The 230,686-nt window shown below is 32.3% G+C and carries 215 protein-coding genes, 1 tRNA gene and 3 pseudogenes (1 of these 219 only partly in view); 104 read left to right on the top strand and 115 right to left on the bottom strand.

What is annotated here, in order from left to right:
- The 15 genes from H0I26_RS07995 to H0I26_RS08060 form a co-directional block, all read right to left on the bottom strand.
- Positions 1-85, bottom strand: partial view of a hypothetical protein gene (locus H0I26_RS07995; protein WP_218701751.1) — the start only. It extends 260 nt beyond the left edge of the window; only the first 85 of its 345 coding nucleotides appear in the window; its start codon is at positions 83-85; its stop codon lies beyond the left edge, outside the window.
- A gap of 147 nt (positions 86-232) precedes the next feature.
- The gene (locus H0I26_RS08000; RefSeq protein WP_218701752.1) at positions 233-724 is read right to left on the bottom strand and encodes an SH3 domain-containing protein; all 492 of its coding nucleotides are present in this window, start codon (positions 722-724) and stop codon (positions 233-235) included.
- Positions 725-1,257: 533 nt separating this feature from the next.
- Complete coding sequence (locus H0I26_RS08005; RefSeq protein WP_218701753.1) at positions 1,258-2,184, bottom strand: hypothetical protein; 927 nt, start codon at positions 2,182-2,184, stop codon at positions 1,258-1,260.
- 70 nt (positions 2,185-2,254) lie between these two features.
- On the bottom strand, positions 2,255-4,627 hold the full coding sequence (locus tag H0I26_RS19855) for a PAAR domain-containing protein (RefSeq protein WP_218701754.1): 2,373 nt from the start codon (positions 4,625-4,627) through the stop codon (positions 2,255-2,257).
- A 1,085-nt stretch (positions 4,628-5,712) separates the two neighbouring features.
- Positions 5,713-6,438 carry a hypothetical protein gene (locus H0I26_RS08015; RefSeq protein ID WP_218701755.1) on the bottom strand — a complete coding sequence of 242 codons (726 nt, stop codon included), beginning with the start codon at positions 6,436-6,438 and terminating at the stop codon, positions 5,713-5,715.
- Between the two features lie 237 nt (positions 6,439-6,675).
- Positions 6,676-7,623: a hypothetical protein gene (locus H0I26_RS08020; protein WP_218701756.1), complete on the bottom strand. Its 948-nt coding sequence runs from the start codon at positions 7,621-7,623 to the stop codon at positions 6,676-6,678.
- Positions 7,624-7,734: 111 nt separating this feature from the next.
- The gene (locus H0I26_RS08025) at positions 7,735-7,974 is read right to left on the bottom strand and encodes a hypothetical protein (protein WP_218701757.1); all 240 of its coding nucleotides are present in this window, start codon (positions 7,972-7,974) and stop codon (positions 7,735-7,737) included.
- 168 nt (positions 7,975-8,142) lie between these two features.
- On the bottom strand, positions 8,143-8,277 hold the full coding sequence (locus H0I26_RS19695) for a hypothetical protein (protein WP_256935298.1): 135 nt from the start codon (positions 8,275-8,277) through the stop codon (positions 8,143-8,145).
- A 109-nt stretch (positions 8,278-8,386) separates the two neighbouring features.
- The gene (locus H0I26_RS08030) at positions 8,387-9,277 is read right to left on the bottom strand and encodes a hypothetical protein (RefSeq protein ID WP_218701758.1); all 891 of its coding nucleotides are present in this window, start codon (positions 9,275-9,277) and stop codon (positions 8,387-8,389) included.
- 109 nt (positions 9,278-9,386) lie between these two features.
- Complete coding sequence (locus H0I26_RS08035; RefSeq protein ID WP_218701759.1) at positions 9,387-10,013, bottom strand: hypothetical protein; 627 nt, start codon at positions 10,011-10,013, stop codon at positions 9,387-9,389.
- A gap of 505 nt (positions 10,014-10,518) precedes the next feature.
- The gene (locus H0I26_RS08040; RefSeq protein WP_218701760.1) at positions 10,519-10,995 is read right to left on the bottom strand and encodes a hypothetical protein; all 477 of its coding nucleotides are present in this window, start codon (positions 10,993-10,995) and stop codon (positions 10,519-10,521) included.
- Positions 10,996-11,565: 570 nt separating this feature from the next.
- Positions 11,566-12,969 carry an SH3 domain-containing protein gene (locus H0I26_RS08045; protein WP_218701761.1) on the bottom strand — a complete coding sequence of 468 codons (1,404 nt, stop codon included), beginning with the start codon at positions 12,967-12,969 and terminating at the stop codon, positions 11,566-11,568.
- Positions 12,970-13,383: 414 nt separating this feature from the next.
- Complete coding sequence (locus H0I26_RS08050) at positions 13,384-14,157, bottom strand: tetratricopeptide repeat protein (RefSeq protein WP_218701762.1); 774 nt, start codon at positions 14,155-14,157, stop codon at positions 13,384-13,386.
- 83 nt (positions 14,158-14,240) lie between these two features.
- Positions 14,241-14,927 carry a DUF3471 domain-containing protein gene (locus H0I26_RS08055; RefSeq protein WP_218701763.1) on the bottom strand — a complete coding sequence of 229 codons (687 nt, stop codon included), beginning with the start codon at positions 14,925-14,927 and terminating at the stop codon, positions 14,241-14,243.
- Entirely contained in the window at positions 14,876-15,133 is a 258-nt protein-coding gene (locus H0I26_RS08060) for a hypothetical protein (protein WP_218701764.1), read from the bottom strand. The genes H0I26_RS08055 and H0I26_RS08060 overlap by 52 nt, the downstream gene beginning before the upstream one ends.
- A 430-nt stretch (positions 15,134-15,563) precedes the next feature.
- On the opposite strand from H0I26_RS08060, the gene H0I26_RS08065 reads away from it, so the two are divergent.
- Positions 15,564-16,034 (top strand): T9SS type A sorting domain-containing protein, encoded by a 471-nt coding sequence (locus H0I26_RS08065; protein ID WP_218701765.1) that lies wholly within the window; start codon positions 15,564-15,566, stop codon positions 16,032-16,034.
- A gap of 49 nt (positions 16,035-16,083) precedes the next feature.
- Positions 16,084-17,748: a tail fiber domain-containing protein gene (locus H0I26_RS08070; protein ID WP_218701766.1), complete on the top strand. Its 1,665-nt coding sequence runs from the start codon at positions 16,084-16,086 to the stop codon at positions 17,746-17,748.
- Between the two features lie 319 nt (positions 17,749-18,067).
- Here H0I26_RS08070 and H0I26_RS08075 read toward each other — a convergent pair whose 3' ends face one another.
- From H0I26_RS08075 to H0I26_RS19910, 10 genes and pseudogenes are all read right to left on the bottom strand, one after another.
- A complete protein-coding gene (locus H0I26_RS08075; RefSeq protein ID WP_218701767.1) occupies positions 18,068-18,394 on the bottom strand; it encodes a DMT family transporter in 327 nt (108 codons plus the stop codon).
- A gap of 46 nt (positions 18,395-18,440) precedes the next feature.
- Positions 18,441-18,833, bottom strand: a complete 393-nt coding sequence (locus H0I26_RS08080; RefSeq protein WP_218701768.1) for an ACT domain-containing protein — start codon at positions 18,831-18,833, stop codon at positions 18,441-18,443.
- An 82-nt stretch (positions 18,834-18,915) separates the two neighbouring features.
- Complete coding sequence (locus H0I26_RS08085) at positions 18,916-19,479, bottom strand: Crp/Fnr family transcriptional regulator (protein WP_218701769.1); 564 nt, start codon at positions 19,477-19,479, stop codon at positions 18,916-18,918.
- A gap of 5 nt (positions 19,480-19,484) precedes the next feature.
- On the bottom strand, positions 19,485-21,254 hold the full coding sequence (locus tag H0I26_RS08090; protein ID WP_218701770.1) for a leucine-rich repeat domain-containing protein: 1,770 nt from the start codon (positions 21,252-21,254) through the stop codon (positions 19,485-19,487).
- 242 nt (positions 21,255-21,496) lie between these two features.
- Positions 21,497-22,561 (bottom strand): DUF692 family multinuclear iron-containing protein, encoded by a 1,065-nt coding sequence (locus H0I26_RS08095; RefSeq protein ID WP_218701771.1) that lies wholly within the window; start codon positions 22,559-22,561, stop codon positions 21,497-21,499.
- Complete coding sequence (locus tag H0I26_RS08100; protein WP_218701772.1) at positions 22,561-22,806, bottom strand: hypothetical protein; 246 nt, start codon at positions 22,804-22,806, stop codon at positions 22,561-22,563. The genes H0I26_RS08095 and H0I26_RS08100 overlap by 1 nt, the downstream gene beginning before the upstream one ends.
- 50 nt (positions 22,807-22,856) lie before the next feature.
- Complete coding sequence (locus H0I26_RS08105; protein WP_218701773.1) at positions 22,857-23,117, bottom strand: hypothetical protein; 261 nt, start codon at positions 23,115-23,117, stop codon at positions 22,857-22,859.
- A gap of 59 nt (positions 23,118-23,176) precedes the next feature.
- Positions 23,177-23,773 (bottom strand): hypothetical protein, encoded by a 597-nt coding sequence (locus tag H0I26_RS08110; RefSeq protein ID WP_218701774.1) that lies wholly within the window; start codon positions 23,771-23,773, stop codon positions 23,177-23,179.
- 262 nt (positions 23,774-24,035) lie between these two features.
- A complete protein-coding gene (locus H0I26_RS08115) occupies positions 24,036-24,653 on the bottom strand; it encodes a tetratricopeptide repeat protein (protein ID WP_218701775.1) in 618 nt (205 codons plus the stop codon).
- A 41-nt stretch (positions 24,654-24,694) separates the two neighbouring features.
- A pseudogene (locus tag H0I26_RS19910) lies at positions 24,695-24,877 on the bottom strand (integrase core domain-containing protein); the annotation flags it as partial.
- A gap of 21 nt (positions 24,878-24,898) precedes the next feature.
- Between H0I26_RS19910 and H0I26_RS08125 the strand changes: the two are divergent.
- Positions 24,899-25,150 (top strand): annotated as a pseudogene (locus H0I26_RS08125) (IS110 family transposase); the annotation flags it as partial.
- Positions 25,151-26,027: 877 nt separating this feature from the next.
- Here the strand turns inward: H0I26_RS08125 and H0I26_RS08130 are convergent.
- Together H0I26_RS08130 and H0I26_RS08135 are read right to left on the bottom strand one after the other, a co-directional pair.
- A complete protein-coding gene (locus H0I26_RS08130) occupies positions 26,028-27,140 on the bottom strand; it encodes a TIGR02391 family protein (protein ID WP_218701776.1) in 1,113 nt (370 codons plus the stop codon).
- 356 nt (positions 27,141-27,496) lie between these two features.
- Complete coding sequence (locus tag H0I26_RS08135; RefSeq protein ID WP_218701777.1) at positions 27,497-28,399, bottom strand: LysR family transcriptional regulator; 903 nt, start codon at positions 28,397-28,399, stop codon at positions 27,497-27,499.
- A gap of 93 nt (positions 28,400-28,492) precedes the next feature.
- Here H0I26_RS08135 and H0I26_RS08140 point away from each other — a divergent pair, with 93 nt between their 5' ends.
- Positions 28,493-29,089 (top strand): NAD(P)H-dependent oxidoreductase, encoded by a 597-nt coding sequence (locus H0I26_RS08140; protein ID WP_218701778.1) that lies wholly within the window; start codon positions 28,493-28,495, stop codon positions 29,087-29,089.
- 287 nt (positions 29,090-29,376) lie between these two features.
- On the opposite strand, the gene H0I26_RS08145 is transcribed toward H0I26_RS08140, so the two are convergent.
- From H0I26_RS08145 to htpG, 4 genes are all read right to left on the bottom strand, one after another.
- On the bottom strand, positions 29,377-29,808 hold the full coding sequence (locus H0I26_RS08145) for a hypothetical protein (RefSeq protein WP_218701779.1): 432 nt from the start codon (positions 29,806-29,808) through the stop codon (positions 29,377-29,379).
- 514 nt (positions 29,809-30,322) lie between these two features.
- Positions 30,323-33,775, bottom strand: a complete 3,453-nt coding sequence (locus H0I26_RS08150; RefSeq protein ID WP_218701780.1) for a pyruvate carboxylase — start codon at positions 33,773-33,775, stop codon at positions 30,323-30,325.
- A 443-nt stretch (positions 33,776-34,218) separates the two neighbouring features.
- Positions 34,219-36,438: an ATP-binding protein gene (locus H0I26_RS08155; RefSeq protein ID WP_218701781.1), complete on the bottom strand. Its 2,220-nt coding sequence runs from the start codon at positions 36,436-36,438 to the stop codon at positions 34,219-34,221.
- Between the two features lie 219 nt (positions 36,439-36,657).
- A complete protein-coding gene (gene htpG, locus H0I26_RS08160; RefSeq protein ID WP_218701782.1) occupies positions 36,658-38,574 on the bottom strand; it encodes a molecular chaperone HtpG in 1,917 nt (638 codons plus the stop codon).
- 246 nt (positions 38,575-38,820) lie between these two features.
- Here htpG and H0I26_RS08165 point away from each other — a divergent pair, with 246 nt between their 5' ends.
- A complete protein-coding gene (locus H0I26_RS08165) occupies positions 38,821-39,831 on the top strand; it encodes a 3-oxoacyl-ACP synthase III family protein (protein WP_218701783.1) in 1,011 nt (336 codons plus the stop codon).
- A 538-nt stretch (positions 39,832-40,369) separates the two neighbouring features.
- Positions 40,370-40,447: a 3-oxoacyl-[acyl-carrier-protein] synthase III C-terminal domain-containing protein gene (locus H0I26_RS19915; protein WP_411268249.1), complete on the top strand. Its 78-nt coding sequence runs from the start codon at positions 40,370-40,372 to the stop codon at positions 40,445-40,447.
- Positions 40,448-40,881: 434 nt separating this feature from the next.
- On the opposite strand, the gene H0I26_RS08175 is transcribed toward H0I26_RS19915, so the two are convergent.
- Positions 40,882-43,326: an outer membrane beta-barrel family protein gene (locus tag H0I26_RS08175; RefSeq protein ID WP_218701784.1), complete on the bottom strand. Its 2,445-nt coding sequence runs from the start codon at positions 43,324-43,326 to the stop codon at positions 40,882-40,884.
- A gap of 104 nt (positions 43,327-43,430) precedes the next feature.
- Between H0I26_RS08175 and H0I26_RS08180 the strand changes: the two genes are divergently transcribed.
- On the top strand, positions 43,431-43,793 hold the full coding sequence (locus tag H0I26_RS08180; RefSeq protein WP_218701785.1) for a CoA-binding protein: 363 nt from the start codon (positions 43,431-43,433) through the stop codon (positions 43,791-43,793).
- On the opposite strand, the gene H0I26_RS08185 is transcribed toward H0I26_RS08180, so the two are convergent.
- A complete protein-coding gene (locus H0I26_RS08185; RefSeq protein WP_218701786.1) occupies positions 43,780-45,264 on the bottom strand; it encodes a sodium:solute symporter in 1,485 nt (494 codons plus the stop codon). The genes H0I26_RS08180 and H0I26_RS08185 overlap by 14 nt on opposite strands.
- Positions 45,265-45,565: 301 nt before the next feature.
- Between H0I26_RS08185 and recR the strand changes: the two genes are divergently transcribed.
- From recR to H0I26_RS08200, 3 genes are all read left to right on the top strand, one after another.
- Positions 45,566-46,183, top strand: a complete 618-nt coding sequence (recR, locus tag H0I26_RS08190) for a recombination mediator RecR (RefSeq protein ID WP_218701787.1) — start codon at positions 45,566-45,568, stop codon at positions 46,181-46,183.
- Positions 46,184-46,189: 6 nt separating this feature from the next.
- Positions 46,190-47,302, top strand: coding sequence for a glycosyltransferase family 2 protein (locus H0I26_RS08195; protein WP_218701788.1), 1,113 nt, complete (start codon positions 46,190-46,192; stop codon positions 47,300-47,302).
- Positions 47,303-47,381: 79 nt separating this feature from the next.
- Positions 47,382-48,686, top strand: a complete 1,305-nt coding sequence (locus tag H0I26_RS08200) for a dihydrolipoamide acetyltransferase family protein (protein ID WP_218701789.1) — start codon at positions 47,382-47,384, stop codon at positions 48,684-48,686.
- Positions 48,687-48,822: 136 nt separating this feature from the next.
- Here the strand turns inward: H0I26_RS08200 and H0I26_RS08205 are convergent, their stop codons facing one another.
- A complete protein-coding gene (locus tag H0I26_RS08205) occupies positions 48,823-49,227 on the bottom strand; it encodes a nuclear transport factor 2 family protein (protein WP_411268242.1) in 405 nt (134 codons plus the stop codon).
- 60 nt (positions 49,228-49,287) lie between these two features.
- On the bottom strand, positions 49,288-49,926 hold the full coding sequence (locus H0I26_RS08210) for a glutaredoxin family protein (protein ID WP_218701790.1): 639 nt from the start codon (positions 49,924-49,926) through the stop codon (positions 49,288-49,290).
- 149 nt (positions 49,927-50,075) lie between these two features.
- On the opposite strand from H0I26_RS08210, the gene H0I26_RS08215 reads away from it, so the two are divergent.
- The 10 genes from H0I26_RS08215 (at position 50,076) to H0I26_RS08255 (ending at position 56,695) form a co-directional block, all read left to right on the top strand.
- Positions 50,076-50,849, top strand: a complete 774-nt coding sequence (locus tag H0I26_RS08215; RefSeq protein ID WP_218701791.1) for a 3'-5' exonuclease — start codon at positions 50,076-50,078, stop codon at positions 50,847-50,849.
- Positions 50,850-50,900: 51 nt separating this feature from the next.
- Positions 50,901-51,512: a fumarylacetoacetate hydrolase family protein gene (locus H0I26_RS08220; protein WP_218701792.1), complete on the top strand. Its 612-nt coding sequence runs from the start codon at positions 50,901-50,903 to the stop codon at positions 51,510-51,512.
- Positions 51,513-51,854: an Hpt domain-containing protein gene (locus H0I26_RS08225; protein ID WP_101017839.1), complete on the top strand. Its 342-nt coding sequence runs from the start codon at positions 51,513-51,515 to the stop codon at positions 51,852-51,854. It abuts the gene before it with no gap.
- Positions 51,854-53,104: a competence/damage-inducible protein A gene (locus tag H0I26_RS08230; protein ID WP_218701793.1), complete on the top strand. Its 1,251-nt coding sequence runs from the start codon at positions 51,854-51,856 to the stop codon at positions 53,102-53,104. Before H0I26_RS08225 ends, H0I26_RS08230 begins: the two co-directional genes overlap by 1 nt.
- Positions 53,105-53,185: 81 nt before the next feature.
- Positions 53,186-53,422, top strand: a complete 237-nt coding sequence (gene rpmB, locus H0I26_RS08235; protein ID WP_090839172.1) for a 50S ribosomal protein L28 — start codon at positions 53,186-53,188, stop codon at positions 53,420-53,422.
- A gap of 27 nt (positions 53,423-53,449) precedes the next feature.
- Positions 53,450-53,632 (top strand): 50S ribosomal protein L33, encoded by a 183-nt coding sequence (gene rpmG / locus H0I26_RS08240; RefSeq protein ID WP_055435478.1) that lies wholly within the window; start codon positions 53,450-53,452, stop codon positions 53,630-53,632.
- Positions 53,633-53,667: 35 nt separating this feature from the next.
- Complete coding sequence (locus H0I26_RS08245) at positions 53,668-53,820, top strand: DUF4295 domain-containing protein (RefSeq protein WP_101017841.1); 153 nt, start codon at positions 53,668-53,670, stop codon at positions 53,818-53,820.
- Positions 53,821-53,987: 167 nt separating this feature from the next.
- The gene (gene ftsY / locus H0I26_RS08250; protein WP_218701794.1) at positions 53,988-54,962 is read left to right on the top strand and encodes a signal recognition particle-docking protein FtsY; all 975 of its coding nucleotides are present in this window, start codon (positions 53,988-53,990) and stop codon (positions 54,960-54,962) included.
- Between the two features lie 83 nt (positions 54,963-55,045).
- Complete coding sequence (locus H0I26_RS19700; RefSeq protein WP_256935301.1) at positions 55,046-55,378, top strand: hypothetical protein; 333 nt, start codon at positions 55,046-55,048, stop codon at positions 55,376-55,378.
- A 36-nt stretch (positions 55,379-55,414) separates the two neighbouring features.
- Positions 55,415-56,695, top strand: coding sequence for an amidase family protein (locus H0I26_RS08255; RefSeq protein WP_256935328.1), 1,281 nt, complete (start codon positions 55,415-55,417; stop codon positions 56,693-56,695).
- Here H0I26_RS08255 and H0I26_RS08260 read toward each other — a convergent pair.
- Positions 56,692-57,768, bottom strand: coding sequence for a serine hydrolase domain-containing protein (locus H0I26_RS08260; protein WP_218701795.1), 1,077 nt, complete (start codon positions 57,766-57,768; stop codon positions 56,692-56,694). The two genes, H0I26_RS08255 and H0I26_RS08260, sit on opposite strands and share 4 nt — an antisense overlap.
- A gap of 95 nt (positions 57,769-57,863) precedes the next feature.
- Between H0I26_RS08260 and rimO the strand changes: the two genes are divergently transcribed.
- Complete coding sequence (rimO, locus tag H0I26_RS08265) at positions 57,864-59,168, top strand: 30S ribosomal protein S12 methylthiotransferase RimO (protein WP_218701796.1); 1,305 nt, start codon at positions 57,864-57,866, stop codon at positions 59,166-59,168.
- A gap of 61 nt (positions 59,169-59,229) precedes the next feature.
- On the opposite strand, the gene H0I26_RS08270 is transcribed toward rimO, so the two are convergent.
- Entirely contained in the window at positions 59,230-60,042 is an 813-nt protein-coding gene (locus tag H0I26_RS08270; protein ID WP_218701797.1) for a VanW family protein, read from the bottom strand.
- A gap of 309 nt (positions 60,043-60,351) precedes the next feature.
- Here H0I26_RS08270 and H0I26_RS08275 point away from each other — a divergent pair, with 309 nt between their 5' ends.
- Both H0I26_RS08275 and H0I26_RS08280 read left to right on the top strand, forming a co-directional pair.
- Positions 60,352-60,882, top strand: coding sequence for a DUF4878 domain-containing protein (locus tag H0I26_RS08275; RefSeq protein WP_218701798.1), 531 nt, complete (start codon positions 60,352-60,354; stop codon positions 60,880-60,882).
- Complete coding sequence (locus H0I26_RS08280; protein WP_218701799.1) at positions 60,883-61,521, top strand: YiiX/YebB-like N1pC/P60 family cysteine hydrolase; 639 nt, start codon at positions 60,883-60,885, stop codon at positions 61,519-61,521.
- A gap of 58 nt (positions 61,522-61,579) precedes the next feature.
- On the opposite strand, the gene H0I26_RS08285 is transcribed toward H0I26_RS08280, so the two are convergent.
- Positions 61,580-62,830, bottom strand: coding sequence for a carboxypeptidase-like regulatory domain-containing protein (locus tag H0I26_RS08285; RefSeq protein ID WP_218701800.1), 1,251 nt, complete (start codon positions 62,828-62,830; stop codon positions 61,580-61,582).
- 133 nt (positions 62,831-62,963) lie between these two features.
- Between H0I26_RS08285 and bshC the strand changes: the two genes are divergently transcribed.
- The 7 genes from bshC (at position 62,964) to H0I26_RS08320 (ending at position 71,661) form a co-directional block, all read left to right on the top strand.
- Entirely contained in the window at positions 62,964-64,565 is a 1,602-nt protein-coding gene (gene bshC, locus H0I26_RS08290; RefSeq protein WP_218701801.1) for a bacillithiol biosynthesis cysteine-adding enzyme BshC, read from the top strand.
- 3 nt (positions 64,566-64,568) lie between these two features.
- Complete coding sequence (locus tag H0I26_RS08295; RefSeq protein ID WP_218701802.1) at positions 64,569-65,942, top strand: pyridoxal phosphate-dependent decarboxylase family protein; 1,374 nt, start codon at positions 64,569-64,571, stop codon at positions 65,940-65,942.
- A gap of 115 nt (positions 65,943-66,057) precedes the next feature.
- A complete protein-coding gene (locus H0I26_RS08300) occupies positions 66,058-67,119 on the top strand; it encodes a ThuA domain-containing protein (protein WP_218701803.1) in 1,062 nt (353 codons plus the stop codon).
- Between the two features lie 91 nt (positions 67,120-67,210).
- Positions 67,211-68,743, top strand: a complete 1,533-nt coding sequence (guaA, locus tag H0I26_RS08305) for a glutamine-hydrolyzing GMP synthase (RefSeq protein ID WP_218701804.1) — start codon at positions 67,211-67,213, stop codon at positions 68,741-68,743.
- 166 nt (positions 68,744-68,909) lie between these two features.
- Entirely contained in the window at positions 68,910-70,850 is a 1,941-nt protein-coding gene (locus tag H0I26_RS08310; RefSeq protein WP_218701805.1) for a LysM peptidoglycan-binding domain-containing protein, read from the top strand.
- An 83-nt stretch (positions 70,851-70,933) separates the two neighbouring features.
- Positions 70,934-71,422 carry a hypothetical protein gene (locus tag H0I26_RS08315; protein WP_256935302.1) on the top strand — a complete coding sequence of 163 codons (489 nt, stop codon included), beginning with the start codon at positions 70,934-70,936 and terminating at the stop codon, positions 71,420-71,422.
- Between the two features lie 2 nt (positions 71,423-71,424).
- Positions 71,425-71,661 carry a DUF3820 family protein gene (locus H0I26_RS08320; RefSeq protein WP_101017856.1) on the top strand — a complete coding sequence of 79 codons (237 nt, stop codon included), beginning with the start codon at positions 71,425-71,427 and terminating at the stop codon, positions 71,659-71,661.
- A 66-nt stretch (positions 71,662-71,727) separates the two neighbouring features.
- On the opposite strand, the gene H0I26_RS08325 is transcribed toward H0I26_RS08320, so the two are convergent.
- A complete protein-coding gene (locus H0I26_RS08325) occupies positions 71,728-73,152 on the bottom strand; it encodes a hypothetical protein (protein WP_218701807.1) in 1,425 nt (474 codons plus the stop codon).
- A 211-nt stretch (positions 73,153-73,363) separates the two neighbouring features.
- On the opposite strand from H0I26_RS08325, the gene H0I26_RS08330 reads away from it, so the two are divergent.
- The 3 genes from H0I26_RS08330 to H0I26_RS08340 all read left to right on the top strand — a co-directional run bounded on the left by H0I26_RS08330 (position 73,364) and on the right by H0I26_RS08340 (position 77,790).
- The gene (locus tag H0I26_RS08330; protein WP_101017858.1) at positions 73,364-74,980 is read left to right on the top strand and encodes a CTP synthase; all 1,617 of its coding nucleotides are present in this window, start codon (positions 73,364-73,366) and stop codon (positions 74,978-74,980) included.
- Between the two features lie 82 nt (positions 74,981-75,062).
- Entirely contained in the window at positions 75,063-76,973 is a 1,911-nt protein-coding gene (gene yidC / locus H0I26_RS08335) for a membrane protein insertase YidC (RefSeq protein ID WP_218701808.1), read from the top strand.
- Positions 76,974-77,106: 133 nt separating this feature from the next.
- A complete protein-coding gene (locus H0I26_RS08340) occupies positions 77,107-77,790 on the top strand; it encodes a toxin-antitoxin system YwqK family antitoxin (protein WP_218701809.1) in 684 nt (227 codons plus the stop codon).
- Positions 77,791-77,897: 107 nt separating this feature from the next.
- Here H0I26_RS08340 and H0I26_RS08345 read toward each other — a convergent pair whose 3' ends face one another.
- A complete protein-coding gene (locus H0I26_RS08345) occupies positions 77,898-78,872 on the bottom strand; it encodes a fasciclin domain-containing protein (protein WP_218701810.1) in 975 nt (324 codons plus the stop codon).
- Positions 78,873-79,054: 182 nt separating this feature from the next.
- On the opposite strand from H0I26_RS08345, the gene mnmA reads away from it, so the two are divergent.
- The 8 genes from mnmA to H0I26_RS08385 all read left to right on the top strand — a co-directional run bounded on the left by mnmA (position 79,055) and on the right by H0I26_RS08385 (position 86,040).
- Complete coding sequence (gene mnmA / locus H0I26_RS08350) at positions 79,055-80,245, top strand: tRNA 2-thiouridine(34) synthase MnmA (protein WP_218701811.1); 1,191 nt, start codon at positions 79,055-79,057, stop codon at positions 80,243-80,245.
- A gap of 25 nt (positions 80,246-80,270) precedes the next feature.
- On the top strand, positions 80,271-81,905 hold the full coding sequence (locus H0I26_RS08355) for a S8 family serine peptidase (protein WP_218701812.1): 1,635 nt from the start codon (positions 80,271-80,273) through the stop codon (positions 81,903-81,905).
- Positions 81,906-81,952: 47 nt separating this feature from the next.
- Positions 81,953-82,894, top strand: a complete 942-nt coding sequence (locus tag H0I26_RS08360) for an NAD(P)H-dependent flavin oxidoreductase (protein WP_218701813.1) — start codon at positions 81,953-81,955, stop codon at positions 82,892-82,894.
- 30 nt (positions 82,895-82,924) lie between these two features.
- Entirely contained in the window at positions 82,925-83,113 is a 189-nt protein-coding gene (locus tag H0I26_RS08365; RefSeq protein ID WP_218701814.1) for a hypothetical protein, read from the top strand.
- A 210-nt stretch (positions 83,114-83,323) separates the two neighbouring features.
- Complete coding sequence (locus H0I26_RS08370; protein ID WP_218701815.1) at positions 83,324-83,701, top strand: FkbM family methyltransferase; 378 nt, start codon at positions 83,324-83,326, stop codon at positions 83,699-83,701.
- 120 nt (positions 83,702-83,821) lie between these two features.
- On the top strand, positions 83,822-85,204 hold the full coding sequence (locus H0I26_RS08375; protein ID WP_218701816.1) for an MATE family efflux transporter: 1,383 nt from the start codon (positions 83,822-83,824) through the stop codon (positions 85,202-85,204).
- A 28-nt stretch (positions 85,205-85,232) separates the two neighbouring features.
- Entirely contained in the window at positions 85,233-85,460 is a 228-nt protein-coding gene (locus H0I26_RS08380) for a hypothetical protein (RefSeq protein WP_101017867.1), read from the top strand.
- Positions 85,461-85,464: 4 nt separating this feature from the next.
- Positions 85,465-86,040: a phosphatase PAP2 family protein gene (locus tag H0I26_RS08385; RefSeq protein ID WP_218701817.1), complete on the top strand. Its 576-nt coding sequence runs from the start codon at positions 85,465-85,467 to the stop codon at positions 86,038-86,040.
- Position 86,041: 1 nt separating this feature from the next.
- Here H0I26_RS08385 and H0I26_RS08390 read toward each other — a convergent pair whose 3' ends face one another.
- The 3 genes from H0I26_RS08390 to H0I26_RS08400 are packed head-to-tail and all read right to left on the bottom strand — an operon-like array spanning position 86,042 to position 88,996.
- A complete protein-coding gene (locus H0I26_RS08390) occupies positions 86,042-87,667 on the bottom strand; it encodes an ArnT family glycosyltransferase (protein ID WP_218701818.1) in 1,626 nt (541 codons plus the stop codon).
- Positions 87,660-88,283 (bottom strand): lipid-A-disaccharide synthase N-terminal domain-containing protein, encoded by a 624-nt coding sequence (locus H0I26_RS08395; protein WP_218701819.1) that lies wholly within the window; start codon positions 88,281-88,283, stop codon positions 87,660-87,662. The genes H0I26_RS08390 and H0I26_RS08395 overlap by 8 nt, the downstream gene beginning before the upstream one ends.
- Entirely contained in the window at positions 88,283-88,996 is a 714-nt protein-coding gene (locus H0I26_RS08400) for a glycosyltransferase family 2 protein (protein ID WP_218701820.1), read from the bottom strand. The genes H0I26_RS08395 and H0I26_RS08400 overlap by 1 nt, the downstream gene beginning before the upstream one ends.
- A 94-nt stretch (positions 88,997-89,090) precedes the next feature.
- Here H0I26_RS08400 and H0I26_RS08405 point away from each other — a divergent pair, with 94 nt between their 5' ends.
- Complete coding sequence (locus H0I26_RS08405) at positions 89,091-90,032, top strand: NAD-dependent epimerase/dehydratase family protein (protein WP_218701821.1); 942 nt, start codon at positions 89,091-89,093, stop codon at positions 90,030-90,032.
- Between the two features lie 126 nt (positions 90,033-90,158).
- Here H0I26_RS08405 and H0I26_RS19860 read toward each other — a convergent pair whose 3' ends face one another.
- From H0I26_RS19860 to H0I26_RS08430, 5 genes are all read right to left on the bottom strand, one after another.
- Positions 90,159-92,516 carry a fibronectin type III domain-containing protein gene (locus tag H0I26_RS19860; protein WP_218701822.1) on the bottom strand — a complete coding sequence of 786 codons (2,358 nt, stop codon included), beginning with the start codon at positions 92,514-92,516 and terminating at the stop codon, positions 90,159-90,161.
- A gap of 694 nt (positions 92,517-93,210) precedes the next feature.
- Positions 93,211-93,921 carry a DUF3239 domain-containing protein gene (locus tag H0I26_RS08415; RefSeq protein ID WP_218701823.1) on the bottom strand — a complete coding sequence of 237 codons (711 nt, stop codon included), beginning with the start codon at positions 93,919-93,921 and terminating at the stop codon, positions 93,211-93,213.
- Between the two features lie 298 nt (positions 93,922-94,219).
- Complete coding sequence (locus H0I26_RS08420; protein WP_218701824.1) at positions 94,220-95,197, bottom strand: hypothetical protein; 978 nt, start codon at positions 95,195-95,197, stop codon at positions 94,220-94,222.
- A gap of 97 nt (positions 95,198-95,294) precedes the next feature.
- A complete protein-coding gene (meaB, locus tag H0I26_RS08425; protein WP_218701825.1) occupies positions 95,295-96,365 on the bottom strand; it encodes a methylmalonyl Co-A mutase-associated GTPase MeaB in 1,071 nt (356 codons plus the stop codon).
- A 61-nt stretch (positions 96,366-96,426) separates the two neighbouring features.
- Complete coding sequence (locus H0I26_RS08430; RefSeq protein ID WP_101017888.1) at positions 96,427-96,975, bottom strand: DUF2911 domain-containing protein; 549 nt, start codon at positions 96,973-96,975, stop codon at positions 96,427-96,429.
- A 184-nt stretch (positions 96,976-97,159) separates the two neighbouring features.
- Between H0I26_RS08430 and H0I26_RS08435 the strand changes: the two genes are divergently transcribed.
- From H0I26_RS08435 to H0I26_RS08450, 4 genes are all read left to right on the top strand, one after another.
- Positions 97,160-97,717 (top strand): RNA polymerase sigma factor, encoded by a 558-nt coding sequence (locus H0I26_RS08435; RefSeq protein ID WP_218701826.1) that lies wholly within the window; start codon positions 97,160-97,162, stop codon positions 97,715-97,717.
- Positions 97,701-98,288, top strand: coding sequence for a hypothetical protein (locus H0I26_RS08440; RefSeq protein WP_218701827.1), 588 nt, complete (start codon positions 97,701-97,703; stop codon positions 98,286-98,288). Before H0I26_RS08435 ends, H0I26_RS08440 begins: the two co-directional genes overlap by 17 nt.
- Before the next feature lie 69 nt (positions 98,289-98,357).
- A complete protein-coding gene (locus tag H0I26_RS08445; RefSeq protein WP_218701828.1) occupies positions 98,358-99,899 on the top strand; it encodes a hypothetical protein in 1,542 nt (513 codons plus the stop codon).
- Between the two features lie 33 nt (positions 99,900-99,932).
- The gene (locus H0I26_RS08450; RefSeq protein ID WP_218701829.1) at positions 99,933-100,622 is read left to right on the top strand and encodes a peptidoglycan DD-metalloendopeptidase family protein; all 690 of its coding nucleotides are present in this window, start codon (positions 99,933-99,935) and stop codon (positions 100,620-100,622) included.
- 2 nt (positions 100,623-100,624) lie between these two features.
- On the opposite strand, the gene H0I26_RS08455 is transcribed toward H0I26_RS08450, so the two are convergent.
- From H0I26_RS08455 to H0I26_RS08465, 3 genes are all read right to left on the bottom strand, one after another.
- A complete protein-coding gene (locus H0I26_RS08455) occupies positions 100,625-101,035 on the bottom strand; it encodes an MFS transporter (protein WP_101017893.1) in 411 nt (136 codons plus the stop codon).
- 86 nt (positions 101,036-101,121) lie between these two features.
- Positions 101,122-101,556, bottom strand: coding sequence for an RbsD/FucU family protein (locus tag H0I26_RS08460; protein ID WP_218701830.1), 435 nt, complete (start codon positions 101,554-101,556; stop codon positions 101,122-101,124).
- A gap of 218 nt (positions 101,557-101,774) precedes the next feature.
- The gene (locus H0I26_RS08465) at positions 101,775-102,407 is read right to left on the bottom strand and encodes a hypothetical protein (RefSeq protein WP_218701831.1); all 633 of its coding nucleotides are present in this window, start codon (positions 102,405-102,407) and stop codon (positions 101,775-101,777) included.
- Positions 102,408-102,884: 477 nt separating this feature from the next.
- On the opposite strand from H0I26_RS08465, the gene H0I26_RS08470 reads away from it, so the two are divergent.
- Complete coding sequence (locus H0I26_RS08470) at positions 102,885-103,310, top strand: hypothetical protein (RefSeq protein ID WP_218701832.1); 426 nt, start codon at positions 102,885-102,887, stop codon at positions 103,308-103,310.
- Positions 103,311-103,659: 349 nt separating this feature from the next.
- Here the strand turns inward: H0I26_RS08470 and H0I26_RS08475 are convergent, their stop codons facing one another.
- The 16 genes from H0I26_RS08475 to aceB form a co-directional block, all read right to left on the bottom strand.
- Entirely contained in the window at positions 103,660-104,409 is a 750-nt protein-coding gene (locus tag H0I26_RS08475) for a YARHG domain-containing protein (protein WP_218701833.1), read from the bottom strand.
- Positions 104,410-104,924: 515 nt separating this feature from the next.
- Positions 104,925-105,416: a hypothetical protein gene (locus H0I26_RS08480; protein ID WP_101017896.1), complete on the bottom strand. Its 492-nt coding sequence runs from the start codon at positions 105,414-105,416 to the stop codon at positions 104,925-104,927.
- 523 nt (positions 105,417-105,939) lie between these two features.
- Positions 105,940-106,890 carry a hypothetical protein gene (locus H0I26_RS08485; RefSeq protein WP_218701834.1) on the bottom strand — a complete coding sequence of 317 codons (951 nt, stop codon included), beginning with the start codon at positions 106,888-106,890 and terminating at the stop codon, positions 105,940-105,942.
- Between the two features lie 361 nt (positions 106,891-107,251).
- Positions 107,252-107,914, bottom strand: a complete 663-nt coding sequence (locus tag H0I26_RS08490; RefSeq protein WP_218701835.1) for a CPBP family intramembrane glutamic endopeptidase — start codon at positions 107,912-107,914, stop codon at positions 107,252-107,254.
- Between the two features lie 123 nt (positions 107,915-108,037).
- Positions 108,038-108,874 carry a LytR/AlgR family response regulator transcription factor gene (locus H0I26_RS08495; protein ID WP_218701836.1) on the bottom strand — a complete coding sequence of 279 codons (837 nt, stop codon included), beginning with the start codon at positions 108,872-108,874 and terminating at the stop codon, positions 108,038-108,040.
- A 145-nt stretch (positions 108,875-109,019) separates the two neighbouring features.
- Entirely contained in the window at positions 109,020-109,166 is a 147-nt protein-coding gene (locus H0I26_RS08500; protein ID WP_218701837.1) for a type I restriction-modification system subunit M N-terminal domain-containing protein, read from the bottom strand.
- A complete protein-coding gene (locus H0I26_RS08505) occupies positions 109,167-110,159 on the bottom strand; it encodes a nucleotidyl transferase AbiEii/AbiGii toxin family protein (protein WP_218701838.1) in 993 nt (330 codons plus the stop codon).
- Complete coding sequence (locus H0I26_RS08510) at positions 110,159-110,755, bottom strand: DUF6088 family protein (protein WP_218701839.1); 597 nt, start codon at positions 110,753-110,755, stop codon at positions 110,159-110,161. Before H0I26_RS08510 ends, H0I26_RS08505 begins: the two co-directional genes overlap by 1 nt.
- A gap of 529 nt (positions 110,756-111,284) precedes the next feature.
- On the bottom strand, positions 111,285-111,710 hold the full coding sequence (locus H0I26_RS08515; protein ID WP_218701840.1) for a hypothetical protein: 426 nt from the start codon (positions 111,708-111,710) through the stop codon (positions 111,285-111,287).
- 3 nt (positions 111,711-111,713) lie between these two features.
- Entirely contained in the window at positions 111,714-111,941 is a 228-nt protein-coding gene (locus H0I26_RS08520; RefSeq protein WP_218701841.1) for a hypothetical protein, read from the bottom strand.
- 246 nt (positions 111,942-112,187) lie between these two features.
- Positions 112,188-112,850, bottom strand: a complete 663-nt coding sequence (locus H0I26_RS08525; RefSeq protein WP_218701842.1) for a hypothetical protein — start codon at positions 112,848-112,850, stop codon at positions 112,188-112,190.
- Between the two features lies 1 nt (position 112,851).
- Positions 112,852-113,310, bottom strand: a complete 459-nt coding sequence (locus H0I26_RS08530) for a hypothetical protein (protein WP_218701843.1) — start codon at positions 113,308-113,310, stop codon at positions 112,852-112,854.
- Positions 113,311-113,694: 384 nt separating this feature from the next.
- Positions 113,695-114,870 (bottom strand): pyridoxal-phosphate-dependent aminotransferase family protein, encoded by a 1,176-nt coding sequence (locus tag H0I26_RS08535; protein ID WP_218701844.1) that lies wholly within the window; start codon positions 114,868-114,870, stop codon positions 113,695-113,697.
- Positions 114,871-114,877: 7 nt separating this feature from the next.
- Positions 114,878-115,357, bottom strand: coding sequence for a ribonuclease E activity regulator RraA (rraA, locus tag H0I26_RS08540; RefSeq protein ID WP_218701845.1), 480 nt, complete (start codon positions 115,355-115,357; stop codon positions 114,878-114,880).
- A gap of 85 nt (positions 115,358-115,442) precedes the next feature.
- A complete protein-coding gene (locus H0I26_RS08545) occupies positions 115,443-117,068 on the bottom strand; it encodes an isocitrate lyase (RefSeq protein ID WP_218701846.1) in 1,626 nt (541 codons plus the stop codon).
- A gap of 71 nt (positions 117,069-117,139) precedes the next feature.
- The gene (gene aceB, locus H0I26_RS08550; protein WP_218701847.1) at positions 117,140-118,738 is read right to left on the bottom strand and encodes a malate synthase A; all 1,599 of its coding nucleotides are present in this window, start codon (positions 118,736-118,738) and stop codon (positions 117,140-117,142) included.
- Between the two features lie 119 nt (positions 118,739-118,857).
- Here aceB and H0I26_RS08555 point away from each other — a divergent pair, with 119 nt between their 5' ends.
- On the top strand, positions 118,858-120,333 hold the full coding sequence (locus H0I26_RS08555; protein ID WP_218701848.1) for a helix-turn-helix domain-containing protein: 1,476 nt from the start codon (positions 118,858-118,860) through the stop codon (positions 120,331-120,333).
- A gap of 42 nt (positions 120,334-120,375) precedes the next feature.
- On the opposite strand, the gene H0I26_RS08560 is transcribed toward H0I26_RS08555, so the two are convergent.
- From H0I26_RS08560 to H0I26_RS08585, 6 genes are all read right to left on the bottom strand, one after another.
- Positions 120,376-120,792, bottom strand: coding sequence for a hypothetical protein (locus H0I26_RS08560; RefSeq protein ID WP_218701849.1), 417 nt, complete (start codon positions 120,790-120,792; stop codon positions 120,376-120,378).
- A gap of 195 nt (positions 120,793-120,987) precedes the next feature.
- Complete coding sequence (gene secA / locus H0I26_RS08565) at positions 120,988-124,344, bottom strand: preprotein translocase subunit SecA (RefSeq protein ID WP_218701850.1); 3,357 nt, start codon at positions 124,342-124,344, stop codon at positions 120,988-120,990.
- A 175-nt stretch (positions 124,345-124,519) separates the two neighbouring features.
- The gene (locus H0I26_RS08570; protein WP_006989959.1) at positions 124,520-124,741 is read right to left on the bottom strand and encodes a DUF2795 domain-containing protein; all 222 of its coding nucleotides are present in this window, start codon (positions 124,739-124,741) and stop codon (positions 124,520-124,522) included.
- Between the two features lie 163 nt (positions 124,742-124,904).
- The gene (locus H0I26_RS08575) at positions 124,905-125,477 is read right to left on the bottom strand and encodes a cob(I)yrinic acid a,c-diamide adenosyltransferase (protein WP_101017914.1); all 573 of its coding nucleotides are present in this window, start codon (positions 125,475-125,477) and stop codon (positions 124,905-124,907) included.
- Positions 125,478-125,758: 281 nt separating this feature from the next.
- The gene (locus H0I26_RS08580; RefSeq protein ID WP_218701851.1) at positions 125,759-126,538 is read right to left on the bottom strand and encodes an O-methyltransferase; all 780 of its coding nucleotides are present in this window, start codon (positions 126,536-126,538) and stop codon (positions 125,759-125,761) included.
- A 133-nt stretch (positions 126,539-126,671) separates the two neighbouring features.
- Positions 126,672-127,019, bottom strand: a complete 348-nt coding sequence (locus H0I26_RS08585) for a helix-turn-helix transcriptional regulator (RefSeq protein WP_218701852.1) — start codon at positions 127,017-127,019, stop codon at positions 126,672-126,674.
- 155 nt (positions 127,020-127,174) lie between these two features.
- Between H0I26_RS08585 and H0I26_RS08590 the strand changes: the two genes are divergently transcribed.
- Positions 127,175-127,549 carry a hypothetical protein gene (locus tag H0I26_RS08590; RefSeq protein ID WP_218701853.1) on the top strand — a complete coding sequence of 125 codons (375 nt, stop codon included), beginning with the start codon at positions 127,175-127,177 and terminating at the stop codon, positions 127,547-127,549.
- 73 nt (positions 127,550-127,622) lie between these two features.
- On the opposite strand, the gene H0I26_RS08595 is transcribed toward H0I26_RS08590, so the two are convergent.
- Positions 127,623-129,491, bottom strand: a complete 1,869-nt coding sequence (locus H0I26_RS08595; RefSeq protein WP_101017919.1) for an ABC-F family ATP-binding cassette domain-containing protein — start codon at positions 129,489-129,491, stop codon at positions 127,623-127,625.
- A 209-nt stretch (positions 129,492-129,700) separates the two neighbouring features.
- Between H0I26_RS08595 and H0I26_RS08600 the strand changes: the two genes are divergently transcribed.
- From H0I26_RS08600 to H0I26_RS08755, 32 genes are all read left to right on the top strand, one after another.
- Positions 129,701-130,498 carry a polysaccharide biosynthesis/export family protein gene (locus H0I26_RS08600; RefSeq protein WP_218701854.1) on the top strand — a complete coding sequence of 266 codons (798 nt, stop codon included), beginning with the start codon at positions 129,701-129,703 and terminating at the stop codon, positions 130,496-130,498.
- Positions 130,499-130,501: 3 nt separating this feature from the next.
- Positions 130,502-132,952, top strand: a complete 2,451-nt coding sequence (locus H0I26_RS08605) for an exopolysaccharide transport family protein (protein WP_218701855.1) — start codon at positions 130,502-130,504, stop codon at positions 132,950-132,952.
- An 87-nt stretch (positions 132,953-133,039) separates the two neighbouring features.
- Positions 133,040-133,861, top strand: a complete 822-nt coding sequence (locus H0I26_RS08610; RefSeq protein ID WP_218702060.1) for an ABC transporter permease — start codon at positions 133,040-133,042, stop codon at positions 133,859-133,861.
- 18 nt (positions 133,862-133,879) lie between these two features.
- On the top strand, positions 133,880-134,998 hold the full coding sequence (gene wecB, locus H0I26_RS08615; RefSeq protein WP_218701856.1) for a non-hydrolyzing UDP-N-acetylglucosamine 2-epimerase: 1,119 nt from the start codon (positions 133,880-133,882) through the stop codon (positions 134,996-134,998).
- Entirely contained in the window at positions 134,992-136,227 is a 1,236-nt protein-coding gene (locus H0I26_RS08620; RefSeq protein ID WP_218701857.1) for a polysaccharide ABC transporter ATP-binding protein, read from the top strand. Before wecB ends, H0I26_RS08620 begins: the two co-directional genes overlap by 7 nt.
- Before the next feature lie 5 nt (positions 136,228-136,232).
- On the top strand, positions 136,233-136,841 hold the full coding sequence (locus tag H0I26_RS08625; RefSeq protein WP_218701858.1) for a CatB-related O-acetyltransferase: 609 nt from the start codon (positions 136,233-136,235) through the stop codon (positions 136,839-136,841).
- Positions 136,842-136,895: 54 nt separating this feature from the next.
- Positions 136,896-137,723 (top strand): FkbM family methyltransferase, encoded by an 828-nt coding sequence (locus H0I26_RS08630; RefSeq protein ID WP_218701859.1) that lies wholly within the window; start codon positions 136,896-136,898, stop codon positions 137,721-137,723.
- Positions 137,723-138,553: a glycosyltransferase gene (locus H0I26_RS08635; RefSeq protein ID WP_218701860.1), complete on the top strand. Its 831-nt coding sequence runs from the start codon at positions 137,723-137,725 to the stop codon at positions 138,551-138,553. The genes H0I26_RS08630 and H0I26_RS08635 overlap by 1 nt, the downstream gene beginning before the upstream one ends.
- The gene (locus H0I26_RS08640) at positions 138,554-139,474 is read left to right on the top strand and encodes a glycosyltransferase (protein ID WP_218701861.1); all 921 of its coding nucleotides are present in this window, start codon (positions 138,554-138,556) and stop codon (positions 139,472-139,474) included.
- 14 nt (positions 139,475-139,488) lie between these two features.
- Positions 139,489-140,637: a glycosyltransferase gene (locus H0I26_RS08645; RefSeq protein WP_218701862.1), complete on the top strand. Its 1,149-nt coding sequence runs from the start codon at positions 139,489-139,491 to the stop codon at positions 140,635-140,637.
- Complete coding sequence (locus H0I26_RS08650; protein WP_218701863.1) at positions 140,627-141,466, top strand: glycosyltransferase family 2 protein; 840 nt, start codon at positions 140,627-140,629, stop codon at positions 141,464-141,466. Before H0I26_RS08645 ends, H0I26_RS08650 begins: the two co-directional genes overlap by 11 nt.
- Before the next feature lie 2 nt (positions 141,467-141,468).
- The gene (locus H0I26_RS08655) at positions 141,469-142,365 is read left to right on the top strand and encodes a glycosyltransferase family 2 protein (protein ID WP_218701864.1); all 897 of its coding nucleotides are present in this window, start codon (positions 141,469-141,471) and stop codon (positions 142,363-142,365) included.
- The gene (locus H0I26_RS08660) at positions 142,362-143,594 is read left to right on the top strand and encodes a UDP-glycosyltransferase (RefSeq protein WP_218701865.1); all 1,233 of its coding nucleotides are present in this window, start codon (positions 142,362-142,364) and stop codon (positions 143,592-143,594) included. The genes H0I26_RS08655 and H0I26_RS08660 overlap by 4 nt, the downstream gene beginning before the upstream one ends.
- Positions 143,594-144,694 (top strand): acyltransferase family protein, encoded by a 1,101-nt coding sequence (locus H0I26_RS08665; protein WP_218701866.1) that lies wholly within the window; start codon positions 143,594-143,596, stop codon positions 144,692-144,694. Before H0I26_RS08660 ends, H0I26_RS08665 begins: the two co-directional genes overlap by 1 nt.
- Entirely contained in the window at positions 144,687-145,955 is a 1,269-nt protein-coding gene (locus H0I26_RS08670) for a hypothetical protein (RefSeq protein ID WP_218701867.1), read from the top strand. The genes H0I26_RS08665 and H0I26_RS08670 overlap by 8 nt, the downstream gene beginning before the upstream one ends.
- A 2-nt stretch (positions 145,956-145,957) precedes the next feature.
- Complete coding sequence (locus tag H0I26_RS08675) at positions 145,958-146,959, top strand: N-acetylneuraminate synthase family protein (RefSeq protein ID WP_218701868.1); 1,002 nt, start codon at positions 145,958-145,960, stop codon at positions 146,957-146,959.
- 1 nt (position 146,960) lies between these two features.
- Positions 146,961-148,121 carry a UDP-N-acetylglucosamine 2-epimerase gene (gene neuC, locus H0I26_RS08680; RefSeq protein WP_218701869.1) on the top strand — a complete coding sequence of 387 codons (1,161 nt, stop codon included), beginning with the start codon at positions 146,961-146,963 and terminating at the stop codon, positions 148,119-148,121.
- A 1-nt stretch (position 148,122) separates the two neighbouring features.
- Positions 148,123-148,815: a cytidylyltransferase domain-containing protein gene (locus tag H0I26_RS08685; protein WP_218701870.1), complete on the top strand. Its 693-nt coding sequence runs from the start codon at positions 148,123-148,125 to the stop codon at positions 148,813-148,815.
- Positions 148,812-149,756, top strand: a complete 945-nt coding sequence (locus tag H0I26_RS08690) for an NAD(P)-dependent oxidoreductase (RefSeq protein ID WP_218701871.1) — start codon at positions 148,812-148,814, stop codon at positions 149,754-149,756. The genes H0I26_RS08685 and H0I26_RS08690 overlap by 4 nt, the downstream gene beginning before the upstream one ends.
- Positions 149,753-151,147 carry a hypothetical protein gene (locus tag H0I26_RS08695; protein WP_218701872.1) on the top strand — a complete coding sequence of 465 codons (1,395 nt, stop codon included), beginning with the start codon at positions 149,753-149,755 and terminating at the stop codon, positions 151,145-151,147. The genes H0I26_RS08690 and H0I26_RS08695 overlap by 4 nt, the downstream gene beginning before the upstream one ends.
- Positions 151,138-152,223 (top strand): glycosyltransferase family 4 protein, encoded by a 1,086-nt coding sequence (locus H0I26_RS08700; protein ID WP_218701873.1) that lies wholly within the window; start codon positions 151,138-151,140, stop codon positions 152,221-152,223. Before H0I26_RS08695 ends, H0I26_RS08700 begins: the two co-directional genes overlap by 10 nt.
- Positions 152,224-152,228: 5 nt before the next feature.
- The gene (locus tag H0I26_RS08705; RefSeq protein ID WP_218701874.1) at positions 152,229-153,662 is read left to right on the top strand and encodes an MBOAT family O-acyltransferase; all 1,434 of its coding nucleotides are present in this window, start codon (positions 152,229-152,231) and stop codon (positions 153,660-153,662) included.
- On the top strand, positions 153,663-154,553 hold the full coding sequence (locus H0I26_RS08710) for a hypothetical protein (RefSeq protein ID WP_218701875.1): 891 nt from the start codon (positions 153,663-153,665) through the stop codon (positions 154,551-154,553).
- Positions 154,550-155,704, top strand: a complete 1,155-nt coding sequence (locus H0I26_RS08715; protein ID WP_218701876.1) for a glycosyltransferase family 4 protein — start codon at positions 154,550-154,552, stop codon at positions 155,702-155,704. The genes H0I26_RS08710 and H0I26_RS08715 overlap by 4 nt, the downstream gene beginning before the upstream one ends.
- Entirely contained in the window at positions 155,685-157,217 is a 1,533-nt protein-coding gene (locus tag H0I26_RS08720; protein ID WP_218701877.1) for a glycosyltransferase family 2 protein, read from the top strand. The genes H0I26_RS08715 and H0I26_RS08720 overlap by 20 nt, the downstream gene beginning before the upstream one ends.
- Before the next feature lies 1 nt (position 157,218).
- On the top strand, positions 157,219-158,211 hold the full coding sequence (locus H0I26_RS08725) for a glycosyltransferase family 2 protein (RefSeq protein WP_218701878.1): 993 nt from the start codon (positions 157,219-157,221) through the stop codon (positions 158,209-158,211).
- A 5-nt stretch (positions 158,212-158,216) separates the two neighbouring features.
- Positions 158,217-158,765, top strand: coding sequence for a serine O-acetyltransferase (locus tag H0I26_RS08730; protein WP_317618226.1), 549 nt, complete (start codon positions 158,217-158,219; stop codon positions 158,763-158,765).
- A complete protein-coding gene (locus tag H0I26_RS08735; protein ID WP_218701879.1) occupies positions 158,765-159,877 on the top strand; it encodes a glycosyltransferase in 1,113 nt (370 codons plus the stop codon). The genes H0I26_RS08730 and H0I26_RS08735 overlap by 1 nt, the downstream gene beginning before the upstream one ends.
- Positions 159,878-160,948, top strand: coding sequence for a glycosyltransferase (locus H0I26_RS08740; RefSeq protein ID WP_218701880.1), 1,071 nt, complete (start codon positions 159,878-159,880; stop codon positions 160,946-160,948).
- 5 nt (positions 160,949-160,953) lie between these two features.
- Positions 160,954-162,300, top strand: a complete 1,347-nt coding sequence (locus H0I26_RS08745; RefSeq protein ID WP_218701881.1) for an O-antigen ligase family protein — start codon at positions 160,954-160,956, stop codon at positions 162,298-162,300.
- A complete protein-coding gene (locus H0I26_RS08750) occupies positions 162,263-163,273 on the top strand; it encodes a glycosyltransferase family 4 protein (RefSeq protein WP_218701882.1) in 1,011 nt (336 codons plus the stop codon). Before H0I26_RS08745 ends, H0I26_RS08750 begins: the two co-directional genes overlap by 38 nt.
- Positions 163,274-163,333: 60 nt before the next feature.
- On the top strand, positions 163,334-164,728 hold the full coding sequence (locus H0I26_RS08755) for an exopolysaccharide biosynthesis polyprenyl glycosylphosphotransferase (protein ID WP_218701883.1): 1,395 nt from the start codon (positions 163,334-163,336) through the stop codon (positions 164,726-164,728).
- A 128-nt stretch (positions 164,729-164,856) separates the two neighbouring features.
- On the opposite strand, the gene H0I26_RS08760 is transcribed toward H0I26_RS08755, so the two are convergent.
- Together H0I26_RS08760 and H0I26_RS08765 are read right to left on the bottom strand one after the other, a co-directional pair.
- A complete protein-coding gene (locus H0I26_RS08760; protein WP_218701884.1) occupies positions 164,857-166,032 on the bottom strand; it encodes a DUF4105 domain-containing protein in 1,176 nt (391 codons plus the stop codon).
- A gap of 14 nt (positions 166,033-166,046) precedes the next feature.
- Positions 166,047-167,033 (bottom strand): PorV/PorQ family protein, encoded by a 987-nt coding sequence (locus H0I26_RS08765; protein WP_218702062.1) that lies wholly within the window; start codon positions 167,031-167,033, stop codon positions 166,047-166,049.
- Between the two features lie 206 nt (positions 167,034-167,239).
- Here H0I26_RS08765 and H0I26_RS08770 point away from each other — a divergent pair, with 206 nt between their 5' ends.
- Both H0I26_RS08770 and H0I26_RS08775 read left to right on the top strand, forming a co-directional pair.
- A complete protein-coding gene (locus H0I26_RS08770; protein ID WP_218701885.1) occupies positions 167,240-167,989 on the top strand; it encodes a CDP-alcohol phosphatidyltransferase family protein in 750 nt (249 codons plus the stop codon).
- Positions 167,990-168,016: 27 nt separating this feature from the next.
- Positions 168,017-168,844: a TerC family protein gene (locus H0I26_RS08775; protein ID WP_218701886.1), complete on the top strand. Its 828-nt coding sequence runs from the start codon at positions 168,017-168,019 to the stop codon at positions 168,842-168,844.
- Here H0I26_RS08775 and H0I26_RS08780 read toward each other — a convergent pair.
- The 6 genes from H0I26_RS08780 to H0I26_RS08805 all read right to left on the bottom strand — a co-directional run bounded on the left by H0I26_RS08780 (position 168,841) and on the right by H0I26_RS08805 (position 173,057).
- The gene (locus H0I26_RS08780; protein WP_218701887.1) at positions 168,841-169,017 is read right to left on the bottom strand and encodes an Arc family DNA-binding protein; all 177 of its coding nucleotides are present in this window, start codon (positions 169,015-169,017) and stop codon (positions 168,841-168,843) included. The genes H0I26_RS08775 and H0I26_RS08780 overlap by 4 nt on opposite strands.
- A 44-nt stretch (positions 169,018-169,061) precedes the next feature.
- A complete protein-coding gene (locus H0I26_RS08785; protein ID WP_218701888.1) occupies positions 169,062-169,922 on the bottom strand; it encodes an SPFH domain-containing protein in 861 nt (286 codons plus the stop codon).
- A 171-nt stretch (positions 169,923-170,093) separates the two neighbouring features.
- Positions 170,094-170,834 (bottom strand): LPS export ABC transporter ATP-binding protein, encoded by a 741-nt coding sequence (lptB, locus tag H0I26_RS08790; protein ID WP_101017954.1) that lies wholly within the window; start codon positions 170,832-170,834, stop codon positions 170,094-170,096.
- Between the two features lie 75 nt (positions 170,835-170,909).
- On the bottom strand, positions 170,910-171,272 hold the full coding sequence (locus H0I26_RS08795; RefSeq protein WP_101017955.1) for a carboxymuconolactone decarboxylase family protein: 363 nt from the start codon (positions 171,270-171,272) through the stop codon (positions 170,910-170,912).
- Positions 171,256-172,092, bottom strand: a complete 837-nt coding sequence (gene tatC / locus H0I26_RS08800; protein ID WP_218701889.1) for a twin-arginine translocase subunit TatC — start codon at positions 172,090-172,092, stop codon at positions 171,256-171,258. Before tatC ends, H0I26_RS08795 begins: the two co-directional genes overlap by 17 nt.
- Positions 172,092-173,057 carry an SIS domain-containing protein gene (locus H0I26_RS08805; protein ID WP_136581921.1) on the bottom strand — a complete coding sequence of 322 codons (966 nt, stop codon included), beginning with the start codon at positions 173,055-173,057 and terminating at the stop codon, positions 172,092-172,094. The genes tatC and H0I26_RS08805 overlap by 1 nt, the downstream gene beginning before the upstream one ends.
- Positions 173,058-173,259: 202 nt before the next feature.
- Between H0I26_RS08805 and H0I26_RS08810 the strand changes: the two genes are divergently transcribed.
- The gene (locus H0I26_RS08810) at positions 173,260-175,452 is read left to right on the top strand and encodes an ATP-dependent DNA helicase RecQ (RefSeq protein WP_101017958.1); all 2,193 of its coding nucleotides are present in this window, start codon (positions 173,260-173,262) and stop codon (positions 175,450-175,452) included.
- 52 nt (positions 175,453-175,504) lie between these two features.
- On the opposite strand, the gene H0I26_RS08815 is transcribed toward H0I26_RS08810, so the two are convergent.
- Positions 175,505-175,975, bottom strand: a complete 471-nt coding sequence (locus H0I26_RS08815) for a hypothetical protein (RefSeq protein ID WP_218701890.1) — start codon at positions 175,973-175,975, stop codon at positions 175,505-175,507.
- Positions 175,976-176,104: 129 nt separating this feature from the next.
- Here H0I26_RS08815 and H0I26_RS08820 point away from each other — a divergent pair, with 129 nt between their 5' ends.
- Positions 176,105-177,037: a peptidylprolyl isomerase gene (locus H0I26_RS08820; RefSeq protein ID WP_218701891.1), complete on the top strand. Its 933-nt coding sequence runs from the start codon at positions 176,105-176,107 to the stop codon at positions 177,035-177,037.
- 93 nt (positions 177,038-177,130) lie between these two features.
- Positions 177,131-177,673 carry a YfiT family bacillithiol transferase gene (locus tag H0I26_RS08825; protein WP_218701892.1) on the top strand — a complete coding sequence of 181 codons (543 nt, stop codon included), beginning with the start codon at positions 177,131-177,133 and terminating at the stop codon, positions 177,671-177,673.
- A gap of 3 nt (positions 177,674-177,676) precedes the next feature.
- Here the strand turns inward: H0I26_RS08825 and H0I26_RS08830 are convergent, their stop codons facing one another.
- On the bottom strand, positions 177,677-178,081 hold the full coding sequence (locus H0I26_RS08830; protein ID WP_218701893.1) for an OsmC family protein: 405 nt from the start codon (positions 178,079-178,081) through the stop codon (positions 177,677-177,679).
- A gap of 233 nt (positions 178,082-178,314) precedes the next feature.
- On the opposite strand from H0I26_RS08830, the gene H0I26_RS08835 reads away from it, so the two are divergent.
- Positions 178,315-178,650, top strand: coding sequence for a tRNA-binding protein (locus H0I26_RS08835; RefSeq protein ID WP_101017963.1), 336 nt, complete (start codon positions 178,315-178,317; stop codon positions 178,648-178,650).
- Positions 178,651-179,028: 378 nt separating this feature from the next.
- On the opposite strand, the gene H0I26_RS08840 is transcribed toward H0I26_RS08835, so the two are convergent.
- Complete coding sequence (locus tag H0I26_RS08840; RefSeq protein ID WP_218701894.1) at positions 179,029-179,442, bottom strand: PUR family DNA/RNA-binding protein; 414 nt, start codon at positions 179,440-179,442, stop codon at positions 179,029-179,031.
- An 83-nt stretch (positions 179,443-179,525) separates the two neighbouring features.
- A complete protein-coding gene (locus H0I26_RS08845) occupies positions 179,526-181,268 on the bottom strand; it encodes an ABC transporter ATP-binding protein (RefSeq protein ID WP_218701895.1) in 1,743 nt (580 codons plus the stop codon).
- 146 nt (positions 181,269-181,414) lie between these two features.
- Between H0I26_RS08845 and H0I26_RS08850 the strand changes: the two genes are divergently transcribed.
- From H0I26_RS08850 to H0I26_RS08870, 5 genes are all read left to right on the top strand, one after another.
- A complete protein-coding gene (locus tag H0I26_RS08850) occupies positions 181,415-182,518 on the top strand; it encodes a Glu/Leu/Phe/Val family dehydrogenase (protein WP_218701896.1) in 1,104 nt (367 codons plus the stop codon).
- A gap of 110 nt (positions 182,519-182,628) precedes the next feature.
- Entirely contained in the window at positions 182,629-183,573 is a 945-nt protein-coding gene (gene nusB / locus H0I26_RS08855) for a transcription antitermination factor NusB (RefSeq protein ID WP_256935305.1), read from the top strand.
- An 85-nt stretch (positions 183,574-183,658) separates the two neighbouring features.
- Positions 183,659-184,156 carry a DUF1573 domain-containing protein gene (locus H0I26_RS08860; protein WP_101020962.1) on the top strand — a complete coding sequence of 166 codons (498 nt, stop codon included), beginning with the start codon at positions 183,659-183,661 and terminating at the stop codon, positions 184,154-184,156.
- The gene (gene yajC, locus H0I26_RS08865) at positions 184,156-184,449 is read left to right on the top strand and encodes a preprotein translocase subunit YajC (RefSeq protein ID WP_101017967.1); all 294 of its coding nucleotides are present in this window, start codon (positions 184,156-184,158) and stop codon (positions 184,447-184,449) included. Before H0I26_RS08860 ends, yajC begins: the two co-directional genes overlap by 1 nt.
- Before the next feature lie 506 nt (positions 184,450-184,955).
- Positions 184,956-185,037: transfer RNA gene (locus H0I26_RS08870), tRNA-Tyr, on the top strand.
- A gap of 279 nt (positions 185,038-185,316) precedes the next feature.
- Here the strand turns inward: H0I26_RS08870 and H0I26_RS08875 are convergent.
- The 7 genes from H0I26_RS08875 to pepT form a co-directional block, all read right to left on the bottom strand.
- Complete coding sequence (locus H0I26_RS08875; protein ID WP_256935306.1) at positions 185,317-185,664, bottom strand: hypothetical protein; 348 nt, start codon at positions 185,662-185,664, stop codon at positions 185,317-185,319.
- A gap of 167 nt (positions 185,665-185,831) precedes the next feature.
- The gene (locus tag H0I26_RS19920) at positions 185,832-186,266 is read right to left on the bottom strand and encodes an SET domain-containing protein-lysine N-methyltransferase (RefSeq protein ID WP_411268250.1); all 435 of its coding nucleotides are present in this window, start codon (positions 186,264-186,266) and stop codon (positions 185,832-185,834) included.
- Between the two features lie 70 nt (positions 186,267-186,336).
- Positions 186,337-186,879 (bottom strand): hypothetical protein, encoded by a 543-nt coding sequence (locus H0I26_RS08885; RefSeq protein WP_218701898.1) that lies wholly within the window; start codon positions 186,877-186,879, stop codon positions 186,337-186,339.
- Between the two features lie 616 nt (positions 186,880-187,495).
- Positions 187,496-189,139: an FG-GAP repeat domain-containing protein gene (locus H0I26_RS08890; RefSeq protein ID WP_218701899.1), complete on the bottom strand. Its 1,644-nt coding sequence runs from the start codon at positions 189,137-189,139 to the stop codon at positions 187,496-187,498.
- Between the two features lie 8 nt (positions 189,140-189,147).
- Positions 189,148-189,813 carry a DUF6796 family protein gene (locus tag H0I26_RS08895; RefSeq protein WP_218701900.1) on the bottom strand — a complete coding sequence of 222 codons (666 nt, stop codon included), beginning with the start codon at positions 189,811-189,813 and terminating at the stop codon, positions 189,148-189,150.
- Positions 189,814-190,074: 261 nt separating this feature from the next.
- Positions 190,075-191,157 (bottom strand): L-dopachrome tautomerase-related protein, encoded by a 1,083-nt coding sequence (locus H0I26_RS08900; RefSeq protein WP_218701901.1) that lies wholly within the window; start codon positions 191,155-191,157, stop codon positions 190,075-190,077.
- 2 nt (positions 191,158-191,159) lie between these two features.
- Positions 191,160-192,401, bottom strand: coding sequence for a peptidase T (pepT, locus tag H0I26_RS08905; RefSeq protein WP_218701902.1), 1,242 nt, complete (start codon positions 192,399-192,401; stop codon positions 191,160-191,162).
- Between the two features lie 152 nt (positions 192,402-192,553).
- On the opposite strand from pepT, the gene H0I26_RS08910 reads away from it, so the two are divergent.
- A complete protein-coding gene (locus H0I26_RS08910; RefSeq protein WP_218701903.1) occupies positions 192,554-193,585 on the top strand; it encodes a quinone-dependent dihydroorotate dehydrogenase in 1,032 nt (343 codons plus the stop codon).
- On the opposite strand, the gene H0I26_RS08915 is transcribed toward H0I26_RS08910, so the two are convergent.
- Positions 193,571-194,500 carry a spondin domain-containing protein gene (locus H0I26_RS08915; protein ID WP_218701904.1) on the bottom strand — a complete coding sequence of 310 codons (930 nt, stop codon included), beginning with the start codon at positions 194,498-194,500 and terminating at the stop codon, positions 193,571-193,573. The genes H0I26_RS08910 and H0I26_RS08915 overlap by 15 nt on opposite strands.
- 44 nt (positions 194,501-194,544) lie before the next feature.
- On the opposite strand from H0I26_RS08915, the gene H0I26_RS08920 reads away from it, so the two are divergent.
- The 7 genes from H0I26_RS08920 (at position 194,545) to H0I26_RS08950 (ending at position 202,867) form a co-directional block, all read left to right on the top strand.
- Positions 194,545-195,171, top strand: a complete 627-nt coding sequence (locus H0I26_RS08920) for a LysE family translocator (protein ID WP_218701905.1) — start codon at positions 194,545-194,547, stop codon at positions 195,169-195,171.
- 30 nt (positions 195,172-195,201) lie between these two features.
- Positions 195,202-196,065, top strand: a complete 864-nt coding sequence (locus tag H0I26_RS08925; RefSeq protein WP_218701906.1) for a hydroxymethylglutaryl-CoA lyase — start codon at positions 195,202-195,204, stop codon at positions 196,063-196,065.
- A gap of 213 nt (positions 196,066-196,278) precedes the next feature.
- On the top strand, positions 196,279-197,487 hold the full coding sequence (locus tag H0I26_RS08930) for a DUF4856 domain-containing protein (RefSeq protein ID WP_218701907.1): 1,209 nt from the start codon (positions 196,279-196,281) through the stop codon (positions 197,485-197,487).
- Between the two features lie 86 nt (positions 197,488-197,573).
- The gene (locus tag H0I26_RS08935; protein ID WP_256935308.1) at positions 197,574-198,668 is read left to right on the top strand and encodes an imelysin family protein; all 1,095 of its coding nucleotides are present in this window, start codon (positions 197,574-197,576) and stop codon (positions 198,666-198,668) included.
- Between the two features lie 59 nt (positions 198,669-198,727).
- On the top strand, positions 198,728-200,092 hold the full coding sequence (locus H0I26_RS08940; RefSeq protein WP_218701908.1) for an HTTM domain-containing protein: 1,365 nt from the start codon (positions 198,728-198,730) through the stop codon (positions 200,090-200,092).
- Positions 200,073-202,499 (top strand): TonB-dependent receptor domain-containing protein, encoded by a 2,427-nt coding sequence (locus tag H0I26_RS08945; RefSeq protein ID WP_218701909.1) that lies wholly within the window; start codon positions 200,073-200,075, stop codon positions 202,497-202,499. Before H0I26_RS08940 ends, H0I26_RS08945 begins: the two co-directional genes overlap by 20 nt.
- 119 nt (positions 202,500-202,618) lie before the next feature.
- Positions 202,619-202,867 (top strand): hypothetical protein, encoded by a 249-nt coding sequence (locus tag H0I26_RS08950; protein ID WP_218701910.1) that lies wholly within the window; start codon positions 202,619-202,621, stop codon positions 202,865-202,867.
- Positions 202,868-202,919: 52 nt separating this feature from the next.
- Here H0I26_RS08950 and H0I26_RS08955 read toward each other — a convergent pair whose 3' ends face one another.
- From H0I26_RS08955 to H0I26_RS08965, 3 genes are all read right to left on the bottom strand, one after another.
- The gene (locus H0I26_RS08955) at positions 202,920-203,999 is read right to left on the bottom strand and encodes an imelysin family protein (protein ID WP_218701911.1); all 1,080 of its coding nucleotides are present in this window, start codon (positions 203,997-203,999) and stop codon (positions 202,920-202,922) included.
- 2 nt (positions 204,000-204,001) lie between these two features.
- Positions 204,002-205,408, bottom strand: a complete 1,407-nt coding sequence (locus H0I26_RS08960; RefSeq protein WP_218701912.1) for a di-heme oxidoredictase family protein — start codon at positions 205,406-205,408, stop codon at positions 204,002-204,004.
- A gap of 75 nt (positions 205,409-205,483) precedes the next feature.
- A complete protein-coding gene (locus tag H0I26_RS08965; protein ID WP_218701913.1) occupies positions 205,484-206,710 on the bottom strand; it encodes an imelysin family protein in 1,227 nt (408 codons plus the stop codon).
- A 221-nt stretch (positions 206,711-206,931) separates the two neighbouring features.
- Between H0I26_RS08965 and guaB the strand changes: the two genes are divergently transcribed.
- Positions 206,932-208,401, top strand: coding sequence for an IMP dehydrogenase (guaB, locus tag H0I26_RS08970; RefSeq protein ID WP_218701914.1), 1,470 nt, complete (start codon positions 206,932-206,934; stop codon positions 208,399-208,401).
- Between the two features lie 151 nt (positions 208,402-208,552).
- On the opposite strand, the gene H0I26_RS08975 is transcribed toward guaB, so the two are convergent.
- From H0I26_RS08975 to H0I26_RS08995, 5 genes are all read right to left on the bottom strand, one after another.
- On the bottom strand, positions 208,553-209,113 hold the full coding sequence (locus H0I26_RS08975) for a YdcF family protein (RefSeq protein ID WP_218701915.1): 561 nt from the start codon (positions 209,111-209,113) through the stop codon (positions 208,553-208,555).
- A gap of 225 nt (positions 209,114-209,338) precedes the next feature.
- A complete protein-coding gene (locus tag H0I26_RS08980; RefSeq protein ID WP_218701916.1) occupies positions 209,339-209,518 on the bottom strand; it encodes a hypothetical protein in 180 nt (59 codons plus the stop codon).
- Positions 209,519-209,700: 182 nt separating this feature from the next.
- The gene (locus H0I26_RS08985) at positions 209,701-210,126 is read right to left on the bottom strand and encodes a hypothetical protein (protein WP_218701917.1); all 426 of its coding nucleotides are present in this window, start codon (positions 210,124-210,126) and stop codon (positions 209,701-209,703) included.
- Positions 210,127-210,318: 192 nt separating this feature from the next.
- Complete coding sequence (locus tag H0I26_RS08990; protein ID WP_218701918.1) at positions 210,319-210,993, bottom strand: hypothetical protein; 675 nt, start codon at positions 210,991-210,993, stop codon at positions 210,319-210,321.
- A gap of 136 nt (positions 210,994-211,129) precedes the next feature.
- Positions 211,130-212,113 (bottom strand): SH3 domain-containing protein, encoded by a 984-nt coding sequence (locus H0I26_RS08995; protein WP_218701919.1) that lies wholly within the window; start codon positions 212,111-212,113, stop codon positions 211,130-211,132.
- An 849-nt stretch (positions 212,114-212,962) separates the two neighbouring features.
- Here H0I26_RS08995 and H0I26_RS09000 point away from each other — a divergent pair.
- The gene (locus H0I26_RS09000) at positions 212,963-214,486 is read left to right on the top strand and encodes a GH3 auxin-responsive promoter family protein (RefSeq protein WP_218701920.1); all 1,524 of its coding nucleotides are present in this window, start codon (positions 212,963-212,965) and stop codon (positions 214,484-214,486) included.
- On the opposite strand, the gene H0I26_RS09005 is transcribed toward H0I26_RS09000, so the two are convergent.
- The 12 genes from H0I26_RS09005 to H0I26_RS09060 form a co-directional block, all read right to left on the bottom strand.
- Positions 214,483-215,088, bottom strand: coding sequence for a hypothetical protein (locus H0I26_RS09005; RefSeq protein WP_411268244.1), 606 nt, complete (start codon positions 215,086-215,088; stop codon positions 214,483-214,485). The genes H0I26_RS09000 and H0I26_RS09005 overlap by 4 nt on opposite strands.
- Positions 215,089-215,218: 130 nt before the next feature.
- The gene (locus H0I26_RS09010) at positions 215,219-216,199 is read right to left on the bottom strand and encodes an alpha/beta fold hydrolase (protein WP_218701921.1); all 981 of its coding nucleotides are present in this window, start codon (positions 216,197-216,199) and stop codon (positions 215,219-215,221) included.
- Between the two features lie 48 nt (positions 216,200-216,247).
- Positions 216,248-217,216 (bottom strand): alpha/beta fold hydrolase, encoded by a 969-nt coding sequence (locus H0I26_RS09015; RefSeq protein WP_218701922.1) that lies wholly within the window; start codon positions 217,214-217,216, stop codon positions 216,248-216,250.
- Between the two features lie 83 nt (positions 217,217-217,299).
- Positions 217,300-218,046, bottom strand: a complete 747-nt coding sequence (locus H0I26_RS09020) for an SDR family NAD(P)-dependent oxidoreductase (RefSeq protein WP_218701923.1) — start codon at positions 218,044-218,046, stop codon at positions 217,300-217,302.
- Positions 218,047-218,112: 66 nt separating this feature from the next.
- Positions 218,113-218,676 (bottom strand): TetR/AcrR family transcriptional regulator, encoded by a 564-nt coding sequence (locus tag H0I26_RS09025; RefSeq protein WP_218701924.1) that lies wholly within the window; start codon positions 218,674-218,676, stop codon positions 218,113-218,115.
- Positions 218,677-218,897: 221 nt separating this feature from the next.
- Positions 218,898-219,548, bottom strand: a complete 651-nt coding sequence (locus tag H0I26_RS09030; RefSeq protein WP_218701925.1) for a peroxiredoxin-like family protein — start codon at positions 219,546-219,548, stop codon at positions 218,898-218,900.
- Positions 219,549-219,658: 110 nt separating this feature from the next.
- Complete coding sequence (locus H0I26_RS09035; protein ID WP_218701926.1) at positions 219,659-220,366, bottom strand: hypothetical protein; 708 nt, start codon at positions 220,364-220,366, stop codon at positions 219,659-219,661.
- A 411-nt stretch (positions 220,367-220,777) separates the two neighbouring features.
- Positions 220,778-221,734, bottom strand: a complete 957-nt coding sequence (locus H0I26_RS09040; RefSeq protein WP_218701927.1) for a hypothetical protein — start codon at positions 221,732-221,734, stop codon at positions 220,778-220,780.
- A gap of 383 nt (positions 221,735-222,117) precedes the next feature.
- On the bottom strand, positions 222,118-223,116 hold the full coding sequence (locus H0I26_RS09045; RefSeq protein WP_218701928.1) for a medium chain dehydrogenase/reductase family protein: 999 nt from the start codon (positions 223,114-223,116) through the stop codon (positions 222,118-222,120).
- A gap of 37 nt (positions 223,117-223,153) precedes the next feature.
- Positions 223,154-223,918 carry a helix-turn-helix domain-containing protein gene (locus H0I26_RS09050; protein WP_101018002.1) on the bottom strand — a complete coding sequence of 255 codons (765 nt, stop codon included), beginning with the start codon at positions 223,916-223,918 and terminating at the stop codon, positions 223,154-223,156.
- A 237-nt stretch (positions 223,919-224,155) separates the two neighbouring features.
- Positions 224,156-224,851, bottom strand: a complete 696-nt coding sequence (locus tag H0I26_RS09055; RefSeq protein WP_218701929.1) for a hypothetical protein — start codon at positions 224,849-224,851, stop codon at positions 224,156-224,158.
- Between the two features lie 122 nt (positions 224,852-224,973).
- A complete protein-coding gene (locus H0I26_RS09060) occupies positions 224,974-226,644 on the bottom strand; it encodes a DUF4832 domain-containing protein (protein WP_218701930.1) in 1,671 nt (556 codons plus the stop codon).
- A 967-nt stretch (positions 226,645-227,611) separates the two neighbouring features.
- Here H0I26_RS09060 and H0I26_RS19715 point away from each other — a divergent pair.
- Positions 227,612-228,274, top strand: a pseudogene (locus H0I26_RS19715) (reverse transcriptase domain-containing protein); the annotation flags it as partial.
- Positions 228,275-228,451: 177 nt separating this feature from the next.
- Positions 228,452-228,805 carry a group II intron maturase-specific domain-containing protein gene (locus tag H0I26_RS19720; protein ID WP_411268251.1) on the top strand — a complete coding sequence of 118 codons (354 nt, stop codon included), beginning with the start codon at positions 228,452-228,454 and terminating at the stop codon, positions 228,803-228,805.
- Between the two features lie 88 nt (positions 228,806-228,893).
- Here H0I26_RS19720 and H0I26_RS09070 read toward each other — a convergent pair whose 3' ends face one another.
- Positions 228,894-230,426: a WG repeat-containing protein gene (locus tag H0I26_RS09070; protein ID WP_218701931.1), complete on the bottom strand. Its 1,533-nt coding sequence runs from the start codon at positions 230,424-230,426 to the stop codon at positions 228,894-228,896.
- Positions 230,427-230,686: the final 260 nt, after the last annotated feature.

Here is a 230,686-nt window from a genome sequence, read left to right on the forward strand (position 1 = left end):
TTGTTAATGTTAATGGCAAATAAACAATACTTTGATCTGAAATACCACCGTCTCCTGAGGCACTTGTTAAAACTAAACGAGACAATTGTTCTCCATTGTCAACAATAAAATTATTTACTTCAACTCCTATTCCTGAATAACAGTGATAACTAAGATGAAATAATGCTTCTGAATTTTTTAACGCTGAATTATGTATTTGATTGATACTATAATCTTTGCCATAAATACTATCTTAATATACATTTAATATTTCTTTCTTATCATTTATTTTAATCACTTGTAATTTACTGTTGTCACAACTAGTTTCATCATTGGTGCCATACTCGCTTATACCAAATAAGTAGGTGCGCATTTTAAGTCCCCAAAAAATGGACTGAAGGTATATATCTTTTTTATTAACATATCCACTTTCTCTATTTTGAGTACAGACAAGAAAATAATCAGGATATTCGGCAAGTATATTAACCGGTGTATTAAAGGATAAAGTATCAATTACTTTAGCATTTAATTCCGTTGATTCATATACTAATGTAGTGGCATTAAAAGTCCCTGGAGAAAAGTTAGTCCAATGGTCTCCATATTGATATGCTATAGGTTCACATCCTCTGTTTTTACTTGAATAGGTAGTCTTGTTTTGTTCGGTTTCATTTATATTTTGTGCAGTACAAATAAAGAAATATAAAAAGATAAAAGCTATAGCCAATAGATAAGTTTTTTGTTTCATCTTATTTTTTTTAGGCCCGATACGTGATTGTATAAGATTAGTTGGGCGGTTCAAGCAACTAAGTTAGCAAATAAATCACAGATAGAATATTCCGCAGGAATGTTCGTAAGTAGGCTTAAAATAGCAATTAATTATACAGGCTGTATATGCTTTCATGTACATTTTTTAATGTACCGGAAGGGGAATAATTAATTTATAGAATGCAGATCTCTCAGGAATCATAAACAAAGGTCTGTTTACCTGGCTAAGCAAACCGCATTGGTGTCAGAAGTATGGAAAGGTTGAGCTCCTTTCTTTTTAAAACTTGGATATATACACAAGTTGTAGCTTTTTCTTAAATTGGATGATGGCAAATGGGTAAAGCCTTTTTGATGTGGTGATTTACGAACTACGATATGCGTTCTTGAACGCTATTGCTAAAAGTAATAGAAACGAAAAGATCACCGTAGTTTTTTATGCACATTGGTGTGACGGGTACACCTTCTTTAATTATGGGTAGAGCCGTCTAATGGATTGCAAATTGTTTTTTTTTATCAGTCATTTAAGAAGCTTCTTCGTTTTTTTATGTTGTCGTCAGTTTCTTTTTTCAAAGTGGCTTCGTATTCTGGTAACTTTTTATAGCTTTTAGGGCGAATGGCATACATACCACCAAAAGATTTTTTAGGGTACATCGGGTTGGGGTCTTGAACTATAAAAAAGACCTCTTCGCTTCCTCCTAACTCTTTAGGTATTTGGTAAATTTCCATTTCTGTTCCCATACCGCCATATCGTTTAAATTTTAAGATATCCCCTTGTGCTAAATGTAGCTCGAGCATATAATAGCCAGCTGAAAAATCTACAGGATTTAAACCTTTCCCATCTTCACTATCCTGCTCTATATAATCTATTATTTTTAATTGATTTGTTTTACGTAACTCATCAAATACATCTTTTACTTTTACCATACGGATGTCTTGATCTTCTTTAGCGGGGTATTGTTCTATAAAATTTTCAGGACAGTCTTCAAATTTTAAAGGATCTTCTTTTATTTTATACCATAACGTTTTAATTTTAAAATAGTAACCTGTATAGTGTTCATATACATAACTTGCATTTGAATATAATTCAGTAAACTTTTTGTTATATCTTTTCCAGTCTTTTTTTTCTTCGTTAGTCAAGGGGTCTATATACTCATGCTTCGTGTCATCTCCGTTTATAAACCAATTATTATAACTTTTAGAACTCCACATTGTTCCATCTTTAAGAGTATTATATGAAGGCTGAGTCCCTTTGATACCAGCAAAGAAATCTACTTTTATTCTAGTATAATCTTCTTCTTCTTTACTCAGAGAAATGATACTAATTAATTGTTGCTTTTTATCTACAAGAATCTCATCAAGCAATAATTTTTTGTCAAAAATAGTAATCATTTCATAATTCTCTGTCCCTTGATGCTCATTTAGGTTCTTATATTCTTTCATCTGTTGCTCTATTTTGTGCCCCTTAATTGTCTTACAGTTTGTGATTAAACAAAGTGTGAAAAATAACAGGCTAGCCTTTATAGTTTGGTTTATATTCTCTTTCATCATGCAGTTTTTCTTCGTAGCCGTCTACTTTATATACATAAGCTTGCACTACATTATTAATGTATTCCGTATCGGCAATGGAAGTGTCAATTAATTTGATTTTTGTTTTAGAACGTTCTACATATTCCTTATCTTTTTCTCTTTTTTCTTCATCTGTTAATTTCATTTTGCCATACTCCATTCTATAAAAACGATCGTTACCGGCTTTAAAAATACGGTCTAATATCGTGTCATTACCATATTGGTCGTTAAAATCACCATTTTTATCCTTCAGAAATTTAGTATGGTTAATTAAGCCTACAGGGCTAAAGTGGGCATACAAATCTGCTTGTTGTATGGCCGCATAGTTTAATAACATTACTTTATAACTTAATATTGCAATTTTATGATACCATCTTTTTTCTTTTGATGAATTTTCTTTTTTTAAATTTTTTATTTTTTTCTGGTTTTTTATAATGCGTTCCTTCAACCTTCTTCGTCTTCCTTCTCCTCCTGATACCAGCCCAAATATATCTTCTGGATCAAATTTTTCATTAGCATTGGTTTCGTAATTTAACACAGCTTCTTTAAAATTATACATAGCAACACCCCAGCTAATAGCAATAGACTCATAACCATTCCACTGAAGGCCATATTTGTTTTCTTCTACAGTATTTTTATGTTCTTTTTTCTTTAAGGCTTTGAATTCAAAACGTTGTTCTGCATTATATTTAGGAATTAGAAGAAAGCCATCGCCAGCGCTGTGTAATTTTAAATCAAATACTCTTTTGTCAAATACATTTACTATTTCTTCTTTTAAATGAAAGTATTCTACACTAAACAAAGAGGTATTTACTTTATCCCTGCAAGCACTTTTAATTTCAGGAATATCCCCATCTATCGATACTAAATCGCCATGATCGTTAGAGAAAGTAAACTGTACGGCTCTGCTTTTATAAGTCTCCCAGTCGCCACAAATGTTTTTAACATGTTCTGATAAGCCACGTACATTATGTAGCTTATGATGTTCGTCACTGTATAATTCGGATATTTTATTTAAAAACTTATTACTTGCTTTTTCTTTTTTACCTGTCAAAAAGGCATTTTGGTTAACCATATATTTTTCAAGCTTTAATTTGATAAATTCATCATATTCATTACCTGAAAGCCCTCTGGGTTGATGTACGCCTAAAAAGACAATATTGATAGCAACCTTATCCCAATTAAGGTCTTTAGCGTATTTTATAATTCCTAAAACAACACCAGCAGCCATACAGCAGCCTTGACTATGTCCAACTATAGTTACTGGCATATACTGTGGTGTATAACTTTCTATCTGTGGCTTTTCGGCTATTTCCGCATCAATTATTGATTTTTCTTTAATTTTCCAATTATCTTTTGCCCATGCATAGCCTAAAGCAATACCATGATCTACTCTATGTGATCCGCTACTAGATAACCCGTGTGAACCGTTTATATAATTAACTCTGGTACCCGCATTAAAATAAGTCGCATATTGTGATGTAGCTTCTTTTCTATTAGACTTACTGTTCCAATATCCTTGATATTTGTCTTTAGGATAATTTATTATAAGATCTGCATGAAGTGGTTCTTTCCTGTGTTTTCTACGCGCTCTTTCTTCTTTACGTAATTGCGATTTAGATTTATCCATACCAATATCTTCATTGTATTCATCATCGGTATAAATATCTGCTTGGTCCGTTCTATCTCCTTCAAATGCATTTTCACCAGTTAAGGGATTATCATCTGTACTATCTGGGTATTTATCGCTAATAGCATTATGCAAAACGGCTTCACTATTAGTAATAGGGTCACTTAAAAATCCGTTTACAAAAATAATTTCACCTTCTAATTTTGGTAATTCTCTTTCTTCTTCCTGTTCTTCCTCTTCGTCTTGAGCTGCAAGTGCTCTTATTTCAGCTTGATTTGCTGCTGCAGTTCTTAAATTTTCTCCTTGGCCTATATAAGCAGCCTTCACTTTATCGATAGTTGTAATTTTGGAGAAAGGAATTTTTGAAATTGGCATTACTGCTGTTGGTGCAGTAGCTCCTGTACCAATTAATACTGTTGTTGCTCCAATAACAACAGAACCTCCGTGAGCAGTCATACTTCCTGTGGTAGCTGCTGGCTTACCACCTATAATCACATTAGATACGCCAGTTACAATAACATCAGGAGGCCCCACACAAACGCACATACTTCCGATAGTAGCTGCAGGTTTGCCTTCTATCAATACAGTGGGATCACCTTGTGTTATTGGACCACCAACATGCGGAACGACCCCACTACACATTGGGCATACATGATTACTTCCTACGGTTGCTGCCGGTCCTGCCATGATTTTTTTTATGTTTTAATTATTTCGAATGATTTAGAACGGTCTTACGTATAGATAGTTACGTATATAAACAACTAATTTAGTAAACAAATTCGAACTAGAAAGGATTCTGAACAAATTTTATAAATAAGCTCTTGTGAGAGCAATTAATGATATAGGCTGCGTGTGTCCTGCATGGACGTTTTTAATTTATCAAAAGGGAAATGATTAATCTATAGGCTGTAGTCTCTCAGGAATCGTATACGGAGGTTTATTTGTTTAGGTAAGCATAGCTATAAGTCTCATCAGTAAGAAGGGCTGAAGGGATTGATCTTCAAAAATTGTATAGGAGCACAAGTTGTAGCCTGTACTTAAACTAGAAGATAGTGTCAAAAGTGAAAATCCCTTTGATGTGATGATTTTAAAACCGTTGTATACAATACTCTTACTTTGCATTGGTATGAGAGGCGCATTCTAATATTTTAGTCGGAATCGTTTATTTGATTGGGAATAGTATTTATTATTCAGCTCTAAATTCGTTTATGTATTCAAAAAAAACATTAAATCCATCTCTATTCCATATTCGCAACTTATTGCTCCGAACCAACTCATCGTGTTTTCGTATTTCAATTCTAGCTTTTGATGAACAAAATCATAAAATTCATCTAGCTTGTCAATATTTTTTATGTCAATATTCTCGCTTTAAGAAATCAATTTTAATCTTGATATAAAACTTTTTAATAATTCCAAATTTGGTTTCAATAAAAATGGTCTGGGTTTTATTTCGATATGGTCGAGAATATCAAAAATATCGTCAAAATCGATTTTTTTGGTCGATTTAGGTTTTATGTTATTCATTTTATAATGTGCATAATACGTTCCGTTTCTCGTTTTTTATTGAGAGTTTTTGTCGTCAACGTTATACTGTTATTCTCTATTTTTATTATTTTAAACTCAAAAGTTTTTCCGATGATTGGATTATACAAAGTGTCATTAACTTTGTAGATGGTCATTTCATATTCACAATCAGATTTCCAATCTTAATCGTATCTGAAAACTATTATGTTAAAAATATAATACACTACTAAATGCCGTATTGTCCAGTGTTAATATTGTAATTTCTTAGCTAAAATAATTTCAATGGTTGGTATCAATAATCCTAATAAAAAGAATAAGAAAGAGAATTTAAAATATGTACGAAAATATGAATTCATTTCTGTTTTAAAAATGTCAACCAATGCTCCTTCATGAAATAATTGATTAAAATCTGTCTGATATAATGCTTGTCCTGAGTTTTGGCTAATCCCTATCGATTTTACAGACTTTTCTATTATTTTTGATTCAAGAATTTGCATTAAGAAACTATATTCAACTTTTCTTTTTGTTTTTATGAAAAAACTCTGAAAAACGCTAAATATTTTGTTGTCAGGCATGGTATCTATTGAATGTGTATATTTATCTAAATAGTGGTTAACAATGTCTTTTGCAGAATTATCTTGAGATAGTAATGAGTCAGAAACTATGGTATTTATAAAATGAAAAGTAAAGGCTGAAATTAGTTGCTTATTAACATCAATTGAATTGTTTATTTCAATTTGTGTGTTTTTAATTGCGGCATATTTTATAGCAAAAACAACAAAGTAAATAGGGATAAGGATGTAGTAAATTTTAACTAAATAACTTGCCGTTTTAGTCCTACGTTTAAATAGCCCTGTTCGTTTACAAACAATCAATATAATTATACTAATCACTAAAAATAATAAAATCCATTTAGCGAAAGCCGCTATAAAAGAAAAGTAGTTTATATCCTTTAAAATTTCTAAATAATTCATATCAAATTAGTACTTGTATTTTAATTAGAGTCAATATTACGGATAAGTGCCAATTATATACAGGTCTTTAGTCCTAAATTTAATTATTACGGTAGATTTAAATGTCAAATAAATGAGCTGTACTTGTATATTTAGTACCCCTAAAAACTGTTTTAAAAAAAAACATTAAAACTTAAGTCTTTGTTATTTTTAAAAAACAGTTAAAATCAACACGGCTTATCGCGCAATGATACTAGCCTAATTTTCTTCTTTAAAGCCGCTTTTGAGTTTTGCTTTAATTTTTTTCTCAAAATCTTTTATAGCTAATGCTTCGTTAGCATAGCTTTTTAAATTTTTTCTAGGTGAACCTGTGTCTACAGGTCCTGATTGTGTTTTGGCTTCTACTCCCGTGCGCATTATTTCCCAGAACTTTACGTTGTAATAACCATCATAAGGGGTGTTTGAAAAACCTTCGGTTTTTTTATGTACTAATCGTCTGATTCCTGATTTTTTTCTTTCTTCTGAAAGCGCGTGTCCTTGCTCTATAATTTTTTTTAGACTCAATTCTGAGTCCCACTCACACTCATACATCGTATGAAAAAAAGAAAAATAAGTTGGAATATAAATAAAGGCTTGTTTTTCAGTTTGTTTATTGAATGCTTTTATGAGGGCGTTTACCTTTTGTTGCTCGTTGTCTGTTGTATTGATTAGTACAGTAACGTTTTCCTTTATTTCTACTGTTTTGGAATAACGGTCTCCGGTTGCTGTACATTCAAATTCTAAAAGTACCTCTCCTACAGGTAATATTATATCCTCCAAAGGCGTTAAACCAAAACCTTTACCTTCAATATATAAACGAGTTATTGGGTTTGTTTTTATAGAAAGCTTACCAGTAATAAAAAGATCTAAGGCTTTATTTAGTTCTGACACTCTGTCTTTTAATAACTGATGTAATTCCTCTTCTGAATACTGTTTACCGAGTTCTTGTAAGAGATTAACAATATTATGTTCGTCAATATCCTTCAAAATAGACTCTAAAGAAGCGATGCTTATTTTAATGAGCTCTAGATCTTGTTCGTTTGTATCAGCAAAGCGCATCTCACATTCGTAAAATGTGGTATATGGATTACTTATGGCATGTTTTGCTAATTCCTTTTTGGTTGTATTGCTGTAATCTCGTGGCTTCTGAAATGTTTTATTACTCATGTTCCTTACGTTATTTTAATAGGTTGTACCCCTGTTTATTAGGTTTTTTATCATGTAAATGAAAATAAATTAGGTTGTTAGTGGGGAGTAACTTATTCAAAAAAAAAGAGATTAATACTTGTGCTCTCCATTTAATACTTTAAAGTCTTCGGTGCATTTTAAACAATCAAAAATAGTATACTTGTTTCTATTAAATACACTAAGTAGATTTTCTATAAGTTGGTTATACTCTGACTTTTGTTGTTCCGCGTCAGTAATTTTATAATGTTCATCAAAAACAGCATCAATATCATTAAAAAAAATCTCCAAAACCTTGATAAGGACAATCTCCAGTGTTATATAGTAAAGCATTTAGTTCCTCTTCATTCTCATAGGGGTTACCTTTTTTTAAAGCCTTCTTCGCTAGTCAAACACAACAGGCCAGCGTCCATCGCAAAAGCATAAAAATACTCTCCTTGACACTTTTTAGAAAATGTGTTGATTTGTTTTACACCTTTTTTATATCATATTGTCTCATAATTATAGTTTCGGTTTGTCTAATTTAAATTGACTTAGTAAATTGATGTAAAAAGTTTCTGTTCCGAAAGCTATTTTACCTTGTTCGCGAAAATCATCAGTATCAACTTTTGTTAAATTATGATTAGCTATTGTCATTAATGATTTTTCTAAAACCCTAATAACTCTTTATAAGTTACGTGCTATAGCTTTTTATAAAGCGTTATTAGGCTTAAAGCTCTATTTAAACACTTCGTTTTCTTAATTTTTATTTTAAGGGGTATTTAAAGACTGTTTTAGGAATTAAGTTTTGGATCTCTTCATCATTTTCCCATGGGCTATCTTTCCATCGAGACCATCCAAAACTATAATCTTTTGCACCATATTGCTCTGCTAGTTTTAACATTTCAATAAGTTTTTCCCTGTCTTGGTAAGTAGCATAGAAGCCTGAAAGTGCAGTATAAGTATTTACATTTGGAGTTATCTTGGAGATGTAAGGTTTTACCTTGTCTGCAAATGATTGATTTTCCCAACGAGCTGCCATCTGCAGTGCTTTGTCAATAATTAGGGTTCCAAAACATAAAGGAAAGGGTCTGTGGCTAACGTAATACTCAAAAGCGTCAAAGCTTTTTTCGGCTAGAATGCGTGCTTCAGGTTCACTAAAATTTGAGGATGCAGATACAATAGAAGGCGATAGTTTAGACAAGAGTGCTTCATCCAATAAAGGACTCATAAATGAAAAATCCTTATTGTTTAGAATTATTTCTGGACGTTCATCACTTGTCGCCTTTTCAAATTTCTTAAGAAATTCTATTTGTCTAGGGTCTGTCATTTTTTTTCTTGCACTCATAGCAAAACACATGTGACCTTTTTCAACAATTTTAGCTAATAACCTTAGGTATTCCCATTCATATTTGCCTGTTGTTTCTATTTTTTCTTTTAATTCAGTGATTCTTTTATTGATACTTTCTTCATCACCCCAGCTCTCACTGTAGCCTTCATGCTCATCGATATCGTCTAAAACGGCTTCTAAGGCATGACAGATAATGGCAGCTGATTCTGATTCTGGTAGGTTTAGAGAGTCTACAACTCTTTCTATTTGTGATTCTTCTAAACTACTGCATTTGTAAATCCATCCATAGGCTCTTGAAGAATACACATCAATTACATCTTGTATGTTTCCGTCAAGGATTACCTATACTATTTCTTCATCTTCGTCTATATACATTATTTTGTTTTTTTATATTTAATTAGTGATTTTATGTTTTTTATTCCCAGTTATATTTAGGATTGTCTAGTATAAATTGACTCATCAGTCTTATAAAAAGGCCTCCTGTACCAAAAGCTATTTCATCTTGTTCTGGAAAATCATCATTATCCTCTACAGCTAAACCATGGTCGACTATTATAATTACGGGCTCTCCTAAAGCATTTTTTCTTTGATGATCCCAAATAATCCAATTTTGACCAGCATCACAAAATCCTTGATGTCTTTCTTGATCTGCTTTAAGTTGGTCTGTCGCAAATCCAGACCAAGGCACTTTTCCATTATATCCATGAAAACCTATGCCATAAGGTATGCCCTCACCAAATATTATGGTGTTATGCATTTCAACTACCGTTTTGTATGATTTTGGTACCGTGAATGGGCTGTCTTGAAAAGCACCTTTATAAGGCTTTCCAAAGGTTATTTGGACGTCATCATCATCATCATCATCATCATCATTTTTAAAATATATTTTTAGATTTTCGTCATATGTCACTTCAATTATTTTAGAAGACATTTCTTTTAATAGTTCACTACAGGAAGAGGTTAAAGCCCATGGTTTAAAATAAGCTATAAAAGCTGTTTTTAAGGCAGTTCCTTCTAATAAGGATAATTCTTTTGAAGTCATATTTAAGATATTTATATATTACAAATATCTTATTTTAGGGGTGATTTTTTCACCCTGAATACAGTGAAAAATCAGCTTTCGTTTGAGGTAGCATCTCGTATAAAAATAATAAACATCTTTTTGTATGCTTATTATTTCCTACTGATATGTAGTCTATTTATTTCGACTTCCAAATAAATTTATCAAGATTATAGATGTAACCTTTTCGTTTTTATCTTTAATATAAGCAAGTCCATTTTTAAAAGGTAGTGCAATTGTATGATTTTCAGGAATTACTATTTCGCTGGTTTTATTTGTAAATCCTGAAAGCCATTTTCTATCTTTTTTAATTACAAGCCAAGCTAGCCCGTCTTTAACTCTGATACTGTTTCAAATATAGATTTAATTATTTCTTGTTCATCTTTATTAATAAAGCCTTGTTTTCCTTTTTTTAAAATTAGCCAGGTGTTTATCACACGTGCTATTAATGTCATCACATGGATTGGATGTTGTTATATTTTTTTAACTAATTTATAAGCATAATAGCAACCGACCATCTTCCATGTCTAGTCATAGTAACCCAAAATGGAGCTCTATCTTGAAGTGCTAATACAACCTTACTTCCTTTTAATTGTTCGCAAGCTTCATAACCTATTTTGTAATTCCATATTTGAAAATAATCAGTTATAAGAGTGTCTATATTCATAACTAAATCCTCTTGTTCTTCATATAATTTTTTTATAACAGGATTTATTTTTTCTACCATTTCATTAATGGCTGTATAAACAGGAATTCCTGAAAATTGTTCATCAACGAGATCACCGTGTTCAAGTTCTAATTCAATACCTGATAATTGATCAGGACCTAAATCGCTTTTAGCTAACGCTCCTTCCGTAGTACAGCTGTCTAGTCCATAGGCAAATGCTTCCATAATTTGATTGCCGGCATAATACCATTCAAAATCTAGTGCTTTTATTTCGTCATTTTCTACACAGTATTGCATAGCAGATTCTATGCCCTTATAAAACTCTTTTTTTATTTCTTCTCTTGGTAGATCATTAAGTATTTGATCTGCTTGTTTTAATAAAAAATCAAGTTTGTTTTCTTTTAATCAAGCAACAATATCTTGTTCTCGTTTTAATAATCTTTTTAAATGTGTATCCATAATTTTCGACTAAATTAAGTTTTAGTATACTGTATATCTTTAAAATTAATGACCTGAAAGTTGCTATCATATAAAGACGTTCCGCCTTTTTTAATATCAAAAGTGTCTCTACAGGTCTTTATGTATTGTCTTGGATTGGGGATGTGCTATAGTTGAGAACAAATAGAGACCAAACCTTAGAGCAAAGTATTTTTCATTTGGTAAAATTAAAAGATGTATTTTAAGTGTATCTCCCTGTTTTCCGTGAAATTTGCTCCAAATCACTAAAAGTGGTTATGTTAATGGGTAAGTTATTAATGTAACGAGTAGTGTGCAGATAGCGGATTGCTTTTGTAATATTTTATAGGCTTTGTTTTTATCACTTATTGCTATCCTGTTTAAAAAATAATAGTTGAAGCAGTATAGCGTTTAGTAGTATTCTAATGCTTGCTTGTACACTTGATATAATTTACCGTTTTTAAAAATATTTTTTACCGTCCAATTACCATTGTTGTCAAAAACGTAAACATATTCTTTTGTAGATCTTATTGTTTTGAAATCGTCTCTATACTCAACATGCTTTATTAGTCTACCGTTGTAGTCGTAGTAATATTCATTTCTATAGCTTTCCTTAGAATCACTATAATAGCTATGGTATAGCTCATTAGAATAGTTTTGTTTGTAATTGATAGCTTCTATTAATACTTCTTGGTCTTTTTGGTTATAATACAGGTCTCTATAATTTTTAGTAGACGTAAGTGCTCCGTTTTGATAACGTTTAACAGTTCTTTCATTATAATTTCCACCAGTACCAGAAAATCCAATATTTGGAAACTGACTTTCAGCCGCCTCGTAGGTTGTTGTTTCTATTAATTGCTGTTGTTTATCATACACCTTTTGGTTGTAGGTGTATAATTTACCTTTGTTATACTGGGTTTCTTTAGGAAAGTATTCTACATATTTTTCGGTTATAAAACCTAAAGAATCATTTACTAGTCTTTCTGCGACTACTCTTTTATTGTTTTCAGAATCAATTTTATATTTTTTTACTAAAATAGTATCCTTTAAATAGTCGTATAAATAGGTGCTGTTTAATTTTCCATCCGCATTATAGTGAGTCGCTTTAGTCTTTTTATTAGCATGGTTATAGGTGTAAATTGACTTCGTGCTACTCTCTTTTTTATACTCATAATACTCAGAAGACATCGTATTACCTTGACTATCGTAAGTGGTTAAAAACTTAGTGTCCGGTACTTTGTTTTTGTCAGAATTAATACTTTCTATTTCATTACCTTTTTGGTCATATTTAGTTTCGTAGAAGCGGTTGTATTGATATCTTAAAACTAATTGATTTTTATTGTTGTACGTGTATTCCTCATCTAGTACCCATGCATCATCATCATAATCGTAGACTTGCGTTTTTTTACCCAATTTATTAAATGTAATATGCTTATCATATTTAATTTTTTCTTTATTATTTTCATAATAAGAATAGCGTTTTAAGGACTTAACAGGACCATATAAGTTATAATGTTCTGTGCCATAAGCTCTTTTCATAAAACCATCAAAGACATAACCTTTTAGGGTGTCGTTTTCTACCATAACCCAATGTCCAACGAGGGTACTAATTGTATCTAATCTATTGACTTTTTTTTCGTCAACTTCAAAATGATAGTCGTAAGGTAGCTTACCAAGCCGTTCACTATTAATTGTTGGACGTTCTCTTATAATTAGCCCGCTTTTTGCTTTGACAGTATAACTGCGTTGGGCAAAACATAACGTGCAAAATAGTGTTACGCAAATGATGATTAGTGTTTTTAAAGGTGTAGTCATACTGATATTTAGTCTTTAAAATTTCTTTTTTACTTATGCTAGTCAATAATATATACTTAATCTTAAGCATTTAGCTTAGATATATTGTCATATTATGGTTGATTTAGAAATTAAAAGTAATACTTTTTGATTACACTTATGCCTAAGTACATTTGGGAAGATTATAATGTCGTGGAAGTGTTATTGGAATTGTGAGTATGTAGTATTGATGAAAGCTTTTTGTTCCGGTTTTTAATACGGTTACTGAATTGTTTTAGTTTTTTTAAACGAGCAATGTTTATTATTTCTTCTTTTGCGAGTCTTTTATTTTTTTTGCCTTACGATCTTTTCCCAAGCCGTTATAAATAGTTATCAAAGTTTTTGCGGCCTCTTTATTATTGCTATTTGCTTTTAATACTTTTTTTAAATAAGGTACTACTGATTTATGTATTTCTTTTCTTTTTTATCTTTTTTTGAATATCCTAAATTGTTCATTTTATCAACTAGTTCCGTTTCTTTAGTCAGTAATAATACCGCGAAATTTAAATTAGCAGCCTCGCTATTTTTGTTTATAGTTAGCGCCTTTTGGTAGTAATATTTTGCTTGTTTAAAATCCTTTTTTTCGAACGAAATAACGCCTAAATTATAATTTGCGTGAAAATTATTAGGAGCAATACTAAGCGCTTTTTTTAATTGTTTTTCAAAATTATTTTTATCATTGATTGAATAATAAGAATTTGCTTTAAGTAAAATATATTCACTATCAACTGGTTTTATTTTTTGTGTTAGAGTTATAGTTTGTATTACTTCTTTGGGTTGATTTCGAAGATTAAAAATAACGGCTAAATTTTGGTGAATGATAAATTGCTTTTCTAGCTCTAATGAATCCATACCATTTTTTAAAAGTTCGTTATAACATAGGATTGTTTTGTCATTATTATTGGCCGTTTTATATGAAGCTAGCGCATTGAATAAAAGCGTTTTGTCGTTTCCAGAGTTGTATTGAAAAGCTTTTATGTAATATTTTCCTGCTAATTCAAATTGAGCATCATTGTAAGCCTTTGTGGCTTTATCTAAAAAGGCATCAGATTTTTTTTGGTCAAATTCAAAATAGGATATGTTTTTTATTGAATCTTGTTTGTTAGTAGTTTGTGAAAACACAACGTGATATGTTGTAATATGAAATATGAGAATAATTAGATATTTCATTCTTTGATTTAGAGTTTTAGTCGGGTAATGTGTCCCTTAAATGGAGTGTTTACAGAGTTTTACTGAGTTTTAAACTCACACGATTATTTTATTTTTTTAAACTGATAAGTGGTAAATTCAATAAATGGATCAACACTAAGTGTTAGCCCTGTGACTTTATTATTCTCGATTGTAAATGGTATTTCTACAATCCCCATAGTAGGCAGGCTATAAGTGCATAAATAATTGTCATTTTGGATATGCTCTAGTTTTCCAATTAAATCAGGATGATTTGAAAAGTGTATTTTTAATGTATTCGCTTTGTTGTCAATGGTAATGTTACCATACACTTCATTTTGGTAAGTGACTGTATAAGTTGAAATAGGTAGACTTGGTTTTTTATTAAGTGTTATGATTTGTTTTAACGAGTCAATGGTATGGGTTTTAGCTAAGGTTTCTGCTTTAAAATCTTGAAAAGAGGCATCGCTATAGTTTTTGTATTTTAAGGATAAAAAAGCATCTCTGATTTCATAAGTTAAATCGTCATAAAAATTGTTTTTATCGGTATTAGTCAATACTACAATACCTAGTTTTTCTTCTGGAACAAATAATACTTGAGACAGAAAGCCATCCACTGCTCCACCATGCGAATACACCATTTTGCCATCACAGTCATTTAGTATCCATCCCATACCATAAAGATAAAAATGTGACTCTTGGTTATCTCTTGGATCTACTCCTAAAATAGATGACGGGGTTCTAGTGGTTTGAATACTGTTAGCGGACAACACTTGTTTGTCATTAATTTTACAGAATTAATCTGAGCTAATAACCAATTGGTCATATCTTTTGCGCTTGAACTCATGGCACCTGCAGGTGCTAAGTTATCAATGTTTGTAATAGGTATTTGGACAAGTGTATTGGCAACTATTGAATGTGGAGCGGCTGTATTTGATGCTTTTTTAAATTGTTCTGAGCGCATCAATATTTGTGTCATAGTATTCCATAAGTTGTGGAGCCTTTTCTTCCGCTCTCTTTATAAGTGAATTTAATAATAGATCCTTTGAGTGTTCCTTGAATAGCAATTGGATTGTATTTAAAAAAAACTATTGTGGGTTGCTATTCCTATTAATGAATGCTTTTTATCTTTAAAATCATATATCATATATCATATGTAAAGACTGTAAATTTTAATTTATTCAAATCAAAACTATTGCGAACCGTAGCGGATAATAAAAATTAAGACTTTTAAAAAGTTTAATTTACTTAATCTATAAAAATACTATAGGCTTGTGCTATGATTATTTCTGTTACTATTGGTTTTTTGTTTACAAGCAATTTCAATTAATAATATTATTTGATATGTTAATAAATTTATGTTAGTTTTTTTTAAGTTAACTTTATGGCAATCTTAAAAAGTTAACGCAATGAAAAAAACGACACTGGTAGCAGGTCTATTACTTGCTTCACAATTAATTTATTCACAAGAAGCTATTCCAGGATCTGGGGGTGATGCTGCAGGTGTAGGAGGCTCATCCAGTTATTCTGTAGGTCAGTTGGTATACACCACTATTACAGGAGATGGTACAGTAGCTCAAGGTGTACAACAAAGTATCGAACTCTTTACCTTAAGTAATCCCGAACTTACAACAGTAAAATTATCAGCTGTTACTTATCCTAATCCCACATCAGATTATGTCGTGTTAGCTATAAGAGATATCAATCTTTCTGATTTAAGCTATGCGCTTTATGATATACAAGGTAGAACCGTTTTAAAAGGACTTGTTTCGGAAGAGACAACTCAAATTACTATGCAAGACTTGGAAGTAGCGACCTACATTCTTAAACTAAGTCGAAATAATAAAGAATTAAAGTCTTTTAAAATTATAAAAAAATAACGATTTAAAACACACAGTTTTTACAAATCCCATAACACTAAGAAAAATCATGATTAAAAATTTACATACCTTTTTAGTAGCATTATTAATTACTGTTACAACATTAGCACAGACACCAGAGAAGATGAGTTACCAAGCTTTGGTAAGAAATGCTACAGACGATTTAGTCAGTAACCAAGCGATAGGTATGCAAATAAGCATACTAGAAACTACAGCAACAGGAACAGCTGTTTATGTCGAAACCCAAAATCCAACGACTAATATTAATGGATTGGTAACGTTAGAAATAGGTTCAGGAAGTATTGTAAGTGGCGATTTTACGACTATAGATTGGTCTGCTGGCGCGTACTTTATAAAAACAGAAACAGATCCAACAGGAGGGAGTAATTACACGATTACAGGTACTAGTCAGTTAATGAGTGTACCTTATGCATTATATGCAAAAACTTCTGGTAGTTCAACACCTGGCCCTATTGGTCCACAAGGTGTTGCTGGTGCTGATGGCGTTGATGGAGCAACAGGAGCGCAAGGCCTGCAAGGTATTGCTGGTACTGATGGCGTTGATGGCGTTGATGGTGCAGCAGGAGCGCAAGGCCTGCAAGGTATTGCTGGTACTGATGGCGTTGATGGTGCAGCAGGAGCGCAAGGCTTGCAAGGTATTGCTGGTACTGATGGCATTGATGGCGCAACAGGAGCGCAAGGCCTGCAAGGTATTGCTGGTACTGATGGCATTGATGGCGCAACAGGAGCGCAAGGCCTGCAAGGTGTTGCCGGTAATGATGGAGCTGATGGTGCAACAGGCCCGCAAGGCCTGCAAGGTGTTGCCGGTAATGATGGAGCTGATGGCGCAACAGGCCCGCAAGGTCTAACAGGAAATGACGGAGCTGATGGTATAGGTACCGCGCAAACATTAAGTTTTACGTCACCTAATATATCGCTATCTGACGGTGGTGGAACTATTGATTTGACAGCACTTATAGATGATGCTGATTCTGATCCTGACAATGAAATTCAAAATATCACTTTAGCTGGAGCTGTTCTTAGTATTTCTGGAGGTAATTCAGTTACTTTACCTAGTAATGGTGGAATTTGGTCTACAGTTAGTACAGATTATAATCAAATAGAATTTACAGGGGAAGGGGATGCAGAAATAAGAGGTGGCAGTACGGATTTAAGCGGAGATGATTTTGGATTAGAAAATGGAGTTTTTTGGGGAAGTAACCCGGGAGAAGACACTGGAATGTTTACTGATGGAGATCAAATAATATTTATTTCTCCGGCAGATGGTGAATTAGTACAATTTTGGGAAGAAGATACACACCTATTAGTTGCTCAAATTTCTGCAGCTGGTGCTTATTCTCAAGTCTCAGATGAAACCTTAAAGAAAAATATTGTGGTAATTGATAACGCTTTAGAAAAAACGTTAAATCTTTCAGGATATACGTATGAATTCAAGCAAAGTAAAGAAGATATCAAGAAAGGGACTCCAGTTGAATTAGGAATTGGAATACTTGCCCAAGAATTGCAAAGAGTAGCTCCTAGATTAGTTACTAAAACTGACCAAGGACATTTTGTAGTTAATTATGATGGAATTATTCCAATTTTAATTGAAGCAACAAAAGAACAGCAAGGTTTAATTAATGCGCAACAAACTGAAATTGATAATTTAAAAGCTGAAATTGAAGCTATTAAATTAATGTTATCCAAAAGATAAGCGCTGTGTTTTAATGTGTAAAAGACCTTTTAATAATTATTAAAAGGTCTTTTTTTTTAATAATGGATATTGATTACGTCAGCTTTATAATAACAAATTCCTGAATTTGCTTTATTATTTTAGTCACTTAAAGAAGTTGATGAATGGTTAAATTATATAAATATATCTGATATTTAATTGATTACTTTTTTTTTCTGTAAAAATAAACCATCGCAATAGCTGGCTTTTAAATTGTTATAATCTGGATTAACGCGTGGTAAGTAGGGCAGGAGCCTCCATCTTATTTACGTCCTGTTTTTAATACTGTTTTTTAATTTATTTAGTGCGAAACGACTTTTAGTCCAACAATCGAGATGATTAATGACATGATAAAAAATAGTCGCCAGAATGTAGCTGGTTCTTTAAAAATAAAAATACCGACAAGAACAGTACCTACAGCACCAATACCTGTCCAAACAGCATAGGCAGTGCCTATTGGTAACTGCTGGGTTACTTTTAAAAGCAGACCCATACTTACCATTAAACAAACTATAAATCCAATATACCAATAGGTAGATTCAATTCCTGTGGCTACTTTGGCTTTTCCTAAACAGGTGGCAAAAGCGACTTCAAAAAGTCCGGCAATTATTAATAATATCCAATTCATTTTTTTATAAAAAGTCCTGATTTAATGTTTGTGTTACTTATAATCTTTATTTTGAAAAGGCATTTAAAACAGCCATCGCTTTATCTGTGTCTTTTTTGTCGACAAAAATATGGTCGTGATAATAAGCAGCAACAACATTACAGCTAATACCATGTTGCGATAAGGCATTAGAAAAAGCAGCAGTTAAGCCAACTGCTTCTAAAGAAGAGTGTACAGTAAGTGTAATCCAAGAGGCTACAAAAGAATAATCTAGATTTAGTGTGTCTGCGACTGACTTTTCTGCAATTATAGTCATACTTTCGTCTTCTTTAAAGGTCATTATAATTTGGTTCAAATTTATATGTTCCAAATGGTCTGTTTTACAAAAAACAAATTCGCCTATATTGTGTTTAGGTTTCATTGATTTTAAAAGGACGTCTAACTTTGTTTCTCCAGTCATTTATTTAATGCTTTTATAATGCTATGGGACAAAAGTCTTAAACATTAAAGAGAAACTATTTAACAAATGATAAAAACGATATTTATTTGATGTTTGCTCTAATTCTGCTTAAGCTAACCTGAGTAATGCCTAAATAGGAAGCGACATGAGATAATTGTACACGTTGTATAATGCTAGGGTGATTTTTAAGCAATGCTAAATACCTTTGGGTAGCCGTATTAAATTGTAGGGCAATAAGTCGCTCTTCGGATTTAATAAGCTCAAACTCTGCAAATTTTCGGCCCCAATTAGCAATTTGGATGTCTTCTAAAAATAGCTTTTGAAGTTGGTCTATTTTTAATTCGTAAAGCTCGCAATCTTCCAATAGTTCGACATCCTCGTACCCTTTTTGATTAGTAACATAACTTTGCATGGATACAATAGGATCGCCTTCTTTTCCTAACCAAAAAGTAATTTGATTCTCTTCTGAATAGGCATACGCTCTGGCTATTCCTTTTTTGATAAAATAAATACTGGTTTCAACAGTATTGGCTTTAAAGAGAAGGTGTCCTTTTGGTAATTTGGTTTCAGTTATATACTTTTTTATTTTATGTTGTGATGTCGCTGATAGTGGATATATCGTATCAATAATTTGGTTTAGTTCCATAAGTATTAGAAATCATTTTGTAAATATTGCGTTTCTAGTCTCAATGTTTTAATTACGCCTGTGTTTTTGTTTAAATCGGCCTTTAAAAACATCGCTTTAAAATGGTCTATTGCTTCAATAAATTCTTGTTTTGTGACATTATTATCGTGTGGCGAAAAATAAAAATGGTAGTCTTTATTGTCTAAATCAATGCTAGGCGCTAGGAGTTGTTTCATGCTTGTACTTCTTTTTCTGTCGACAAGCTCTGTACTAGTCAGTATTATTTTTTCAGAATTAAATACCGTGTCTCTATCTTGTTCCCTATAGTTTGAATATTTAGAGCGACGCTTTTTTTTGATTCTGAGTTCAGTAGCACTCATCTTGTAATCGACAAGCAGGCTATATTTTTTTAGTGATTGTTTAGTAAATACAGAATCATATATTTTAGCTTGAAGTAGTCTTACACGGTTATTATCTAGCACAATATTATAACCTAAACGCTTATCGTTTAAAAGGGTATTTAGCGCTTCTGTTTTTGATTGTGTATTGGAGTAATAAGGCGCATAAGGGTTTACATAGCTGTCTATATTAGGTTTTAAAGTCCCTTTTAGTGCTGTCGTATCGTTGGTGTAAACATAAATAAAGGGATTACTTTTAAGGATGCTGTCATACTTTGCCTTAAAAATGGTAAACACCGCATTATAGTCGCTAGACGCTTTTTTATTGGCTTTTGTTATGGGATCATCACCGTTTAATACTATTGCAAAAAAAGCAATTAAGAGCAGTATACAAATTATTAGGACTGTAGCTACTGGGAGCGTCGAATATTCTTTTTTTATATTTTTTGAATGTGAATCTGTAGATTTCGCATTGTCATTGTCATCAATTACAGCGTCTGAATAGGATGGTTTTGAGGGGGCTAAATCAGAATCGTTAATATGAGGATATAACCGTTTTATTTGTTGTTTTGTAGCGTCACTATAAGGGTTGCTATCAAACCAAACCTCTAATTTTTTTGTGTTTAATCTTGAAAAGGAGGCTGGTAATGTTGTTATTTTATTATAACTAATATCTAAGTTTGTTAATCTAGTAAGCTGACCAATATTGGTTGGTAATTTTTGGATTTCATTTTCACTAACATTAAGGTAGCTTAGCTTTTTTAGATTGCAAATCGATTCAGGGAGGTATTTAATTTTGTTAATTCCAAAATTGATTCTTTCTAAATTAATAAGATTACCAAAACTATCAGGAAAGTACTCAAAGCAATTGGCTTCGGCCCATAATTCTTTTAAATTTTTTAATTTGCCAATAGCGTCAGGTAGTGTTGTTAATTTATTTCCATCTAATGACAGTACTTTTAAAGCGCTTAGCCGTGTTACCACATCTGGTAAGGTTTCTAATTTAAGATCGTAGATTCCAAGATCCTTTAAAGCATACAATTTATCAATCCATTGTGGGAATTCAATTAAAGGGTTAGAACCTATATCAAAATCTTCTAGATTTGAAAGCGTACTAAAGGATTTAGGGATACTTTTAATCTGATTTTCAGAAAGCGATATGGTTTTTAAATATCTCAATTTAAGAAGTTGTTCCGGCGCCACTTTAAACTTATTATTTCTAAGTGTAATGACCTCTAAGTATTTTAATTCTGTAATAAAATCAGGTAACTCTGTAAGTTGATTATTACTTAAATTAAGTGTTTTTAGGTTCCTCTTTTTTAAAATGCTTTTAGGAACCGTTTGTAGTGATTGCCCTGATAGATCTAAAATACTATTGTCTGTTGCTTGGTAAGCCATTGTCATTTGTTAAATCAGAACACAATTATAATCAAGATTGCATTAGTAAACTTCTGGAATGTCTTTTATTTTAAACTTTAATTTTAAAAAAAAAATACGCTTATCTTAAAACTACTGCTTTTAAATAGGTCATGCAAATCGTAAAGTCTTTTGGTTGTTTGGTTAAAAAAATGGGAATTACTTTTGAGGTTGATACGTCGGATTGTCTTTAAAGTTACAGTTCAATATGTTGTTAACGACACTTATGTATTCCATTTTTTGTAAAGCTTAGTAGCCGTTATCCACATGTTGGTGTTCCATTCTGGGTGGTTGTTAGCAGTCTCTAATCGGATGTGTTCACGTAATTCTTGTTGTTTATTTAACAGGGGTAAATCTATTAAAGGTGGTCCTAAATCATGTTTTTTTAATGTCCACTGCCTTGCGTTTGAGCTAAAAGCAGTGTGGTCTATAATCGCTTGTATTTTATTAAAATCAGCTCTAAATTCAAGACCATCATTTTCATTTTGAAAGGTGTCACCTAGTCGTTCAAAAATAACAAACTCTAAAACAGGGCAGCGTTGTAATACTTCTGGTAATAAGTCAAGTAGCACTTCTGGGATGCGACCATCGTGCGTATCTCTTCTAATGGGTTTGGTTAAGTTAGGGGCATGGTCCCAACTACCTCCAGACAAGTGAATCTCTTTAACCAAATGTAAAGGATAAGAGGTGATGATGGTTAACAGGTCTAAATCAAAATTTATGGATTGACAATATATATTATGAAGATCTAGAATTACAAAGCCGTTAATCGGTGCTACTAGTTTTTCAATAAAAGCCCCTTGTTTTAAGATGTCAGAAACGTTGGAAGCTAAAGCTAAATTTTCTATCCCAATATCTAGCTGAACGGTGTTTTGAAGGCGTTTTAAGCGATCTATACCAATTTTAAGGATCGTATCAGATAAATCAAAAGGAAGCGGAAACCCATGATGTGCATTCGCACTGCTCATTACTCCAAAATGTTCAGAAAGGTGATTATAGTTATAGGCTAGTGTCTCTAGTTTTGCTTTTTGTAGCCAGTTGTCTTGATTAGGGCCCCAATTAGCATCCAAAGGCGCATAATAGACGCCATGACCAAGCAGTCGGTTATTATCTCCGTATTCTTTTAATACTAACGGAAGCCATTCTGGTTGGTACTTTTTATCCAATATAGTATCAAAAGACCACTCGATAACTTCTACTTGAGCGCTTTCAAATAAAGGTAGTGCGGCTGCTATAAATTCTGGATTAGGCATTATAGATAAGCCTAATTTAGGTTTGTTTTTTTTCATTATCCCATACCACATGCAGGACAATAGCCCATAGTACGTCTGCTGTTATTTAGATTTTTTAACTCGAGTATTTTTTTTTGTTCCAACGCGGTGGAGTCTGCTGCAACCACTGTTTGAGGTGTGCTAGGTTTGACCGGTTTGTGTTGTTTTATAATAACACTTTTAGTTTGTGTGCTATCTACTTGCGCTGTAACACTAAGCGATGTGGTTATTATACTTGCTAATACGAGGTTTGAAAGTTTCATCTGTTATTTTTTTATTACAAAATTAAGAAAAACGGGGTTTAGATTTTCGACTACCCCCTACCACAAGCGGGGCAATTATCATGCCTTATTTTTGGTTCGAGAGGTGTTGGTAACTGATTAACGGAATCTTTAGAAACCGCGACACGTTCTGTTTTGGGTTTTGTAGTTCCGTTATCTATTGGTGTCACCACATTGCGTTTAGTCGAGTCTTGATGGACAATAGGTTGCTCTGTTTTTGTTTTTTTATTTTCCATACAACCACTAACAGAAGACGCTATAAGGCTGGCTACTACTATATTTGAAAGTTTCATAGGTGATGTGTTTTAATTACAATTGGTAAGCAAGGTTAACCAAATAATGGCTTATCCTACTAGTCGTTTAACAAGTTAACTATTTTTTTTTGAAATAGGGTAGTGGTTGTTTCTTGTTTGTGAGCGTTTATATGAGTGATACGATCCACAAATTCGGTCCAAGTTGGGTGTATTAAGTCGTTTTTATTTATCTGTAAAATTTCGTTTTTGTTAAATCGAAATTCCACATTATTGGGGTAAATTTCTAGGGACGTTATTTCTTTTAGTTTGCGATGTTTATTTTTTCCTAATGCATCAATACCACTGTTATTTATTGTTAGAATTCTTCTTTTTGAAATGGTATATTCAATGAATAAATAAGTAAGAGCTGATAAAAGGAGTAGTCCAGTATAAATTGTCAAATCAAATAAACAGAGTAGTACTACTAATCCAGCAAACCCAATATTCCAAAAGTTAAAATTACTTTTGGATAGTATAATGTGATGTTTGCTTCGCATAAGTTGTTCAAATTTGCGGTAAACTATTATAGAAGTGGTTAGATAAGGTAGGAATAAAATAGCCATTGCTAAATCATGATTTTGGTAGTCGGAAACAACAAGGTAGGCGACCAATAAATAGATAATTTTAAAAATTAAAAGCTTATTAAACTCAATCATTTTTTTAGTGTTTTTGAAAATGGATGGTGTTAAGTATCTGTTGTTAATGAGGCACAACTTCAAGGCTTAAACGAAAAGGGTATAAACCTTTGTAAGATTATATTAATAATAAGCAAACTTCAATTTGGTGAACCGCCGTATACGTTCCTGAGTGCTATTGCTTATAGCAATAGAGGCGAAAGGACTAACGTAGTTGCTTACGTGCGGTGGTGTGAGAGGCGCACTCCGGCTATTTTAGTCGGAGCCGTCTACTCGATTGTAATTAGTTACTTAATTTTAATAAAATATTCTGCAATTCAATAATGTCTTCTCTCACAGCAGGCTCTTTTACAATTTTCAGTGCTTTATTAGAGAATTCAGAGGATACTTTATAATCTTCTTTTTTATAATATGAGTTTGCTAAATTGTAATAAAAATATCCCTTTCTTTCTTGTATGTCTTCAAAATTGAGTCCCTTTTTTAAAACTTCAATTGACTTGTCAAATTTTAAAAGTTTATTGTACGCAGTTCCGAAGTTCATATAGGTCGAAGTATTTGTACTATCAATTTTTAATGATTTTTCGAAATACATAACACATTCATTTAAATTTTTTAAATCTGCTGAAATATCACCTAAAGCATTAAGAATAATATTATTATTTGGTTCAATCTTATTTGCTTTTTGATACAGTTTTTTCGCTTTTTCAAAGTTTCCTTTCACGTATTGGTCAGAAGCTAGGTCAAAAGTGACTGAAGCAATTGAGTCTTTCATCCAACCTTTGTCATATTGATTTTTATAAAATATCGTTGTGTCTTTCGATTGTTTTGAAATAGTCTTTTCAGAATCTGATTTACAATTTAGAAAAGATAAGGTTATCAACGTTATTAGTATATTCTTCATAATGTCTAGTCCTGAAATATGGCTACAGGTTAAAATTGAATTTAAGCTGATAATTTATATTCCATATTAGGTGTTTTATAATCTAAAGATAAATGTAATCTTACTTCGTTGTATAAATTAATTGCATTTTTTGCAGCTCTATGTGCGTGTACCACGTTGTCTAAGGTTTGATCTAGATAGAACTCATCTTTTAAGATGCCTTTTACACGTTCTGCTATGGCGTTTTCGTAACATTGATTTTTTTAGTAAAAGGGCGACCACGAATTAGTAAAATGGGCACTCAAAAACTTAAAAATTTATTATTTAGGTGCCCTTTTAACGCTTGTAAATACAACAAAGCATGTCAAGCAATTTATGAGCGATTATTCGCTAAAGGAAAAAGCAAAAAAACAGCCTTAATAGCGGTTTGTAATAAGCTATTAAAACAGGCATTTGCTATTGCTAAATCAGGGTTAATATTTGATAAAGACTATAAAAGTACGTTAGTGAAAAATTAATGAAATTTTACTTGTTTTTTAACACAGTACTTTGTTTCCTACAGTATTTTATTTTCAATTAACCAGTCATTTAGTTCATTATCAAATTTTTGAAAGTGTTCAGCAAGATTGAAGTCGTTCGAATTTCTCCAACGATTGTTAAAATTCTCAACAATTTTGAACAATGAAGGATTTAATTTTTTTAATTTATTCAGACTTTTTAATGTGCTCTTTCGGTTAGCTGTTTCATTGTCATTAAACAAAGCCATTGAATGTCCGATAAAATCAGTTACAGCGAGTGCTCTTGTTTTTTTTTAATAGAAACATAATTCGTAAAATATAGTAACTCGAATTTGAAAATTTGATTCTGTCTGCAATAAATGAACTTTCCTCAAATCCCATTTCGACAAAATAAGGGAACATTTTTGTATGACAACAATAATTATGAATTCTTGCAAATAGAGCATTCGTTGTCAAAATCTGAAAAGAGTCGGTTCCGTACATACTGTTTAGAAGTTCTCTGTCAGATGACATTCCTTTTGATTCTATATATACGTGTAAAAGTTCGTGCGTAAAAGAAGGGATATCTGGTGTTTTACTTGAGGTGTAAATTTCGATTGGTCTTTTTTCGTTATTTACTCTCCAAGAAATTTCATTTTCGGAATATATAAGTTTGAAATCAAATTGAGATTTTAATTCATTCCAAAGTTCAATGTTCTGATTATTTATATTTTCCTCAAGTGTCATTGGCGATATTGTAGGCAACGGTTACGTATAAGAATAGTGCGGTTTTGTGTGCGAGGATTTTCCGAAGGAAAATCAGACGTAACAAAATAGCACTGTTCTTCGATTAAGCACTAAACTACGCATTATTTTATACGATGTTGGGCATAGTTTTTTAGAAAGGTAAATCATCTTCTGGTCTTTTCTCTACAAAATTTTCAAGTTCTTTTTTAAAATCAGAATCTTTCTCCTTTCCGTAATATTTTGAAACCCAATCGTAAATTATTCTATTTCCATCATCCAATTCTTTTTTCAGAACATCTTTAAATGAAGTCAAAAACAAATCATCTTCTAAACTATCAATATGATAACCGAAAAAATCAATTACAAATCTCTGTTTTTCTTCGTACCGTGAATCTAAAGAATTATAAATTTTGTCAGCAACTAAGTTTCTTAATAATGATACTTTAATAATAGAGGTAAACCACGAAGCATAAACTCCAGCTTCATTTGTTATTCCGTGATAATCCTTTTCAGCATCTGGAATTAGTTGTATTAATTTATTTTCAGCTCTTAACCTTGAATCTTCATCTATTTTTGTCCATTGCGATTCGAATAACGCAATACATCTAATTACTGTTTTTAATGAATCCGTAAATCTTAATTCTTCCGAGACCAATTTCAAGATCTCAACATTTTCTTCTTCGCTTAATAAATCTTTTAATGCTTCCCAAATGAGTTTAATAATAGCTACTTTACCGTTTTCTTTTTGTCTAAATATTTCTATTGCTATTTCGAATATTTTGTTTTTTGGGATGTCTTTTATTAATAAATTTGCATATTGTTTCGTTTGAACAAAATCATTGTCAAAAACTCTCTTCAAGAAAAGTTCAGTTGTGAATTTTCCTTTTGATTTATCGATTAATTTTAAAAGGTGATTAATAAAAATTATTATTTCAAATGCATCTTGTTCACTATCGTTAATTTTTGAATGACTTCTTGGGTTTCTATAAGCTGAATAAATTCCACGTAAGATACTTTCAATACCCTTTTGGATATTCTTTTCAGATTCAGTTTTTAATTTATTTAACCTAATTTTTGGATTGGTTCCGCCAAGTGCTCCACCAATTAATTGATTTCCATCGTTGTCTAATCCAGATTTTTCTCGAATTATATCTCCAATGAATTGAATGGAATCAAGTATGGCTGTTTTATAATCCTCCGAATTATAACTTCTTTTTATAAACTCCCAAAGACGTTCTTCAATATGTTGTTTTATGTGTTCCATTTAGATGTCTTTAATTATGCCTAACTCGTTATATAATTACTTTTATTCCTGATATCCCGTAAATAGGACAGGTTATGGTTACTTTTTATTCCTAATATCCCGTAATGCGGTATTACACAAACCTACAACTATTCTTATAGTTGTGAAATACGTATAATTACGTATGTTTTTTACAAAGCCAAGTTACAACAGTTGTTATAATCTAGTTTACGGTTTTCCGTAAAGGCTTAAAAAAAAAAGGATTTTAGTTGTGAGATTATACCGTGGGTTGTTAGGACAATGTTGTTTATGTGTAGTGTTTTGAGAGGCGCACTCCGACTATATTAGTCGGAGTCGTTTACTCGATTGCACGGTGTTTATTTCATTTTTGATGTAAATATATTCCTAATTGTATCTAATTCCTTTTTGTATTTCAAATCTGTTCTTGATGCAAAATATAAGGTGTTTTCCGTTTTTACTTTTCCTTCCCAAACTAAATTTATTTCGTTTCTTAAAATTTGTTCTTGACATAAAAAATCTGGAACTAATGCAAGTCCGTTTCCATTGTTTAAACATCTAATAATAGAAGTAATATTTGGTAAAATATAGTTGGGTTTAAAAGCAGGTTTCTTATTAAAATTTTCAAACCAAAAACGTCTAAAATGTTCCATTTCGTTTGATGAACTATACCAAACATTTTGAAGTAGTTCGTCCTCTAAATTACTTAAATTATTCGATTTAATGTGGTTTTGTATTTTAGTTGTATCTGTTTTGTTTCCTGCTATTAAAACGATTCTTTCTTTTGAAAACTGAATATACTCAACTAATGATTTTTTTTCATTCTGTTTTTTAGGTGTTATTACTAAATCTAAAATACCATTGTTTAGGTCTTTTATTAAATCTGTATGAGCTCCAAATCTAGCTACTAGGTCAAAGTCTAATTTGGGGATTTCAGGCTCAATAATTAGTTGGAACATTTCTGAACACATTCCAATGTTTAGAGATGGATTTTTTTCTTGAGTTGTTTTTTTAAAATGCTGTTCTGCAACTTCAAGTTTTTTTAAAGATTCAATAATATATTCGTATAAAAATTTCCCATCCTCTGTTGGAATCATTTTTCTCGAAGTACGTTCAAATAGTTTTTTACCAACATAAGATTCTAAGGCATTTAAGTGTACACTAACTCCAGACTGTGACGCATATAAAGCAATAGAAGCTTTAGTTAAAGTTCCGTTTTCATATATTTCTTTAAATGTTCTGTACCATTCTAAATTCACCATAACTATTAAAATATTGATACAAAGGTATGATTTGTATTATTTTTACAATAATAAATATTGCTTTAATTTTGCCTCAAATAAAATAAGATACAAATGAAAAATATATTTATAATTAATGGAAGTCATCCATTTGCGCATTCTGGTGGAAAATTTAACGAAACACTTTTCAATAATACTATTTCCTATTTTGATACGCTTGAAGAATTTGAAGTGAAGTTTACTCAAGTAGGTGAAAATTATAACGTAAAAGAAGAGGTTGAAAAATTTAAGTGGGCAGATATAGTGATTTATCATACTCCAATTTGGTGGTTCCAAATCCCTTTTGGATTTAAAAAATATATAGATGAAGTTTTTACGGAAGGTCATCAAAATGGAATTTATGCAAGTGATGGAAGAAGTAGGAAAAATCCAAACATCAATTATGGGACCGGTGGTTTAATGCTCGGAAAAAAATATATATTGACTACAAGTTGGAATGCACCTAAAGCCGCATTTACTTTAGAAAATGAATTTTTTAATCAAAAAAGTGTAGATGAAGGTGTTATGTTTGGGTTTCACAGAATGAATGCTTTTACAGGAATGGAATTATTAGCAACACACCATTTTCACGATATGGAAAAAAATGCTGATGTTCCTTTTGAATTGAATAATTACAGTACTTTTTTAAATGATTTAATAATTAATTTGTAATTATCTGGTTTTGTTGCGTAATGCAGTACAACGGAATTGTATAAGATTAGTCAATACAAGAGTTTAAAGTTTTATTTTAGAATGTTATGTGTGCCTATGTCCTTGGAAGGAGGTTTGCTATTGCTACCTCATTTTTAAGTATTTGTTGTTCTGTTGGAATAGAATTTTGAAGGACTTGTTTTATGGAAAGGAACGCTGTAGTATAGTATAAATAATAGACCTTCCAAATATAAAATAGAATTTGAAAGGTATTATGTGGTGTCTGATGTAATGATTTTTATAAATGTTTAATTTTTTTCCAAAAACCATTTAGTAATAAATCCAATTAGAAATGTTATTAAAGCAATTAACCATCTAAATCTAATGTCCCAATTTCCTAATCGTAGATTTTCTTTCTGAAGCCTTAAATTATCATATTCCAAAAGTTCTTTTTCTTTAAGAAACTCTGATTTAGAATTTATTTCCAATTCTATTTTTTCAAATCCACCATTTAATAAGAAATCATCTATTAACCCACTATATTGAACAGGAAGACTAGAGGTGGTTTCTTTATAAACTCTCATTAATTCCTCGTCGTAAGCTATTATCTCTTTTAACAGTCGTTTAATTTGGTCTGTATTCAGTTCAGGCAGAAGTGATTTTTTCAAATCTCTTTGGTCAAAATGACGTTCTCTGTTTTCGGATAAGAAATTTAATATTTTGTCTTTACTGTTCTTCATTCAAAATGGCTTACAACTCGTTATATAATTACTTTTATTCCGGATATCCCGTAAATAGGATAGGGTATGGTTACTTTTTCTTTATAATATCGCGTAATGCGTTAGTACACAAACCTACAACTATTCTTTTTGTTGTGAAATACGTAGAACTACGTATATTTTTTACAAAGCCAAGTTACAACAGTTGCTATAATCTAGTTTACGGTTTTCCGTAAAGGCTTAAAAAAAAATAGGGTTATAGTTGTGAGATTGCGTGGTCATTTGTTGTTGCCATGCCGTTTTATTGGAGACTTGTTATACGCGCTTATGGTTTTTTTGATAGGCGTTAGATAGTATGTGTTAAGCTAAGTTTTATTTGCTTTTATGTGTGCAGTCATCGTTTTGGTACTACATAAATAACAGTGTGATTTGGTTTTTAATAAATGCTGGATTTTTGTACAATTATAAGAATTATGCAACAAAAAAACCACCCAGAATTGGATGGTTTTTAAATGAAGAGGATATTAAAACGCTATTACGCTATGGTAACAATCAAATCGTTTTGTTTTACCATTTGCCCTTCTTTTAGTGTTACTGACTTTATTTTTCCAGATTTAAAGGCAACGACTGTCGTCTCCATTTTCATAGCTTCAATTATAAATAAAGGATCGTTTTCTTGTACTTCTTGTCCTTTTTTAACTAAAACCTTATATAAGGAGCCTTGTAAAGGGGCACCGATTTGGTTATCATCGGTGGTATCTACTTTGCTATTTTTTTCAATTTTAATGTTTAAAGATTTGTCTAATACGTCTACAAAACGGTTTTCTCCATTAACCTTAAAAAAGATAGTTCGCATCCCTTCTTCATTAGGGATTCCGATGGATAATAACTTAATAATTACTGTTTTTCCTGGTTCTAACTCGATTAGCGTTTCTTCACGCAGTGTCATCCCGTAAAAAAAGTTTTTAGTAGGCACTAAAGCTAAATTACCATAGGTTTTATAATTTTCATGTGCTTGTTCAAATACTTTAGGGTATAAGGTGTACGATAAAAAGTCTTCCATCTCTATAGCACGCGTAAAGCCTTTTTGGAATTTCTTTTTGAAGGCGTTGTATTCTAAATCAAAATCTATGGGCTCTAGATGTGCGTTTGGCCTGTTGGTATAGGGTTTGCGGTTTTTAAGAATAATTTTTTGAAGCTTTTTAGGGAAACCGCCTACGGGTTGTCCTAAATCTCCAACAAAGAAGCTTATTACAGAGTCCGGGAACGAAATCTCCTCGCCACGTTCCATAACATCTTCTGTGGTTAGGTTATTGGTTACCATGAAAATAGCCATATCTCCGACTACTTTAGAGCTTGGTGTTACTTTTATTAAATTCCCAAATAGTTTGTTGACTTCGGCATACATTTTTTTAACCTCATCAAAACGATCCGCTAATCCTAAAGCAGTGGCTTGGGGACGTAAGTTACTGTATTGTCCACCTGGAATTTCATGTTCAAAAACCTCAGCCGTTCCTGCTTTTAAGCCTGATTCAAATGGATAATACAATTCGCGAGTGTCTTCCCAAAAGTTAGAAAACTGATTTAGTTTAGGCATATCAAAAGCGTGTGCTCTTGGTTGGCCTTTCATCATCTCTACAGTGGCATTAAAGTTTGGTTGCGACGTTAATCCAGATAAACCACTTAATGCCACATCAACCACATCAACGCCGGCTTCAATAGCTTTTAAATAGGTTGCAGTTTGCAATGATGAGGTATCGTGTGTATGTAAATGTATGGGCACCTTTACGGTGTCTTTTAAAGCAGCCACCAGTTCTGTTGCGGCGTATGGTTTTAATAAACCTGCCATGTCTTTTATAGCAATCATATGTGCCCCAGCATTTTCTAAGTCTTTAGCTAGCTGTGTATAATATTTTAGATTGTATTTTGTTTCGTTTACATCTAATATATCCCCTGTATAACTTAAGGCGGCTTCTGCAATTCCACCTGTTTTGTTACGCACATAACTAATACTTGGTTCCATTGCTTTTACCCAGTTTAAAGAATCGAATATTCTGAAAATATCAACACCATTCTCCCACGATTTTTCAACAAATTTCTCGATCAAATTATCTGGATATGCTTTATATCCCACACCGTTAGAACCACGTAGTAACATTTGGAATAATATGTTTGGTACTGCTTTACGCAATTCTCTTAAACGGGTCCAAGGACTTTCGTGCAAGAAACGTAAGCAAACATCAAAGGTGGCACCACCCCAAACTTCCATACTAAAGGTGTTTGGATGGTTTTTTGCAAAACTTTCTGCAACTTTAAGCATGTCAAACGTTCGCATTCTTGTCGCTAATAACGATTGATGCGCATCACGCATGGTGGTGTCCGTAAAATGAATCTTTTTCTCGTCTTTTAACCAGGCGCAAAATTGTTCTGGACCTAGCTCTGTCAGTAAATCTTTTGTTCCTTTTGGATAGGGATCTGCTAAACTAAACTTTGGTACTTTAGGGGTTCTGAAGACTTTATTGTCGTCAATATTTTTGACATCAGAATTTCCGTTAACGATAACTTCTGCTAAAAACTTAACCACCTTAGAGGTTCTATCCTGTGGTAATTTTATTTTGAATAGTGCAGGGGTGTTCTGAATAAAATTAACCGTGACCTTCCCATTTTTAAAAGTGGGATGTTGAATAACATTTTGCAAAAAGTGAATGTTTGTTTTAACGCCTCTAATCCTAAATTCTTTTAAAGCACGAACCATTTTACGTGTGGCCCCATCTAACGTTCTTCCATGAGACGATACTTTGACTAACATCGAGTCAAAAAACGGACTGACTTGATACCCTTGGTAAATACTTCCAGCATCTAAACGAATCCCCATTCCTGAGGCACTTCTATAGGTCGTTACATTACCATAGTCTGGTGTGAAGTTGTTTTCTGGGTCTTCTGTGGTTAGTCTGCATTGTAAAGCAAACCCGTAGGTTGCTAATGTCTCTTGGCCATATATTTTAATTTGCTCACTAGATAATTTATAACCTCCAGCAATAAATATTTGTGTTTTTACAAGGTCTATACCTGTCACCATTTCGGTAACCGTATGTTCTACTTGTATTCTTGGGTTGACTTCAATAAAATAAATATTGTCTTCTTGATCTACTAAAAACTCTACAGTACCAATATTGTTATAGCTTACTTTGGTTGCTATCGCGACTGCATATTTGTAAAGGGCTTTTTTTACTTTGGTAGATACATTAAAAGAGGGCGCAATTTCTACTACTTTTTGATGACGACGTTGCACGGAGCAATCTCTTTCAAATAAATGGCGAATGTTACCATGTCTGTCCGCTACAATTTGAACTTCAATATGTTTAGGGTTTTCGACATATTTTTCTAAAAACATGGTGTCATCGCCAAAGGCGTTTAATGACTCATTACGAGCCGAGTCAAAGTTGGTTTCTAAATCCTCGGCAGATCTAATAATACGCATGCCGCGTCCACCACCACCAGAAGCCGCTTTTAGCATTAAAGGATACCCAATACTTTCGGCTTGAGATATTGCCACTTTTAAAGAGGTGAGTGCTTTGGTGTTACTTTCGATAATAGGTACTTGACATTGTGCGGCTATTTTTTTAGCAGTGATTTTGTCGCCTAAAGCATCCATCACTTCTGGATCTGGTCCAATAAAAATGATATCATTTTTAGCACATCGTCTAGCAAACTCTGAGTTTTCTGATAAAAATCCGTAACCTGGATGTATTGCATCGACCTGTTTAGATTTTGCCAAATCTATAATGCCATCCATATCTAAATATGGTTTTAAAGGCTGGTTATTCTCGCCAATTTGATAGGACTCATCAGCTTTATTTCTGTGTTGGGAGTAGCGGTCTTCGTAAGTGTAAATGGCGACTGTAGCAATGTTTAACTCCGTACAAGCCCGTAAGACTCTAATAGCAATTTCACCTCTATTAGCAACAAGGATTTTTTTGATTTTCATTTTATAGTGTGTGTTAGTGTGTGTTGTTTTTATGTCAAAGTTATTTTACGATTTTGGCAGACTGTTGTAAAAACTATTTAAAAGGATAGTGCTACGGCGTCTAAATTGTAAAGGTCATTAAAGTTAAAAAGAGTCGATATCACTTTTTAATGCGTATTTGATACGCTTTAAAATTAATGAAAGGCCTACTTTTTTAGCCTACAGGCTATAAGATAATTTTTATTTGTGAAAAATACAATGCATGCATAGTATTTTTTGTTTAAAGAGTATAAACGGCAACTATTGGGGGCAAGGTGCATTTTTTATTCAGGATGTGCATTTGTCCTCATTAATAGTGTCAGTCTTTTTACAAAATAATATTGTTTTTATTAAAAGCCTTAGTAAAGATGCTATTGGAAGGATATTGTAACCAAATTAGGCTGCACTGATTGACAAAATACTGATTATAACCTCGTCTGGTCTACATTGGATAAAGCTAGGTATAACTTCTCAAATTCGATAGGTTTCCAAAGGACATCTGCAAATAAATCAGAATGTGTTTTATTATTTTTAGTGGTCATAACATCTGCTGTGATCGCAAATATTGGCGTGGTACTATTTAAATTGTCTTTTTTGACAATTAACTTGGTGGCGTCAATACCATTCATTTCCGGCATATGTAAGTCCATCAAAATAAAGTCATACTTTGTCTTTTTTGAATAGTCTACCGCAACTTTACCATTAATAGCATGGTCTGTTTTGACACCCCATTTAGATAATACCTTTGTAATAAGAATGGCATTCATCATAGTGTCTTCGACTAATAGTATCACTTTGTCTTTTAATAAATGTAATTCAGGTTTGATTTTACTAATAATTGGCGCTGCTTTTTCTAACTTTATGTAGAAGAAAAACTCAGAACCTTCTTTTAATTTGCTTTTTACTTGTATTTCGCTATTATGTAATTTGACTAATTTTTTAACAATAGCTAATCCTAATCCAGTGCCACCTTGTTTTCTGGTCATTACTGGTTTTATTTGCGCAAAACTATTAAATATTTCGGCTAAATCTTTTTTAGAAATACCTTCTCCAGTGTCTACAATACTAATTAAAATGGTATCGTGCTTTGGGGTTTGCTTCTCTAATGTTAGATTAAAGGAGATGCTTCCTTTTTGAGTGAATTTAATAGCGTTTCCAATAAGATTGCTAATTATCTGAGTAAACTTAGTTTGGTCTACAAGGTAATTTTGGGGTATTGGAATGTTGTTATTTAAGGTCAGTTTTAAGCCTTTAGAGTGCGCTAAATTGATATGTAAGTTTGTAATGTTATTACAAAAGGTATTAAAAGGGGTGTTATCAAGCTCTAATGCCGTTTTTTTAGAGTCTAATTTAGAGAAATCTAAAACGTCATTGACAATATTAATTAAGTTATTAGAGGCAAATTCCAGACTGTTTAATAGCTTTTTGTTTTCTCCGAAGACTTGGTCTTCCAAAATGGAAATAATAGTGGTCATGGCATTTAATGGCGTCCGTATCTCATGACTCATAACCGATAAAAATTCTTGCTTTAATTTGACAGCTTTTAAGTCGTCTTGATTTTTTTTATCGATGCTTTTTTGTTTCTCCTTTTGAAGTAAAGCGTCGTTTTCTAATTCGTTAGTTTTATTAATCAAGTTATAGTTTTCCATAACTTGTTGTGTTTGGGTATTCATCATGACTTCCTTTTCTCCTAGGTATAACTCTAGATATTTAAAGGCTTTAGTGATTTGATTTCCTTTTTTGTAAATAAGATATAATTGATGGTAACCTTTTAGTTTTGTTATCGAAATATTGTAAGAAGTAGAGAGGCTTAAGCCTTTAATTATTGTTAATTCTGCTTTTTTTAGGTCGCCTACTTTATAGTGTAGTTTACCTAATTTATTGTAGGCCATACAGGCGCCTGTTATTTCGACGACTTTATTGTAAGTTGCAATGGCTGCTAAAAAATCTGCTTCAGCGTTTTTGTTATCACCCAAAGCAAAATGTATTTTACCTCGTCCATACAATGCAAACCCGTATCCTCTAGTATCTCCAGATTGTTTTTTTAATGTAATAGAGTGCGCTATCATACGTAGAGCACATCTGGTTTTATTCTTTTTTAGTAATAAACCAGATAGATTATTGTAGACATTAGATTCTAGATTTATACAACCTACTTTTCTAGCATTTTTTATAGCGTCTTTGTAAGATTTAAACGCATTGGACTGATCGCCAATATACTCGTAAGCAGTACCAATTGCTTTTCCTACTTTGGATTGATTTCTATAATCGCCACGCTTTTTGTAAATACGCATAGCTTCAATCAAATAAATTAAACCTTGGTGATAGTTATCGGTTTTGTAATGTATACTACCGATGGTGTATTTGGAATCTGCAACACCATTTTGGTCGCCAATGGACTTAAAAATAGACAGTGCTTCTTTGGCATACTTACTAGCGTCGTTATAATCGCTAATAATCATGGCATACAATCCTAATTGATTTAAGCTACGGGCTATTACGGATTTGTTGTCAAGGTCTCTGCCAATTTGTAAGGCGGCTTTGGCAAGTAAGATACTCTCTTGTAAATCTAATGAGCGCTGCGCATAAGCTTTTGTAAGTAACACATTAGCTTTTTCTATGTTTTCAGGAGGCGTATCAGACATTTACTAAAAGTAAGTTTATTATGTGAAGTTAGCAAAAATAATAAAAGCTTTTAAGAATTAGTACGCTATGATTTTTTTAATCTATTGACTTACATTAAATAAAAAAAACCACCTCTAGAGGTGGTTTTTTAATTTCCGCGAAAGCGGTATAGTATTGTTTAAAGCGGTTATTTTTATATTCTTCGCTTGTGCTTAGACTACTAACCCTTTAACTATAAACTACTTTAATAAAGCATAACTACGTTTGATAAAGTCTGATAATTCTTTTCCTTTTAAAAGCCCTTGAGATAAACGTGCTAAATCTAAACTTTGCGTAATTAAATCTGCTTGTTTGTCCTTAGCTTCAGTATTTAAAATCTCGTTAACAAGCTCAGAGTTTGTATTAACCACAAGGTTATACATTTCTGGCATGTTACCAAACATTTGCATACCACCGCCACCACCAGACGCTTGCATCTCTTTCATACGACGCATAAATTCTGGTTGTGTAATCATAAATGGTGTCGCATTACTGTCCATAGGCTCTAATTGTACCATGAATTTATCAGAAGGCACCACTTCTTTCAATAACTCGTCTAACGTTTTTGTTTGCGCCTCGTCTAATTTAGAAATTGTAGTTTCGTCCTTAGCAATTAACTTGTCAATAGAATCTGCATCTACACGAGAAAAAGTAATGTTTTCTTTAGTCGATTCTAATTTTTGCATTAAATGCGAAATAATAGGACTATCTAACAATAGCACTTCATAACCTTTATCTTTTGCAGCTTCCACATAACTGTGTTGCGCTTCTTGGTTACTAGTATAAAGGATAACTAATTTACCATCCTTATCGGTTTGTTTTGCTTTGATAGCGTTTAATAACTCCTCGTAAGTGTAGTATTTGTTATCTACCGTTGGGTATAATGCAAAGGCATCTGCTTTATCGAAGAATTTGTCTTCAGATAACATACCATATTCGATAACAATTTTAATGTCATTCCACTTCGCTTCAAACTCTTCACGATTGTTGTTGAATAACGATTTTAATTTGTCTGCAACTTTACGAGAGATGTAAGATGATATTTTTTTAACAGCACCATCCGCTTGTAAATAACTACGAGATACGTTTAATGGGATGTCTGGACTGTCAATCACACCACGTAACATCGTTAAAAATTCTGGTACAATCCCTTCTACATTATCTGTAACGTATACTTGGTTTTGGTACAATTGGATTTTATCCTTTTGCATCGCCATATCCTGAGACATCTTAGGGAAGTATAAAATACCTGTAAGATTAAATGGATAATCTACATTTAAGTGAATGTGGAATAATGGATCTTCGTGTTGTGCAGGGTATAACTCTCTGTAAAAGTTAGTATAATCTTCATCCGTTAAATCTGCTGGTTGTTTAGTCCAAGCTGGTGTAGGATTATTAATAATATTATCTACAGTGATTTTTTTCTGAGGCTCAGTCGTTTCTTTACCTTCAGCATCTTTTGTTGTTGCTGGAGTATGCTCAGGATCGTTTATTTCTTTAGTTCCAAATTTGATTGGAATAGGCATAAACTTGTTGTACTTATACAATAAGCTGCTGATACGTGCTTCTTCTAAAAACTCAAGAGAATCTTCAGCGATGTGCAAGATAATCTCTGTTCCTCTATCTGTTTTGTCAGCGTCTTCTAAAGTGAATTCTGGAGAACCATCACAGGTCCAATGTGCTCCTTTTGTACCTTCTTTATGAGATTTAGTAATAATTTCTACTTTCTCGGCAACCATAAAGGCAGAGTAAAACCCTAAACCAAAGTGTCCGATAATTCCAGAATCTTTAGCACTGTCCTTATACTTGTCTAAAAACTCTTCCGCTCCAGAAAAGGCAACTTGATTGATATACTTTTCAACCTCGTCTGCCGTCATCCCTAAACCTTGATCGATAATATGAAGTTTTTTACCTTCTTTATCAATTTTAACCTCGATTATTGGATTTCCGTATTCGGCTTTAGATTCGCCAATAGTCGTTAAATGCTTTAATTTTAATGTTGCATCTGTACCATTACTTATCAGCTCACGTAAAAATATTTCGTGATCACTATACAAGAATTTTTTAATTAATGGGAAAATGTTTTCTACTGAAACATTAATACTTCCTTTTGCCATGATGTTATTTATTTTTTAAATTCCGCTTAAGCGAAAATCTTTTATTAATTTCTGAATAGTTAATAGTCAACAAAAATGCCAATTGCTTAAATATGACAAGATGACACTTGTAAATTAGTTTAAAGTATTATGCACGCATAACGAATAAAATATAATTGTGAAATCATTATTGATGAAAGCATTAAATTGCCATACTATTTTTTTTAAATTGAAAAGAATAGATAGATCTAATAAAAATATAATTTAATGTACAATTCGAAAATTATTGGTTTAGGTAAATATCTACCTGACAACGTGGTCACAAATGAGGATTTATCTAAAATGATGGATACTAACGATGAGTGGATTACAGAACGTACCGGGATAAAAGAAAGACGTTGGGTAGAGAAAGACTCTGGAGATACAACCGCTACAATGGGTGTTAAAGCTGCTAAACAAGCGATAGAACGTTCTGGAATAGATAAAGATGATATAGACTTTATCATTTTTGCAACCTTAAGTCCTGATATGTATTTTCCTGGTCCAGGTGTGCAAGTGCAACATGCTTTAGATATTAAAACAGTGGGTGCTTTGGATGTACGTAACCAATGTTCTGGTTTTGTATATGCGTTATCTGTTGCCGATAATTTTATAAAAACGGGTATGTATAAAAACATATTGGTTATTGGTAGTGAGCTGCATTCTCATGGATTAGATAAAACGACAAGAGGACGTGGTGTAACCGTTATTTTTGGAGATGGTGCAGGAGCAGCAGTATTAACACGTGAAGAAGATAATAGTAAAGGTATATTATCAACGCATTTGCATAGTCAAGGTGAACATGCTGAAGAGTTAGTTTTAGTAGCTCCAGGAATGGGGAAACGTTGGGTGAGTGATATCCTTGCAGATAACGATCCAAATGACGAAAGTTACTTCCCACACATGAATGGGCAGTTTGTATTTAAAAATGCAGTCGTCCGTTTTAGTGAAGTGATTATGGAAGGTTTAGCAAAAAACAATTTAGAAAAGGAAAACATTGATATGTTGATTCCGCATCAAGCTAATTTACGTATTGCACAATTTATACAAAAGCGTTTTGGATTAAGTGATGACCAAGTGTTTAATAATATTATGAAATATGGTAATACAACTGCTGCCTCTATTCCAATAGCTTTATGTGAAGCCTGGGAAGAAGGTAAAATCAAAACAGGTGATAATGTTGTATTAGCTGCGTTTGGGAGTGGATTTACTTGGGGAAGTGTCATTATTAAATGGTAATTTAATACCTGCGCAGGCAAGGAGTCTTAAAAAAAACAACTATATCTAAAGATTACTAGGTCCTAAGGGCGTTGCAATGACATAAAAAAAAGCCAGAAACATATGTTATGTTTCTGGCTTTTTCAATTAACTAACTACTTAAACTTAACTATATAAATCTCTTTCTTGTTTTTTGTTGTGAAGACTAATTCAAATAAAAATAATAAAACTGATTTACTGTCTTGTTACTATTAAGACGCATAAAAATGTTTTTTATTACGCTGATAATCAATATTTAACGTCTTTTTAACAATATTAAGCCTTAAACAAAAAATGGTGTTAAAAAACAACTCCCCAAAGCTGATCAGGCTTTTTTTTGTTTAGTAACTAACTTAAATACTAACCATTACCTGTTTGTTAGGTATTAAATAACCGATAGATGGTAGTGTTTATACTATTACATAAATCCTCGACTGGATTTAATACTATTATCAAATATGGTAATATAAACACTGCTTTTGTATCAATAGCATTATGTGTAACCTGGTAAGAAGGTAAAATCAAAACGGGTGATAATGTTGTAATAGTTCTGTTTGGGAGTGGATTTACTTGGGGAAGTGTCATTATTAAATGGTAATTTAATACCTGCGCAGGCAAGGAGTCTTAAATAATAAAACAACTATATAAAGATTGCTAGGGCCTAGAGCCTTGCAATGACAAAAAAAGCCAGAAACATATGTTATGTCTCTGGCTTTTTAACTAACTACTTAAACTTAACTATATAAATCTTTCTTTGTGTTTTTGTTGTGAAGACTAATTCAAATAAAAATAATAAAACTGATTTACTGTCTTGTTACTATTAAGACGCATAAAAGTGTTTTTTATTACGTTGACTATTAGTATTTAACGTGTTTTTAACAGTGTTAAGGCCTTAAACAAAAAATGGTGTTAAAAAAACAAAACCCCAAAGCTGATCAGGCTTTGGGGTTTTTATCTAGCAACTAACTTAAACACTAACCATTAACTGTTTGTTAGCTACTAAATAACCTCTAGATGGTATTGTTTATACTATTACATAAATCCACCACCGGATTTAGTATCGTTGTCTCTTTGTTTTCTTGATTTAGCCCTGTATTTTCCACCACCAAAACGGTACGATAGACGTGCTGAAATTTGTTGACTCTCCCAGTTAAACTGACCTTGTTGTAAATAAGGGGTTTGACCTTCAAATTGGGCATACATCGTGTCAAAAATATCATTATAACTTAAACTTAAACTGGCTTTGCCTTCTAAGAAGCTATAACGCATCCCTAAGTTGACCATTAACATGTCTTCCATTTCAAATTGTATGTTTTTGTTTTTTCCGCTGTACATTCCAAAAGCAGATAAGCTTAAGGCTTTAGTGACTTTAAAATTGTTAAAGGCTCTAACGTTCCAAACAATATTGTCCACTTTAACCGTGTTTAAAACAATGTTTTGGTTGGTGTCAAAAGATTCGGCAACACTTTTTTGTGTTTGAGAGAATAAATCAAAACTACTATTAATACTCCACCATTTGGTTGGTCTATAATTTGATGATAATTCTACTCCGTAGGCAGACGAGTTGTCAAAATTTAAGTTTGTAAAAAATAATCTGTTAACATCTGATCTATCAATAAGGATGGCTTGTTGTATTTCGTCTTCAATAATTCTGTAAAATGCACCAGCAGTAATACTACCGTTTTTAAGTTGTCTTGTGTAGTTGGTTTCAATCGAGTTTGTAAACTGAGGACGTAATTCTTGATTTCCAAATTGAGAGATTAAAGGCGTACTCCATTCTGGTAAAGGATTAACTTGTCCAATACCGGGACGATCGACACGTCGACTATAGTTTAATTGAAACGAATTTTTATCTGATGCAGTGTAGGTTAAAAATGCTGAAGGATAGAGTCTAAAATAATCATTATCAAATGGGATTGTCGTCTCTTCGTTTGAAGCTAAATCTTTTTTGAAAGCCTCCGAATCTACAGCAACAGTCTCTGCGCGTAATCCAACTTGATAACTCCATTTGTCTAATGTTTTACCATAAGTAGCGTAGGCAGAATAAATATCTCTTGTATAATCAAAAGTAGTGGTTGTAGGGATGTAAACTCCAGATTGATTAGTTTCTCTGGCATCAGATTGATAAAAAATAGTGGTGTTAAACAAGCGGGCTTGTAAACCAAATTCTAATTTAGTCGTTTCGGATATAGGATTACTATAATCTAGATTTATTGTAGAACTTTTTCTGTCTGTGTCTGTGTTCTCTAAGAAGTTTGGTCGTTGAGAGCTAAAAAAGTTGTTTCTAGAATCTGATAAACCATCATATGTATTGTGATCAACCTCTAACTCTAAACTATGTCCATCGTCATTAAAGTCGTGTTTGTAGTTAAAATTGTATTGTTCAGAATCGTTTCCGTTATCATTTCTAGTATACTGAGATTCGTTTAAAGCAGCATTCGCTAAATAATTGATTTCAGAATCAACATTAACCCAACCATCAAATATATTTTGATTCGTAAATACAGAAATAGTGTTTCTATCATCCAAATAATAATCTAAACCGACTTTAAATAAATGAGACTTGTTGTTATTTAGGATTTCAAATTTTTGTTGAATATTTTGTTCCACTCTATTAATCTCTCCAAAATTGAAGTTTTTGGTGACACTATTATTGTAAGACCCATATAAATTGAATTTTCCATTACGGTAATTGGCATCAATCGAGCTATTAAATTTAGCTTCGATGTCATGTGATAGCCCGATGTTTATATTTCCGTTAAATCCTATTTTTATGTTTTTATGTAGTACAATATTAATAATACCACTCATTCCTTCAGGGTTATATTTAGCAGATGGATTAGTAATTAATTCGATGCTTTTTATAGAAGAAGATGGGATTTGCTTTAGTAATTGTTCCGCAGGAATGTTTGATAATTTACCATCGACCATAACTCTTACATTTTGGTTACCACGTAAACTAATAGATCCTGTTTGTTGATCAACACTTACAGACGGTAAGTTGTTCATAATCTCGCTAGCAGTTGCACCGGCAGTTTGCAAGTCTTTACCAATAGTAATTACTTTTCTATCTACTTTTTGCTGTATTGTTGAGGTTTCTGCAACAATAGTTACCTCGTCTAAGCTAGTTGCGGCTTCTTCTAAATTAATAGTTCCTAAGTCTATAACTTTATTATCCTTAGTAATAACAATTGTTTTAGTCTGTGGTAAAAAACCTAAATACTCGATAGTAATTAAATTAGTGCCTTCTGGGATTTGTGTGACCCTAAATTGCCCGTCATTATTTGTAATACCACCAGTTATTAGTTTATTGTTGGTGTCTTTTACAATGACGTTAACATAAGGTAAGGGTTGGTTAAGTGATACGTCTAATACATTACCAGTAACGGTTCCGATTCTGGGTAAAGCATTTGTTTTGTCTTGGGCCTGAATACTAAAGGTTAATAATAGTAAGGTAATGGTGATTAGTTTTTTCATTGTTTGATTGATTATTTGATTGATGTATTTTACTTCTATTATAAAGACGCCTTAATTTGTAATCTGTTACTGTATATTTATATTATTTTTAAATTTTAACAGTTATGAGTAAAAAAACGTTAGTCCTTGGGGCATCACTAAAATTAGATAGATATAGTAATATTGCACTGCGAAAATTGGTTAAGTATGGCCATGATACGGTGGCTTTCGGGATGAAAGCAGGAGAGGTTGTTGGTGTTACTATTGATAAAGAATTACAACAATATCAAGATTTAGATACGGTTACATTATATTTAAATCCAACACGACAAAAAGAGTATTACACTTATATTGTTGGGTTAGATCCGCAGCGCGTGATTTTTAATCCAGGAACAGAAAACCCTGAATTGTACGCGCTTTTGGAAGAAAATAATATTGACTTTGAAGTCGCTTGTACTTTAGTATTGTTGTCTACTAATCAGTATTAGGTTTCGCTTTCGCGGAAATTAAAAGCAGTCCTATAAATGTTATTAAACCATTTAAAGGAAGAATTTCCCAATGGAATACGTATTTCCCAATAAAGCTATCAGGAAAGTTTGCAGGTAATTCTGTAATAAAATAAGTGATTATAATAGACGCTAGCCCTACAACCCAAGCAAAGTTGTCTTTAATAGAGCGCTTAGTTAGTATTCCGAACGCAAACAAACCTAATAAAGGACCATAAGTAAAGGTGGCAAATTTAAATAGGTTGCCGACAACGCTACCTTCTAATTCATTAAAAATAATAACAACCACTACTAGTAATAAGGATACACCAATATGTACTTTTTTACGTAGTGGTTTTTGTTGTGCTAACGGTAATTTTTCAATATTTAAAAAATCAATAGAAAAAGAGGTCGTTAAAGACGTTAGTGCGCTGTCAGCACTACTGTAAGCTGCAGCAATTAATCCTATTAAAAAGGTGATTTGTAGTCCAAGACCCAATCCTTGGTTCATCGCTATTTCTGGGAATAATAGGTCTGTTCTTACTTTTTCATCTACAACGGGGATAGAAACCCCAAATTGTTCAGAATATATAAATAATAAAGCCCCTAAGGATAAAAAGACTACATTAACAAAGACTAATAAAACGGACATGCTAAACATGTTTTTCTTAGCATCGCTAGGATTTTTACAAGTTAAGTTTTTTTGCATCATATCTTGGTCTAAACCAGTCATAGCAATCGTTATAAATATACCTCCAATAAAGTATTTCCAGAAATAGATTTTACTGTTTACATCATCAAAAAAGAAGACTTTACTTTTGGCTATAAAAGTCTCTTTGCTAAATACTTCTGTAATAGTCCAATCCAATCTATTAACTATTAAAATTATAGCAACCACAACAGCAGTCAACATGGCTAAAGTCTGCAAAGTATCTGTCCAAACAATGGTTTTAATACCGCCACGTTTAGTGTACAACCATATTAATGCAATAGATATGACTACGGTTAACCAAAACGGAACACCTAATTTTTCAAATACAATATATTGCATGGCTAAAGCCACTAAAAACAATCTAAAAGCTGCTCCGGTAACTCTGGATAATAAAAAGAAAAATGCACCAGTCTTATAACTAACCGTTCCAAAACGTTGCTCTAAGTATTGGTAAATAGAGGTGACATTTAGTTTATAATATAAAGGGAGCAGAACAAAAAGTACGACTAAATACCCAACAAAAAAACCAAATACACCTTGCATATACGCAAATTGTTGTCCTTCAATCAAACCGGGAACCGATATAAAAGTAACCCCTGATAGTGACGCACCAATCATCCCAAAAGCCACCACATACCAAGGTGATTGCTTTTTTCCTTTAAAAAAGGCATCATTAGAGTCGTCTTTTCCTGTAAAATATGAGATTAAAATTAGCACCCCAAAATAGGCTGCAATTAATAATAGGATCTGTATAGAAGTCATAGTCGTTATTTAACAAAGCCAAAATACAAAATTAGTATTTAGCCAAAAGCACATAAGGTCATAAGTATTTAAAGTTAAGTGGAAAATTGAGGAGAGGGCAACGGTTAAATTTATAGTAAAACATTACTAAATAAGATTACGGTAGTCATAAATAAGACACAATAAATGGGGGCTGTGTCATGAGTTTAATGGGAAGTAAAAAGAGGCTCCACATAGCAGGCGTTTTGTTAAAACAATTTTAACACTATTAAGATTTAAAATAAATACGTAAAGTTATCGCAAAAGACTAATTTTGCAACTTATGGAATTTTCTTCAAAACTTCTTGAAAACGCAGTAAGCGAAATTTCGCAATTGCCAGGTATTGGTAAGCGTACAGCTTTGCGTTTAGCCTTGCATTTATTACGTCAACCTAAGGAACATACCCATGGTTTAAGTCAGGCCTTGAATACTATGGTTAACGATTTAAAACTCTGCGCTTCATGTAATAATATTAGTGATAACGAGTTGTGTGATATTTGCTCAAATCCATTGCGTAAAGCAGATGTTATTTGCGTGGTCGAAGATATTAGAGATGTTATGGCTATTGAAAATACGGCATCACATAAAGGATTATATCATGTATTAGGAGGTAAAATATCGCCAATGGATGGTATTGGACCACATGACTTAAATATTACGAGTTTAGTCGAAAAAGTAAAATTAGGACATATTAAAGAACTGATTTTTGCTTTAAGTCCAACAATGGAAGGCGATACAACTAACTTTTATATCTATAAACAAATCAAAGCGTATAGTATTGAGACGTCTACTATAGCCAGAGGAATTTCGGTTGGAGATGAATTGGAATATGCGGATGAAATTACTTTAGGACGTAGTATATTAAATAGAATTCCATTTGAATCTTCATTAAAACTATAACTAATAATGAAGCTCTCTATTATTATCTTAAATTACAATGTGCGCTATTTTTTAGAGTTGTGCTTGCAGAGTGTAGAAGCTGCAATTACAAATCTGGAAGCGGAGGTTATTGTGGTGGATAACAATTCTGAAGATGGTAGTTGTGCCATGATAAAGGACAAATTTCCTAATGTAATATTGATTGAAAATACAGCTAATTTTGGGTTTTCAAAAGGAAACAATATTGGTGTGGCTCGTGCAAAAGGGGAGTATCTATGTATACTCAATCCTGATACTGTAGTACCAGAAGATTGTTTTCAAGAGCTATTCGAGTTTTCTAAAATTAAAAATGATTTAGGACTCTTTGCTTGTCGATTAGTGGATGGTAAAGGTGCTTTTTTACCTGAAAGCAAACGACAAATTCCGACACCAGGAGTCGCTATTAAAAAGGTCTTTGGATTTGAAAAATCGTATTATGTGTCCGATTTAAAATTAAATTCTACAGGTATTGTTCCTATTTTGGTCGGTGCTTTTATGATGGTTAAAAAAGAGGTATACCAAAACGTTGGTGGATTTGACGAAGACTATTTTATGTATGGAGAAGATATTGATTTATCCTATAAAATTGTAAAATCCGGATTTGATAATATGTATTACGGTCCCATAAAAGTGATTCATTTTAAAGGAGAAAGTACATTAAAAAATAAGGAGTATGCTACTAGATTTTATGGAGCGATGCAGATTTTTTACAAAAAGCATTTTAAACGTAATCTAGCCTTTGATACTATAGTTTGGTTAGGTGTTAACGTTGCTAAGCGTTTTAATAATAGCGCTTTCGCGGAAAAGCAGCCTGTTTTAAACTATACGTTAGTTTCAGATAAAAGCTATCCAGATCTAGAAAATAAATTACCCAATACATTACATCAGGTTTCAGAAGTATCAAAAATTGAAGCAAATACTCAGGTTGTTTTAGACGCTAACTATTTAAGTTTCAAAACAATTATTGATACTGTAATAAATTCTGAAAAAAATAAAAATATTAGCTTTAGAATTCTTCCAAAAAACTCTAATTTTATGGTCGGAAGTGATTCGTCAAAAAGTAGAGGCGAAGTGCTTCACTTTAAAGCGCTTGTAAAATGATGATGAATAAGTAGTAAAAGCTCTTATTTTTTATTAATTTTGCAATTCAACACATTAAAAAGACTACTAAATTATTAATATGGCAAGATTTGAACTTAAGTTACCTAAAATGGGAGAAAGCGTTGCAGAAGCGACACTAACCTCATGGTTGAAAGAAGTTGGAGATACTATTGAAGCAGATGAAGCAGTTTTAGAAATTGCAACAGATAAAGTCGATAGTGAAGTACCAAGTGAAGTTGATGGCGTTTTAGTTGAAAAACTATTTAACGTGGATGATGTTGTACAAGTTGGTCAAACCATAGCAATAATTGAAACGGATGGTGATGCTGGTACAACTACCGAAGCACCTAAGGCTGAAGCTAAACCTGAAGCAGAAGTTGCAGCTCAAGAAGTATCTAAAACAGTTGTTGCTGCAAAAGAGACTACGGAAGCTATTACTTCTAGTGATGAGCGTTTTTATTCGCCATTAGTAAAAAATATGGCTAAAGCAGAAGGTATCGCTCAATCAGAGTTGGATGCTATTGCTGGAACAGGAAAAGATGGTCGTGTTACTAAAAACGATATGATTACTTATCTAAAAGATAGAAGTAGTCAACCTGTAAAAGCAGTTGCGGCACCAAGTGCTCCAGCAGCGAAAGTAGCTCCAAAAGCATCGGCACCAGTAGCTGTGTCTGACGGAGATGAGGTTATAGAATTAACTAGAATGGGAAAAATGATTTCTCATCATATGGTACAATCTGTTCAAACTAGTGCACATGTGCAAAGTTTTATAGAAGCAGATGTTACTAATATCTGGAATTGGCGTAAAAAAGTTAAAGATGGTTTTGCAAAGCGTGAAGGTCAAAATTTAACATTTACACCAATTTTTATGGAAGCTATTGCGAGAGCATTACGTGAGTTTCCAATGATGAATATTTCTTTACAAGGGGATACAATCGTTAAAAAGAAAAATATTAATCTTGGTATGGCAGCAGCTTTACCAGATGGTAACTTAATTGTACCTGTTATTAAAAATGCAGATCAACTTAATTTAGTTGGTATGACTAAAGCGGTTAACGATTTAGCTGGACGTGCTAGAGAAGGTAAATTATCACCAGACGATGTTCAGGGTGGTACATATACTGTAACTAACGTTGGTACTTTTGGAAGTATCATGGGGACGCCTATTATTAATCAACCACAAGTAGGTATTTTAGCTTTAGGAGCAATACGTAAAGTCCCTGCAGTTATTGAAACTCCAGATGGTGATTTTATCGGTATCCGTTATAAAATGTATTTATCACACAGTTATGACCACCGTGTTGTAAATGGTGCGTTAGGAGGTCAGTTTGTAAAAGCAGTTAAGGATTACTTAGAAGCTTGGGACAAGAATAGAGAAATCTAAAGTGTTGCAAATGTCATTCGGAGCGTAGCGAAGAATTTCAATATAGAACCAAATATAAAATAGAGTAATAAAAAAGCACAATCTTAGGATTGTGCTTTTTTTTATGTTTTATATTGAATGATAAATATAGGTCCTATTAATACATCTTATTTTTGTTAGCAGCGTGTTTTGGTATTTGTTGTATGGCATCCCAATGTTCAACAATTTTAGCATTGGCATCAAATCTAAAAAAGTCCATGGTGACGTATTCGTCATTGTCAGGCCAAACTTGATGGGTGTGCAATGCTACTAAATCATTTTCAGAAATGATACGTACAAATTCAATTGATTTTTTAGGGTATTCGGCTTGCATACGTTCAAAATAGTTTATAAAACCTTCAATTCCATTGGCAACATCAGGGTTGTGTTGGATGTAATCATCACCTACATATAATGCTGTGGCTTGTCTTGGGTTTCCTTCGTAGGCCATTTTATAAAACGCAATAGCATTTGCTTTCATTTTTTCATTCATAGGCGTCGGTTTAGTTATTATGTACTTCATTTTAAAATACAGTATAGCACTAAATTTAAATGTTTTGTTCTTTAAATGTAGAGGTTTGTATTAATTAAAACCTTCACGTAGCGCTTGTATAAAGTCTTCTAGGCTTTCAATGTTGTTATAAAGTTTGTCTTCAATCTTTAAAATTGGAATATGATTAAACTCGCTTTTTGGTTTTATAGCTTTAAATTCAGTGATAATTCGGTTATAGTTTGTCGTGTCTTGATCAAGATTATATTCTGTATAGCTAATCTTATTTTTTGTTAAAATGTGTTTAGCATCAGGGCAGATAGTACAATCGTTTTTAGTGTAAAGTGTTACTGTTTTATTATGTAGTTCTTTGTCTAGTTTAAAGTCAATTATTTCAAAGTCTTTGTCTATTTCTAAAGCGTAAGAGACTTCGTTAACGACTAATATATACGTGTATTTTCCAGGCTTACCGTTTAGTTTAACCATCGTTAAAACACGTACGCGACTGTTACCTTTTATGGTCTGTAAAATAGGACGTTCGCTGCTGCGTCTAAAATCATTAGTGTCTACTTTTAAAAAGATATCGTATGATATAGAGTCGGTGTTTTCTATAAATAACTCATAACGTTTGCCTTTAATTTCTTCTTGGAGCTTAACATGCTTGTGTTCGTTTTGACCAAAAGTGGTTAGTGATAGTAAAGTTATAAGTATTAGAGTAAGGTGTCTTATCATTTTTTAAAAGTATTACAAAGTAAAAGTAACAGATTAGAATTATATTTGCATAAATCATACCTAAATTTGTTTGGATATAGTAAAATGTAAGGCGTATTATTTTAGTAACGCTTAATTCATTCAATATCAGGTGTAAATCAACTTAAAATATGTCTTTAAATTTAACCAAGCCTATCTGTTTTTTCGATTTAGAAACTACTGGAATCAATATAACATCAGACAGAGTCGTAGAAATTTCTATATTAAAAGTATTTCCAAACGGAAATAAAGAAAGTAAAACATGGCTAGTTAATCCAGAAATACCTATTCCAGCAGTAGTGTCAGCAATACATGGTGTAACTGACGAGAGAGTTGCTAACGAGCCTACTTTTAAACAATTAGCACCAGAAATTAGTGCTATGATTAAAGATGCCGATTTAGCAGGCTTTAATTCTAACCGTTTTGATATTCCGCTTTTAGCTGAAGAAATGTTGCGTGCAGAATTTGATTTTGATATGAAAGGTCGTGTTGCAGTGGATGTGCAAACTATTTTTCATAAAATGGAAAAGCGTACCTTAGGTGCAGCGTATCAGTTTTATTGTAATGAGAGTTTAGAAAATGCGCATACAGCCGAAGCGGATACTTTGGCAACCTACGAAGTGTTAAAAGCACAAGTAGAGCGTTATGACGAACTTGAGAATGATACTAAATTTTTAGCCGAGTTTAGTTCTCACAGAAAATTTGCTGATTTTGCTGGTTTTATTGGATATAATAAAGAAGATAAAGAAGTGTTTGCTTTTGGAAAGCATAAAGGGAAGTTAGTCTTAGATGTGTTAGAGAAGGAACCAGGATATTTTGGTTGGTTGCTTAATGCTGATTTTCCGTTGTACACTAAAAAAGTGTTGACAGCAATAAAGTTAAGTGCCTTGAATAATAAGTTTTGATGGTTTGAGCGTTAACTGTTATCGTAAATTGAATAATAGAAAATACTGAATATGAAATTAATCTGCATAGGTCGTAATTATACAGACCACATTAAAGAGTTAGAAAACGAAAAGCCGACAGACCCTGTTGTTTTTATCAAATCTGATAATGCCATATTGTTAAAAAAGCAGCCCTTTTTTATTCCTGATTTTTCGGATGATGTGCATTACGAAGTTGAAGTTTTAATTAAGATAAATAAACTGGGGAAGCATATAGATAAAAAATTTGCACATAAATACTATGACCAAGTAGGTTTAGGTATTGATTTTACCGCTCGAGATGTCCAAAAACAATTAAAAGATAAGGGATTGCCTTGGGAAAAAGCAAAATCTTTTGATGGTGCAGCGGTCATAGGTAAATGGATTGATAAGACAGATTTTTCTGACGTGGACAGTCTAAATTTTAGATTGGAAAAAAATTCAAGTGTGGTTCAAACCGCAAATACCAATTTAATGTTGTGGAAAATTGATGAATTGATTGAATATGTGTCAAAATATTTTACTTTAAAGATCGGAGATATTATATTTACGGGAACACCTGCTGGTGTTGGTAGGGTTGTTGCTAACGATAAACTAAAAGGATTCCTTGAGGATAGAGAACTATTTTCAATAACAGTAAAATAAATGGAAATACACTACAAATTACATAGATTAAAAGAATTAGCTGATAATGATCAAGAATTTTTATTAGCATTAGCTTCGACATTTATTGAAGAAGTTCCAGAAGACGCTAGAGTGCTAAAATTGGCTGTCGAGGATAAAAATTACCTACAAACGTATCAAACCGCTCACAAAATGAAGCCAACAGTTGATATGTTTGAATTAGGGATTTTGGATGATTTAATAGAAGTTCAAGATTGGGGTAAATTAGAACAGACAGAAAAGGATATTACAGATAAATTAAACACCGTATTAGTCGCTATTGATAGGGCAACTAACGAAATTATTGAAGATTTTAATTTATAATGAAAGCTGAAATAATTACTATTGGCGATGAAATTTTAATAGGTCAGATCGTTGACACAAATTCAGCCTTTATAGGGAAAGCATTAAACTCTATCGGTGTGTCTGTGTATCAAATCACGTCTATTCAAGATGAGGAAGCACACCTTTTAAAAGCATTTGCTGAGGCAGAAAATAATGCGGATATTATCATAGTTACAGGAGGATTAGGTCCTACTAAAGATGATATTACAAAGCATACGCTAACTAAATATTTTGACGATACTTTGGTTCAAAACGATGCGGTTTTAGAGCATGTGGAGCATCTGTTTAAAACATATATTAATCAACCCATATCGGAGATTAATAAAAAACAGGCATTGGTACCGTCTAAAGCTAAAGTGTTACATAACCAGTTTGGTACAGCACCAGGTATGTGGATTGAAAAAGGTGATAAAACCTTTATTTCGTTACCCGGCGTGCCTTATGAAATGAAGGCCTTGATAGAAATGGAAGTACTTCCTAAGCTAGCTTTAAAATATAAACGTCCGTTTATAATTCATAAAACACTTTTAACTTACGGTTTAGGAGAAAGCTCAGTAGCGGAGCGTATTGAGGCTATTGAAGAGGCTTTGCCTACACATATTAAATTGGCCTATTTGCCAAGTCTAGGAAGCGTTAGATTACGTTTATCGGGTATTGGAGAAGATGAAGCAGAGTTAGAGCAGCAAATTCAAACGGAAGTTGATAAGATTTTACCGTTAATCAAAGATATTTTTGTTGGTTTTCAAGATAATAAAGAAGGATTAGAATTAATTATAGGGAAACAATTAACGGCAAAAGGTCTAACTTTAGCTTTAGCAGAAAGTTGTACTGGTGGAAAATTAGCAGAACAATTTACATCGCATCCAGGAGCTTCTGCTTTTTTTAAAGGTGGAATTGTGAGTTATGCCACTCAGTCTAAAATTGACGTTTTAGGTGTTTCTGAACAGTTGATTAAGGAGCATTCTGTCGTTAGTTCTCAAGTTGCAATCGCTATGGCGGCCAATGTTAGAGAAAAATTTAAATCAGATTTTGCAATTGCGACTACAGGTAATGCTGGACCATCAAAAGGAGATTCTGATGCGGAAGTAGGAACCGTTTTTATAGCAATAGCTACAAAATATGGCGTAGAGGCTCACGAATTTAGCATGGGAAACCATCGCGAAAGGGTGATAAATAAAACAGTAAATAAAGCTTTCGAGTTGCTTCAAAAAGAAATTTTTAAAAATTAGTTATTAACCTGTTGTTTAATAGTAAATAATTAGTATATTTGCACCTCGATTTTTAATAACATATTTTAAAGTTATAAAGTAATGTCAAGAGTTTGTGAACTTACAGGAAAGAAGGCAATGGTTGGAAACAACGTGTCTCACGCAAAGAATAGAACTAAGCGTACATTTGATGCTAATTTGATTAAAAAACGTTTTTATATTCCTGAAGAAGATAAGTGGGTAACTTTAAAAATATCTACATCAGCGTTAAAAACTATTAATAAAATCGGTATCTCTGCTACATTAAAAAGAGCAAGAGCTAACGGATTTGTAAAATAATTGCCCAAAAGGTAAAGTATAATAATTATGGCAAAGAGAGGTAATAGAGTACAAGTAATATTAGAGTGCACTGAGCACAAGGAGTCTGGACAGCCAGGAACGTCTCGTTATATTACAACGAAGAACAAAAAGAATACTCCAGATAGAATGGAAATTAAGAAATTCAATCCTATCTTGAAGAAAATGACCGTTCACAAAGAAATTAAATAATATTCCTTTAAAGGGATACTAAAACCATATAAGTCATGGCAAAGAAAACCGTAGCATCTTTACAGACGTCGTCTAAAAGATTATCAAAAGCAATAAAAATGGTGAAGTCTCCAAAAACAGGAGCTTACATGTTTGTAGAAGCAATCATGGCACCAGAATTTGTTAGCGATTTCATGAAAGACAAATAGTCTTCAGAAATTTACAGTATACAAAAGCTACTTTCTAATGGAGAGTGGCTTTTTTGTTGTTAAAATATTACGTTACTTTACATTGTCATACTATGACAATGTAGCAGACCTTTAAATTAGGCGTTATAATTGTAATAGGCTAATCAATAAAAACCAATAAAAAACAGATGAGTTTTTTTAAAAAAATATTTTCTTCAGAGAAAAAAGAAACCTTAGATAAAGGTCTAGAAAAATCAAGCGCTAGTTTTTTAGGAAAACTAAGTAAAGCGGTTGCAGGAAAATCTAAAGTAGATGATGCGGTCTTAGATAATCTAGAAGAAATTTTAGTATCTAGTGATGTCGGTGTTAGTACAACACTAAAAATCATTAACCGTATTGAAGATAGAGTTTCTAAGGACAAATATTTAGGGACTGACGAGCTTAATAAAATTTTGCGAGAAGAGATCGCAGGATTATTATCTGAAACTAACTCTGGTGAAGATACAGAATATAAAATTCCAGAATTACCAAAACAAACCGATGGGTCAAAAACACCATATGTTTTAATGGTCGTTGGCGTTAATGGTGTTGGTAAAACGACAACTATTGGTAAATTAGCATATCAATTTAAAAAGCAAGGCTTAAAAGTTGTTCTAGGGGCGGCAGATACATTTAGGGCTGCAGCAATAGATCAATTACAAGTATGGGCGGATCGTGTAGATGTACCTATGGTACGTCAAGATATGGGGTCAGATCCAGCATCTGTAGCATTTGATGCATTGGAGTCTGGTGTGACACAAGACGCAGATGTTATTATAATTGATACTGCAGGACGTTTACACAATAAGATTAATTTAATGAACGAGTTAACGAAGGTTAAACGTGTCATGCAAAAAGTTATTGGGGACGCACCTCATGATGTTTTATTAGTTTTGGACGGTAGTACAGGTCAAAATGCTTTTGAGCAAGCAAAACAATTTACAGCAGCTACTGAAGTCACAACCTTGGCAGTAACTAAATTAGATGGTACAGCAAAGGGTGGTGTTGTGATTGGTATTAGTGACCAATTTCAAATACCAGTTAAATATATTGGCGTAGGTGAGGGGATTGAAGACTTACAAGTGTTTAATAAGTTTGAGTTTGTAGATTCTTTCTTTAAATAAAACATAATCACATTGTATATAGCAATAGGAGTGCAGTTATGCACTCCTATTTTTTTTTGTATTTTTATTAAAAAAATCAAAGTATGAGACTATTTAAATGGTGTCTTTTTTTACTACTGGTAGTTAGTTGTGTAACTGAAAAGCAAAACCAAATGCCGGAAAGAGATTCTATGGATAGTAGTGTCATTTCGGCTAAAGCGTTTAGAACGTTTAAGGTTTTGGACTCTAAGTATTTGTCTAATGCAGAAATTTGGGAAAGCTTAAACCTTCAACTTAAGGGTTTTACTGCAGAAAAGTATAGTGCTTTAAAGCCCTTAATTTTAGAAAAAGATATTCCTACTTTACAAGAACAGGTCTCTAGTGGTAGATTAAGTTATGAATTATTAACCAAATTCTATTTATACCGAATTAGATAATTTGATCGAGAAAATGAACTATCATTAAATTCTGTAATTGCAATAAATCCTAATGTTATTAATGAAGCCAGAAGTAAAGATAGTTTGCACAATACGTTTAGTGAGGTTAAAGAGTTGCAATTCTCACTTTTTGGAATACCCATTTTATTAAAGGATAATATCAATGCTTCTGGTATGCCAACAACAGCTGGGGCAATTGCGCTTCAGGATAATAATATAGAAGATGCGTTTATAGTAACAAAATTAAAGGCGCGTGGTGCTTTAGTTTTAGGTAAAGCAAACTTAAGTGAGTGGGCATATTTCTTTTGTGGTGATTGTCCAAGTGGTTACAGTGCTATTGGTGGTCAAACATTAAATCCTTATGGTCGAAAAATTTTTGATACAGGAGGTTCATGCTCTGGAAGCGCAGTAGCTGTTTCAGCTAACTTTTGTGTAGCTGCAGTGGGTAGTGAAACTTCTGGATCAATATTGTCTCCTTCTAGCCAGAATTCGGTCGTTGGTTTAAAACCCAAAATAGGTTTAGTGAGTCGTAGTGGTATTATTCCAATTTCGTCTACCTTAGATACCGCCGGACCAATTGCAAAAAATGTTACAGATGCTTCAATTTTGCTAGGTGCTATATATGGTTATGATGTGCAAGATTCAAAATCTTTTAAGTCCAATAATAGCACATGGGTAACTAATAATTATTCAGAAATTGGAGGTTTACCATTAAAAGGAAAAGCTTTTGGAGTTTTTAGGACGTTACTTGAAGATTCGTTATACGTTCAAGCGGTAACCGTTTTGAAAAAGCTTGGCGCTAAGATTATTGAGATTGACCCTGAAGATTACCAACTTCCTGAGTTTTTAAGATTACTTAATTTAGATATGAAAAAAGACTTACCAGAGTACTTTTCCAAATATGGAGATCCTACTTTAGGTTTTAAATCTATTGAAGATGTTGTAGCTTTTAATTTAAAGGATTCTATAAAAACAATGCCTTATGGTCAACGTTTATTTGAAGGGGTAATTGCAGATAGTGGTACAGAGGAAGATTTGATAAAAATAAAAAGACAGCTCAAAGATAATGGAACTTTGTATTTTGATCTTGTAGGAAAGAGACACAATTTAGATTCTTTTTTATCTATTAATAATTACCACGCGGGTTTTGCAGCTGTTGCTGAAATCCCAGCAATAACGGTTCCTATGGGGTATGCTGAAACAGGAGAACCAAAAGGACTAACTTTTATTTGTTCATCCGAAAAATGGCTCATAGATTATGCGTATTTGTATGAGCAGGCCTCTCAAAAGAGAAACGCTCCAAAAAAATATAACTAATCTAAAACAGCATTTATTTTTTCCCAAAGAGCAGTGTCATAATTGGAGAGTGCAAAATTAGAAGCATCTGCAGCGTCTCCCATTCTAATAATAACTAAGTCTTTACTGGGGACAATGTATATTTTCTGATCATTTTTACCTAAAGCACAGTACATATCGCTAGGTGCATTTGGAATTAATGTTCCAGAAAACTCAACTTGAGATTGTGGTAATTGAAAACTATTTTTACCATTCAACCACCAAAGGTAGCCGTAAGCTTGATTATTGTTTTGAGACGTGTTAGTCGCTTCATTTAAAAATTGCTCTGATATAATTTGCGCGTCTTCCCAACGTCCATTGGCATAAATTAATAGTCCAAATCTAGCCATACTACGGCTAGTACTCCAATAAATATTCAAATCGTCAACCGCAATCCAAGCGCCAGTCATTCCAATGACGTCTTTTAAGTTGTCATTAAAATAAGTAGTCCAAGTCTGATTACTAGCTTGTGCAATAACAGTTTGAAGTTTTAAATATACATTATGATAGGCCCAACGTGTTCCTGCATCTGCAACATATTGTAAGTTATTAGGTGTAAGCACTTCTCCTAAAGTATCATCCAAACCAGAACTCATCGATAATAACTGTTTGCAGGTAATTAATGCCTCTTGTTCTAAAGTAGCATTCGTCCAACCTGTCCCTATATAATCAGATACTTTATTGTTTAGGTTTAGTAAGCCTTGGTCTTGCGCAATACCGGTTACAGTAGCGGTTAATGTTTTTCCTGCACTGGCCCAATACCATGGAGAGGTATCTGTATGGCCATTAAAATACTGTTCGTAGGCTATTTTTCCTTTATGTAAAATGATAAACGATTTAGTATTGGAGGCTTCCAAAAATAAAGATAACTCATTTAATGCGGAGGAATTCCAATTTAAATCTGAAGTAGAAACAGTGTCCCAACTATTAGAATTTATTGGTGGAAAATAAACAGTAGTGGTTGTTTGATTTTCTGTTGGAGCAGGGGCGTTTTCGGAAGTACAACTAAAACAAAAGCAAAGTAGTAAACTAAGAAGGATTAGGAGTGGTTTCATGGTGTCTGTATTTCTGTTTGACTAATATAAATCATAATGGTTTAATATCTGTTATATTAAAATTAGATAGTATCTTTGCAGTCCAAAAATGAGGTATGAGAACAAAGTCACTTAAAAAGAACAAAATCAACGTAATAACTTTAGGTTGTAGTAAAAACGTTTACGATAGCGAAGTCCTAATGGGACAATTAAAGGCTAACGGAAAAGAAGTTGTGCATGAAGAGGAAGGTAGTGTAGTCGTGATTAATACTTGTGGTTTTATCAATAATGCCAAGGAGGAAAGTGTGAACACTATTTTAGAGTACATGCAAAAAAAGGAAGATGGAGAGGTTGATAAAGTATTTGTAACAGGATGTTTAAGCGAAAGATATAAGCCAGAATTACAAAAGGATATTCCTAATGTTGATCAGTATTTTGGAACTACAGAATTACCTGGATTACTTAAAGCTTTAGGGGCAGATTATAAACACGAGTTAATTGGAGAGCGTCTAACAACGACTCCAAAAAATTATGCGTATTTAAAAATCGCAGAAGGTTGTGATAGACCTTGTAGTTTTTGTGCAATCCCTATCATGAGAGGAAAACACAAATCGACACCAATTGAAAATTTAGTTATTGAAGCTGAAAAATTAGCCGCTAATGGTGTTAAAGAATTGATTTTAATCGCTCAAGATTTGACATACTACGGTTTAGATATTTATAAAAAACGTAACCTTGCAGAATTACTTGAAAACTTAGTAAAAGTTGAAGGTATAGAGTGGATAAGATTACATTATGCGTTTCCAACAGGTTTCCCGATGGATGTTTTAGATTTAATGAAACGTGAACCTAAAATTTGTAATTATTTAGATATTCCATTACAACATATTAGTGACGATCTATTAAAAAGTATGCGTCGTGGTACTACAAAGGCGAAAACAACGAAGTTAATAGAAGAGTTTAGAGCTATAGTTCCTGAAATGACTATTAGAACGACATTAATTGTTGGGTATCCAGGCGAAACAGAAGCACATTTTCAGGAGTTAAAACAATGGGTTAAAGACATGCGTTTTGAACGTTTAGGGTGCTTTACGTATTCTCATGAAGAAAACACACATGCTTATAAATTGGAAGATGATGTACCACAAGAGGTGAAGCAGGATAGAGCGAACCAAATTATGGAAATTCAATCTCAAATTTCTTGGGAATTAAATCAAGAAAAAATAGGAGAGACCTTTAATGTCGTTATCGATCGTAAAGAAGGTACTTATTTTGTTGGTCGTACGGAATTTGATAGTCCAGATGTAGATAACGAAGTATTGATTGATGCAACTGAGACGTATTTAAAAACTGGAGAGTATTATAAAATTAAAGTTACAGAAGCTGAAGACTTTGATTTGTACGGAGAATTAGTTAAGTAATTGTTATTTAAATAAAGTATACGCACTAATGATTTTAATAGGGCGTATACTTTATGTTTTTTTACTTGGTTTTCTCACCAAGAAAAGGATCATACATCATGATAGCATGATTTTCTACAATCATTTTCTCCGTAATAGCATGTGGGGATGTGATTATTTTAAAAATCTGATTATGTCTGGAGTAACCACCCCAAAATTGCTGTTTAATTTGATGGTTTCTTTCTTCAACTTTAAAGGAGACCTCTAGTTTTTCTTTTGAAAATAATTCACCATTTAAATGCGTGTCATCCATCCATAACTTGATAACAAAGCTATTTTTTGTTTCATTTTTAATCTGCAAATCTATGTAGTTATAAGATAAAGTAGCCCCAGCTCCAAAAGGGACTTTTCTATTGATATCAGGAAAAACATCAAACCCATGTCTATAACGTTCTTTCACGGTTAGCGGACTATGCGCGAAAATCCAAAATAAAAGATTACCAAGTTGACAAAGACCGCCTCCTGTATCTTTATCAATTTTCCCACTCTTTAAAACTAACCCTTCTAAATAGCCTTTTCTTTTGGTAGGTCTACCAACTAGTTTCCACAGCGAAAAGTATTCATTAGGTTTAATTTCTATGTTATTTAAATGTTGGATGGCAATTTTAAGATTGGTCCTTTTATTTTCTTGAAGATACATGTCCACATCTTTCAATGGTCTCAAAACTAAAGAACGATGTTTAAATACGGAATGGTTACAACTAGAAGTAAAAGTTTGTTTTGAATAGGTTTTGTCAGAAAAGAACCAATCCCATTGTCGTTTAAGAATAAAGTATTCTTTCCCTAAAACTTGTCTTAATTGACCTCTTTGTATTGGTTTTTTTATTTCGTTCAAATTTGTTTTGTATTTATTGGGCAATGGGTTGCTCTTCTTTTTTATTTCATTTTAGCTCCATAAGGACAATATCAGACATTTTAAGACTATATATAATTAAATATCCAGCGTTAAATTTAATTAATTTAAAACTATAAATAGTCGATGTATGACTTAAAAGTCATTCGATTTAATGTTAAACGAGTCTCTAGTTATGGCGATTCTGATTAGTGTTTTAGCCCTGTTTTTATAATTGAATGATTTTAAATAAGATTTGTTTATAACCTCTAATAAAGTATATTTACAAAATATAATAAAAACCAATCAATAATGAAAACACAAATTTTAAAAACAATTCTAGTCTCATGCTTTTTTATGTTAACAGCTTGCGGAGGTGGTGGACCTGAAGGTGCAACAATAAAATTTTTAGAGAGTATGTACTCAGGAGATTTTGCAACAGCTAAAGAGTATGCAACCACAGATACTAAATCAATGTTATCGATGTTAGAGTCTTTTGGGGCAAAAGATCAGTTTGCTGAAAAAATGGGAGAAGCAGATATGGATTTTGAAGTTGTGGAAACTAAAATTGATGGTGATAAAGCTGTTTGTACTGTAAAAATGACAAGTGGTAAAGAAGAAGGTGATCAAAACATGCCAATTAATCTTGAAAAAGTTGATGGGAAATGGTTAGTGAGCATGGATAAAGAATCTATGAATAAAGAAGGTATGGGGAATCAGAGTAAAGAAACAGGTAACCCTGATTTAGAGTCTGATGACGATATGGATTCTGAAGATGACATGGATTCTGACGATGATATGGAAGAAGAAATTATAGAAGAAGAAACTGAATTTCAAGAGTAAATGTTAAAAATAACTATTAAAATTATACTAGTTATTAGTATTCTTTTTTTAGCATATAAATTTTTAAAAGACGATTCAAACCGACCGTATGAATCGTCTTTTTTGTATAAATTAAATGCTAAGGAGAAGGCTAAACTTCAAAATGGTGACATTATTTTACGTCGCGGTTATGGTCTAGTCAGTACGATGATTTTAAAAATGATGAATGAAGATTATGACGTGACACATCTTGGGATGGTCGTTCGCCAAAATGATACTTTAAAAATAGCACATGCATTATCTAGTAGTGTGTCTAATCAAGATGGTTTGCGTTTACAAGCCATAGACTCATTTGTACATAATTCTCATGATCGCACAATATTAGTGACACGATTAAAAAATATAGATTCGGTAAAACAGCAAAAAGTGATAAGTCAAATCGATTATTACTATAAAAAGCAATTACCTTTTGATCATAGTTTTAATTATAAAGACACTACAGAGCATTATTGTTCTGAATTAATATGGCGTATTTACGAACATAATCTTAAAATATTGAAAGTATCTGATACCTTGACTGACGAGGAGAAATACAATACACTTCGGACGTTTTACGATCCTAATTATTTTGATATTATAATCAATCATCAACAGCAATAAAGTCGCAATTTCTAAAAATATAGACTGGACCGAAAGGACAGGACTAAAAAGTATTCTGCTATTCTTTTTTTAATTGCTTGCTAATTTTATTAATCGCATTTTCAATTGACTTTTCGGGCTCAATAATATTATATGCACCCCAGAAATCAGGATCAGAAAAACCAGAGGCTTTATTTTGTAAAATTGAATTTGGTCGTAATTTTTGTGTCTTAGTTTTTACTGCATTTTCGTTGATTTCCCAATCAGTGATGGCCATTTCACTTTGTAAAGTGTATTTACTATTAAACCATCGGTTTTTCCAGTTGACTTTAAATGTTAATATTATATTACTGTAACCAAAATACCATTTACCATCTTTGGTCCTGTAATTTACGCGATAAGAGGCTTCGGTAGGATAGACGGTAGCAGTTAATGGTTTTTTTCTAACAAAAAGCTTTCCTGCTTCTTCTCTGTTTTCAACATTTAAATTATAACTAGCACTGGTCAAAGCACTGGTTTTTGCATCAATGTAAAGCGTACCATAATACATTGGACTGCTTATAGTTTTCTTTTGGATAAAATTGACCACATAAACTAACTTATTATCAATTTGAGTAGTACGTCCAAAGGTGAAGTCATAATTAGCCATCGTGTTGTTACTAAAAATAAATTTAGGATACTTGATCACATCTGTATATAAGCTACTAAAAGGACCGCCTTGTAATTTTAAAGCAACGGTATCTAGTCTAGCGTAGTTGGTGTTTTTTCGTGCTTTAATAAGGGTGATGTCGTCACTTTTATTAGTTGTGTAGGATTGTTTTTTGATAGTGACTACAGCTTCCGATAGTGACGCATTTCTATTTCTTTTTTTTATGGTTTCTCTGTAGAACCCAGTCATAAAAATAGTTTCATTAAAATAATTATCCCCTTTTAAAGCAAATGTTTTTTTTACTAATTCTGCTGCATCTTGTGGAGTAACTAAATCTATTTCTGCGAGTACTGTTGGTACTTGTTCTAAATAAATTGTCATGTTAGTTTTTAAATCTAACAATTTAAATTCTAGTTTTTGATAGCCTAAATAAGAGACAACAACACTATTATTTATAAGATTTTCTGGTACTTTAAGACTAAATTCACCTTCACTATTAGAAACCGTACTAATATTGGACTTTGTTACTGTTAAGTCGGCTAGAGCAAGAGGCTTATTAGTGTTTTTATCTAATATTTGACCTTTAAACTCTTGCGTATTTTGTGCGTAAGAAAAGAGGCAACTCATTAAAATTAAGAGGGTGGTTGTTAGCTTGATACTTTTATTAACGATTTGATTCATGACTATAATTGTGTTAACGGTTCACTGTCTAAATTTAATCAAAAGGGAACACTTTTTTGTAAGGTTTTATGTTAATTTTAAGACATACTAAAGCGTAAACTGCCTTATCTTTACGCAAGATTTATCTGTAACTATGCCAACACACTGTATTTCATTTAAAGACACTGGATATTTTTCTCAATTAATTTGTGATTATTTAGCAGAAACTGAAACGTTAAAACCATTTTACAATAGGTTTCCTAATATCCAGAATTTTAAAGCTCAAATTAAAGAAAAGCAAGAGACGTTTAGTAATGACAATAGAAGTGTATTAGTTAATGCACTGGAAGAGCAATACAAAATACTGGACACGTCAGAAGCAACACATACTAATATTAAGTTATTAGCAGATAGTAAAACATTTACTATTACAACAGGGCATCAACTTAACTTATTTACTGGCCCGTTATATTTTTTACATAAAATTATTTCGACCATAAACCTGACTAAGGAATTGAAAGTTGCTTATCCTGAGTATAATTTTGTGCCTATTTATTGGATGGCTTCGGAAGATCATGACTTTGAAGAAATCAATTATTTTAATTTCAGAGGAAAAAAGATACGTTGGAATAAAGACGCGTCGGGAGCAGTTGGAGATCTAGATACAAAAGGTTTAAAAGAGGTTTTTGAATTATTTACTAAGGAGCTAGGTATTGGCACTAATGCTAAATATTTAAAAGCACTTTTTGAGAATGCCTATTTAAAACACGATAATTTAGCTGAAGCGACACATTATCTAGCAAATGGGTTGTTTGGCGAACAAGGTTTAGTGATTATCGATGCCAATAAAAAAGCATTAAAACAACTGTTTATTCCGCAAATCAAAAGGGAGTTATTTAATAACACATCTTTTGAGGCTGTAACTGAAACCTCAAAACAATTAAGTGAAGTTTCCGATAACTATAACATACAAGTTAACCCAAGAGAGATTAACTTATTTTATATAACAAAGGACGTCAGAGAGCGTATTGTTTATGAGAATAACACCTATAAAGCTTTAAACACAAACGTTGTTTGGAGTAAAGATCAGATAGAAAAAGAAGTTCAAGAGCACCCTGAGCGTTTTAGTCCAAACGTTATTATGCGTCCATTATACCAGGAGGTGATATTGCCAAACCTGTGTTATATTGGTGGTGGTGGTGAACTAGCGTATTGGTTTCAGTTACAAAGTAATTTTGAAGCTAATCAGGTCACGTTTCCTATCTTATTATTACGTAATTCTGTTTTAATAAAAACAAAACAACAAACGGAAAAGCTGGATAAATTAGGGATTTCTAATAAAGATTTATTCTTAAAACGCAATAGCTTTATTAATAAAAAGGTAAGAGAGATTTCAAATATAGATATCGATTTTTCTGAGCAAGTCAAACATTTAAAAGCACAGTTTAAGGACTTGTATGAGTTAGCAGAACAAACAGATCAGTCCTTTGTTGGAGCAGTAGCGTCGCAAGAAAAGAAACAAATCAATGGATTAGAGCATTTAGAAAAACGTTTGCTTACAGCTCAAAAACGTAAATTAAAGGATCAAGTCGCCCGTATGACCACTTTACAATACCAGTTGTTTCCAAATTATAGCTTGCAAGAACGCAACACCAATTTTTCGGAATTATATTTAGAATTTGGTTCGGAATTAATACCTCATTTAATTAAAAATTTGAAACCTTTGCAAGGTCAATTTTTAATTGTTGAATTATAAGTTATGCATAAAATAGATTTAGATTTAGTCGAAATGACGCTTGACGTCATGAAATATACCATCGATCGTATTTCAAAAACGGAAGATGTTATAGGTAAGCCACAAAAAGCTGAAACTTTAAAAGCGTTAGTGGGAGAAACTGTAACGGACAAAGGTATTGGAGGAGAGACTGCTTTTAATCTATGGAAGCAACATTTAATGCATGCTAACGTAAAAATTGATCACCCACGTCATTTAGCATTTGTACCTGCAGCACCAACCAGAGCCTCTATTTTATTTGATTTGGTAACATCCGCGTCAAGTATACATGGTGCGTATTGGATGGAAGGTGCAGGAGGGATTTTTTGTGAGAACGAAGCCATGAAATGGATCGTATCACTAACCGGATTACCACAAGGTGCCTTTGGTGTTTTTACAAGTGGAGGTACAGCAGCAAACTTATCGGCAATTGTTACCGCACGTGAGTATTGGAGAAGTTTAAATGACGACAATAAAAACAGAAAAGGTTTAATCATTACGTCTATTGGTGCACACTCTTCCATAAAAGCTATGGCTAAAGTGGTCGATGTTGATGTACTATTAGTCGATACAGAAGACCGTTTAAAAGGGACTGCATTGCAGCAAACTATGGACGGTTTGACAGTACACCAGAAGGAACGTTTATTTGCGGTAGTGGCTACAGGAGGAACAACTAATGCAGGTATTATTGATGATTTAGAAGGGATTGCAGCGATTTGCGAGGCAGAACACTTATGGTTGCACGTAGATGCAGCTTATGGTGGAGGGGCATTAGCAGCAGACTCAGTCAGACACTTATTTAAGGGTATTGAAAAAGCAGACAGTATTACTATCGATCCACACAAATGGATGTTCTCTCCTTACGATTGTGGTGCTGTAATTTACAAACAACCCGAATTAGCTAAAAAGGCGCACGCGCAAGAAGGGTCTTACTTAGATATTTTTAAAGATGAGGGGGCTCATGGTTTTAATCCAACAGATTACCAAATACAATTAACACGTCGTGTACGTGGTTTACCTTTATGGTTTAGCTTAGCTACACATGGTACGGATAGATATAAGCAAGCGGTAGAAAGAGGTTTGGAATTAGCAACCATTGCAGGACGGTTAATAAAAGAGATGGATCATGTCGAGTTGGTTAGAGCCCCAAGTTTATCATGTGTGTTATACAGACGTAAAGGATGGTCGCCAAACGACTACAGAGACTGGACATTTGCTAATCACGACAAAGGGTTTGCATTAGTAACACCAACCAAATGGAAAACAGGAGATAGTTTTGAGACTGTATCACGTTTTTGCTTTATAAACCCTGATACTACAGAACAGGATATTAAAGCTATTTTGGAGTCTATGGAATAGTGATTACAACTAATTTAAATAGGAATTATTTAAAATAGGAGATGGATTATTGCATTCGAAAAAATCCATTTGAGCGTACTTGGCGTATATTAATTGGATTTTAATTAATATTAGTATGAAGCAATTATTTACTCTTTCAATTTTTCTTATTTCATTTTCAATTTTTTCTCAAACTAAAAACCTTTTAGTTTTTCATGAAACTAATGGTTATAGACATACGCAAGCTATAGAGGCTGGGATTCCTATGTTTCAAGAATTTGCTTCTGATAATGGGTTTACAGTTATAGATTCTCAGGATTCTAGTGTGTTTTCAGAGCCTGATTTTTCAACTAATTATGATGCGGTAGTCTTTTTAAATACTTCAGGAAATGATTTATTAACTGATGAAGAAAAAGTGGGTTTAGAAAACTTTATAACTAGTGGAAAGGGATTTGTTGGTATTCATGCTGCAACGGATACGTATATAGATGGCAGTTGGGATTTTTATAATCAACTTGTTGGTGGTATTGTACAAACAGGTCCAAATCATACCAGTAATAATTATAATGCCGACATGACGGTTTTAGCAAGTCATGAGATTATCGATTTTTTAGGTCCAGTCGGAACGGTTTGGAATAAAAATGAAGAATATTATTATTGGGAATTGAATGGAGGACAATTAAGTACCGATAATACAGTATTGTTAGAGGTTGAGCATACGGGAAGTAATAGTTATGATTTAGCTAGGCCAATAACATGGTATAAAGTGGCAATAACTTATGATGATAATGGTGTCAGTACTAATTTATCAGGAATACGATCTTTTTATACTGCCTTGGGACATTTTGGAAATAATTATTCTGATAATAGTAATTTTAGAGAGATGTTAGAAAATGCTACGTTGTGGGCTTTGGGAGAAAACACATTGAGTATTGAAGACAGGAGTAAACCACTATTTAAAATCGCTCCAAATCCAGTACAATCGCAAACGTCTATTTATTTTGAAAATGCAACAGGAGCTGTTGGTATTAAATTATATAATATTTTAGGAAAAGAAGTACTTTCAAAAATCGTACAACCATTACAGTTTAATGGTAGTGGTTATAGCTTGGATTTGTCAAGTTTTGATACCGGGATTTATCTTCTGAAAATGACAACACAAACCGCTCAAAAAAGTATAAAACTGGTCAAAATTTAATTTTTTGTTAGTTGTTTTTTTTTGTTGAAAAAAATGAATAAAAATTTGTGTTTAGAATTAGTAATTTTCAAAGCAATTAGTATTTTTGTGCATGCAACACGACAAAGTACTTATTTTAGATTTCGGATCGCAATACACACAACTAATTGCGCGCAGAGTTAGAGAGCTTAACATCTATTCCGAAATACACCCATTTAATAAACCACCAAAAAACGTAGACGATTACAAGGCAGTAATACTTTCTGGTAGTCCAATGTCTGTAAGATCAGAAGATGCTTTTCATCCTGACTTATCAGAGATTAGAGGCAAAAAGCCAATGCTAGCGGTCTGTTATGGTGCGCAATATTTAGCACATTTTTCTGGAGGTGAAGTGGCCGAATCAAACACACGTGAATACGGACGTGCCAATTTGAGTTTTGTGGAAGAGGATGCCTTTTTCAAAAACATATCAGTAGGAAGTCAGGTGTGGATGAGTCATAGTGATACGATTAAAAATTTACCAACAAATGGTAAATTATTAGCCAGTACACATGATGTGAAAAATGCAGCTTTTAAAATTGAAGGAGAATCAACTTACGCCATTCAATTTCATCCAGAAGTATACCACTCTAAAGATGGTAAACAATTATTAGAAAATTTTTTAGTAGCTATAGCAAATGTAAATCCAGATTGGACACCAAATGCATTTGTACAAGAAACGGTTGACGACTTACAAGCAAAACTAGGAGACGATAAAGTTGTTCTAGGATTATCAGGAGGAGTAGACTCGTCAGTAGCAGCCATGTTACTGCACAAAGCAATAGGTAAAAACCTTTATTGCATATTTGTAAATAACGGCTTATTACGTAAAAACGAATTCACGGAAGTATTAGAACAATACAAAGGGATGGGCTTAAATGTAAAAGGGGTTGACGCTTCGGCACGCTTTTTGGATGCCTTAGCAGGACTGAGCGATCCAGAAAAAAAGCGTAAAGCTATTGGTAATGCCTTTATCGAAGTGTTTGATCAAGAAGCAAATCTAATCGAAGATGTCAAATGGTTAGCACAAGGGACTATTTATCCAGATGTGATAGAAAGTGTAAGTGCAACAGGAGGACCAAGTGCGACTATTAAAAGTCATCATAATGTAGGTGGATTACCAGACTACATGAAATTAAAAATTGTAGAACCACTTCGCGCTTTGTTCAAGGACGAAGTAAGACGTGTCGGTGCAAGTATGGGTATGGATAAAGACCTTTTAGGGCGTCATCCATTTCCGGGTCCAGGTTTAGCGATTAGGATTTTAGGAGACATCACAGCAGAGAAAGTGCAAATTTTACAAGATGTAGATGCCGTTTTTATTAACGGATTACGCGACGCTGGATTATACGATAAAGTATGGCAAGCGGGCGCTATTTTACTACCAGTAAATAGTGTAGGAGTGATGGGAGATGAGCGTACTTACGAAAAATGTGTCGCATTACGAGCTGTAGAAAGTACTGATGGTATGACGGCGGACTGGGTAAATTTACCATACGAGTTTTTACAAAAAACAAGTAACGATATAATAAACAAAGTAAAAGGCGTTAATAGAGTAGTGTACGACATTAGTAGTAAGCCACCGGCAACTATAGAATGGGAATAATAAAATTCTTTGTAAAAAGGAATCTTATTTAATTAATAAAGTAGTGGAGTTTGGGCGTTACCACAAGGGGCGCGTCTTCCATTATATCTTTTTTTTGCCATATATGGCAGCAAAAAAAAGGATGCCACTACAACCGCTAACGCAGTTTGAAACGTATAAATAACATATGAGAAAATTAATATATATCTTTAGTCTAGTCGCTTTGTTCGGCTGTATTTCCGCGAAAGCGCAAAATTACAAGACACACAAAGTAGAAGTAGGAGAAACAATAGAGCAGATTGCCACTAAATATAGTGTTACAAAATCACAGATTTATGCTTTAAATCCAGATGCTAGAAAGGATATTAAACCAAATTCTGTTTTAATAATTCCAAACGATTCAGTAGTGCCTAATAGACCTTCTGTTTCTGAAGTTAAAACTTTAGAAGGCTTTAAAAAGCATAAAGTAAAGCGTAAGGAAACATTATATAGTTTAGCTAAAGAATATAATGTAGAGCAAGAGGATATTAAAAAACATAATCCAGATTTATACGCTAATAACCTACGTAAGGGAGACAAAATTAAAATTCCTATTTATAAAGTAACCAAGGAAGTAGTCGAAGCAGAAGGAGTAACAAATTCTTACACCGTAAAACCTAAAGAAGGTAAATGGCGAATTGCGTATCAATACGGAATCACAGTTCAGGAATTAGAAGCTTTAAATCCTGATATGGAGGAGGTTTTGCAGCCTGGATCAGTGATTATTGTCCCTAATTTGGAAATGGAAGAGGTTAAGACTTTTGACGAAAAATATAGTTATTATACGGTCTTAAAATCGGAAGGGTTTTATAGGCTAAAAGTGAAAACAGGTTTAACACAAGAACAGTTAGAAAAATTAAATCCAGACTTATTAACGATTGGTTTAAAAGAAGGCATGGTTTTAAAAATACCATTTGATGCTAATGTAAGATCAATAAACGAAGGTTCTGGACCTTTAGATGATGTGCGTTTAGAAACATCAGATTTAACATCTCGTAACTTAGATATAACAACTAAGCATATTGCAATTATGTTGCCTTTTAAATTAAATAAAATGGCTTCGGACTCTGTTAATGATAATAAAAAGTTTATTACCGATGATCCTTATGCTAGTATATCCTTGGATTTTTATTCTGGGGTTAAAATTGCTTTAGATAGCTTATCAACTTTGGGGGTTAATTTAAAAGTAGATGTGTACGATTCAGAAAATAGAGAAAGTCAAGTGACGTCATTAGTACAATCAACTGCTTTTGATAGTGTACAAGCAGTTATCGGTCCCATAATGCCAAAATTATTTGATGTTGCATCGGCCTCTTTAAAAAGTAAAAACATTCCTTTAATTTCTCCAATTACTAAAACGGTTAATTTAAGTAGTAATGTCTTTCAGTCTAGACCATCAGAAGAATTAATGGAATCGACTTTACTTAATTATTTTAAAGCAGATAGTACCGCGCATTTTATTATCGTGTCTGACATGAAAAATAAAGAGAAAGCGGAAACGCTTAAAAAAATATTTCCGAAAGCGTCTATAGTAATGTCCAGAAAAGTTAAAAAGACAGGTGCAGATTCTTACTATATTTTGGACAGTGATATGGTTAGCGTTTTAAAAAGTGGTAAAAACGTGGTGTTTTTAGAAACCGCTAATCCAGGTTTTGTCTCTAACGTGTCTAGTATTTTAAATTCTAAAATAAAGCCAAGTATAGAGATTGTTTTAACCACGACAAACAAAAATAAAGCGTTTGAAGATGATGAGGTTAGAAACACACATTTGTCTAACTTAAGCTTTACTTATGCATCTATTAACAAGACTTTTAGTGAAAATGATGACAATAGTTTTACAAAGCGTTATAAAACGTTGTATAATGAAACGCCAAACGACTATGCCGTTAGAGGATTTGATTTAACAATGGATGTTGTGTTAAGATTAGTAACATCAGAAGATTTATATTTATCTGTAAACGAGGCGCCATTAACCGCTTATGTTGAAAATAAATTTGCATACAAAAAGAAATTGTTCGGAGGGTATTTTAACAATACAGTGTATTTGGTTAAATATCAAGACTTAAAAGTCGTCGAGATAGAACAATAATAGACCATAGGTTAACGTTTTTAAGGTGTATGCTAAAGTATCTATTTATGTTCGCTGGGTTTTTCTTATTGCAAAGCGATGCGATGGAAGAATTAGAATGGAATGCGAATTATAAATTATCATGGCATGATTTTAAGGGACAGCCTAATCCAGATACGGATGCAGTTGCAGTAACAGCATCTGGTATTACTTTTAGCTACTCATTACAACGACGAAATAAAAAAATAGAAGGCTTTAAAACTATAGTTAAAGCCTTTTTTTATCCAGAACATTCATGGTGTAAGTCAGAAAAAGTTGATGCGCATGTTTTGGGACATGAGCAGCTTCATTTTGATATTACCGAGTTACACGCTAGAATATTTAGAGCGCGTATAACAAAGGTGGCGCTTAACGATAGTTTACCTCAAATATTTCAAGAGATGCATGATACTATTGATCTTGAATTAGCGGACATGCAGCATAATTACGATAGTGAAAGTGCGTATTCTATTAATGTTGAAGGACAAAAAAAATGGAAAGATAGTATTGCTATCCGCCTAAAAGCGCTTGATAAATTTAAATCCAAAGGATAATTTTGCTACAACCAGATAAAGAGTTTCTAATTAAATTGGCACATACTAAGATGCCATTCGGAAAATATAAGGACCGTTTTTTAATAGATTTACCAGAATATTACGTGGTTTGGTATCATAACAAAGGTTTCCCAAAAGGAAAACTAGGAGAGATGCTAGATACTATTTATACCGTTAAACTTAATGGGTTGGAAGATTTAATTAGAAATATTAAGAAACAATACCCGAAACCTAGGTAGGGTTAGTTTTGGGAGGTTGATTATTACAATTCTAAAGATATGCGTTGTTGTAAGGATTACATTTTTTTATTGAATATTTAATAGTTTTGTTTCAGTTTTTAAATATGATAAATTTAATGGGTCATTTTTAAAGCCATCTAAATGCATATCAAAAAATTGTTTTTTAGTTTCATTTTTCGAGTTGTTTTTTTTTGCTAACTTCAATATATCTAATAAAGAAGTTTTCTCATTATTTATTATAAATATTATTCGATCCCAGGTGTAAAGGTCTATAATAAAAACATTTTCTGGCGGTAGGTGACTATTGTTAACCTCGTTTTTTTGTTTTACTTTTCCTATTTCATATAAATCTGAAAATTGGCTCCAATATAATTTTTTATATGTTAAAATAATTCCCCAGTTTTCCTTTTTATCATTTAAATTTTTTGAAACACTTAATAGTTGTTCGAAATATGCTTTTAATATAGAGCCTTTTAATGAATTGTAAATCAATTCATCAGTAGGGTTTACGGAAGGGTAAGCTTGTAATTCTATTGCTTTACATTCAATGAATATATTAGAGTCAATAACAAAATCAACTAATTTTGAATCTTTAGGTAATAGTTTTTTTAGGCTTTTTTCTGTAGTGTAGTCATTTTTAAGTTCTTTTATTCCGAATTCAATATATTTTTCGAACCTATTCCCAAATTCTGTGGCAAATTTTTCATCTACAGATTTCAAATAATCGTAGATGTAATTATTTATTGAATAATTAAAAACAGATAGATGAATAATCCTTATTTTTTTATTAAAATATTGTAAAGGATATAGAGTGAAAAAAGTTCTTTCCATTGACTGTAACTCTTCGCGTTTTAAATTTCTTTTAAAGTTTTTTATTTTTTCGTTTGGATTAATTGGATCAAGAGTTAGTAGTTGGATCAGTTTTTTTACTTTAATCTCATCTGTGAATTCGGAAGTGATTTTTAAAAAATCATTACTTAAATAACCATTGTAATTGATTGATGGCTTGTCTAATATATTGATGTCTGTATATATCCAAGTTATTTTCATTAATAACAAAAAATCTAATATTTTAAAACCTGTTTTCTGTTCAAATGATTTTTCTATATTATATTTCCCCGGAATAGAGCTAAATAATTTTAGCTGAGTAGCAAATACATCCTTATAAACAGACGTTTGTAAATAAAATTGTTGAGAATAAAGAATATGAAATGCAATGTCAGTGTTTCCTTCTTTTATAAAACTAGATATATGATCTTGATTAAAATCTGTTATGGATTTTAAAATTTTTGAAGCTTTTTTTTGTGTCAGTGGTTCTATAGGATATTTTTCGCCACCGAATAAATAAGTCCATTTCATTAAAAGGAATACAAACCAAATTGGCTTTATCTCATTTTTTTTATTATCAAGTAAATTGTAACAAAATTGTAGTAAATCTTGTTTTGAATGTTTCCGAATTTTATTTCTAATATAATTAAATGTTATTTCCATTTGTTTATTTTTTCGAATTACATGCAAAGTCTGGTGCAAAAATAATAATAATATTTTCTATCAAGCACTAAACGAAGTAAACTCAAATAAACAAGAAAGTCAAGGTTGTCATTGGCTTGATAGAGTATTCCAAATTCTTCCAAAAATAAAACAGTAAACAGGTTTAGTTTCAACTAAAAACCATAAATTTGCAAGCGTTTAACAACGCAACATGACATCAGAAACTAAGTACATATTTGTAACGGGAGGAGTAACCTCTTCTCTAGGAAAAGGAATTATAGCAGCATCTCTTGCTAAGTTACTTCAAGCTCAAGGTTACAGAACCACAATCCAGAAATTAGACCCTTATATTAACGTAGATCCAGGGACATTAAATCCATACGAACATGGCGAATGCTATGTGACTGACGATGGTGCAGAAACAGATTTAGATCTTGGACATTACGAGCGTTTTTTAAACGTACCAACTAGTCAAGCTAATAACGTGACGACTGGACGTATCTACCAAAGTGTAATACAAAAGGAACGTAGAGGTGAGTTTTTAGGAAAAACGGTACAAGTTATTCCACATATTACTGACGAAATTAAACACAGAATCCAAATTTTAGGTAATTCTGGTGATTACGATATCGTAATTACTGAAATTGGTGGAACTGTGGGAGATATTGAGTCTTTACCATACATAGAAGCAGTAAGACAACTTAAGTGGGATTTAGGGGATAATAACGCATTAGTGATTCACTTAACGTTAATTCCATATTTAACAGCAGCTGGAGAACTTAAAACAAAACCAACCCAACATAGTGTAAAAACATTGATGGAAAGTGGGGTACAGGCAGATATATTAGTGTGTCGTACGGAGCATGAGTTACCATCAGATTTAAAACGTAAACTAGCATTATTCTGTAATGTAAGGGAAGATGCTATCATACAATCTATTGACGCTTCAACAATTTATGATGTTCCAAATATGATGTTAGACGAAGGTTTGGATAAAGTGGTCCTTAAAAAACTTGCTTTAAACAGTGCTGTTCCAGATTTAACGACGTGGAATCAGTTTGTACAACGTCATAAAAATCCAAAATCTGAAATTACGATTGGATTAATTGGTAAATATGTCGAGTTACAAGATTCTTATAAATCAATTTTAGAGGCATTTATTCATGCAGGTGCAGAAAATGAAGTGAAGGTAAATGTAGAGTCTGTACATTCTGAATATTTGAATGCCGATAATATCAAAATGAAATTATCGCATTTAGATGGGGTTTTAGTAGCGCCAGGTTTTGGTGAGCGTGGTATTGAAGGTAAAATAACAGCGATTAAATATGTGCGTGAAAATAACATTCCGTTTTTAGGAATTTGTTTAGGAATGCAAATGGCGGTTATTGAGTTTTGTCGTAACGTGATTGGATTAGCAGATGCTAACTCTACAGAGATGGATCCTGAGACTACAAATCCGGTAATTGATATCATGGAAGACCAGAAAAACATTACGGATATGGGTGGCACAATGCGTCTAGGTGCTTGGGATTGCCATATCGAAAAAGACTCGATTGCCTATAAGGTTTATAACACACAAGATATTAAAGAACGTCACAGACATAGATACGAGTTTAATGGTACTTATAAAGCACAAGTAGAAGCTGCTGGTTTAAAAGCTACCGGATATAATCCAGATACTAAATTAGTCGAAATCATTGAGAATCCTTCTCACCCTTGGTTTGTTGCGGTACAATATCACCCTGAATATAAAAGTACAGTAGCTAATCCACATCCTTTATTCGTAGCATTTGTAAAAGCAGGTTTAAAGCACAGTAAGAAAAAATAAGTGTCAATTTGACACCTATTTAAAAGTGGTCGTATATTTGACTAATTAATTATTCCTCGAAAATAAGAGGAACCAGACAATTATGGAAGAAAAAAAACTAGACGTTAAGTCGATAATAGGTTTTGTATTAATATTCGGAATCTTGTTATTCATGATGTGGCAAAACCAGCCAAGTGAAGAAGAAAGACTAGTACAAGAAGCAGAAAAGAAAGCACAAATTGAAGCTAATAAAAAAGCGGAAGCTAGTGCACAAACAGAGACTAAAACAACAACAGCTTTAGATTACGCAAAACCAACAGATTCTGCTCAAGTAGCAGCATTAAAATCTAAGATTGGGGATTTTGCTTATTCTGCTGCAACATCAACTTTTAATGGTGATGATTTAACGGTTAGTAACGATGTTTTAGAATTAAAGTTTAACACTAAAGGAGGGCATTTATCTGAAGTAAAGCTTAAAAACTTTGTAGATTTTGATTCTATTCCAATCTATTTAGTAAAAAATGGAAATGCGGTTTTTAATATCAACTTCCAGACAAACGATAATAGAACTTTAAATACAAAAGATTTATATTTTCAACCGACAGTAAGCAAAAGTGGAGAAAACACGATTGTATCTATGAAGTTGAAAACTGCTGAGAATAAGTTTTTAGAATATAACTATGTGATTAAGCCTAAGCAGTACATGGTTGATTTTACTATGAAATCTCAAGGCTTAGAAACAGCAATAAATACATCGGCTCCAATAAATTTAGAGTGGACTCAAAAAGCATATAGACATGATCAAAGTATTAGCTTTGAAAATAGATACACACGTTTAACATATCAGGCAGAAGGTGATGTTGATAAATTATCTCAAGGTGGAGATGATGATGAGACGGAAGCTGATGTGGATTGGTTATCTTATAGACAACACTTTTTTAGTTCTATTTTAACGACGGACAAACCGTTTAAGAGCGTCGATTTTTCTTCTAAAAATTTAGTGGAAGATGAAGCTAAAGATTCTATTTTTACTAAACAGTTTTCTTCAAAAACAACCTTAGCTTTAAATGGAGCAAATATCAATAACAACTTAAAGTTGTATTATGGTCCTACAGATAGTGAGATCTTAAAACAATACGATAATAACTTAGCCGAAAGTGTTCAATTTGGATGGGGAATTTTTGGTTGGATTAATAAGTATTTATTTTTCCCATTATTTGGTTTCTTAAGCTCATTCTTACCTTATGGTGTTGCCATTATTGTAATGACCATCTTAATTAAGTTAGCCATGAGTTTTGTGCAGTACAAGCAGTACTTATCTCAGATGAAACTGAAGGTGTTAAAGCCGGAATTAGATGCTATTAGAGAGAAGCACAAGGATAACAAAATGAAAGCCCAACAAGAGACTATGGCGCTTCAAAATAAAGCGGGGGCAAGTCCTATGGCTGGGTGTTTACCAGCTTTAATACAAATGCCTGTATTTTATGCGCTGTTTATGTTTTTCCCAATTGCATTTGCTTTAAGACAGAAAAAGTTTTTATGGGCGGAAGATTTATCATCTTATGATGTTGTAGCAGAGTTACCATTCCATATTCCATTATATGGAGATCACGTGAGTTTGTTCCCTATTTTAGCAGCAATCGCTATTTTCTTTTACATGAAGTTAACGACTGGTCAAAACCAAATGTCAGCGCCAACACAAGAAGGGATGCCTGATATGGCAAAGATGATGAAGTACATGATCTATTTTGCACCAATTATGATGCTTATCTTTTTTAACCAATATGCGTCAGGGTTAAGTTTATATTACTTTGTTTCTAACTTAATTAGTATTGGTATTTTATTAGTGATTAAGAATTTTATTTTAGATGAAGATAAGATTCACGCTAATATTCAGGTTCAGAAAGCAAAACCTAAAAAGGAAAGTAAATTTCAGCAAAAAATGAAAACAATGATGGAGCAAGCTGAAAAACAAAAACAAGCGCAAGCACAACAAAAGAATAAGAAAAAGTAATTTTTATATATAAAACATATAAAGCTGTCTACTATAATTTTAGTTTGGCAGCTTTTTTGTTATAACAAATTTAAAGTATTAACGTTTAGCCATTAGGCAGGATTTCCGCGAAAGCGCCATAAAATTTTTTAAAATGAAAAAACTAATTATTCTATGTATTGTTTTAATAACCAATACTGTATTATTTGCACAAAATTTAAATCAGTTTGATGCTAATGGACAACGTCATGGACAATGGAAAAAGAACTTTAGTAAAACAAAAGTAGTAAGATATGAAGGCACATTTGATCATGGCAAAGAAATCGGAACCTTTAAGTTTTACAAAAACATTGATAATAAACCAGTATTAACAGCAACAAAAGTATTTAATAGCGAGAATGATTTATCGCAAGTTGTTTTTTTTGCTAGTACCGGAAAAAAAATTAGTGAAGGTCAAATGCGAGGTCGTAACCATATTGGTAAATGGGTGATTTTTCATAATAAATCAGACCAAGTAATGACGGAGGAATTATATAACGATAAAGGAACGTTAGAAGGACAACGTTTAGTCTATTATTTAAATGGACAGGTGGCTGAGCGCGCACAGTATCAAGATGGTTTGTTGCATGGCGAATCTAAGTGGTATGGGGAAAATGGGACGCTTATTAAAAGTATTACTTTTAAATTAGATAAATTTGATGGTGCTTATAAAACATATAATAAAGAAGGTTTAATTGCAACAGAAGGACAGTATAAAGATGATGTTAAATGTTGTATTTGGAAACGCTATAAGGCTGGTAAATTGGTAGAAGAAAAGGATTTGGATAAAAAAGGATAATGTAAATTAACGAACAAAATAAAAAACGCCTTAATACTATATTAAGGCGTTTTTCTATGTACTCAAACTCTATTTATGCAATAGTAGTTTGTTAAAACATATGTGATTTATAATTGTGGCAATAATACGGTGTCTATAACATGTACAACACCATTTACAGCTTGTATGTCCACTAATGTTGTTACTATATTACTAACTCTGTCATTTACATCTGTAAGGGTAAAAAGCGTAGCGTCTGCAGTAATATCACCTCCAAGCGTCGCTACTGGTCCTGTTGTTAACATAGACGATTGTACGTTAGCAGATACGATGTGATATGTTAAGGCAGCATCTACAGTTTCTGTCGCTAGGTCTGTTAGTGCAGTAATCTCTAATTCTACTAATAAGTCACCAAAAGCAGCATCTGTTGGCGCAAATACTGTAAATGGACCTGCTGTTGCATCTGATACAGTGGCAATGTAAGGTACTGTTGGCATGCCTGTATCTGCATATTGTAAGGCTTCAACTAAGTTAGTTAATGCTGGATTTGTTGTTGCAAAAGTGGCTATGGTTGGTAAATCTATTACGGCATCCACAACATGTACAATTCCGTTAGACGTAGAGATGTCTGCTATTGCAACACTTGATGCACCATTAAAAGTGACACCATCCGTTCCGTCCCAAAACAAGCTTAAATTTGTGCTATTCGGACCTGAAGCTAATGTATTGGTGTAACCTGTCGCTCCTGTTAAATCTGAAGACATGATGTTTGTATCATCAATAACATGATTTAATAAAATCTCTTTTAATACGTCATTTGGCACATCTGCAAGAGTGGCAAATCCTTTTGCTTGTAAAAATGCAGTAAAAGCGGCATTGGTTGGGGCTAGTACCGTGCGACTTCCTGAAGCCGATAAGTCGTCTACTAATCCAGCTTGTACAACAGCTTCTACTAAAATACTTAGGCTTGGAGTTGCTTGTGCGGTTTCGACAATGTTTAATTCTTGTGTTTCTGTCGGTGTTGTTGCATCGTCATCGTCACTACAAGACCATAATGTAACAAATGCTAAAAATACGAGGGATAAATTTTTGATTGTTTTCATAATAATTATTTTATGTTATTTTGTTTAACAAATCTATAAAAAGATTAAACATAAAGATTTAAAGATTTGTTAAAATTTTTAAATATTTGTTTTTGAGATGTTTAGCATGATAATCCAAAGTGGGGTAATTGGTAATAAATTTTCAAGAAAGACTTATCTTTGCAGTCTATTTAAATGTAGTCATGAAAAAGAGAGTTATTGTTGGTTTGTCAGGAGGTGTTGATTCTAGTGTTGCTGCTTATTTATTACAGGAACAAGGATACGAGGTTATTGGTCTTTTTATGAAAAATTGGCATGATGACTCAGTGACTATTTCTGACGAGTGTCCTTGGTTGGATGATAGTAATGATGCGATGTTGGTTGCAGAAAAATTAGGGATTCCATTTCAAACAGTAGATTTAAGCGAGCAGTATAAAGAACGTATTGTGGACTATATGTTTGACGAGTATGAAAAAGGACGTACTCCAAATCCGGATGTATTATGTAATCGAGAGATCAAATTTGATGTTTTTATGAAAATAGCATTAGACTTAGGTGCCGATTATGTAGCAACGGGTCATTATTGCAGAAAAACAACGATTATAAAAGACGGTAAAGAAGTACATCAATTATTGGCCGGTCAAGATCCAAATAAAGATCAATCTTATTTTTTATGTCAATTATCTCAGGAGCAACTAGCTAAAGCGTTGTTTCCAGTTGGTGAATTGTTGAAACCTCAAGTAAGAGCAATAGCAAAAGAACAAGAGTTGACTACCGCAGATAAAAAAGACTCACAAGGGTTATGTTTTATAGGAAAAGTAAGATTACCAGATTTTTTACAACAACAACTTAAACCAAAAGAAGGTGTTATTGTAGAAATACCAAGGGATAATGCATTTTATAATGAAACAGTACCAAGCTTTAATTCTAAATTAGAAGCATTACAGTACCGCTCAAGAAAGCCTAGTTATGAAGTGTCTCAAGGAAAAATAATGGGTAAACATCAAGGTGCACATTATTTTACTAAAGGACAACGTAAAGGGTTAGCAGTTGGTGGAACAGTAGAACCATTATTTGTTATTGATACAGATGTAAAAGAGAATGTTATTTATACAGGTCAAGGAACATCTCACCCTGGATTATATAAAAGTGCTTTGTTTGTCACTAATGAAGAATTGCATTGGGTGCGAGAAGATTTAACCTTAAAAACAGGCGAGACAATGTCCGTTTTAGCTAGGATTAGATATCGACAACCTTTAGAAAAGGCAACCTTACATAAAGTAGAATCAGGTTTGTATGTCGAATTCGAAAATCCGCAATCGGCTATAACTGAAGGGCAGTTTGTAGCTTGGTATTTGGATGAAGAATTAGTTGGTTCAGGTGTAATTTCTTAAATTGCAGTAACTAAATGTTACTGCTATGAAACACGTTTACTTTTTAGTACTAGTAATTTATTCTTCTTGTTTGTGTGCTCAAGAGCATGCATGGGTCTATTTGGCGGATAAACCGGATAGTGTGACAGCATTAGCTAATCCTATTTCAATTTTAACTCAAAAGGCATTAGACAGGAAAGCGGCGCATAATGTCAGTGTGGATTTTAGAGATGTACCTGTTGATGAAACTTATATTTCTTCAATAAAATCTCAAACAGGTATTACTGTAGTTTCAAAATCAAAATGGTTTAATGCCATACACGTTTTAGGAACACAGTCGGATATAAATGAATTAACAACAGTAACCGTTAATGGTACTTTAATTGTTAGCAGTATAGATTTTGCAGACAATGCTTTAGACGCACGACCAAGTCTAAACCAAAATAAACACGATTTTGAAGCCCGTTTAACAACCTTTAATTACGGTAGTGCTGCAAATCAAGTCGAAATGATAGGTGTAGATGGTTTACACCAAAATAGTGATAGCTATACTGGAACAGGGATGGCCGTTGCTGTTATAGATGCTGGTTTTCCTAGTGTAAATACGATGTCTGGTTTTCAGCGCTTAAGAGATGCTAACGGAATTTTAGGAGGTTATGATTTTGTCGATCGCAATACCGATGTCTATGCTTATACCGGTAATTCTCATGGGACTTGGGTGTTAAGTGATATGGCTGGTTTTATTCAAGATCAGTTTGTGGGTACCGCTCCTGATGCTGAATTCTATTTATTTAGAACAGAGAATGCAGCGACAGAAACACCTTTAGAAGAAAGTCTTTGGGTAGAAGCAGCAGAACGGGCCGATAGCTTAGGGGTCGATGTTATTAATTCGTCTTTAGGATACACCACTTTTGATAATCCTAATTATAGTTATACGCCAGCTCAAATGGATGGAAACACAGCGTACATTACTAAAGGTGCCAATATTGCTTTCGAAAAAGGAATTTTAGTGGTTAACTCTGCAGGGAATTCTGGAGGAGGTAGTTGGCAGATTGTTGGGGCACCAGCTGATGCAGCAGGAGTTTTTAGTATTGGTGCTGTGCAAGCTAATGGTACTTATGCGTCATTTAGTAGTACAGGTAATAGTACGCAACCTACACAAAAGCCTGATGTTGTAGCGCAAGGTCAAGCCAGTTATGCTATAAATACTAATGATAATATTATTACCTTAAATGGAACATCTTTTAGTTCGCCAATTTTAGCTGGAGGTATCGTATGTTTATGGCAAGCGTTACCCACAAAGTCAAATGCAGAAATTATGCAATTAGTGCGTGAGTCAGCTTCGCAATACAATACGCCAGACTATTTTTTAGGTTATGGTATTCCTGATTTAAGTTTAGCATTAGCAGACGGTTTATTATCGGTAGACGGTTTTGAAGATGAAAACACTACACTTAAAGTGTATCCTAATCCTGTAGCGGAACAATTAAATATACAATTGCCTAGTCGATTTAACGACGCTAGAGTACGATTATATGATGTCTTAGGAAAGCAGGTCATGGACAGCAAAATAACAGCAATACATAAAAGTATAAATACATCCGCTTTATCTAAAGGCGTGTATTTGGTAAAAATAGAAGCTAAAGATTTATCAGTTACTCGAAAGATTATAAAAAATTAAACGAGAATACGTTTTAAGCCCTAAAATTAATATTCAACATTTTAATAATGCAAAATAAAATAACAAGACTCTTCAATATTAAACATCCAATTATTCAAGCAGGAATGATTTGGAATAGTGGCTGGAAATTAGCCTCAGCAGCAAGTAATTCTGGAATACTAGGATTGATTGGTGCTGGAAGTATGTATCCAGATGTTTTAAGAGAGCACATTCAAAAATGTAAAAAAGCAACAGACAAACCCTTTGGTGTTAATGTTCCAATGTTATATCCTAACATTGAAGAGATCATGAACATTATCGTGGAAGAAGACGTTAAGATTGTATTTACTTCCGCAGGAAACCCAAAAACGTGGACCAAATGGTTGCAAGATAAAGGGATAACAGTGGTGCATGTGGTTAGTAGTGTTAAGTTTGCTTTAAAAGCGCAAGCAGCAGGTGTGGATGCTATTGTTGCAGAAGGTTTTGAAGCTGGAGGACATAATGGTCGTGACGAAACGACGACACTAACTTTAATACCAATGGTCGCAGAGCAATTGGATATTCCACTAATTGCAGCAGGTGGTATTGCTACAGGAAAAGCGATGTTAGCTTGTCTTGTTTTAGGGGCCGATGGTGTGCAAGTCGGGAGTCGATTTGTAGCCAGTACAGAAAGTAGTGCACATCAGGCATTTAAAGAAGTTGTAGTTGATGTTAAGGAAGGCGACACCCAATTAACGTTAAAAGAATTGGCGCCTGTTAGACTTATTAAAAACAAGTTTTATCAACAATTAGAAGACTTATATAAAACGAGTCCAACTTCAGAACAACTTAAAGAATTATTAGGTCGTGCACGTGCCAAAAAAGGGATGTTTGAAGGTGACTTAGACGATGGCGAACTGGAGATTGGTCAAATAGCAGGATTAATTCACGATATAAAACCAGTTGCTGAGATTGTTAAAGATATGGTTGCTGAGTTTGAGGAGGCAAAAAGTAGTATTGTTAAGCTTTAAAGAGTCGAGGTTATACTTTTAATAATACAAATGATATTCAAAAAAATAATATTTAAAGCTTCACAAATTAAATGGATTCCTAAGTGGATGTATTTACTTGGTGTGTTTCAATACATTAAATTATTGTTTGGTCTTAAAAGCAAGACGCCCTATTTAAAATTAAAACTGAAAGGGTATGATGCTAAGGTTTACTTAAGACCAAAGACGTCCGATTTTTAAATATTCAAACAAATTTTTATTGAAGAAGACTATAACGTCCAATGTCCAAAAGAGGTTAATAATATTATAGATGCTGGTTCTAACTGTGGGTATTCCATAGTGTATTTTAAAAATAAGTTTAAAAAGGCTAGACTTATTGCTATTGAACCTGATCCTTCAAATATTGAGATTCTAAAAAAGAACACTGCACATTTTTAAAATGTATATATAGTGGAAGGCGGGCTTTGGAGTATAACTACCGATTTAAAAATTTTAGATAAGAATGCTGGAAAATGGGCGTTTAGAGTAGTAGAAGCTTTAGATCATTCTAAAGATTTTAAAGGTTATAGTTTGGATGCCATTATGTTAGAATATGATATTAAAACCATCGATATTTTAAAAATGAATGTGGAAGGTGCTGAAAAAGTGATTTTTGAACAAAATTATCAATATTGGTTATCCAAAACTAAATTTGGTTTTTTAGAGGGTCATGAAAATTACGCACCAGACGTTACCAATTTGGTGAATAACAGACTACATGCGTTAGATTTTGAACAGTCCAAATCTGGTAAAAACTTAGTGTTTTCCAAGAGGTCTAATCTCAAATAAGTACTTCAAACTAAAACCAAAAACACTACTTTTGCGCCATCAATTATATCTTGTATAAAAGTGTTTATTCTAAAGTTTAAACCCAAGGATATAATGCTATCGATGTAACACAATGACTAAATGGTTTTAAGTAATTACACTAAAGAATTTAAATATAATTGGCAGCTTGCTGCGCCAGTAATGTTAGGTATGTTGGGACATACCTTTGTCAGTTTTGTAGACAACATTATGGTAGGTCAAATGGGGACAGCAGAATTAGCTGCCGTGTCCCTAGGGAATAGTTTTATGTTTATTGCCATGTCAATAGGTATTGGATTTAGTACAGCAATTACACCTTTAGTGGCAGAAGCTGATAGTGCTAACGATTTTGATAAAGGGAAATCGGCATTTAAACACGGTTTATTTTTGTGTACCGTTTTAGGTGTTTTATTGTTTTTACTCCTTTTATTAGCAAAACCCTTAATGTATTTAATGAAGCAACCGATTGAGGTGGTAGAGCTGGCTATTCCGTATTTAGATTTGGTTGCTATTTCATTAATACCATTAATTATATTTCAAGGATTTAAACAGTTTAGTGATGGTTTATCATTAACTAAATATCCAATGTATGCTACCATATTAGCCAATTTGATTAACGTCTTATTAAATTATTTATTGATTTTCGGGAAATTTGGGTTTCCAGAATTAGGAATTGTTGGAGCAGCATATGGGACTTTGGTCTCGCGTATTATAATGGTGTTTTATTTATGGTGGTTATTAAAAGGACGCGAAAAATCAAAAGCTTATGTTACTAATATCAAATTTTTTGTATTAGAAAATGTAATGCTAAAAAAGATAATTAATTTAGGAACGCCAAGTGCTATGCAAATGTTTTTTGAAGTAGCTATTTTTACCGCTGCCATTTGGTTAAGTGGTTTATTAGGTAAAAACCCTCAGGCAGCTAATCAAGTGGCTTTAAATTTAAGCTCAATGACCTTTATGGTTGCTACGGGGCTAAGTGTTGCATCAATGATTAGGGTTGGTAATCAAAAAGGATTACATCAATATTTAGAGTTACGTCGTATTGCCGTATCCTTATTTTTGATGGGCTTTATTTTTGCAGTTCTTTTCGCTTCTTTATTTTTGATATTTAATCAGTTTTTACCGCGATTATATGTCGATTTTGATGATGTAATAAACTTTAAAGATAATATGGAAGTGGTCACCATTGCATCACAATTATTAATTGCGGCAGCCGTATTTCAGATTAGTGATAGTCTGCAAGTTGTTGCACTGGGGGCTTTAAGAGGGCTTCAAGATGTGACCATTCCTACAATAATAACATTTATCTCGTATTGGTTAATTGGGTTTCCAATAAGCTGGTATCTAGGAAAGGCCGAAGCCTATGGTAGCTTTGGTATTTGGTTAGGATTACTCGCTGGTTTAACATCAGCAGCTATTTTATTGTTTATACGTTTTAATTATCTAACTAAAAGGTTAATTTTGAACTCGGCTAATAACTAACAGCCAAAAGCTAAAAGCTAAATACAACATGGAACTACCAAAATACATATTAGGTGATAATACAGATTTACCAAATGCAATCTTTGTAATTCATACTGAGTTTCCTAGATTTATAATTAATTTAGAAGATGATGAAGTAGAATGGTTTGAAGATTTTGACCAACATGATGAAAAGGAATTAGAAATGGAAACTGAAAATCTAATCATAGAAGCGACTGCTTTTTATGATAGAGAAGTAGCACGATACGACCAATAATTATATGTTAGACCAATTAGTACAATACGATAAAGACCTTTTTTTATTCTTAAATGGATTAGGAACGACCACTTGGGATAGTTTCTGGCTATTTTATACGGATAAAGTGCACTGGATTCCGTTTTATGGGATTTTAGCTTTTTTGATGTACAAACGCTCCAATACAAAAATGTTTGTATTAACATTAGTTGTTATAGCGTTAATGATTTTGTTTACAGATCAATTTACAAACCTCTTCAAAAAGGTTTTGGTTAGACGTCCAAGACCTTGTCATGAAACCGATATTATTCAAGTCATGCGCTTGGTTAAGTCGTCCTGTGGAGGTGCCTTTGGGTATTTTTCTGGTCACGCTAGTAACAGTATGGCAGTTGCTATTTTTTCAGGATTGGTGCTCCGTTACAAGTATAAGTATTTAATATATTTTCTAATTATTTGGTCTATGGTTATGGCGTATAGTAGAATCTATATTGGTGTACATTACCCATTAGATGTTGTTAGCGGAATGCTATTTGGCGCTTTTTCTGGTTTCTTGTTCTACAAGTTGGATAAGTACTTTCAATCTAGATTTCAGTTAAAATAAATTACTTTTTTTTAAGGTAATAGTATTTAGTAATCAATCGGTCTTTGTACTGTTTACTATGTGGTGCGCTTTCATTTAAATCGTAAGTGGCAAGGCGTTCAATAGAATAGGTTTTACTTATTTTGTAGATGTCTTTTTGACTAATTTTATTCGCTAAAACCATAAATTCATTTTTCGCTGGGAGGTTGAAAATACCGTTCTTTTTATAGATTTGTGGAATCTTTTCGCCATAGTGCCATATCACTTCAGGAGCGATATTATTGATAATATAAAGACTATTATTGTTTTGTTTTGAAAGTTCAGAAATGGGCTTAAAATTGTCAGTAGTAAAGCTTTTTGTTAACGGTAAACCGAACAGAAAGACAGCTGCAAAAAAGGCAGTAGTTAATAAGAAAACAGTTCTAATCTCCTTTTTTATCAGTTGTGTTAGTATCATTAAGCCTAAAACAAATACAATTATAGCAAATAGTATAAACTGAAAAAGGTTAGTGCTTAATTGATCAGCAAATTTAAAGTACAGTAGAAAAGGTGTAACAATACCAACTAGTGCAATTAAACCGAAGTTAAAATACACAGGAACAGTTTCGCGCTTATCTTCTAGAGTTTTAAACTTACGAATTAAATACTCAATATAAAAACCAATATTTAAAGCTAACGGAATTAAAACAGGCATTAAGTAACGGGATTTTTTCTCAGGAATTATAGATAATAATACTACTGCAAAAAGAGTCCATAACAGAGTGAATTTATAGGCTTTTAGGTTGATAACTCTTGTTTTTAAATACGGATATAATAAACTTATAAAAGCTGGTATTGTCCATAAACCACTTTGTGTAAAAAAGCTCCAGTAGTAATAAAATGGTCTAACATTATAACTCGTCCAATTACCTGTTTCTTTGCTTGTAATAGCAGCAAATGTTGTCGGGTCTTCAAATCTTATATAAAAGTACCACCAACCACCAATAACAATTGCTAGTACAAGTGTAGTGACAATAGGTAATATTTTTGTTTTGATATTTTTGTATTTAAAACTGAAACCATAGGCTAATAAAAACGGTAATAATAACACATAAAAGCTGACGGGGCCTTTGCTTAATATGGAACAGCCAATAAATAATGCTGCAAAAATGACGTGTTTCCAGTTGGTGTTTTTAGATTTAAAAAAGATAAATAAGTAGTATATGGCTACCATCATAAAGGCATGGGTAAAAATATCCCAAGGCGCTTCAATCGTAATACCAATAATATAAAATGAGGTGATTAATATTAAGGTGTTTATTGTACTATGCGTCTTATTTTGTAATATAGTTTCTGATAGTTTAAAGCTAAAAACAGCCAATACCATAATCATTAGTATAGCTGGTAGACGCATTCCAAAGACACTCTTAACTCCAAAAAGTAATCCAGAAAAAGCAGTTAACCATGTTGGTAATGGTGGTTTTTCATAACGTGCTTCGCCGTTCATGGTGGTTAATAACCAGTTGTTATCCTGTATCATTTCTCTTGCAGTAATAAAATTACGTGCTTCCATGATTGTTACCTGTATAGTTTCTAAGTTTGGTAATAACATGATGGCTACAATCAAACAAATAATAATAAGCGGATACTTTTTAAATAGTTTAGCCATTTTGTTGTTTTAAAATTAACAAATTTCTGACATAAATAAGTGCTCCTAAGGAATGTCCCACTAGTAATACATAGTCTACTCTAAAAATAGCGTAGGTTAGAATTAACAGAGACCCTATTAAGCTTAACGCCCAAAACCCGAAAGGTAAAGACGATTCTTTATTTTTTTCAGAATACATCCATTGGTATACAAAACGTAATGTAAATACTATTTGTGAAACAATACCTAACATTAATAACCATAATGGGATGGCTTGGTTTTTAAATAACTTAACCGTATCAATAGCGTTGTTGTTAAAATAGAAAATGGTAATAAAAAGAGGCATCAATAGTAAAATCCATCTAATGCTAGTCGGAAAAGTTTTCCATTGGTTTTGCAATTGTAAATTTCTGATGTAAATATAGTAGGTAAGACCTTGCCCTAACATGATTGCGAAATCATCACGTAAATACCCATAAATAAATAAGAGGAAAGAGGCGATTAAACTTAGCGTCCAAAATAAGGTTGGTGTGATGACGCGTTTTTGTTTCTCGCTAGTAATCCATTGGATTATTAAACGAGACGAGAATAAGGTTTGCGCTAAAAAACCAATGCTAAGTATAATCCAATTGTTCATTATTTTTGCTTAGCGACTTCGTAATTAATGTATTTTTTCTTCATCCATAAATAGGCAAAACAATCCATTAGAGGTCCTAAAAGCCTGTTCCAAACGCCAAATTTAGCTTCTCCAGCAACTCTAGGAAAGTGTTGTACAGTTATTTGCTTCGTTTTTCCGTTTTGTAACATAATCATGGCAGGTAAAAAACGGTGTAATCCTTTAAACATTGGGATTCGTTTAGCATAATCTGTTTTGATTACTTTTAAAGGACACCCTGTGTCATCCATCCCGTCTTTGGTAAAAGCACGTCTAATACCATTAGCAATTTTAGACGACATGTTTTTTACAAAACTATCCTTACGGTTAGAACGAACACCGGTAACTAAATCGAATTCACCAATATGTTCTAGTAGGAGATTAAAGTCTTCGGGAGCTGTTTGTAAGTCAGAGTCAATATACCCAACCAACGCTGTTGTTGTATAATCAAAACCAGCTTTTATGGCGGCACTTAAACCACTATTCTCTCTAAATAATATATAGTCGAAAGCATCATGTCTGCTACAAATAGCTTCAATCAATGCTTGACTTTTATCTTTTGAGCCATCATTAACAAATAATATTTTAGTTGTTTTGGTTGCTATTTGCGTGTAAGCTAATAACTCCTTTTCAACTCTAATTAAATTATCTTCCTCGTTATATACAGGAACGATGATGGTAAATTGGTAATTCATAAACCTATTTTAGTATTACAAATGTATTGTTTTTTAGATAATTGAAATTGGTATCGAAAAAAAATATGTTTCTTTGTAGTATAGAAATGCACTTATGAAGATTTTAGTAACTGGAGCAGCAGGTTTTATAGGTTCTCACACATGCGAGCGTTTACGCGATTTAGGCCACGAGGTTGTAGGTTTAGATAATTTTAATGATTATTACAGCGTAAAGCTGAAAAACTTAAACGAAAAGTCGCTTTTAGAAAAAGGGATTAAAATTATTAAGACCGATTTAAGAGATGATAATTTAACGGATGTCTTGCCAAAAGATATTAACTATATTTTTCATTTTGCAGCACAACCAGGTATTTCTGAAAGCTCTACGTTTGAAGATTATTTTACGAATAATATCATTGCAACCAAAAACTTAATTGATTATGCTTTAGCGTGTCAAAATTTAGAGTTGTTGGTAAATATAGGGACCTCTTCAATTTATGGTTTGGAAGCAACTTTTCCAGAAAGTAAAGTACCAAAGCCAGCATCGCATTATGGGGTTACTAAACTAGCTGCAGAACAATTGGTATTACAAAAAAGCAGGGAGAAGCTATTTAAAAGCTGTTCGTTGCGTTTATATTCTGTGATTGGACCAAGAGAACGTCCGGAGAAAATGTACACCAAATTAATAGCGTGTGCCTATAATGGAGAGGCTTTTCCATTATACGACGGAAGTGCTTCACATTTACGTAGTTTTACCTATGTTGGAGATATCGTAGATGGTATTGTTAGTGTTATTGGTAATGATGCTAAAGTAGATGGCGAAATTATTAATCTTGGGACAGAAGTAGAGTATACTACGCAAGAGGGTATCGAGGCAGTTGAGGAAGTTATTGGACAGTCGATAAAAATTGATAACGTAAAAGCTAGAGTAGGAGATCAATTACGTACCAAAGCTAATATTGACAAAGCTAGGCAATTATTAGATTATAATCCTCAGACTACTTTGCTAGAAGGAGTGAAAGCACAGGTAGCATGGTATAAGGCTAATTTTTTGTAATTGCTATGTGTAATAATTAACTATTCTTTTTAGAATTATAATTAAAAAAGGTAGATATATTTATAAAAATATATCTACCTTTTTTTTGATAAAGTATTCTATTACTATATTAAGATTTTTGAGATCTTAATTTTTTATAACTTTTTTAGACTCAATAATTTCACCATTTTCATTAAATAGCATAATTACATATATTCCATCTTCAATAGTATTGTCTAATACAACTTCATTATTAGAACTTATCTTTGATTTTTCATAGACTAATCTACCATAAATATTAAATATTTTTAAGGATTGTTTTTCTTTAGTGTCTGTACGGTTCTCTATTTTAACTGTTAAGTTAGTTTTAGATGAGTTAGTATAGGTCTTTATAGTTGGCTGAGCATTTCTATTTGATGATGTTGGTAAAAAATCAGGACCTTGCCCGTCAGTATAATCTGAGCCACTTCCATCAGTACATTTCGCTCTAATTTGCCATTCGTAAGTAGAACTTGTATTGACATCTGTTAGTGTAACACTTCCTGCAGTAATACTATTTTTGTATCTCCAGTCAGAATCTCCTGTTTTTTTGTAACGTACATTATAATGGTCTACGCTAGAATAGTAATCCCAGTTAAAAGTAACGGTATTGTTTGTAAGATTACTTATGTGTAATCCTGTTGGAGTATCGCTACATGATGGTGTTATAGAAGTTTCATTTGACGACGTTGGTAAAAAGTCAGGACCTTGTCCATCAGAATAATTAGATCCAGATCCATCAGTACATTTCGCTCTAATTTGCCATTCGTAAGTAGAACTGGTATTAACATCTGTTAGTGTTACACTTCCTGTATGGATGCTATTTATATTTCTCCAATCAGAGTCTCCTACTTTTTTATAACGTACATTATAATGATCTACACTTGAAACATAGTTCCAATTTAAGGTAGCGCTATTGCTAGTTAAGTTGCTAATATTTAAACCAGTTGGTGTGTCACTGCAATTTGTTGAAGATGAATTTGATGAGGTTTTAAAGTTAGGTCCTTCAGCATCAGAATAATTAGATCCAGAGTCATCAGCACATTCAGCTATAATCTGCCACTCATAATCCGTGTCTTCATTCAAATTAGTTAACGTAACATTACCAGCAGTAATTGAATTTTTAAAACTCCAAGTAGTGTTGCCTACTTTTCTAAATCTCACGTTGTAATGGTCAATAGCGGTGTCAATATTCCAGTTTAAAGTAGCTTCAGTTGCAGAAACATTGGTTATAGTTAATCCTGAAGGAGCTATCGCATTACAAGTTGCACTTGTTACAGTGGTTGTAAAGTTGGCCCCTTGAGCATCTGAATAGTTAGATCCAGATCCATCAGCACATTTAGCTCTGATTTGCCATTCGTAATCTGTATCAGTAGTAAGGTTGTTTAAAGTAATACTTCCTGTAGTTATGGAAGATTCGTTAATCCATGTAGCCGACCCAACCTCTTTATATCTTACATTGTAGTGGTCAATAGTAGTATTGTAATTCCAACTTAATGTCGCTTGATTAGTAGATACATTAGTAACGGATAGTCCTGAAGGAGCTGTTGCATTACAAGAAATTGGTGTTACAACACCTGCATCTGCGTGATCGACATACATGTCATAAACAACGACTTCTCCATAGTTGTTAGGGTTATCTGTATCGTCTCCTTCTTTTGTTGGATTACTTTGTGTGTAATTACCAACTTTAAAGTAAGCATCATCATAATCGATATCCATTAATATTTCATTACCATTATCTTTTACTAGATAAGAAGAAGCATTTCCGCTTTGGTAAGCTGCTTTTAAATTACCATCTTCACTATAATATACGTAATGTTTATCATCAAGTACTTCAAAAATAACCTCATGCAAGGTCCCTAATGCGTAATTATTAGTTATCGTTACATTACTTCTTAACTCACCGCCATTAAAACTTAAAAAAAGATGATCGTCTTCTAGTCTTACCACTAAAGCGTCATCAATTCCTTCCGATTTATTTCCATGAATTTGTGTTGCGACTAACTGGTTTACATTAATAGGTAAGTGGGTTATTGCTTGTTTCACATATATAACATGTCTACCTTCTGTTGTCCAGTATTTGTCAGACTCGCCATCAATGTCTCTTTCTCTTAATTCAGATCGTATGTTTTTCGAATTAGGAGTAGTACCATTGTCAGAACGGACAGGAGCGTAAAATACGATACCATCATTAGTAGAGTTTACATAATAAAATTCGTTATTATCTTCTCCGCATAACGTTTTGTCTTCTTCACTTGTTGGGTAAGTAATTTTCCATTGTTCGCAATGTGGATACGTGGTATTATCTGATATGTTGGAATTCCATGCATTTAATAAGTCAGAGGGCACTAAATTAGATTGCGCTTTTACTTGACCAATAAATGTAGCAGAAAACAACATCCCAGTAATAAAAAATTGTAATAATCTTTCTTTGATTTTGGGTGTTTGTAAGTTTTGTTTCATTTTGTAGGTTTTATTTGGTTTGAAGGATATACGATGAAAGTCTTATTTTGGATGACGAAATACTGTTTTTTGTTAATTAACGGAAAGGATGGACTAACAATAGCATTAAACAATTTTAAATGTTTCGTGACTTAAACAGTTGGAAATGTAGACAATAAGTTCTTCTTAAAAATGAAAAAGATTAGTTATGTTCTGGTATAAGAATAGGACGATTATTTAAAAAAAGTAATAAAGTGGTAATTAAAACCAATTGTTTTGTAAACAATCTCTCCAAAATAAATTCTTAATTGTTTTAAATAGAGTTAAAAGAAGGGGTGGGGCGGTTTAGTAAGTTATTGGATAATCCATAAAAATAGACCGCGTTAAGGCTAGTGTAGAAGATCAATTACGTCCTATAGCTAATATGGATAAGGCTAGAAAATTATTAGATTATAAACCTTAGACTAAGCATTATTAGAAGGTGTTAAAGTTCAAGTAGAATGGTATAAAGCTGATTTTTTAGAGTCTGTTTAAAAGAATACTATTAATAGAATACACACAAAAAAAGCACAGTTTTAGGACTGTGCTTTTTTTGTGTGCATTGATATGTTTTGATAATGTTCGTTTATTATTTTACTCATAAAAAGTTTTTAAATTTTTATCAAGCAGTAATAACGACGTTAATTGTTTTTGTGGTAATCTATTAGTTTGATTTTTAAAACTCTACTTTATTTAAATCTTCATCAAAAAACACAACTTCTTTGTCCATGCTGTTTTTCATTTTAGTGTTTAATTGTTCTAAAATAACCCATTCATTATCAGATTCTAAAGCACTGTCATTAGTTATTAACTCTACGGTTTTAGATATTAAATCCGGATTCTTGTATCCCCAAGATATTGGTCTAGGTTCAAAAAATCGTCTATACCCTTTAAGTGCGATTCCAAATAAACTTACGCAAGGTATTTTTTCGCCAACTACTATTTTATGGTTTGGTAAATTTTTTATAGTCATTTTTTGACATCCCCAAATTATTTTTTGATCTGTTGAAGAACGCATATCAGCAAGAGCAATAATTTTAATTGGATTTGTTTCTACTACTATTGCAGAGATAATGAGCCCACTTTCGTAAGCAATTTGTTTTGTTACGTTTGCTTTTCCAAAGGAATAGGTAAGCATCCCAAAAAATAGTATTAAAGGAATTAGAATAAGACCCCAACCCCAGTGCCCCGTGTAGAATAAGTAAATAGAAAGACTAATAGAAACAAATGCTAATAGCATTGCAACATATTTAAGAGGACTTGCTTTTGCTTCATACTCGTCGAATTGTTCTATTTGTTCCTCATCGGGTTCTGTATTCATAGCTCTTGAGGCAGAACTTAGGTTTAAGACTTCTCCTTGATCTCCAATCGCTTTATTTTCTTCCATAGTTATTATAATTATTAAATTTATTTTACTAGTAAAAACCGTTGTAATGTTTTAGTTTGGTTAAGTTATTTTATTATTTCTAACGATTTAAAGTTTCAATTTTCTTACTGATTTTTTAGTCTATTTCTAAAAAAATCAATAAAATATTCTTTAGAAAATGTTTTTTTTAGCAAAATATTTTCTAGTTCTAGTTCTAGTTCTAGTTCTAGTTCTAGTTCAAATACAACTTTCACTTAGATCTATAAAAGTGAATTAAATAACTTAATTTCTAATTAGTATGACTTGCGTTTATCGTTATTTAATAATAATAGTATTCTCTTTCTGTTATATAAAAAAGGGCATTGTTTATACTAGTTGTTAACTTTATCCAATTATTTTTTTCGTCATAGATGTAGTTATACGTTTTATTACTTTCTCCGTATTCTTCCTGCTTGTAATACTTTATAAGGTCACCTTTTGTATTATACAAATGAGTTATAATCTCTTCCTTAACCATAGTACCATCATCATTTAAAGAATAATATATTTCTTCAATTTCATTTCCTTTATTATCGTATTTATAAGTGTATTTGTTTTTTAGTTCATTATTGTAGTTATAGGATAAGGATTCAATTTCATTTCCTTTATTGTCGTATTTGTAAGTGTTTTTACTTTCTAATTCGTTCTTAGAATTGAAGGATAAGTATTCGATTTTATTTTGTTTGTTGTTATATTTATAAGCGTATTTATTGCTTAATTTTTTACTGGCGTCGTAGAATAAAAGCTCTGTTTTATTTCCCTTCTCATTATAAGTAGTAAGTACTGTGTTTTCTACATTTCCATCTTTGTTAAAACTATTGTATTCAGTAGTATTACCCATTTTATCATATTTATATGTGCCTCTGCTTTTAAAATGTCCAGTCGTGTATTGTTCAATGCTTTCAATCAGTAATCCTTTATTATTGTATGTGTTAGTGTTTGTACCATTCATTTTTTTAGTTTGAACCAAGTTCTCTTTTTTATCGTACGAATAAAGTTCACTTGTTACCATTTGTTCCCCATGATGATTAAAATGAAGTTCATATTTAACTAATTGCTCTTTCTCATTATAATGGTATACTTTTTTTTCTTCACTTTTTTTTGTTTTTTCAATGACACCATTTTGTTTTTCAGCATTATAACTAACCTCCGAATATGATTTTATTTTATTTGTTTTTCCATTTTTATTTTGGGAACAAGAAATCAATCCATTCATTACAAAACAAATTAGTGTTATTTGTTTGATTCTATTTTTCATTAGTTTTTTTATTATAATAAATGAGACTTCAAAGGACTTTTCTATATTCCGATTTTCTATTGCATTGAACAGATGTTAAATACAGTATGTTTTTAGTTTACCCCAATCCTAATAAATAATCTGCAGCAGCAAAAGGCGTGGTTTGATTAGCTTCAATCAACGCAAGTTGTTTGTTTAGTTCTATTTTAATGTCAGGATTATTAAAAAAGACTGCTTTTAATTGTTCTTCAATAGTCTGTAGTAACCAAAACTTATTTTGTTCGGTACGTTTGGTATTAAAGTAGTTGTTCTGTTTGGTTAGGGTGATGTAATCGGAAATAACATCCCAGATGTCAGAGATGCCCTCGTTAGTCAAAGCACTACATAAACTTACTTTAGGTTGCCAATCCGAGTCTTTTATAGGATACATATGTAAGGCACGGTTAAACTCGACTTTAGCTAATTTAGCACGTTTTACATTGTCTCCATCTGCTTTGTTAATGGCTATAGCATCTGCCATTTCAATAATACCACGTTTAATACCTTGCAGCTCGTCTCCGGCACCTGCCAGTTTTAAAAGCAGAAAAAAGTCAACCATACTATGTACAGCGGTTTCACTTTGCCCAACACCAACGGTTTCAATAATCACCGTGTCAAAACCTGCGGCTTCACATAGGATAATAGTTTCGCGTGTTTTTCTGGCCACACCACCTAAAGATGTTCCAGAAGCGGATGGACGTATAAACGCATTGTTGTTTTTAACCAAATCTTCCATTCTGGTTTTGTCACCTAGAATACTACCTTTAGTTATGCTACTACTCGGGTCCACAGCTAATACTGCTACTTTTTTATTTAAAGTGGTTAGATACGTTCCAAAAGCTTCAATAAAGGTGCTTTTTCCAACACCAGGCACACCGGTAATACCAATTCGTGTCGATTGGTTGGCATGTGGTAAGCAAGCTTTAATTATAGCATTAGCTTGCGCCGTATGTTTTGGATTTTTACTTTCTACTAAAGTAATGGCCTGACTTAAAGCGGTAATGTTTCCGTTTAAAATCGCGCTGACTAAATCCTTAGTGGTCCGTTGTAATCTACGTTTGGCTTTTAGTTTTAAAACAGCAGCTGCATTGGTCATTTCTGGAGAAGAGACGCCTTCAGTTTCTGATAATGCTGTTTTTTTATTGGACATCGTTGCTTTTAATTTCCGCGTAAGCGAAAACGAGTTTAATTATAAATAACTGAGATCAATATTAGTCCTTAAGCGGGACTTCTATTTTTACATTATCCCAAGCCATAGTCATTTTTAAATCGTCTGTAGAATTATCAAAGGCTACCGTAAATTGCTCAACGGTTTTATCTAATTTTTGTGCTGGTACTTCAACTTCTACGACATCAAAATTTGGATCCCAGTTCGGTTCCATTTTTTCGTTAACTCCCCAATCATATTGTTTAGAGTTAAACATGACTTTCCAATGGTCTGCCTGTGGTACAGTCCAAAGGGTATATTTTCCTTTAGGTAATGTAACACCTTTAACAGATAAATCATGATTGGTTTCAAAAGTAGTAGCTTCGTTTGCTCCTGTACGCCATACTTTATCAAAAGGGACTAAAGCACCAAACACGTCTCTATTTCGTTTTGAGGGTCTGTTATAGACTACTCTGACATTTAAATCATTTATTTTAATCCCCGCAGTATCTTTTGGACTTAAAGGTTGATTGAATAAACCTGTTTTAGTGAAAAATTGGTAGCCTAAAACTCCTATAGCGACTATAATTAATAGATATATAAATTTTTTCATTTATGTTTTACTTGAAAATTGTAATTAATAGAGACACAAAATTAACTGAAAATTTAGTACTTACAGAAGGATAACCCTTAAATTATTCTAAATTAATATGCTAAATTGAAAAAAAATCAATCTTTTTTGCAACACTCTTTTTTTTGTGTCGTCTTTAAGCTGAACACTAACCAAAAACCAACACGTGAAAGTCGTTACTTTAGATAACATTGAGTTGTGTAAACAAAACAACCGAAAAGCCCAATTACAGGTGTATCAGCAATATTGCGATGCTATGTATCATGTCGCTTTGCGGTTTGTAAACCACACAGCCGAAGCAGAAGATGTCGTCCAAGACGCGTTTATTAAAGCGTTTGCTAAACTACATCAATTTAAAGGAGACGTTACTTTTGGGGCTTGGTTAAAACGGATTGTCATTAATAAAAGTATTGATTATTTAAAATCTAAAAAACAACGTTTAGTTGAATTAGATGAGGTGCACCTGAAAGTAATAGATACGGACACAAATGACAAATGGTTAGTAGAAGACAGTACAACTTTAAACGATATTAAGGTGGCTATTAACGATCTTCCGGAAAAATACAAATACGTGGTAATGCTCTATTTAATTGAGGGGTATGATCACCAAGAAATTTCTGAAATCCTAAATATTACAGCAATTGCATCACGTACACAATTATCCAGAGGAAAAGTAAAATTGCAAGACCTTTTAAAACATACCCATTATGGCGAAAGATATTAGAGCCCTTTTTAACGACGATAAAAAAGCAATGACTCAGCAACTGTCCAAAGGACATGAGGCTAAGTTTTTAGAAAAACTAAATCAAGAATTGCCACAAAAAAAGCAATCAAGGTGGTCGTTTTTAAATATTGCAGCTGGCGTGCTATTACTCGTTGGTTTAGGATTTGGTAGTTATACACTTTTTAATAAAGAAGTGACACCAGCAGAAGTTGTTGTTGCTGATACGCCAGAACCAGAAACTAGTCCCGAAGAAAAGACCATGACACTTGGAGATATCTCCCCGGATTTAAAAAAGGTTGAAGATTATTATGTCGCTAATATTAATTTAGAATTGTCTAAGTTAAAATTGACACCAGATAACAAAGAGTTGTTTGATGGTTATGTTTTGAAGTTGGAAGAATTAAATGTAGAATATAAAAGTTTGTCTAAAGAGTTGACCGATAATGGTCCTGATGAGCATACGGTAAATGCATTAATCCAAAATTTGAAATTTCGTTTAAACTTGATGCACCGTCTTAAAGAACAATTAAAACAGTTAAGCACATTAAGCGCTTCTCAAGGTGAAGCGTAAAAACTAGAGCAATTATATGCGCTGATACATTTTAGAGGCGCATTACAATTGACATTAAAACCAATACAAATGAAACTATTTAAAACTATATATTTAAAATTACTCCTTTTGCTAATAACTGTAAGTGTTACAGCACAACAAAAGTTGAGTAAAATTGACCAATCTGTAAGAGCGGATAAAGAGGTTATCGTAAATCTAGATACCAGTCATACTAATATTATTGTAGAAACTTGGAACAAAGATTATATCGAGGTGGAAGCATTTATAGAAAGTAAGACACTATCTAAAGCGGATATGCAAACAGCTTTGGATAATTGGGAGGTGTCTTTAACAGGCGATTCAGATTATATAAATATTACATCAAAAGGGGCTAGAGGTATTTGGTCTGATGATATGAGTCTTGGTATTTTGGATGAGGAATCGATTGCCGTATTATCTAGTCTTCCTGAATTATTAGATATTAATATAACGCCCTTATTAAAAGGTCTTGATAAATTAGATCTTTTAGAAGGGTTGCCAGAAGGCTTAAGTGCTTTACGTATTCCGAAGTCTCCTGACGGAAATTATACTGTCGATTTTGATTATGATAGGTATAAAAAGGAAGGCGAATCTTATTTAGATACATGGAGTGAAAAATACCGTAAAGAATATGGAGCAGAGTATGAACAAGACATGCGCGCCTGGGCTAAAAGTATCAAACAAGAAGATATTGATAAGTTTGAAAAAAAGATGGACGCTTGGGGTGAAAACTTTGGTAAACAAATAGAAGATGTTTTAGAAGAGGTTTTTGATGAGGATTTTGAGGACAGCATGGAGGAGTGGGGAGAGAATTTTGAAAAGAAATTTGAATCCGAAATTGCGCCAAAATTAGAAGCTTGGGGAAAACGTTTTGAAAAAGAAGTAGGGCCTAAGTTAGAGGCTTGGGGAAAACGTTTTGGCGAGGAGTTTGAACGCAAAATGCAAGCACAATTTGAGGGTAATGGTGCCAATGGAACTCAAAAAAATAATAAACTTTTTAAAGATGTTGATTATAATACCACAAAGACCATTATTATAAAAATGCCTAAAAAAGCTAAATTAAAATTAAACGTAAGACATGGCGAATTAAAACTAGCTAATGTCTTAGAAAACGCCAATGGGACTATTTCTCATGGGTCATTTATAGCAAATCACATTACTGGAGGTAGCACCTCCATTAATGTGTCTTATGCAAAAGTGGCTATTAAAGATTGGATGTCTGGCGAGTTAAAATTAAATTATGTGGACGATGCGATAATCGCCAATGCTAATAATTTAATATTAAACGCAGTGTCATCTGATGTGGAAGTTAATACCTTATCAGGTAATTCGGTAATTAATGGGAGTTTTGGAGACTTGTTAGTCAATACAATCGCTTCAGATTTTAATAATCTAAACATTATTTTAGAAAATAGTGATGCTAAATTAAAGTTGCCAGATACCGATTACAACTTGTTTTATAGTGGTAATCGGTCTAAATTTAATAACGTGACAGCATCTAATAAAACCATTAAAAACTATCCGAATAATAATAGTAATACCAGTAAAACAATTGTTATAAATGCAAAATTTAGTAATGTAATTGCTAAATAAATTATTTAAATTTGAGTTCAATTTTGATTATAAATGAATTCAAAGACACTTTCTACAATCTTAAGTCAGTTATCCACAAAAGGCTTAAACGTTATCGATGCGACTATTCCAAAAACGGATTACATTGCTATTGATTTATCTAAAGCTAATCTGGATTTAGAGACGTTTGATATTTCTTCTTCCAAAGCATGGGAACACTACGTTACTAATTATCTTAACAGTCAAAACAAGCAAGTTGCCTTTGGCGGGTATTTAGAACACCGAAACTTATATAACAGAAGTACTTATTTTTCTTCGCAAAGCGAAACAGAACAACGTAATATTCATTTAGGTTTAGATTTATGGTGCCCAGCAGAAACTCCTGTATTGGCTTGTTTTGAGGGGACGATTCATAGTTTTAAAAACAATACTAATTTTGGAGATTATGGTCCAGCTATAATTTTAGAGCATAACATTAATAATCATAGCTTTTACACTTTGTATGGTCATTTAAGTCTAGCTTCTTTAAAAGGTCTAAAAATTGGTGATGCTGTCGCTCAAGGCGAAACGATAGCGTATTTAGGAGAAGCATCCGTTAACGGGGATTATGCCCCGCATTTGCATTTTCAGATTATAATAGATATGCAAAATAATACTGGAGATTATCCAGGAGTTTGTAGTCTAAATACTTTAGAGTTTTATAAATCAAACACTATAAATCCTGAGCTTGTTTTAGGGTTGTAATCTTAATCTAAATGCTTTAAATCTCTTTTAATACGTTGTTCTGTAGGCATTAATAGTGCTAAATACACAATAAGAAGGATTCCGAAAATGATAAAGTCAGGCTTTATTATTAAAATAAAAAAAGCAGTACCTTCAATAATAGCATAGCGTACAATTGATGCGCTTTGGTAAGGGACTATTTTCTCTTTTAAACTAAGTGTGTTGTCAATTTTAGAAACCAACAGCCTAAACATCAGATTACTGATTAAAAAAGCAGCGACCGGTAGTATTATATAGATCATGCTAGCATTGTCTAATGTTGGTAGTTTTAATTGGCTTAAGGCGGATATGTTGCCTAAGAAAAAGTAGGCCACTATTAAACCTACGACTAGTGCTAAATGAATGATCTTAAATACTTTTAATTGGTCTTGCATGGTTTTTAGATTGGTGATGTTATTGGGTTTGGTTTAGTCTAAAAAAAACTGTGTTATGTAAAGCGAGAATTAGTAAAGGGGTTTTCTTAAAAACCGCTTTCTTCTGCCATTTTTACAACACCAACAGTTAAAATCAAATTAGCAAAACGACGTTGCTCGCCTGTTTGAATGATTAAAGTGGTTGCAGGGGCTTTAATTTTGTCATAAAATGCCCAACGTTCCATCTCATCCCATGTCACGTCTCCAAGTAATTTTTTATAAGCGTCATGTATCTCTGCATTCGCTTCAGCCGGTTTTTCCATAACAATAGCACCTTGAAAAGGACAAACTTCTATTAGACCTTCAAGTACTGTAAGGGCGTCTAATAATCCAGGACGGAAGTTGAGGTGTACTGTTGTCGAGTTAGGGCCTGTCATGGCACCAACAGGTAAATTACCGTCAGCAATGACCACTTGAGCAAAATGACCAGAGCGCGCCAACGCTTCCATAATTGTAGGATGTATAACTGGAGTCTTTAACATAGTTTGGTTTTGGATAAGATGTAAATATAAAACAATAGTGGCTTAAAAATAAATGGTTTTTGAGGACTTGTTATCCTTTATTTTTTTTAAGCTTTTATTTTATAGTTGACTTGTTCGAGTATTTTAGATGGAAGATTTTTTAAGTGGCGTGCTGTTGCTTTTATTGTCAGTAAAGGATTTACATGTTATGCTGCACACTGTATTTGATTGTAGAGACATTACATTTTGCAATTTTCGCCATAAACGGCTTTCCAATATTTTGTATTTTCCGTAATAGCTTCAGCTAGTTCTTGTCGGACTTCATTTTCTAATACAGATTTATTTTCTCCAAAAACAAAATGACCATCATACATTTGTTCTGCTTTTAAGATGTAGTCCTTTAGAGACTCTTTTTCTTCGTTCGTTTTTGGTTTGTTGTTTAAGTATTGCATGCCTTGGTGTACATGCCATTCGTCTACATACGCTTCGATATAAAGTTGTGAACTTTCTAAACTTACAGTGCCTTTTGGGGTCACGTAATATATCTGTTTTCTAAAACCATAAGGATAGATGTTTTTCATCATTCTATCTGCACTTGCCCAATAGGAATAGAAAATCAGCGTGTTATCTGTAATTTTATGGGTTCCTAACTCAATGTTTTCACTACTACAATCACCATCACTATCATATAACGTATGCTGTAATAGTTTTTTGTCATTTCTGTATAATTCAATAAAGTCAGTTTGCTGATCTTCATCCACTGAAGTGGTTATAATTTCAAATTCAATCCCATTAATGACTTTCTTTTGCGTTTGAGACAAGCAAAAATTGAGACATAAAAAAGTTGTGATTATAAGTGTTGTTTGTTTCATTTTAACTTTTTCGTTTTGCTTTTTGAGTGGATTAAATACTTGGAATTTTAGTTTAATGATTTTTTATGAGAGTAAAAGCTTTAATATTTCGACTAATCATTGCGCTTTGATAAAGATACAAAACTGGAATTAAAGCATTAAACTGCTATAGTAGTTTATATTTTGTTATGCTCTTTTTTCTTTTATAGCTAAGATTCTTACATTCATTTACAAATATCATACACTAATGATATGCTTTCGTAATTCAATTTCTTAATTCGGTATTGTCCAATGATATGAAATAGTAGGTTTAAGTGTAAATACATTTTTTTAAATCAGGTATTTATACTCTAAAAAGTAATCCAATATCATTATACATTTATAATATAATTAAAAGAAAAATATTTGATTGAGTAGCTACTATCTTTTCTTTTAGTGGTAAAGGTGGAATCTGAAAAGCCTTTATTTAATAGAGTAGGAAATTAAAACTAAAAACAAATGAAAAATATTAAAGAAACAGATAAATATGTAGTTGTAGAATTTATGAATGACTCAGGAAATAAGTATGAGGTTGGTTATCCTAAAGATTCAGGTTACACATTAGATAATATAGAAGAAGAGCTAACAGATGCTGTGAAAACATATCAAAATAGAGACTTGGCAAGTTTTAAAGACATAAACTGGGTGCCTGATGGTGGAAGTAATACATCAAGAGCTGCAATTAATAATGGTATTGTCGGTGGCTATGTTAATAAAGATAATGGTTTTATATATACTTACAGATTACATTTTGCTAATCAGAGTGGTTGGGGATTTACTTTTAAAGATGTTTCAGATGATACATATCACTGTTCAACACCTAGAAATGGGAATCATTACATCGATTACAATTCTGGGCATCCCACAATGGTAGGAGTAGATTAATAGTGAAGTTTATAATTTATATAAATTTTTGACTTAGAAGTTAATTAAAAGAGCAATTAGTAATAATTGTTCTTTTTTGTTTTCATAGTTATGAAATAAAAACGTCTGTTTAATCAGCTTATTTGAGGAAGTTGCTCTCTTTTAATTGGGCGTAACGTATAGTATAAGAAGCGTAAGACAGAAGATAAACACTACCGTTTGGGTTTATAACTTAGTTAATTATAAATATTTTGGACACTGTCTCATTTAAACGTCAAATTTGATATTTAGCGGACTTTGTAAATAAGCATAGAACTTTGAAGTTAACCTAATCGGTCCTAAGTTTTTATATAGTGTTACAAGTTGTTTTTTATCCCACAAAAATCAGACTTACTACAATTAACTTACCATTTTTAAACGTAATTTTAACTCCACTTAAGTTTTCAAACTCAGAATAATAGTCACTTGGATATTCAAAAGCATCATCATTTTTCATTAAATCGGAGTGCGTCATAGGGTCCGTACTTATTATGGATATTGAATTTCCCTTGATATATATCCCTTGAGAAGAAATTGAAAATCCATTATCAGTCAATATTTCATATTTAGCTTGACCTTTATGCCAATTTATATTCTCTATATCGATTAATTCAAGAATAGATTTTATTTTTTTTAGTAAAGACTTGTTGTCATTTTTTATAATCCCGTTTGTAAAATCACTTATAAAAGAGGTGTCGTTTTCTTTTATTGCAACTTTTAATTTTCCTAGTTCAGTAAGTAATAATTCTCTGTTTCTTTTTATTTCTTCTTCTTTCCTCTTAAAAAGTGCAACATTAAATTGTTCTATGGCGTTTAAATTTACTTGTGTTACTGGATTTTTATAATCAGGTTTATACCAATCATAGTTAAAGAAATATTCTTCTAACCTTTCGTTTTTAAAAGGGAAATTATGTCTTGCAAAAATTTCATTTCTCAATAATTTAAGTTCAAACAATTCATTAGTTACTATGTTTGATTCAGAATATTTGATAGAAGAGCATTCTGAACAATTCTCTAACTTTTGAGCATTAGAGGCTATAGTTATAGATAGTAATAAGAGTGTTAATATTTTTTGTTTCATAATAACTTGTAACGCATAACAAATAAGATTCCGTTTTAGTGAATTTTATTCGAAGTTAAACGAATTTAGTTAAAAAAAAATAACAAAGTCAAGTTACTATTTTGTATTTAGATTAGCTTCTGTAATCACCATCAAGCTCATAAAGTGTGTGGTATGATATTTTTTTATTGTTTCTGTATCATTCAAGAAAGTCATTTTGCTATTCTTAATCAATTAAAGTAGAAACAATTTTAAGCGTTATGCTACTAATGACCACTTTTGCGTTTGAGACAAGTGAAAATTGAGACATAAAATAGATTTGATTAAAATGTTGTTTGATTTATTTAAGTTTTTTTACTTTAATTTTGAATGGATTAGTTATTGGGGGTTTTCGTTTAACGGTTATGTATATGGAAAGTTGTGTGTTTGTGTGCGAGGATTTTCCGAAGGAAAATCAGATGCAAGCAAGCAAAGCAACTTACATTGGTTAAGCTAAAAACAGCAATTTTTTATATACGGTGTTGCCATTAGTATTTTTACTTTTTAGTTCGGACTATTTTCCTTTTAATTGTTTTTCGAAGAGGGAAATAAATTAACATTATAATTAAAGTCATAAAAAGAAACATTATTATTTCCGTTTTATTAATTCTATTTCCAACTTTTTTGTTATTGACATAAATAATTCTTACCGATTCAGATTCTTTTGCAATCCATTTAGATTCTTTCTGAGTTTTTAATTGAAATAAAACATTGTCTCCAATCAAATATTTGGTATCAACCTCTTCTTTAGCATTAAATACTTTTATTCCTGTCTCAATTTGATAAACTTTGTACGTATAATTTTCAACAGGATCTTGTCCTGATTTATACTCAATATTTATTATTTCACCTTTTTCTAAATTATTCCAATTTTTTATGGTAAAAAAAAGGTGTGATGAGCTAAAATATAATAAGCTTAAAAAAATGAGTATGGTAATTCCAGATATTAATAAAACAAAGAATTTATATATTATTTTTTTTATCAACATTTGAATTTAAGAGTGAGTACTATATTAATGGCAACGTATAGCGAATAAGAAATAAGATTCCGTTTTAATGAATTTTATTCGAAGTTAAACGAAGTTAGTTTAAAAAAATGACAAAGTCAAGTTGTTATTTCGTATTTAGATTAGCTTCTGTAATCACCATCAAGTGTGGTATGATATTTTTTTATTGTTTCTGTATCATTCAAGAAAGTCAGTTTGCTATTCTTAATCAATTAAAGTAGAAACAATTTTAAGCGTTATGCTACTAATGACCACTTTTGCGTTTGAGACAAGCAAAAATTGAGACATAAAATAGATTTGATTAAAATGTTATTTGTTTCATTTAAGCTTTTTGCTTTAATTTTGAATGGATTAGATATTGACGGCGTTTAACGTGTTTGCATAAAAAGAGTTGCGGTTTCGCATGCGAGAATTTTCCGAAGGAAAATCAGAAGCTGAAAAAAAAGCAACTACTTTTCGTTTTAACTAAAATAAGCAATTTTTTTATGAGGTGTTGGCAATAGTTTTATCCTAATGCTTTATATTCATTATTAATCGAATATTCAGAACCTCTGACAAGTCGATTGTTACTGTTTATTATTATTTGGTCAATTTGAGGTAAATTTTCATAAATTTCTAATACTTCTGGAAATAGTTTTATATAGTCAGCAACAAAAACACTTAAAAAAATAAAGAAAGTATTTAGATTAAAGTTTGTAGCATTAATAAAAGATTCATTTCCTTTATTAAACATATCTGCGAATTGAAAAACAGAAACATTAGAAGGATGAGAATAAAGTGAAAAATACGTATAAATATTATTCAAAGAATCCATTTTAAATCCCATTTCGGTTGATGAAGCTTGCCAACTTAATGGTGTCACTTTATTATTTTCAATTTTAATTTTATAATCTTTTTCTCTTATTTTTTGTTTAATTTTTTTCTGTTCTTTTGGATTTAGGTTAGAGTAAAGTTTTGTGTTTTCAATTTCATTAATTAGAGATTTAATTTCTTCCTTTTCTTTTTCAAACTTTTCTCTGTTTTCGTCTTTAGTGATTACATTTTCAAATCTTTGACGATATTTTAGTCCAGCAATTACCCAAAGGTTGTATAATATCTTTTTTCCATCTTCTGTATCAGGTTTAATATATATTAAGTTAAACATTGATATCGTTTCATATAAGTTTCTTGTATTTGAAGCAATTAAGGTTGGGTCAATTATTTTGTTTAAAGTTGCTCCATCATTTGCTAAGTATTCAATTCCTTTAGCCATTTCTTTCATATGAGCTATTTTTGTAAAAATCATTTGATTCACAATTTTCGCTTCAGATAATGCAACACTTTCAGTAAGTTTTTTCTGTTTTCTAATAACAAGAAAAAAATAATTTAAATAGATATCCATTAAATCAAAAGAATCCTTAATTGTTTCAAGATTAATTAATCGTAAATATTCTTTTCTTAGTTCTTCTTGATTCATTTTTTAATTATTGCCAACGCATAGCGAATAAGATTCCATTTTAATGAATTTTATTCGAAGTTAAACGAAGTTAGTTTAAAAAAATGACAAAGTCAAGTTGTTATTCATTGTTATTAAATACTTGTAAAATAGAAGGAAACGATTTAATTTACTGTGCAATCTAAGTTAGATACTGTTATAGTAAGGCTAGTCATAGGAAGCACGAAACGTATCGTTTTTCTTAGTCTTTATTCCGTAACGAGCCTTATTTAATCAAACTAGCTAAAAAGTCTATTAATGCAACAAGCTTACAATAAAACATAGTAAAAAACGACAAATTTATTGGGTAAATTAAGATTGTAAATGTTGTTATTTGATAGCGTTATGCCAAACCGTAATAAATACAAATTAAAGCAAACGTGTCAAAAAAACCGTGTACAGCAACAATAAACCATAAATCGTATTTACGTAAGTAGAATATCAGAGCTAAGAGCGACCCAACAAAACCTGCAACAAGTTGTCCTGTAATGCCTTGATAGCTATGCATAAACCCGAAAAAACAACCAAATAGGGTAATATTAATAGCAATACTTACTTTGCTTTCTCCAAAGAACTTTGCAAATTGGCGCATAAAATAACCGCGAAAGATAATTTCTTCGCCAAATCCCGCAGTAGCCCACACTACTCCTAAAGCAATTAAACAGGCTGGAAGATTTCCTTTCAATTGCTCAAAACTTGAATAATCAATAGGAACTCCTGTAAGTTTTGTCATTCCAGGAACCACAACAAAGACATAAAAAGCGAACAGTCCTAGTGCGACTATTGGAGCAAGTACGAGGATGTTTTTGAGTGTAAATTTTTCACGTTGAAATCCTAGTGCTGAAAATGGTTTTCCTTTGTACGCTATATAATTCGCTATAATGATTACTATAGCAATAATAATATTTTCTATATAATTTATACGGATTGGTCCAAACCATATAAACCAGATGATTGCAATGGTAATTAATGGAATTAAGGTTTGGCGTAAGTTAATTTTGTTCATTTTTTTAGTTTTAATTTCTAAGCGAAATAATGAACAAAATATCTGAAAGCCCCTTTAAATGAATGTGTTTTTACTGAATGGTCATAAATTTATATCTGAATAGTCGGTAGTTTTTGACTTCTTTTATTGAATCCAACTCATAAATGCTTTTCGTTTGTAACGACTGATATTAATTAGGGCAATTGCATCATTTTTAATGGAAGCTTTTAGCCGAATACTTAACTTACCATTTTCAATCTTTTCAATTTGGTCTACAGCATCTTTATGAATGATAATTTGTCGATTGGCTCTAAAAAACAATTGATCGTTTATTTTTTCTTCAAGTTCATTCAGTGTAAAATCGGTGTTAATTGTGGTGCCATCCTTTTGAATAGTATACACAATTTTGTTTTCGCTGTAAAAGCATGCAATATTTTCATAGGTCAGTTTGGTTGTTTTTGCACCGCTTTCAATAGTGATTTCCGCATCTTTTATAGATAATGTATACAAACTGTATAGGTCTTGGGCATACAAGATAACTATGAAAATAAAACTCAATAATAAGGTGATTACCAAGCCAATTAATAAATAATAGAACACGGTCTGTCCACCTGTAATTATATTTAAAATTATATTTACGGGGATATACATTATTGTAATGTACCCTAGAGTGGAAAGCATAAACCATAATATGGTACTAACTTCTATCTTTTTGGAAAAGTACTTTTTTTTATAAAATTTAAAATTAAGATTCGTTATAATTCCAATAAGAATAAATAAAACAATAGTTGACAAAAAACCTTCTATCGGGAATCTGTACGATTCACTATCTATAAAATTATCGTGCGTGGCTAAATGATTGACCACTAATGAAAAAGTTGTTAATATAATGGCTTTCTTAAACCAACGCCATGCAGCGTTGCTGATACATGTCTGCCATACTGTTTTTAATGTATTCTTGATTGGTTGTGTAATACTCATTAATTAAAAGCTTTTTTTTAGTCAAGCTATTTCTGGAAGATGTTTTTACCATTGTGGTTACCGTGCAACAAATAAGATTCCGTTTTAAAGAATTTTATTCGAAGTTAAACCTATTTAGTTTAAAAAAAATGAAAAAGTCAAGTTACTATCCAGTCTGCGAATTAGCTGCTGCAAATATTTTCATAAATAGCATCCAAACCATTTGTGAAATTCTTTGCGCATCTCCATCTACACCAGCATCTTTACGCATAATGTCTCTAATGGATTTTATTATTGATGTTATATTACTCATTTAAGATTTATTTATTCTAGTATTTAATTCTGTAATTCTTTCTATCAACTTACCAAAACTAATAGTAGAACCATAAAACATACTTTCTTGCATGGTTTTATAATCCTTTTCCCAATGTTTAATTGTTTCTTCAGGAGGAACAATGTTAATTGATTTAGGAGTGTGATTAGCATAGTCAATTCCCCTAATTGCATTAAATTTCCTTCTGTGTTTTACAATTATATTGTATAAATCAGAATCTTTTAATGCTTCTATACCATGAGGAGTGTCCATTAATTTTTCTAAATCATATAAATGTCTACTCATTCTTTCTACACGAATAAATTTGGTTTCCTTTTGAAACTCTTCATGTAATAAAAATATTTTTTCAAGAAATGTACGTTTAGGAGATACTACAGGAATTGTAATCTCTTTTTCAGCAAATGGAAGTTGGCTAAATTCACTAGATACCATTGAAATAATTACTTTTTCATCTACAGGCTCCATCAAAGACCTTGCTCCAACTTCTATTAAAACTCTTGGTTTTAAATAATCAGATTCTTCTGTTAAAGATTTATATCGTAGTTCAATAATTAATGGGTCAGTATCTGTGTTTTTTGTTTCTTGAACAACTAATTCATAATCTGGTACGCCTAATTTTATTAATACGTTATTGATATCTGTATAAAAATCTGTTCCAATAAAGGAATAAGACGCCTTGCGCAGTTTTTTGACTTGTGTTTTACTCAATTCTCCTTCAAAACCAAGATGTTTTCTATCTATTACTAAATCAATATCTTCTGAAAAACGTTCTATTAAGTCCCAAGCTTTGCTAAGAGAAGTTCCGCCTTTAAAAACTATTTGATTTGCATATGGTAATGAGAAGATAATATTTAAAGATAAAGTTACCCACCAATCTTTTTCTACAGCAGAGGAAGGCAAACCAGATCGTTCACTGGTTTGGTTAAAGATGTTCAGTTTATCTTTTTTGTTTAGTTTTATAAAGTTTCTCATTATTTTACATTCTTTATAATTTTAGAAATCCATGCTGGAGATAATTTGGCATCATGTTCTATCGTTTCTCCTTTTTCTAGTTTAAGATGCTCTAATATTATTTCTATTTGTTCTTCTGTAACGTTTTCTTTACCTATCTCTTTTAGAGCTTGTATAACTAAACTTGTTATTTTGCCTTTTACCGCTAAATTCTTAGGTGTGGTTCTTTTAAATTTAATTGTTCTTTTCCCAACAACAATACTACGAGCAGCTCCATCAGTCAAGAAAACAATGTTCATAGGTATTTGATTAGACAAACCAAGTTGATTTAAAGCTTTTATTCCTGTTGGAATAATTTGTGCCTTATCTCTATCTGCAATTGCATTGGCGATTTCTTCTATAGATGGATATAAAACACCTAGAAGTTTATCTTGTTTCGGATATAAGTATATTCCATGTGCTAATCTTATTAGGAACTTTTTTTTCTCAAGTCGTAATAATGACTTTTTCACAGCTTCAACATTCCCCATGCTTTCAAAGTTAGAAGGAAATAGAATACTTCCCCTTTTCATTGATTTTATTTTGTTTTCAATTTTTGTTTGAACTGAGTTAGTCATGGTTCTGTTATTTATGTCCCAAATTTAGTAAATATTTGGGACAACATATCTATTTGTGGTAAATATTATTTTTTCGGAGTGGGCAGGGAAGTGAAAGCTCTTTTTATTTTGTGAGGTACGAACAAAATAAAATGTGCTTGAACGTGCAGCTGGCTTTTTTTTTGCTTATGGGTAACGTATAACAAATAAGATTCCGTTTTAAAGAATTTTATTCGAAGTTAAACCTATTTAGTTTTAAAAAAAATGAAAAAGTCAAGTTACTATCCAGTCTGCGGATTAGCTGCTGCAACTTCCATCGCTCTCCTATACCGTATGCTGTAATATTTTAAATTCAATCCTATTAATGACTTTCTTTTGCGTTTGAGACAAGCAAAACTTAATAAATGAAAAGGCTGTAATCTACACTTCGTTTTGGTTTTTTCGCTTTTCCAAAATATCAGAACTGACGTATATCAGGCTCACGTTTACGGTCGTGTGAGACGTGTATTTCCGTTGTTTTAATTGGAGTCGTCTATTCGATTGGCAATGGTTATTTGCATTCACATGCATATTCTCCATCTCCTTCTATTAACATCCAACTTTCATTTTCATTAAAATTTTCACTATCAATTGGCCAAGATGTTAGGTATATTACGCACTCTTTATCTTTTGGTATGCCAGACTTCCAATTATAATGTGCGACTTTTATTATGTCCTTAATATGGAAACCACTTGTATTCATTAAGATATCCATAACTTGTATTGTTGGATATAAATATTTGTTTCCGCTACCAAATTCAATTAGCTTTCCTTTTATAATAGCTTTAGATTTTGAATATTTTACTGAGTCTATTTTACTGTTATCTTGCACTGTCTTTTCTTGAAGCTGAGTTATTGCTACTTGATTATGCTTATCTTTTGATTTTACACAGCTAAAAAACACTAATATGACAAATAATGCAGATAAATATTTCATGATTTAATACTGTTTTGGAGCTTCTCTAAAAGACCAACCTCCACTTTTAAATGATTTTGTTTTTCCTTGACCCAATTTTATTAATCTGACATGTCCAGAAACTAAATTTTTAGGTTTTATCCTTTTCTTTTTTATCTGAATTCTATATATCTGTCCAATCCCATAAATTATAACCATAATTACTTGTGACAAAGTATCTTCATATTTTAGTCCTATGACTTCATATATCATAATTATTGCAGGCGTATAACAAATAAGATTCCGTTTTAATGAATTTTATTCGAAGTTAAACGAAGTTAGTTTAAAAAAATAACAAAGTCAAGTTACGATTTCGTTTCGCTAAACACTTGATTAATAGAAGGAACGATTGAGTTTTGCAAGGAGTTAAAAACTATCTATTGTTTCTGGGACATAATGCAAAAAGCCGAATTTCAAAACATATTGAAATTCGGCTTTAAATAGTATAATGCTAAAAGATTATCTTTTTACTTTTAAGTTTGGATACAAGGCGCTTATTTTGGTGTAAAACTCATCTCCAACGACTTTGTTTTTGGTTAAGGTTTTAGAATAGCTACTACCAAACATTGAAGAAACACCAGCATTAAAAGTTAATGTGTTATGAATGGCTATAGTGCTTACTTGACCATCTATATCAAAGGTGAAAAGATACTTGTCGCCAAGGACATTTTTTGTTTTAGTAGGCTCTAATGTAACAGTTGCATGACTTAAACGATCTGAATTAAAAATCAAATGTTCTTTTAAATCACCGTCTACATCTGTACTAAAATAATGCATTTTTCCTTCGCTTAAAGTCACAAAAGAAGGCGTTTCGACAGTTGTGTACTTTACGGTTCCTAATGTTAATGCCGATTTTAATAGATCTTTACCTACATCCTTCGCTTTGTCAATACCAGTGTAGGGTATAGACGCTGAGGTAAAGGCATCAATAGATGCATTTTTCATCCATTTTTTAATATAGGAATAGTCTTTATCTAAAAGTTCTTTTTGATACTGGTCAATATTTAGTTTTTCTTTATCAATATCTTCATTAGAGATATGGGTTTTGTTTTTTTTCATCATGTAAAACATCATAAAAATACCCAAAGAAAAAACAATTGCCGGGATTAAATAGGGACTCATGTTACACTTCTTTAGGTTCTACGTTATCTTCTTTTTTTCCCATGTAACTCCAGATAATTCCTGCAACAATTAAAAGAAAGACAGCTTTACCACCATATTTATTGTAAAAAGGAACTTTTAAAACATCTGCTTCAGTAATGTTATTTTCTTTTAAAATAGCTTCCATTTGGTCTGCAGGAACGTCATAATAAGTTTCTGATGTCACATTGTATAGCACAAGTTTTGGGTCTTTAGTAATCCATAAAGGTAAAATCCAAGCAATATTAAATTCTTCATGTAACGTTGCTAGATCAAGATATTCTTTACTGTTCTCACTAGTTTCATACATTTCGTTATCTGGTAATTCAGACACAACGGTAATCACTTCTTTTTTTCCAAATGGAATTTTTCCTTTTGCAAAAGAACTCGTAATACCAAAAATTAAGAATGTAAATAGAATTGCTGCTTTAATTTTTTTCATGTTTATGGTTTTTTATGGTTAGCTGTAAATATATGTGAAAAAAATTAATAGTGATATAAGCCGAATAAAAAAGTGGCGGATTACAATGATGGGCTTAGAATTAATTTGTTTTCCGTTTTTAACTAATGAATACTGTATTATAAGTCTGATGCGTGTCTTTAGTTTGTACTGCAATCTGAATAAATGGGTTGTTTTAAGTACAAAAAAAACACACAAGTCTTGTTTTATGCAAAAGCTTGTGTGTTTTGGTTTAAAATATAAGACTATGACGGCTAGATTATATTTTTTAAAAATTTAAGAATTGTAATATGGAGTACATCTTTTGGAATGATAGGTTTTGTATTAAGGTAATGGTGTACACTAAATTGATATTTAATGGGTAGACTAACGGTGGTTTTTTATAATCGTTTGCTGAAACGCTTGTAAACTCAGTCCCGCTTTTATAGGGTGTCCTAATGTGATTAATGTACGCTCTAAAGCGCCTAATACAGCTAGAAGGTCGTTAGAGGATACTGATCCCATATGTCCTATTCTAAAATAAGTTGCTTTTAGTTCCGGGAGTAGTCCTCCTGCGATTATAATAGCATTAGCACTCATTTGTGTACTTAAATCAGCCCCATTTGTGCCTTTTGGATAGTAAATAGCGGTTAAGGTATTGGCTGCTGTAGTATTTGTTTTAGGTAATATATCTAGGTCTAAAGCTGCTATTCCTGCTCTAAATGCTTTCGCTAAATTGTGATGACGTTGTATGCGCTGGTCTATGCCTTCAGCACAAATAATTTTGAGACTCACTTCTAGGGCTACAATTAAATTGACTGCTGGTGTGCCAAAATAGGACGGTTTTCGTGCTTCATAAGCCTTCATTATTGGTAACCAATTGCTGAAATCGGCATAGTAATTAGGGACAGGTGTTTCTCTGTTTTTCCAGACGTGCATCGCTTTTTCGGAAGCCATTAGAAGCGCCAGTCCTGGCGGTACACCAATAGCTTTTTGAGAAGCGGTTAATACAATGTCAAGACCCCATTCGTCTTGATGTATGGCTTCACCCGCGACTGAGCAAACCCCATCTAAAATACTTAACGTATTATATTTAGCAGCTAATTGTGCAATGGGTTTAGGATCTGTTAGTAAACCTGTCGAGGTATCTACATGTGTAATGGTTAATGCTTTGTATGGTTTGCTTTTAAGTTCTTTTTCAATCGTTTCAAGAGAGACCAATTCGCCTAAAGGCGCTTCTAATAAGGTTGTTTTTGCGCCATAGCGTTCTGCAATAGCTTTAAAACGAGTCCCAAAATAACCAGAAGAGATTATTAAAATAGAATCACCCTGTTCTATAAGGTTGGCAGCTGCCATATCCATAGCTAATGTCCCTGTTCCTGCGACAATAAATGGCTGTCCTTTTGGAGCTTTCCAAACATCGCGCATTAATTCCAAACTAGTTCCAAAAATGTCAATAAAATCTGGTGAGACATGACTGATGGTTGGTATGCTCATAGCGTGTAATACGTCTGGTTCAAATTCTATAGGACCAGGAATCATAAGTAGTTTTCTGCCTTTCATTACTTTATTATTTAATTAAATAGTGTTTGCTTATTAGTACACCATCTAAATCTACATAAATATAGTGTTTTGGTATAAAAATAGCGCCTCCAAATGTAATTGGGATAGTGCTATGTCCACTATTTTGTTTTATACTTTTTACTGGCGAAGTGTTTAAAGCTCTTATTCCGATGTCCATGGTGTTAATTAGGGCGCTATCGCGAATGCAACCATTAACCACAATGCCATTCCAATTATTCTGAATAGCCAAAGCTGCTAATTGATCCCCAATTAAAGCACATCGTAAGGAAGCACCACCATCAATGACAAGGACTTGTCCCGTTCCGTCGGATTCTAATTGTTTTCTGACTAGCGTATTATCTTCAAATACTTTCAGGGTTTTTATTTGTCCTGAAAATGCTGATTTGGATCCATAAGATTTAAAAATAGGAGCAACACAGGTAAGGTGTTCGTGGTGGTCATCCCACAGGTCTGCTGTTGTAAACATAGTATTAGCAATTGAGATGTAACATGACATTTTAATTAAAATAAGGCAACAAATATGTCTGTTGCCCTATTTTAAGACTGATAGCTTATTTGTCTAAAACCAGTTCTGGTTTTGTCGCATTTGTTTTGCTTTCAAATTGATTAGAGGTGTTATTTTCTCCACCTGCTTTTAAGGCTTTATCACCTGCGAAAAATGTTTTGTGATCATCTCCAAGATCAGAACCAGCCATTCTTTGATGTTTTACACAAGACACGCCTTTACGGATTTCTTGTCTTTGCACGCCTTTTACGTAAGCTAACATACCGTCTTCACCAAAGTAACCTTTGGTTAAATCGTTCATGTGTAATGCAGTGGTATGGTATGTTGGTAATGTAATCAGGTGGTGGAATATACCCGCGTCTCTAGCGCCATCTTTTTGGAATGTTTTAATGTTTTGGTCTGCACGCAAACATAATGGTGTGGCGTCATATTCCGCAGCCATTAAATTGTTTTTGTCATAGGCTGTTACGTCTTCTCCTTCAGCAAGCATAGCTTCATACGCTTGATTACGGAAATTTAAAGTCCAATTAAATGACGGCGAGTTATTGTATACCAATTTTGCATTGGGTACGACTGCTTTTACACGATTAACCATATGTGCAATTTGCTTTACATTAGGTGTTGGTGTTTCAATCCATAATAAGTCGGCGCCATTTTGTAAACTGGTGATACAATCTAAAACGACACGGTCTATATTAGAGCCTTCTTTAAATTTATATAATCCGTTAGCTAATCGTACTGGACGTACTAATTTACCATCTCTTTTTAGGAGTACATCATCTTCTTTGGCCTCTGTAATATCAATAGCTTCAGCTTCAACAAAAGCTAAATATTGAGAGGCTAAATCACCTGGTTCTTGACTTACAGGTAGTTTTTGGGTTAATCCTGCGCCTTCAGAGTCTGTTCTGGCTACAATAACTCCATCATCTACACCTAATTCTAAAAACGCATACCTAATGGCGTTTAATTTTGCAATAAAATCTTCGTGTGGTACCGTTACTTTACCATCTTGATGCCCACATTGTTTTGCGTCAGACACTTGATTTTCAATTTGAATAGCACAAGCGCCAGCTTCAATCATTTTTTTTGTTAGTAAATAGGTCGCTTCTTCATTACCAAAACCAGCATCAATATCAGCTATAATTGGTACGATATGTGTTTCGTAATTATCAATCAGATCTTGTACATCTTCTCCATTTTCTAGTCTTTTAAATAAGTCATTTAATTCTATAGCATCCGCTTGACGTAAAAAATCATAGATCTCTGCAATTAAATTCGGTACTGCCGTTTTTTCATGCATAGACTGATCTGGTAATGGTCCAAATTCTGAACGTAGGGCAGCAACCATCCATCCAGAAAGGTATAAATAACGTTTACTTGTTGTTTTGTGATGTTTTTTTACGGCAATCATCTTTTGTTGGGCCACAAACCCGTGCCAGCAGCCTAATGATTGTGTGTAGTTAGAATGGTCAGCATCATAAGCAGCCATATCTTCTCTCATAATACCAGCCGTATATTTAGCGATATCTAATCCTGTTTTAAAGCGATTTTGTGTGGCCATCCTCGCCGCACTTTCTGGACGTATGGCATTCCAGCTGTTACCATACTTTGCTTTTAGATTTTTAACAGTGTCTAAAGCCGAACTATAATTTGTTTGTGCTAAATTTTTCATAATTTTGTACTATGTTATTTATTATTAATAATTAGATCCTGTTGATTGTTACAGCAATCGCAGGATTTTTTTTATAGGTATTGGTAAGCGGGAAGCGTCAAAAATTCTTCAAAGGTTTCGTTGGTTACCAATTGGTCAAATAACGAGATCGCTAGTTTGAACTTTGTGTTTTTAATAGTGTCTTCACCGTATTCGGTAAGAATCTTTTCAACTTCATCATTAAATAGTACTTGATATAAGTTTAAATTAAACGGACGTCCATCTTCAAGAACGACTTCGTTTTTTAACCATTGCCAAACTTGTGTTCTAGAAATTTCGGCAGTAGCGGCATCTTCCATTAAATTATAAAGCGCGACAGCACCATAGCCTCTTAACCAAGCTTCGGTATATAGAATACCAACGTTTATATTTTTTCGTATGCCAGCTTCGGTAACCGTTCCTTTAGGGATTTCAACTAAATCTTGCTCGGTTATAGTGACATCATCACGTGTGACTTGTAACTGGTTTGGCGTTGGCATGTGCTTATCGAATTCGCTCATGGCAACAGCAACCAAAGCAGGATGAGCCACCCAAGTGCCATCGTGTCCGTTTTTAACTTCACGTTCTTTATCTTTTCTAACTTTTTCTAGTGCCGCTATATTAGCATATTCGTCATTTTTAATAGGTATTTGTGCGGCCATTCCTCCAATAGCTAATATGCCTCTTTTGTGACACCGTTGAATTACTAATTTAGAATAGGCATCCATAAAAGGAGAAGTCATAGTGACTTGATCACGATTAGGGACAACAAAATTGGGGTGGTTTCTAAATTTTTTAATGTAGGAGAAAATATAGTCCCATCGGCCACAGTTTAAGCCAACAATATGGTCTTTAAGTTCAAAAATTATTTCGTCAAGCTGAAAACTCGCAGTAATTGTTTCTACCAAAACGGTGGCTTTAAACGTACCATGTGGTACTTTTAAATACTCTTCAGCAAAAGTAAAGACAGTATCCCACCAACGGGCTTCTAAATAATGTTCTAATTTTGGAAGATAAAAGTAAGGTGCGGTATTGTTTTCTAATAATATTTTCGTGTTATGAAATACGTATAACCCAAAATCGACTAAACTCCCAGAAACTTCTTCATTGTTAATGGTAATATGTCTTTCGTTTAAATGTAGTCCTCTTGGTCTCACTAATAAAACAGCAGTATCCGGATTTAGTGTATAAGATTTATTTCTTTTGGTATCCGTTAACGAGATTGTTTTAGTGTTAGCATCCATTAGGTTTTGTTGCCCTGAAATGACATTATCCCAAGTCGGTGCATTACTATCCTCCAAATCTGCCATAAATGTTTTTGCACCAGAATTTAAAGCATTGATAATCATTTTTCTGTCCACTGGTCCTGTGATTTCTACACGGCGATCTTGTAAATCATGAGGGATATTACCAGCTGTCCAATCGGTGTCTCTAATCGCTTTTGTTTCTCTAGGAAACTCTGGGAATTGTCCACTATCAAAAAGCTGTTGTTGATTGGTACGTCTTTTTAATAATTCTAAGCGTTCAGGATTACATTTTTCATGAAGCGCAGATAGAAAAGCAAGCGCATCATCCGTTAAAATTTCTGGATAGTAATTAGTGACGTCTTTTGAGAATGTAATCTGAGGGGTTTTTAAAAGCGTGTTTTCCATGATGTTATGATTTTATATGACAATAGTATAACAAAGTTTTTAATAAAACAAGCGAACGTTCGCTAAATATTGTTTTTCGCTAAAATTGAATATTCGCAGAAAAGCGTATATTTGCTATTATGCAAGAAGATTATATAAAATTGATATTCGGCTTAAAGCTAAAGCAGATAAGGACTGATAAAAAATTATCATTGTTTGGATTGTCTAAACTTTCGGGGTTATCTAAGTCGTATTTAAACGAAATAGAAAACGGGAAAAAATATCCAAAACCTGATAAAATTGCTATTCTTTCAGAGAAATTAGATGTACCATACGATCAAATGGTGTCTTTAAAATTGGATAAAAATTTAGCGCCTATTGGTGACTTGTTGCAGTCTAAGATTTTAAAAGAAATTCCTTTAGAGTTATTTGGAATAAAAGAGAGTAATTTGATTGATATTGTGGCTAATGCGCCAGCTAAAGTCAATGCCTTTATTAGTACCATTATTAAAATTGCAAAACATTATAATTTTAGTAAAGAGAGTTTTTATTTGGCTTCTGTACGTTCTTTTCAGGAGGCCAATAATAATTACTTTGAAGATTTAGAGGATAGCGTATTAAAGTTTGCAAAAGCGTATCAAATTGATTTAAATGAAACGATAACGTCTGCAGATTTAGAAGAGATACTCGTGGAAGAATATGGGTATACTATTGCGTGTAATGAATTAAGTCAGTATGAAGCTTTGGGTAATTTAAGAACGCTTTTTGTGCCTAAAACGAAAACATTATTGCTTGCTAATGAAATTGATGAAGCCCAACGTACGTTTATTTACGCTAAAGAATTGGCTTATAATTTTTTGGAAATAGAAGAACGTTTATATACTTTTCCTTGGATTAAGTTTGAGACGTTTGATCAAGTCTTAAATAATTTTTATGCGTCTTATTTTGCAGGTGCTTTAATTATACCGAGTGCTAAAATCAAAGCACAATTGAGTGTTATTTTTGAAAAGGACACCTTTGATACAGCTTTGTTTTTAGAAGCCATCCATAGTTTTAATGCGTCTCCGGAATCGTTTTATCAACGTCTGACTAATATTTTGCCAAAGGCCTTTAATATTCAGAATTTGTTTTTTTTAAGATTTACGCACAAAGCTAAAAGTGATCGCTTTTATTTGAAAAAAGAATTGCATTTATCACACCAACAATCGCCTCATGCTAATGAGACTAACGAGCATTATTGCAGACGCTGGGTGTCTTTACAAAAACTAAAAGATATTAGTAAAGGTAAAAGTGAACACGAATTTGATATTCAGATTTCTAACTATCCAGATGATGGTTTTAAGTATTTGGTGTTCTCTTCTGCAACTAAAGATCCGTTTAGGGATAATCATTATAGAAGTATAACGGTTGGTTTATTAATTAATAAGCAGTTACAGCGTAAACTTAATTTTTTAAATGATCCAAAAATTATAACTCATAACGTTGGGGTGACTTGCGAGCGTTGTGCGATAAAAGATTGCAAAGTTAGAGTCGTACCTGCTGTGTTTTTAGAAAAGAAAGCAAAAAACGTAAAAATGGAATCTATTGTGTCAGAGTTAAGTAGTAAGTTTTCATAAGCTTTAAAGTGTTACAAATAATAGGGTAGTGGTCGCTTTTACTTATACCAACACACCATAAACATGTCTAGACGCTAAAGATTTTCCGAAGTAAAAAGCAGCTATGGCCAATACAGCATCACTTGCCGCAAACCATACTGTTTTTGGTAGCATAACTATGGTGCCTATTGTGGCTAAAACCAGTAATCCACCAACAATGTAAGCGGGAATCATGCTGGTTTTAGAAATCATACCAGCGACTAACATACCAGCTATAATACCAGAAAAATGTGCTAGAATAACAAATAGTTTTGCGCCTATTGGTATCAAGTGCAGATTTGCTTTTATCGAGGATAGGTCATTTGGATCTATATGTTCTGGTAAAGGAAAAAAGGCATGACCTAAAAGCGTTTCTATGATGTAAACGACAGTAGCTGCAACTATAAATCCAACAATGGTGGCAATTGTATTTTTAAGCATAATATTAAGTGTTAGTACTCAATAAAGGAGTTGGTTAGTCATTCAATTTACAAAATAAAATTAACTAGGTCATTGCTGTAATAGATCAGCAACTTATTCAATTTCTATTACAGTCGTGTTGTTACAAAAAAAATCTCGATACTAATTAGTATCGAGATTTTGATATAAGATTGTTCTACAAAAGTAGGTGTTAAATTAGTCGTTAACGATGACCCATTCTCCTTTTGAAATTAAAGGCTCAGCTTGTTTATACTTAACCGTTTTGTTTTCTCCAGTAATAATGTGTTTGATCGTTACTTTATCATTACGACCAATTTTTGGTTGGTCTCTAACGATAGTCTCTACAACTTGTTGTTGAGGTTGTGTGTTAGATGCTGCTCTATTTTGTGCAGAACGTTCATCTAAGTTTTGAATTTCCTCTTTTTGTGTTTGTAAGTTATCCTTTTGACGTACTTCTTTAGCCTCACTAATGGCGTTAGTCGTTTCAGTAGGTAATTCTCCTTTAAATAAGAAAGAGATAACCTCTTTGTTAACCTGATCAATCATTGCTTTAAATAACTCAAAAGCTTCAAATTTGTAGATTAATAGCGGGTCTTTTTGTTCGTGAACGGCTAATTGTACAGATTGCTTAAGTTCGTCCATTTTACGTAAATGGGTTTTCCAAGCATCATCAATAATCGCTAGTGATATATTTTTCTCAAAGTCTGTTACTAGTTGTTTTCCTTTAGTTTGGTATGCTTTTTCTAAGTCAGTGACTACTTGAATATTTTTTACACCATCCGTAAAAGGAACAACAATACGTTTGTATTGGTCACGTTGGTTTTCGTATACATTTTGAATAACCGGGAATGCAATTTCTGCATTACGTTCCATTTTTTCTTTGTAATGCTCAAAACCTGCTTTGTAGATGGTTTGTGCAATATCTAAAGCTGACATTTTATTAAATTGAGCTTCAGTAATTGGAGACGACATAGAGAAGAATCTAATTAATTCAAACTCGAAATTTTTAAAGTCACTAGCGCCTTTGTTAGATTCTGCAATACCTTCTGAAGTATCATAAATCATGTTGGCTAAATCTACACGGAGACGTTCTCCAAATAAAGCATTGTAACGACGTTTGTAAACAACTTCACGTTGTGAGTTCATCACATCATCATATTCTAATAAACGTTTACGTACTCCAAATTGATTTTCTTCAACTTTTTTCTGAGCACGTTCAATAGATTTAGAAATCATAGAATGCTGAATCACTTCACCTTCTTCTAATCCCATGCGGTCCATCATCTTCGCGATACGCTCCGATCCAAATAGACGCATTAAGTTGTCTTCTAAAGAGACGTAAAACTGAGAGCTTCCTGGATCTCCTTGACGACCAGCACGACCTCTCAACTGACGGTCTACACGACGTGAATCATGACGTTCTGTACCAATAATTGCTAAACCACCTGCGGCTTTAACCTCTTCAGATAATTTAATATCCGTACCACGACCAGCCATGTTTGTTGCAATAGTTACTTGACCTGGCTTACCAGCTTGATCAACTATTTCTGCTTCTTTTTTATGTTGCTTGGCATTTAATACGTTGTGTGGTACTTTACGTTGTGCTAAAATTTTACCTAATAATTCAGAGATATCTACAGACGTTGTTCCAATTAATACTGGACGTCCTTGTTGTGATAGTTTTGTAACTTCATCGACAACTGCATTATATTTTTCACGTTTAGTTTTGTAAACTAAATCTTGTCTGTCATCTCTAGCAATTGGTCTGTTAGTCGGAATTTCTACGACATCTAATTTATAGATTTCCCAGAATTCTCCCGCTTCCGTTACTGCTGTACCTGTCATACCAGACAGTTTTTTGTACATTCTAAAGTAATTTTGAAGCGTTACCGTTGCAAAAGTTTGCGTAGCATCTTCAATTTTTACATTTTCTTTAGCTTCTATGGCTTGGTGTAATCCGTCACTATAACGACGACCATCCATAATACGACCCGTTTGCTCGTCTACAATCATTACTTTATTCTCCATGACCACATATTGTGTGTCTTTTTCAAATAAAGCATAGGCTTTAAGTAATTGGTTAAGCGTGTGAATACGTTCTGACTTGATTCCGAAATCTCTAAATAAATCTTCTTTAGCTTCAGCTTCGGCTTCAGTAGATAAGTTTTTAGCTTCGATTTTAGCTATTTCGATACCAATTTCTGGCATGACGAAAAAGTCAGGATTATCTGCTCCAGAGATGTATTCAACCCCTTTATCCGTTAATTCAATTTGATTATTTTTTTCTTCAATAACATAGTACAAATCAGCATCAACCTTTGGCATCTCGCGATTGTTATCTTGTATGAAATAGTTTTCTGTTTTTTGAAGAATTTGTTTTACACCGTCTTCACTTAAAAACTTAATTAAAGCTTTGTTTTTAGGAATACCTCTGTAAACTTGTAATAATTTAAATCCACCTTCCTTACTATCGCCTTCCGCAATTAATTTTTTAGCTTCAACTAAAACCTGAGTTAAGTACTTACGTTGGATACTAACAATATCGTCTACTTTTGGTTTAAGCGCTGTAAATTCGTGCTCGTCACCTTTTGGGATTGGACCAGAAATAATTAATGGGGTACGGGCATCATCAATTAATACAGAATCGACCTCATCTACAATGGCGTAGTGGTGCGGGCGTTGTACTAAATCTCCAGTAGCATGTGCCATATTATCACGGAGGTAATCAAAACCAAATTCGTTATTGGTACCGTAAGTAATATCAGAGTTGTATGCTTTACGACGCGCATCACTATTAGGTTGATGATAATCGATACAGTCAATACTTAATCCGTGAAAGTTAAATATTGGCGCCATCCAAGCACTATCACGTTTTGCTAAGTAGTCGTTTACTGTTACTAAGTGCACACCTTTACCGGCTAGTGCATTTAAATAGACAGGAAGCGTTGCTACTAATGTTTTTCCTTCTCCTGTATGCATCTCTGCAATTTTACCTTGGTGCATTGCAACACCACCAATAAGTTGTACATCATAGTGCACCATGTCCCAAGTAATAGCTTTACCTGCAGCATCCCAAGAGTTAGACCACGTGGCTTTGTCACCTTCTAAAGTTACAAAATCTTTATCTCCAGAAAGACTTCTATCAAACTCGTTAGCACTTACTGTTATGGTTGTATTGTCTTTAAAACGTCTCGCTGTTTCTTTAACAACAGCAAAAGCTTCTGGTAAAATAGTGTTTAATGTTGCCTCTGTAGCAGTATAAGAGTCTTCTTTAATTTTATCAATAGCTTGATAGATATCTTCACGTTTGTCAATATCTTCAGTCGTTTCAGCTTCAGCTTGAAGGCTTTCGATTTTAGAGTTAAATGGTTGACGTGCTTCCGCTATGATAGCTTTAAACTCGGCTGTTTTAGCTCTTAATTGGTCATGTGACAAGGCTATCATAGCCTGTTCAAAGGTTTTAATTTTGTCTACTATAGGTGTGATGGCTTTAACGTCTTGTTTAGACTTGTCGCCAACAAATACTTTTAGTACGGAATTTAAAAAACTCATAGTTTTATTTTTTATTTAATATGAAATACTCTGCAGTGCAAAGGCTATCAATACTTTATGTGTTGTGCTCTTTTGAAAAAGGGCTTAAATATACGTTTTTAGCGGCATTCGGCTAAATTTTAAAGCACAAAAAAAGTCTCTAATTGAGACTTTTTTTGATACTATTTGTGTGTTATTAATATTCGTCCTCATTCCAGAGGTAATCTTCGTCAGTTGGATAATCCGGCCAAATTTCTTCGATAGAGTCGTACGAATCACCTTCGTCTTCTATGGATTGTAAGTTTTCTACAACTTCTAAAGGAGCACCTGTTCTAATGGCGTAATCAATAAGCTCATCTTTAGTTGCTGGCCAAGGTGCATCACTCAAATAAGATGCTAATTCTAGTGTCCAATACATTTCTTAATAGGGTTTAATTTTTGCAAAAGTAAATTTTTTGTTCTAATAGTCAAGAGAAAAGTGAATTATTTTTTCATTAAAAAAAAGAACGTCTTCAAAACGGGAACTACTTGATACTAAAGTGTTTTGCAGTATTAGTAATCACAGCGCTTTATAAAAGTGATTACGTTTTCTCCGGAATCCATTTTACTTCGTCTGCTTGTAAGTCATGAGACAATTTTCGTGCCAAGACAAAAAGGTAGTCAGAAAGCCTGTTTAAATATTTTAAGGTATTGGCTTCAAAAGGCTCTAAATCGTTAAGCGCTGAAGCTAAGCGTTCTGCGCGTCGACATACCGTTCTGGTAATGTGACAAAATGACACCGTTTGATGTCCGCCTGGTAGCACAAAGTGTGTCATGGGCGGTAAATCAAGGTTCATGGCATCCATTTCGCGTTCTAGTAAGGCAATGTCTTCGTCAGAAATTTTATTAATATTTAAGCGCTCTTTTCCATTTTTTAGAACGGCTTTTTCTGGATCTGTTGCTAATACTGCACCAACAGTAAATAATTTATCTTGAATAATAATTAAGATGTCTTTATATAATTGGTGGATGTCCTGATCTCTTATTAAGCCAATGTACGAGTTTAGCTCGTCAACGGTTCCGTAACTGTCAATACGAATATGGTGCTTTGGTACACGTGTGCCTCCAAATAAAGCAGTGGTACCTTTATCTCCTGTTTTAGTGTATATTTTCATACTTTCAAAGTTAAAAATTATAGATTAACAAGGTGGCGTTTTTTTATGAATTTATTTCAAAATAATTTGATGATGAGCTTTACAATTAATAGGATAAAAAAGAATGAACCTGGAATAAATATAGCTTCTGTTTTTAAGAATTTTTTGACGTTGAATTCTGGGTTTTTACATTTTGCTCTTATAATAATACTTGTAACTAACAATAAATAAATGATACAAGCTATAATTATTAACCAATCTGATGCTTTCATTTGGTTTGTTTTGATTATTGTATAAAGTTATTACAATCTAATTGTAAAATGCTCTTTAGCTTGTTCCTGTCTAAAAAATACAAACCCAAATTTATAAGTGTCAATAGTTACGGTCACTTTTGGGTGCTGTTTTATGATGTTCCAAGCTGCTGTCATGTCTTTTGACCAATAGATATCGTCAAAGATAAACAGAGTGTCATTAGTGATTGTTGGAAGTAAGGTTTCAAAATACTGTAGGGTTGCTTCTTTTTGATGATTCCCATCAAAGTAAACTAAGTCATAGTGGTTAGTTTTTAATCTATTAATGGCCTCACTAAAATCATTGGTTACAACGTCTATGTACTTTAAATCGAATGTTTTAAAGGTATTTTGGGCTGCTGCCGAAATATTTGGACAACCTTCAATAGTGGTAAGTGCTGCTTTAGGTCGGCCTAATGCTAATGCTTGTGCGGCAATACCTAAAGAGGTGCCTAGTTCTAAAATAGAATCACACTGCAAGTAATGCGTCAGTCTATATAACAGCTTAGCGTCATTGTAGTTGGATCCGGCTACTGAAGCCATTTTAGAAATGGACCTTTTGGTGGTTTTAAATACTTGACTCCCTGAGCCTAAATCAGTAACTTCAAGGGAAGCTGTATTGCTTAATAAGTGTTGTCTGTAGGTTTTTATCTCTTGGTAAGCGGGGTACTTTTTTTTATCATAAAAACACTTGGTCACCAAATCATAAACAAAAGGGGAGTGCACGCCATGCTGATTGGTGGAGCGTTTTAGGAAATTAAAGTAGGATTGTATTTGGTAGGTCTTGGTCATTTGATAGCTGTTTGCTATTGATTTTCTTTTTTTAAGATCAAATATTTGTTCTTGAAAGTCTTTTAAGGTGCTGTTTAAATCTGTATAACAGAAAGGGGCTTTTGTTGGGTAACTATTAATTATAGTAGTTGCTTTATGATTCTTTAGATTGATGTAATGCTTTGATAGTCTTTTTTAATTCAGCATTTTCTTTTTTTAAATCTATAATTCTTTCTTTTTGTAATTCGATCGTATAATCTAATTGATTAATATCTACTTCTGGTATTTCATTAGATACACCTCTAAATAACCAATTAGCATCCAAATCTTTAAATTCATTCAATATTTTGTATACTTTATCTGTGCCGAAAACTCTTCCATTTTTAATGTTGCTAATTTGACTTCCTGAAAAACCTAATTTTCTGGCCGTATCGTTTACGCCTAATCCTTTGTTTTTTAGGTACTTATAAAATCGCAATCCTACTTCGTTAAATTCAGGCATTAAAAGGCTATAGTTTTAACATTAATCATGGCATTCAATATAATGTATAACGAGACAAAATATTGTATGTTTGTGCAAAAAAAAGAATATTTGACCATTTTAGCAAAGCAAATATTACATTAATTTACAAATATAAAATATAAAACACAAAAATTATGTCTGATTTTTTAAGTCAATTTGGGAACGAATTAAAGGAAAATATTTCTGGCTACATTGCAGTGACAGTAACAGAAATTAAAAGCGGTATTTCTTACTTTTCAGATTCGATATCTTCAGATTTTGATCCTGAGCTTGCGGCTGCTTATAATCTTGAAGTTATCAAAGCTAAGCTTAAAGCGATTGAGGTTTTAAATTTAAATCAAAAGATAGATGATATATTAATTACTATAACTGGTCAGATTCATATTGTTGATATCTCAGAGGACAGTAAGTACTTTATTTATTTAGCGGTTGATTCAACAAAATCTAATTTAGGTATGACTAAATCATTACTTAATAAGTACAAGAATGGACTATCTGGTAAACTTTAGTTTTTCTTTGGTTACCACATAAAAAAAAGCGCAATACATGTATTGCGCTTTTTTTTATGATTGGACTTTAATATTAATTCTCTAATTTCTCCGTTAATTCTAGCCAACGCATTTCTTTTTCTTCAATCGAATCTATTATTTTTTGAATTTTGGCAGACAGGTCTTTGATTTGATCTTGTGTTAAATCAGGATTTAGAAATTTTTGTTCTATCTCTTTTTTGTCAAACTCTAAGGCTTTTATTTTGCTTTCTAAATTCTTATATTCTTTTTGTTCGTTGTATGATAAAGTGACCTTATTGCTGTCTTTTTTCCAGTCTTTCTTTTCTTTTTTATCATCACCGTTTGTGTCGCTTTCTGGCGCTTTACTGTCTTCGTAACTACGATAATCAGAGTAGTTACCTGGAAAGTTTTCAACTTGACCTTCACCTTTAAAAACGAGTAGGTGATCCACAATTTTATCCATAAAGTAACGGTCGTGAGACACGACTATCAAACAACCAGGGAAATCTAATAAGAAAGATTCTAATACATTAAGCGTAACAATATCTAGATCGTTGGTCGGCTCATCCAGAATTAAAAAGTTAGGGTTTTGTATTAAGATTGTACATAAATACAAACGCTTACGTTCTCCACCACTTAGTTTTTCGACAAAATCATACTGTTTTTTTCTATCAAATAAAAAGCGCTCCAATAATTGCTGAGCACTAATTTGACGCCCTTTTTTTAACGGAATATAATCTCCAAAATCTCTAACAACATCAATAACTTTTTGGTTTGGCTTTGGTGTAATACCAGCTTGGGTATAATATCCAAACTTAACCGTTTCTCCAATTAAAATTTTACCACTATCAGGAGGTGTGCTTTGGGTTAACATGTTTAGAAAGGTCGATTTTCCCGTTCCGTTTTTACCGATGATCCCCACACGTTCACCACGTTGAAAGTTGTAATCAAAGGTATCTAATATGATTTTGTCCTTAAATGATTTAGATAACTTGACTAACTCGACAATTTTGCTTCCTAGGCGTTCCATATTAAGCTCAAGCTCTATAACGTGATCATTCCTACGTTGTGAGGCTTTATGTTTAATTTCGGTAAAATCGTCAATTCTAGATTTAGACTTTGTAGTACGTGCTTTAGGTTGACGACGCATCCAAACCAATTCCTTTTTAAAGAGTTGTTTTGCTTTTCCTGTTTCGACTTGTTCTCTGTTTATACGCTCTTCTTTCTTTTCTAGGTAGTAAGAGTAATTTCCTTTGTAATTATATAATTCGCCATGATCTAACTCTATAATTTCGTTACACACGCGCTCTAGAAAGAAACGGTCGTGAGTCACCATAAATAAAGTGATGTTTTCTTTGGCAAAAAACGCTTCTAACCATTCGATCATTTCTAAATCAAGGTGGTTAGTCGGTTCATCTAAAATTAATAAATCCGGTTTGTTAATTAACGCATTAGCTAAACTTAGACGTTTTTTTTGTCCTCCAGATAAGACGCTTACTTTTTGATTTAAGTCGTCTAATTTTAATTTAGAAAGTATTTGCTTGTATTGCGTTTCAAAATCCCAAGCATTATTTCTATCCATTTGTTCAAATGCTTTTTGGTAGGCATCTTCATCTTCAGGGTTTAATAGTGCTTTTTCATAATTTTTTATGACATCTAAAATAGGATTGTCAGAATTAAAAATAGATTCCTCGATAGTCAAGGTTGGATCTAGTTTAGGATCTTGAGGTAAAAAAGCGACTTTTATATCTTTTCTGTAAATAATATTTCCGGTATCTGGCGCATCAAAACCAGCTAACATATTCAGAATAGAGGTTTTTCCGGTTCCGTTTTTTGCAACAAATGCAATTTTTTGGTCTTTATGCACACTAAAAGAAAGGCCTTCAAATAATGTTAATTCGCCATAAGATTTAGCGATATTTTCTACTGTTAGATAATTCAATGGATATTTTTTTTACAAAGATGGTTATTATTAAGTGAAATGTAGAAAGTGAAAAGTAAAAAGTTGTTATTTAGAGTAGTAAAAATAAAAGCAATGTCGTTAAGAAGCGATTTGGGTTTGAGATCCTACGTTTATATACCAAAAACACCGATAAATGTTTTGATTTGCATGACGAAAGGTTATATTTGTGAATTAACAAACGCCTAAAAATGAAGCAAATTGTTGTGTGTATTGTCGTTGTACTTGGTCTGTTAAGTACGTCTTGTATTACTCAAAAAGATGTGGTTTATCTTCAAGATAAAGGCACTGTGGTTAACGATTCTCTACAAATACAAGCTTTAGTGTCTCCGTATCGCGTTCAGGTTAATGATTTATTAAGTGTCAACGTTAAAGCAGAGAAAAAAGAAATTAACGACCTAGTTCAAATATTTAATCCGACAAGTGGTGATGTTGGGACGACTCAAGAGGAATTATATTATACGGGCTTTACGGTCGATTTACATGGTAATATCGAGTTTCCTATTCTTGGAGAAATTAATGTATTAGGATTTACAACGGACGAAATAGAATCTAAAGTAAAGGAGGTCATCCTTCAAAAATATTTAAAGGAGACCGCAAAAATATATGTGACGGTTAAGTTATCGGGCTTAAAGTATACCACTTTGGGAGAAATTGATACAAAGGGAACAACAGTGTTGTATCAAGATCGTGTTAATATTTTAGAAGCTATAGCAAATGCAGGAGATATTTTAGATACTGGAGATCGTAAAGATGTGCTAATTGTAAGACAGTATCCTAATGGTCAAAAAATTCATCATATAGATTTAACCGATATTGCAGCGATGCAATCGGAGTTTTACTACATCCAACCCAACGATTTAATTATGGTTAAACCTTTAAAGCGTAAGTCTATTGGGGCGGGACAAACAGCAGCACAAACATTGACGACCATAGCTAGTATTTTTTCAGTATTGATTAGTACTTACTTTTTAGCACGTAACCTTTAAAAAATGGAAGAGCAATTAGATATTGATGGCATTCAGGTTTTTGATTTTAAGGCCTTTGTTTTTAGAACGATAAGTTACTGGAAATGGTTTATTTTAGCGCTTTTGATAGGTTTTTATGTTGTGTATCAGCAGAATATAAGACGAGAGTTTCCATACACTCTAGATGCTTCACTTACAGTGCAAGACGATAAAAACCCATTATTTACCTCTAATACTAGTTTAGTCTTTAATTATGGCGGAATTTCCGGTAAAGTACAAGAAGTCTTACTTAATTTAAAATCTAGAAAGCACCACGAAAAAGTAGTCGATAGTTTAGATTTATATTTATCTTATTATAAACAAGGACGTTTTTATAAAACAGATAGTTATGGCGCTACCCCTTTTAAATTTGTGGGATTAGATAGCGCATATCAAGTGATAGGTCATCCTCTAAAAATCGTGTTTTTAGACCAAAGTTCTTTTGAGTTGTCTTATGATTTAGGAGATGCACAAAATATAACCACGCAAAACTTCAATAATAAGGCGCTAAAAACGATGGCAATTAGTGCACCTACTTATGCTAAAACATATAAATTTAATGAGTATATTGAGTTGCCTTTTTTTAAAGGAAGTGTGATAAAAAATGATAATATGACTGTTGCTAAAGGGCAAGAGTTTTTTATACAGTATACTAATTTTAATGCTACGGTGTCCTCTTTTGTTAATAACTACGCCGTTACTAATCAACCAGGTTCACCATTACTAGTCACGCGTTTAACCAATAAAAATAAAGCTAAAATTGTCGATTATATAAATACTTCTGTTTTTATACTAGAACGCGATCAATTACAGCGTAAAAATCAATATGCGATTAATACGGTGGCCTTTATTGATAAGCAATTAGCAAGAGTTAAGGGGCAAGTTAATCGAAAAGCGGATTCGTTAAATAATTTTAAGCGTAGTAATAAAATATTTAATTTAGAGAGTGAAAGTGATTTGCTGTCGACTAAAATTGAAGACTACAATAATCAGAAGGAAGCCTTGAGTCAATCATTGTTATCCTATGATTTATTGAAAAATTATTTAATGACTAGCCAAGATTTTACTAGTTTTCCTGCGCCAGCGTTGCAAGGGATTGATGATCCTAATATAACAGCAGGAATTTCAAAAATTGTTAATTTATCCATACAAAAATCTACTTTAGAATCTTCTGTTAGGGATAATGTATCTGTTTTTGGAGATTTAAATAATCAAATAGCGTCACTTAAAAATGTGATGTTAGAGAATATTGCCTCTGTAAAAACCAATCTTGGTTATCAATTACAATCTGTAAATTCTAAAATTTATAGTACGGAAAGTCAGTTTTCTACCTTGCCAGAAAATCAGCAGAAACTAGAAGCGATTGAACGTGAGTATTTATTAAGTCAAAGTACTTATAATTTATATTTGGCAAAACGTGGGGAAGCAGATTTAATTAAGGCTTCTAATATTTCTGATATAATTTTAATAGAGCCAGCAAAAGATATTGGGCAAGGTCGTAATGCGGTAAACCTTAATATTAGATATATATTTGCTGTTATAGCTGCTTTATTACCTATACTATTACTCTCTTTTATTATTACTTTTTTCGATAATAAAGTACACACACCAAGTGATTTAGATAAACTAGCCAAAATACCATTATTAGGTGTGGTTGGTAAAAACGATACAGAAAATAATCTAGCTGTTTTTAACAAACCTAAGTCGGCAGTAGCAGAAGCCTTTAGAGCGGTTAGATCTAGTTTGCAATTTATATATAAAAAACACGAATTAGAAGGGACTAAAACGGTTATGGTGACGTCTTCAGTTAGTGGAGAAGGTAAAACATTTTGCTCTATTAATATTGCTTCTGTGTTCGCTTTAAGCGGAAAAAAAACAGTATTGGTAGGACTAGATTTGCGTAAACCAAAAATATTTGGGGATTTTGATATTGACAACACTATAGGAGCTGTTAATTATTTAATAGGCCAGAAACCGTTACAAGACGTTGTTCAAAAAACGAAGGTGGCGCATTTAGATGTGATTACCTCGGGACCAATTCCTCCAAACCCCTCGGAGTTATTAATTGGTAAGCAAATGGATCAATTTATAGACGAGCTAAAAGCAAATTACGATTATATTGTATTAGATACGCCTCCTGTTGGTTTAGTAGCCGATGCTTTGGAGTTAATTGAATATGCCGATGCGTCTTTATATGTGGTTAGACAGGATTATACTAAAAAAGAAATGCTGTCTTTAATTAATGACAAGCATAAAAAAGGAGAGGTTAAAAATATAAGCTTCCTATATAATTTTTATGACCAAAAAGGAAAATATGGTTATGGCTACGGGTATGGTTACGGATATGGTTATGGCGCCTATGGGAATGGGTATCATGAAAATGAAGTTAAAAAGCAATCCGTATTTAATCGTATTAAATCAATTTTTATAAAATAAAAGAGTATTCATAATATTTAAAATAAACCTTTGAAACCTTTAATTAAAAATAACGACTGGTTATATACTATTTCGCCTAAGCGAAAAATGATAGACCTAAATTTTAAAGAGATTTGGAGGTATCGCGATTTGTTGTTTTTATTTGTCAAACGAGATATTATAACGGTTTATAAACAAACCATATTAGGACCTTTATGGTTTTTTATTCAACCTTTATTTACCTCTGTAATTTTTACTTTAATATTTAACAATTTAGCAGCTATTCCAACAGGAGCGGGCGTGCCTCCTTTTTTGTTTAATTTGGCAGGAATAACGTCTTGGAACTATTTTAGTGCGTGTTTGACAGGAACTAGTAATACATTTAAAGCCAATCAAGGTATTTTTGGTAAAGTCTACTTTCCTAGAGTGATTACGCCATTGTCTATAGTGTTTTCAAATTTATTAAAGTTTTGTATTCAGCTATTAGTACTAATCGTATTTTATATCTATTATGTGTTTTTTACAAATCAAGAGGTAACGGCAGCACCACAATTAGCAATAGTGTTACTACCATTACTAATAGTATTTATGGGCTTGTTTGGTTTAGGATTTGGCATGATTTTATCATCATTAACGACTAAATATCGTGACTTAACATTCTTGGTTACTTTTGGTGTACAGTTATTAATGTACGGTTCGGCAGTGATGTATCCATTATCTTATTTTAAAGAAAAAGTACCAGAGTATGCTTGGTTAGTAGAATATAATCCGATGACTACTATTATAGAATTGTTTAGATATATGACTTTAGGTGTTGGCGCATTTTCAATAACTAATTTTATATATGCTGGAAGTATAAGTGTAATCGTATTTTTATTAGGATTAATAATTTTTAATAAAACGGAAAAAACGTTTATTGATACGGTTTAGATAAGCTATTTTGAAAATATGAACGACAATAAAAATGTTTTAATTTGTATAGGAACAAGACCTGAAGCTATAAAAATGGCTCCAGTATATTTTAAGTTTTTAAAATCAGGCTACAATACAAAACTTTGCGTGACAGCACAACATCGAGATTTATTGGATCAAGTATTGGAGTTCTTTAAAATGAAACCAGATTTTGATTTAAACTTAATGACGCCTAATCAGACATTAAATAAATTAAGTTCAAGAATTCTAGAAGCGATTGATAAAATTTTTATAGAACATAAAATTGATCTTGTTTTAGTACATGGCGACACTACAACATCTAGTGTTATTGCATTAGCTGCTTTTAATCGAAAAATTAAGGTAGCACATGTAGAAGCAGGATTAAGAACGTATAATAAATGGTCTCCTTTTCCTGAAGAAATGAATAGGCAATTAACCGGTAGGTTAGCCGATTATCATTTTGCTCCAGGTATAAGTGCTAGTCAAAACCTTTTAAAAGAAGGAGTGGCTTCAAATACAATACTAGTTACGGGTAATACTGTTATTGATGCTTTAAAAATGACTGGAGAGATCTTAGATCAAGGGTTTAGTACACCGGTAATCGAAAGTTTAAAAGAAGCTATCAATTTTGATAAAAAAATAATTTTAGTAACGGGACATAGAAGGGAAAATTTTGGAGAAGGTTTTGAATCTATTTGCAATGCCTTAGTTGAAATATCTAAGGATAATACGGTAGAGATTGTTTTTCCAGTACACCTTAACCCTAACGTCCAAGAAGTGGTTTATAAAAGACTATCTAATCTACCAAATGTGCATTTAGTAGCACCATTAGATTATCCAACATTTATTTGGTTAATGAAAAAAGCACACTTAATAATTTCAGACTCTGGAGGTGTTCAAGAAGAGGCGCCAACTTTTGGAGTCCCTGTTTTAGTGACTAGATCGGTTACGGAAAGACAAGAAGGGGTGGATGCAGGTTGTTCGTTTTTAGTAGGCACCGATCAAGACCTTATTGTAAGTAAAGCACAACAAATTTTATCTAAAACTAAGCAGATAAATACAGTTATTAACCCTTATGGTGATGGTGATGCTTCTCAAAAAATTGTTGATTTTTTTAATACAAATACATGGTAGAAGATAGGGACATCATATTAAAAGCAGAAAACATTTCTAAACAATACCGTTTAGGTCTTGTTGGAACTGGTACTATAAGTCACGATTTAAATCGTTGGTGGAGCCGGGTTAGAGGGAAAGAAGATCCCTATTTAAAAGTAGGTGATAGTAATGATAGAAGTACAAAAGGTGAAAGTGAATACGTTTGGGCTTTACAGAATATTAACTTTGAAGTAAAGCGTGGTGAGGTTTTAGGGATTATAGGTAAAAATGGCGCAGGGAAATCTACGCTTCTAAAGATACTATCTAAAGTAACGGGCCCAACCACCGGAGAAATTAAAACTAGAGGACGTATAGCTTCACTATTGGAAGTTGGTACAGGTTTTCATGGAGAAATGACTGGACGAGAAAATGTATTCTTAAATGGTGCTATTTTAGGTATGTCTAAAAAAGAAATTACTTCTAAAATAGACGAGATTATAGCGTTTTCAGGTTGCCAACGTTATATAGATACACCTGTCAAACGTTACAGTTCTGGTATGACGGTACGATTAGCCTTTGCTGTAGCAGCCTTTCTAGAACCAGAAATATTGGTAATTGATGAAGTTTTAGCTGTAGGTGATGCTGAGTTTCAAAAGAAAGCCATTGGAAAAATGCAGGATATTAGTCAAGGAGAAGGGAGAACCGTTTTGTTTGTTAGTCATAATATGGCGGCAGTAAAGAATTTGTGTACTCGAGGTATTTTACTTGAAAACGGCGAGATTAAAACATCAGGAACGATAGAAGCGGTTTTAAATGAATATCAGAGAATTTCTAAATCACAAGGGAATTATTTTGTAAAAGAGTCAAAAAAAGACTTTTACATTGCGTCAGTTAAAATTGAAGATTCTAATAATGCTTTTTATAGTAATCAAGCTATTAAAATAACTATTAGAGTTGGAAAAAACAATGAAGACATCAAAAATAAGTTTTTATTAATTAGAGTTTTGGATAACATTGGTCAAGTGCTTTTTAGTCTAGAAAAGGCTTTAAAAGATAAAGACGATAATTATAGTTTAGTAATACCTAAAGAAACGCTGGTTAAAGGAAGTTATAAGATAAATTGTATCATTTATCATCCAGCTGTTGCTCAATACGATAATATTGAAGAATGTTGTGGTTTTGATATACTAAATAATTCTAACGCCTTTTCCCATTTAGAAACATTTAATATCGGAAAGATGTACGTATCATCAAAATGGCTTAATTAAATAATATGCTGATTAGAATATTTAATAAAATTAAAAATAAAATCTTTGTTAAGAAAGTACTATCTAATATAGACAAGCCGTTTTTTACTAAAGCTATTTTTGTAGATAAAAAATTTAATATAGGAGAGTATACCTACGGAAAACCAACAGTGTTATTTGAAAATAAACAAACAAACTTGACGATCGGAAAATTTTGTTCTATAGCAGATAATGTTACTATTTTTCTTGGAGGGAATCACAGAACAGATTGGATCTCTACATATCCTTTTAATGTTTTAAAGGACTACTTTCCTAATGCTTCAAATATAGAAGGACATCCAGCAACAAAAGGAGATGTTATTATAGGTAATGATGTTTGGATTGGAAACGGCGTTACTATAATGTCGGGGATTTCTATAGGGGATGGAGCAGTATTAGCTGCTGGAGCAGTAGTCGTTAAAAATGTAGGTGATTACGAAATACATGGCGGTAATCCAGCAAAGCTTTTGAAGCTTAGATTTAAAGAAGAAGAAATTGTAAAGTTGAAAAATATTAAATGGTGGAATTGGGATATCGAAAAGATTAAAGCTAATACAAGTATTCTTTGTTCAAATAGTATTGATGACTTTTATTAAAACTCTAAATTACTGTTTGAAAGTAATTATAAAAAAAATAATAATACTTATTTAATGATAAAAAAAAATATTAAAAAAATATTAGGTATTTATACAGAAAATAATTTGAGTAATTTAAATAAAACTAAAGCATACTTTTCAACAAAAGAAAAGCAAATGCTATTAAAAATGCCTCGTTATATAGAAGGAAAGCTAAAATTTAAAAACTTAAATTTTAGCTTTTCAGACTCTATAGGATTTCTACATTCTTTTGATGAAATTTTTATGGAAGAAGTTTATAAATTTGAAAGTGATAAAAAAAGTCCGTTGATAATAGACTGTGGTTCTAATGTGGGTTTAAGTATTTTATATTTTAGAGAAAAATTTCCAGAAGCTAAAATAATTGGATTTGAAGCAGATAATAAAATTTTTAATTTGTTAAAAAATAATATTTCCCAATTTTATAATAACGATAAAATTCAAATTTTTGAAAAAGCTGTTTGGACTAAAAATACTATTCTCACCTTTTTTACAGAGGGTTCTTTAGCTGGTTCTGTAAACGTAGATTTTTCAGGAAACAATGCAACAGAAAAAGTACAAGCAGTTGACTTTAAGAAGTACTTAAAAGAAGAAATTGATTTTTTAAAAATAGATATAGAAGGAGCTGAAAATGAATTAATATTTCACATAAAAGAAGATTTAAAAAATGTAAAAAATCTTTTTTTGGAATATCATGGTCTTATTGATAAAGAACAAAACTTAGGTGATATTTTAAATTTGTTATCAGATGTAGGTTTCGAATATTATATACGTTTAGCAGGTGAAACTTTAAAGTACCCTTTTTGTAAAGAAACACCTAAAAAATTTAATCAACAATTAAATATTTTTTGTTTTAGAAAATAATGTTATCAATAATTATTTCATCATATCAACCAAGCTATTTTAATGTTTTAGAAAAAAATATTAAAGTAACTTGTGGGGTTGAATATGAAATAATCAGGATTAAAAACCCAAATTTAATGGGGATTTGTCAAGCTTATAATTTAGGTGCATCAAAATCAAAATATAATAATTTACTTTTTGTTCATGAAGATGTTATTTTTCACACTCAAAATTGGGGCGAAATACTTATTAATTATCTTAAAGATAAACAGCTTGGTGTAGTTGGAATTGCAGGCTCCAATTATGTGCCTTTTGTTCCTTCTAATTGGTGGGTTAATGCTAGAAAATCTAAATTACATTTAATACAGTCTAATAAAAATGAACGCGTAAAAGTGCACACACGAACAAATTTCGAAGATAATAGACTTTTTGAGTACGTTTATAGTTTAGATGGTGTTTTTATGGCCTGTAGAAAAGATGTTTATAAACAGTTTAAATTTAATGATAAAATAAAAGGCTTTCATGCTTATGATGTTGATTTTAGCTTAAGAATTGCTGCTGAATATAAGAATATTGTTACTGGAGAAATTTTGATAGAACACTTTTCAGAAGGGAATGCAGATAAAGTTTGGTTTCAAGAAATGATCAAAGCAAGAAGGTTTTATAAGTTACCAAAGAATCAAAAAAATAATAAAGAAATAGAGTTACGTTCATTTAAAACTTTTTTGTTGCAATTTAAAATATTTAATATAACAAAAGGACAACAATTTTTTTTAGCATTAAAATATCTTAGTCTTTCTAAAGTAGGGTTTGTAAATGTTTTGAAATTAATTTATTCAAAAATCAAATAAATGCTGGCAGTTGTAATACCATACTATAAAATATCTTTTTTTGAAGACACTTTAAAGTCTTTAAAAGAACAAACCAATAAAAGCTTTAAAGTATATGTTGGGAATGATGCTAGCTCAGAAAACCCTGAAGCACTTTTAACTAAATATGCTTCAGAATTTGATATTGTTTATAAAAAGTTCGAGAATAATTTAGGAGGAGTTCATCTTGTCAAACAGTGGGAAAGATGCATCAAAATGGTAAAAGATGAAAAGTGGATTATGCTCCTTGGAGATGATGATTTTATAGAAAATAACCTTGTGGAGTCTTTCTATAATAAGTATTCATTTTTTAGTGGAAAATCTAATGTAATTAGGTTTGCAAGTAGCGTTTTTAATGATACTGAAGAAGACTCAAACCAACAAATATTTAAACATCCAGAGTGGGAGACCGCTCAAAATTCATTATGCAGAAAAATCACAGGACAAACACGTAGTTCTTTATCAGAATACATTTTTTTTAAAGATATCTTTTTTACAAAACGTTTTACAAATTATCCATTAGCTTTTTATAGTGATGACAAAGCATGGCTAGATTTTTCTGATAGTAAGCCTATTTATACTATTAACGAAACTACTGTTAATATTAGAATTTCAAATATTAGCATATCTGGTAGAACAGATAATTTAGACCTTAAAATAGAAGCAGAGCAAAATTTTTATTCAGATTTATATTGTAAGCAATTAGACGAGTTTAGTAAAACATGTAGATTACATATTATGCGAAAATTTGAAATTGCTATATTAAAAAAGAAAAAACTAAACACGCAGCAATGGTGTAAATTATATGTAAACTACATTAAAAACTATGATAAAAAGCAGTTTTACAAGTTTAACAAAAGACTTGTAAAAAGTATAGTGTATAGAAAAAGAGTAATGCATTAATTTATTTAAATAAAATGAAAAAGTCATTACTCATAGCTACACCTTATTTAAATAATATTGGAGGAACAGAAATAGAAACGGTTACAACTGCAATTTATTTGTTTGATACTAAGCAATTTGATACGGTCTCTATATTTACTCCAAATGAAATAAACAGAGATCTTTTTAAAAAAATAATTAATAATAGATCAATTCATTTTTTTAATTACCCAAAGCGTCTTTCAAGCCCTTTCATATTGTTGTTAGATAGATTCTTTTATAAATTGAAATTTAAAAACAGTTTTTCTAAGTGTATTTATTGGAAATATAAAAGTCTATCTTTTTCCAATTTATTTGTATTGGCTTATCCTAAAAGTGTCTATTTTTTTTCAATACTTAATGGGTTTTCAAAACGAAAGAATATATCTGCCAAAATAACACTTTGGCACTATAAAACTTTAGAAAAAGAACACATTCCGTATTATCAAAAATTTAATTCAATAATAGTATTTAATAAGAAGCAAAGTGATTTTTGGGAAAAAGAGTATAAGTTAAAAAATGTATTAGTAAGCGATATCATTATACCTAACGAAGACAATTTACTTAAAATTAAACCTATTAATTTTAATGAGGTTAGTGTACTACAATTTGGATACTTGGGAAGAATATCCAGAGAGAAAAATATTGAAGACATGATTCGTTTACTTGCGTATTTGAACAAAAACACGTCTCAAAAAACAAAATTAATGATCCAAGGACCAGGCGACATTAAATATATTGGATCGTTAAAAATTTTAGCTAAAAATTTAGATGTAGAAAATGATATTTCTATAATTACAGAAGTTATTTCTCCAGTAAGTACACATTTGTTTTACGCTAAAATCCATGTGTTTTTAGTAATGTCTTTACACGAAGGTGGACCAATTACTGCATTAGAAGCAGCAGCAGCAGGAAGGATGATACTTAGTTATCATGTAGGAGCAATGCATGATAGATTTAATACCTTGCCTTTAATAATTAATAATACATTCGAAGACCTATGTCAGTCTGCCAACACTTTTATAAAACTAAAAAATGACAAAAAAAACAGTGTTGTTTTAGAGGTAAGTAAACTATATAAATCAAATCTATCTAATAAAAGTAAAGGAATAAAATTATTAAAAATTATTAAAAATGAAAGCTAGTAACCCTTTAGTGTCTTTTGTAATACCTTGCTTTAATGATTTCCAGTATGTAGAGCAATCTGTTAATTCTGCATTACATCAAACTTATAAAAATATAGAAGTAATTGTCGTAGACGATGGCTCTAATGCAAAGACAAAAGCGGTTTTAAAAACAATTGAACCTAAAATAGCTAAGCTTATTACTCAAGAAAATAAAGGGCAAAGTACAGCTAGAAATAGAGGTGTAGCAAATGCTAAAGGTGATTATATTGTTGTACTAGATAGTGATGACTATTTTGAGCCAACGTTTTGTGAAAAAGCAATAGAAATTATTATTAATAATACAGAGGTTAAATTAGTGACTTGCTCTGTTAATATTTTGGAGTCTAATGGTAAAGTCACTTTTTTTGAACCTAAAGGAGGCAGCGTAGTCAATTTTTTAACAACAAATAGTGCGCTTGGTTCTTTAATGTTTAGAAAGGTCGATTTTATGTTTATTGATGGCTATGATGTATCCATGCGAAGAGGTTTTGAAGATTGGGAGTTTTATTTAAGGTTATTAAAAAATGGAGGAGAAACATATGTTATAAAAGACCGTTTATTTAATTATAGAAAACGTAGGATTTCAACTACGTCACGAGCAAATAAAGTAAAGTATGAATTAACAAAATTTATTCAAATTAAAAATAAAGCGGTTATTTCAGAGCATATAGAAACCTATATTAATGAGGTTTATGCAAAATTAGAATTAGAAGAACAAAGTAAAATCAAACAACAAAATAAAATAGATTTTAAGCTAGGTAAAGCTATATTAAAACCTTTGAGATTTTTTAAATCATTTTTTAATTAATTATGCAGCCAACAGTCACTATCATAATGGCAACTTACAATAGAGCACATTTTATTGTAGAGACGCTTAATACTATAAGTAAACAAACCTTTAAGTCTTGGGAATGTATTATTATAGATGATGGAGGGACAGATCATACTGAAACCGTTATTTCTAGTTTACTTAAAGACGATAGTCGATTTAAATATTTTAAGAGAACAAATAAGTACAAAAAAGGATTGTGTGGTAGTCGTAATTATGGATTAGATATGGCTAGAGGAGACTATATTATCTTTTTTGATGATGATGATTTGGTGCATCCTAAAAATCTTGAAATAGCGCATCATGTTATTATTAATAATGATACAGATTTTTGTCATTATCAAAAGCAGTCTTTTGTATCAGAAAAACCAAAAGTTATAGATTTAGAAGTTGAGGTTAAGGGTAATATAAGTGTAACTAATATCGAAGCTGTAGTTACAGGAGAAATAGGTTTGGCTTCCTGTACGGTATTGTGGAAAAAAGAATGTTTCAAAACTATTCGTTTTAACGAGGACTTACAGTATGCAGAAGAATGGGAATGTTATCTAAATATTATCAGTAACGGTTTTAAGGGAGTAATTATTGGTAATATATTATATTATAATAGAAAACATGAAAATTCTAATACAGGTGAGTTTTGGAACGATAACCCTAAGAGAATAGAATCTTATGTCAAATCACGAAAGTTGGTTTGTGAAAATTTGATAGCATTAAATTTAATGAATAGCGGATTGAAAAAATATTTTATTCACAACGCTTATACTTTAAATGCAAAAACGATTGTTAGTAAATTAATTGCACAAAGTTTTTTTAATAAAGTTTACTTTTGGATGTTTCCATTAAAATTTAAACTATTTAAAATGTTAAAACAATTTTGAAAAATATATTAATCATATCAGAATCTATTGACATAGATGATAGTAGTGGGTCTAAAGTAAATGTTGCCTTAATTTTAAATTTAGCTACATTAGGATATGATGTAAAAGTGCTCCATTATTCAAGAAAGGACATAAAATTAGATGGTGTGACTTGTGTATCCATCCCAGAAATTAAATTTTCAATAAACTATTTTTTAAGTAGATTTCAGCGTGTTTTTCAAAGAGTAACCAAGAAAAATGTATCCAAATTTCTAGAAAGAAATTTTGGGCATTCGTTTACCTTTTTTAATGATGCTAAAAGTATTTCTAAATCAATAGATAAACACTACAGTAATCAAGATTTAATTATTACATTAAGTAAGGGCGCTAGCTTTAGACCGCACTACGCAATGTTAAGCTTACCAAGATTACATAGTAAATGGATGGCCTATGTGCATGATCCTTATCCTTTTCATTATTATCCCAGACCTTATAATTGGGTGGAATCTGGATATCAATTTAAAGAGGGTTTTTTTAGAGAGGTTTCGGAAAAAGCCAAGTATAGCGCTTTTCCTAGTGTAATGCTAAAAGATTGGATGGGAAGTTATTATTTTAATTTTAATAAGACAGGTGTTATTATTCCCCATCAAAATTTATCTTTTAATAAACGACAAGAGGTGGATATTCCGGATTATTTTAACATCGAGAAATTTAATCTTTTACATGCAGGAAATTTGATGTCTAAAAGAGACCCAAGAGGTTTAGTTGATGGATTTAATAAATTTTTAGAAAATAATAAAGGTGCGGAATTGAGTGCACAATTATTATTAATAGGTGGGGCTGATTATCATAAGGAATATTTAAATAGCGTAATAGGTGATCAGATTTATTGGTCGGGAAAAAATGTAGAATATAAGGAAGTCGAAATGTTGCAGAAAATGGTTTCCGTAAATATTATATTAGAAGCAAAATCTGAAATTAGCCCCTTTTTACCTGGAAAATTCCCAAATTGTATTTTAGCAAATAAACCAATATTATTACTGGGGCCGCATTATAGTGAAACCAAACGCTTATTAGGTGACGACTATGCCTATATAGCCGAAATCGATGATGTAGATTTAATCTGTAGTCAAATAACAAAACTTTATATAAATTGGAAATCAAATAATAATGCGTCGTTAGATAGACCTGATTTGCAAGACTATGTTGGCTTAGCGTTTTTAAAGAATACTATTGATAATTTAATATAATGGAGTCAAAAACAATTTACTTTAAGGGGTTAAATGGTATAAGGGCTATTGCTGCTATTTTGGTAATGGTGTGTCATATAGATCAGCAAATAGAGTTGTTTTTTTTACCACATAAAAATATTCACGCTACAGGTATGGCTGTTAGAGCAGTTGATATGTTTTTTGTTTTAAGTGGTTTTTTGATTACTTATTTACTCTTAGTAGAAAAGAACAAAACAGGAACTATTAATTTTAAAAAATTCTACATTAGAAGATTATTAAGGATATGGCCTGTTTATTATTTATGTATTGTTATTACTGTAATTTTAATTTACTTTAATATAGTTCCTTCTGTTAATAATTTAACGACAAGTTTGCTTTTTTATATATTTTTAATGGCAAATATCTCCTACTTGTTGCGGATTAATTTACCAACAATAACGCCACTTTGGTCGGTTGGGGTGGAAGAACAGTTTTATCTTATTTGGCCCTATATTGTAAAAAAAACAAAAAAATACTTTTTGTTTTTTGGTGCCTTTTTTGTCCTTGGATGTGCTTTAAGGATTGGTGCTAGATATACATTAAATGAAGTAGCACCAATAATTGTAGAGTTTTTATATAGCTTTAGAATAAATATAATGGCATTAGGTGCATTGGGGGCTTATTTAGTATATTCTAATCATAGTATTTTAACTATTATATTTAGGCGGGAGGTACAGTTAATAGCTTGGGCTGTTTTATTGTTTTCTATTATTTATCACCCCATTCATATTAGAACTTATGTTGATTCGGAGATAAATTCACTATTTTATCTAACAATAATATTAAATGTAGCCTGCAACCCTAAAACAATTTTTTCTTTAGAGAATAAAGTTTTTAACTTTTTTGGACGAATGTCGTATGGTATATATATGTATCACATGATAATAATTTATGTTTGTAGTCATATTTATTTGGCCACAAATATGGCGTTAAACTATTATGCGATACTATTTGTAATTGTTTTTGTAACAATAATAAGTGCTTATATGTCTTATGTTTATTTTGAAACGCCTTTTTTAAGAATGAAGAAAAAGTTTATGATTGTAAAAAGTACAAGTAAACAAAATAGCGATGTATAGAAAACTAATACTTATTGCTTACAGTGTTTATCCAGATTATAAATCTAGTGAAGGGATTGTGAATTATAATTGGATTAATATTTTATTAAAATATTCCAATAATATTGTTCAGATTTCTCAGAAGAAAACAATAGATTTTGTACATGATAAGACTCTTTTTTTTAAGGTTGAAAACTATTTTTATAAAGCGATAAAAAAACAAAGCCTTTTTAGATTTTTAGTTTATAAGCTCCTTGATCTTTTGTTTTGTTTTTTTTCTAAGGATAGTTCCTTATATAATTATTTATGGGTTAATAAAGCAAGTCAACTTTTAAATAAACATTATACTAGTGATGCGGTAATTTGGGCTCGTATTCTTCCTACTAATTCATTAGATGCAATTTTACGTTTATATTCAAAAAAACATTTTCCTTTTATCGTTAATATTAATGACCCTGTTATAAATTCTCAGCTTAAAAACGGCTCAAAAGATAGCTTGTCGAAAGAAGAAACAACGCTTTTAAAAACTAAAGAGCATGCTCAAGCTTGGACTTTTCCATCCAGTAAATTAGCTGATCGTATAGCTGTAAAATATAAGTTAGATCGCAGTAGGTGCTTTGTGGTACCACATGCTATAACACCTATTCTTGATAAATATTATAGAAAAAATAAAAAAGTTAAAATACTATATACTGGTACATTTTATAAAAGTGCATTTACTCAAGAGTTTAAACATACTTTAGAACAGATAAAGCTTCATGAAGTTTCAGAAAAACTAGAATTCACATTTGTTCTGTCGCAATATAATCAGGAGTCAATTAAGTGGTTAAAAGAAACACTACCAGGTGTTAAATTATTATTTAACTTGGACAGGAGTGAAGTATTAGAGTTGTTGAAAGAGTCTGATTTAATATTGGTTATAGATGCGGAGTCACATACAGACTTGCTAAAAGGAAAATTAGTGGAAGCTATTTCCTATGGAGTACCTATTTATACGCCAACTTATAAAGGTTCGGTTATGGATAAGGTAACTTCTAGCTATGGCTGCAATGCGTCTTATTTAGAAATAGAAGGAGATTCATTTATAAAATTACTAAACGCGATTAATAATTTGGACAATATTGATTGGCTCACTAATTTTTATAAGGAAAGAGAAAAAGTAATGGAACAATTTTCAGAAGAGAGAATATTAAAAATGACTTATGATATTTCTGAATTCGCCCACAATAGATTTTTTAATAAGCATAATTTTAAACTTAAAGAACAGTATAACTGGCCATAACTATGACATTTATAATAGCAGAAATAGCACAAGCACATGATGGTAGTTTAGGTATGGCTCACGCTTATATCGATGCTGTTGCAAAAACAGGATGTAACGCCATAAAATTTCAAACACATATTGCTGAAGCAGAAAGTAGTATCCATGAGCCTTTTCGCGTAAAGTTTTCTAAACAAGACGATACAAGGATGGCGTATTGGAAACGGATGGAGTTTACTCTAGAGCAATGGAAGACAATAAAAGCACATTGTGACGATGTTGGGTTGGAGTTTATCAGTTCTCCTTTTAGTAACGCAGCTGTAGATTTACTTAAAAAAGTAGGTGTTAAGCGCTATAAGGTGGGGTCTGGTGAGGTTAATAATTTTGTGTTGCTAGAAAAAATAGTACAAACGGGTAAGCCTATTATTATTTCGTCAGGTATGAGTTCGTATAAAGAGTTAGATGCAACAGTTACGTTTTTACAAGAAAGACAAGTTGATTTTTCAATTTTACAATGCACGACCTCTTATCCAACAAAGCCAGAACAATATGGTTTAAATGTTATAACAGAATTTAAGGAACGCTATAAGGTGCCTATCGGTTTTTCGGACCATTCATCTTCTATAGAGGCTTGTATAGCAGCTACTGCACTAGGAGCAGAAATATTAGAGTTTCATGTGGTGTTTAACAAAGAGATGTTTGGTCCGGATGCTAAAGCCTCTTTAACAATGGAGGATACTAGTCGTTTAGTAAAAGCGGTTCGTAATATTTCAATTGCACTACAAAATCCTATTAATAAGTTAGATAATTCTAATTTTGAACATCTGAAGTCCATTTTTGAAAAATCTTTAGCTATTAATAAAAATTTAAAAGCTGGTGATAGTATTAGTTTTTCAGACTTAGAGACAAAAAAACCTAAAGGATTTGGTATCTTGGCTAGTGAATATGAAAAAGTAATTGGTAAAAAATTAAATCGCGATATGACGCAATGGGATTTTTTAAACGAAGAGGATTTAACGGATTAGTATGTCAATAAAAAAAATATGTGTTGTAATTACAGCACGGCCATCTTATAGTCGAATTAAAACAGCTTTAGCAGCTATTAAAAATCATCCAAAACTAGAGCTACAATTAGTTATTGCAGGGTCCGCTTTGTTAGGACGTTATGGAAACGCTGTAGAGGTTATAGAGAAAGATGGATTTACAATAGCTGAAAAAGTATTTATGGTTTTGGAGGGAGAAAATCCAACCTCTATGGCTAAAACAACTGGCTTAGGAGTTATGGAATTGGCAAATGTGTTTTACCGTTTACAGCCTAATGCAGTTGTGACTATTGCAGATCGATTTGAAACTATTGCAACAAGTATTGCGGCAGCCTATCAAAACATACCTTTAATCCATATTCAAGGTGGGGAAGTTACAGGTAATATTGATGAAAAAGTAAGGCATGCCAATACTAAGTTAGCAGATATTCATTTGGTAGCATCTCAAGACGCTTACGAGCGTGTTATAAAAATGGGAGAACGTCCAGAAACTGTTTTTAATACTGGTTGTCCATCCATAGATTTAGCTTTAGAAATTAAACAAAATTCTAAATTAGATTTCGATCCTTTAAAAAAATATGGTGGTGTTGGTGCTGAAGTTAATTGGAAGGAAGAAGGTTATATTGTAGTAATGCAGCACCCGGTTACTACAGAATATACATCCGCACGAAAAGATGTTGAAGCCACGTTAAAGGCAGTACATGAGCTAAATATACCAACGTTTTGGTTTTGGCCAAATGTGGATGCTGGTTCTGATGGGACATCTGGAGGGATTAGAGCGTTTAGGGAAAATAATCAACCCAAAAACATTCACTTTTTTAAGAATATGGAACCTAACGATTTTTTAAAATTATTAGCTAATAGTCAATGTTTAATAGGTAATTCTAGTGTAGGTATTAGAGAATGTTCTTATTTAGGTGTGCCAGTTGTAAATATTGGAACACGCCAAAACAGAAGACAACGTGGTAATAATGTTACTGATATTTCTTATAATAAAGACAAAATAAAAGAAGCAATATTAGAGCGTATAGCGAATGAAAGTATTACTTCAGAATCTATTTATGGAGATGGGGAGGCAGGGGTTAAAATTGCTGAAATATTAGCAAATGTAACTTTAGAGTTTCATAAAACCATTACATATTAATATGAAAATTCTAGGTATTATACCAGCTAGAGGCGGCTCTAAAGGAGTTTCTAGAAAAAATGTCAGGTTGGTAGATGGGCAGCCACTTATCTCTTACACTATACAAAAGGCAAAGGAGTCCAAATTACTGACTGATATATTTGTATCTACGGATTGTGATGAGATTATTGAAGTCGCAAATAAGTACCAATGTGAAAGTTTAAAAAGAAGTAGAGATAATGCTAAGGATACTTCAAAAATTGAAGAAGCTATTATTGAGGTATTGAAATCTTTAAAGACAAAATATGACCTTATTGTGCTGCTTCAACCTACAGCTCCGATAAGAGAAAGTGAAGATATTGATAATGTAATTCAGATGTTTTTAGAAGATACTAATTTGGAATGTGTCGTTTCTGTAATTGCGTTAGAAGATATCCATCCTGCAAGAATGTATCATGTTAACGACAACAGAATAATGTCCTCTTTAGATGAAAAATCAGAAAGTAAAAGAAGGCAAGATTTAAAGCCAGTATTTTTAAGAAATGGAGCAATTTATGCAGTGAAAACAACTGCTTTTCTTAAAGAGAAAAAAATAATACTTCCTAGTAAAAAAGCATATGTTATGCCTGAATCTAAATGGGCTAATGTTGATACAGAACGTGATTTACTAATTACTGAAGTGCTAATAAAAGAATGGAAAAAAGGTGTGTTATGAGTGCTTTAAAAACAATTATATCTGGAATAAGTGCACTTTCTTTAGAAAATGAGATAGCTTTAGGTCAAATATCATCATTTGAGTATCAAAAAATATCTACGGATTTAGAACTAAAAAAAGCATTACAAGATTGTGATGTTTTTTGGTTTAGGTTAAATCACAAGTTAACAAACGTTATTTTAAATAATGTGAAGTGTAAGTATATTTTGTGTGCGGCTACAGGGTTAGATCATATAGATTTAGAAGCGTGTATCTCTAATAATATAAAGGTTATTAGTTTAAAAGGAGAATTTGAGTTTTTAAAAGAAGTAAGAGCGACAGCAGAGCACACGTTAAGCTTGTTGCTAACACTGATTAGGAAATCTAAAAACGTTTTTCAACATACGGAAGGAGGAGCTTGGAATCGATATTTGTTTAAAGGAACCGAACTGTATAAAAAGAAAGTAGGTGTTCTAGGTCTAGGTAGGTTAGGTAAAATTATGGCTGATTATTATGCTGTTTTAGGTATGGAGGTGTTTTATTACGATACTGAAAATCAACCAGAATATAGTATTAAATATAATAAGATGAATACTATGGAGGCGCTTCTCTCTATTGCAGATGTTCTTTCTATACATCTACCTTATAATAAAAATACTCATTTTATATTAAATAAAAATAATCTTTCTTTGTTAAATGAATCATCTGTAATAGTAAATACGGCTCGTGGTGGGTTAGTAAATGAAAATGATCTATTGCAATTGTTAATAGAAAAAAAAATAGGTGGCTATGCAACCGATGTGTTATGGGGTGAGCCGGACATTAGAAAACATCCATTAATTACCTTTGCTAGATTAAATGATAATGTAATTATTACGCCGCATATTGGAGGGAATACATTTGAATCTATCGAGAAAACAGAAACATTTATTTTGGATAAATTAATCAAAATCATAAAATGAAAAAGATAGGGGTTGTAATTGCTGATGGCGTAGGATATAGGAATTTTATTATGAGTGAATTTATTCATGAACTAATAAGTAAATATGATGAAGTTATTATTTATTCTGGATTGATTGAGGGGGTTTATGATAAAGAATTATTAAAAAAAGTGTCTTTTTATGAATTGGATATTTACAAAGAATCTATAGTTTCTTGGTTTTTTAGAAAACTAAAAGAAGTGGCTCATATGCGTAAACATATTTCTTTTTTTGGTATTAAAACAAGTTATAATAATGGAAAAGTATCCAAGATTAAATCAAAAAGACATTTTTTAATAAAGATTGTATATGCCATAACTAAAGTTTTTTATTCTGAAGCAAATATTGAGTTTTATGAAAAAAGACAGTTTAAAAGTTTTAGCAACGAAAATATTTATAAAAAGTATTTAACTACATTAACTAAAACAAATCCAGAGAGTTTATTTTTTACACATCAAAGACCTTATAATCTAGCACCACTATTAGCCGCTTGTAAAGTGTTGAATATTAAAACTTCAAGTTTTATATTTAGTTGGGATAATTTGGCGTCAAAAGGAAGAATGTTAGGTCAATTTGATGGGTATATGGTTTGGAGTGATTTAATGAAAAAAGAATTATTACATTTTTATCCAAATACAATAGAAGAAAATGTACACGTTGTGGGGACACCACAATTTGAACCCTATGTTATGGAAAAGTATGATGTTTCAAAAGAAGAATTATTTAAAAGTTTAGGATTGGATTTAAGTAAGAAGACTATTTATTATAGTTGCGGTGATGTGTCGACGAGTCAACTTGATCCATTTTATATAGAGAAAGTAGCACGATTTATTGAAAATAAAAAAATAATAGACGTAAATTTTGTTGTAAGAACATCTCCTGCAGAGGATGAATCACGTTTTATTGGAATAAAGAAGAAATACCATAATATTGTATGGAATTTTCCTAATTGGGAATTAACTAGGACTAACCATACAGAAACATGGTCTCAGAGAGTTCCTAGTGTTGATGACATTATAACATTGAAAGGCTTATTAAAATATTCAGATGTTAACATAAATATGTGTTCTACGATGTCATTGGACATAATGTTATTTGATAAACCAGTAATTAACGCTGTTTATGGTAATAAAGAAAACGGATTATATAATGATCAAAAATATTTAAATTATGTTCATTTCGATAAAGTCGTAAAATCAAAAGCAGTTACAGTAGTTAAAAAGGATTCTGATTTTATTAAAGCTATAAATAATTCGTTATCAAACCCAACGGAATTCCAAAAAGAAAGAGCAAATATTTTGGACATCCAAATTGGAGTACCGCTGAAAGGCACCAGTAAACGAATGGCCAAAACACTGTTAGAATGGTCGTAAAACAACACATAGCGGTCATCTGTAATTATAAATTACTTGAAAATCGTGTTGGAGGTATGGATTATTTTTTCTGGACCTTTAATAAAAAATGTTTAGAGCAAAATGTAAAAGTAGATTGGTTTTTTCCAAATACAGCAACACATGGAGATTATAGCACGTTTAATAGTATTATTGCTGAGAGTGTATCTATAGAAAATAATTTTATTAACCATATACATAGTAACACTGTAAATTATACCCATGTTATTACTCATTTTGTTGAATTGTGTACGCCGTTCTTTAAAACTGTAAAAAAGAAATTAAGCACTAAAATTATTGCGGTAGATCATAATCCAAGACCTTTAAATGGGTATCCTTTAATTAAAAGAATTAAAAAGAAAATAAAAGGACGTTTGTATGCTAAACATACGGATCAATTTATAGGAGTTTCAGACTATACAAGCGATGCTATTTTAAATGATTTTGGAGGCTTTTTAAAACCAAAAATAAAAACAATTTATAATGGTGTTTTAATAAAAGACATTGTGCCAAAAACGAAAGAAAGAGCAAAAATGAATCCTAAGTTTTTAGTCGTTTCACATTTGCGCTTTTCAAAAGGGATTCAAGATTTAATACTTGCAGTAAAAGACTTGCCAGAGACTTTAAAAAAAGATTTGAGTATTACTGTTTATGGCGATGGGCCTTACAAAAAAGAATTATTAGACTTGGTTGCTATGCACCAATTACATTCAATTTTCGATTTTAAAGGGAGTAGTGCGACTTTAAAGGCAACCTATCACTATTTTGATTATATGTTACAACCAACACATATGGAATGTTTCAGTTTGTCTATTTTAGAAAGTTTAGCAGCAAACATACCCGTAATAACAACACCAGTTGGAGGTAATGAAGAAGTCGTTACAAATGGTAAAAATGGTTACATTTTTAAAACGAAAGATATTAAAGCATTAACAGTGCTTTTAAATGCAGTGATTACTGGAGATAAGAGTATTCAAGAGGATACGAGACATTTAATAGAAACTGAATACTCTATAGATTTAATGGTGGAGAATCATTTAAAACTTTTAAAGAAATAGTAAACATGCTTTTTAACTCCTTTACATTTCTTGTTTTTTTTATTATAGTTTTTTTTGTGTATTGGTTTCCATTAAAGGACAAAACAAAACATCAGAATATTTTTATATTATTTGTTAGTTATGTTTTTTATGCATGGTGGGATTGGCGATTTTTAGTATTAATAATCCTAAGTACTTTAGTGGATTATTTTGTAGGACTAAGTTTAAATAAGCTAAAGGAGCCCAATAAAAGAAAAATGATGTTAGCGATAAGTGTCATATTTAACTTGGGCTTATTGTGCTATTTTAAATATGCTAACTTTTTTATAGATAATTGGGTTGCTGCTTGGCAAAGTATAGGTGTGCAGTCTAATGTTACCTCTTTAAACATTATTCTACCTGTTGGGATTTCATTTTACACCTTTCAAACAATGAGTTATACTATAGATGTGTATAGAAAACAATTGAAGCCAACTAATTCATTACTCAAATTTGCCGCTTTCGTTTCGTTTTTTCCGCAGCTTGTAGCAGGACCAATAGAAAGAGCATCACATTTATTACCACAGTTTAGTAAAAAAAGAGTTTTCGATTATAAGAGGGCAACTTCAGGTTTGAACTTAATTATATGGGGATTATTTAAAAAAGTAGTGATTGCAGATACGTGTGCAACTTATGTAAATGCCATTTTTAGTAATTATGAAAATTTAAATACTCTAAGTTTATTATTAGGCGCTGTATATTTTGCTTTTCAAATTTATGGTGATTTTTCAGGATATTCCGATATTGCCATTGGTTTATCAAGACTGCTAGGTTTTGATTTAAAACAAAACTTTAATAAACCTTATTTTTCAAGAAATATTGCCGAGTTCTGGAGACGTTGGCACATTTCATTATCTACTTGGTTTAGAGACTATTTATACATACCATTGGGAGGAAGCATAGGTAAACCTATACTTAAAGTACGTAATGTATTTATTATCTTTTTGGTTAGTGGTTTTTGGCATGGTGCTAATTGGACCTTTATTTTTTGGGGATTACTAAACGCTATCTATTTTTTACCTTTGTTATTACTTAATAGAAATAGAAAATATTTAGATGTTGTAGAAATTAATTTTTCTAAAAAAGGCATTATAACATTTTTAAATATCGTTACTACATTTTTGTTAGTAATATTAGCTTGGGTGTTTTTTAGGGCTAATACAATCACCGAAGCTTTTGCTTATTTAAAAAGATTACTAGTTAATTTAGACTTTTCATTTCAATATTTAGCAATAGAACGTTATAATTTTGAAGCACTATTAGTATTATTGTTGTTTATTTTAGTTGAATGGTTTACACGTAATAGCGAACATCCTTTTATAGGCAGATATAGAAAAATATATATGTCAATAATTTTAATATTAATTATTGTTTTGGGTGTGTTTTCGGAACACTCAAACTTTATATATTTTCAATTTTAAATGAATAAATTTATTAAAAATTGTCTTGTAATTACTTTAGGAATAATAGTCGTATTATTTTTATTAGATGGTTTGTATACTAACGTTTATAAATCAACTTTTACAAGGAATAAAACGCAACATATTTTAAGTCTAAAAACGGGTTCAAAATTAGATTATGTATTTTTAGGAAGTTCAAGAGTTGAAAATTTTATAATGCCAACAGTAATTAAAGACATTACAAAAAAGGAAGCACTTAACCTTGGTACTCAAGGAGCCAAACTTGATGATATGAATATATTTTTAAGACTCTTAATATATAGAAAAGTAAAGATTAAAAGACTTTTTGTACAAGTAGATTATGTTTATAATTTTGAGTCAAGTTCAGATATTGTACGTTCTCAAGCATTGCCTTACATCAGAAGTAATACTATTATTAAAGACTATATGAAAAAGGTAGATTCTAACTATTTTAAAAATTATTATATTCCTTTTTATAGATATGCAAGTAATGACTATAGATTGGGATTTAGAGAGTTTTTTGCATCTCTAATCAATAAAAAATCAAAAATAGATTTTAATGATGGTTTTGTACCTCTTTTAGGTTCTATTAATGAAGGAGAAGAGGGAATAGGAAATTTACCAAAAACGATCATTAAAACTAATAAAAGCCTTTCAGAAATAGATTCTTTATGTATTGCTAATAATATTAAAGTCACTTATTATTGTGCTCCTTTTTGTTCAGGATTAGTATCTAATAATTACCTTTCTAAATTAAAAACAAAGTTGCCTAATTTTAAAGATTTTTCTCAAGTAATAAAAGCGGATAGTTTGTTTCAGAATTGTGGCCATTTAAATAAAGAGGGAGCTTTAGTTTTTACTCGTCACATTATCAAAGCCTTTGATTTATGAAAATAGCATTCTTAACACCAGAGTTTTCTCATGAAAACTTAGGCCATTCAGGCGGTATTGGTACAAGTATAAAACACTTGGCTATTGCATTGGTAAAACAAAATCACAACATTTCTATTTTGGTTTATGGACAAAAAGAAGATGGTTTTTTTTCCGAAGGTGGTATTGATGTTTACAAAATAAAAAACCCGAAACTTAAAGGTGTCTCCTGGTATTTGACTAAGAAAAAAATAGAGAAGCTAGCAAATAAATTACATAAAGAACAAAAGATTGATATTATTGAAGCTCCAGATTGGACCGGTATTACTTCGTTTATAAAACCATCCTGTCCAATAATTATACGGTTACATGGATCGGATACTTACTTTTGTCATTTGGATAATAGAAAAGTAAAAGCTGTAAATAAGTACCATGAGAAAAAAGCGCTTAAAAATGCTAACGGTATTATTTCTGTTAGTAATTATACCGCAGCGTTGACCAATACTTTATTTGGTTTAAAACTGGATTATACTGTTATCCATAACGGGATTGACCTTAAGTTGTTTAGTTCTAAAACTTTTATAAGTAACGAGAAAACAGTCCTTTATTTTGGAACACTCATTAGAAAAAAAGGATTGTTGGAATTACCTTATATTTTTAATAAAATTAATGAAAAATATCCTGAAGTAAAACTAGTATTGGTAGGTAAAGATAGTCCAGATATTAAGAGTCACAGTCTGTCTACTTGGCAATTAATGCAATCGTTATTTACTAAAGAGGCCTTGCTGCAAGTTGAATATATTGGAGCTGTGCCGTATTCTGAAATGCGTGAACATATTGAGAAAGCAACACTTTGTGTTTTTCCTACGTTTGCTGAAGCGTTGCCAGTCTCTTGGTTAGAAGCGATGGCTTTACAAAAGCCAATTGTAGCTTCAAATGTGGGTTGGGCAAAAGAAATTATAGATGATGGAGAAGATGGCTTTTTAATACATCCTAAAGCACATCAAAATTATGCTAACAAAATTATCGAGCTTTTAGAAAATGAAGCTTTACGAAATCAATTTTCAATTGCAGCAAGAAAAAAAATAACATCAAAATTCAGTTCAGAAATAGTTGCAAAACAGTCTATTCAATTTTATAAAAAAACAATAGATGCTCATTCTTTTTCATAATAATAACAAAGTTGTTGAGGTTGTTGACAATAAAACTAAGGACGCTATATTACTGGAGTCTAGTCAGCCAACAGAGGCATTGTTTTTTTTAGCGTCAAAATATAGTAATCGTATTATTGCTTGGTGTCATGTTTCGAATAAGGAGAAAATCAATACTAAGGCGCTAACATCGTATTTTACGTTAAGTAATATTATGGTTTCTAACAGCAAGTCTTCTTATTTTGGCGATGCTATTGGTTATGTCGAAGATTCTCTTTTTATGAATGTGAATAGAAACATAAAGTATCCAACTTGGTTAATGCATAGTAATTGTGGTGCGATTTATGGAGAAAACCTACTTGCTTTCAAAACGCAAATGGACTGTCGGAATACTTTTAGTTATAACTTAAATAGTATCGCTAAATTAGGAATAGCTAGGGGTTTATTGTGTTATTTTGCTCCCGATATTATTGTGGAGAATGAAGAAGAGGCTATCGTTAAAAAAGCGAGCACTTCAGAATTGTTCAAATTTGTAAAAGAACACTTTAAAGCGCGCTGGTCGTTTTTATTATTTTTAAATGTATTAATCTTCCAAAAGAAGGTTTTATTTATTCCATTTATCAAAAGTTTGTGTTTTAAACAGAAGACATTTGATAAAGCAATAACTTCTGAAGCCATTACTGAAGAGGTAGAAGCTAACACCTCTATTTCTGTATTAATACCAACATTAGGAAGGGCAAAATATTTACACGATGTTTTAAAGGATTTATCAAAGCAAACGTTAATGCCTGCTGAAGTTATAATTATAGAGCAAGACGATAGCGAGGTTGCAAAATCTGAACTTAATTATATAAAATCTGAAGCGTGGCCATTTAAAATAAATCATAAACTTATAGTACAAACAGGAGCATGTAATGCTAGAAATATAGGTTTACAATTAGTAACATCCGATTACGTTTTTCTCGCAGATGATGATATAAGATTTAACAAAGCGACATTAAAAGAGGCTTTGAGTTTTATGCAAACTTATAATTTTGATGCTATTACTTTAAGTTGTTTAAGAGGTAGTGAAATAGAAAAACGTAACGTCCCAATCCAATGGGCTGCTTTTGGATCGGGTTGTAGCATTGTAAAAACAAGTGTTGTTAGAAAAATAAAATTTGATATGGCTTTTGAGCATGGTTTTGGGGAAGATGTTGATTTTGGAATGCAAATTAGAAATAAGGGGATTGATATTATATATCTACCTACTGTGCAATTAAAACATTTAAAAGCCCCAATAGGAGGTTTTCGAACGAAGTATGTACACGCTTGGGAGAATCAAGTTGTAATACCTAAACCATCTCCTACAGTCATGCTATATAATTTAAAATACAAAACAGAACCACAATTAAATAGTTATAAATTAACGTTGTTTTTTAAATTTTATAAAAGGCAAGCTATAAAAAATCCATTTAAATACTATCGTGTGTTTAAACAACGTTGGAAAGTAAGTCAGGATTGGGCTAATAATTTGCAAAATAAGACTGTTTAATATGACTTTTTCTCTAATCATTTGTACTTATATGAGACCGCAATCGCTGCTAAGGTTATTGCAATCTGTTACTTTGCAAAGTATATATCCTGATCAAATATTAATTATTGATGGTTCGACTAATACGAATACTGAGGGCGCTTTAAAAAAGAATACATTTAGAAATTTAAGTTATTATAAAGTTGATACAGCTAATAGAGGCTTAACAAAACAACGTAATATCGGCGTTAGTAAGGTTAATAAGTCGTCTCAAATCGTCTGTTTTTTAGATGATGATGTCGTTTTGGAACCTCATTATTTTGAACAATTATTATCTACATATAAAATGCATCCCAAGGCTCTAGCAGTTGGTGGCTATATTACAAATGAAGTTTTATGGGAGGTGTCAGACAATAAAAAGGAGTCCTCAAAATTTTATTATGATGGCTGGATGCGTAATGAGCCCTCTAGATTTAAAATGCGAAAAAAATTAGGTTTGCAACCAGACACGGCTCCAGGTTTTTTGCCAACCTTTGCACATGGGCGTTCGGTTAGTTTTTTACCACCTTCAGATAAAATTTATGAAGTAGAACAAGTCATGGGAGGTGTGTCTAGCTATCGAAAAGCAGTATTTGATAATGTATCCTTTTCTACTTATTTTGAAGGCTATGGCTTATATGAAGATGCAGATTTTTCTATTAGATTGGCTAAGTTGGGACCTTTATATATAAATACGAATGCTAAACTAGCACATTATCATGATGGTTCAGGTCGGCCAAATCAATATAACTATGGTAAAATGGTGGTTAGAAATAGTTGGTATGTTTGGAAGGTAAAATATCCAAAGCCAACGTTTAAAGCAACCGTTAAATTTCATGCTACAGAATTATTGTTGATGGCTATTAGAATTACGAACGTTATTAATTCTAAAGACAAATTAAAAGCGTTGACAGAATCTATAGGACGTCAGGTTGGATGGATTTCGCTTATCTTTAACAAACCTAAACACCAATAATTGTTTTGAGTTTAAAGTCAGATTTTATAAAATATAAAAAGTATAGCAGTAACAAATCGACATTTGTACTGTTATTAACACAACAAGGCTTGTGGGCTTTAACAGTGTATAGACTATCAAATGCAATATATCGAAGTTCTATTTTTAGACCACTTAAAAAACTATTGCTAGGTTTTGCTGTAATAGATCAAAAATGGATAGAAATAGTAACGGGTATTAGTATTCCGTATAGCGTAACTATTGGAAGGCAGTTTTACATTGGACATTTTAGTGGTATTATTATAAACGCTAACGTTGTTATTGGAGATAATTGTAATATCTCGCAAGGCGTGACTATTGGGGTTAGTGGCCGAGGTGATACTCGTGGGGTTCCAACACTTGGAAATAATGTATATATTGGGGCCAATGCAGTTATTGCTGGACCAATAACCATTGGCGATAATTGCGTGATTGCAGCTAATACGTTAGTCACAAAATCTATGGACGCTAATGCTGTTGCGGTTGGTGTTCCAGGCGTTATTATTAATCATAATGGCTCTAAAAATTATATATAATGAAGTTTTTAGTCGTTACAAATGCACCAACCTTAAAAGAAGGTCATAGTTATCAAGCATATACGCCGTATGTCAGAGAAATGGATATTTGGAGTGCTAATGTCTCAGAATTTAGAATAATTTCGCCGACACAATACAATCAAAAATTACTAAAGTCGTCATTTAAAAAACAACCCACGGTAACTTCAATACCGAGTTTGAATTTTTCAACTGTTGTATCAGCCTCACTCAGTGTGTTGTATTTGCCAATAATTGTGGTTCGTTTGTTTATGGCTATGTTTTGGGCAGATCATATCCATTTAAGATGTCCTGGGAACATTGGTTTAATAGGTTGTTTTGTACAAGTATTTTTTCCAAAAAAACTAAAAACAGCAAAATATGCCGGTAATTGGGATCCTAAGGCAAAGCAACCGCTAAGTTATAAACTCCAAAAATGGATTTTAAGTCATACGGTTTTAACTAAAAATATGACTGTTTTGGTCTACGGCGATTGGCCTAATCAAACTAAAAATATCAAATCCTTTTTTACAGCGACTTATAGAGATGAAGATAGAGCGCAGGTTGATCCAAAAGTATATACTGGTGATTTAAACTTTATTTTTGTGGGGAGTTTGGTTGCTGGGAAACGCCCTTTACTGGCTATTCAAATTGTAGAAGCATTAATTGAAAAAGGGGAAAAGGCTACGCTATCACTATATGGCGATGGTGTTTTAAAACCAGAATTACAAGCCTATATTACTAAAAATAAATTAGAATCAGTTATCGTTTTACATGGCAATCAATCCAGTGAAACCGTAAAATTTGCTTTAAAAACCTCGCATTTTACTATACTAGCGTCTAAATCTGAAGGTTGGCCTAAAGCTTTAGCAGAAGCCATGTTTTTTGGCGTTATACCTATTGCAACCTCCATATCTTGCGTGCCTAATATGTTGGATAACGGCAACAGAGGGCTATTAATACAACCAAATTTAAAACCGGCTGTTATGACGATTGAAAGCGCTTTGTCCACTACAAGTCGTTTAGAACAAATGGCTACACTAGCTTCGGATTGGTCGCAATGTTATACTTTAGATTTGTTTGAAGAGGAGATACAAAAATTAATAAAAAGTTAAATGAGAGTACTGCAACTTATTGATAGTTTAGAGGCAGGAGGTGCAGAGCGCGTTGCTGTTAATTATGCCAATGGGTTGCTTAATCATATTGAAGCTAGTTATTTATGTACTACAAGAGCTGAAGGTTTATTAAAGCATAGCTTAAAAAAAGAGGTGGGCTATTTGTATCTGAAAAGAACAAAAACGGTCGATTTTAAAGCTATTAGAACGCTGAGCAAATTTATAAATACCAATGGTATAACGATTATTCATGCACATGCCTCGTCTTATTTTTTAGCAACACTAATAAAGGTTTTAAACCCTAAGCTTAAATTAGTTTGGCATGACCATTACGGTAAAAGTGAGTTTTTAGACGAACGTCCTAAAGGCGTTTTAAAATACTGTTCGCGATTTTTTAATTACGTATTTTCTGTTAATTCTAAGTTAGAAAACTGGGCAAAAATTAACTTGAAAGCAAAAACAGTACGTTATTTACCCAATTATGCGGTTGTCAATAATACCCCATTAATAACAAAATTGAAAGGAGAAGCGGGGAAGCGAATGGTGTGTTTGGCTAATTTGAGACCCCAAAAAGATCATCTAAATGTATTGCATGCGTTTAAGCTAGTTGTTGCACATTATCCAGATTGGACTTTACATTTGATTGGTAAGGACTTTGAAGATGCTTATTCTAAAAATATTTCTGATTTTATTATGGAAGCAGGCTTAGAGCAACAGGTGTTTTTGTACGGGAGTTGTTTAGATACCTCTGCCATATTGAAACGTTGTGATATTGGTGTTTTATCATCTAGGTCAGAAGGCTTACCTTTGGCTTTATTAGAATATGGACTTTCAGATTTAGCAGTGGTTGCTACGGATGTTGGAGAGTGTAACCGTATTATAAAAAATAAGGTTACAGGTTTATTGGTAGCGTCTGAAAATCACGAATGTTTAAGTGAAGCATTATTAGTTTTTATTGAAGATGTTAATTTAAGAACTGCCTGCTCATTGGGGCTAAACAACCAAGTTAAGACTTATTTTTCTGAAGACTCAACAATAGATACTATTGTAAATACATATTCTCTATTATAATTTAAATGCAAAAAAAATATTTAAAATTATTAGGACTTCATGTGTTGATAGGTGGTCTTATTTACCTATCCAGAGCTTTGGGTAATCTCTATTTTTATGGTATTATATTTTATTTTTTAAGTCGCGTTATTAGCGCTAAACAACAATTAAAATCCTTTGAAATTGTTAGAGCTTGTGCATATATAGTCGGTGCTGAGGTTATTCTACGTATGACTAATAGCGGTCCTTTTTATGAGGCTAGTAAATATCTAGTAATTTTATTTTCAGTCTTAGGCCTGTTTTATAGTGGTTTTAATAAAAAGGCAACACCTTATTTGTTATACTTATTACTTTTAATTCCAGGGATTTACGTGTCTTTGTATCTTTTAGATTTGGGAACAAATATAAGAAAAGCGATTGCCTTTAATTTAAGTGGACCTATTACTTTAGGGATTGCCGCTTTATTTTGTTTTGGACTAAAAATCACTAAAAAACAACTAGAAACAATTATTAATTATATGTTGTTTCCTTTAGTCAGTACATTGATTTATGTTATTATGTATAATCCAGACGTTGCTGCAGTATCGACAAGTACAGGCTCTAATTTTGCAGCGTCAGGAGGCTTTGGCCCTAATCAAATGGCAACAGTCTTGGGTTTGGGTTTCTTTGTAATGACGGTGCGTTTTTTTTACTTTAGTAAAACAAAGTTGCTACGGTACTTAGATTTAGCTTTTGTGTTATTATTTGCATTTAGAGCGATTGTTACCTTTAGCAGAGGGGGTGTGTTTACTGCTATTATTATGATTGTTGCGTTTATCTTTTTATTATATCGAACGATGGATAAAACCAATAAAAATAAGATGCTTCTCTCTGTTGTTGTATTTTTAATTATTGGTGTAGCGACTTGGGGTATTTCTGCGAGCCAAACTAATGGTTTGATTGAAAAACGTTATGCCAACCAAAACGCGATGGGCCAAGAAAAGAGTGATATTAGTACAGGTCGAGGTGGTTTATTTTTAGAAGAATTTGAAGAGTTTATTGCTAGTCCGTTTTTAGGGGTTGGTGTTGGTCGGGTTAAAGATTTACGTTTCCAAAAAACAGGGATCCATGCAGCCTCCCATAATGAAATGAGTCGTATTATTGCGGAACATGGTCTGCTTGGGGTGTTAGGTTTTTCTATTTTATTAGTGGTGCCTTTATTTTTAAGATTGAGAGATCGTAGTAACGTGTTATTTTTTTCCTTTTATTTATTTTGGCTACTGACCATTAATCATTCGGCTATGCGTATTGTAGCGCCTGCTTTTATTTATGCATTAAGTTTATTACATATTATTGATGAAAAACCTGGTTTACATAGGCAACAAATTAAATAGAAAAGGTAAAACAGCCACAACTATTGATACCTTAGGTAAAGGACTTGAGGCGTCCGGTTTTAAGATTTACTATGCTTCTAGCTATAATAACATCGTGTTACGACTTATGGATATGTTATGGACAGTTTTTAAACATAGAAAAACAACGGACTATGTATTAATTGACACGTACAGCACTTTAAATTTTTATTACGCGTATAGCGTAAGCAAATTGTGTCAAATTTTAAATTTGAAATACATTCCCATTTTGCATGGTGGGAATCTACCGCAACGCTTAAAAAGGAGTCCAAAACTAAGTGCGTCCATTTTTAAAAAAGCCTATTTAAATAGTGCGCCCTCTAATTATTTGAAAACTGAATTTGAAAAGATGGGGTATACTAATGTAAAACTGATTCCTAATAGTATTCAGATAGAAGATTATCCTTTTAAAACACGTGTTATTGATACTGTTCATTTACTTTGGGTGCGCTCGTTTTCAAAACTATATAACCCTAAATTGGCAGTAGACGTGTTGTATTCCCTTAAAAATAAAGAAATCAACGCAACACTCTGTATGGTTGGTCCTGATAATGATGGAAGTTTGGAAGACACGAAAGCGTATGCTAAAACATTGGGTTTGGAAGTCACCTTTACAGGGAAATTAGAGAAAGCTGCTTGGGTGTCATTGTCAGAAGATTATAACCTATTTATTAATACAACTAATTTTGATAATACACCAGTAAGTATTATTGAAGCTATGGCTTTAGGACTCCCCATTGTGTCTACTAATGTGGGTGGTTTACCGTTTTTAATTGAACATAATAAAGAAGGTGTATTGGTGCAACCGAATAATACGGAAGCTTTTGTAGAAGCCATTTTACACTATAAAAATGATGAATTGCTTTGTCAGTCCATTGTAAAACAGGCCAGAATAAAAGCAGAAACCTTTGATTGGGAACAAGTGCAACAACAATGGGTCGCGACTTTAAAGTAAAAACCTTGCTGTAAAGTAATTACTTGTTATATTTGAAATAATTCTTCCAACTAAGCAACAATGAGTCACAACAGTGGTATTCACTTTGAAATTTCTGAACGTAAAATTCTGTTACGCTTATTTGACCTGCTATTTATTGGTGTCTCATTATATTTAGTCAGTACTTTTTTTGAGTTTGATTATTTTAGAGTGTACGATAAGCATTGGGCATGGTTTTTAGTATTAGCGCTTTATATTTCGGTATTTGGTACGGTGTTAGAATTATATGATTTACAGAAGTCTAGCCGATTAGATAGTGTTTTAGGAACCGTCTTAACGACCACGTCAGTAACCGTCTTATTTTATTTGTTGACCCCTTTTTATACGCCATCTTTACCTGAAAATAGATTACAAATCCTTTATTTTTATTTGGCTATTCTGTTTGGTTTATACTTATGGAGATGGGCTTATATTACTTTTATTTCGTCCCCTAGATTTTTCAAAAAAGTATTATTGGTAGGAGAGACGTCAAATATTAAATCCATTGTAGATGCGTTTGCCAATGCAGACCCTAACTACAAAATTATAGGGTTTATTAATTGTGAAATTGATAAGAAAGAAACTATTAAATATACCGGATTACAGGAATATGAGCCCGCTGATTTGCACACCGTTATAAAAGCGGAAAGTATTTCGGAAGTCGTTATCGCTAGTTATAATTCGGAAAATATTACACCTGCAATTTATAGTGATTTAATAATGCTTTTGGAGAAAGGGTTCCCTATAAAAGAATACACGCAAGTGTATGAGGATATTACGTATCGTGTGCCAGTACAGTTTGTAGGTAAAGATTTTTATAAATACTTTCCGTTTAGTCGAAATAATAAAAACAAGCTCTATTTAACCTATAGACGTTTATTTGACGTCCTTTTGGCTAGTATTGGCGTCTTGATTGGATTGTTAATTTTACCTTTAGTACTACTAGGGAATTTGATTGGAAATAGAGGCCCTTTGTTTTATTCACAAGAGCGCGTAGGGCAAAATGGTGTACCCTTTCAGATTTTTAAATTCAGGACTATGATTAAAAATGCCGAAACTAATAAAGCGGTTTGGGCCACAAAAAATGATAGTCGTATTACTGCTTTTGGTAAATTTTTACGGGTTTCTAGATTGGATGAAATGCCACAGTTTATAAATATTCTTAAAGGCGATATGAGTTTGATAGGACCACGTCCTGAGCGCCCTTATTTTGTTGAAGAATTGTCTCAGGTTATTCCGTTTTACGAAACTAGGCATATTATAAAACCTGGACTTACCGGTTGGGCACAAGTCAAAGCACGTTACGGATCTAGTGTGGATGATAGTCTATTAAAACTGCAGTATGACTTATACTATATCAAGCATCGTAGTTTTTTACTAGACATTAATATCATTGTCAAAACCTTAAGTACGGTGATCTTTTTTAGAGGACAGTAGGCTATTCTGTTGTTTTAACTTAATCAATACGTGCTGTGCATATCCATCTGTCATAACTAGTAAACACAGTCAAAAGCAAACAATAGGTCGTGATAATTCAACTCGTCTTTCTAGTTTTAGTATAAAAACTAAACCGCTGCTAGCTTATAATGCTTTAACAGAAAAATATATCTTACCAACAAAGCAAGTAATAACGGGATTAAAGCAGGAGCAAAGCGTTGCACGCCAATAGTCCAATGCATAACTAGTAAGCATAACATTAAGATAGAGAACTTAATATAGGCTATAAACCATTTTTTAGGAACGGTTTTTACAATTTGTAAGACACAAAATAGACTTAAAGGAAAAGCCCATAAGACATTGTAATTGTATGCTGTTCCTGTGTGATCTGTAGCAAACCATAGTAGAAATAATAAGACACCAATCACACCAGTGGTTATAAATAGTGCTAGGTCTAACCATTTAGAGCGTACTTTGTTTTTGAAGTCTTTAAAAGTTATGAAAATAATGAACCCTCCAACTAGTATCATGACTAGCAAAGGACTGGTTAAAAACGAGCTGGTCTTATTTTCATTATCTCCTTTTTTTGTATAAATCGTTTTAGAGTTTACCACTAATTTTTGACTAGAATCTTTTAAGGTCGCTGTCTCAAAATTTTGATTAACATATTCTGGTAAAAAGAGTTGCTCTCTTGGCGTTGCTGTGCGATCTATAATAGAGCCTAAAGCAATATCAATACCAAAACTACCCCATGTATTCCAATTTAAATTAGCATCAATTAACTGTCTAAAGGTCTGCTCTTTGTAATGGTCAGGTAAGTTGTATATTAAGTTGCCAGCCAAGGTTGTCTCAATAGCATCTCTGATTTTAGTTGCACAATTATCATAGAAAAAATCATATAAATAAGCGCCTTGATTGTTTTTGTAATTGGTTTCTAAGTAATCGTATAAGTTTTGCTTCTCAGCAGTAGTAAGTTGTAATTGTTGTTCTTTTATCGTTCGGTTTTCATTGCGGTAAATGGCAATAAAATGATTGTAATTTGATTTGCCTTGTAGGTAGTTTAGTTTTCCTCTGGCAAAGTTTAAATAGAACCCAGGGGCATCAAAATCATAGCGTCCAAAGTCATAAGTAATATCAGAAAATCTAGATTTTACTCTAATAGCATTGTGGCCAAAAGCATCATTTAGGTTGCTTCCTGGGCCAATAGTAATAACACTAACTGTTGCATCTTGAGACAATGGTAAGCTTTGAGAAAAACCAGTAGCCATTGTAAATAAAAAGAAAAATTGTAAAGCTTTTATCATGTTACAAAGATAACTTATCTAAAAACACTAAAGTCTAGTTTTAACGAAAACACATTAGAATATAGTGCGACACTTTGGTCTCCAATATCCGTAAAAGCATAATCTACTTGGATGCCTTTATATTTAAACCCCACACCAAAGCTAGGTTGAAATGTTAAATCTTCAGAATTGTCTATCTGTAATTCGTTTTGAAAATTACCAACACCTGTTCTTAAATAAATCATATCTACATAGCCAAATTCAAAGCCTAGAGCAGGATTGATACTTGCAAAAGTGGTTGATATCACATCATTATTTTGTTCAAATCTGACGTTTAAGTCTAACTCGGCCTCCAAAGTATAGTCGTAATGAAAGCGGTATAATTTAGCAACACCTATTTGTAATTTAGGAATCGTAATTTCTGTTGTTTCTGGTAAGTCTTGGTTTTGGCCTTCTACTGCATTTTGTACTTTGGCAAATTCGTCTTCATTAATAGTCCAAGCATTAAAGGTTGTCGTTATATCACGCGCCATAATACCAAACTTCCAATTATTTTTACTTTCAAATTGAATGGCAGCATCTAAGCCAAATCCCCAGCTTGAGGCGAAATCACCAATAATACGTCTTATAATTTTGGCATTAACACCATAGCTTAATCCTTCGATAGGTAAATCTCTAGCGTATGAAAATGTTAACCCATAATCTGCGGTAGAGAATAAACTAATACGATCGTAATTAACATTACCTTGCTCGTCAATAAGTTGTGTCGTGTCTAAAATGTCATCGACAGCAAAACGGATTAAAGAAATTCCGAAGGCGCTGTTGTCATCTAAAGGCATCGCGAAAGCGGCATAGTCATAATTTGCAATGTTTGCAAAATAACTAGAGTGCATTAAGGCTAACTGGTTGTCTTCTAGGTGCACTAATCCAGCAGGGTTCCAATAGCCAGAATTAACATCATTAGATCTAGCAACTGTGGCATTACTTAAACCTAAAGCAGCAGCATCTACACCAATATTCATAAATTCATTTGAATATTTACGTGTCGTTTGTGCGATGGTAAATGTTGTGCACAGTAGTAAAAAGGCTAGTAAATGTACTTTCAATTTCAATTTTTTTTACAAAGATGCTATAATTTTTCTATATATTAAACTTCAATTTTAATACTATATTGCTCAGTGTTTGGAATAGAACAAAATACTTTGTTATTTTTACAAAAAACTAACTGATGAACATTAAAGCTTTTATACCAAACTTTATAACACTTCTTAATTTATTCTGCGGAAGTGTTGCCGTAATATTTGCGGTTAATAACCATTTTGTTTTTGCTGCATTTTTTGTGTTTCTAGGGATTTTCTTTGATTTTTTTGATGGATTATTGGCTAGAAAATTAAATGTACAAAGCGAACTGGGACTTCAGCTAGATAGCTTAGCAGATATGGTTACTAGTGGATTAGTACCAGGTATTGTTGTTTTTAAATTACTAGAATTGGCGAGTAATGGTAGAGCGATTACCTCTGTTGATGAATGGTCTGAAACCATGAATTGGACAGGTTACCATTTTAATTTACTGCCATTTATTGGATTATTTGTCACTTTAGCGTCTGCTTACAGATTAGCACGTTTTAATATAGATGAAGACCAACAGAGTTACTTTAAAGGCTTACCAACACCTGCAAATGCCTTGTTGATTTTATCTTTACCTTTAATTCTTGAGTTTCAGAACAACGATTTAATTAATAGTATTATACTTAATCAATGGTTTTTAATAGCCTTAACGGTATTGAGTTGCTATATCTTAAATTCGCCAGTAAAATTGTTTGCCTTAAAATTTAAAAATTGGAGTTTTAAGTCCAATGCAGTACGTTACATCTTTATCATTTTAAGTGTTATACTTTTAATCGTGTTGCATTTTGCAGCTATACCAGCAATTATTATACTGTATATATTATTATCCTTATTTAACAATATCAATTAAATTTATAAAATCAACTATTTATAGCTCATGTTACAAATTATTTTCACATTATTTATGCTTGTCTTATTGCAAGCCGTTTTAGGATTTGATAACCTTTTATATATCTCTTTAGAATCAAAAAAAGCACCTGAAGCGGATCAGAAACGTGTTAGGAAAGTCGGGATTTTAATTGCTATTGTATTACGTATTATATTATTGTTTGTATTAGTATCTATTATTGACTTTTTTAAAGAACCATTTTCTTTTATGACAGGCGAGTTAGGTAGTGTTGCTAGTTTTGCTTTTAATGGGCATAGTTTAATAGTCCTTGCTGGAGGTGGTTTTATTATTTATACTGCTATTAAAGAAATTTGGCACATGATTGGAGCCCACGATTTAAATGCTGATATAGAAGGAGACGGTACACGCGGTAAATCTGCTAATGCAGTTGTAACAAGTATTGTTATCATGAATTTAGTATTCTCTTTTGATTCTATTTTAGCAGCTATTGGTTTAACCAGTGAAATTGAAAGCGCTACGTCTGCATTTATTGTAATGGCTATTGCGATTGTAATTAGTGGGTTATTAATGTTGTTTTTAGCAGACCGAATTTCTTCGTTTTTAGCTAAGAATAGAATGTATGAGGTCCTTGGGTTATTTATCTTATTTATAGTTGGTATTATGTTGGTCACAGAAGGTGGGCATTTAGCACACTTAAAGTTATTTGGAAACCCTATTGAATCGATGAGTAAAACAACGTTTTATTTTGTATTGGTTATTTTAATTATTGTAGATGTTGTACAAGGACGTTATCAAAAGAAGATTTTAGCAGAGAATGCTTCAAGGAATAAAGTAAAAGATACTAACGATATTTAATCGTTAGTATCAGGTGTTCTTTTTTTAGGGGTGCGTTTTGCTTTTTTTAGGCTCTGGTTTAGCATCCATTCAATTTGACCATTAGTGCTGCGAAACTCATCCGCAGCCCATTTTTCTATGGCTTTCATCATGTCTTCATTTATACGTAATGCAAAAGCTTTTTTCTTAGCCATTTATAGTATTAGTTAAAGTGTTGTGAGTAATGCAAATGTATTACTTATTGGTTTAAAGTCCCTGTATTTAATACTGGAGATGCATCTTTATCTCCACAAAGGATAACCATTAGGTTACTAACCATGGCAGCTTTACGATCGTCATCTAACTCTACAATATTCTTTTTACCTAGTTCTTCTAAAGCCATTTCGACCATGCTTACAGCACCTTCTACAATTTTATGACGTGCTGCAACTATAGCGGTTGCTTGCTGTCTTTTAAGCATTGCACTGGCTATTTCCTGCGCGTATGCTAAATATCCAATTCTTGCTTCTAATACTTCGATTCCTGCAATAGATAAACGTTCGTCAATTTCTTTTTCAAGCGCTTCACTAACTTCATTTACACTTGAGCGTAAGGTGATATCTTCAACATGACCTTCGTCTGCAAAATTATCATAAGGATACATACTAGCTAGTTTTCTTACGGCTGCATCGGTTTGTACTTTTACAAAGTTTTCGTAATTATCTACATCAAAGGATGCTTTGTAAGTATTAGTGACGCGCCATACTAAGATTGTACTAATCATAATTGGGTTTCCTAGCTTGTCGTTTACTTTTAAACGTTCGCTATCAAAATTACTAGCACGTAAAGAAATTGCTTTTTTATTGTATAATGGATTCACCCAAAACAGACCATTAGATTTTATACTTCCAACGTACTTTCCGAATAAAAGTAATACTCTAGAGTTGTTAGGATTTACTAATACAAATCCTTTAAATAATATAATAGCTGCAACTAAACCAAATATGTATAACGGGTTTTTTGTTGTAATTAGTAGGTAGATACTAGTGACTATTAATGCAATAGTTATGGCTAGTATTAAATAGCCATTTAATGGATTGATTTCTTTTTCTTGATTCATAGTTAGTGATTTAGTATGATATTATTTTGATATCATAAAGATATATAAAATTTAGATATGAATTCTATTTAATTTTAAAATAAAAACAAATGTTAGATTTAGAGCAAAAGAAAACAGCTACACTCTTTAGTTAAGAGTATAGCTGTTTGTGTTGTATTTATGAGATTAAATTTACTCTCTAATCTTCTTTTTACGTAATTCAAAATTCTGACCTAAGTATACTTTACGTACCATTTCGTCATTTGCAAGTTCTTCAGGTTCTCCTGCTTTAAGGATACTTCCTTCAAACATAAGATATGTACGGTCTGTAATAGCTAACGTTTCTTGTACGTTGTGATCCGTAATAAGTATACCAATGTTCTTCTTGGTTAATTGTGCTACAATACGTTGTATGTCTTCTACAGCCACAGGATCTACTCCGGCAAAAGGTTCATCCAATAAAATAAAACTTGGATTGGTCGCTAATGCACGTGCAATCTCTGTACGACGACGTTCTCCCCCTGATAATAAATCACCTCTACTTTTTCTGATATGTTCTAAACTAAACTCTTCAATTAAAGATTCCATGCGGTGCAATTGTTCTTTTTTAGTTAGTTTAGTCATTTGTAAAACACTTAAAATATTGTCTTCAATACTAAGTTTTCTAAACACTGAAGCTTCTTGTGCTAAGTAACCAATTCCGTTTTGAGCACGTTTGTACATGGGATAGTTCGTAATGTTAGTATCGTCTAAATAGATATTACCAGCATTTGGTTTTACTAAACCAACCGTCATATAAAAAGAAGTTGTCTTTCCGGCACCATTAGGGCCTAAAAGCCCAACAATTTCACCTTGACTAACCTCAAGCGATACGTCTTTTACTACTTTACGTCCATTATAGGACTTCATTAAATGTTCGGCTCTAAGCTTCATTTGGTGTGTTTAATTATGCTAAAAATAAGCATTTCAGTACGACTTATAAAAGAGTGGTTCTAATTTATCTAAAGTTTAACCTTGTTGTATAACATCTTGAGCTTCTAAAGCTTCCCAAAACTCGTAAGCACGTCTTAAATGAGGTATTACTATTGTACCACCAACTAATGTTGCAATACTCAAGGTTTCCATAACTTGTTCTTTGGTTAGACCATGTTTATAACTAGACTCTAAATGGTATTTAATACAGTCATCGCAACGTAATACTGTAGAGGCTACAAGTCCTAATAACTCTTTAGTTTTAACATCCAAAGCCCCTTCTGAAAAGGCATTGGTATCAAGGTTAAAAATACGCTTGATTATTTTGTTGTTATCGCCTAGAATTTTATCATTCATTTTCTCGCGATAGTCGTTAAATTCTTTAACTGGTTCTGACATCTTTTTTTTCTTTTTTATTTTCTTTTTTTACTACCATTCTAGAGATATGGATACTAACTTCGTATAAAACTAGTACAGGAATCGCTACAATAATTTGACTTGCTACATCCGGAGGTGTAATTACTGCCGACAAAATTAAGACAATAACTAATGCGAATTTTCGATATTTTTTTAAAAATTGAGGCGTAACCAAACCTACTTTTGTTAGAAAGTATATTAATATAGGTAGCTCAAAAATAATACCGGAAGCTAAGACAGAGGCTCTAATTAAACCAATATAAGAGGAAATGTCAATTTCGTTTGATACTTCTGCACTTACAGAGTATGTTCCTAAAAAGTTGATAGATAACGGGGTTATAATATAATATCCAAATAACACACCCATAAAAAACAAGAGGGAAGATATTACTATAAAACCAGTGGATGTTCTTCTTTCTTTGGAAGTTAATCCTGGACTAATAAATTTCCATAGTTGATAGATTACATACGGGAAGGCAACAATAAATCCAGCGTAAATGGACGTCCATATATGTATTGAAAATTGTCCTGCCATTTCACGGTTTTGGATGATAAATGGAAAGGCATCCGCACAAAAGCTAATGTCTTCGAATCCGAAAAATTGAGACATTTCACACAACGATTGGTACGTTGGGAAATCCATTTTCTGGGGTGCAAATAAAATGCTGTCAAACAAAATGCTTGGAAAACAGAACGCTACCAATCCACAAAGAACAACAGCAGATACAATCCTAATTAAATGCCACCTTAAATCTTCAAGATGATCTAAAAAGGACATCTCATTTATATTTTTTTTCGCCATTATAAAATACCTTCTCTAATTAAATCATGGACGTGCACAACACCTGCGTATTTACCATCATTTTCTACTAATAATTGAGATATACCATACGTTTCAATAACTTCCATAGCATCAATAGCCATAGCTTGTTCTTCAATACGTTTAGGATTTGGACTCATAATATCCTTCGCCGTTAAGCTAGTAAAATTATCCACTTTACTTAACATACGACGTAAATCACCATCTGTAATAATACCTACAATTTTATTATTTTCTGTAACGGCAGTGACACCTAACATTTTTTCGGAAATTTCAATAATAACCTGTTTGATGTTCGTGTCTAAAGTAACTTCTGGTTTTTGATTAACAGAAGAAATATCATGTACTCTTAAATATAATTTTTTTCCTAAAGCGCCACCAGGATGGTATTTAGCGAAATCTGTACTAGAAAACCCTCTGATTTCTAATAAGCTGACAGCCAGTGCATCTCCCAAAACTAATTGCGCGGTCGTACTAGTGGTCGGGGCTAGGTTATTTGGACAGGCTTCTTTTTCTACAAATGCATTTAAAACAAAATCGGCTTGTTGGCCTAAAAACGAATCTTTATTACCAGTTATGGCAATCATTTTATTTTTTGCATTTTTTATTAAAGGGACTAAAACTTTAATTTCGGGTGTATTTCCGCTTTTAGAAATACAGATGACAACGTCGTCATGGAGTATCAATCCTAAGTCACCATGTATCGCATCTGCAGCGTGCATAAATACAGCAGGCGTTCCTGTCGAGTTTAGCGTAGCTACTATCTTTGTTGCTATTATGGCACTTTTTCCAATACCTGTAATTATGACACGACCTTTAGAATTATAAATTAATTCCACTGCTTCAGCAAAGTCATTATCAATTAAATTAGACAGATTTAATATAGACTGTCCTTCTAATTTAATAGTTTCTTTGGCACTACTAATAATGGACGCTTTTGTTTTCAATGTGTTTAATTTTTTTTGGTTTATAAAGATTTTACTATCTTTAGTTTTATTCTGAAAAACGTTTTCTGTTTTGAAGAATTATATTGGCAACAAATTTAGCGAAAAAATAGAGAGGGAAATTAAATTTTGAGCAAGATTTTATTTGTTAGCCATATGTGAGTAAATAAGGATGAATAATTAATTTAATACATAAGTTATACTAGTGAAAAGCGATTTGCATTCTGCACTAAAAAAATACTTTGGTTTTGACGAGTTTAAAGGACTCCAAGAACAGGTTATACAAAGTATTACAAAACAAGAAAATACATTTGTGATCATGCCAACGGGTGGTGGTAAAAGTTTATGCTACCAGTTACCGGCATTAATGCAAGAGGGCACTGCTATTGTAGTGTCACCTTTAATTGCACTAATGAAAAATCAGGTGGATGCCATTCGTGGTATCTCTGATCAACATGGTGTTGCACATGTATTAAATTCATCTCTAAACAAGACAGAAGTTAAACAAGTTAAAGAGGACATTACCAACGGTATTACTAAACTGTTGTACGTCGCTCCAGAATCTTTAACTAAAGAAGAGAACGTTGAATTTTTACGAACTGTAAAAATCTCTTTTATGGCGGTGGACGAAGCCCATTGTATTAGTGAATGGGGGCATGACTTTAGACCGGAATACCGTAATCTAAGATCTATTATAAGACGTATAGGCGATGATATCCCTATAATTGGATTAACAGCAACTGCGACACCTAAAGTGCAAGAAGACATCTTGAAAAACTTAGGGATGAATGATGCTAATACGTTTAAAGCGTCCTTTAATAGACCAAATTTATATTACGAAATACGTCCAAAAACCAAAACCGTGGATGCTGATATTATCCGTTTTGTAAAGCAAAATGAAGGTAAATCAGGGATTATCTATTGTTTAAGTAGAAAACGTGTGGAAGAGTTAGCACAAGTCTTACAAGTTAATGGTGTCAAAGCTGTACCCTATCATGCGGGATTAGATGCTAAAAAACGCTCTAATCATCAAGACATGTTTTTGATGGAAGATATTGATGTTGTTGTTGCTACCATTGCTTTTGGAATGGGGATTGACAAACCAGATGTGCGTTTTGTAATTCATCATGACATCCCTAAAAGTATAGAAAGTTATTATCAAGAAACTGGACGTGCTGGACGTGATGGAGGAGAAGGGCATTGTTTAGCCTATTACGCGTACAAGGATATCGAAAAACTAGAAAAGTTTATGTCGGGTAAACCGGTAGCGGAGCAAGAAATTGGTCAAGCATTACTGCAAGAGGTGGTCGCTTTCGCGGAAACTTCAATATCGCGACGTAAATTTATATTGCATTATTTTGGAGAAGCTTTTGACAATGCTACAGGCGAAGGTGGAGAAATGGACGACAATATGCGTCATCCAAAAGAAAAGCAGGAAGCAAAAGAGGATGTGAAATTACTCTTAGAAATAGTGGATGCCACGAACGAAAAATATAAAGCAAAAGATCTTGTGAGTGTTATTACAGGAAAAACCAATGCTTTGATTGCGTCGCATAAAACAGATACACAACCCTTTTTTGGTAAAGGAAAAGATAAAGACAAGTCGTATTGGATGGCTTTAACGCGTCAAGCTTTAGTCGCTGTGTTCTTAAAAAAGGATATAGAAACGTATGGCGTTATTAAAATAACAGAAAAAGGACGTGGTTACATTGAAACACCTGAATCTTTTATGATGACTAAAGATCACCAATTTGGTGATGCTACGGATAACTCTATTATCACAGCACAAAGTGGAACAGGAGCAGTTGTAGATGAGGCGCTGATGTCCATGCTTAAAGATTTAAGAAAATCTAATGCTAAAAAATTAGGCGTCCCACCATTTGTTATCTTTCAAGATCCTTCTTTAGAAGATATGGCATTAAAATATCCCGTATCGGTAGTAGAATTATCTAATGTACATGGTGTAGGAGAAGGTAAAGCTAAAAAATACGGTAAGGATTTTGTTAATTTAATTGCACAATATGTCGAAGATAATGACATAACAAGACCGGATGATTTAGTTGTTAAATCGACAGGTAGTAACTCTGCACTTAAATTGTATATCATACAAAATGTAGATAGAAAATTACCTCTAACAGATATTTCTTCTGCAAAAGGGATGGAAATGCCCGCTTTTATAAAAGAAATGGAAGCTATTGTTTTTTCTGGTACAAAACTAAATATTGATTATTGGATAAATGATATTTTAGATGAAGACCAACAGGAAGAAATTCATGATTATTTTATGGAATCAGAAACCGATAAGATAGACGTTGCTATAGACGAATTTGATGGTGATTATGATGATGAAGAATTACGTTTGTATCGTATTAAATTTATAAGCGAAGTCGCAAACTAAAGGCGATATCTAAATAAATAGAAGTAATAAAAACATCTAATGACTTACGTTATTAGATGTTTTTGTCTTCTACACTATTTTCAGTAGCTACAAGAGGCGTAAATACTAAATTATCTTTTTTAAAGTTAAGCGTAATACTTTTGATAGTGGATCGTTTGATTTTTTCAACAGTGTCTTTTTCTATTTCAAAATCGATTCTAGTGGAATTGCCTTTAAATATATCAATAGGATCAGACTCTATTTCGTCCATATCAGATTTCAAACTCAAATTATAATCGTCACCTGCTATTAATAAAGTCGCACCAGTTTTGGTTTTGGTATTTAGTTTTCCAACAATATAAGTCTGTAAATAATAGTAACCACCAAGCTCATTGTAACCAGCATAAATAACATTTTGATCTCCTACACCTAAAGGTTCGTCTTCACTATGTTTTAAAATAGTTTCAATATAATTAGCGTTACGTACCGCATTATCTTCTTTATTACTGTTGTTTCCTCCAAATAGTTTACTAAATACACCCATAATTGCTTTTTATTCTTGCTCAAATCTAATACAATTTATCAGAATAGGATTCAATTAAAAAAAACCATCACGCATCGCTAATAACTTTTAACTTCTTTATATCTTTGCAGTTCATTAAAAAACAATGCAATGCAAGACGGTTTATACGCAAAATTTAATACGAATAAAGGCGAAATTTTAGTCGCTTTAGAATTTGAAAAGACTCCTGGAACAGTTGGTAACTTTGTTGCTTTAGCAGAAGGGAATATGGAAAACTCTGTTAAACCTCAAGGGACACCTTATTATGATGGTTTAAAATTTCACAGAGTAATAGATAATTTTATGGTACAAGGTGGTTGCCCACAAGGTACAGGAACTGGAGATCCAGGATATAAGTTTGATGACGAGTTTCATCCTGATTTAAAACACAGTGGACCTGGTATTTTAAGTATGGCTAACTCTGGACCTGGTACTAACGGAAGTCAGTTTTTTATTACACACGTTGCTACAGATTGGTTAGATGGTAATCATACCGTTTTTGGAAATGTTGTTAAAGGACAAGATGTTGTTGATGCTATTGGGCAAGGCGATCATATTGATACTCTAGAAATTGTTAGAGTTGGTGCTGATGCAGAAAACTTTAATGCTATTGAAGCGTTTAGAACATTTGAAGGCGCAAGAGAAAAACGTATTGCTGCAGAGCGTGAAGCTAAAAGTGCAGAATTAGATAAATTAGCGGCAGGTTTTGAAGAAACAGCAAGCGGTTTACGTTACCAAATTATCCAAAAAGGATCTGGTAAAAAAGCAGAAAAAGGAAATCAAGTCTCTGTACACTATAAAGGACAATTAGCAGACGGAACTGTATTTGATAGTTCTTACAAACGTAATCAACCTTTAGATTTTCAAGTAGGAGTAGGTCAAGTTATTTCTGGTTGGGATGAAGGTATTCAGTTATTACATGTTGGTGATAAAGCCCGTTTTGTAATACCTTCAGACTTAGGTTATGGATCAAGAGGAGCAGGCGGAGCAATTCCACCAGATGCTGTACTTATTTTTGACGTAGAGTTAGTTGCAGTAAACTAAACCCTCTGCTATTGATTTTTAATCAAGAGCATTTTAAATATAAACCTCACAGTTTTTTTAAATCTGTGAGGTTTTTTGATTTATATTTACAACATGACAGACCAAGCGCTAAATGTATTAAAATATCCAATAGGACCATTTGATTGTCCCACACTGATATCCGCTTCCACTATTGAGGCATGGATTTCTATTTTAGAACATTTTCCTAATCGTTTAGAACAATTAGTAAGTCATCTGACTGATAAACAATTAGATACTGCTTACAGACCAGACGGTTGGACTGTCAGACAAGTTGTGCATCATGTGGCCGATAGTCATCATCATAGTTACATTCGTTTTAAATGGGCTATGACGGAAGATAATCCGCTTATAAAAGCTTACGACGAAAATACTTGGGCTGCACAACATGATTACAATCAGCCAATAGCGATCTCTTTATTACATATTAAAGCGGTACATGCTAAACTAGTCTATTATTTAAAAGGATTAAGTATAGAGCAGTTACAACGTACATTTATTCACCCAGAGAGTCAGGAGACTGTTGGTTTAAATAAAAATGTGGGTATTTATGCTTGGCATAGTAATCATCATTATGCACATATCGAAGCTTTAGTCAAACGTGAAGGTTGGGCTTAAAATTTACTCAGATATTTTTTTAACGTCACCAACTATCGTGCAACACTGACTAACAGTATTGTATATGGTACCAAATTTTTCAATATTTTTTTTAAGTAAATTTATATTTAAAGTTTGGTCTTGACTGTACACTTTTAACTCATAATTAATGTGATCCATTCTTGGTGGTTTTTCTAAACGAATGGCGCTTACAGTGATTTCTGCTGTATTGTATTCAAAGTGCATTAGGTCAGAAAAGCGTTCTACATTTTTAAGAATACATGCTGAAAATGAACTTAGAAATAACTCAGCAGGATTGGCTAATGTTTCAGCAGAATCTTTTGTTGTTCCAAAGGTAATTGCGGTGTCTTTAATCCGAATGGAAGCATTGTTTTTTGAAGTTGCAGTGGCTTTTATTGAATAGTTCATGGGTTTCTTTTTACTTACTATTAAGGTGTGTTCTTTTTATTGAAATAGTGTGTTACTATTTTTAAATCTTATTATGATAAGTGTGTCATTCCATTAAAAATAGCAATATAAAGATAATAATTTCTCCAATTTTAAATCGAAATTCGGACTTGTTTTAAATGGTGTCGTTTTTAATATTTCATTTTAAAATATTACATTGCAGTGTAACCACAAACTAACTAAGCAACTAAGTTATGAGTAATACTATCCAATTTGAAGATTTTACCAAAGTAGATTTGCGTATCGGTACAATTATAGAAGTTAATGATTTTCCTGAAGCTAGGAATCCTGCATATCAATTAACGATTGATTTTGGTGGTTTGGGAATTAAAAAAACAAGTGCACAAATTACGACGTTATATAAAAAGGACGTCTTACTAAATAGGCAAATTGTTGCTGTAGTAAATTTTCCTAGAAAGCAGATAGCTAAGTTTATGAGTGAATGTCTTGTGCTTGGTGCAGTTATCGGTAAGGATGTTATATTACTTAACCCTGAAAGTAAAGTGCCTAATGGTACTGCTGTGTCGTAATAAATGTCCGACATAAGTCAGGCAATATAACATTGGCCATAATCCTGTTTGGTGTTGCTTTAGGTGGTACTCTATTTTAAAATTATTGACGACTTAATACTTTGTGCTCCAATATTTATATGGAGCGTACTTAAAGCCTACTATTAAGGAAGTAGAGCTACCTCTACATTTAGATTTGCTGTATGCATTACACTTGTTCTGTTGTGGTTGCTTATTTTAACTCGTATCGGTTTGTATCGGCTTGTTTTGGACTTGTATCAAGTATAATAGAACGGTCTTCTGTTTTGCTATTGTTTTTAGTATATAATAAAGCATAAAAAAACCTTTTCTAATTTAGAAAAGGCTTTTTATTAGGGTAATTAACACTGGTAATATTTATTAGATATCATCAAAATCTACATCTGTAAATCTACTTTCAGCAGTTGTTGAGTTGTCAGTTGTTTCAGCAGAAACGACAGCTTTAACAGCTTCCGGTTTTGGTGTATCGTATTCTTTTTTGAAATCTTTTTGGTGACGCTCACTAATCACTTCATCTCCTTTTTCGTTAATGATATAATCCGTCATTTCTTTTAAGATTTCATTAAATTCATTAAAATCTTCTTTATATAAATAGATTTTATGTTTTTTGTAATGAAATGATCCGTCGTCATTTGTAAATTTTTTACTTTCAGTAATCGTTAAGTAATAATCATCTGCTTTTGTTGCTCTTACATCAAAGAAGTAAGTTCGTCTTCCTGCTCTTAATACTTTCGAAAAAATTTCTTCCTTCTCCATCATCTCGTTATTATGCATAATCTTATGTTGTGTTGTTAGTTAATTGTCTCTCAAAAATCAAGAAAAAAGTTGAATGACACAACATTTTAACGCAAATCTTTTTACTTAGTGGTTTTTAAATACAACTCTTTATAATAACCATCTATGTTAATAAGCTGATTATGTGTTCCGGATTGCACAATCTGCCCGTCATCTAAGACAATAATTTTATCTGCATTTTTTGCAGAAGAAATTCTGTGACTAACAATTATCGTTGTTTTGTCTTTAGTAATTGTTTTAAGGTTGGTCAATATTTTTTCTTCTGTTTCTGTATCTACAGCCGATAGACAGTCGTCAAATAGCATGATTTCTGGTTTTTTTATGATAGCTCTAGCAATGGACACCCGTTGTTTTTGTCCTCCCGATAAAGTAATACCACGTTCTCCTAAAACGGTACTATATTGTTTTTTAAACTTAATAATGTTTTTGTGTACTTGTGCTAGTTTTGCAGCTTCAATAACTTCTTCATCAGAGGCATTTTCTTTTCCAAATTTGATATTATTATTAATACTGTCGCTAAACAAAAAGGCGTCTTGTGGGACATATCCAGTAGCATCTCGTAAACTAAATAAATTTAAAGATTGAATAGGTTTGTGGTCAATCAAAATTTCGCCTTTAGTGACATCATATAAGCGCCCTACTAAATCTAAAATAGTTGATTTTCCAGAGCCCGTTTTTCCTATTATGGCTAAAGTTTCGCCTGAATTAACTTTAAAACTAACATCTTTTAAGGCTTGTATATTAGTGTCGTCATAAGTAAATGAGACCTTTTTAAATTCTATATCACCTTTTATTATAGAAGGCTGAAGATTTTTGTTTTGTATTTCAGGTTCTGTTTGTAAAAATTCATTAATACGTTTTTGAGAGGCTTCTGCTTCTTGCACAATAGACGTTACCCAACCAACAGTCGCTACTGGCCAAGTTAGTAAATTAACGTACATGATAAACTCAGAGATGGTTCCTAAGCTAATCTCACCATTCATATATTGTTTCCCTCCAATGTAAATAACCAATACGTTACTTAGTCCAATTAGTAAAATCATCATCGGAAAAAAGAGGGCTTGGATTTTGACTAAGTTTAGTTGTTTCTCTTTACTAGTTTCTGATAATTGTTCAAAATTAGCAGACGTTTGTGGTTCAATACCATAGGCTTTGATTACAGAAATACCACTAAACGTTTCTTGCGAAAATGTAGACAGTTTTGATAAATATTGTTGAACAACAGTACTACGCTTATGTATTTCTGAGCTTATTTTGTAAATTATTATAGACAAAATGGGTAAAGGAATAATCGTATACAGGGTTAGCAATGGTGCTTGTTTAAACATAAAAACAAGAGCAACTATAAATAAAGTCAAGGTGTTTATACTATACATAATAGCAGGACCTGCATACATGCGTACTTTACCAACATCTTCGCTAATACGGTTCATTAAATCTCCTGTTCTATTTTTTTTGTAAAAATTTAGAGACAGTTTTTGATATTGTTGGTAGATTTCGTTTTTTAAATCAAATTCAATATAACGAGAAACATTAATGATAGTTTGGCGCATCCAAAAAGTTAAAAAACCAGATAGGACTGCGGACCCAATTATAAGTAAAATGTATTTGAGGAGTTTTGCTTTATAAGCAACTTCACTAGTTTCTGGGTTTTGTAATTGGTCATTGATGACGTCTATTATCGAGCCAATAAATTTAGGAACAAAAACCGTAAATAATTTAGATATTATGGTAATTAGGATACCAATAATGATCTGTGTCCTATATTTGTAAAAATATTTATTAAGATGTTGTAATTCTTTCATTTAATATAAAATGTAGATTTAGAATTTTTTTAATAATATCACGTTTTAACATGTAAATTATTGTTTTTATAGTAATTATAAGTTAATATTGTGTGCTGATTTTACAAATAATGTAATGTCTATACTTTAAATTAAACGTATACTAAATGGTTTCAGAATTAATTAACACTAAACAATTATCAAAAGCAGATCCTGTTTTTGGACAATTATCTTTCGATAATCACGAACAAGTCGTTTTTTGCAACGACAAAGATACAGGATTAAAAGCAATAATTGGAATTCATAACACAGTTTTAGGACCTGCATTAGGAGGTACTAGAATGTGGCAATATGCTAACGAGTGGGAAGCATTAAATGACGTACTACGTTTGTCTAGAGGGATGACTTTTAAATCTGCTATAACAGGTTTAAACCTAGGAGGAGGTAAAGCAGTTATAATAGGAGATGCAAAAACTCAAAAAACGCCAGAATTAATGAAGCGTTTTGGTGAGTTTGTACATAGCTTAAGTGGACGATACATTACTGCAGAGGATGTTGGTATGGAAACAGCTGATATGGATTTAGTTAGAGAGGTGACACCTTACGTTACTGGAATCTCTGAAGATAAAGGTGGTGCAGGTAATCCATCTCCAATTACAGCTTACGGTGTTTTTATGGGAATGAAAGCTGCTGCTAATTATAAATTTGGAACAGATGTTTTAGAAGATAAAACGGTTATTGTACAAGGTATTGGTCATGTTGGTGAATCTTTAGTAGAGCATTTAACTAATGATGGAGCTAAAGTTATTATTGACGATATTAATGAAGAACGTCTTGAGGCTATCAGTAAAAAATATGGTGCTTCTATATATAAAGGAAGCAATGTATATGCAGAGGCTGTAGATATCTATGCGCCTTGTGCTTTAGGAGCAACAATAAATGATACTACAATTAACTCTATTAGAGCTAAGGTAATCGCTGGAGCCGCAAACAACCAATTAGCAGATGAGATTAAGCATGGTCGTTTATTACAAGAAAAAGGAATTGTTTACGCACCAGATTTTTTAATTAATGCTGGAGGCATTATTAATGTTTACGCAGAGCTTGAAAACTATGGTAAGCAGGAGATAATGAGAAAAACAGAAAATATTTATAATACGACATTAGAAATTTTAAATAATGCGGGTAGTAATGGTATTACAACGCATCAAGCAGCTTTAAATATTGCTTTAGGTAGAATTGAAGCTAGAAAAAAAGAAAATCAGCAATAGATATCATTTAAAAGACTATTTTTGCAAGGCGTAAGTGAAAACTTGCGCCTTTTTTAATTAATAATATAAAAGTATTTCAACCTAATTGAAATCTAAAGTTCTTTGTAAGTATGCTAAGTAGAAGACATATCCGTGTTAAAGTAATGCAAGTATTATATGCATTTGATGGTACAGAAAGTGATGATTTTTCAAAAGATCAAAAATTTTTATTATACAGTATTGATAATATGTATAGTTTGTATCTAATGCTACTATCTTTAATGGTAGAAGTTAACAAAAGATCAAAAAGCCAGTTAGAAACCATTCAAAAAAAGCATTTAGCGACTCAAGAAGAAAAAAATCCAAACAAAAAACTTATAAATAATCAAGTATTACAGCTTATTGCTAACAATGAAGCTTTAAAAATAGCTTTCGCCAATAATAACATTAATAATTGGCAGTTAGATAACGAGTATGTAGATGTTATCTATAAAGCTATTATAGCTAGTGATTTGTATAAAGAATACATGCAAACTAAAACGTCTACCTTTAAAGAAGATAGAGATTTTATTGTTGATGTTTTTAAAGAGATTATTGCACCAAACGAAAAGCTTTACGACTATATCGAGGATAAAAATTTAACTTGGTTAGACGATTTACCAACAGTTAACACTGCAATCTTAAAATTACTACGTAAAATTAAGGAGTCTTCTGACGAGCGTTTTTTGACACCTAAGTTATACAAAGATATTGAAGACAAGGAGTATGCTATAAAGCTATTCAAAAAAACATTATTAAATCAGACTAAATTAGGCGAAGAAATAACAGCTAAGACTAAGAATTGGGATACAGAACGTATTGCAAGTATAGATTTAGTGCTTTTAAAAATGGCTATTTGTGAGCTTAAAGAATTCCCTTCTATTCCAACCAAAGTAACGATAAACGAATACCTTGAAATATCTAAAGAATATTCGACACCAAAAAGCAGTATTTTTATAAATGGTATACTTGACAAATTGTTAAAAGAATATCAGGCTGATGGAAAATTAAATAAAGTTGGAAGAGGGTTGATGTAGTTAAAAAATATTATTATTTTTACAGTTCAATTATTATAAAATTAGAAGTCTAGAAATGGATTTCAACAAATCTAAAATAAGTATTATGAAAAAAGTATTGATTCTATTAAGTGCCGTATGCTTAATGAGCTTAACGTCTTGTAAACAAGATGCAGCAGCTAAGATTAACCCAAGTAACGTGACTGCAGCAGCAGAAAGAGATGCTCAATCTGGAAAATTACCAGTAATCACTTTTGATAAAAAAGAACATGATTTTGGACAAATTGTATCAGGAACACCTCAAGAAACAGTGTTTTCTTACACAAATACAGGTGAAGCACCATTAGTGATTACAGATATTAAAAGTACTTGTGGATGTACTGTACCTAAAGATTGGTCTAAAGAGCCATTAGCGGTAGGAGCATCTGATAAATTTACAGTTAAGTTTAACGGTAAAGGTGCTAACAAAACATCTAAAGTAATTAATATTACTGCTAATACTGCAACAGGAAAAGAATCTGTTAAGATTTCTGCATTTATTACTCCTGATCCTAATGCACCAGTTAAAGGGGCAAATACTAATTTAGGACCAGTTACTAAATAATGGAAGGAATTAGCGGTTTTTTACCTATAATAGCCATGTTTGCTGTTGTGTATTTCTTTATGATTGCACCACAGATGAAACGTGCGAAAAAAGAGAAAGCATTTGCTGCCGAGTTAAAGCGTGGTGATAAAGTAATCACTAAAAGCGGGTTGCACGGAAAGGTTGCCGAGCTTAACGATAAAGATAATAGTTGTGTTATAGAGACTATGTCTGGAAAGTTAAAGTTTGACCGTTCTGCCATTTCGATGGAAATGAGCTCAGCATTAAATAAACCTGCTGCATTAAAAAAATAATCAGTAGTTTAAATTATAAAAAACAAAGGTGACCATTTGGTCACCTTTTTTATTTGCTAGTTTTTAATCTGTTCTGTGACTAGTAACGTTTACCTGTAGTTAGTATACCGGCTAGTGCTATAATAAGGACTTTATAGGTGTTTTTGTTATACTCATAGGGTTTTTGTAAATGTGTTTTATTTGGTCTGATAAACGCGCTAAGAGACGTTTTTAATATATTTAGTATGCTGTTTACATTATTAAGATGAGTATAGTAGGTTTTATACTGCGCTCCTTTTTATCTTCATACTATATTGAGGGCTTTTAGGTTGTTTTTAGCGCTGTTTTTGGTGCGTAATAAGTCGTAAAACGATAATTGTTTGATTAAAACAGAAGTGATTATTATAATTCTAAATATTTTTTTGATAATAAATAATTAGAAATCAGCAGGTTTGAAATTATTTAAAAAAAAGTGCATTATTTTGCTTTGAAATAGGTAAAACTTAAATATATTTGCAGTCAACAAAGGGGAGATACTCAAGCGGCCAACGAGGGCAGACTGTAAATCTGCTGACTACGTCTTCGTAGGTTCGAATCCTACTCTCCCCACATTTATTAAAAAGCCTTTTCATTTGAAAAGGCTTTTTTTTATGCTTTAAATCTAAGTGGAGCATTATTTTTAGTCCTGCTAAACGTTTGTAAACGGAAAAAGCCAAAACAAATTTGTTTTGGCTTTTGTGTTATGGTTTATATAGTAATCTAAATTTATTACGGCCTTATTTTTACAGGACAAGACGCCATATAGTAGTCTGTTATAGAGTCGTAGGTGTTCTACCGGAACTACACAGGTTAAAACTTATTAAACCTATAGAAAGCAAAGAAACTGTTTTAGTTTTCTGTTAATGCTTTTTTGAAATATTTTAAATCTAATATGTTCATGCTGTTATCAAGGTTTCTGATAAGTGAAATCACATATTTAAGACTTTCAATTTGATCTATTTCTGTAGCTTCAACTTCTGTTTCTTCAGTGTCATCTTCAAAGTCAGCAGCCTCTTCAATAGGAGTGTCTTCTGGGATGGCAATTAAAAAAGAGTTGTTCTCTTCAATATGCTCACAAGTGTAACGCAATACTTTTACAGCAAGAGGGATTTCTCTCTCTATTGTATATTCTCTTAGCGCTTTAATGTCTTCAATTAATGCATCTGTATTAATACCTGTAGTATCTAGGTCTTTCAAGATTTTGTTTACTAGTGCAATTGCTTTTTTATTTTCCAAAGGGCAAAATTATAAATGTGATTAGTTACTGACTTAGAATTGCAAATTTAATTTTTTTTGTCCTTATGGGAAATCAATTATAGATGTTTATTTTAAAATAAATGCAATTAGTCGCTAATCACTATAAATTATAGATGTTTTTTCCAATAGGTCTTACCGTAACCACAAAATACTTCAGCTCCAGATTTAATATTTTTAGTCGCTTTCAAGCACACATTATGATCATCATCTAACGTGATTTTTGCATTGTTTTTAAATAGGGAGTTAGAAGCTCCTTTGGTATCATTAGCGTATTTAGCAAAACAATCTGTATGCATACTATCCATAATACCGCCCTCTAATAAATTAATAAAGTATTTGTCATGGTTTAGTTGTATTCTTCTATCGGCTTCCATAGCATCAATAATCTCACCTTTGAATAATGAGATTATTTCATTTTTATAAATAGCTATTGCTGTGAATAATCCATTACCAGCTTCAGGTATTTGGGACGCCTTGACAAATAAATAGTCTGATTCTTGAGCTTCTATCGTGTTATTATGTGAGATGGTTTTTGTGATGATACTTGTTCTTTAGTTTTGTGGAATTTATTAAACGTATTAGTAAGGTATACTTACTTAGTTATTCGTGAAACTAATCTTGTACTTTCTTTTCTACAAGTTCTAAATTAATTTTTTCTCCCGTCCAATCTTTGTGTTTTTTAACTATTTCTAAGGTTTTCTCTATTGAAAGATTCTTTTTTTCAGTAAGTAACTCATCATAAATACTCAAGTTTTTAGAGTCTTTAAAGTAGACCATATTGGCAGCCGAAAACAGTGGTGCTTTAATTTCTTTTCCGTTACTTATCTTGATACTGTTAGTAATGACTTTCTCGCTAAGGGTTTGTTTGTTGCCATTGGTACTAACGGTTCCTTCAAACTGTATTAGTGTAAAGTAATTTAGGATACTATCGGTACTAGTAGATTGTGGTGTTTTAGGATTGTTTTTGGTCTTTGCCGATAGAAAATCAATATGATAAGCACTATCATTAACAATCTTAAGCACGACTAGTTCGCCACGATTAGTTTTATAAATTGTTCTCTCATTTTTAGTTTTAATGCTAGTATTTTTTTTACTGTCATTACAACTAGTAAGTGTTATTATAAATAAGACTGAAAGTAGGTGTATCGTTTTCATACGGTAGGCTGTTATTTTTAATTGTTTGTACAGTGATGTGTATTGGTTTTTTGTAAAGTACAATAGTATTAAATAATTCTAATTGTTCCTCAATAATTTGAGGAAATCAGTTGCTTTATAATTGCCTTCGGGCCTTTTTTTTAAGTAAAGATAGCTTTAGGGCGCTTTTACTTTTGACATGTTTCTAAATTGAAAAGATTTGCTATCAAATAGGAATCGTATTTTTAGGCAATACAGCTGTCTTCAATTTTTAGTTGATTTCTGTGTCAACGTTAATGTTTTTAGTAAAATCAAAAGAGAAAACATAACGAAGGAAATATAACACATGGGAATACCTTCTGCCGTTTTTGGACATGTAATAGTATTTGAAATCTGCATAATGGAACCATAGGTTGCAATAGTCCATGCTAATCCTGTTAGAATAAAATAGCCCCGATTGCTTCCGTTAATTATATGAATAATTAATGGAAGGACTAAACACGTCAATATAATATAGCAAGCCGGTATGCTAACTATGGTTGGGCAAATAGTACCCTGAGTCAAATGGCTATAACTCAAGGTACCTGCACCGTATATACCAAACAGAAGTAGTATATAAATTAAATATTTTAAAATGCTATTCAATAGGTGTTGTGTCTAATGCTTCATCCTCTGGAGTCATCATTTTTGGAACGACTACTCTTGAATTTATTGTGACATTATCTAAATGTTGTACAGTTCCATCTATATAAACTATTGTGACACTTTTTATACTGTCTTTTCCTAACCCAATAGTGAGCGTTGCACTTTGGTCAGACACTAAACCTTCTCCAATAATATAGTCTTCTGTTATTGTTTTTCCAGAGGTGGTTATCACTTCTATTTTAGCACCAATATTTTCAGCATTTTCGGCAAATGTCAATTGGAAGTAATTATTAGTACCTCCCTTATTGATAAAGGCTTTTGCTGGACCTGAAATATTTACCCATACAAGATCTTGATAACCGTCTTGGTTAAAGTCACTAACTAAGGGAGTAATAGCATAGTTTTTATTTGTAACACCACTTTTATCCTCGGTAGCAACAAAGGTATGGTCTGCTTTTTGCGTTAAAAATCGTCCTGGTAATTTGAATAGTTTGTGAGGTGGAAATTCGACATAGTTTTCTGCAACAATTAACTCTTGTAGACCATCATTATTCATATCTGACATTACTGCTCCCCAAGAAAATTCAAAATCGGCTACTTTCACTTTATCTGCTGCATCTTCAAATTTGAAATTGCCTTTGTTTTCAAAGAAGATCCAATCAGAATTGAATTCACTTTCATCAACATCCCCTCGTGCTAAAAAATGTGGTGCTGTAGATCCTGTGTTAGAAAACATAAAGTCTACTTTACCATCGTTATTGTAGTCTCCTACGGCAATACCCATCGGATAGGCATATAAGTTTGATGTCGGATTAGGCATGTTCTTAAATGTCCCATTTCTATTGTTTTTATAAGTTTTAACTTCTCCTGTATCATGTGCTACAATTAAATCTAACCAACTATCATTATCTATGTCAATAAAGATCCCCATAAACGTATTGTGGTTGTAAGCCAATCCTGAGTTAGCAGTTGTATCAGTAAAAGTGTTGTCTCCATTATTTAATAGTAACTGACTTTGTGGTCCATAACCTTTTGTGAAATTATTTTGACCTTGCATTTGTTCTTTTCTAATGTAATTAGAGATAAATATATCAATGTCTCCATCTTTATCAATGTCTCCTAATGCAAAACCAAGAGGCGTCGCATTATCAGCTAAAGCATACTTTATTTTTTTTGGAGTAAAAATGCCTTCCGTATTATAATATATAGTGATTCCATCTTCACGAGATACAATTAAATCTGTAAATCCATTGTTATCAAAATCGGCAGAGGCTGCTCCCAAAGTGGTGACTTTGTTTTTTTTAGGAAGCTTTACACGGTCTGAAATCGATTTAAATCCCTGGTCTTTAAATTCAAATAATTGATCTTGTTGATCAAATCCACCTCCAAAAAACAATTCGTCAACACCATCATTGTTAATATCAATTAATGTCGATGCTATAACAGGAAGTGATGCTTTAGTATTATGCTCCTGAACAAAATCTAAAGTGACTTCATTAAATGTAGGTATCAGATTAGTATCAATAGTGTGATCGTATGGGTTGCTTCCATCCGTTCCAAATTTAAAAGAGACTAATAGTACTGCTAGAAGTACTATGGTTAAAAGACCAAGAAAGATATATTTTAAAAACTTCATACTTATAATTATTTATAATTTTTATTGAATTGGTATAGAGATAAACTAAACAGGATAAAATGGACTACGTTCATAGCGATAGGTGCTATGTATTGTCCTATACTAGGTGCGACAAAATAGATTGCAAAGACGGCTATTAGTAATACAATAGGATTAGTAATAGCCATCCATTTATTATAATACGTTTGTGATTTTAGAATCGAAATAATAAAAAAGACAGATAACAGTAAAATTACGACTCTTAAGACTTGCACTAAAGATTCGCTCAACAAGGTGTAGTTGTCTAAGATTTGTGTGTAGGTAACAGTGTTAATATCGGATTTTAAATGTACAATGGTTCCTAAAAAAGCTCTAGAAGTTATCCAAAAACCGCCTACAGTAAAAGCTATAATACCAAGAGCGAATACGATAAAGGCCCATTTGTTTTCTTTTCCTTTTAACATTTTGTAGATGTGATAATAGCCTACAAAGTATAAAGGCGTGCCTAAGACTGCCAGAAAATGACCATAAATAAGATTGTTTTTAGATACAAATGCAAAGAAGTTATAGTTTTCTGTATTCTCAGTTAATTGAGCACTATAGTGTAATAAAAACTCACCTAAACCTACGATTATACTCGCTATCAAACCGATTATCCCAGTGGTGTAAATTAATTGTTTTTCTTTTATTGTCATTATCGGTCGTAGTATTTAGTATAGCGTTAGATACTGTTAGACGATAGATGTCGTGAATGATTACAAAAAAAAAGAGAAACCTAAATTTGTGATTACTATTAAAATTATTTTAAAGAACATGACTGTCAGCGCGTTATAGTTTAAGTAGTAGTTAAGCATTCAATTAGACATAAAGAAAAAGCCAAAACATACGTTTTGGCTTTTTCTAATAGAGTAATCAAAAAGTTAATTTGATTACTGTTGTTCTTAATAATAAAACAACTAGTCTTTTAGTGCTATTTTATTCACCTGAAAGGTCATTGTTGGAATAGGTCCCGTAATCTCGTTAATACGAGAATTGGTATAGTATAAATCACCATTATAAATACTAAAGGTATCCGCCCAACGTACAGAATCACCTTTGGCTATGGTTGTAGTCATCCCGTTTAAATCTCTTTTTAAGATGGCATTGTTTTCTAAATCGGCATAGTAAAGATTACCAGATTGGTCAAAAATCATTCCGTCGGGTGCAGCTGTTTTATCAACAACCTCTACCGCAGCTGCAATCTCTTCCTCTGTCGCGTTAATTAGTACAGCAGTGGATACAGCGTATAGTGTGTATCCTGTTAAGGCATGAAAATATAACACGTCATCTATTTGGTTTAAAGCAATACCATCAGCATGTACTGTATTTACCCATTGTTTACCATTAATAGTTAAATGATCCGTTTCTGCAGTCGTAGAGATATGATCGGTTAACACGCGTTTAAAGGTTCCGCTTTCTAAATTTAGAAGTAATAAACCAGCATGTCCTGAATCCGTAAAATAAGCAACGTTAGTTTTGCGATCGATACGAACATCATTAATATACGAATCTTTAAAAAACACCTCGTTTGGTAATGTATAGGTTTGTTTTAGTGTATTATTTTCTAAATCGAAAACAAATAATCTGGGGTTAGATAACACACCTTTAAAAAAAGGATTTCTAGTATCTACTACAAACAGTTCTTTTTGAGAAGCAACTACAGATTGTACTGCAACAAAAGTTGTATCTGTTAAGGGTGTGTCCGGAGTCCAGCTATTCCAATGTTCATTTGGAAAAGGAATAGAGTGTCCATTCGCCACTTCAGTAACCGAATGTTTTACTGTCGGTCTCCATCTAGGAAAATTAACAAATACACGTCCTGCTTCACTAACAGTAACACCAGTAACTTGTTGTCCCGTAAATTCGGCAACCTCCGTAATAGTTGCTAATTCATCAACTTTAGTAGGGATTTCAGTCGTTGTGGTTTCTGGGTGTTTAGTCTCCGTTTTACAAGCAATACTACTTACGACCAAAGCCGATAATACCAATAGTTTTTTCATAATTATTTATTTTTCTCAGCAGTAATTTCACAAATCTTACAAATCACTTCCGTTGCTTTAATCATACTTTCCACAGGAACATACTCATAACGGCCATGAAAATTGTGTCCTCCAGCAAAGATGTTTGGACATGGTAAGCCCATATAGCTTAATTGTGAGCCATCTGTACCACCACGAATGGCTTTAATAAGTGGTTCAATGTTTAACTGCTTCATTGCTTCTTCAGCAATATCAACAATGTGCATTACAGGTTCCACTTTTTCTTTCATATTAAAATATTGATCCTTGATCTCAATAGTCACAACTTCTCTTTCATATTGTGCATTAAGCTCATCAGTTAGCTTTTGCATCATTTCTTTTCTAGCTTCAAAATGACCTAAATCGTGATCTCTGATAATGTATTCTAAAACGGTTTCTTCCACTTCTCCTGACATAGCGTATAGGTGGAAAAAACCTTGGTAACCTTCCGTGTGTTCTGGAGTTTCCATGCGTGGTAACGAGTTGATAAACTCGGTAGCAATATACATCGAGTTAACCATTTTACCTTTAGCATAACCAGGGTGTACAATCTTTCCTTTTACTTTTACAACTGCGCCTGCAGCATTAAAGTTTTCATATTCTAATTCTCCAATCTGACTACCATCCATGGTGTACGCCCATTCGGCACCAAATTTTTCAACATCAAATTTATGTGCACCACGACCAATTTCTTCATCAGGAGTAAAACCAACTCTAATTTTTCCGTGCTTGATTTGTGGATTAGCCACAAGATATTCCATTGCCGAAATAATCTCTGTAATTCCAGCCTTGTCATCTGCACCTAAAAGTGTTGTTCCGTCGGTTGTAATTAATGTTTGACCTTTGTATAGTAATAAGTCTTCAAAATAATCTGGAGACAATACAATGTTTTCTTCTTTGTTTAAAATAATGTCTTCACCGTCGTAGCTCTCAATAATTTGTGGTTTTACATTAGCACCTGTAAAATCAGGCGTTGTATCAAAATGCGAAATAAACCCAATAGTTGGTACGTCATGAGCAACATTACTTGGTAAAGTGGCCATAATATAAGCATGCTTATCTATAGTGACCTCTTCTAGACCAATAGCTTTTAGCTCTTCTACTAACGCATTGGCTAAATCCCATTGTTTAGCAGTACTTGGTGTAGTGTCACTTGCTGGATCAGACTCAGTATCCACAGTGACGTAACCTACAAATCTTTTAATTATATCTTCTTTTGAAATCATTTTGTTGTGATTTTAATACGTTTTGTATTCCGTTGAAATGTTAAGCTAAATTAAATAATTTAACTGTACGTCAAAGTTACGATTATTAAGTTTTTTAGCTTTTGAATTGCTCAATTTTTTAATTAGAATTACTTTTGTGCAAACCTATTATCATGTACAAATCCCTTTTAAGACCTTTCTTTTTTAGTTTCGATCCTGAAAATATTCATCATTTCACGTTTTCATTAGTAAAAGTGACGTCTAAGATTCCTTTTATGGCATCGTTATATAGACGTCTATATACTATTGAAGACCCTAAACTAGAACGCAAACTTTTCGGTTTAACCTTTAAAAACCCCGTAGGATTAGCAGCCGGTTTTGATAAAAATGCGGTGTTGTATAATGAATTAGCAAACTTTGGTTTCGGTTTTATTGAAGTTGGTACCGTCACTCCAAAAGGTCAAGCGGGGAACCCTAAAAAACGTCTCTTTAGATTAAAGGACGACCAAGGGATTATTAACAGAATGGGGTTTAATAACGAAGGTTTAGAACAGGCTATCGTTCAACTTAAAAAAAATAAAGGCAAACTTATTATCGGTGGTAATATTGGGAAAAACACACAGACTAAGCCTGAGGATTATACCAAAGATTATCTAGAGTGTTTTAACGGTTTACATCGCTACGTAGATTATTTTGTGCTGAATGTCAGTTGCCCAAATGTAGGGAGTCATGCTAAGTTAAATGATAAGGATTATTTGTTAGAATTAATTGGTACGGTGCAAAAGGCTAATAAGACCTTTGCTAAGCAAAAGCCCATTTTGCTTAAAATAGCTCCAGATTTAAATGACATACAATTAGACGAAATTATTGCGCTAATTGCCGAAACTAATTTGGATGGTGTGATTGCAAGTAATACGTCTGTAGATCGTTCTAATTTAAAAGCTTCTGAAGCACGTCTAGCCGAAATAGGTAATGGTGGTGTAAGTGGACAACCGGTTAAAGAAAAATCAACTAAGGTTATTAAGTATCTAGCGGATAAAAGCAATAAGGCCTTTCCTATTATTGGAGTAGGAGGTATCCATTCGGCACAAGATGCTTTAGACAAGCTACATGCAGGTGCTGATTTGGTACAGATTTACACAGGGTTTATTTATGAAGGACCAAGTCTAATAAAAAAGATTAATAAAGCACTATTGCAAGATTAACTTTTGAGTTTTAGAATGTCCATCTTTAGTATTTAATTGAACGAGATATATTCCTTTGTTTAAATTGGAAAGATTCAATGTTATATTATTTTCGACGGTATCTAATTTAACAGATTTCACTTCACTTCCTAGTATATCATAAACGGTTATCGTATCTATTTCTGATAGTGTATCACCTGATATAAAAATGTTTCCGTCGGATGGATTGGGGAAGAGTTTAACTTCTTTGTTTATTTTTTGGTCTTCTAAACTTAGTAAAGTCAACTTATATTCAATCGTTAAAGTTCCAATCTTAATACCATTAAAAGGATAACCATTAATCATAGAAATACCTGTAAGTGTATTTGGGCTATCAGACGAGTCGTAATTTATACCATCATCTGTTCCTGCATCGTAAGCAAAAACATCTATGACAATAGGACTATCTATACTGTTTAAAGGGATATCTGTGATATCAAAACTATTAACTGCAATAAACCAATCTGGACTTGGTGCAATCATGGAAACTACAGTCAAATAATTATAAGGGTTGCAAACTGTTATTTCAAAAGTAATAGTGCTAGTCGCGTTATTTGGACTAAAGGCATTAGTGTATAGTTGTTGCGCATCTCCATTATCTATAGCTGTTTGGACCTCATTAGAAAAGGCTGTATTATCCCCTAATTCAGCAACATCCTTAATGCCCGTTGTGGCAAGTTGTCCAATTTCCAAAAACTGATTTGGCGTATTATGGTTTACCAGAAGTAAATTAGACCAATGTGCACTAGTGGGTATTTCGGAGTGGTCAATCTCATTCCAATTACTTTCAAACGTTACATCATAAATTGAAGCATTTATACCGCCATTTATACAAGAATCTTGTGCGTTTACGTTTAAAGTATAACTTAAAATTAAAAGAAAGATGGACTTTTTCATATTTTAAATATATATTTATTGCTTAATAAATTTAAGCTATTCTTTTGGATTATAACCTTATTCTGTCTTTTATATTTGCGACTGTAGCCTTGTCCTTTTCTCCAGGTCCAGATAATATTTACGTATTAATGCAAAGTATTACTAACGGTCGTAAATATGGACTCGCCACGGTTTGCGGTTTAATTTCTGGTTGTTTATTACATACCACGTTAGTAGCGTTTGGTGTGTCGGCCATAATTAAAGAAAGCGATACTTTATTTTTTGCCATCAAAGCTTTAGGAGCTTTGTACTTATTATATTTGGCTTATAAAGTCTATAAAAGCGATGCTAAAGTCTCATTAGGTAGTGCGGCTGTCCCTAAAAAAAGCTTGGGGCATTTATATAAGCAAGGGGTGATCATGAATGTTTTAAATCCTAAAGTCTCTATTTTCTTTTTGGCTTTTTTTCCAGCTTATTTATATAGTGATACCATAAGCACGGTGACGCAGTTTTATGTTTTGGGATTGATTTTTATGGCGACTTCATTTATTGTATTTGCATTAATCGCAATTTTAGCCGGTTTTATTTCTGATTATTTAAAACAAAGTAAAAATATCGGGTTGGTTTTAAAGTGGTTACAGATTGTAGTCTTTATTGGGATCGCGATTTTTATATTCCTTTCAGAAAAATAACCTACTTTTATACAAGAATTTAAATCACAAATGTTAAACCAGGTTAAAGTTATAGAATGTCCAAGAGATGCCATGCAAGGCATTAAACAGTTTATACCTACAGCACAAAAAATACAATATATCCAATCTATACTTCGTGTCGGGTTTGATACTATTGACTTTGGTAGTTTTGTATCGCCTAAAGCTATTCCGCAAATGGTAGATACAGCAGAGGTCTTGTCAAAATTGGATTTAAGTCAAACGACTAGTAAATTATTATCTATCGTAGCAAATTCGCGTGGCGCAGCAGAAGCTTGTACACATCCCGAAATTGACTATTTAGGCTATCCGTTTTCTATCTCAGAAAATTTTCAAATGCGCAATACACATAAAACGATAGCGCAATCTATAGTATTACTTCAAGACATTTTAAACCAAGCAGACGCAGCTAATAAAGAAGTTGTTGTTTATATATCGATGGGCTTTGGTAATCCTTACGGAGATCCTTGGAATGTGGATATCGTTGGAGAGTGGACGGAGCGTTTAAGCAAAATGGGCGTTAAAATCTTATCTTTAAGTGATACTGTTGGGACCTCTAATCCGGAAAATATAGAGTATTTGTTTTCTAATTTAATTCCGCATTATAAGGACATCGAGTTTGGTGCACATTTACACACCACACCAGATACATGGTTTGAAAAAGTAGATGCCGCTTATCTGGCAGGTTGTAAACGTTTTGATGGCGCCATCCAAGGTTTTGGTGGTTGTCCTATGGCTAAAGACGATCTTACCGGTAATATGCCAACCGAGAAAGTATTGTCTTATTTAACAGCTAAAAAGGTTAATAATTTAAATGCCATGTCTTTTGAAAGTGCTTATAATGAAGCCTCTAAAATCTTCAAAGCTTACCATTAATTCTTCTTTTATATTTACTTTCAATTAAATTGAAAGAATTTTAACGCTATTTAATTAGTTGTTTTTCAGAGTTTTAGTTTGTTTCTGTTGTTTTTATTTGAATTTAGTCTAAATAAACTTGTGTGCGTTAGTTTTCATTTTTATTTTTGCATCAAAATTACAAGTCTATTTGTAATTGGTCTAAATAATAATAAGAACAAAATAATATAATAAATGAAAAAATTAGCATTCGGATTAGCAGCATTAGCCACTTTAGCTTTAACCTCATGTTCTAGTGACGACGATGGAGGAAATGTAACACCGACCAATGGTGTAACAGCTCCTGATACTTATACTTTTGAGAGAAGCGGAAACACAAGTGTTAGTTTTAGTGGTCAAACAACACGTCTTCAGATGGCACAAGAGATTGTTTCAGGTTTAGTAAATACAGCTAATACAGAAGCTACTTTAGATGCTATGTTTGCTCATGAAGAAGGTGCAAACGATTTTTCTGATGCCGATTTAAATGCTTCAGATAAAAGCGTGAGAAGTAAAACAGCAGCTTCTACAGATTTTTTCTCTGCCAATACAACAGATGCAGCAAGTATCAAAGCGACGTTTGATGGGTATATCGCAAATCAAGTGACTGAAGTGTTTCCAAATTGGGCAACTATTGCTACTGCAGGTTTTGCTGGGCAATTGCAACAAGCAGGAGGTGGATCTACACGCTATATTAATGCAAAAGGGTTAGAGTATAACCAAGCGTTTGCAAAAAGTTTGATTGGTGCATTAATGACAGATCAAATTTTAAATAATTATTTAAGTACAGCTGTTTTAGACGCAGCCGATAATGTCGCAAATAACGATGCTGATGTTTTAGATGGTGATAGTAATTATACAACAATGGAACATAAATGGGATGAAGCTTATGGTTACTTATACGGTAGCGAATTAAATCCTGCAGTACCCGTATTAGAAGCTGATAAATTTTTAAATGAATACTTATCTAAAGTAAATGATGATGCTGATTTTTCTGGTATTGCTTTAGTCGTTTACAATGCTTTTAAATTAGGTCGTGCTGCAATTGTAGCTAAAGATTACGATTTACGTGATGAGCAAGTTGCCATTATTAGAGAAAAAATCTCTATCGTTTTAGCAGCTAGAGGGATATACTACTTACAACAAAGTAAAAACAATTTAGATACAGATAAAGCATCAGCATTTCATGCATTGTCAGAAGCTTATGGATTTATTTACAGCTTACAATTTACAAGAAAGCCTGGTACAACTGAGCCTTACTTTACAAAAACGGAAGTAGAAGCATTGACAAGTCAGTTAATGGTAGGTAATGGTTTTTGGGATATTACTCCTGAAACTATCGATTTAATCTCAGATACAATATCTGCAGAGTTTGACTTTACAACAGCGCAAGCAGGAAGTTAATAACTAAGTACATTTAAAATAGTAGTCATTTTTTATAAATGGCTACTATTTCTTATTTTTGCAAATTGAAAATAAAATTGATAATTATGAAAAAGTTAGTTTACATATTTACTGTTATGTTATTTATTGTTGCTTGTTCAGGATCTGATGATTCTAATAGCGGTAATGGTACTCCTGACAATTACAATAGAGTTGCCATGCAAACGAACTTAGCAGATAATGTAATTATTCCAAGATTTCAAGATTTAAAATCTGGATTAGAAACTTTAGCGACTATTGGTGATACTTTTACTGCAGCACCAGATCAAGCTAGTTTGGATGATTTAAGAGCTGCTTTTGTTAGTGCGTATAAAGACTGGCAATTAGTAGAGGCCTTTAATATCGGTCAAGCCGAAGTTATGCTTTACGGTTTTCAAATGAATGTATATCCAACAAGTACATTAGATATTGAAGAAAATATAGCCAGTGGGACTTATGATTTGTCTGCGGTTGGTAATAATGATGCTGTAGGTTTTCCAGCTGTAGATTACATGTTACATGGTATAGCTTCTACAGATGCAGATATATTGATAAAGTATGCAGATGCAAATTACAGAACATACTTAACAGATTTAATTGCAGAAATGAATAGTTTAACACAAACTGTGTTATCAGACTGGACTACTAATTATAGAGCTGTTTTTGTAAACAGTACAAGTAATACAGTGTCTAGTGCAGTAAATAAGTTTATAAACGATTATATTTTTTATTTTGAAAAAGGTTTGCGTGCTAATAAATTTGGTATTCCTGGAGGTGTGTTTTCTACAGATCCTTTAGCAAATAAAGCTGAAGCAATTTATAACGGAACAATCTCTAGAGATTTAGCCCTTATAGCTTTAGATAATGTTCAGAATATCTTTAACGGTAAAGCAACAAGTACCTCTCCAATAGGTGAAGGTTTTAATAGTTACTTAATTGAATTAGATAGAGCAGATTTAGCATCATTAATTAATGATAGAATGGATGCTGCTAGACAAAAAATTCAACTTTTAAATGCAGATTTGAAAACACAAGTTGAGACAGATAACACTAAAATGACAGAGGCTTACGATGCTTTACAGTTGGTTGTAGTCTCTTTAAAAGTGGATATGTTACAAGCTTTTAATGTAAGTGTTGATTATGTAGATGCAGATGGAGATTAAATATAAATATCACTAATTTATCAAAGGTTGATTGTAATACATCAACCTTTTTTTGTAACATGAATTTTAGCCTAAAAACATATCTAAATAAAACTACGGATGCAGTTCCTTTGACGGTGTTCAGGATTGGCTTTGGAATAATGATGTGTTACGGCATGCTTCGTTATTGGTTAAAAGGATGGATTGAAACGGTATATATTCAACCAAAATTTCATTTCAAATACTATGGTTTTGAGTGGGTTGAAGTTTTAGGTAATTACACGTATTTATTATTCTTAATATGTGGTCTATCTGCCATTTTTGTAGCTATTGGTTATAAATACAGACTAGCAATAATTACTTTTTTTCTCAGCTTTACTTATATAGAGTTGATGGATAAAACGGTATACTTAAATCATTACTATTTTATAAGCATACTTAGCTTTTTAATGATTTTTTTACCCGCTAATCAATACTTTTCATTAGACAGTTACCAGTCAAAAATCAGCTATAGAACGATCCCTAATTGGACGATTGATTGTATAAAATTACTATTAGGTATTGTTTATTTTTATGCAGGATTGGCTAAAATAAATAGTGATTGGTTGCTCAGGGCGCAACCACTAAAAATATGGTTACCTTCTAAATACGATTTACCTTTAATAGGTAATACGTTAATGCAGCAAGAGTGGTTTCATTATGCAATGAGCTGGTCAGGGATGTTGTATGATTTGTTAATTCCGTTTTTCTTGCTTTACAAAAGGACACGTATTCCGGCCTTTATACTCGTTGTTTTCTTCCATGTGTTTACACGTATTTTATTCCCTATTGGCATGTTTCCGTTTGTTATGATTGTTAGTGCGTTAATATTTTTTGAGGCACCATTTCATCATAAAATAATACATAAAATCAAGAGGTTGCTTGGCTTTATTTCCGCGACAGCGAAACCTATACAATATAAATCAGCATACACTGTAAGGTATAGTAAGTTAGTGCTACCAATAGTAGGATTATTTTTTGTGTTACAACTGTTACTTCCATTTAGGTATTTACTATATCCAGATGAATTGTTTTGGACAGAGGAAGGCTACCGTTTGTCATGGCGAGTGATGTTGATGGAAAAAATGGGTAATACTACATTTAAAATTATAGACAAAAAGGGGAACTCGTTTTTGGTTAATAACTCAGATTTTTTAACGCCTTTGCAGGAGAAGCAAATGAGTTTTCAACCTGATTTTATATTAGAATATGCACATTATTTAGGTGACCATTTTACAAATCAAGGCCATAAAGGTGTTCAAGTCTACGCTAAAAGTTATGTGGCTTTAAATGGACGATTAAGTCAATTATTTATTGATGAAAGCGTAAATTTGTATCAAGAAAAAGAATCGTTTAAACATAAACACTGGATTTTACCATTTACAGATGAAATTAAGGGACTATAATCTATTACTATTACTGATGTTATCTGCGTTTAGCATGTTAGCACAGCAGCAAATTTCTGGAACGATTACTAATCTTCAGGGGGCTACACTTGAAAATGTAGGCGTTTACGATAAAACCTCAGGCTTGCTTACCAAATCAGATGCTAATGGGGTCTTTACATTTGAAACAGACAAAGCGACTTTAATGTTGACTTTTTTTAATTACGAATATCAAGTATTGGAGCAAACAATCAATACAAATGTACAACAGGATATAAAGATTACCTTATCTCCCTTAGCTGAAACCACACTGTCTGAAGTAGAAATTACGGTTAGAAAAGCAAAATTATTTAGTTTAAAACAGTTAAATGATGTGGAAGAAACTGCTATTTATGCGGGGAAAAAGACTGAAGTGGTGCTAGTAGACCAATCTATGGCTAATTTAGGAGCCAATAATGCAAGACAATTATACAGTCAAGTCGCAGGATTAAATATTTATCAAAATGATGATGCAGGATTGCAGTTAAATATTGGTGGTCGTGGTTTGGACCCTAACAGAACCGCTAATTTTAATACGCGTCAAAATGGTTATGATATTAGTGCCGATGTGTTAGGTTATCCTGAGAGTTATTATACGCCAACAGCAGAAGCTTTACAAGAAATACAAATTGTAAGAGGGGCTGCATCTTTACAATACGGGACACAATTTGGTGGTTTGGTCAATTTTAAAATGAAAACACCAAATACAGAAAAAGAATTAGAGTTAATTACCAGAAACACAGTGGGAAGTAATGGCTTATATACCAACTTTACTAGTGCCAGTGGTACTAAAGGTAAGTTTAGCTATTATACGTTTTTTAATTACAAAAAAGGAGATGGGTTTAGAGACAATTCAAATTTTGAATCTAAGAATTTTTATGCCCATTTAGGGTATCAGTTTAATGAAGATACAAAGCTGGAAGGAGAAGTAACCTATTTAAGGTATTTAGCGAAACAAGGCGGCGGGTTAAACGATGCTATGTTTGAAGAGGATCCATACCAAAGTAATCGTGCACGTAACTGGTTTCAGGTAGATTGGTTGTTGTATAATTTAAAACTGTCGCATCAATTTTCTGAAAACACCAATTTTACATTTAATGCTTTTGGATTAAATGCTTCAAGAAATGCGTTGGGATATAGATCTAATCGTGTGGATCAAGCGGATAGTAATGGTGTCAGAGATTTAATTAAAGGTGAATTTGATAATTTTGGTTTTGAAACTAGAGTATTAACGAATTATAGTTTGTTTGATAAAAAGTCGATTGGACTGCTTGGTGTCAAATTTTATAAAGCAGAAAACACTTCAGAACAAGGTCCAGGTAGTGCTGGTTCGGACCCTAATTTTGATTTTCAATATGATACGTTTCCTAATTATTCTAATCAATCAAGCTACACTTACCCTAACTTAAATTTAGCTCTGTTTGGAGAAAATATTGTGTATTTAAATGATAAATTATCTATTACTCCTGGTTTTAGATTTGAATATATTAATACCCAAAGTGATGGTTTTTACAGACAAATCAATACCGATGGAGCAGGTAATGTCATTTTAAACGACTATACAGAAGATGACTTAACTAGAGAGCGTTCATTTGTGCTTCTAGGCTTAGGTGCAAGTTATAAATCAAGTCAGACGTTTGAGGTTTACGGAAACCTATCTCAAAACTACAGATCAGTAACTTTTTCGGATATCAGCATAAATAATCCAGCGTTTATAATTAGTCCTGATATCGATGACGAAAGTGGGTTTACTGTAGATGGAGGAATACGAGGTAAACTCTCTAATAAAGTGTCTTATGACGTTAGTGGTTTTAGCTTATTTTATAATGATAGAATAGGATTTATACAACGTGTTTTAGCCGATACAAGTATTAAAACCGAAAGAGGAAACGTTGGAGATGCTATGATGTATGGTATTGAGAGTTTGGTAGAATTTAATTTAGAAAGTCTACTGCTTAAAAACGAAGATTATATTTTTAATTACTTTGTCAACTTTTCATACGTAGATTCAGAGTACACAAGGTCTGACGAAGTGGGAGTAGAAGGGAATAAGGTAGAGTTTATACCAAACTATAATTTTAAAACCGGAATTAGATTGGGATATAAAGATTTTTTATCTAACATTCAATACACGTATTTGTCGTCTCAATTTACTGATTCTTCAAATGCAATCGACGGTAATTTAAGTGGTGTTATTGGAGAAATACCGGCTTATGATGTATTAGATGTGTCTATGTCTTACAAATACAAACAATTTAAGCTAGAAGCAGGAGTCAATAACCTTTTAGATACGGCCTATTTTACAAGGCGTGCTACTGGATATCCTGGCCCAGGAATTATCCCATCGGCTAACCGAAATTTTTATGCGACTTTAGAGATTAAGTTTTAATTTTCCAATCTATTTTAAAACAGTCTAAATACAAACTATTGTTTATCAGTGGTTTTGAGTCGGTTTTAGTTTCCTGTTTTCTTATATTAGAGATATATTAACCTAAAAAAAAGGAAATTATGTCGATAAGAATAGGAAATAGTTGTGTGAATTGTGAAAACTTAACTACTGACGAAGTCTGTAAAGTACATGCTGTTAAAGTCAGTGATAATTATACTTGTGATAGCTTTGAAATGAAAGTTACACTTAAAAATGATCCTAATTGTGGGACTTGTGCTCGTTATGAATCTACAAGCTGTGCGAATCCACAAAAAGCTGCACCAAATATGCTATGCGCGCATTGGGCGCCACAAAATGCTCAGGCTTAATTTTAATTATAGTAAATAAAAAAGCCCACTTTTAAAGTGGGCTTTTTTATTTTTAATCACCATCATTATCTGTGGATGTGATAATGATGGATAAAATACTTCTGACATCAACACTAAATAATATGCCTAGTGCATCAAGTTCAGTGTGTAAATGTGCTACTAAATCAGGATGAGACGTTATGGCATCAAATAAAGGTACAGGGATCGCATCAATAGCGTTTTGTACGTCTTCAATTTTATTTTCTACAGCTTGATTTAAGTCGTTGTTTTTAATGACATGATAAACATAGTCATCAATACCAATGCCTGCAGTATTAAAATACACGTTTTTTACACTATTAATATTTTCTTTTAAAATAGTTAATGATAAACTACTAAAATAAGCTTGTGTTAGTTCTGGATTGTTAATTTGTGAATTTTCTAAACCTGCAGGTTTTCCAATTTTAGTTACCTTTCCTGTATCTATTAAATTATATAAACCGTTATATAATCTATTAAACGAATCTCTAATTCCCGTGTCGTTATTATCAATAAAAGTTGTAGCGTAATTACCTGGACTATTCCAAAGACCTAGAAGTCTTTCTGATTGTGATTTTAAATCTAAGGCTGTGTATTTTAAATAGTCTTGTCTTTTAACATCATCTACAAATTGAGTATTTACAGTATTAGAATCTGCGTTAAACAACAAATACTCTAAAGCTGATAATGTTTTAATTTGTGGACTTTTAGTCGCTAATAATTCTTCAGTAATGGCATCGTTGTCATTAATAACATTTTCTAAAGCACTAGGTAGTGTTGGCCAATTGTATAATGCTAAATGCATAAATTGATCCCTAATAGTACCAATATTAAAAGCATATATATTGGCGTACGCTTTAGCTGTAATTTTCAATTGGTCCTTTGTAAGATTAAGATTGGCTTCTGTTAAAGTGTTTAAATACGTTACAATAGTTGTATTTAATGTATTGCTCTCAGTTTCAAAATTAGCGACACTCGGTAGTATTTGATAATTTGTAACATCTTCTAAAAGTCCCATAACATTAAATGCTACATCTTCTTGTTGATCATCATCACTATTACAACTTAATGCAAATAGACAAATTAGTAATAAGGCTTTATATATGTTTTTCATAATTATAATGAGTTTACAAAATCAATTAACTGTTGACGTTTTTCAGCAGATAAATTTTTGAAGTTCTGTTTAATAGTTTCAGCTTCTCCACCATGCCATAAAATAGCTTCTTCTATATTTCTAGCGCGACCATCATGCAATAGGTTGGTGTGGTTATTGACGGTTTCAATTAGACCAATTCCCCAAAGCGGTTGTGTTCTCCATTCGTTTCCGTTGGCATTAAAATCGTCTCGATTATCAGCTAAGTCGTCTCCCATATCATGTAATAAAAAATCAGAATAAGGTTTTATAGTGACATTTTTTAGAAATTCGCTTTCTGCTTCAGTACCTGTTGTTTGGTTTATGGCATGACAACCAATACAATTTAACTCGTTAAAAATAAGACGCCCTTGTTGTACATCTTCATCTAAATAATTACGACGATTTGGAACGGCTAGATGTGCTTGGTAAAAGATCACTTTATCTAATTGGTCGTCCGTAACTTCTGGAGTACCTCCATTAGGCGCATCAAAGCAATCTTGTTGAGGCGATGGACAGTTTTGTTCAGAAAAAATTGACGTTGTTAACCCCATATCACCATGAAAAGCACCAGCAATTTGTTGTTTTAATGTTGGTGCATTGGCTTTCCAGCCGTATTTACCGACTTCAGTGGTGTTAGTTTCGTAGTTATATACAAAATTAGCACGACCAGAAATACCATCATTATCACTATCATTACTATCTTCAAATTTAGTGATTTCAATATCTGGTAAAGCAGATATTAAACCTAAACCAATCGTTTGTTGACCAATTCTAGGCGAGGTGTTGACCCCATCCAAACTTCCAAATTGTTCGTTTTCAAACGTATAAATAGGGTTTTGTAATTGATAGCTTGTTCCGTCAGGATAAGTCCCTTCTATAGTTTGATAGTTAACAATAACTTTGGTTTCATATTGTATACCATTATTAGCTAGGTCTTGTAGTTGTAAACCATAACCAGGGACAGGAATAGCATCTCCATTTGCATCTTGTCCATTTAAACTAACACGCATTAAAAAACCACTAGAGTTTTGCCCATTTACTAAAGGTTGCCCGCGACCATCTTTAAAATGGCAGTTTGCACACGCACGAGCGTTAAACGTTGGACCTAATCCATCTCTAGCTGTTGTAGACGCCGGAGAAGAAACCCATGTTTGATTAAATAAAGAGTGTCCAGTTCCAAATTTAGCTTGTTCTTGAAAGGATAATCCATCTATTTCAAATCCAAAAGCATTTCCGCTAGTAGAGTTAACACCTAGTGCACCAGTTAATAATTCTTCTCCATCAATATACCCATCTAAAGGGGTTTGAATATCGATATAATTATCATCATTTTTGCAGCTTATTACTGTCAAAATAATTAGACTAAGTGTTAATAATTGGTATTTCATTATGTACATATTTAAAACAGAAAAAAATCTCGAAACTTAATTCGAGATTTTTAAATCATTGTATTTTTTAATCAATTATAGGTTAATTCCTATAGCTGTTGCAGATGCGCTGATTTCGTCTGCCCAGTCTTGAAGAGCCACAACGCTTTGCATAACTACACCAAAATTAGAATCTGTTGGGCTTTCTAAGGTTATTAAATAATCAAATGGTTGAGCGTTATTAGCAATAGCATTTACTTTTTCCATTGCATTTTCAGCAGCAGCTTTTAAAATCGCTGCTTGAGTAGGATTAGCTTGTTTTACTAAATCATAAAAAGAAGCACCACTAACAGTACTATATTCACCAAAAATCACATTGTAAACTCCTTTTGCATTAGCATAAATATCACGATGTGTGTTGTCACTAAAACAAGAATGTTCGTCTTCTTGACCTAATCCACCAATACCACCGGTAGAATCTACAGGAACAATCATACGTTCAGAGCTTAACTCGTCACCAGCAATAAAAAAAGCTCCATTTATTAATTGTTTAAGTGCAACATCTTGATCTAAGCTTTCAAAAACAGCTCTGTATGTTCCTCCAGTAGCCCAAGTTGTTGTTAAAGCATTTAAATCGCTAACTAGTAAATCGGTTGCTGTTTGTAAATATAAAGCGCGTCTGTCTGCATGATCAGCAGTTGTATAATCGGTAAATGCTCTTGTTCCTGGTAAGTCGTCCACTGGCATTGTGTTGTCTTGTCCCCAAAGTAAAAACTCAATAGCGTGCCATCCAGTACTTATAGACTTTACTTGCTCCACGTTAAAACCTTCATTGTAATTTGCAAGAGTAGCTTGATCAATGGTAATAGTGTCGTCACCTATAATACTGTCGTAATCGTTAGCATATTCCTCTGTCCCAGCAGCAACATAGTCGATATAACTTTCGTCTATGGGCCAAGCATTCATTTGTCCCTCAGTCCCTAAAGACCAAGTTTCAGTATCTGTATCAACAGGTCCATCAGCTTCTCTAAAGGCTTCTGTTAATCCGTAAAATTCTCTTGCATCTAACCAGGCTTGCTTAGCAGCAGTAAAACTGTCTTCAGAAGGAGTAGCTATAAAATCTTCAATAGCTGATTGCATATCTAAAGCACTGTTGTAGCTATCTAAATAGGTTTGATAAACTAAGTTACCATAAGTTGCAGTCACATCAGATTTACTAACTGCATTTACGTCTTCTGTAATTGTATCATCATCATTATTACATGAAAATATAGATAAAGATAATCCAAGTACTAATGTGGTTTTAAAAAAATTGGTTTTCATTTGTTGTTATTTAGACTTAATAAAAATAATAGCGCAAATATATTTTTAGATTCAATACAAAACAAGTTATTTAGAATAAATCTTAATAAATAATTTAGGATTGTGTTTATTGGGTTTCAAATCAGTTGTTTTAATTGTAACTATTTTGGATTCTATATCATAAAAAACGTTATTAATAGCATAATTATATATATCTTTACTCGCAATTAATTCCAATTGCAATGACAGCACACGAAAATAAAATAGTAGGCGAAGGATTAACTTATGATGACGTCCTTTTAGTTCCTGCTTTCTCAGATGTTCTTCCTCGCGAAGTCAACATTCAATCAAAATTTACTCGCAACATTACCATTAACGTACCAATAGTTTCTGCAGCTATGGATACTGTTACAGAAAGTCAAATGGCTATTGCCATGGCTAGAGAAGGTGGTATTGGTGTGTTACATAAAAACATGACTATTGAGCAACAAGCGATTAAAGTACGTAAAGTAAAACGTGCGGAAAGTGGTATGATCATAGATCCTGTAACGTTACCAATGACAGCAGTTGTAGCGGATGCTAATAATGCGATGCGTGAGCATGGTATTGGCGGTATTCCAATTGTAGATGCGGACGGCATGCTTAAAGGGATTGTAACCAATCGTGATTTACGTTTTGAACATGAAAAAAGTAGGCCAATTGTTGAGGTTATGACTAGCGAAAATCTAGTAACAGCACCAGTGGGAACGTCTTTAAAAGATGCCGAAAAAATATTACAACAACATAAAATTGAAAAGCTTTTAATTGTTGAAGGTAACAAGTTAGAGGGTTTAATCACCTTTAGAGATATTACTAAAGTCACACAGAAGCCCATAGCAAACAAAGATACTTTTGGTCGTTTACGTGTTGCAGCAGCCATAGGAGTTACTGGAGATGCAGTAGCGCGTGCTGAAGCATTAGTAAATGCTGGAGTAGATGCTATAGTTATTGATACAGCTCATGGCCATACAAAAGGTGTGGTAAATGTGTTAAAAGAAATCAAGAAAAAATTTCCAAAATTAGAAGTTATTGTAGGTAACATTGCAACAGGAGCAGCAGCTAAATATTTAGTTGAAGCAGGAGCAGACGCCGTAAAAGTTGGTATTGGACCAGGGTCTATTTGTACTACTCGAGTTGTTGCAGGTGTTGGTTTTCCTCAATTTAGTGCCGTGTTAGAAGTAGCAGCTGCAATAAAAGGAAGTGGTGTACCTGTAATTGCAGATGGAGGGATTAGATATACAGGAGATATTCCTAAAGCATTAGCAGCAGGGGCAGATACGGTGATGTTAGGCTCACTATTAGCAGGAACAAAAGAAAGTCCTGGTGAAACTATTATATATGAAGGACGTAAGTTTAAATCGTATAGAGGTATGGGATCTGTTGAAGCTATGAAGCAAGGTAGTAAAGACCGTTATTTCCAAGATGTAGAAGATGATATTAAAAAACTTGTACCAGAAGGTATTGTTGGACGTGTCCCTTACAAAGGAGAGCTATACGAAAGTTTACACCAGTTTATAGGAGGTTTAAGAGCAGGTATGGGGTATTGTGGTGCAAAAGACGTTGCTACTTTACAAGATACAGGACGCTTTGTTAAAATTACCGCTTCAGGTATTAATGAGAGTCATCCACACGATGTCACTATTACTAAAGAAGCACCAAACTATTCTAGATAAGCTTACCGTTTATATTATATAAAAAAGCACAACCATTTGGTTGTGCTTTTTTTATGCTGTTATATGTGAATAGTAAATGAAGCGTATGACTATTCAAGTTATATTTTAAACTACAGTTTTGCGGTCATCACCGTAGGTTGGTCACTTAAAATTAATAATAAATCAAGTATTTATAGAAGCCAAAAAACTCTCGTACGACAGCGTATAAGTCTCTCAATTCAAAATAGTCACAATGTACCCCTTTAACATTAGCAATTCCAACTTGTTTAAAGGCTAGTTTACAACGAGTAACATGAAAGTATTGGCTTACAATGATAACAGAAGTTTCTGAAGGGTAATCTCTCACAAAATTAAGAGCAGTATGTCTCGTATTTATACCATTATTATCGATTGTAATTAATTTTTCTGGAACTCCTTTAGAGACTAAGTAATCTGCCATTACGGTACCTTCATAAAAGCCTTCTTTACCTAGGCCACCACTAACATAAAGTTTTCTTACTTGGGCGTCTGAATATAATTGATAGCCTCGGTCTAACCGAGCTTTAAGTTTTTTAGATAAACTACCGTCTAAATTAACTTTAGATCCCAATATCACCGCAATATTAGTTTTTGTATTATTATCATCAATTAATCCATCGGTTATGATTACAATCTCGTGTATAATAAATATAAGGCTAACTAAGATTAATAATTTTTTTAGGGTTGGTTTCATTAATACAATACTGCGTGTTGTTTCTTATTTTAAGTGTTGTAGGAAGTTAAATAACTGATTATTTTATCTTATACTACTTAAGGGTTTACATCAATTTAACCAAGTTAATAGATTTTATTGAAAGGTGCTATATGTATTAAAAAGGCGCTGATTGATAAGTTTTATGCACTTATGATTTAGATACTACTTTTATAATTCAATACATGAATTATTTTCTATAATTACTTAATTTGACAAAGTTATATTGTCATCTGTTCTTAGACAATCAACATTTAAAGGTGTTTGAGAAGGATAGACTGTAATAGTGTTATCAGTAAAATTACTATTAATAGGATCTGCGTAAAATAAAAGCCCATGCTCTCCTATATTTGCATCAATTTCATTATGAATTATCAAGTTTGTCATCGTCTTTATTACATGAAGTAATAAATAACAAACTAAATATAAGTAATTTAATTATGTTTTTCATTTCGGGAGTTATTGGTTTTTAATTATTGGTTGTGCTTTTTTGTTTGGAAACTATTATGGGCATTGTTGCATTTCAGTATTTCTTTTTTTTATCTGAAAAAATACTGCTTCAAGTAACATTATTCAAAGTCAGTTTTCAACTTATCTAATTGATTTTTTATTTTATTCCACATTTTGTTAGTATCAGCATTCATAATCTCTATGATTTCTCCGTTATTGAGTCTTAATTCTATATAAGTATTACTTCCACAATAGGTACTTCGGTCTTTTCCACTTTTAATTTTTTTAAAAGAGTTAATAGTAATATTATTTAGTAAATTATTCCAATTTTCAATAGAATTTATTTTTGATGTTTTTTCAATTCCTTTTTTTTTATCGGTATTTTTTCTAAATTTTATAATAGAATCTTTTGTTATGTAATAGTGGTCAGTTGCAGATCTTTTACCTCCTTCATTTCCAAATGATATGGTAGTAATTTCTGTATTTTGAGCATTGATTGTGTTTGACACAAAACTCAATAGTATTAATAATATCATTTTCTTCATTTTCTTTCTGTTTTGTTCAACCCGCAATATTAAATACAACGTGATTTTATAAAAATAGTTGTGGTCTTATGTACGAGAATTTTTTACAGCAAATTTAGAAGTAGCAAAAACGCACTTTTCTTTCCTTTTACAATTACGGGCTTCTGTTTTTCGTATAAGTTATGCTTTTTAAAGATTACTAAAATTCTAATCTTAATTATTAGTGATTTTTGTTAATACTCTGGATGATCGTAATTTTCCTTTTTTACTATAGTTTTCACTTTTAACAATGCCAATACCTTTGACATACCATTCAATTCCAGAACCTCTAAATTTGATAATCCCTATGCTGAAAACATAATCAAAAGATACTTTATAGCCATCAAAAGTCCCTGCTGTAGTGGTCAAAGCATCAATTGCTAATATCTTTCTGTTTAGTACTCTTATGGTTGCAATGGACGCTGCACTGGTCTCGTCTCCAATAGCTAAATCAATATTACCATCTTTTAAAACAGTACCAACCTCCATATTATCTGGAAACTCTAAGAATTCACCAGTGCCTTTAACTTTAAAAGCATTCGTGTTATCTTTATTTTGCAGAGAAGTGTAATTTGACATGTCGACATAAAAATCACCATTAATACATTTTAAAATGTATTCTTTAGCATCTTGGTTTTCTATCGATTTAATATGAATCGTTAGATTGCCATCCTCATTTGCTACAGATTGTATAGTGTGCCTTTCAACAGATCGTTCTTTACCTTTTTTATTATAATTAGTATACTCTAAAGTCATACCTTCCTTATAGGGAGATGTCTCTTCACATGTTTGCGCATAGATGTGTTGAGATAGTAATAGTAATATTAAAAGATTTAGTACTTTATTCATGATTTAGATGTACTAATTTTAGTTTGGTTTAAAAAATAATACTGGAATCCAAAGTTAATAGGTTTGTTTTGTGAATTCAAACTTAATGTATTGATAATTAAGTTTTTTAAAAAAAAGAATGTACGGTTACTTGTTATTATTGTTTTATGTCAGTTTTAAAATATTTGTAGGTTTTAATCCATGTTTTATTTTGATACACTTTTTCACTTGCTTTAATAATACAGGTATCCATGTTGCTCCATCTGATAGCTTCTACTTTCCAATCTTGAGAGTGGTAGCTTTTATATTCAGATAAATAATTATTGACCTCTGATTTTGCTGACGCATTTACTTTTATTAAGCTTATAAAGGATTCACTTTCGCTATACATAAGGTTGTAGTAATATATCAAATAGTCATTGTTGGGAGAGGGGATAGGTTGTTGTACTTCGCCATCACCAATAGATATCAAGTTGTATTGGTAATTTGTAATACTATCAATTAAAATAAATTGGCCAAAGCCCAATCCTCCCGAAGTAAAACTATTTGTAATAGCATAAAACTTAAATGCAGGATAGTAGCCTATAAATTCAGAGCCACTCCAACCACCATTTTTACCATAATCCTTATAAAATTTAAATTGGTGTGTTTCTTTTTTTGTTTTAATAAAGAAGTGGGAGTCATCTTTTTCTATTTTGGTTAATTGAGAAGGGGGAATACTATCTGTTTTGTAAAATTCAACTTCAGTTATTGCTGTGAATTTTAAACTTGGTAGTTTTTCAAATGTATCAATATGTCCTATGTCCTTATAAGGATTTTTCCATTTAATATAGGCATCAAAAATATAACCATACCGATGGTTAGCATGTATGTTGGGGAGTTGTTTTAGCTCGACTTTAATCCACTCGCCAGAAATAGTGTTTTCTCCATCTTTAATAGTTTCTACTATATCTGTATTACTATTGTTAATGTCTAGTTTTAGTTCATATTTAAAAGGGAGCACACCTAGTTTTTTAGCATTAGAGTCAGGTGAGACTCTTATGTTTAAACCCTTTTTAGCTGTTACTATATAGGTGTCTTGACCATAGGTTGTCAATGTAAATAGTGAGGTGATCAGTAATAGTGTTTTAATTGCTTGCATTATTTTCTGTTTTTGCTAAAGCCTCGTATATCATAAATTTAATCTTCAGGAATTGAGAGGTAAAAGTCAGTGTTACTTAGTTGACTTGGGATTAACTTTTCTTTAAACGTTTCTATGTCATTTAATCGTAAGGAATCTTTCATCGCTTTTTGCTCGAGTATTGATTTTTTTATGGTCTATACAAGGTAAAATACTAATTAAAAGCAAGAGGGTTAATAAGTATTTACACATCTTGTTCTCTTAATATTTGATTGGTTTAATTTTACTGCAAATTACAATTTAATACATTTGACGTCATGAAAAAACTAAACATAGTATCACTGTCGTTATTTTTTATTCTAATTAGTCTTCAATTTGTATGTCCTATTAATCTTCATATAAACGATAAAGTCGCACTATGTATCTTATTTTACTATTTAGCATTACCGATTGTTAATTTAATCAAGAAAACGGGGCTAATGTGGTTTTTAGTTAGTCTTATTCCAATAGTTATTTGTATTTATCTCTTTTCTTTAGTCTTGACTACTGCGGGGAGTGTTTAACAGTAATAGATTTATTATCATAATTTTAATTTTAAGCCCACCACATGTTGCTAATTCATAACAAGAGTAATGTCTTCATTCCTGTTTTTTAAGCATTAAAATAATTAATTTTAAACTATTGATATGTTGAATGTTAGAACCTGTTGTTTTTATATTTCATTTAAAACAAACATTTTTGATGCAGAAGCTTAAGTGTTAATTTTACTATAAAGCATTCTATTTACAGCATAATTTTTTCTATTTTCAAGCTAACATACCATTAGAGGGATAACTCTAAATTATACTAATAGAAGCATCAGAATTTAGCATGGAAATTATCGGAAATATTATAAAAGGGGCTATTAATTTGAAAGGCGCGTTGACACCAGAGGTCAATCCTATAGAAGCGCAAGAAAAGGTACTGCATAGGTTATTAGAAACAGCTAAAGATACCTTATTTGGTAAGCGGTATAATTTTGAAGCTATTATAAATTCCGAAAACCCTCAAATTGCTTATACTAAGGCTGTTCCTTATTTTGATTATAATCAAATTAACGACCAGTGGTGGTCTCAATTACATGATGGGATTGAAAATGTAACGTGGCCTGGAAGTCCATCGTATTTTGCTTTAAGTTCTGGGACAACAGGAAAAACCAGTAAACGCATACCGGTCACAGACGCGATGTTAGATGCTATAAAGCAGGCCGGAATAGATCAAGTCACAGCACTTAGTAATTTTGATTTACCTGCCGAGTTTTTTAGTAAAGAAGCTATGATGTTAGGAAGCTCTACGGATTTAATAGAGAAAGACGATCACTTAGAGGGGGAAATTAGCGGAATAACAGCTAGTAATATTCCATCTTGGTTTAAAGGGTTTTATAAACCAGGAGAAGACATCGCGAAAATTGATGACTGGGATAAGCGTGTTGCTACTATTGCGAAGCGAGCAAAACAATGGGATATTGGCGCTTTAAGCGGAATTCCATCATGGATGGAACTCATGTTAAAAGCAGTTATTGATTACCATCAGGTAAAGACTATTCATGATGTTTGGCCAAACCTGCAAGTTTACACTTCTGGAGGCGTTGCTTTTGGACCTTATAAAAAAAGCTTTAATGCGTTATTAGGCAAGCCTGTAACCGTTATTGATACGTATTTAGCATCCGAAGGTTTTTTAGCTTTTCAAGCTAGACCAGAAACTGATGCTATGCAGTTAGTCACAGATGGTGGCATCTATTTTGAGTTTGTCCCTTTTAAACCAGAATATATTTATTCTGATGGATCTTTAAAACATGAAGCACCAAGTGTTACTTTAGAAGGTGTAGAATTAAATCAAGACTACGTCGTAATAATAAGTACTGTAAGTGGTGCTTGGCGTTACTTAATTGGTGATACAATTGAGTTTATTGATATTGAAAGCGCAGAAATTAAAATTACTGGGCGTACTAAATTCTTTTTAAATACGGTTGGTTCGCAATTATCTGTTAACAAACTAGATGATGCTATTAGACATTTAGAAGATACTTTTAAAACTATTATTCCTGAGTATACATTATGTGCCAAACGTTTTGATGATGGCTTTTATCATAGTTGGTATTTAGGCTCTGAAGGTTTAAAAGAAGACAATGCTACGATTGTAAAAGCTTTAGATCAATTTTTGAAAAGCGCTAATAAAAATTATAAGGTTGCTAGAGGTAAAGCTTTAGAAGGCGTAAAAGTTGAGGTTATTGATACAGAAGTATTCTCTGAGTGGAGTGGAGCGAATAAGAAAAAAGGAGGACAAGTTAAAATGGAACGTGTGATGGGGGAAGATAAATTTAAAGATTGGGAAGCATTTGTCGATAAACACTAGGATTTGGATAGTTTAGCGTCCCTTTGATTAATAATTTCCATGATTTCTTCGGGAGACAAATAATATTTTTTAATTCTTGCAATATAGGATGGGGCTATATTAGATTGACTTAATATAAAGTCTTTAGTTTTTAAGATGTAGTCTCCCATTCCAGATTGTACCGCGTACGTATCTGCAGCGCGTTCTGCAGTTGCAATATGGTTATCTGATAATAGATACTTTATACCAAACCACATAAGGTTGAGGTTGCTTCGGTTTTTGTAATCCATAACGTGACCTAATTCATGACCAATCCAACCAATTAGTACCTCTTTGGGCATGTCTTTAGTATAGTAGACATCACCAGAAATCTTTACAGTTTCACTTATAAAAATGTTATACGATCGCTTTCCTTTTCGTTTTAGAAAACTGCCAGCAGTGGGTTGTGCTTGCATTGTCGATTTTTTTATAGTCTTCTTGAATTTAAAATTGATTGGCGTGTCTTTTAATTCAGGGTAGTAAGACAGCGCAATTTTAATTTCGTCTTTAATAGTTTCAGGTCGTGTAGATTGTGGATACAATGTTTGTGTCATTAGTAATAGTAAAATTAGTTTTAGTGTCATGTCTTATATAAGATAGTAGTTATTAAGACACCACAAAACCATTTAACTTTTTAGTATTATTTTTTAACAAATAGTAATGAGATAACAAATTAAAAAAAAGCACACCAGTTAAGTTATGCCTTTTTATGCATTATTTAATCTTATTTTTATCTAAAAAGAGTAGTATATGTTGCGCTATTTGTCTAGTTTTTTCTTCAGCTGCAAAATGACCCGCATCCAAAAGATGGAGTTCTGCATTTGGTAAATCTTTGAGGTAAGCTTTGGCGCCATTCGCATTAAATTTTAAATCTCTTTTACCCCAAACAATTAGCGTCTTCGGTTGATTTTCTTTTAACATGTTTTGCCATTTCTGGTAACTTAATAGATTAGTGTAGTAATCTTGAAATAGTTGTACCTGAATCTCTCTATCCTTTTTAGAGTGTAAGAAAGACAAATCATGTGTCCATGCATCAGGACTTTGAATGTTTAGATTCGTGCTATCTAAATCAAATAAATACTGTTTGTTAATTATGGCATCTTCCCCTGTTAAACGGTATAAGAAATCATGCTGTTCCTGAGAAGTATCAGTTTGCGCTGTTTTAAAAAAATGTTGCCTTTTGGGAGTTAATCCTTCTAAATATGCATTGGCGTTTTGAACGATTAATGCAGTAATTCTTTTAGGGTTTTTCATCATCATTCTATAGCCAACAGGAGCCCCAAAATCTTGCATATACAGCACATAATGATCGACTTGTAGTGCATTAATAAGCTTTTCTGTATAGTTAGCCAATACATCAAAAGTGTACGTAGTGTGTGTAGGATCTAAATGTGTACTATAGCCAGAGCCTAGATTGTCAGGAGCAATTACATGGTAATGGGTTGCTAACATCGGTATTAAGTGTCTATAAGAATGTGATGAGGAAGGGTAACCATGTAACAGTACTATTGTAGGGTTGTTTTTATCACCTGCTTCTCTATAAAATAGTTTGACACTATCTATTTGTTTATAGTTATAAGTGGTAGGGGGTGGCAAAAAGAACTGATTTTTATAAGTGTCAGCAGTACTGTCGTTTGCCTTATTACACGACAATAAAGCGCCCGTTAAAAATAAAATGAGTACTAGCTGTTTCATGGAAGACCTGTTATTTATAAATTTTAAGATGTAGTAGATTAGACGTGTTTATTTGCTAAGCTTTCGCATAAAACTTCTAATTTTTTTAATGATAGCGTCTCCATCTTCTTCTAAAGCAAAATGACCGGTATCGTAAATGTTATAATCAATATTTTTTACGTCCTTTTTAAAGGCTTCAGCACCGCTTTCAGGAAAGAAAGCATCATTTTTACCCCAAACAATTAATAATGGGGGCTGATTATCCCTTAAATACTGTTGCCATTTTGGATATAATGCCACGTTATTTTGGTAGTCATAAAACAAATCTAAATTCACGGCGTGTGCATTTGATCTAGATAGTCTTAAATAATCTAAATTATAACTATCCGGATCTACAGTTTGTATATCTCTAACACCATGGGTGTATTGCCATTTTAAACCATCCAAAGAAAAAGCCGGTAATAATGCCTCTTCAGTCTGTTTCGTTCTATTTTTCCAGAGTGCTCTAATACCTTTCCATGCGTCTCCTAAACCTGCTTCGTATGCGTTTCCATTTTGATTAATTATTGCTGTAATTCTTTCTGGGTGAGCGGTAGCGAGTCTAAAACCAATAGGTGCACCATAGTCTTGAATCATTATAGCATAAGAATTAATATTCTTTTGTTCTAAAAAGGCATTGACTGTTGTTGCTATATTATCGAAAGTGTATTGGTATGTTTTAGCATCAGGAAAGTCACTATTTCCAAAGCCCGGATAATCTGGAGCTATTAAATGGAATTGATCTGCTAATTGCTGTAATACTTTTCTATATTGATAAGATGACGCTGGAAAACCATGTAATAATACTATTGTAGGATTCTCTGGATTACCAGCTTCTCTGTAAGCTATATTGACACCATTTATGGCTAAGGTTTTATATTTTACAGTCCAGTTGTTATTTTGGATCAAATTTGTTGTACTATCCATTTTAGATGTATCATTCACTTTACACGAGCTAAAAAGGACAAGGACACTTAATGCAATTACTATATTTTTCATGTTTTCAATTTTTATGACAATAAATAATCAATAGAAAGCCATAAATAATACTAAAATTAATTTATGACTTTCTATTCTTTTTTTTAATTTCTACCAGCCATTACACCACCATCGGTATCCCAAATAGCACCAGTAACCCAAGCTGCTTTGTCAGATAGTAAAAACAAGATGCTATTAGAAACATCTGTTGCTTCTCCAAAACGTCCAATAGGATGAAAACCATTAAAACCAACTAGCGCTTTATCGGCAGCGTCTTTACCACCAAAAACACCGTGGTAAACAGGCGTGTTTACTAACGCGGGAGAAACAGCATTAACACGGATATTGTCTTCTGCAAGCTCCATTGCTAAATGCTTAGTTAAGGTATGTAAACCCGCTTTTTGCATAGAGTATGCTGTAGATGGTGTTGCTTTTACAGCTTGTTTAGCCCACATGGATCCGACATTAACTATGGCGCCCCCTTGGGTAGCTTTCATTTTTTTAGCAGCACTTTGCGTTATAAAAAAGAACCCTCTATTTAAATCTAAATAAGAATTATAATCCTCCATAGTATGGTCTAAAAATGGTTTAGGTCCAAATATTCCAGAAGCATTTACTAGGTAGTCTAAATTGTCTAATCCATTGATGCTTTCTATTAAGCGTTCTACTTCTGTAGTGTTAGAGATATTTACAGTATGCTTAATTAAATTTGGAGCATCACCAATTTTAGCGGTATTTCTACCCACAACATGTACGATTGCGCCACTTTCTAATAGTGCATTTGTTGTAGCGTTACCAATACCACTTGTTCCTCCAATAACTAAGGCTACTTTGTTTTCAAATTCTTTCATTTTAATTTATTTTTATTTATTTTTAATATTAGACAGACAGGTCTGTCTTTTGTGTGTCAAATTTTTTTAGGCTAATATTAAGCTACACAAGTATTTCGATTCTTTTATAGGCCAATCGGCTTGGTGTAAGTGGCTTTCGCCTACAGCGCTTTCGTACAATAGATAAATCTGTCTAGCTAGAGACTCGGTTTGCGTTTTGTTAAGAGGGGCTAGGTTATTGGTAATTAACGAAGTAATTAACTGAATAAACTCGTTTTTTTGAGACTGGATTTCTGTTCTAATGCGTTCGTTATCTTTTGGTATCTCAGCCACCGTTTTGATACACCAACAACCATTAAAATCTTTATTCATAAAAAACTGATTTAGAAAATCGAAAATAGCTAGTATTTGAGCTTTTCCTTTAGTTTTTGTACTCGCAAAATCTTCAAGATCTTGTAAAAAGTTTATGTTTTTAAATTGAAGGTATGCCAAGCAAATGTCTTCTTTAGATTTAAAATGATTATATAATGTGGCTTTTGCAATTCCTGCTTCCGAAATAATCTCATTGATACCTGTTAAGTTATAACCATTCTTATAAAATAATAAAGAGGCCGTTTCAATAATTCTATGTTTTACTTCAGAATGTTTCATGTGGCAAATATATAACATTTTATTAAAAATAGACAGACTTGTCTATTTTTAATAAAATGTTAGTTGTTATTTAACAAATAGGGTTTTGTTAAACCTTAGGATTGGTGAGACTAAAATCCATTTTTAATGGTGTGTTTTTTAAAGCCTTTGTCCATTGCTTTGTACAAAAAGTTGTGTTCTTAGATAGTGTTAGTCATAAGACTAAACAAAATGTATATAGGTTATGACAGCTTTTTCAACGCTTCAATAATCTCATCAGGTTCTGCACGTGTTCTATAATCCACATTAACATAATGCCATGCAACAACACCGTCATTAGCCACAATAAATGTCGCAGGAATAGGTAATATGCTAGCATTACCATTATTGATTTTTTCTAAATCAAGATGGCGATCTACGCGCATATGATCCATCAAAAAATCTGGGACTTCCCATGCAACTCCATATTGTGTCGCAACTGTTGCATCTTGGTCTGACAGTACAGTAAATTCCATTTCATTAATTTCATTTTTTGTTAATGATCCATCTGGTACTTGTGGACTGATAGCAACTAATGTAGCACCCAAAGCATGGATATCGTCTAGTTTGGCTTGCAGAGCTCTTAATTGTAAGTTGCAGTAGGGACACCAACTCCCGCGATAAAAAGTGACGACCACAGGGCCTTTTTCTAACAAGGTTTCTAATGTTATTAATTGTCCTTCAGGATTAGGCAGTTCAAAACTTGGCGCTTTTTCTCCAACTTTAATAGCATCATCTCCTTGTTGAAAGGCTTTTGCTTTATTAATAATAGCATCTACGCCTTTCATAAAGTCCGGATTAGCTTGTCGTCCTGCTGCAATTTTAGCGTCAGTTTGTTCTTTTAATGTTTTCATTATTTTCTTTAATTTTTGCTTGATAATAATGTGCTATCTTATTCTTTTTTACCCATATTTTAAATTTAATCTTTTGAATGTCACTAAATTTTTAACTCTTGGTAATTGAATTATTGAATTTTATTAGATAAAGCGATGATTAAGTCTTTTAAATTTTCATTTTCTAGTTTTTCAGCTTTATAACCAGTGTAATAACCTGCTTTAAACAGTTTATAAAAATCTAAAACTTCTAAAATTACTTTTACATCTTTTGAGTTATGATTGTTACTTATTTTATCAGGTAATGTAGATATTGTATAGTCCCAAGTCTTTGGTATAAATATATCTTTATTTGAAGTTAATGTAATTCTGTCCTTTGAATAAAGAAATGATGAACGCGTATTTTTTAGTGATTTTTCAAGTTGACTTTGGTTCTTAGCATAGCTGTAAATTATCATTGTGTCCCCTACAATTAAAGGTAAATCAAAAGAACGCACGCTCATTGACTCACTATTCTCATATCTAATAGGAAAAACAATGAATTGTTGGTGATTTAAATTTAAAAGTCCATTTTTAGTTATCTCAAAGTTAGTTTCTTTGCCATTAATTGATAAACTATGATTTCCTGATTTCAAAAGAATCTTTTCAAAAAAGGCTTTTTGTACTTTATTAACAACAGTGATACTGTGATCAATTACCACACTATTGTCATTCAAAAATGCTGAATCAATGATAATTTCATGATTTTTATTTGAGCAATTGTATAAGCAGAAAACTATTGTAGATAAGATTACAAATTTATTGAAAATATTTTTTGACGTATAATGTGGTCTTTTCATATTATTTATTCCAAGATATTGTTTTCAACAATTGTAAAATTTAAGATGATCTGACCTAGTTTTAATTATTTATACCAGGAGTTATATTATTTTCGAAGGTAGTCGATTTTTTTATTAAAGTCAAGTCGCAAAAGAACCGACAATTTATATTTTGATAAATGGGTAGACGTTTGATTGATTGTATTATTATTATTATTATTATATGAAAGACACAAAATAGGAATGATGTTTTTTTGTTCTCGAAAATAATATAACGCTTGAGCTAAGCCCAGTGCGGAAGTAAGGAAACCTTTCGTTTCCGTCTTAGCACAAAGCTAAATCCATAAGATTTAGCGACTTCATAAATATACACAGACCTTTAGGTTTAGCCTTAAAGTCCGCATTACGTTTAGGTTTTGTTGTGGTTAGTTTTTATGCACTTTGTTCATCAACCTGAATAAATTTAGGCGTAGCTAAATCTTTCAAGTTTAATGTGTTTAAATATGGCTCTAAATCAATTGCATGATTGTTTTTTAAATCATTTTTAGTGGTAGATAGAGTGCTAAGAATACATAAAAGCTTATGATAGAATATTCTATAATTAATATTATTGGCAAATTGGTATTGTAGCGCAGAATTATCTACTTCAAATGCCATTGCAGAATCAATTCTCTTTCCTTGGTAATTAATAGTAGTTTGAACTTCAATTTTTGAAAAGTTTTCTTCAGCATTGTCCATTTTGTAATTAATTAAATATAAATCAATGTTACAATTATCTTCTTTGTTTTCATCTTGAATGGTTAATCCGTAACTGTCTTTCCATATATTAATAAATTCAGGAATTTGAGCCCATTTATTAGCTTCTGTAAAATTTAGGGATTGATTGGATACAATATATTGGCCATTTACTTCTCCAGATTGTCGAATTACAAATGGCAGTTCGCTAGATAATGGAATTCTTCCAGTTTTAGGAGAATCCAAATCTCGTAGATAAATATTTTCATTAGAGATATTTCCTTTTTCGTTAATAAAATATAGATATTTCAACCCATCACCTTCTGTCGATTTTGCAAAAGGAATTTTTACTAGGCCAATATCCTCAATGTAATACGATTCATTTAGTTTATCCGAAACAGATATAACGCTTTCATATTCATTTAATTTATCTGTGGTGAATAAAGAGTCTAAAAATTTGTATTGACCATCAAGGAGTTCAAGTTTTACATCTTTGTTTGGAAGAATTATACCTGTTATAAATTCTTTAAATCTTACAGGGAATTGAATTTCTAAGGTTTCTTCGATAACTTGAATCGGACTATTTTTATTTGAACCCTTATCTGATGTTCCTCCGAAAATATTTTTAAAAAACCCCATATTATTTTTTTTCAAAATTAACCACAACTTTAAGATAATACAACATCATTGTAATGATTTATATCAGCAGTTATATTATTTTCGAAGGTAGTCCCTTTTTTTATTAAAGTCAAGTCTCAAAAGAGGCTAGAATTTAAGTTGTGATAAAAGAGTAGAAGCTTGTATGATTAGTTAAAGTGAACAATTATTGCTTTAAAGGTTTATTCAAAAACAACAACAACTTAAGCGTGGTGTTTTTTTTGTTTTCGGAAATAATATAACGTTTGATATTAAAATAATAAAGGATTTCAAAGTTATATTTTTTCAATTTATCACTAAATGTCATACAAAGAGACTAGCTTTATACGAAGCACTAAAACGGCTGTTTTTTTATTCAGTGTTGTGCATGTTATTTGTTTTTAAAGTAATTCAGAAGCTAATAATACTATATTTCCTGAAACCAAGCCGCTTTCCAGTAATTTGTTGGCTTCGGAAGCCTCAAGTATTGGCATTCGGGTACTAATTATAGGCTTTATTTTTTTATCTTTTAATAGTGTTAGTAGTGCTTCCAAATCATATAGAATTGTTGATTTATCTTTTTTGTAAGCTCCTGAGATTCCGTAAAACTCTGCATTCCGTCCATTGGGAAAAGAATTGAGAAGCATTATTTTGAATAAGCTTGATAACATTCCTAAAAAACTAGGATAACCAAACTCCACTAATTTCCCTCCCTTTTTTAATAGACTAAAACCTTTATCTATGTAGGATTTAGCTATCCCATCAAACACAAAATCTAAACCTTTCAATTCTTTGGTTTTGATTAGTTTCATCCAATTCGTGGAGTTATAATCCATTGGAAATGCTCCCATTTTTTCAATGGTTTCATGTTTGTGTTTTGATGCTAGAGCATAAACATTCAAATCTTCTAATTTAGCTAAATCAAGTAACGCAGTACCAACACCTCCACTTGCACCAGTTATTAAAATCTTATCTCCTTTTTGAACGTTAGCAACCCTTTTTAGCATCTGATAGGCCGTCACGTAGTTAAGAATAAGTAATGTCGCTTCTTCAGATTTTACATTTTCAGGGACCTTTACCAAATGTTGTGGTTCCAAATAAATGTATTCTGAATAGCCTCCATAAACGGTTAATGAAGCAACTCTATCACCAATTTTAAACTGTTTTACTTTAGTTCCAACTGCTTCTATGATACCTACAATCTGATACCCTGGAACAAAAGGTTTTTTTGGTGCAAAAGGATAATAACCATAACGCATAGCTATATCTGTACGTCCCACACCACAAGCTAATACCTTAATTTGCACTTCTCCATTATTGGGAGGACAAAGTTCGTTTTCTGTTATTTGTAAGACCTCTGGACCTCCTTTTTTTGTTAAAACAACACTCTTATATTTCATAATACTATGTATTTTATTTAATACAAAAGTCTTATTATTACGGGTAAGAAACTTGAATGAATTTGCTGTTTTTAGAAAATGTAGAGGGAGATACGCCTATCATATTGACGCAAGTGCGAGTCATATGCGCTTGATCAGAAAAGCCAGCTTCATATGCCGATTTTGTGAGTGAGTTCCCTTCTGATATTTGGGTAATAACAATCTTTAGCTTATACCAAAGTATATAATTCCTAATGGGAACTCCCATCTTCTCTTTAAATAAGTGTAGCAATCTACTTTCACTGAGAAAGGCAACCTCAGTAAGTTTTTTTGTAGTAATTGGGGTATTACTATTTTGTGAAATGAAATTTAAAACACTTTCAATTCGGTCATCTTTTTGTGATGACTCATAAGTCTGTTGAAATAAAAAAGAACGTTCAATGATTGCTCTTATTTCATTCCATTTTTTATTTTTGAATTTTTGAGATAGGTCTTCAAAAAATGATTTTTTTTTAGATTCTGGTGAAAAATCAATAATTTTTTGACCGTTTAATTGATGTTTAAGAATCCATTCCCCTAAAGCGGATTCTGGATCAATATCTAGGCTGAGAATGTGAACGTTTTTTGCATTGCACTCATGGAAATAGTTAGGAGCAATTAATAACCCCGTTTTCTTTACCCAATCACCATCTTTATTTTTCGAACTAAAACTGTTTTGTGTAGCTAAAACCAATTGAATCGTTGGATGATGGTGTTCAGAAACTGCTTTAGGGTTGCTTCCCCAAAACAGCGTCATGTCCTTCCATAGTATTATTTGATTCATAAATTATTATTCTTTAATAATGGACAGTTTTAAAGATGATACAACATCATTGTAATGATTTATATCAGCAGTTATATTATTTTCGAAGGTAGTCCCTTTTTTTATTAAAGTCAAGTCTCAAAAGAGGCTAGAATTTAAGTTGTGATAAAAGAGTAGAAGCTTGTTTAAAATATCATATTTATAAAAACAATACCACTTGAGTGTGGTGTTTTTGTGTTTTCTAAAGTAATGTAACGTTTAGCTTTTGTTGGTTACCGTTTTTATTTCGAAGATGTATGTATAGATTCTTTCCCAGTCTTCAAATTCAGCAATATTAAGTAAAAATTCAATTAGTTTTCCTCCATTTGGAGGGGTGCCAACAAATACACTTTTTTTTATTTTATTATTTGAATGAATTAAAAAATAAAATTGTGCTACATCCTTACGGATGACTTTTTCTCCATTTAAAAAATCTGTTTTCGGATATTTATGCACTAAGGCCTGTAAAGTTAAATTTCTAAAATATTGAAGGTTAGATTTGTTTAACTGACCTTGAATAATACCAGACCCTCCAGATACACTTTGATATTTATGGGTGAAAATCCCATTTTCTTTTATCTCAGTAATAATCGCTTCACAATTTTTGCAATCTAGGTTGCCTGGGTAATAAATTAGTGATAGTTTAAAACTATTGTTCACCTCTTTTTTAATCGTATCCCTAGTTATAGTTTTTTGTCCTTTTTCAATTAAGTCTGTTGGTTTATTGTCAAGTTGTAACTGCTTTATTGCTATTAAATCGCTCCATTTTGTTGTGTTTTTTGAAAGTATGAAGCTATCATTTTGTTTTTCTTTTTCGATTTCAAACAGAGGACTATTTCTCCAATGACTTTGAATAGCTATTGGTCCTAAACTTATACTTAGGACAAAAAAACTAATTAGTGATGTAATTTTCATCTTTTCTATTTAAGGCCAATTTTATTTTAAATTTCCTTGATGTTTAATCAAAAAAGATTTGTTAGACTTATTTAAGAGGTCCAAAACCGGTATTAATTATAACCACTGTTTTGCTTTTTATATTATTGCTTTATAAATTTAATATTGGCTGAAGTATTATTTTTAAAACGTATTAAATACAGTCCATTTGATAAGTTTGAAAGATCTATTTTATAATTATTAGAAACTAAAAGCTCTTTGATTAATTGTCCATTAGTATCAAAAATCTGAATTATGGCACTATCTGATTTTTTTAATTTTATTGTAATAAAATCGGATGTTGGATTTGGATAAATTGAAAAATTGGTATTAGGCAAAAAAGTATCAACATTAAGTGTACTGCTTAAAGATATTGTTTGTTGTAAATTATTATATCCTGTTAGTGGTTCCCAAGTGTTTGCATTTGCAAATTGAATACTATAATCAGGATTTGATTCTAGAGCAGTTTCGCTATCTGGCATCCAAAGGTATAATTGAAATGTTCCTGTTAGGCCTAAATTGAAATTTTGCGTGATTGAAACCGCAGATTCCCAAGTTCTAATATCAGTATTGATTAATGCTGTTGTAATTTCATCTGTGACAGTATTCTTCAAAACTAAATATAGTTTTCTCTCTTTAAAAGGTCTTGCGTACCCCACATTTGATAAGTCTAAAGTTAATTCAAAATCACTATTGTTTGATGTTATTGATGATGAGTTTAAAACAAATCTGTAGCCAATATTTTTTACAATTTGGTTATAATGAGCAGAACTGACTACTTGATTCCAAAAGGGGGTATAGTAATCTCTATTAATGGTTGTCCAATTAGTTAAGTTTAACTCATATACTGCATTAGCGCCACCAGTTCTATCAATACCAGCACAGCTGTTAAGCCCGTTGGTTTCTCCTGTCATTGGTAAATACTTGGTTTCGTTAGAAATATAGTTATAATCGCTTGAGCCAACTGGGTTTTCACATTCCGATACGCCCGAGTAAGTTCCTTGGTCTCCATAGTTGTTCAGGAAGGCATCATTATAAAAGCCAATTCTGGCGTTTGCTGTATTTTGATAAGCAGTTTGCTCGTTTAATTGTGTATTACCATACATTCTAGTTTTAATACCTGCATACCTAACTTGAATTGGGATTTCTATAGGTGTTGCTGTTAACATGGCATCAATTATTTCTTTACGATTAGCCCATTGCGATTCCGAGATTGTGCCATCTGTACCAAATTCTGTAGAGTTTGTATAATACCATTCGCCCCAAGTACCAATAAAACCAGCTTGTAATGAAAAAATCACATCTTTATTAGTGTTTAATACTGTTGAAAGTTGAGAAATATGTGTTAATATTTGAGATTTTATTGGTTGCTGAGCAGCTGTTCCTTGAGCATTAGAATATGAAAATCTTACAATAATTTTTAAGCCCGCTATTCTGACGTTATTAAAATCAGTTTGAATATTTTCTAAAAAAGTGGCATTGATATCTGAGTTTAAGAAGTCATCTAAAAGAAAGTAACGGTATACAACGGTTACTTTATCAGGGCTTGTTTTCCAACTGTTTAAAGTTTGAACAGAAAGATTATTGTAGTTTGTAGTTGTGGCATAATCACTAGATGTTATAGAATATTTTTGTAAACCTCTCTCTGGATTTGCAATAATATCCGTAGCGGGACTATAATTTACGGATTGACCAAATAATAGCACATTACATATTAAACTAAGGGTTACTAGGAATGATTTTTTAAGGAGACTAGTTATATTTAGAGTTTTCATATGAAGTTACATTTGTTTTTTTGAGGACGCACAACTTTAAGAGGTTATGACCTCGTTTTAATAATTTAGATCAACAATTATAGTGTTTTCGAAGATAGTTGATTTTTATATTAAAGTCAAGGAGCAATAGAGGCTAGAATTTATATCTTGATAAATGGGTAGAAGCTTAATTGATTGGATTATTTTTATATAACAGACACGCAATAGGAATAATGTATTTTTTGTTTTCTAAAATAATATAACGGTTTGGCTATGGTTTCGTTGTGGAATTGTCCGCGAGGACCATTCCGCGAGAACCAAGCGATGGTTGAAAGGTAGGAATTTTCGGAGAAAAATTCCGCCGCAATGAATTATAGCCGTTGTGTGTGCCCAGCATGGGCATCTTTTAATTTACCTAAAGGTAAATAATTAATCTAGAGGGTGCAAGTCCCTTATGCGCAGGAGTAACGTTCTGAAGCATTAGTAAGTCGCAAGGGTGAAAACCGTGAGGTTTTATCTGAAGGAAGCGAGACTACAAAACTCGGTACTGATACTTCGGCTGCGCTCAGCATAAACTAAACAGAAATCGTATACAGAGGCATAATTATTCGGGTAAGCAAGCACACCTTTGTAACGCCCAAATAGTACTAAAAGGATAATTATGTAGATACGGCAGTGATTGAGTGAAAGAAGATGCCATTACCTGGGGAGGTCTCCAAAGTTACGAGTTGACTATTTGGAGAAGTCAGCAGAAGTCATAGTACTTATAGGACACGAGTTGGGAAAACCCCATAGGTCTCACAAGTAAGGAAGGACAGAACATTAAATTACGTTGTAATTCGACTAGGATGCTTAGCTAGCCTAGTTTTAGAGCAACAGGAGTACACGTATTATTAACCCTATGATTGAAAATGTATTAGCAGCAACAAACCTTTATAAAGCAACACGACAAGTGGAGCGCAATAAGGGCGCGAGCGGTATAGATGGTATGAAAACAACGAAGCTTTCTAAATATATATTAGAAAACCGTTCAATAGTACTATCCACCATTCGAGAAAACCGCTATACTCCAAAACCAATATTAGGGGTAACTATTCCAAAAGGACAAGGTAAAATTAGACTTTTAGGAATACCCACGGTAGTAGATAGATGGCTACAACAGGCGGTAAGTCAACAATTAATGGTTTATTTCGAATATGATTTTGAACCCGTTAGTTACGGTTTCCGTCCACAAAAGAACATCCAAAAAGCAGTACTACAAGCTCAAACGTATATCAATTCAGGTTACCAAGATATTGTAGATATTGATTTAGAAGGATTCTTTGATCAAGTCGACCATTGTATTTTACTGCAACTTATTTACCACAAGGTAAAATGTCCAACCACCTTACGGTTAATCCGAAAATGGCTAAGAGTTCCCATTTTAATAAATGGAAGACTCAAAAAGCGCAGAAAAGGAATCCCGTAAGGCAGTCCAATCAGTCCGTTATTATCTAATATTATGTTAGATGTTTTGGACAAAGAAATGAAAAGTATGGGCTTGCGTTATGTGCGCTATGCTGATGATTTTAGCGTTTACGCTAAAAGTAAAAGCGAGGCGAAACAAATAGGAAACAAACTGTTTGTCTTTTTAAGAGACAGACTTAAATTGCCTATAAATAAAGCCAAAAGTGGCCTGCGTAGACCTGTAAATTTTGAGTTACTCGGACATGGTTTTGTGCCCATTTATAAAAAGGGAGTGAAAGGACAATATGCATTAGTGGTAGCTAAGAACAGTTGGGCAAAGTTTAAACGTAATCTAAAAAGTATCACCAAGAAAACCAAACCGATGTCGTTGTTAGAACGTCTTGCTCGGCTTAATCAAGTCTGCCGAGGCTGGATGACTAATTATCGTCTAACGAACATCTATGCAAAAAGTAAAAAGCTAGATGAATGGTTAAGAAATCGATTACGCTATTGTATTTGGCATGATTGGAAGAAACTAGAACGCAAGCGTAAAAACTTGATTCAATTAGGTGTAGAGGTAGGACAAGCTTATGCTTGGAGTAGAACCAGAATGGGAGGTTGGGCAGTAGCTCAAAGTCCTATTTTAAAGACTACTATCACAACTTCTAGGCTTAAACGAAAAGGGTATAAACCTTTGTTAGATTATATTAATAATACGCAAACTTCAATTTGGTGAACCGCCGTATACGAGACCCGTACGTGCGGTGGTGTGAGAGGCGCACTCCGGCTATTTTAGTCGGAGCCGTCTACTCGATTAGCTATAGTTACTTATACTTATATTTTTCTCCAATTACCTTTCCGTCAATTCCATAGGCAGTTCTCACATATTTCTTATCTATCCTTTCTTTTATTATGTAACGGTCCTTTTCTATATAGGAAGATGAATAATATAAATCTTTAAAAATGACATTAAACTCTTCATCATATAATGTGTTTTTCCTGTCAGCTGTAATCACGATAAAGTTTTTTACAACACCATCTTTGCTTAATTTAAATTTACTAAAACGAGGTTTTTGCGAAAATGACTTGACAGTTTCCTTCTTGTTTAAATCGTATATCCAGGATTCACTATTTTTTTTATTAAATAATAATAAATTACTACTTAATCTATCAATTGACGAATATTTCCCTAATTCTGGTGGTTCAATATATTGAGTTTCTTTCACGTTATAAACGCTGTATGCCTGTGATGAAACGCCACTAGGTAATGCTCCAAAAGTCTTGACTATCCAGAAATCTGAATTTATTGGAGTGGCGTTGTATAATTCTAATTCACTTGGAAAAATTAACTCCTTAGTTTCCAAGTTCAAATAATTAGTCCATATTTCTTCTTTGTTTTTTAACGTATGTCCTTCTAAAAAAAGTTTATTTTTAAATTGAATTAGATCTGTAATTTCTTCAAATATAAAAGGAGAAACTTCATTGTTTGTTTTATAATCAACGAGTGCCGACAGCTTATTTTTATATACCTTATATCCTAATGTATCCTTGTCTTTTATAAGTAATTTTGTGGCAATTTTCTCGTACTGAAAAGGTACTAATGCTTTGTCATCTTTAAGGTTAAAAACACCATAATTAATACCATCTTTACTGCAAATTACATTTTCATCAATAACCTGTAGACTTGAAGTGTTCCCGTTTTTAAGCAAAGGAAACCTAGTGGTAGATTGACTATGAAGTTCAATTTTATATTTTAAAGGTGTTTTGTTTAATTGTATTCCTTTGTTATTAAATATATACATTTCGTTTTTCAAAAATGTAATAATTTTCCCATCATTATTAAAAAAAGATATATAATCATATATAGGCTTTATAATATAGTCCCCGTTGCAATCTATTAGACCACCTATTCGGTCGCTATTCCATAATTTGAAGTATGACGCAACGCTGTAATTTTGATTGTATTTAAGAAATTGAATCTTCATATTCGCGAATTCAGCTTCTTTTATAACGTCTCCTTTTAAAGTAATTATTTTGATGTTTTTTAATCCTATTTTGGGTGCTCCGCCTCCATCATTTCCTCCATAAATAAAGTCTCCCGTAATCATATTGCCTTTATCTGAAACATTTGAAAGGTATGTATATTTTGTCTTTAGTATGATTTTCCCATTTCTATCTATGATACCCCTTTTTCTTTCTCGATTATAAATTACGGCATATCCATTTTGGAATTTTTCAATACTGTAACCTTTTTTCTTAAGTTTTGTTCTTTGTTCTTTGTTCAAGCCTTGTGAAAAAGACATTATAGACATAAAAACTAGAACGAACGGGAAAATTATTTTTTTAAAATTTGGCATAATTAATTTAATTAATGTTTGAGTTTGGTTTAATAAGAACTTGGTCGTATTCATAATTATAGCTAACTTTAAGATGATATGACATCGTTTTAATGATTTATATCAGCAGTGATATTATTTTCGAAGGTAGTCGATTTTTTTATTAAAGTCAAATAGCAAAAGGGATGATCATTTCAGTTATGATAAAAGCGGAGCTACTTGTTTTATTAATTAAAATGAACTATTATCGTTTTAAAGGTTTATTTCAAAACACTGCTTAA

Source organism: Olleya sp. HaHaR_3_96 (genome assembly GCF_019278545.1).
GTDB lineage: Bacteria > Bacteroidota > Bacteroidia > Flavobacteriales > Flavobacteriaceae > Olleya.

What these genes read in the sequence shown, in the direction of transcription:
- wecB (WP_218701856.1), top strand. Translation starts at nt 133,880, where the DNA reads ATGAACGACAATAAAAATGTTTTAATTTGTATAGGAACAAGACCTGAA.
- H0I26_RS08710 (WP_218701875.1), top strand. Translation starts at nt 153,663, where the DNA reads ATGAATAAATTTATTAAAAATTGTCTTGTAATTACTTTAGGAATAATA.
- H0I26_RS08975 (WP_218701915.1), bottom strand. Translation starts at nt 209,113, where the DNA reads ATGAAACCAACCCTAAAAAAATTATTAATCTTAGTTAGCCTTATATTT.
- H0I26_RS08495 (WP_218701836.1), bottom strand. Translation starts at nt 108,874, where the DNA reads ATGAGTATTACACAACCAATCAAGAATACATTAAAAACAGTATGGCAG.
- H0I26_RS08025 (WP_218701757.1), bottom strand. Translation starts at nt 7,974, where the DNA reads ATGCTTTACTATATAACACTGGAGATTGTCCTTATCAAGGTTTTGGAG.
- H0I26_RS08015 (WP_218701755.1), bottom strand. Translation starts at nt 6,438, where the DNA reads ATGAATTATTTAGAAATTTTAAAGGATATAAACTACTTTTCTTTTATA.
- H0I26_RS08385 (WP_218701817.1), top strand. Translation starts at nt 85,465, where the DNA reads ATGTTAGACCAATTAGTACAATACGATAAAGACCTTTTTTTATTCTTA.
- H0I26_RS09035 (WP_218701926.1), bottom strand. Translation starts at nt 220,366, where the DNA reads ATGAAAAGACCACATTATACGTCAAAAAATATTTTCAATAAATTTGTA.
- H0I26_RS09060 (WP_218701930.1), bottom strand. Translation starts at nt 226,644, where the DNA reads ATGAAAACTCTAAATATAACTAGTCTCCTTAAAAAATCATTCCTAGTA.
- H0I26_RS08005 (WP_218701753.1), bottom strand. Translation starts at nt 2,184, where the DNA reads ATGAAAGAATATAAGAACCTAAATGAGCATCAAGGGACAGAGAATTAT.
- H0I26_RS08625 (WP_218701858.1), top strand. Translation starts at nt 136,233, where the DNA reads ATGCTGATTAGAATATTTAATAAAATTAAAAATAAAATCTTTGTTAAG.
- H0I26_RS08725 (WP_218701878.1), top strand. Translation starts at nt 157,219, where the DNA reads ATGACTTTTTCTCTAATCATTTGTACTTATATGAGACCGCAATCGCTG.
- H0I26_RS08165 (WP_218701783.1), top strand. Translation starts at nt 38,821, where the DNA reads ATGTACAATTCGAAAATTATTGGTTTAGGTAAATATCTACCTGACAAC.
- H0I26_RS08310 (WP_218701805.1), top strand. Translation starts at nt 68,910, where the DNA reads ATGAGAAAATTAATATATATCTTTAGTCTAGTCGCTTTGTTCGGCTGT.
- H0I26_RS08830 (WP_218701893.1), bottom strand. Translation starts at nt 178,081, where the DNA reads ATGAACTATTCAATAAAAGCCACTGCAACTTCAAAAAACAATGCTTCC.
- H0I26_RS08670 (WP_218701867.1), top strand. Translation starts at nt 144,687, where the DNA reads ATGTATAGAAAACTAATACTTATTGCTTACAGTGTTTATCCAGATTAT.
- H0I26_RS09000 (WP_218701920.1), top strand. Translation starts at nt 212,963, where the DNA reads ATGGAAATTATCGGAAATATTATAAAAGGGGCTATTAATTTGAAAGGC.
- H0I26_RS08840 (WP_218701894.1), bottom strand. Translation starts at nt 179,442, where the DNA reads ATGCATAATAACGAGATGATGGAGAAGGAAGAAATTTTTTCGAAAGTA.
- H0I26_RS08035 (WP_218701759.1), bottom strand. Translation starts at nt 10,013, where the DNA reads ATGACTTCAAAAGAATTATCCTTATTAGAAGGAACTGCCTTAAAAACA.
- H0I26_RS08390 (WP_218701818.1), bottom strand. Translation starts at nt 87,667, where the DNA reads ATGGCTAAACTATTTAAAAAGTATCCGCTTATTATTATTTGTTTGATT.
- H0I26_RS08445 (WP_218701828.1), top strand. Translation starts at nt 98,358, where the DNA reads ATGAAACTATTTAAAACTATATATTTAAAATTACTCCTTTTGCTAATA.
- H0I26_RS08185 (WP_218701786.1), bottom strand. Translation starts at nt 45,264, where the DNA reads ATGACTTCTATACAGATCCTATTATTAATTGCAGCCTATTTTGGGGTG.
- H0I26_RS08050 (WP_218701762.1), bottom strand. Translation starts at nt 14,157, where the DNA reads ATGAAATATCTAATTATTCTCATATTTCATATTACAACATATCACGTT.
- H0I26_RS08470 (WP_218701832.1), top strand. Translation starts at nt 102,885, where the DNA reads ATGAAAAATATTAAAGAAACAGATAAATATGTAGTTGTAGAATTTATG.
- H0I26_RS08300 (WP_218701803.1), top strand. Translation starts at nt 66,058, where the DNA reads ATGAAGCAATTATTTACTCTTTCAATTTTTCTTATTTCATTTTCAATT.
- yajC (WP_101017967.1), top strand. Translation starts at nt 184,156, where the DNA reads ATGGAAGGAATTAGCGGTTTTTTACCTATAATAGCCATGTTTGCTGTT.
- H0I26_RS08275 (WP_218701798.1), top strand. Translation starts at nt 60,352, where the DNA reads ATGAAAACACAAATTTTAAAAACAATTCTAGTCTCATGCTTTTTTATG.
- H0I26_RS08700 (WP_218701873.1), top strand. Translation starts at nt 151,138, where the DNA reads ATGGTCGTAAAACAACACATAGCGGTCATCTGTAATTATAAATTACTT.
- H0I26_RS19720 (WP_411268251.1), top strand. Translation starts at nt 228,452, where the DNA reads ATGTCGTTGTTAGAACGTCTTGCTCGGCTTAATCAAGTCTGCCGAGGC.
- H0I26_RS08395 (WP_218701819.1), bottom strand. Translation starts at nt 88,283, where the DNA reads ATGAACAATTGGATTATACTTAGCATTGGTTTTTTAGCGCAAACCTTA.
- H0I26_RS08885 (WP_218701898.1), bottom strand. Translation starts at nt 186,879, where the DNA reads ATGAAAACGATACACCTACTTTCAGTCTTATTTATAATAACACTTACT.
- H0I26_RS08640 (WP_218701861.1), top strand. Translation starts at nt 138,554, where the DNA reads ATGCTGGCAGTTGTAATACCATACTATAAAATATCTTTTTTTGAAGAC.
- H0I26_RS08510 (WP_218701839.1), bottom strand. Translation starts at nt 110,755, where the DNA reads ATGACTAACTCAGTTCAAACAAAAATTGAAAACAAAATAAAATCAATG.
- H0I26_RS08285 (WP_218701800.1), bottom strand. Translation starts at nt 62,830, where the DNA reads ATGAATCAAATCGTTAATAAAAGTATCAAGCTAACAACCACCCTCTTA.
- H0I26_RS08440 (WP_218701827.1), top strand. Translation starts at nt 97,701, where the DNA reads ATGGCGAAAGATATTAGAGCCCTTTTTAACGACGATAAAAAAGCAATG.
- H0I26_RS08095 (WP_218701771.1), bottom strand. Translation starts at nt 22,561, where the DNA reads ATGAAAAAAAACAAACCTAAATTAGGCTTATCTATAATGCCTAATCCA.
- H0I26_RS08860 (WP_101020962.1), top strand. Translation starts at nt 183,659, where the DNA reads ATGAAAAAAGTATTGATTCTATTAAGTGCCGTATGCTTAATGAGCTTA.
- H0I26_RS08955 (WP_218701911.1), bottom strand. Translation starts at nt 203,999, where the DNA reads ATGAAAAACATATATAAAGCCTTATTACTAATTTGTCTATTTGCATTA.
- htpG (WP_218701782.1), bottom strand. Translation starts at nt 38,574, where the DNA reads ATGGCAAAAGGAAGTATTAATGTTTCAGTAGAAAACATTTTCCCATTA.
- H0I26_RS08995 (WP_218701919.1), bottom strand. Translation starts at nt 212,113, where the DNA reads ATGCAAGCAATTAAAACACTATTACTGATCACCTCACTATTTACATTG.
- H0I26_RS08755 (WP_218701883.1), top strand. Translation starts at nt 163,334, where the DNA reads ATGAGTCACAACAGTGGTATTCACTTTGAAATTTCTGAACGTAAAATT.
- H0I26_RS08365 (WP_218701814.1), top strand. Translation starts at nt 82,925, where the DNA reads ATGATATTCAAAAAAATAATATTTAAAGCTTCACAAATTAAATGGATT.
- tatC (WP_218701889.1), bottom strand. Translation starts at nt 172,092, where the DNA reads ATGGCGAAAAAAAATATAAATGAGATGTCCTTTTTAGATCATCTTGAA.
- H0I26_RS08580 (WP_218701851.1), bottom strand. Translation starts at nt 126,538, where the DNA reads ATGACCAAGACCTACCAAATACAATCCTACTTTAATTTCCTAAAACGC.
- guaA (WP_218701804.1), top strand. Translation starts at nt 67,211, where the DNA reads ATGCAACACGACAAAGTACTTATTTTAGATTTCGGATCGCAATACACA.
- H0I26_RS08345 (WP_218701810.1), bottom strand. Translation starts at nt 78,872, where the DNA reads ATGAAAACAATCAAAAATTTATCCCTCGTATTTTTAGCATTTGTTACA.
- H0I26_RS08075 (WP_218701767.1), bottom strand. Translation starts at nt 18,394, where the DNA reads ATGAATTGGATATTATTAATAATTGCCGGACTTTTTGAAGTCGCTTTT.
- H0I26_RS08210 (WP_218701790.1), bottom strand. Translation starts at nt 49,926, where the DNA reads ATGATAAGACACCTTACTCTAATACTTATAACTTTACTATCACTAACC.
- H0I26_RS08765 (WP_218702062.1), bottom strand. Translation starts at nt 167,033, where the DNA reads ATGAATATTGGTGTAGATGCTGCTGCTTTAGGTTTAAGTAATGCCACA.
- H0I26_RS08650 (WP_218701863.1), top strand. Translation starts at nt 140,627, where the DNA reads ATGAAAGCTAGTAACCCTTTAGTGTCTTTTGTAATACCTTGCTTTAAT.
- H0I26_RS08940 (WP_218701908.1), top strand. Translation starts at nt 198,728, where the DNA reads ATGAATTTTAGCCTAAAAACATATCTAAATAAAACTACGGATGCAGTT.
- H0I26_RS08180 (WP_218701785.1), top strand. Translation starts at nt 43,431, where the DNA reads ATGAGTAAAAAAACGTTAGTCCTTGGGGCATCACTAAAATTAGATAGA.
- H0I26_RS08130 (WP_218701776.1), bottom strand. Translation starts at nt 27,140, where the DNA reads ATGGAACACATAAAACAACATATTGAAGAACGTCTTTGGGAGTTTATA.
- H0I26_RS08980 (WP_218701916.1), bottom strand. Translation starts at nt 209,518, where the DNA reads ATGACAAACTTGATAATTCATAATGAAATTGATGCAAATATAGGAGAG.
- H0I26_RS08775 (WP_218701886.1), top strand. Translation starts at nt 168,017, where the DNA reads ATGTTACAAATTATTTTCACATTATTTATGCTTGTCTTATTGCAAGCC.
- H0I26_RS19855 (WP_218701754.1), bottom strand. Translation starts at nt 4,627, where the DNA reads ATGGCAGGACCGGCAGCAACCGTAGGAAGTAATCATGTATGCCCAATG.
- H0I26_RS08815 (WP_218701890.1), bottom strand. Translation starts at nt 175,975, where the DNA reads ATGGGTGTATTTAGTAAACTATTTGGAGGAAACAACAGTAATAAAGAA.
- H0I26_RS08480 (WP_101017896.1), bottom strand. Translation starts at nt 105,416, where the DNA reads ATGTTGATAAAAAAAATAATATATAAATTCTTTGTTTTATTAATATCT.
- H0I26_RS08100 (WP_218701772.1), bottom strand. Translation starts at nt 22,806, where the DNA reads ATGAAACTTTCAAACCTCGTATTAGCAAGTATAATAACCACATCGCTT.
- H0I26_RS08085 (WP_218701769.1), bottom strand. Translation starts at nt 19,479, where the DNA reads ATGGAACTAAACCAAATTATTGATACGATATATCCACTATCAGCGACA.
- H0I26_RS08690 (WP_218701871.1), top strand. Translation starts at nt 148,812, where the DNA reads ATGAGTGCTTTAAAAACAATTATATCTGGAATAAGTGCACTTTCTTTA.
- lptB (WP_101017954.1), bottom strand. Translation starts at nt 170,834, where the DNA reads ATGAAGCTTAGAGCCGAACATTTAATGAAGTCCTATAATGGACGTAAA.
- H0I26_RS08040 (WP_218701760.1), bottom strand. Translation starts at nt 10,995, where the DNA reads ATGCAATACTGTGTAGAAAATGACGAAATAAAAGCACTAGATTTTGAA.
- H0I26_RS08845 (WP_218701895.1), bottom strand. Translation starts at nt 181,268, where the DNA reads ATGAAAGAATTACAACATCTTAATAAATATTTTTACAAATATAGGACA.
- H0I26_RS08735 (WP_218701879.1), top strand. Translation starts at nt 158,765, where the DNA reads ATGAAGTTTTTAGTCGTTACAAATGCACCAACCTTAAAAGAAGGTCAT.
- H0I26_RS09050 (WP_101018002.1), bottom strand. Translation starts at nt 223,918, where the DNA reads ATGAATCAAATAATACTATGGAAGGACATGACGCTGTTTTGGGGAAGC.
- H0I26_RS08675 (WP_218701868.1), top strand. Translation starts at nt 145,958, where the DNA reads ATGACATTTATAATAGCAGAAATAGCACAAGCACATGATGGTAGTTTA.
- H0I26_RS08155 (WP_218701781.1), bottom strand. Translation starts at nt 36,438, where the DNA reads ATGTCTGATACGCCTCCTGAAAACATAGAAAAAGCTAATGTGTTACTT.
- H0I26_RS08895 (WP_218701900.1), bottom strand. Translation starts at nt 189,813, where the DNA reads ATGACAATAAAAGAAAAACAATTAATTTACACCACTGGGATAATCGGT.
- H0I26_RS08795 (WP_101017955.1), bottom strand. Translation starts at nt 171,272, where the DNA reads ATGTCAGAACCAGTTAAAGAATTTAACGACTATCGCGAGAAAATGAAT.
- H0I26_RS08415 (WP_218701823.1), bottom strand. Translation starts at nt 93,921, where the DNA reads ATGGAAGAAAATAAAGCGATTGGAGATCAAGGAGAAGTCTTAAACCTA.
- H0I26_RS08965 (WP_218701913.1), bottom strand. Translation starts at nt 206,710, where the DNA reads ATGAAAACCAATTTTTTTAAAACCACATTAGTACTTGGATTATCTTTA.
- H0I26_RS08850 (WP_218701896.1), top strand. Translation starts at nt 181,415, where the DNA reads ATGGTTTCAGAATTAATTAACACTAAACAATTATCAAAAGCAGATCCT.
- H0I26_RS08950 (WP_218701910.1), top strand. Translation starts at nt 202,619, where the DNA reads ATGTCGATAAGAATAGGAAATAGTTGTGTGAATTGTGAAAACTTAACT.
- H0I26_RS08505 (WP_218701838.1), bottom strand. Translation starts at nt 110,159, where the DNA reads ATGAGAAACTTTATAAAACTAAACAAAAAAGATAAACTGAACATCTTT.
- H0I26_RS08720 (WP_218701877.1), top strand. Translation starts at nt 155,685, where the DNA reads ATGCTCATTCTTTTTCATAATAATAACAAAGTTGTTGAGGTTGTTGAC.
- H0I26_RS08600 (WP_218701854.1), top strand. Translation starts at nt 129,701, where the DNA reads ATGAAGCAAATTGTTGTGTGTATTGTCGTTGTACTTGGTCTGTTAAGT.
- rpmB (WP_090839172.1), top strand. Translation starts at nt 53,186, where the DNA reads ATGTCAAGAGTTTGTGAACTTACAGGAAAGAAGGCAATGGTTGGAAAC.
- H0I26_RS08570 (WP_006989959.1), bottom strand. Translation starts at nt 124,741, where the DNA reads ATGTATTGGACACTAGAATTAGCATCTTATTTGAGTGATGCACCTTGG.
- H0I26_RS08360 (WP_218701813.1), top strand. Translation starts at nt 81,953, where the DNA reads ATGCAAAATAAAATAACAAGACTCTTCAATATTAAACATCCAATTATT.
- H0I26_RS08545 (WP_218701846.1), bottom strand. Translation starts at nt 117,068, where the DNA reads ATGAAAAATTTAGCACAAACAAATTATAGTTCGGCTTTAGACACTGTT.
- secA (WP_218701850.1), bottom strand. Translation starts at nt 124,344, where the DNA reads ATGAGTTTTTTAAATTCCGTACTAAAAGTATTTGTTGGCGACAAGTCT.
- H0I26_RS08930 (WP_218701907.1), top strand. Translation starts at nt 196,279, where the DNA reads ATGAAAAAATTAGCATTCGGATTAGCAGCATTAGCCACTTTAGCTTTA.
- H0I26_RS08925 (WP_218701906.1), top strand. Translation starts at nt 195,202, where the DNA reads ATGTTAAACCAGGTTAAAGTTATAGAATGTCCAAGAGATGCCATGCAA.
- H0I26_RS08500 (WP_218701837.1), bottom strand. Translation starts at nt 109,166, where the DNA reads ATGAGTAATATAACATCAATAATAAAATCCATTAGAGACATTATGCGT.
- H0I26_RS09025 (WP_218701924.1), bottom strand. Translation starts at nt 218,676, where the DNA reads ATGAAACATTCTGAAGTAAAACATAGAATTATTGAAACGGCCTCTTTA.
- H0I26_RS08610 (WP_218702060.1), top strand. Translation starts at nt 133,040, where the DNA reads ATGATAGACCTAAATTTTAAAGAGATTTGGAGGTATCGCGATTTGTTG.
- H0I26_RS08485 (WP_218701834.1), bottom strand. Translation starts at nt 106,890, where the DNA reads ATGAATCAAGAAGAACTAAGAAAAGAATATTTACGATTAATTAATCTT.
- H0I26_RS08340 (WP_218701809.1), top strand. Translation starts at nt 77,107, where the DNA reads ATGAAAAAACTAATTATTCTATGTATTGTTTTAATAACCAATACTGTA.
- H0I26_RS08135 (WP_218701777.1), bottom strand. Translation starts at nt 28,399, where the DNA reads ATGGTGAATTTAGAATGGTACAGAACATTTAAAGAAATATATGAAAAC.
- H0I26_RS09045 (WP_218701928.1), bottom strand. Translation starts at nt 223,116, where the DNA reads ATGAAATATAAGAGTGTTGTTTTAACAAAAAAAGGAGGTCCAGAGGTC.
- rimO (WP_218701796.1), top strand. Translation starts at nt 57,864, where the DNA reads ATGAGAACAAAGTCACTTAAAAAGAACAAAATCAACGTAATAACTTTA.
- H0I26_RS08620 (WP_218701857.1), top strand. Translation starts at nt 134,992, where the DNA reads ATGGTAGAAGATAGGGACATCATATTAAAAGCAGAAAACATTTCTAAA.
- H0I26_RS08705 (WP_218701874.1), top strand. Translation starts at nt 152,229, where the DNA reads ATGCTTTTTAACTCCTTTACATTTCTTGTTTTTTTTATTATAGTTTTT.
- H0I26_RS08215 (WP_218701791.1), top strand. Translation starts at nt 50,076, where the DNA reads ATGTCTTTAAATTTAACCAAGCCTATCTGTTTTTTCGATTTAGAAACT.
- H0I26_RS08295 (WP_218701802.1), top strand. Translation starts at nt 64,569, where the DNA reads ATGCATAAAATAGATTTAGATTTAGTCGAAATGACGCTTGACGTCATG.
- H0I26_RS08605 (WP_218701855.1), top strand. Translation starts at nt 130,502, where the DNA reads ATGGAAGAGCAATTAGATATTGATGGCATTCAGGTTTTTGATTTTAAG.
- guaB (WP_218701914.1), top strand. Translation starts at nt 206,932, where the DNA reads ATGACAGCACACGAAAATAAAATAGTAGGCGAAGGATTAACTTATGAT.
- H0I26_RS08465 (WP_218701831.1), bottom strand. Translation starts at nt 102,407, where the DNA reads ATGAAACAAACAACACTTATAATCACAACTTTTTTATGTCTCAATTTT.
- H0I26_RS08990 (WP_218701918.1), bottom strand. Translation starts at nt 210,993, where the DNA reads ATGAATAAAGTACTAAATCTTTTAATATTACTATTACTATCTCAACAC.
- H0I26_RS09055 (WP_218701929.1), bottom strand. Translation starts at nt 224,851, where the DNA reads ATGAAAATTACATCACTAATTAGTTTTTTTGTCCTAAGTATAAGTTTA.
- H0I26_RS08825 (WP_218701892.1), top strand. Translation starts at nt 177,131, where the DNA reads ATGACAGACCAAGCGCTAAATGTATTAAAATATCCAATAGGACCATTT.
- H0I26_RS08090 (WP_218701770.1), bottom strand. Translation starts at nt 21,254, where the DNA reads ATGGCTTACCAAGCAACAGACAATAGTATTTTAGATCTATCAGGGCAA.
- H0I26_RS08520 (WP_218701841.1), bottom strand. Translation starts at nt 111,941, where the DNA reads ATGATATATGAAGTCATAGGACTAAAATATGAAGATACTTTGTCACAA.
- H0I26_RS08220 (WP_218701792.1), top strand. Translation starts at nt 50,901, where the DNA reads ATGAAATTAATCTGCATAGGTCGTAATTATACAGACCACATTAAAGAG.
- H0I26_RS08405 (WP_218701821.1), top strand. Translation starts at nt 89,091, where the DNA reads ATGAAGATTTTAGTAACTGGAGCAGCAGGTTTTATAGGTTCTCACACA.
- recR (WP_218701787.1), top strand. Translation starts at nt 45,566, where the DNA reads ATGGAATTTTCTTCAAAACTTCTTGAAAACGCAGTAAGCGAAATTTCG.
- H0I26_RS08200 (WP_218701789.1), top strand. Translation starts at nt 47,382, where the DNA reads ATGGCAAGATTTGAACTTAAGTTACCTAAAATGGGAGAAAGCGTTGCA.
- H0I26_RS08145 (WP_218701779.1), bottom strand. Translation starts at nt 29,808, where the DNA reads ATGAAGAACAGTAAAGACAAAATATTAAATTTCTTATCCGAAAACAGA.
- H0I26_RS08195 (WP_218701788.1), top strand. Translation starts at nt 46,190, where the DNA reads ATGAAGCTCTCTATTATTATCTTAAATTACAATGTGCGCTATTTTTTA.
- H0I26_RS08635 (WP_218701860.1), top strand. Translation starts at nt 137,723, where the DNA reads ATGTTATCAATAATTATTTCATCATATCAACCAAGCTATTTTAATGTT.
- H0I26_RS08450 (WP_218701829.1), top strand. Translation starts at nt 99,933, where the DNA reads ATGAATTCAAAGACACTTTCTACAATCTTAAGTCAGTTATCCACAAAA.
- H0I26_RS08475 (WP_218701833.1), bottom strand. Translation starts at nt 104,409, where the DNA reads ATGAAACAAAAAATATTAACACTCTTATTACTATCTATAACTATAGCC.
- H0I26_RS08535 (WP_218701844.1), bottom strand. Translation starts at nt 114,870, where the DNA reads ATGAAAGGCAGAAAACTACTTATGATTCCTGGTCCTATAGAATTTGAA.
- H0I26_RS08685 (WP_218701870.1), top strand. Translation starts at nt 148,123, where the DNA reads ATGAAAATTCTAGGTATTATACCAGCTAGAGGCGGCTCTAAAGGAGTT.
- H0I26_RS08070 (WP_218701766.1), top strand. Translation starts at nt 16,084, where the DNA reads ATGATTAAAAATTTACATACCTTTTTAGTAGCATTATTAATTACTGTT.
- pepT (WP_218701902.1), bottom strand. Translation starts at nt 192,401, where the DNA reads ATGATTTCAAAAGAAGATATAATTAAAAGATTTGTAGGTTACGTCACT.
- H0I26_RS09010 (WP_218701921.1), bottom strand. Translation starts at nt 216,199, where the DNA reads ATGAAACAGCTAGTACTCATTTTATTTTTAACGGGCGCTTTATTGTCG.
- H0I26_RS08245 (WP_101017841.1), top strand. Translation starts at nt 53,668, where the DNA reads ATGGCAAAGAAAACCGTAGCATCTTTACAGACGTCGTCTAAAAGATTA.
- H0I26_RS08460 (WP_218701830.1), bottom strand. Translation starts at nt 101,556, where the DNA reads ATGTTAAAGACTCCAGTTATACATCCTACAATTATGGAAGCGTTGGCG.
- H0I26_RS08900 (WP_218701901.1), bottom strand. Translation starts at nt 191,157, where the DNA reads ATGAAAAAACTATTGGTATTATCGGCTTTGGTCGTAAGTAGTATTGCT.
- H0I26_RS08525 (WP_218701842.1), bottom strand. Translation starts at nt 112,850, where the DNA reads ATGAGTCCCTATTTAATCCCGGCAATTGTTTTTTCTTTGGGTATTTTT.
- H0I26_RS08820 (WP_218701891.1), top strand. Translation starts at nt 176,105, where the DNA reads ATGCAAGACGGTTTATACGCAAAATTTAATACGAATAAAGGCGAAATT.
- H0I26_RS19700 (WP_256935301.1), top strand. Translation starts at nt 55,046, where the DNA reads ATGAGACTATTTAAATGGTGTCTTTTTTTACTACTGGTAGTTAGTTGT.
- H0I26_RS08020 (WP_218701756.1), bottom strand. Translation starts at nt 7,623, where the DNA reads ATGAGTAATAAAACATTTCAGAAGCCACGAGATTACAGCAATACAACC.
- H0I26_RS08780 (WP_218701887.1), bottom strand. Translation starts at nt 169,017, where the DNA reads ATGGCTAAGAAAAAAGCTTTTGCATTACGTATAAATGAAGACATGATG.
- H0I26_RS08080 (WP_218701768.1), bottom strand. Translation starts at nt 18,833, where the DNA reads ATGACTGGAGAAACAAAGTTAGACGTCCTTTTAAAATCAATGAAACCT.
- H0I26_RS08260 (WP_218701795.1), bottom strand. Translation starts at nt 57,768, where the DNA reads ATGAAACCACTCCTAATCCTTCTTAGTTTACTACTTTGCTTTTGTTTT.
- H0I26_RS08715 (WP_218701876.1), top strand. Translation starts at nt 154,550, where the DNA reads ATGAAAATAGCATTCTTAACACCAGAGTTTTCTCATGAAAACTTAGGC.
- H0I26_RS08530 (WP_218701843.1), bottom strand. Translation starts at nt 113,310, where the DNA reads ATGAAAAAAATTAAAGCAGCAATTCTATTTACATTCTTAATTTTTGGT.
- H0I26_RS08455 (WP_101017893.1), bottom strand. Translation starts at nt 101,035, where the DNA reads ATGCAAGACCAATTAAAAGTATTTAAGATCATTCATTTAGCACTAGTC.
- neuC (WP_218701869.1), top strand. Translation starts at nt 146,961, where the DNA reads ATGTCAATAAAAAAAATATGTGTTGTAATTACAGCACGGCCATCTTAT.
- H0I26_RS08745 (WP_218701881.1), top strand. Translation starts at nt 160,954, where the DNA reads ATGCAAAAAAAATATTTAAAATTATTAGGACTTCATGTGTTGATAGGT.
- H0I26_RS08655 (WP_218701864.1), top strand. Translation starts at nt 141,469, where the DNA reads ATGCAGCCAACAGTCACTATCATAATGGCAACTTACAATAGAGCACAT.
- H0I26_RS09030 (WP_218701925.1), bottom strand. Translation starts at nt 219,548, where the DNA reads ATGAAAACATTAAAAGAACAAACTGACGCTAAAATTGCAGCAGGACGA.
- H0I26_RS19860 (WP_218701822.1), bottom strand. Translation starts at nt 92,516, where the DNA reads ATGAAACAAAACTTACAAACACCCAAAATCAAAGAAAGATTATTACAA.
- H0I26_RS08280 (WP_218701799.1), top strand. Translation starts at nt 60,883, where the DNA reads ATGTTAAAAATAACTATTAAAATTATACTAGTTATTAGTATTCTTTTT.
- H0I26_RS08140 (WP_218701778.1), top strand. Translation starts at nt 28,493, where the DNA reads ATGAAAAATATATTTATAATTAATGGAAGTCATCCATTTGCGCATTCT.
- H0I26_RS08000 (WP_218701752.1), bottom strand. Translation starts at nt 724, where the DNA reads ATGAAACAAAAAACTTATCTATTGGCTATAGCTTTTATCTTTTTATAT.
- H0I26_RS08935 (WP_256935308.1), top strand. Translation starts at nt 197,574, where the DNA reads ATGAAAAAGTTAGTTTACATATTTACTGTTATGTTATTTATTGTTGCT.
- H0I26_RS08315 (WP_256935302.1), top strand. Translation starts at nt 70,934, where the DNA reads ATGGAAGAATTAGAATGGAATGCGAATTATAAATTATCATGGCATGAT.
- H0I26_RS09020 (WP_218701923.1), bottom strand. Translation starts at nt 218,046, where the DNA reads ATGAAAGAATTTGAAAACAAAGTAGCCTTAGTTATTGGAGGAACAAGT.
- meaB (WP_218701825.1), bottom strand. Translation starts at nt 96,365, where the DNA reads ATGTCCAATAAAAAAACAGCATTATCAGAAACTGAAGGCGTCTCTTCT.
- H0I26_RS08960 (WP_218701912.1), bottom strand. Translation starts at nt 205,408, where the DNA reads ATGAAATACCAATTATTAACACTTAGTCTAATTATTTTGACAGTAATA.
- aceB (WP_218701847.1), bottom strand. Translation starts at nt 118,738, where the DNA reads ATGGAAAACACGCTTTTAAAAACCCCTCAGATTACATTCTCAAAAGAC.
- H0I26_RS08770 (WP_218701885.1), top strand. Translation starts at nt 167,240, where the DNA reads ATGAACATTAAAGCTTTTATACCAAACTTTATAACACTTCTTAATTTA.
- H0I26_RS08175 (WP_218701784.1), bottom strand. Translation starts at nt 43,326, where the DNA reads ATGAAAAAACTAATCACCATTACCTTACTATTATTAACCTTTAGTATT.
- H0I26_RS08110 (WP_218701774.1), bottom strand. Translation starts at nt 23,773, where the DNA reads ATGATTGAGTTTAATAAGCTTTTAATTTTTAAAATTATCTATTTATTG.
- H0I26_RS08045 (WP_218701761.1), bottom strand. Translation starts at nt 12,969, where the DNA reads ATGACTACACCTTTAAAAACACTAATCATCATTTGCGTAACACTATTT.
- H0I26_RS08985 (WP_218701917.1), bottom strand. Translation starts at nt 210,126, where the DNA reads ATGAAGAAAATGATATTATTAATACTATTGAGTTTTGTGTCAAACACA.
- H0I26_RS08760 (WP_218701884.1), bottom strand. Translation starts at nt 166,032, where the DNA reads ATGATAAAAGCTTTACAATTTTTCTTTTTATTTACAATGGCTACTGGT.
- H0I26_RS09015 (WP_218701922.1), bottom strand. Translation starts at nt 217,216, where the DNA reads ATGAAAAATATAGTAATTGCATTAAGTGTCCTTGTCCTTTTTAGCTCG.
- H0I26_RS08665 (WP_218701866.1), top strand. Translation starts at nt 143,594, where the DNA reads ATGGAGTCAAAAACAATTTACTTTAAGGGGTTAAATGGTATAAGGGCT.
- H0I26_RS08630 (WP_218701859.1), top strand. Translation starts at nt 136,896, where the DNA reads ATGATAAAAAAAAATATTAAAAAAATATTAGGTATTTATACAGAAAAT.
- H0I26_RS08400 (WP_218701820.1), bottom strand. Translation starts at nt 88,996, where the DNA reads ATGAATTACCAATTTACCATCATCGTTCCTGTATATAACGAGGAAGAT.
- H0I26_RS08380 (WP_101017867.1), top strand. Translation starts at nt 85,233, where the DNA reads ATGGAACTACCAAAATACATATTAGGTGATAATACAGATTTACCAAAT.
- H0I26_RS08740 (WP_218701880.1), top strand. Translation starts at nt 159,878, where the DNA reads ATGAGAGTACTGCAACTTATTGATAGTTTAGAGGCAGGAGGTGCAGAG.
- H0I26_RS09005 (WP_411268244.1), bottom strand. Translation starts at nt 215,088, where the DNA reads ATGACACTAAAACTAATTTTACTATTACTAATGACACAAACATTGTAT.
- H0I26_RS08560 (WP_218701849.1), bottom strand. Translation starts at nt 120,792, where the DNA reads ATGCTTAAAAATACAATTGCCACCATTGTTGGATTTATAGTTGCAGCT.
- H0I26_RS09070 (WP_218701931.1), bottom strand. Translation starts at nt 230,426, where the DNA reads ATGCCAAATTTTAAAAAAATAATTTTCCCGTTCGTTCTAGTTTTTATG.
- H0I26_RS08375 (WP_218701816.1), top strand. Translation starts at nt 83,822, where the DNA reads ATGGTTTTAAGTAATTACACTAAAGAATTTAAATATAATTGGCAGCTT.
- bshC (WP_218701801.1), top strand. Translation starts at nt 62,964, where the DNA reads ATGCCAACACACTGTATTTCATTTAAAGACACTGGATATTTTTCTCAA.
- ftsY (WP_218701794.1), top strand. Translation starts at nt 53,988, where the DNA reads ATGAGTTTTTTTAAAAAAATATTTTCTTCAGAGAAAAAAGAAACCTTA.
- nusB (WP_256935305.1), top strand. Translation starts at nt 182,629, where the DNA reads ATGCTAAGTAGAAGACATATCCGTGTTAAAGTAATGCAAGTATTATAT.
- H0I26_RS08785 (WP_218701888.1), bottom strand. Translation starts at nt 169,922, where the DNA reads ATGAATCAAGAAAAAGAAATCAATCCATTAAATGGCTATTTAATACTA.
- H0I26_RS08645 (WP_218701862.1), top strand. Translation starts at nt 139,489, where the DNA reads ATGAAAAAGTCATTACTCATAGCTACACCTTATTTAAATAATATTGGA.
- H0I26_RS08915 (WP_218701904.1), bottom strand. Translation starts at nt 194,500, where the DNA reads ATGAAAAAGTCCATCTTTCTTTTAATTTTAAGTTATACTTTAAACGTA.
- H0I26_RS08590 (WP_218701853.1), top strand. Translation starts at nt 127,175, where the DNA reads ATGTCTGATTTTTTAAGTCAATTTGGGAACGAATTAAAGGAAAATATT.
- H0I26_RS08945 (WP_218701909.1), top strand. Translation starts at nt 200,073, where the DNA reads ATGAAATTAAGGGACTATAATCTATTACTATTACTGATGTTATCTGCG.
- H0I26_RS08355 (WP_218701812.1), top strand. Translation starts at nt 80,271, where the DNA reads ATGAAACACGTTTACTTTTTAGTACTAGTAATTTATTCTTCTTGTTTG.
- H0I26_RS08430 (WP_101017888.1), bottom strand. Translation starts at nt 96,975, where the DNA reads ATGAAAAAATTTATATATCTATTAATTATAGTCGCTATAGGAGTTTTA.
- H0I26_RS08105 (WP_218701773.1), bottom strand. Translation starts at nt 23,117, where the DNA reads ATGAAACTTTCAAATATAGTAGTAGCCAGCCTTATAGCGTCTTCTGTT.
- H0I26_RS08330 (WP_101017858.1), top strand. Translation starts at nt 73,364, where the DNA reads ATGACATCAGAAACTAAGTACATATTTGTAACGGGAGGAGTAACCTCT.
- H0I26_RS08205 (WP_411268242.1), bottom strand. Translation starts at nt 49,227, where the DNA reads ATGAAGTACATAATAACTAAACCGACGCCTATGAATGAAAAAATGAAA.
- mnmA (WP_218701811.1), top strand. Translation starts at nt 79,055, where the DNA reads ATGAAAAAGAGAGTTATTGTTGGTTTGTCAGGAGGTGTTGATTCTAGT.
- H0I26_RS08890 (WP_218701899.1), bottom strand. Translation starts at nt 189,139, where the DNA reads ATGAAGTTTTTAAAATATATCTTTCTTGGTCTTTTAACCATAGTACTT.
- H0I26_RS08115 (WP_218701775.1), bottom strand. Translation starts at nt 24,653, where the DNA reads ATGAAGAATATACTAATAACGTTGATAACCTTATCTTTTCTAAATTGT.
- yidC (WP_218701808.1), top strand. Translation starts at nt 75,063, where the DNA reads ATGGAAGAAAAAAAACTAGACGTTAAGTCGATAATAGGTTTTGTATTA.
- H0I26_RS08325 (WP_218701807.1), bottom strand. Translation starts at nt 73,152, where the DNA reads ATGGAAATAACATTTAATTATATTAGAAATAAAATTCGGAAACATTCA.
- H0I26_RS19695 (WP_256935298.1), bottom strand. Translation starts at nt 8,277, where the DNA reads ATGACAATAGCTAATCATAATTTAACAAAAGTTGATACTGATGATTTT.
- H0I26_RS08575 (WP_101017914.1), bottom strand. Translation starts at nt 125,477, where the DNA reads ATGAAAATATACACTAAAACAGGAGATAAAGGTACCACTGCTTTATTT.
- H0I26_RS08060 (WP_218701764.1), bottom strand. Translation starts at nt 15,133, where the DNA reads ATGACACAAATATTGATGCGCTCAGAACAATTTAAAAAAGCATCAAAT.
- rpmG (WP_055435478.1), top strand. Translation starts at nt 53,450, where the DNA reads ATGGCAAAGAGAGGTAATAGAGTACAAGTAATATTAGAGTGCACTGAG.
- H0I26_RS08420 (WP_218701824.1), bottom strand. Translation starts at nt 95,197, where the DNA reads ATGAAAAATAGAATCAAACAAATAACACTAATTTGTTTTGTAATGAAT.
- H0I26_RS08150 (WP_218701780.1), bottom strand. Translation starts at nt 33,775, where the DNA reads ATGAAAATCAAAAAAATCCTTGTTGCTAATAGAGGTGAAATTGCTATT.
- H0I26_RS08695 (WP_218701872.1), top strand. Translation starts at nt 149,753, where the DNA reads ATGAAAAAGATAGGGGTTGTAATTGCTGATGGCGTAGGATATAGGAAT.
- H0I26_RS08065 (WP_218701765.1), top strand. Translation starts at nt 15,564, where the DNA reads ATGAAAAAAACGACACTGGTAGCAGGTCTATTACTTGCTTCACAATTA.
- H0I26_RS08230 (WP_218701793.1), top strand. Translation starts at nt 51,854, where the DNA reads ATGAAAGCTGAAATAATTACTATTGGCGATGAAATTTTAATAGGTCAG.
- H0I26_RS08835 (WP_101017963.1), top strand. Translation starts at nt 178,315, where the DNA reads ATGAGTAATACTATCCAATTTGAAGATTTTACCAAAGTAGATTTGCGT.
- H0I26_RS08225 (WP_101017839.1), top strand. Translation starts at nt 51,513, where the DNA reads ATGGAAATACACTACAAATTACATAGATTAAAAGAATTAGCTGATAAT.
- H0I26_RS08910 (WP_218701903.1), top strand. Translation starts at nt 192,554, where the DNA reads ATGTACAAATCCCTTTTAAGACCTTTCTTTTTTAGTTTCGATCCTGAA.
- H0I26_RS08750 (WP_218701882.1), top strand. Translation starts at nt 162,263, where the DNA reads ATGAAAAACCTGGTTTACATAGGCAACAAATTAAATAGAAAAGGTAAA.
- rraA (WP_218701845.1), bottom strand. Translation starts at nt 115,357, where the DNA reads ATGTTTACAACAGCAGACCTGTGGGATGACCACCACGAACACCTTACC.
- H0I26_RS08490 (WP_218701835.1), bottom strand. Translation starts at nt 107,914, where the DNA reads ATGAACAAAATTAACTTACGCCAAACCTTAATTCCATTAATTACCATT.
- H0I26_RS08555 (WP_218701848.1), top strand. Translation starts at nt 118,858, where the DNA reads ATGCAAGAAGATTATATAAAATTGATATTCGGCTTAAAGCTAAAGCAG.
- H0I26_RS08585 (WP_218701852.1), bottom strand. Translation starts at nt 127,019, where the DNA reads ATGCCTGAATTTAACGAAGTAGGATTGCGATTTTATAAGTACCTAAAA.
- H0I26_RS08515 (WP_218701840.1), bottom strand. Translation starts at nt 111,710, where the DNA reads ATGAAATATTTATCTGCATTATTTGTCATATTAGTGTTTTTTAGCTGT.